Source organism: Candidatus Methanosphaera massiliense (genome assembly GCF_028890305.1).
Taxonomy (GTDB): domain Archaea; phylum Methanobacteriota; class Methanobacteria; order Methanobacteriales; family Methanobacteriaceae; genus Methanosphaera; species Methanosphaera massiliense.
Window position 1 is genome coordinate 1,030,172 of record NZ_JARBXM010000001.1, and the last position, 230,686, is coordinate 1,260,857.

Annotated in this window: 216 protein-coding genes, 1 tRNA gene and 1 pseudogene; 149 read left to right on the plus strand and 69 right to left on the minus strand. The window is 29.7% G+C overall.

The features are described from left to right. The first annotated feature begins 103 nt into the window (after window positions 1–103). The 4 genes from OTK55_RS04965 (at window position 104) to OTK55_RS04980 (ending at window position 3,079) form a co-directional block, all read left to right on the plus strand. Window positions 104–694, plus strand: a complete 591-nt coding sequence (locus OTK55_RS04965) for an Hsp20/alpha crystallin family protein (RefSeq protein WP_274870960.1) — start codon at window positions 104–106, stop codon at window positions 692–694. A 196-nt stretch (window positions 695–890) separates the two neighbouring features. After that, entirely contained in the window at window positions 891–1,853 is a 963-nt protein-coding gene (locus OTK55_RS04970) for a 3H domain-containing protein (protein ID WP_274871773.1), read from the plus strand. Between the two features lie 102 nt (window positions 1,854–1,955). Further along, complete coding sequence (locus OTK55_RS04975; RefSeq protein WP_274870961.1) at window positions 1,956–2,555, plus strand: ZPR1 zinc finger domain-containing protein; 600 nt, start codon at window positions 1,956–1,958, stop codon at window positions 2,553–2,555. A gap of 17 nt (window positions 2,556–2,572) precedes the next feature. Continuing rightward, on the plus strand, window positions 2,573–3,079 hold the full coding sequence (locus OTK55_RS04980; RefSeq protein WP_274870962.1) for a nitroreductase family protein: 507 nt from the start codon (window positions 2,573–2,575) through the stop codon (window positions 3,077–3,079). Between the two features lie 143 nt (window positions 3,080–3,222). On the opposite strand, the gene OTK55_RS04985 is transcribed toward OTK55_RS04980, so the two are convergent. Continuing rightward, complete coding sequence (locus OTK55_RS04985) at window positions 3,223–3,684, minus strand: hypothetical protein (RefSeq protein WP_274870963.1); 462 nt, start codon at window positions 3,682–3,684, stop codon at window positions 3,223–3,225. A gap of 262 nt (window positions 3,685–3,946) precedes the next feature. Further along, window positions 3,947–4,789, minus strand: a complete 843-nt coding sequence (nadC, locus tag OTK55_RS04990; protein ID WP_274870964.1) for a carboxylating nicotinate-nucleotide diphosphorylase — start codon at window positions 4,787–4,789, stop codon at window positions 3,947–3,949. Window positions 4,790–4,977: 188 nt separating this feature from the next. Here nadC and rnz point away from each other — a divergent pair, with 188 nt between their 5' ends. The 11 genes from rnz (at window position 4,978) to guaB (ending at window position 16,923) form a co-directional block, all read left to right on the plus strand. Further along, window positions 4,978–5,904: a ribonuclease Z gene (gene rnz / locus OTK55_RS04995; protein ID WP_274871774.1), complete on the plus strand. Its 927-nt coding sequence runs from the start codon at window positions 4,978–4,980 to the stop codon at window positions 5,902–5,904. A gap of 103 nt (window positions 5,905–6,007) precedes the next feature. Beyond that, the gene (locus OTK55_RS05000) at window positions 6,008–6,703 is read left to right on the plus strand and encodes an SHOCT domain-containing protein (RefSeq protein ID WP_274870965.1); all 696 of its coding nucleotides are present in this window, start codon (window positions 6,008–6,010) and stop codon (window positions 6,701–6,703) included. Window positions 6,704–7,054: 351 nt separating this feature from the next. Next, window positions 7,055–8,020 carry a replication factor C small subunit gene (locus tag OTK55_RS05005; RefSeq protein WP_274870967.1) on the plus strand — a complete coding sequence of 322 codons (966 nt, stop codon included), beginning with the start codon at window positions 7,055–7,057 and terminating at the stop codon, window positions 8,018–8,020. A gap of 2 nt (window positions 8,021–8,022) precedes the next feature. Then, complete coding sequence (locus OTK55_RS05010) at window positions 8,023–9,609, plus strand: replication factor C large subunit (protein WP_274870969.1); 1,587 nt, start codon at window positions 8,023–8,025, stop codon at window positions 9,607–9,609. Between the two features lie 108 nt (window positions 9,610–9,717). Then, the gene (speB, locus tag OTK55_RS05015) at window positions 9,718–10,605 is read left to right on the plus strand and encodes an agmatinase (protein WP_274870970.1); all 888 of its coding nucleotides are present in this window, start codon (window positions 9,718–9,720) and stop codon (window positions 10,603–10,605) included. An 85-nt stretch (window positions 10,606–10,690) separates the two neighbouring features. After that, window positions 10,691–11,656, plus strand: coding sequence for a porphobilinogen synthase (gene hemB, locus OTK55_RS05020; protein ID WP_274870971.1), 966 nt, complete (start codon window positions 10,691–10,693; stop codon window positions 11,654–11,656). Between the two features lie 218 nt (window positions 11,657–11,874). Further along, a complete protein-coding gene (locus tag OTK55_RS05025; RefSeq protein WP_274870972.1) occupies window positions 11,875–12,801 on the plus strand; it encodes a triphosphoribosyl-dephospho-CoA synthase in 927 nt (308 codons plus the stop codon). 25 nt (window positions 12,802–12,826) lie between these two features. Continuing rightward, on the plus strand, window positions 12,827–14,383 hold the full coding sequence (pheS, locus tag OTK55_RS05030; RefSeq protein ID WP_274870973.1) for a phenylalanine--tRNA ligase subunit alpha: 1,557 nt from the start codon (window positions 12,827–12,829) through the stop codon (window positions 14,381–14,383). A gap of 39 nt (window positions 14,384–14,422) precedes the next feature. Next, a complete protein-coding gene (locus OTK55_RS05035; protein WP_274870975.1) occupies window positions 14,423–14,572 on the plus strand; it encodes a hypothetical protein in 150 nt (49 codons plus the stop codon). 46 nt (window positions 14,573–14,618) lie between these two features. Beyond that, window positions 14,619–15,323: a (5-formylfuran-3-yl)methyl phosphate synthase gene (locus tag OTK55_RS05040; protein ID WP_274870976.1), complete on the plus strand. Its 705-nt coding sequence runs from the start codon at window positions 14,619–14,621 to the stop codon at window positions 15,321–15,323. Window positions 15,324–15,429: 106 nt separating this feature from the next. Continuing rightward, window positions 15,430–16,923 carry an IMP dehydrogenase gene (gene guaB, locus OTK55_RS05045; protein ID WP_274870977.1) on the plus strand — a complete coding sequence of 498 codons (1,494 nt, stop codon included), beginning with the start codon at window positions 15,430–15,432 and terminating at the stop codon, window positions 16,921–16,923. Between the two features lie 164 nt (window positions 16,924–17,087). Here the strand turns inward: guaB and OTK55_RS05050 are convergent, their stop codons facing one another. Genes OTK55_RS05050 through OTK55_RS05060 form a run of 3 tightly spaced genes read right to left on the minus strand, consistent with a single transcriptional unit; the run spans window position 17,088 to window position 19,093 of the window. After that, the gene (locus OTK55_RS05050) at window positions 17,088–17,327 is read right to left on the minus strand and encodes a pseudomurein-binding repeat-containing protein (protein ID WP_274870978.1); all 240 of its coding nucleotides are present in this window, start codon (window positions 17,325–17,327) and stop codon (window positions 17,088–17,090) included. Window positions 17,328–17,332: 5 nt separating this feature from the next. After that, the gene (locus tag OTK55_RS05055; RefSeq protein ID WP_274870980.1) at window positions 17,333–18,502 is read right to left on the minus strand and encodes an HD domain-containing protein; all 1,170 of its coding nucleotides are present in this window, start codon (window positions 18,500–18,502) and stop codon (window positions 17,333–17,335) included. Window positions 18,503–18,553: 51 nt separating this feature from the next. Then, window positions 18,554–19,093 (minus strand): nicotinamide-nucleotide adenylyltransferase, encoded by a 540-nt coding sequence (locus OTK55_RS05060; RefSeq protein ID WP_274870981.1) that lies wholly within the window; start codon window positions 19,091–19,093, stop codon window positions 18,554–18,556. A 421-nt stretch (window positions 19,094–19,514) separates the two neighbouring features. Here OTK55_RS05060 and OTK55_RS05065 point away from each other — a divergent pair, with 421 nt between their 5' ends. Beyond that, window positions 19,515–20,576: an adenosylcobinamide amidohydrolase gene (locus OTK55_RS05065; RefSeq protein WP_274870982.1), complete on the plus strand. Its 1,062-nt coding sequence runs from the start codon at window positions 19,515–19,517 to the stop codon at window positions 20,574–20,576. A 27-nt stretch (window positions 20,577–20,603) separates the two neighbouring features. On the opposite strand, the gene OTK55_RS05070 is transcribed toward OTK55_RS05065, so the two are convergent. Then, window positions 20,604–20,999, minus strand: coding sequence for a universal stress protein (locus tag OTK55_RS05070; RefSeq protein ID WP_274870983.1), 396 nt, complete (start codon window positions 20,997–20,999; stop codon window positions 20,604–20,606). A 15-nt stretch (window positions 21,000–21,014) separates the two neighbouring features. Beyond that, window positions 21,015–22,700, minus strand: coding sequence for an ATP-binding cassette domain-containing protein (locus tag OTK55_RS05075; protein ID WP_274870984.1), 1,686 nt, complete (start codon window positions 22,698–22,700; stop codon window positions 21,015–21,017). A 250-nt stretch (window positions 22,701–22,950) separates the two neighbouring features. Between OTK55_RS05075 and OTK55_RS05080 the strand changes: the two genes are divergently transcribed. The 6 genes from OTK55_RS05080 (at window position 22,951) to OTK55_RS05105 (ending at window position 49,424) form a co-directional block, all read left to right on the plus strand. After that, window positions 22,951–29,115 carry a beta strand repeat-containing protein gene (locus tag OTK55_RS05080; RefSeq protein WP_274870985.1) on the plus strand — a complete coding sequence of 2,055 codons (6,165 nt, stop codon included), beginning with the start codon at window positions 22,951–22,953 and terminating at the stop codon, window positions 29,113–29,115. Window positions 29,116–29,484: 369 nt separating this feature from the next. Next, a complete protein-coding gene (locus tag OTK55_RS05085) occupies window positions 29,485–35,013 on the plus strand; it encodes a beta strand repeat-containing protein (RefSeq protein WP_274870986.1) in 5,529 nt (1,842 codons plus the stop codon). 216 nt (window positions 35,014–35,229) lie between these two features. Continuing rightward, a complete protein-coding gene (locus tag OTK55_RS05090; protein ID WP_274870988.1) occupies window positions 35,230–35,934 on the plus strand; it encodes a CPBP family glutamic-type intramembrane protease in 705 nt (234 codons plus the stop codon). Window positions 35,935–36,215: 281 nt separating this feature from the next. Next, window positions 36,216–42,500, plus strand: coding sequence for a beta strand repeat-containing protein (locus tag OTK55_RS05095; protein ID WP_274870990.1), 6,285 nt, complete (start codon window positions 36,216–36,218; stop codon window positions 42,498–42,500). 385 nt (window positions 42,501–42,885) lie between these two features. Beyond that, window positions 42,886–48,204: a beta strand repeat-containing protein gene (locus tag OTK55_RS05100; RefSeq protein ID WP_274870992.1), complete on the plus strand. Its 5,319-nt coding sequence runs from the start codon at window positions 42,886–42,888 to the stop codon at window positions 48,202–48,204. Between the two features lie 206 nt (window positions 48,205–48,410). Then, entirely contained in the window at window positions 48,411–49,424 is a 1,014-nt protein-coding gene (locus OTK55_RS05105; protein WP_274870994.1) for an MtaA/CmuA family methyltransferase, read from the plus strand. A gap of 24 nt (window positions 49,425–49,448) precedes the next feature. On the opposite strand, the gene OTK55_RS05110 is transcribed toward OTK55_RS05105, so the two are convergent. Next, a complete protein-coding gene (locus OTK55_RS05110) occupies window positions 49,449–49,745 on the minus strand; it encodes a hypothetical protein (protein ID WP_274870995.1) in 297 nt (98 codons plus the stop codon). 19 nt (window positions 49,746–49,764) lie between these two features. Beyond that, entirely contained in the window at window positions 49,765–49,941 is a 177-nt protein-coding gene (locus tag OTK55_RS05115) for a DUF7557 family protein (RefSeq protein ID WP_274870996.1), read from the minus strand. Window positions 49,942–50,250: 309 nt separating this feature from the next. Here OTK55_RS05115 and OTK55_RS05120 point away from each other — a divergent pair, with 309 nt between their 5' ends. The 3 genes from OTK55_RS05120 to OTK55_RS05130 all read left to right on the plus strand — a co-directional run bounded on the left by OTK55_RS05120 (window position 50,251) and on the right by OTK55_RS05130 (window position 52,441). Beyond that, complete coding sequence (locus tag OTK55_RS05120; RefSeq protein ID WP_274870998.1) at window positions 50,251–50,517, plus strand: hypothetical protein; 267 nt, start codon at window positions 50,251–50,253, stop codon at window positions 50,515–50,517. 107 nt (window positions 50,518–50,624) lie between these two features. After that, the gene (locus tag OTK55_RS05125) at window positions 50,625–51,749 is read left to right on the plus strand and encodes an ABC transporter permease (protein ID WP_274870999.1); all 1,125 of its coding nucleotides are present in this window, start codon (window positions 50,625–50,627) and stop codon (window positions 51,747–51,749) included. A gap of 14 nt (window positions 51,750–51,763) precedes the next feature. After that, window positions 51,764–52,441 (plus strand): ABC transporter ATP-binding protein, encoded by a 678-nt coding sequence (locus OTK55_RS05130; protein WP_274871000.1) that lies wholly within the window; start codon window positions 51,764–51,766, stop codon window positions 52,439–52,441. A gap of 201 nt (window positions 52,442–52,642) precedes the next feature. Here the strand turns inward: OTK55_RS05130 and OTK55_RS05135 are convergent. Beyond that, window positions 52,643–53,020, minus strand: a pseudogene (locus OTK55_RS05135) (transcriptional regulator FilR1 domain-containing protein); the annotation flags it as partial. A gap of 21 nt (window positions 53,021–53,041) precedes the next feature. Further along, window positions 53,042–53,443 (minus strand): ArsR family transcriptional regulator, encoded by a 402-nt coding sequence (locus tag OTK55_RS05140; protein WP_274871002.1) that lies wholly within the window; start codon window positions 53,441–53,443, stop codon window positions 53,042–53,044. A 280-nt stretch (window positions 53,444–53,723) separates the two neighbouring features. Between OTK55_RS05140 and OTK55_RS05145 the strand changes: the two genes are divergently transcribed. Then, window positions 53,724–53,894 carry a hypothetical protein gene (locus tag OTK55_RS05145; RefSeq protein WP_274871003.1) on the plus strand — a complete coding sequence of 57 codons (171 nt, stop codon included), beginning with the start codon at window positions 53,724–53,726 and terminating at the stop codon, window positions 53,892–53,894. Then, on the plus strand, window positions 53,882–54,757 hold the full coding sequence (locus tag OTK55_RS05150) for a uroporphyrinogen decarboxylase family protein (protein ID WP_274871004.1): 876 nt from the start codon (window positions 53,882–53,884) through the stop codon (window positions 54,755–54,757). The genes OTK55_RS05145 and OTK55_RS05150 overlap by 13 nt, the downstream gene beginning before the upstream one ends. Window positions 54,758–54,856: 99 nt before the next feature. Here OTK55_RS05150 and OTK55_RS05155 read toward each other — a convergent pair whose 3' ends face one another. The 7 genes from OTK55_RS05155 to OTK55_RS05185 all read right to left on the minus strand — a co-directional run bounded on the left by OTK55_RS05155 (window position 54,857) and on the right by OTK55_RS05185 (window position 59,666). Continuing rightward, on the minus strand, window positions 54,857–55,591 hold the full coding sequence (locus tag OTK55_RS05155) for a hypothetical protein (RefSeq protein WP_274871006.1): 735 nt from the start codon (window positions 55,589–55,591) through the stop codon (window positions 54,857–54,859). Window positions 55,592–55,894: 303 nt separating this feature from the next. Further along, window positions 55,895–56,416, minus strand: coding sequence for a nitroreductase family protein (locus OTK55_RS05160; protein WP_274871007.1), 522 nt, complete (start codon window positions 56,414–56,416; stop codon window positions 55,895–55,897). A gap of 39 nt (window positions 56,417–56,455) precedes the next feature. Next, the gene (locus OTK55_RS05165) at window positions 56,456–56,905 is read right to left on the minus strand and encodes a hypothetical protein (RefSeq protein ID WP_274871008.1); all 450 of its coding nucleotides are present in this window, start codon (window positions 56,903–56,905) and stop codon (window positions 56,456–56,458) included. Between the two features lie 89 nt (window positions 56,906–56,994). After that, on the minus strand, window positions 56,995–57,927 hold the full coding sequence (locus OTK55_RS05170; RefSeq protein WP_274871009.1) for an ARPP-1 family domain-containing protein: 933 nt from the start codon (window positions 57,925–57,927) through the stop codon (window positions 56,995–56,997). Between the two features lie 21 nt (window positions 57,928–57,948). Beyond that, on the minus strand, window positions 57,949–58,326 hold the full coding sequence (locus OTK55_RS05175) for a hypothetical protein (protein WP_274871010.1): 378 nt from the start codon (window positions 58,324–58,326) through the stop codon (window positions 57,949–57,951). Between the two features lie 596 nt (window positions 58,327–58,922). Then, window positions 58,923–59,321 (minus strand): hypothetical protein, encoded by a 399-nt coding sequence (locus OTK55_RS05180; protein ID WP_274871011.1) that lies wholly within the window; start codon window positions 59,319–59,321, stop codon window positions 58,923–58,925. A gap of 15 nt (window positions 59,322–59,336) precedes the next feature. Beyond that, window positions 59,337–59,666: a DUF2085 domain-containing protein gene (locus tag OTK55_RS05185; protein WP_274871013.1), complete on the minus strand. Its 330-nt coding sequence runs from the start codon at window positions 59,664–59,666 to the stop codon at window positions 59,337–59,339. A 240-nt stretch (window positions 59,667–59,906) separates the two neighbouring features. Between OTK55_RS05185 and OTK55_RS05190 the strand changes: the two genes are divergently transcribed. Then, complete coding sequence (locus OTK55_RS05190; protein WP_274871014.1) at window positions 59,907–60,869, plus strand: DUF4268 domain-containing protein; 963 nt, start codon at window positions 59,907–59,909, stop codon at window positions 60,867–60,869. 132 nt (window positions 60,870–61,001) lie between these two features. On the opposite strand, the gene OTK55_RS05195 is transcribed toward OTK55_RS05190, so the two are convergent. From OTK55_RS05195 to OTK55_RS05205, 3 genes are read right to left on the minus strand one after another with little or no spacing between them, the layout of a single operon-like run. After that, complete coding sequence (locus OTK55_RS05195; protein ID WP_274871015.1) at window positions 61,002–61,850, minus strand: zinc-ribbon domain-containing protein; 849 nt, start codon at window positions 61,848–61,850, stop codon at window positions 61,002–61,004. Between the two features lie 13 nt (window positions 61,851–61,863). Next, on the minus strand, window positions 61,864–62,772 hold the full coding sequence (locus OTK55_RS05200; RefSeq protein WP_274871017.1) for a zinc ribbon domain-containing protein: 909 nt from the start codon (window positions 62,770–62,772) through the stop codon (window positions 61,864–61,866). Window positions 62,773–62,781: 9 nt separating this feature from the next. After that, window positions 62,782–63,336: a hypothetical protein gene (locus OTK55_RS05205; protein WP_274871018.1), complete on the minus strand. Its 555-nt coding sequence runs from the start codon at window positions 63,334–63,336 to the stop codon at window positions 62,782–62,784. Between the two features lie 489 nt (window positions 63,337–63,825). Here OTK55_RS05205 and OTK55_RS05210 point away from each other — a divergent pair, with 489 nt between their 5' ends. Then, complete coding sequence (locus tag OTK55_RS05210; protein ID WP_274871019.1) at window positions 63,826–64,473, plus strand: CFI-box-CTERM domain-containing protein; 648 nt, start codon at window positions 63,826–63,828, stop codon at window positions 64,471–64,473. 1,247 nt (window positions 64,474–65,720) lie between these two features. On the opposite strand, the gene OTK55_RS05215 is transcribed toward OTK55_RS05210, so the two are convergent. Both OTK55_RS05215 and OTK55_RS05220 read right to left on the minus strand, forming a co-directional pair. Continuing rightward, a complete protein-coding gene (locus OTK55_RS05215) occupies window positions 65,721–68,756 on the minus strand; it encodes a type I restriction endonuclease subunit R (protein ID WP_274871020.1) in 3,036 nt (1,011 codons plus the stop codon). Between the two features lie 229 nt (window positions 68,757–68,985). Continuing rightward, on the minus strand, window positions 68,986–69,699 hold the full coding sequence (locus OTK55_RS05220; RefSeq protein ID WP_326520452.1) for a restriction endonuclease subunit S: 714 nt from the start codon (window positions 69,697–69,699) through the stop codon (window positions 68,986–68,988). An 81-nt stretch (window positions 69,700–69,780) separates the two neighbouring features. Here OTK55_RS05220 and xerA point away from each other — a divergent pair, with 81 nt between their 5' ends. Next, complete coding sequence (xerA, locus tag OTK55_RS05225; protein WP_274871027.1) at window positions 69,781–70,740, plus strand: site-specific tyrosine recombinase/integron integrase; 960 nt, start codon at window positions 69,781–69,783, stop codon at window positions 70,738–70,740. Between the two features lie 107 nt (window positions 70,741–70,847). Then, the gene (locus OTK55_RS05230; protein WP_274871029.1) at window positions 70,848–72,002 is read left to right on the plus strand and encodes a restriction endonuclease subunit S; all 1,155 of its coding nucleotides are present in this window, start codon (window positions 70,848–70,850) and stop codon (window positions 72,000–72,002) included. Here the strand turns inward: OTK55_RS05230 and OTK55_RS05235 are convergent. From OTK55_RS05235 to OTK55_RS05255, 5 genes are all read right to left on the minus strand, one after another. Then, window positions 71,911–72,531, minus strand: coding sequence for a restriction endonuclease subunit S (locus tag OTK55_RS05235; RefSeq protein WP_274871030.1), 621 nt, complete (start codon window positions 72,529–72,531; stop codon window positions 71,911–71,913). The genes OTK55_RS05230 and OTK55_RS05235 overlap by 92 nt on opposite strands. Then, entirely contained in the window at window positions 72,521–74,026 is a 1,506-nt protein-coding gene (locus OTK55_RS05240) for a class I SAM-dependent DNA methyltransferase (RefSeq protein WP_274871032.1), read from the minus strand. Before OTK55_RS05240 ends, OTK55_RS05235 begins: the two co-directional genes overlap by 11 nt. Window positions 74,027–74,087: 61 nt before the next feature. Then, window positions 74,088–75,605, minus strand: a complete 1,518-nt coding sequence (locus OTK55_RS05245) for a type I restriction-modification system subunit M (protein ID WP_274871033.1) — start codon at window positions 75,603–75,605, stop codon at window positions 74,088–74,090. Window positions 75,606–75,622: 17 nt separating this feature from the next. After that, window positions 75,623–75,919, minus strand: coding sequence for a hypothetical protein (locus OTK55_RS05250; protein WP_274871034.1), 297 nt, complete (start codon window positions 75,917–75,919; stop codon window positions 75,623–75,625). 13 nt (window positions 75,920–75,932) lie between these two features. Continuing rightward, entirely contained in the window at window positions 75,933–76,202 is a 270-nt protein-coding gene (locus tag OTK55_RS05255; protein ID WP_274871036.1) for an STIV orfB116 family protein, read from the minus strand. A gap of 467 nt (window positions 76,203–76,669) precedes the next feature. Between OTK55_RS05255 and OTK55_RS05260 the strand changes: the two genes are divergently transcribed. From OTK55_RS05260 to OTK55_RS05270, 3 genes are all read left to right on the plus strand, one after another. Then, window positions 76,670–77,260, plus strand: coding sequence for a restriction endonuclease subunit S (locus OTK55_RS05260; RefSeq protein ID WP_274871037.1), 591 nt, complete (start codon window positions 76,670–76,672; stop codon window positions 77,258–77,260). Between the two features lie 175 nt (window positions 77,261–77,435). Continuing rightward, window positions 77,436–77,843 (plus strand): hypothetical protein, encoded by a 408-nt coding sequence (locus tag OTK55_RS05265; protein WP_274871038.1) that lies wholly within the window; start codon window positions 77,436–77,438, stop codon window positions 77,841–77,843. 286 nt (window positions 77,844–78,129) lie between these two features. Further along, entirely contained in the window at window positions 78,130–78,573 is a 444-nt protein-coding gene (locus tag OTK55_RS05270; protein ID WP_274871039.1) for a hypothetical protein, read from the plus strand. Between the two features lie 565 nt (window positions 78,574–79,138). Here OTK55_RS05270 and OTK55_RS05275 read toward each other — a convergent pair. Together OTK55_RS05275 and OTK55_RS05280 are read right to left on the minus strand one after the other, a co-directional pair. After that, window positions 79,139–79,783, minus strand: coding sequence for a hypothetical protein (locus OTK55_RS05275; RefSeq protein WP_274871040.1), 645 nt, complete (start codon window positions 79,781–79,783; stop codon window positions 79,139–79,141). Further along, window positions 79,780–80,673: a winged helix-turn-helix transcriptional regulator gene (locus OTK55_RS05280; RefSeq protein ID WP_274871042.1), complete on the minus strand. Its 894-nt coding sequence runs from the start codon at window positions 80,671–80,673 to the stop codon at window positions 79,780–79,782. The genes OTK55_RS05275 and OTK55_RS05280 overlap by 4 nt, the downstream gene beginning before the upstream one ends. Window positions 80,674–80,982: 309 nt before the next feature. On the opposite strand from OTK55_RS05280, the gene OTK55_RS05285 reads away from it, so the two are divergent. After that, window positions 80,983–81,273, plus strand: coding sequence for a hypothetical protein (locus OTK55_RS05285; RefSeq protein ID WP_274871043.1), 291 nt, complete (start codon window positions 80,983–80,985; stop codon window positions 81,271–81,273). Between the two features lie 86 nt (window positions 81,274–81,359). On the opposite strand, the gene OTK55_RS05290 is transcribed toward OTK55_RS05285, so the two are convergent. After that, on the minus strand, window positions 81,360–82,010 hold the full coding sequence (locus OTK55_RS05290) for a transposase (protein WP_274870718.1): 651 nt from the start codon (window positions 82,008–82,010) through the stop codon (window positions 81,360–81,362). 176 nt (window positions 82,011–82,186) lie between these two features. Next, the gene (locus OTK55_RS05295; protein WP_274870716.1) at window positions 82,187–82,675 is read right to left on the minus strand and encodes a helix-turn-helix domain-containing protein; all 489 of its coding nucleotides are present in this window, start codon (window positions 82,673–82,675) and stop codon (window positions 82,187–82,189) included. Between the two features lie 180 nt (window positions 82,676–82,855). Between OTK55_RS05295 and OTK55_RS05300 the strand changes: the two genes are divergently transcribed. From OTK55_RS05300 to OTK55_RS05310, 3 genes are all read left to right on the plus strand, one after another. After that, window positions 82,856–86,410 carry a beta strand repeat-containing protein gene (locus OTK55_RS05300; RefSeq protein WP_274871044.1) on the plus strand — a complete coding sequence of 1,185 codons (3,555 nt, stop codon included), beginning with the start codon at window positions 82,856–82,858 and terminating at the stop codon, window positions 86,408–86,410. Window positions 86,411–86,782: 372 nt separating this feature from the next. Then, the gene (locus OTK55_RS05305) at window positions 86,783–89,491 is read left to right on the plus strand and encodes a hypothetical protein (protein WP_274871046.1); all 2,709 of its coding nucleotides are present in this window, start codon (window positions 86,783–86,785) and stop codon (window positions 89,489–89,491) included. A 2,589-nt stretch (window positions 89,492–92,080) separates the two neighbouring features. After that, entirely contained in the window at window positions 92,081–92,293 is a 213-nt protein-coding gene (locus OTK55_RS05310) for a hypothetical protein (RefSeq protein ID WP_274871047.1), read from the plus strand. A 382-nt stretch (window positions 92,294–92,675) separates the two neighbouring features. Here OTK55_RS05310 and OTK55_RS05315 read toward each other — a convergent pair whose 3' ends face one another. Together OTK55_RS05315 and OTK55_RS05320 are read right to left on the minus strand one after the other, a co-directional pair. Beyond that, window positions 92,676–93,230 carry a flavodoxin family protein gene (locus OTK55_RS05315; protein ID WP_274871048.1) on the minus strand — a complete coding sequence of 185 codons (555 nt, stop codon included), beginning with the start codon at window positions 93,228–93,230 and terminating at the stop codon, window positions 92,676–92,678. Window positions 93,231–93,401: 171 nt separating this feature from the next. Then, window positions 93,402–93,866, minus strand: coding sequence for a MarR family winged helix-turn-helix transcriptional regulator (locus OTK55_RS05320; protein ID WP_274871049.1), 465 nt, complete (start codon window positions 93,864–93,866; stop codon window positions 93,402–93,404). Window positions 93,867–94,153: 287 nt separating this feature from the next. On the opposite strand from OTK55_RS05320, the gene OTK55_RS05325 reads away from it, so the two are divergent. The 3 genes from OTK55_RS05325 to OTK55_RS05335 are packed head-to-tail and all read left to right on the plus strand — an operon-like array spanning window position 94,154 to window position 96,381. Continuing rightward, window positions 94,154–95,014, plus strand: a complete 861-nt coding sequence (locus OTK55_RS05325; protein ID WP_274871050.1) for an amino acid ABC transporter substrate-binding protein — start codon at window positions 94,154–94,156, stop codon at window positions 95,012–95,014. Between the two features lie 3 nt (window positions 95,015–95,017). Continuing rightward, window positions 95,018–95,668 carry an amino acid ABC transporter permease gene (locus OTK55_RS05330; protein WP_274871052.1) on the plus strand — a complete coding sequence of 217 codons (651 nt, stop codon included), beginning with the start codon at window positions 95,018–95,020 and terminating at the stop codon, window positions 95,666–95,668. Window positions 95,669–95,697: 29 nt separating this feature from the next. Further along, complete coding sequence (locus tag OTK55_RS05335) at window positions 95,698–96,381, plus strand: amino acid ABC transporter ATP-binding protein (protein ID WP_274871054.1); 684 nt, start codon at window positions 95,698–95,700, stop codon at window positions 96,379–96,381. Between the two features lie 43 nt (window positions 96,382–96,424). On the opposite strand, the gene OTK55_RS05340 is transcribed toward OTK55_RS05335, so the two are convergent. Further along, a complete protein-coding gene (locus tag OTK55_RS05340) occupies window positions 96,425–97,534 on the minus strand; it encodes a glycosyltransferase (RefSeq protein ID WP_274871055.1) in 1,110 nt (369 codons plus the stop codon). Window positions 97,535–97,658: 124 nt separating this feature from the next. Here OTK55_RS05340 and OTK55_RS05345 point away from each other — a divergent pair, with 124 nt between their 5' ends. The 6 genes from OTK55_RS05345 (at window position 97,659) to OTK55_RS05370 (ending at window position 101,299) form a co-directional block, all read left to right on the plus strand. Next, window positions 97,659–98,822, plus strand: coding sequence for a MalY/PatB family protein (locus OTK55_RS05345; protein WP_274871056.1), 1,164 nt, complete (start codon window positions 97,659–97,661; stop codon window positions 98,820–98,822). A 23-nt stretch (window positions 98,823–98,845) separates the two neighbouring features. Then, a complete protein-coding gene (locus tag OTK55_RS05350) occupies window positions 98,846–99,334 on the plus strand; it encodes a flavin reductase family protein (RefSeq protein WP_274871057.1) in 489 nt (162 codons plus the stop codon). A 28-nt stretch (window positions 99,335–99,362) separates the two neighbouring features. Continuing rightward, window positions 99,363–99,500, plus strand: coding sequence for a hypothetical protein (locus tag OTK55_RS05355; RefSeq protein WP_274871058.1), 138 nt, complete (start codon window positions 99,363–99,365; stop codon window positions 99,498–99,500). A 59-nt stretch (window positions 99,501–99,559) separates the two neighbouring features. Next, window positions 99,560–99,811, plus strand: coding sequence for a hypothetical protein (locus OTK55_RS05360; RefSeq protein WP_274871059.1), 252 nt, complete (start codon window positions 99,560–99,562; stop codon window positions 99,809–99,811). Window positions 99,812–100,272: 461 nt separating this feature from the next. Further along, window positions 100,273–100,659, plus strand: coding sequence for a hypothetical protein (locus OTK55_RS05365; protein WP_274871060.1), 387 nt, complete (start codon window positions 100,273–100,275; stop codon window positions 100,657–100,659). 124 nt (window positions 100,660–100,783) lie between these two features. After that, the gene (locus OTK55_RS05370) at window positions 100,784–101,299 is read left to right on the plus strand and encodes a hypothetical protein (protein WP_274871061.1); all 516 of its coding nucleotides are present in this window, start codon (window positions 100,784–100,786) and stop codon (window positions 101,297–101,299) included. 526 nt (window positions 101,300–101,825) lie between these two features. On the opposite strand, the gene OTK55_RS05375 is transcribed toward OTK55_RS05370, so the two are convergent. From OTK55_RS05375 to OTK55_RS05390, 4 genes are all read right to left on the minus strand, one after another. Next, the gene (locus OTK55_RS05375; protein WP_274871062.1) at window positions 101,826–102,095 is read right to left on the minus strand and encodes a hypothetical protein; all 270 of its coding nucleotides are present in this window, start codon (window positions 102,093–102,095) and stop codon (window positions 101,826–101,828) included. Between the two features lie 10 nt (window positions 102,096–102,105). Then, window positions 102,106–102,393 (minus strand): hypothetical protein, encoded by a 288-nt coding sequence (locus OTK55_RS05380; RefSeq protein WP_274871063.1) that lies wholly within the window; start codon window positions 102,391–102,393, stop codon window positions 102,106–102,108. A 210-nt stretch (window positions 102,394–102,603) separates the two neighbouring features. Next, window positions 102,604–103,581: a transposase gene (locus OTK55_RS05385; RefSeq protein WP_274870513.1), complete on the minus strand. Its 978-nt coding sequence runs from the start codon at window positions 103,579–103,581 to the stop codon at window positions 102,604–102,606. Window positions 103,582–104,105: 524 nt separating this feature from the next. Continuing rightward, complete coding sequence (locus OTK55_RS05390) at window positions 104,106–104,363, minus strand: hypothetical protein (protein WP_274871064.1); 258 nt, start codon at window positions 104,361–104,363, stop codon at window positions 104,106–104,108. Window positions 104,364–104,462: 99 nt separating this feature from the next. Here OTK55_RS05390 and OTK55_RS05395 point away from each other — a divergent pair, with 99 nt between their 5' ends. Next, window positions 104,463–104,996, plus strand: a complete 534-nt coding sequence (locus OTK55_RS05395) for a hypothetical protein (RefSeq protein WP_274871065.1) — start codon at window positions 104,463–104,465, stop codon at window positions 104,994–104,996. Beyond that, entirely contained in the window at window positions 104,989–105,255 is a 267-nt protein-coding gene (locus tag OTK55_RS05400; protein ID WP_274871066.1) for a hypothetical protein, read from the plus strand. The genes OTK55_RS05395 and OTK55_RS05400 overlap by 8 nt, the downstream gene beginning before the upstream one ends. Window positions 105,256–105,362: 107 nt before the next feature. Here OTK55_RS05400 and OTK55_RS05405 read toward each other — a convergent pair whose 3' ends face one another. The 3 genes from OTK55_RS05405 to OTK55_RS05415 form a co-directional block, all read right to left on the minus strand. Beyond that, window positions 105,363–105,572 carry a histone family protein gene (locus tag OTK55_RS05405; RefSeq protein ID WP_274871067.1) on the minus strand — a complete coding sequence of 70 codons (210 nt, stop codon included), beginning with the start codon at window positions 105,570–105,572 and terminating at the stop codon, window positions 105,363–105,365. A gap of 120 nt (window positions 105,573–105,692) precedes the next feature. After that, a complete protein-coding gene (locus tag OTK55_RS05410) occupies window positions 105,693–106,928 on the minus strand; it encodes an LL-diaminopimelate aminotransferase (RefSeq protein ID WP_274871069.1) in 1,236 nt (411 codons plus the stop codon). 29 nt (window positions 106,929–106,957) lie between these two features. Continuing rightward, entirely contained in the window at window positions 106,958–108,646 is a 1,689-nt protein-coding gene (locus OTK55_RS05415) for a glutamate--tRNA ligase (protein ID WP_274871071.1), read from the minus strand. A gap of 404 nt (window positions 108,647–109,050) precedes the next feature. On the opposite strand from OTK55_RS05415, the gene OTK55_RS05420 reads away from it, so the two are divergent. The 3 genes from OTK55_RS05420 (at window position 109,051) to acs (ending at window position 115,247) form a co-directional block, all read left to right on the plus strand. Further along, a complete protein-coding gene (locus tag OTK55_RS05420) occupies window positions 109,051–110,187 on the plus strand; it encodes a CapA family protein (protein ID WP_274871072.1) in 1,137 nt (378 codons plus the stop codon). Between the two features lie 466 nt (window positions 110,188–110,653). After that, a complete protein-coding gene (locus OTK55_RS05425) occupies window positions 110,654–112,807 on the plus strand; it encodes a Tex family protein (protein ID WP_274871073.1) in 2,154 nt (717 codons plus the stop codon). A gap of 340 nt (window positions 112,808–113,147) precedes the next feature. Then, on the plus strand, window positions 113,148–115,247 hold the full coding sequence (gene acs / locus OTK55_RS05430) for an acetate--CoA ligase alpha subunit (protein ID WP_274871074.1): 2,100 nt from the start codon (window positions 113,148–113,150) through the stop codon (window positions 115,245–115,247). A 181-nt stretch (window positions 115,248–115,428) separates the two neighbouring features. Here acs and OTK55_RS05435 read toward each other — a convergent pair whose 3' ends face one another. After that, a complete protein-coding gene (locus tag OTK55_RS05435; RefSeq protein ID WP_274871076.1) occupies window positions 115,429–116,979 on the minus strand; it encodes a flippase in 1,551 nt (516 codons plus the stop codon). 410 nt (window positions 116,980–117,389) lie between these two features. Between OTK55_RS05435 and OTK55_RS05440 the strand changes: the two genes are divergently transcribed. Further along, window positions 117,390–117,710 (plus strand): hypothetical protein, encoded by a 321-nt coding sequence (locus OTK55_RS05440; RefSeq protein WP_274871077.1) that lies wholly within the window; start codon window positions 117,390–117,392, stop codon window positions 117,708–117,710. A gap of 175 nt (window positions 117,711–117,885) precedes the next feature. Next, window positions 117,886–119,037: a TIGR03576 family pyridoxal phosphate-dependent enzyme gene (locus tag OTK55_RS05445; RefSeq protein ID WP_274871079.1), complete on the plus strand. Its 1,152-nt coding sequence runs from the start codon at window positions 117,886–117,888 to the stop codon at window positions 119,035–119,037. Window positions 119,038–119,154: 117 nt separating this feature from the next. On the opposite strand, the gene OTK55_RS05450 is transcribed toward OTK55_RS05445, so the two are convergent. Further along, window positions 119,155–120,093 carry a biotin--[acetyl-CoA-carboxylase] ligase gene (locus tag OTK55_RS05450; RefSeq protein WP_274871775.1) on the minus strand — a complete coding sequence of 313 codons (939 nt, stop codon included), beginning with the start codon at window positions 120,091–120,093 and terminating at the stop codon, window positions 119,155–119,157. A 418-nt stretch (window positions 120,094–120,511) separates the two neighbouring features. Between OTK55_RS05450 and OTK55_RS05455 the strand changes: the two genes are divergently transcribed. The 33 genes from OTK55_RS05455 (at window position 120,512) to OTK55_RS05615 (ending at window position 139,646) form a co-directional block, all read left to right on the plus strand. Further along, window positions 120,512–122,017: an acetyl-CoA carboxylase biotin carboxylase subunit gene (locus OTK55_RS05455; RefSeq protein ID WP_274871081.1), complete on the plus strand. Its 1,506-nt coding sequence runs from the start codon at window positions 120,512–120,514 to the stop codon at window positions 122,015–122,017. 293 nt (window positions 122,018–122,310) lie between these two features. Then, window positions 122,311–123,129 carry a putative RNA uridine N3 methyltransferase gene (locus tag OTK55_RS05460; protein WP_274871082.1) on the plus strand — a complete coding sequence of 273 codons (819 nt, stop codon included), beginning with the start codon at window positions 122,311–122,313 and terminating at the stop codon, window positions 123,127–123,129. Between the two features lie 81 nt (window positions 123,130–123,210). Then, a complete protein-coding gene (gene rpl3p / locus OTK55_RS05465) occupies window positions 123,211–124,224 on the plus strand; it encodes a 50S ribosomal protein L3 (protein WP_274871084.1) in 1,014 nt (337 codons plus the stop codon). Between the two features lie 18 nt (window positions 124,225–124,242). Further along, on the plus strand, window positions 124,243–125,022 hold the full coding sequence (rpl4p, locus tag OTK55_RS05470) for a 50S ribosomal protein L4 (RefSeq protein ID WP_274871086.1): 780 nt from the start codon (window positions 124,243–124,245) through the stop codon (window positions 125,020–125,022). Window positions 125,023–125,027: 5 nt separating this feature from the next. Beyond that, on the plus strand, window positions 125,028–125,288 hold the full coding sequence (locus tag OTK55_RS05475; RefSeq protein ID WP_274871088.1) for a 50S ribosomal protein L23: 261 nt from the start codon (window positions 125,028–125,030) through the stop codon (window positions 125,286–125,288). Between the two features lie 23 nt (window positions 125,289–125,311). Next, complete coding sequence (locus OTK55_RS05480) at window positions 125,312–126,037, plus strand: 50S ribosomal protein L2 (RefSeq protein ID WP_274871090.1); 726 nt, start codon at window positions 125,312–125,314, stop codon at window positions 126,035–126,037. A 14-nt stretch (window positions 126,038–126,051) separates the two neighbouring features. Continuing rightward, window positions 126,052–126,462 (plus strand): 30S ribosomal protein S19, encoded by a 411-nt coding sequence (gene rpsS / locus OTK55_RS05485; RefSeq protein ID WP_274871091.1) that lies wholly within the window; start codon window positions 126,052–126,054, stop codon window positions 126,460–126,462. Window positions 126,463–126,480: 18 nt separating this feature from the next. Next, window positions 126,481–126,945 (plus strand): 50S ribosomal protein L22, encoded by a 465-nt coding sequence (locus OTK55_RS05490; RefSeq protein ID WP_274871092.1) that lies wholly within the window; start codon window positions 126,481–126,483, stop codon window positions 126,943–126,945. A gap of 6 nt (window positions 126,946–126,951) precedes the next feature. Next, window positions 126,952–127,710: a 30S ribosomal protein S3 gene (locus tag OTK55_RS05495; protein ID WP_274871093.1), complete on the plus strand. Its 759-nt coding sequence runs from the start codon at window positions 126,952–126,954 to the stop codon at window positions 127,708–127,710. Between the two features lie 12 nt (window positions 127,711–127,722). Further along, on the plus strand, window positions 127,723–127,929 hold the full coding sequence (gene rpmC, locus OTK55_RS05500) for a 50S ribosomal protein L29 (protein ID WP_274871095.1): 207 nt from the start codon (window positions 127,723–127,725) through the stop codon (window positions 127,927–127,929). A 7-nt stretch (window positions 127,930–127,936) separates the two neighbouring features. After that, window positions 127,937–128,242, plus strand: a complete 306-nt coding sequence (yciH, locus tag OTK55_RS05505) for a stress response translation initiation inhibitor YciH (RefSeq protein ID WP_274871096.1) — start codon at window positions 127,937–127,939, stop codon at window positions 128,240–128,242. Window positions 128,243–128,334: 92 nt separating this feature from the next. Continuing rightward, entirely contained in the window at window positions 128,335–128,616 is a 282-nt protein-coding gene (rnp1, locus tag OTK55_RS05510; RefSeq protein WP_274871098.1) for a ribonuclease P protein component 1, read from the plus strand. 4 nt (window positions 128,617–128,620) lie between these two features. Then, on the plus strand, window positions 128,621–128,941 hold the full coding sequence (locus tag OTK55_RS05515; protein WP_274871099.1) for a 30S ribosomal protein S17: 321 nt from the start codon (window positions 128,621–128,623) through the stop codon (window positions 128,939–128,941). A gap of 5 nt (window positions 128,942–128,946) precedes the next feature. Then, the gene (locus OTK55_RS05520; protein WP_274871101.1) at window positions 128,947–129,345 is read left to right on the plus strand and encodes a 50S ribosomal protein L14; all 399 of its coding nucleotides are present in this window, start codon (window positions 128,947–128,949) and stop codon (window positions 129,343–129,345) included. Between the two features lie 8 nt (window positions 129,346–129,353). Next, window positions 129,354–129,707 carry a 50S ribosomal protein L24 gene (gene rplX / locus OTK55_RS05525; protein ID WP_274871102.1) on the plus strand — a complete coding sequence of 118 codons (354 nt, stop codon included), beginning with the start codon at window positions 129,354–129,356 and terminating at the stop codon, window positions 129,705–129,707. Window positions 129,708–129,709: 2 nt separating this feature from the next. After that, entirely contained in the window at window positions 129,710–130,435 is a 726-nt protein-coding gene (locus tag OTK55_RS05530; protein WP_274871103.1) for a 30S ribosomal protein S4e, read from the plus strand. Window positions 130,436–130,437: 2 nt separating this feature from the next. Next, complete coding sequence (locus OTK55_RS05535; RefSeq protein ID WP_274871105.1) at window positions 130,438–130,944, plus strand: 50S ribosomal protein L5; 507 nt, start codon at window positions 130,438–130,440, stop codon at window positions 130,942–130,944. A 12-nt stretch (window positions 130,945–130,956) separates the two neighbouring features. Beyond that, window positions 130,957–131,100 carry a 30S ribosomal protein S14 gene (locus tag OTK55_RS05540; RefSeq protein WP_407652425.1) on the plus strand — a complete coding sequence of 48 codons (144 nt, stop codon included), beginning with the start codon at window positions 130,957–130,959 and terminating at the stop codon, window positions 131,098–131,100. A gap of 16 nt (window positions 131,101–131,116) precedes the next feature. Further along, window positions 131,117–131,509, plus strand: coding sequence for a 30S ribosomal protein S8 (locus OTK55_RS05545; RefSeq protein WP_274871107.1), 393 nt, complete (start codon window positions 131,117–131,119; stop codon window positions 131,507–131,509). Between the two features lie 14 nt (window positions 131,510–131,523). Further along, window positions 131,524–132,078, plus strand: coding sequence for a 50S ribosomal protein L6 (locus OTK55_RS05550; protein WP_274871110.1), 555 nt, complete (start codon window positions 131,524–131,526; stop codon window positions 132,076–132,078). Window positions 132,079–132,102: 24 nt separating this feature from the next. Continuing rightward, entirely contained in the window at window positions 132,103–132,432 is a 330-nt protein-coding gene (locus tag OTK55_RS05555) for a 50S ribosomal protein L32e (protein ID WP_274871113.1), read from the plus strand. A 76-nt stretch (window positions 132,433–132,508) separates the two neighbouring features. Continuing rightward, window positions 132,509–132,967 (plus strand): 50S ribosomal protein L19e, encoded by a 459-nt coding sequence (locus OTK55_RS05560; protein ID WP_274871115.1) that lies wholly within the window; start codon window positions 132,509–132,511, stop codon window positions 132,965–132,967. A 3-nt stretch (window positions 132,968–132,970) separates the two neighbouring features. After that, a complete protein-coding gene (locus OTK55_RS05565; RefSeq protein WP_274871116.1) occupies window positions 132,971–133,552 on the plus strand; it encodes a 50S ribosomal protein L18 in 582 nt (193 codons plus the stop codon). Then, window positions 133,549–134,232 (plus strand): 30S ribosomal protein S5, encoded by a 684-nt coding sequence (locus tag OTK55_RS05570; RefSeq protein ID WP_274871117.1) that lies wholly within the window; start codon window positions 133,549–133,551, stop codon window positions 134,230–134,232. The genes OTK55_RS05565 and OTK55_RS05570 overlap by 4 nt, the downstream gene beginning before the upstream one ends. A gap of 16 nt (window positions 134,233–134,248) precedes the next feature. Beyond that, window positions 134,249–134,707: a 50S ribosomal protein L30 gene (gene rpmD, locus OTK55_RS05575; RefSeq protein WP_274871118.1), complete on the plus strand. Its 459-nt coding sequence runs from the start codon at window positions 134,249–134,251 to the stop codon at window positions 134,705–134,707. Window positions 134,708–134,721: 14 nt separating this feature from the next. Continuing rightward, complete coding sequence (locus tag OTK55_RS05580) at window positions 134,722–135,159, plus strand: uL15m family ribosomal protein (RefSeq protein WP_274871119.1); 438 nt, start codon at window positions 134,722–134,724, stop codon at window positions 135,157–135,159. A 55-nt stretch (window positions 135,160–135,214) separates the two neighbouring features. Next, window positions 135,215–136,564: a preprotein translocase subunit SecY gene (gene secY, locus OTK55_RS05585; RefSeq protein ID WP_274871120.1), complete on the plus strand. Its 1,350-nt coding sequence runs from the start codon at window positions 135,215–135,217 to the stop codon at window positions 136,562–136,564. An 89-nt stretch (window positions 136,565–136,653) separates the two neighbouring features. Then, the gene (locus tag OTK55_RS05590; RefSeq protein WP_274871122.1) at window positions 136,654–137,211 is read left to right on the plus strand and encodes an adenylate kinase; all 558 of its coding nucleotides are present in this window, start codon (window positions 136,654–136,656) and stop codon (window positions 137,209–137,211) included. A 14-nt stretch (window positions 137,212–137,225) separates the two neighbouring features. Continuing rightward, on the plus strand, window positions 137,226–137,762 hold the full coding sequence (locus tag OTK55_RS05595) for an EMC3/TMCO1 family protein (RefSeq protein ID WP_274871123.1): 537 nt from the start codon (window positions 137,226–137,228) through the stop codon (window positions 137,760–137,762). A 127-nt stretch (window positions 137,763–137,889) separates the two neighbouring features. Continuing rightward, complete coding sequence (locus OTK55_RS05600; protein WP_274871124.1) at window positions 137,890–138,159, plus strand: 50S ribosomal protein L34e; 270 nt, start codon at window positions 137,890–137,892, stop codon at window positions 138,157–138,159. Beyond that, complete coding sequence (cmk, locus tag OTK55_RS05605; RefSeq protein WP_274871125.1) at window positions 138,156–138,680, plus strand: (d)CMP kinase; 525 nt, start codon at window positions 138,156–138,158, stop codon at window positions 138,678–138,680. Before OTK55_RS05600 ends, cmk begins: the two co-directional genes overlap by 4 nt. A gap of 9 nt (window positions 138,681–138,689) precedes the next feature. Further along, window positions 138,690–138,911, plus strand: a complete 222-nt coding sequence (locus OTK55_RS05610) for a 50S ribosomal protein L14e (RefSeq protein WP_069593195.1) — start codon at window positions 138,690–138,692, stop codon at window positions 138,909–138,911. 180 nt (window positions 138,912–139,091) lie between these two features. Then, window positions 139,092–139,646 (plus strand): flavodoxin family protein, encoded by a 555-nt coding sequence (locus OTK55_RS05615; protein WP_274871127.1) that lies wholly within the window; start codon window positions 139,092–139,094, stop codon window positions 139,644–139,646. Between the two features lie 38 nt (window positions 139,647–139,684). Here OTK55_RS05615 and OTK55_RS05620 read toward each other — a convergent pair whose 3' ends face one another. Then, on the minus strand, window positions 139,685–140,569 hold the full coding sequence (locus OTK55_RS05620; RefSeq protein WP_274871128.1) for a DUF4013 domain-containing protein: 885 nt from the start codon (window positions 140,567–140,569) through the stop codon (window positions 139,685–139,687). Between the two features lie 222 nt (window positions 140,570–140,791). Here OTK55_RS05620 and nudC (OTK55_RS05625) point away from each other — a divergent pair, with 222 nt between their 5' ends. The 3 genes from nudC (OTK55_RS05625) to OTK55_RS05635 all read left to right on the plus strand — a co-directional run bounded on the left by nudC (OTK55_RS05625) (window position 140,792) and on the right by OTK55_RS05635 (window position 144,620). Next, window positions 140,792–141,598: an NAD(+) diphosphatase gene (gene nudC, locus OTK55_RS05625; protein WP_274871130.1), complete on the plus strand. Its 807-nt coding sequence runs from the start codon at window positions 140,792–140,794 to the stop codon at window positions 141,596–141,598. A gap of 180 nt (window positions 141,599–141,778) precedes the next feature. Beyond that, complete coding sequence (locus OTK55_RS05630) at window positions 141,779–142,291, plus strand: GNAT family N-acetyltransferase (RefSeq protein ID WP_274871131.1); 513 nt, start codon at window positions 141,779–141,781, stop codon at window positions 142,289–142,291. Window positions 142,292–142,745: 454 nt separating this feature from the next. Next, window positions 142,746–144,620 carry a heavy metal translocating P-type ATPase gene (locus tag OTK55_RS05635; protein ID WP_274871132.1) on the plus strand — a complete coding sequence of 625 codons (1,875 nt, stop codon included), beginning with the start codon at window positions 142,746–142,748 and terminating at the stop codon, window positions 144,618–144,620. Between the two features lie 138 nt (window positions 144,621–144,758). Here the strand turns inward: OTK55_RS05635 and OTK55_RS05640 are convergent, their stop codons facing one another. Further along, the gene (locus OTK55_RS05640) at window positions 144,759–145,949 is read right to left on the minus strand and encodes a geranylgeranyl reductase family protein (RefSeq protein ID WP_274871134.1); all 1,191 of its coding nucleotides are present in this window, start codon (window positions 145,947–145,949) and stop codon (window positions 144,759–144,761) included. Window positions 145,950–146,312: 363 nt separating this feature from the next. Between OTK55_RS05640 and OTK55_RS05645 the strand changes: the two genes are divergently transcribed. From OTK55_RS05645 to rpsB, 17 genes are all read left to right on the plus strand, one after another. Then, window positions 146,313–146,513 (plus strand): histone family protein, encoded by a 201-nt coding sequence (locus tag OTK55_RS05645; protein WP_274871135.1) that lies wholly within the window; start codon window positions 146,313–146,315, stop codon window positions 146,511–146,513. A 159-nt stretch (window positions 146,514–146,672) separates the two neighbouring features. Then, complete coding sequence (locus OTK55_RS05650; RefSeq protein ID WP_274871136.1) at window positions 146,673–147,740, plus strand: LicD family protein; 1,068 nt, start codon at window positions 146,673–146,675, stop codon at window positions 147,738–147,740. 50 nt (window positions 147,741–147,790) lie between these two features. Beyond that, the gene (nudC, locus tag OTK55_RS05655; RefSeq protein ID WP_274871137.1) at window positions 147,791–148,594 is read left to right on the plus strand and encodes an NAD(+) diphosphatase; all 804 of its coding nucleotides are present in this window, start codon (window positions 147,791–147,793) and stop codon (window positions 148,592–148,594) included. Window positions 148,595–148,687: 93 nt separating this feature from the next. Further along, window positions 148,688–149,653: an RNA-guided pseudouridylation complex pseudouridine synthase subunit Cbf5 gene (locus OTK55_RS05660; RefSeq protein ID WP_274871138.1), complete on the plus strand. Its 966-nt coding sequence runs from the start codon at window positions 148,688–148,690 to the stop codon at window positions 149,651–149,653. A 352-nt stretch (window positions 149,654–150,005) separates the two neighbouring features. After that, window positions 150,006–150,089 (plus strand) — tRNA-Ser (locus OTK55_RS05665). Window positions 150,090–150,367: 278 nt separating this feature from the next. Further along, entirely contained in the window at window positions 150,368–150,832 is a 465-nt protein-coding gene (locus OTK55_RS05670; RefSeq protein WP_274871139.1) for a 30S ribosomal protein S13, read from the plus strand. Window positions 150,833–150,883: 51 nt separating this feature from the next. Continuing rightward, window positions 150,884–151,432 (plus strand): 30S ribosomal protein S4, encoded by a 549-nt coding sequence (locus OTK55_RS05675; protein WP_274871140.1) that lies wholly within the window; start codon window positions 150,884–150,886, stop codon window positions 151,430–151,432. Between the two features lie 44 nt (window positions 151,433–151,476). Then, window positions 151,477–151,869, plus strand: a complete 393-nt coding sequence (locus OTK55_RS05680; protein ID WP_011406457.1) for a 30S ribosomal protein S11 — start codon at window positions 151,477–151,479, stop codon at window positions 151,867–151,869. A 22-nt stretch (window positions 151,870–151,891) separates the two neighbouring features. Then, window positions 151,892–152,689 carry a DNA-directed RNA polymerase subunit D gene (locus OTK55_RS05685; RefSeq protein ID WP_274871141.1) on the plus strand — a complete coding sequence of 266 codons (798 nt, stop codon included), beginning with the start codon at window positions 151,892–151,894 and terminating at the stop codon, window positions 152,687–152,689. Window positions 152,690–152,694: 5 nt separating this feature from the next. Beyond that, window positions 152,695–153,054 carry a 50S ribosomal protein L18e gene (locus tag OTK55_RS05690; protein ID WP_274871142.1) on the plus strand — a complete coding sequence of 120 codons (360 nt, stop codon included), beginning with the start codon at window positions 152,695–152,697 and terminating at the stop codon, window positions 153,052–153,054. Between the two features lie 9 nt (window positions 153,055–153,063). Then, on the plus strand, window positions 153,064–153,492 hold the full coding sequence (locus OTK55_RS05695; RefSeq protein ID WP_274871144.1) for a 50S ribosomal protein L13: 429 nt from the start codon (window positions 153,064–153,066) through the stop codon (window positions 153,490–153,492). A 27-nt stretch (window positions 153,493–153,519) separates the two neighbouring features. Then, complete coding sequence (locus OTK55_RS05700; protein ID WP_274871145.1) at window positions 153,520–153,924, plus strand: 30S ribosomal protein S9; 405 nt, start codon at window positions 153,520–153,522, stop codon at window positions 153,922–153,924. 6 nt (window positions 153,925–153,930) lie between these two features. Beyond that, window positions 153,931–154,098: a DNA-directed RNA polymerase subunit N gene (locus OTK55_RS05705; RefSeq protein ID WP_274871146.1), complete on the plus strand. Its 168-nt coding sequence runs from the start codon at window positions 153,931–153,933 to the stop codon at window positions 154,096–154,098. A 162-nt stretch (window positions 154,099–154,260) separates the two neighbouring features. Continuing rightward, window positions 154,261–154,452, plus strand: a complete 192-nt coding sequence (locus tag OTK55_RS05710; protein ID WP_274871148.1) for a DNA-directed RNA polymerase subunit K — start codon at window positions 154,261–154,263, stop codon at window positions 154,450–154,452. Window positions 154,453–154,586: 134 nt separating this feature from the next. Beyond that, the gene (gene eno, locus OTK55_RS05715; RefSeq protein WP_274871149.1) at window positions 154,587–155,831 is read left to right on the plus strand and encodes a phosphopyruvate hydratase; all 1,245 of its coding nucleotides are present in this window, start codon (window positions 154,587–154,589) and stop codon (window positions 155,829–155,831) included. 13 nt (window positions 155,832–155,844) lie between these two features. After that, entirely contained in the window at window positions 155,845–156,024 is a 180-nt protein-coding gene (locus tag OTK55_RS05720; protein ID WP_274871150.1) for a 4Fe-4S dicluster domain-containing protein, read from the plus strand. Between the two features lie 158 nt (window positions 156,025–156,182). Continuing rightward, complete coding sequence (rpsB, locus tag OTK55_RS05725) at window positions 156,183–156,779, plus strand: 30S ribosomal protein S2 (RefSeq protein ID WP_274871151.1); 597 nt, start codon at window positions 156,183–156,185, stop codon at window positions 156,777–156,779. Between the two features lie 105 nt (window positions 156,780–156,884). On the opposite strand, the gene amrB is transcribed toward rpsB, so the two are convergent. After that, complete coding sequence (gene amrB / locus OTK55_RS05730; RefSeq protein WP_274871152.1) at window positions 156,885–157,727, minus strand: AmmeMemoRadiSam system protein B; 843 nt, start codon at window positions 157,725–157,727, stop codon at window positions 156,885–156,887. A 566-nt stretch (window positions 157,728–158,293) separates the two neighbouring features. Here amrB and mvk point away from each other — a divergent pair. From mvk to OTK55_RS05855, 25 genes are all read left to right on the plus strand, one after another. Beyond that, the gene (mvk, locus tag OTK55_RS05735) at window positions 158,294–159,259 is read left to right on the plus strand and encodes a mevalonate kinase (protein ID WP_274871153.1); all 966 of its coding nucleotides are present in this window, start codon (window positions 158,294–158,296) and stop codon (window positions 159,257–159,259) included. A gap of 42 nt (window positions 159,260–159,301) precedes the next feature. Next, window positions 159,302–160,090, plus strand: a complete 789-nt coding sequence (locus OTK55_RS05740) for an isopentenyl phosphate kinase (protein WP_274871154.1) — start codon at window positions 159,302–159,304, stop codon at window positions 160,088–160,090. A gap of 69 nt (window positions 160,091–160,159) precedes the next feature. Beyond that, a complete protein-coding gene (fni, locus tag OTK55_RS05745) occupies window positions 160,160–161,209 on the plus strand; it encodes a type 2 isopentenyl-diphosphate Delta-isomerase (protein ID WP_274871155.1) in 1,050 nt (349 codons plus the stop codon). A gap of 1 nt (window position 161,210) precedes the next feature. Next, a complete protein-coding gene (locus tag OTK55_RS05750; protein WP_274871156.1) occupies window positions 161,211–162,554 on the plus strand; it encodes an RNase J family beta-CASP ribonuclease in 1,344 nt (447 codons plus the stop codon). 6 nt (window positions 162,555–162,560) lie between these two features. Beyond that, window positions 162,561–163,544: a short chain isoprenyl diphosphate synthase IdsA gene (gene idsA, locus OTK55_RS05755; RefSeq protein ID WP_274871157.1), complete on the plus strand. Its 984-nt coding sequence runs from the start codon at window positions 162,561–162,563 to the stop codon at window positions 163,542–163,544. Between the two features lie 154 nt (window positions 163,545–163,698). Then, complete coding sequence (locus OTK55_RS05760) at window positions 163,699–164,214, plus strand: ferritin (RefSeq protein WP_274871158.1); 516 nt, start codon at window positions 163,699–163,701, stop codon at window positions 164,212–164,214. A 252-nt stretch (window positions 164,215–164,466) separates the two neighbouring features. Next, window positions 164,467–167,361 (plus strand): Ig-like domain repeat protein, encoded by a 2,895-nt coding sequence (locus tag OTK55_RS05765; RefSeq protein ID WP_274871159.1) that lies wholly within the window; start codon window positions 164,467–164,469, stop codon window positions 167,359–167,361. 307 nt (window positions 167,362–167,668) lie between these two features. Then, window positions 167,669–168,529, plus strand: coding sequence for a methanogenesis marker 8 protein (locus OTK55_RS05770; RefSeq protein ID WP_274871160.1), 861 nt, complete (start codon window positions 167,669–167,671; stop codon window positions 168,527–168,529). Window positions 168,530–168,668: 139 nt separating this feature from the next. Beyond that, window positions 168,669–169,427 carry a carboxymuconolactone decarboxylase family protein gene (locus tag OTK55_RS05775; protein WP_274871161.1) on the plus strand — a complete coding sequence of 253 codons (759 nt, stop codon included), beginning with the start codon at window positions 168,669–168,671 and terminating at the stop codon, window positions 169,425–169,427. 212 nt (window positions 169,428–169,639) lie between these two features. Then, complete coding sequence (locus OTK55_RS05780; RefSeq protein ID WP_274871163.1) at window positions 169,640–170,053, plus strand: cupin domain-containing protein; 414 nt, start codon at window positions 169,640–169,642, stop codon at window positions 170,051–170,053. Window positions 170,054–170,182: 129 nt separating this feature from the next. Beyond that, window positions 170,183–170,929: an alpha/beta hydrolase family protein gene (locus OTK55_RS05785; protein ID WP_274871165.1), complete on the plus strand. Its 747-nt coding sequence runs from the start codon at window positions 170,183–170,185 to the stop codon at window positions 170,927–170,929. Window positions 170,930–171,168: 239 nt separating this feature from the next. Further along, on the plus strand, window positions 171,169–171,993 hold the full coding sequence (locus tag OTK55_RS05790; protein WP_274871166.1) for a GNAT family N-acetyltransferase: 825 nt from the start codon (window positions 171,169–171,171) through the stop codon (window positions 171,991–171,993). Window positions 171,994–172,055: 62 nt separating this feature from the next. Continuing rightward, on the plus strand, window positions 172,056–172,814 hold the full coding sequence (locus OTK55_RS05795) for an EFR1 family ferrodoxin (RefSeq protein ID WP_274871167.1): 759 nt from the start codon (window positions 172,056–172,058) through the stop codon (window positions 172,812–172,814). 185 nt (window positions 172,815–172,999) lie between these two features. After that, window positions 173,000–173,797 carry a protein-ADP-ribose hydrolase gene (locus OTK55_RS05800; protein ID WP_274871168.1) on the plus strand — a complete coding sequence of 266 codons (798 nt, stop codon included), beginning with the start codon at window positions 173,000–173,002 and terminating at the stop codon, window positions 173,795–173,797. Then, window positions 173,781–174,689 carry an SIR2 family NAD-dependent protein deacylase gene (locus tag OTK55_RS05805; protein ID WP_274871170.1) on the plus strand — a complete coding sequence of 303 codons (909 nt, stop codon included), beginning with the start codon at window positions 173,781–173,783 and terminating at the stop codon, window positions 174,687–174,689. The genes OTK55_RS05800 and OTK55_RS05805 overlap by 17 nt, the downstream gene beginning before the upstream one ends. A gap of 258 nt (window positions 174,690–174,947) precedes the next feature. Beyond that, window positions 174,948–175,493, plus strand: coding sequence for a glutathione peroxidase (locus OTK55_RS05810; protein WP_274871171.1), 546 nt, complete (start codon window positions 174,948–174,950; stop codon window positions 175,491–175,493). Further along, the gene (locus OTK55_RS05815) at window positions 175,493–175,900 is read left to right on the plus strand and encodes an NADPH-dependent FMN reductase family protein (RefSeq protein ID WP_274871172.1); all 408 of its coding nucleotides are present in this window, start codon (window positions 175,493–175,495) and stop codon (window positions 175,898–175,900) included. Before OTK55_RS05810 ends, OTK55_RS05815 begins: the two co-directional genes overlap by 1 nt. Window positions 175,901–176,144: 244 nt before the next feature. Further along, a complete protein-coding gene (locus OTK55_RS05820) occupies window positions 176,145–176,993 on the plus strand; it encodes a class II glutamine amidotransferase (protein WP_274871173.1) in 849 nt (282 codons plus the stop codon). Between the two features lie 140 nt (window positions 176,994–177,133). Further along, complete coding sequence (locus OTK55_RS05825) at window positions 177,134–177,664, plus strand: flavodoxin family protein (RefSeq protein WP_274871174.1); 531 nt, start codon at window positions 177,134–177,136, stop codon at window positions 177,662–177,664. A gap of 369 nt (window positions 177,665–178,033) precedes the next feature. Continuing rightward, the gene (locus OTK55_RS05830) at window positions 178,034–178,894 is read left to right on the plus strand and encodes a DNA adenine methylase (protein WP_274871176.1); all 861 of its coding nucleotides are present in this window, start codon (window positions 178,034–178,036) and stop codon (window positions 178,892–178,894) included. A 112-nt stretch (window positions 178,895–179,006) separates the two neighbouring features. Continuing rightward, window positions 179,007–179,852 carry a type II restriction endonuclease gene (locus OTK55_RS05835; RefSeq protein WP_274871177.1) on the plus strand — a complete coding sequence of 282 codons (846 nt, stop codon included), beginning with the start codon at window positions 179,007–179,009 and terminating at the stop codon, window positions 179,850–179,852. 382 nt (window positions 179,853–180,234) lie between these two features. Continuing rightward, window positions 180,235–181,086, plus strand: a complete 852-nt coding sequence (locus OTK55_RS05840) for a potassium channel family protein (RefSeq protein ID WP_274871178.1) — start codon at window positions 180,235–180,237, stop codon at window positions 181,084–181,086. A 25-nt stretch (window positions 181,087–181,111) separates the two neighbouring features. Next, window positions 181,112–182,017, plus strand: a complete 906-nt coding sequence (locus tag OTK55_RS05845) for a potassium channel family protein (protein WP_274871180.1) — start codon at window positions 181,112–181,114, stop codon at window positions 182,015–182,017. After that, window positions 181,998–182,507 carry a hypothetical protein gene (locus tag OTK55_RS05850; RefSeq protein WP_274871183.1) on the plus strand — a complete coding sequence of 170 codons (510 nt, stop codon included), beginning with the start codon at window positions 181,998–182,000 and terminating at the stop codon, window positions 182,505–182,507. The genes OTK55_RS05845 and OTK55_RS05850 overlap by 20 nt, the downstream gene beginning before the upstream one ends. Window positions 182,508–182,521: 14 nt before the next feature. Continuing rightward, window positions 182,522–182,917: a TM1802 family CRISPR-associated protein gene (locus OTK55_RS05855; RefSeq protein WP_274871184.1), complete on the plus strand. Its 396-nt coding sequence runs from the start codon at window positions 182,522–182,524 to the stop codon at window positions 182,915–182,917. Between the two features lie 41 nt (window positions 182,918–182,958). On the opposite strand, the gene OTK55_RS05860 is transcribed toward OTK55_RS05855, so the two are convergent. From OTK55_RS05860 to OTK55_RS05885, 6 genes are all read right to left on the minus strand, one after another. Next, on the minus strand, window positions 182,959–184,461 hold the full coding sequence (locus tag OTK55_RS05860) for a TrkH family potassium uptake protein (protein WP_274871186.1): 1,503 nt from the start codon (window positions 184,459–184,461) through the stop codon (window positions 182,959–182,961). 127 nt (window positions 184,462–184,588) lie between these two features. Continuing rightward, window positions 184,589–184,999, minus strand: a complete 411-nt coding sequence (locus OTK55_RS05865) for a DUF5518 domain-containing protein (RefSeq protein ID WP_274871188.1) — start codon at window positions 184,997–184,999, stop codon at window positions 184,589–184,591. A 98-nt stretch (window positions 185,000–185,097) separates the two neighbouring features. Next, window positions 185,098–185,565 (minus strand): hypothetical protein, encoded by a 468-nt coding sequence (locus OTK55_RS05870; protein WP_274871189.1) that lies wholly within the window; start codon window positions 185,563–185,565, stop codon window positions 185,098–185,100. 273 nt (window positions 185,566–185,838) lie between these two features. After that, the gene (locus OTK55_RS05875) at window positions 185,839–186,165 is read right to left on the minus strand and encodes a hypothetical protein (RefSeq protein ID WP_274871191.1); all 327 of its coding nucleotides are present in this window, start codon (window positions 186,163–186,165) and stop codon (window positions 185,839–185,841) included. A gap of 264 nt (window positions 186,166–186,429) precedes the next feature. Then, window positions 186,430–188,550, minus strand: coding sequence for a heavy metal translocating P-type ATPase (locus tag OTK55_RS05880; protein WP_274871192.1), 2,121 nt, complete (start codon window positions 188,548–188,550; stop codon window positions 186,430–186,432). Window positions 188,551–188,616: 66 nt separating this feature from the next. Next, window positions 188,617–188,931 (minus strand): hypothetical protein, encoded by a 315-nt coding sequence (locus tag OTK55_RS05885; RefSeq protein WP_274871194.1) that lies wholly within the window; start codon window positions 188,929–188,931, stop codon window positions 188,617–188,619. 639 nt (window positions 188,932–189,570) lie between these two features. Between OTK55_RS05885 and OTK55_RS05890 the strand changes: the two genes are divergently transcribed. The 5 genes from OTK55_RS05890 (at window position 189,571) to OTK55_RS05910 (ending at window position 194,267) form a co-directional block, all read left to right on the plus strand. Then, complete coding sequence (locus OTK55_RS05890) at window positions 189,571–190,743, plus strand: iron-containing alcohol dehydrogenase (RefSeq protein ID WP_274871196.1); 1,173 nt, start codon at window positions 189,571–189,573, stop codon at window positions 190,741–190,743. Between the two features lie 95 nt (window positions 190,744–190,838). After that, complete coding sequence (locus OTK55_RS05895; RefSeq protein WP_274871198.1) at window positions 190,839–192,323, plus strand: aldehyde dehydrogenase family protein; 1,485 nt, start codon at window positions 190,839–190,841, stop codon at window positions 192,321–192,323. A gap of 128 nt (window positions 192,324–192,451) precedes the next feature. Beyond that, window positions 192,452–192,940 carry a helix-turn-helix domain-containing protein gene (locus OTK55_RS05900; RefSeq protein WP_274870716.1) on the plus strand — a complete coding sequence of 163 codons (489 nt, stop codon included), beginning with the start codon at window positions 192,452–192,454 and terminating at the stop codon, window positions 192,938–192,940. A 176-nt stretch (window positions 192,941–193,116) separates the two neighbouring features. Further along, the gene (locus OTK55_RS05905; RefSeq protein WP_274870718.1) at window positions 193,117–193,767 is read left to right on the plus strand and encodes a transposase; all 651 of its coding nucleotides are present in this window, start codon (window positions 193,117–193,119) and stop codon (window positions 193,765–193,767) included. Between the two features lie 110 nt (window positions 193,768–193,877). Beyond that, a complete protein-coding gene (locus tag OTK55_RS05910; RefSeq protein WP_274871200.1) occupies window positions 193,878–194,267 on the plus strand; it encodes a hypothetical protein in 390 nt (129 codons plus the stop codon). Between the two features lie 72 nt (window positions 194,268–194,339). Here the strand turns inward: OTK55_RS05910 and OTK55_RS05915 are convergent, their stop codons facing one another. Next, window positions 194,340–195,263 (minus strand): hypothetical protein, encoded by a 924-nt coding sequence (locus OTK55_RS05915; protein ID WP_274871201.1) that lies wholly within the window; start codon window positions 195,261–195,263, stop codon window positions 194,340–194,342. Between the two features lie 277 nt (window positions 195,264–195,540). Here OTK55_RS05915 and OTK55_RS05920 point away from each other — a divergent pair, with 277 nt between their 5' ends. Together OTK55_RS05920 and OTK55_RS05925 are read left to right on the plus strand one after the other, a co-directional pair. Further along, a complete protein-coding gene (locus OTK55_RS05920; protein ID WP_274871203.1) occupies window positions 195,541–198,774 on the plus strand; it encodes a hypothetical protein in 3,234 nt (1,077 codons plus the stop codon). 410 nt (window positions 198,775–199,184) lie between these two features. Further along, window positions 199,185–199,592 carry a pyridoxamine 5'-phosphate oxidase family protein gene (locus tag OTK55_RS05925; protein ID WP_274871204.1) on the plus strand — a complete coding sequence of 136 codons (408 nt, stop codon included), beginning with the start codon at window positions 199,185–199,187 and terminating at the stop codon, window positions 199,590–199,592. Between the two features lie 243 nt (window positions 199,593–199,835). On the opposite strand, the gene OTK55_RS05930 is transcribed toward OTK55_RS05925, so the two are convergent. The 3 genes from OTK55_RS05930 to OTK55_RS05940 all read right to left on the minus strand — a co-directional run bounded on the left by OTK55_RS05930 (window position 199,836) and on the right by OTK55_RS05940 (window position 204,668). Continuing rightward, on the minus strand, window positions 199,836–202,919 hold the full coding sequence (locus OTK55_RS05930) for an autotransporter outer membrane beta-barrel domain-containing protein (protein WP_274871206.1): 3,084 nt from the start codon (window positions 202,917–202,919) through the stop codon (window positions 199,836–199,838). A gap of 452 nt (window positions 202,920–203,371) precedes the next feature. Next, a complete protein-coding gene (locus OTK55_RS05935; protein ID WP_274871207.1) occupies window positions 203,372–204,076 on the minus strand; it encodes a (Fe-S)-binding protein in 705 nt (234 codons plus the stop codon). Between the two features lie 28 nt (window positions 204,077–204,104). Then, on the minus strand, window positions 204,105–204,668 hold the full coding sequence (locus tag OTK55_RS05940; protein ID WP_274871208.1) for a hypothetical protein: 564 nt from the start codon (window positions 204,666–204,668) through the stop codon (window positions 204,105–204,107). 526 nt (window positions 204,669–205,194) lie between these two features. Here OTK55_RS05940 and OTK55_RS05945 point away from each other — a divergent pair. Continuing rightward, entirely contained in the window at window positions 205,195–205,692 is a 498-nt protein-coding gene (locus tag OTK55_RS05945) for a hypothetical protein (protein ID WP_274871209.1), read from the plus strand. A gap of 95 nt (window positions 205,693–205,787) precedes the next feature. Here OTK55_RS05945 and OTK55_RS05950 read toward each other — a convergent pair whose 3' ends face one another. Further along, window positions 205,788–206,102, minus strand: coding sequence for a hypothetical protein (locus tag OTK55_RS05950; RefSeq protein ID WP_274871210.1), 315 nt, complete (start codon window positions 206,100–206,102; stop codon window positions 205,788–205,790). Window positions 206,103–206,621: 519 nt separating this feature from the next. Between OTK55_RS05950 and mtaB the strand changes: the two genes are divergently transcribed. Further along, window positions 206,622–208,007, plus strand: coding sequence for a methanol--corrinoid protein co-methyltransferase MtaB (gene mtaB, locus OTK55_RS05955; protein ID WP_274870701.1), 1,386 nt, complete (start codon window positions 206,622–206,624; stop codon window positions 208,005–208,007). Window positions 208,008–208,070: 63 nt separating this feature from the next. Continuing rightward, a complete protein-coding gene (gene mtaC, locus OTK55_RS05960) occupies window positions 208,071–208,901 on the plus strand; it encodes a methanol--corrinoid protein MtaC (RefSeq protein WP_274870702.1) in 831 nt (276 codons plus the stop codon). Window positions 208,902–209,209: 308 nt separating this feature from the next. On the opposite strand, the gene OTK55_RS05965 is transcribed toward mtaC, so the two are convergent. After that, the gene (locus OTK55_RS05965; protein ID WP_326520454.1) at window positions 209,210–209,521 is read right to left on the minus strand and encodes a hypothetical protein; all 312 of its coding nucleotides are present in this window, start codon (window positions 209,519–209,521) and stop codon (window positions 209,210–209,212) included. A gap of 128 nt (window positions 209,522–209,649) precedes the next feature. Further along, window positions 209,650–212,028 (minus strand): Ig-like domain-containing protein, encoded by a 2,379-nt coding sequence (locus OTK55_RS05970; RefSeq protein ID WP_274871212.1) that lies wholly within the window; start codon window positions 212,026–212,028, stop codon window positions 209,650–209,652. Between the two features lie 198 nt (window positions 212,029–212,226). Here OTK55_RS05970 and OTK55_RS05975 point away from each other — a divergent pair, with 198 nt between their 5' ends. Next, window positions 212,227–212,796, plus strand: coding sequence for a hypothetical protein (locus tag OTK55_RS05975; RefSeq protein WP_274871213.1), 570 nt, complete (start codon window positions 212,227–212,229; stop codon window positions 212,794–212,796). Window positions 212,797–212,882: 86 nt separating this feature from the next. Further along, window positions 212,883–213,410: a hypothetical protein gene (locus OTK55_RS05980; protein WP_274871214.1), complete on the plus strand. Its 528-nt coding sequence runs from the start codon at window positions 212,883–212,885 to the stop codon at window positions 213,408–213,410. Between the two features lie 219 nt (window positions 213,411–213,629). Here the strand turns inward: OTK55_RS05980 and OTK55_RS05985 are convergent, their stop codons facing one another. The 3 genes from OTK55_RS05985 to OTK55_RS05995 all read right to left on the minus strand — a co-directional run bounded on the left by OTK55_RS05985 (window position 213,630) and on the right by OTK55_RS05995 (window position 221,553). Beyond that, window positions 213,630–218,252, minus strand: coding sequence for a C1 family peptidase (locus OTK55_RS05985; RefSeq protein ID WP_274871216.1), 4,623 nt, complete (start codon window positions 218,250–218,252; stop codon window positions 213,630–213,632). A gap of 401 nt (window positions 218,253–218,653) precedes the next feature. After that, the gene (locus tag OTK55_RS05990) at window positions 218,654–219,796 is read right to left on the minus strand and encodes a uroporphyrinogen decarboxylase family protein (protein ID WP_274871217.1); all 1,143 of its coding nucleotides are present in this window, start codon (window positions 219,794–219,796) and stop codon (window positions 218,654–218,656) included. Window positions 219,797–220,197: 401 nt separating this feature from the next. Then, complete coding sequence (locus OTK55_RS05995; RefSeq protein ID WP_274871219.1) at window positions 220,198–221,553, minus strand: hypothetical protein; 1,356 nt, start codon at window positions 221,551–221,553, stop codon at window positions 220,198–220,200. A gap of 204 nt (window positions 221,554–221,757) precedes the next feature. On the opposite strand from OTK55_RS05995, the gene OTK55_RS06000 reads away from it, so the two are divergent. Beyond that, window positions 221,758–222,174, plus strand: a complete 417-nt coding sequence (locus OTK55_RS06000) for a pyridoxamine 5'-phosphate oxidase family protein (protein WP_274871220.1) — start codon at window positions 221,758–221,760, stop codon at window positions 222,172–222,174. A 92-nt stretch (window positions 222,175–222,266) separates the two neighbouring features. On the opposite strand, the gene OTK55_RS06005 is transcribed toward OTK55_RS06000, so the two are convergent. Both OTK55_RS06005 and OTK55_RS06010 read right to left on the minus strand, forming a co-directional pair. Next, a complete protein-coding gene (locus tag OTK55_RS06005; protein WP_274871221.1) occupies window positions 222,267–223,514 on the minus strand; it encodes an FMN-binding glutamate synthase family protein in 1,248 nt (415 codons plus the stop codon). An 18-nt stretch (window positions 223,515–223,532) separates the two neighbouring features. Beyond that, window positions 223,533–224,198: a GltB/FmdC/FwdC-like GXGXG domain-containing protein gene (locus tag OTK55_RS06010; protein WP_274871222.1), complete on the minus strand. Its 666-nt coding sequence runs from the start codon at window positions 224,196–224,198 to the stop codon at window positions 223,533–223,535. 973 nt (window positions 224,199–225,171) lie between these two features. On the opposite strand from OTK55_RS06010, the gene OTK55_RS06015 reads away from it, so the two are divergent. Further along, window positions 225,172–225,381, plus strand: a complete 210-nt coding sequence (locus OTK55_RS06015; RefSeq protein WP_274871223.1) for a histone family protein — start codon at window positions 225,172–225,174, stop codon at window positions 225,379–225,381. A 312-nt stretch (window positions 225,382–225,693) separates the two neighbouring features. Here the strand turns inward: OTK55_RS06015 and OTK55_RS06020 are convergent, their stop codons facing one another. Next, window positions 225,694–225,858 carry a hypothetical protein gene (locus tag OTK55_RS06020; protein ID WP_274871225.1) on the minus strand — a complete coding sequence of 55 codons (165 nt, stop codon included), beginning with the start codon at window positions 225,856–225,858 and terminating at the stop codon, window positions 225,694–225,696. 226 nt (window positions 225,859–226,084) lie between these two features. Here OTK55_RS06020 and OTK55_RS06025 point away from each other — a divergent pair, with 226 nt between their 5' ends. The 3 genes from OTK55_RS06025 to OTK55_RS06035 all read left to right on the plus strand — a co-directional run bounded on the left by OTK55_RS06025 (window position 226,085) and on the right by OTK55_RS06035 (window position 228,651). Beyond that, window positions 226,085–226,621 (plus strand): LOG family protein, encoded by a 537-nt coding sequence (locus tag OTK55_RS06025; protein ID WP_274871226.1) that lies wholly within the window; start codon window positions 226,085–226,087, stop codon window positions 226,619–226,621. Window positions 226,622–226,646: 25 nt separating this feature from the next. After that, the gene (locus tag OTK55_RS06030) at window positions 226,647–227,789 is read left to right on the plus strand and encodes a pseudomurein-binding repeat-containing protein (protein WP_274871228.1); all 1,143 of its coding nucleotides are present in this window, start codon (window positions 226,647–226,649) and stop codon (window positions 227,787–227,789) included. A gap of 124 nt (window positions 227,790–227,913) precedes the next feature. After that, the gene (locus OTK55_RS06035) at window positions 227,914–228,651 is read left to right on the plus strand and encodes a hypothetical protein (protein WP_274871230.1); all 738 of its coding nucleotides are present in this window, start codon (window positions 227,914–227,916) and stop codon (window positions 228,649–228,651) included. A gap of 70 nt (window positions 228,652–228,721) precedes the next feature. Here OTK55_RS06035 and OTK55_RS06040 read toward each other — a convergent pair whose 3' ends face one another. The 3 genes from OTK55_RS06040 to OTK55_RS06050 all read right to left on the minus strand — a co-directional run bounded on the left by OTK55_RS06040 (window position 228,722) and on the right by OTK55_RS06050 (window position 230,534). After that, window positions 228,722–228,964, minus strand: a complete 243-nt coding sequence (locus OTK55_RS06040; protein WP_274871231.1) for a hypothetical protein — start codon at window positions 228,962–228,964, stop codon at window positions 228,722–228,724. A 114-nt stretch (window positions 228,965–229,078) separates the two neighbouring features. Then, window positions 229,079–229,669: a flavodoxin family protein gene (locus OTK55_RS06045; protein ID WP_274871232.1), complete on the minus strand. Its 591-nt coding sequence runs from the start codon at window positions 229,667–229,669 to the stop codon at window positions 229,079–229,081. A 142-nt stretch (window positions 229,670–229,811) separates the two neighbouring features. Beyond that, a complete protein-coding gene (locus OTK55_RS06050) occupies window positions 229,812–230,534 on the minus strand; it encodes a hypothetical protein (protein ID WP_274871233.1) in 723 nt (240 codons plus the stop codon). Window positions 230,535–230,686: the final 152 nt, after the last annotated feature.

A 230,686-nucleotide genomic window follows, 5' to 3' on the forward strand; every position in this document is an offset into this window, starting at 1 on the left:
ATAAAATAATTTTTTTTTAGAAATATTTAAATAACTTTAGGTTAAAGATTTAAATAGATAATTAGTATAATTAATTATTGAAAACTCTCGAGGATTGATATTAATGGATACTATAAATATAGATTCAAAAGATGAAGAAGAAAAAAAAGTAGATGAAGAAGAAACAACAGAAGCAACCGAAGAAACAACAACTGAAACAGAAGAAGAAACTACTACCGAATCTGAAGAAGAAGAAAAAAGAAATTACAAAGTATACGGAAAAGAAACAGCAGAAGAAGCAAGAAACATGGCAGAAAAAATGTTCAATGACGTATACTCTACATTAAAATCTAAACAAGAGGATTGGAATAAAACTATTGATGATTACAGAGCAAACAAACCTCCTGTTGACTTATTTGAATATGATGATACATTAGTAATTAAAGCAGATTTACCAAGAGTTACTAAAGATGACATATCAGTAAAAATATCTGTAGAATCAGTGGAAATAGAAGTTGAATTCCCTGATGATATAGAAGATGAAGAAAATGTAAAGATTCTTAGAAAAGAAAGATGCATTGGTAAAACTAAAAACATTATACCTCTCCCAGTTGAAGTTAATATTGACGAAACTAAAGCAAGTTTCATTGATAACGAGTTAACAATTACACTTCCTAAAGTAAGAGGAAGAAAAGTAGACGTAGAAATAGTATAATTCTATTTTCTACAACATTTATTTTTTTTTTATTATTATTCTAATTCTTGTTTTATGATTATTTTTTTATAAAATTCATGTTATCTGCTTTGATAAATACACATCTTAGGCTATTTAAATCTCATTTTCACAATAAACTTTATACTAATAACATTCAGACTATTATATATTAATAAGAAAAGATTTATTGGTGAAGATTATGAAACCTTATGTTATTTTAATAGGTTCTGCTTCTGGTGTAGGTAAGTCAACTATAGCAGCAGAAATATCAAAGAAATTAAACATCAAATACTTGATTGAAACAGATTTTATACGTGAAATAGTTAGAGGAGTAATAGGGTCAGATTATGCACCAGCACTACATAAATCATCCTATGATGCATATACAACACTTAGAGATACTTTTAATTTTGAATCAGAAACTAAGTTAATAGAAGCAGGATTTGAGGAACATGCATCATTTGTAATTCCAGCAATAGAAAAAGTAATATCACGCTCTGTAAAAGACAAGGATTCCATAGTGATAGAGGGAGTACATCTAATACCGGGATTAATAAACACTAAACAATTCGAAGACCTTGCAAACATATACTTTTTCATACTAACAGCTGACGAACAACAACACAAGGAAAGATTCATACAAAGAGCAATGGCAATTAAACGAGGAGGAGCACAATTAGATTACTTCAAAGAAAATCGTATAATAAATGATGACTTAATACAAAAAGCTAACCTATTATCTATTCCAGTAATAAATAACAACAACAAAGATGACACTATAAAGAAAATGTTACAATACATAAATGAAGTATCACAACTAGTATACCTAAAACATTCAATTGATGATATAGACAAAGAACGAGAAATAATAACAAAGTATGGTGGAAGAATAACAGATATTTCCTATTATATACCAAACTTTAAGGAACCATTAACAAGAATTGTTACAAACTATGATGATAATGAAAATGCAGATAATTTTATAGATACAATAGAACATGAATCTCAGCAAAAAGAATCCTTGGAAACACTATACAAATTATCAAATAATATACATAGCCATCATATATATGCACCAGATAAAAATAGTTTAGATAATATAATAAGGGAATTAAAAGAACAAGGACTACTATATGATAAGAAAAATATAAAAAATTAAATATATATAATAAGATAATTATTAAAGAAAGATAACAATAGAAAAAATAAAAATAAAATAAAAAGAAATTTAAATGAATATAAAAATAGTAGGACAGTAGATATGATGAATGAAGAAAACAATATGAAAGAAGAAATAATGAAATCTGATTGTCCAGTATGTGGCGGAAAAAACACATTAGAAGTAAGAAACAAGACCGATAATATTCCATACTTTGGAGATATACTAGAAACATCAGTAGTCTGTTCCAAGTGCGGATATCAATCATCAGACAACATATCATTACAACAAAATGACCCTTCAAGATATACTCTATTAATAAATGACACAAAACTAAACACAAGAGTAGCAAAATCACAGACAGCAACAATAACAATCCCAGAATTAGGATTAAAAGTAGAACCCGGACCAAAATCACAGGGCTACGTATCCAATGTAGAAGGTATTCTCACAAGATTTGAAGAAGCTGTAATACGTGCATTAACACTTGAAGGAGAAGAACTATCCAAGGAAGTAGAGGATAATGCTATGAGAATACTTCAATTAATAACAAACATTAAAATCGGAGAACTAACAACAGAATTAATCCTAGAAGATCCATTTGGAAACAGTGTAATCGATGATGATGACGCAAATAAAGAATTATTATCACAGGAAGAAGCAGATAAACTAGAAACAGGATTTACAACAATAGACCAATAAATGGAGGAAAATGTGAAATGTCAGTATTTGAAACTATAAAAAATAGATACAGTGTAAGAAAATACAAAGACCAGCCAGTTGAAGATGAAAAATTAGAAAAAATACTAGAAGCAGCACGTTTAGCACCAACAGGAACAAACAGTCAAGCTTTTAAAGTGTACGTTATTGATGTTAAAAAACACATTGATAAAATAAAAGAAGTTTATACTAAAGATTGGATATTAGATGCTCCCTACATTTTAGCAGTTGTAAGTAAAGCTAATGATGCATGGATTAGACAATGGGATGCTAAGAATATTAATGAAATCGATGCTACTATTGTAATGGATCATATGATATTAACAGCTACCGAACTAGGATTAGGTACATGTTATATTGCAGCTTTCCATGAAAGAGCATTAATTGATTTACTAGATTTATCAGAGGAGTATCATCCTGTTCTTATCACACCACTAGGATATGCTGATTCTGAACCTGTGAAAAATAGTCGTAAGGATTTAAAAGACTTAGTTGAATATGTATAGAGATTAGTTTTTCTAATCTTTTCTATTCTTTTATAATTAGAATTATCTTTTTTGATATAAATCTTATTTTTTGAAAAATAGTTTTTTTTTCTTTTTTTGGGAGTTGAGTTTTTTATCATTTAAAAAAATAATTAAGAGAGAATTTAGAATAAATCGTCTTCGTCTTCCTCTTCATCAGCTTTATCATTAATTTTTAATGTTGCTTTAACATCCATACTCAATGCGTCACAATCTGCTTTTATTGCATCTAAGTGTTTTAATATTCTAATTTTTTCCTCGTTGATTCTTTCAATGTTTCTGTATGGGTATGTTGATTCTTTTAGCATTTCATATTCTACTGTTGAGTATGGGTAATCATTTAGTTGTTTACATACATTTACTAGTACGTCACCTAGGAATTTGTTCATCTCTACTTTTACTTGTTCTCTTATCATTTTGTCACTGTCTAAATGTTGTTTCATGAGACGTACTACTTCTGCTTTAGCAAATGGTAATTTTTCATCTTCTTCTAAGGTTTCCTCTGTTTCAACATCAGTTTCTTCTATTTCTGAATTTTCAACATCGGTTTCTTCTATTGTTTGGTTCTCTTCATCAAAATCTGCCATCATATTACCTCTTGAATCATGAGTTACATGTATGATAATTTCATGTTTTTACATATAACTTTTCAATATGATATATGTCCTTTTTAATTAATAAATATACTGATATTTTTTAAGATATCTTTAAGATATTTGATAGAAGTACTTATTCTATTAAAAATTATTAACGTATATATCGAGTAAATTAATAGTAATAATAATTGTATTCTGATTTAATACTATTAAATGAAAGGAAAAAAGTAGTAAACAGGGGAGGATAAATTATCTATAATATGTCTAAACCCATATCTAATGACTTAGCACTATTAGTAATAAAACCGCTTGATATAACATCAACATCTAACCCTGCATAATCCATAATATTATCCGGATTAATACCACCACTAACCTCTATGATAACATTGTCACGTAACATACGTTTTTTTAATGTTTCAAGTACTTCGTTGATTTCCGTTGGATTCATGTTATCAAGCATGATAATATCTGCTCCAAACATACTGGCTTTCACAGCATCATCAAGATTTTCCACTTCAATCTCTATCTTTTTAGTGAAACTAACATTAGCCTTTGCTAATTCAATTGCTTCAATAACACTACCTACCACCTGTATATGATTATCTTTAATAAGAACACAATCATCTAACTTAAACCTGTGTGCATCACCACCACCTAACTCAACAGCTTTTTTCTCAAGTTTCTGTAGTCCCGGTGTTGTTTTACGTGTACATGCAACACGAACATCAGGGTTTACTTCATGTACTTTTTTACAGGTATCATGTACAAGGGTGGCAATACCACTTAGATGCATAAGATAATTAAGAATAGTACGTTCTGCCATTAAAATATCACGTGCTCTACCTTCAAATTCAAGTATAATGTCACCTTTATGAATTTCATCACCATCAAGATAACTGTTTGATATATTTAAGTTAAACTGGTCAATAATGTAATGAGCTACATCCATTCCTGCAAGTATTCCATCAGCCTTACATGTTATTTCTGCCTGAGCCCATTTATCCTCACTAACTAAACTGTTAGTTGTTATATCTTCAAAACCGATGTCATCATAAACATTTTCCATGATTCTATTATCACTAAAAATAGCCATTAATTTCACTTTCCCTCTTGTTAGATAGTTAATAACAATATATATTAATAATACTAAAAACAATTTACTAAGGATTTATTATAAATATTTCACTGTTTTCTTAAATTAAATATCATAGAAATAACATAATAATTATTAGATAATATATATTTATTTTTACAACTAACATAAGGGAGGTTATTTAAATTATAGAATTAACCTTTTTAGGAACAGCTTCAGCAATACCAACAAGAAAAAGGAATCATACAGCAATAATAGTAAAGATTTCTAATAGAACAATCCTACTAGATTGCGGAGAAGCAACACAAAAACAAATAATGAAAGCTGAAGTAAGTCCTATGAAGATAGATGATATATACATCACTCACTTACACGGTGATCATATACTAGGATTACCAGGTATTATACAATCACTAGCATTCCGTGGAAGAACAAGACCATTAAACATCTATGGACCAAAGGGTATAACAGAACTACTTGACCATATAAGACATCTAGGCTACTGTACAATAGGATATGAAATAATTGTACATGAAATAACAGATGATGATGTTGTAATCTATCAACAAAATGATTTTAAAGTAATGGCTAAAAAGATGAAGCATACAGTACCTGATTATGCATACAAAATCGAAGAAATCAGACAACCTAAATTCTTGAGAAATAAAGCAATAGAATTAGGAGTTCCACCAGGACCCTTATTTGGAAAACTACAGGCAGGAAAACCTGTCACTGTAGATGATAAAGTAATTAATCCAGAAGAAGTACTAGGACCACCAAGAAAAGGTGTTAAATTCGTTTTCAGTGGAGATACTATTCCACAGGAATCAATGATAGACTTTGCAAAAGATGCAGATTTACTTATTCATGAAGCAACATTCACAAAGGATATAAAAGAAAAATCATTAGAAAACGGACATACGGTAGCAGAAGATGCTGCAAAAATAGCAAAACAGGCAAATGTAGAAAAATTAATTATAACACACTTATCTAACAGATACACAGATTCAAAACCATTAGTTGACGAAGCACGAAACATATTCGAAAATACAACATACGCAGAGGATTTCATGACAGTAATAATAGAAAACAAAAAACCAATCACAATCAAATAATAAAAACAACACTAAAAAACAATTTAAAGAAAAACAACTGAAATTTTTAATTAACATAAAAAACAGAAATAAAAATAACTAATAATAAAACAACGTGGTAACAATGGCTTTATTTAATAATATAGAAATCGATAAAAAAATCATCCCATTTATTCAGAAAGGAGAAGGAGTAGGCATAGTAAAAATTGATGGCATGGGTAAATGCTCAGTAAGACTAGAATCAAACCAGATAATCATAGAACAATATGAATCAAGTCAAAGACCAACAGCAATACCATTACCAGACATCAACCTATTAAGCTATGACCAAGGAAATTTTATAAACGAACCAAAAATGCATGTAGGAGTATCAGGCAGACACTTCGTATTTGCAGGTGTAGACAATAATGACGATGAACTACAACGTTTCTACAACACAATCCTAAACCTTAAGGAAAGAGAACAACAAAGAAATCAACCAAACCAAAAACCACATCACAGTGGAATGCCAAGACCAAATCCAAACGTAACAAATCCAAACAAAAACCCAAACATCAACAGACCACCAGTAAATAATCTAGAACCAAACAACCAACCACCAAGAGCACCACAACAAAACACACCAGAACCAAACATGCCAGTAAATGAAAATCCTGATTTCCCAGTAGATCAGCCAGAAACAGAATACATAGAAGAACCAGTACAAACACAGAAAATAGACCCAGTTGAAGAAATAAGAAGATACTATGAACTAAAAGAAGATGGAATAATCACAGAAGAGGAATTCGACAAAAAGAAAAAACAATTACTCGGTATATAAAAACAATATACTCTTCATCACCATTCTTTCTTTAACCTTATTTTTTTCTAATAACTAATTTTTATAAAAGTGGAATCTATGAAACCAAGAAATATAGTAAACATGTTAATGGGCACAACAATACTATTATCAATCATAATAGTACTAACAGCACTATATCTACGATAATTCCTAAAAAACATATTTTCCATAAACAGATAATTCAATTAATCTGACAAAAAAAATAATAAGAAATCTTAGAAAAAATAATAAAAAAATAATAATAAATATAGTAACTAACGAGATTATAACAGAATAACTTAATATAATAAAATATAATTTTTTAATCATAAATTTAGGCGGATTAATATAATGAACACTCCATGGGTAGAAAAATACAGACCACGAACATTAGATGAAGTAATAGGACAAGAACACATAGTTGAACGATTAAAAAGATATGTAGATGAAAACTCCCTACCAAACATAATGTTTACAGGAACAGCAGGAGTAGGAAAAACAACCTGCGCACTAGCACTAGCAAAAACATTACTAGGAGACTACTGGCAACAAAACTTCCTAGAACTAAATGCATCAGATGCAAGAGGAATAGACACAGTAAGAAATGAAATAAAAAGCTTCTGTAAACTAAAAGCAGTAGGAGCACCATTCAGGATAATATTCCTAGATGAAGTAGACAACATGACAAAAGATGCTCAACAAGCACTAAGAAGAGAAATGGAAATGTACACAAAAACATCATCTTTCATACTATCATGTAACTACTCATCAAAAATTATAGACCCAATACAATCAAGATGTGCGATATTCAGATTCACACCAATCAAAGCAGCACAGATAATAAGAAGACTAAAATACATAGCAGAACAAGAAGGAATAGAAGCAGAACAATCAGCACTAGAAAACATAGTATACTTTACTCAGGGAGATATGAGACGCTCAATAAACATACTCCAAGCATCCACAACAACAGACAACAAAGTAACAGAAGAAGCAGTATACGATGTAATAAGCAGAGCAAAACCAAAAGATGTACGAAAAATCATAAACAAAGCATTAGACAAAGACTTCATGGGAGCAAGAGACCTGTTAAGAGATGTAATGATAATGGAAGGAGTAAGTGGAGATGACCTCATCACACAATTCTACCAAGAAGTAACACAGATGACATACGAAGGAATTATACCAGAAGAAAGCTTTGTAAAAATAATGGAATACATGAGTGAATGTGACTACAGAATAAGAGAAGGATCTAATCCAAGATTACAATTAGAAGCTTTATTAAGTAAATTTTTAATAGTTAAACAGGATGCATAAAATTGAAATGGGTAGAAAAATATGCACCTAAAACATTAGGTGACGTACTTGGAAATGCCAAAGCAAAGGCAGAAATAGAAGTATGGGCTAATAAATGGCTACACGGCAATCCTCAGAAACCATTATTATTAATGGGTCCACCAGGAATCGGAAAAACCACAATAGCACATTTAATTGGAGAAGAATATTTTTCTGAAACAATAGAGGTAAACGCTAGTGACAAAAGATCCTATGACATACTTAAACGTTCAATAGGAGAAGCATCAAAAACAAGAAGTTTATTCCAGTCAGGATATAAACTACTGATTATGGATGAGGTTGATGGTATAAGCGGACGTGACGACTCCGGAGGAGTACGTGCAATTAATGATACAATAAAAAACACAAAACAGCCAATCATAATGATGGCAAATGACCCCTACAGTAAACGATTATCATCAATAAAAAGTAAATGTCAGGCAATCAAATTTACAAAAATTCATACAAACTCAATAAATGCACGACTCAAAAAGATATGTGCACATGAAGACATAACATATGACCCTGAAGCATTAAAAGAACTAAGTAAACAGAGCAGTGGGGACCTACGTTCAGCAATAACTAGCCTAGAAGCAGTAGTGGACAGTAATAGAAATATTACTAAAGAGAGCGTTGCTGTAATATCAGAGAAAGATGGAGAACAAAATATCTTCGACACAGTAAGAACAGTGCTTAAAAGTAAAAACCCTGACCATATCCGTGATGCAATGCGTGTAGATGCACAGCCACAATTTCTCATAGAATTACTAGCAGAAAATATTCCACGGGAATATGAAAGAGTTGATGAAATTGCAAAGGCATATGACATGATTTCACTAGCTGATGTAAATCTTGGAAGAGCATTCAGAACACAGAATTATACATACTGGAAATATGCTTTCCTATTTATGGGTAGAGGAGTAGCAGCTGCTAAAGAAAAGACCTATAAGAAATTCACCAGATATTCTAATTCAACAGTCTATAAGAAACTATCAAAGAGTCGAAAGAATAAAAATCTTAAAGAAGCAGTAACTCATAAGATGAGTGAAAAGCTACACACATCACCAAAAGAATTAGAGAAACAATTACCATTCTATGAAGAACTCTTTAAAGATAATGAAATAGCATATGATCTTAAAGAATACTTCCAACTTGAGGATGATGAAGTAAAATTATTCCGTTCAAGAAAGATACCTGCTTCAGTAGAGAAGAAAAGAATCAAGGAGCTACGAAAACAGCAAGAACTAGAAGAAAAAGAAATCCAGAAACAGAAGAAAGAACAGGCAAAAATGGACAAAACAAAACAGGAAACAAAGAAATCAGCCACTACTAAGAAACAAGAAACAAAAACAACTGATAAGACAACTAAAAAGGATACAGATAAAACAAGTAATAATGATACAAAGAAAAAACAAGTAAAGAAAACAACAAAGACAAGTAAGAAACCTGAAAAATCACAGAAAACCAGAGAAGATAAGAATACGGAAGAAAAACCACAGAAAAAATCTTTAAATAAGGATAAGAAAAAGAATAAGAAGAAATCCAAACAGACTACATTGTTTGATTTCTAATAATAATCTCCTATTCTTTTTTATAAGAGTCTAGAAATTAAACAATCTTTTTTTTAGTATAAAATTTTAATAATTTAATTATTTTACTTTAGAGGGAAGTGAGTAATAATGTTTTTTTATGCAGATAATATGATGAGATTTGCTTTTTCAGAACAATTAGATGATAATGATTATGAGCCGGGATATGCATTGATGGGAATTCCATTTGACAGTACCACTAGTTATAGGGCAGGCTCCCGTTATGGTCCTAAAGCAATAAGAGAAGCATCATATAATTTTGAGGCATATAATTTAAGATATGATACATCATTATCATGTTATAATTATGATATTGGTGATGTACAGGTTAATTATGGTAATTATGAGGAAACAGATTATATGATAAAGGATACAGTTTTATCTCTTATTGATATGGGTCTTTCTCCTATAGCAATGGGTGGAGAGCATACTATAACTGCTGGCGTACTTGGCGCTATTCATGATTATGATGAGGAATACTTTAATGATTTAACTGTTATTCATTTTGATGCTCATTTTGATATGAGAGATACTTATCTTGGTGAAATATATTCACATGCATCTGTACTTAGAAGAGTGCATGAGATGAATCCTAAGGAAATTATACAGTTAGGTATCAGATCTGCAGAGTATGATGAATACCAGTATGTGAAAAGTCAGGATAATATATCATATTATACTAGTCAGGATATTCAGGATGATAAAGAATCTGTACTAGGAGTGTTAGAGAAGGTTAAGGGTCCCGTATATCTCACAGTTGATATTGACGTGTTAGATCCTGCTTATGCTCCATCAGTAGGTACACCTGCTCCATGTGGTTTAACTCCACGTGACATGGAGGATTTTATTGAGGTGTTAGCTCCTAAGGAAACTATTGGTATGGATTTAGTTGAGGTATCATCTGATACTATTGGTGATTCTACTAGTGTGAATGCTGCTAAGATTATCTATGACTTCTTATGTCTCCAGGAATTTTAGTGCTTGGTTAATTGTTTAAAAGGTAATATAAAATAAACTATATATTATTTAATAAGAAATTGAAATTTATAAGAGGGATTTATTAATGTTTCCAGTAACAAGAATGAGACGTATGAGGACAGATGAAAGAATTAGAAGCATGTTTCGTGAAACAAGTGTAGATATTAGTGATTTTATCTATCCATTATACATTAAAGAATCAGCAGAAGACGGAAAACCAGAAGAAATAAGTACAATGCCAGGACAATACAGGTACTCAGTAGATGATGCTATAGACTTTGCAGGACTACTAGAAGATAGTGGACTAACCTCAGTAATTCTCTTCGGAATACCAGACCATAAAGATGAATATGGTTCAAGTGCATATGACCCTGACGGAATCATACAACAAACAATCAAAGGACTAAAAGAACAAACAGACCTAGTTGTACTAGGAGATGTTTGCATGTGTGAATACACCGACCACGGTCACTGCGGAATAATAAAAGACCAATATGTCCAAAATGATGAAACACTAAAATACCTATCCAAAATAGCAGTAAGCTATGCGGAAGCAGGTGTAGATGTAGTTGCACCAAGTGACATGATGGATGGAAGAGTACTAGCAATACGTGAAGGATTAGATAATAATGACTTCATAAATGTACCAATATTCTCCTACGCAGCAAAATACGCATCCAGTTATTATGCACCATTCAGAGATGCAGCTGATTCAACTCCAAGCTTTGGAGATCGTAAATCATATCAGATGGATCCAGCTAACTTTAATGAAGCTATAAGAGAAGTAGAACTTGACGTACAAGAAGGAACAGATGCAATCATAGTTAAACCAGCACTTCCATACTTAGATGTATTAAGAGAAGTTAAACAAACATTTAAAATGCCAACAATAGCATACCAGGTAAGTGGAGAATACTCCATGATAACAGCAGGTATTGAAAAAGGATACATTACAACTGATTTATTATATGAATCATTACTATCAATTAAACGTGCAGGCGCAGATATGATAATCAGTTACTTTGTACCACAATTATTAGACATAGAATAGTCTAATTCACTAACCTCACCTTCCTTATTTTATTATTTTATTATTAAATTTAACAGAAGTTTAATTATTAAGTTTCAACATAAATTAAAACTATAATAAAACTTATAATATTATATTTTAATAACTTATCCTTTTTAAATGATAAACATCTACCAAGGATAATTAATAAATTATTTTTCATTTAATCATATGATTATATAGGAGACACAATACCTATGATGTTAACTAGTCAAGATATAGCTAAACTAGGAGAAATAGCTACACTACTTGAAGTTAGTGCATATCCCAAGCCAGGTAATGTTCATAGAACACAGGACTTTGAAGATATGACCTATGAAGATTTCTTAATAAGTAGTGCATCCATACGTGAAAACTTGTATATAGCAGCATATAATGGATCAAAATACTATCCTAACATGCTAAATGCAATAAATATAGGTGAATGCATACTTGGCTGTATAAAAGAAACTAATAACCTAGTAAAAACCAACACTAATCTTGGAATAAGCATGTTATTAGTACCAATAGCAGCTACTTTTGGAGCATTATCAGAGGAAGATTCAATAAAAAATCTACCAAAAGCTATAGATACTATTCTAAAAAACACAGAATCTGATGATGCAATAGCATTAGTTAAGGCAATTGTATTAGCAAATGCAGGTGGAATGGACAATAAAACATCAGAATATGATGTAAATAATAAGAACACACTGGATGATATAAGAAAAAATCATATTAACATGCATAAACTACTAGAAATGTCTTCAAAATATGATAAAATATCCTATGAACTAATAAACGGACTACCAGTAATTCTAAGTCAAGGATATCCAGTATTTAAGAAGTATGATGAAAAGTACTCACGTAATGATGTGACACTGGAAATATACTTAACAATATTAGCTAACACTCCAGACACCTTAATAAATAGAAAATATGGTGAGAAAGTAGCAGAAGATGTATCCAAAAGAGCTAATATAATACTAAATGAAACAGAAATAGGTACAAAGGAACGATTATCAGAACTAAAAAGTTTCGACATATTTCTAAGAAATAATAAATACAATCCTGGAACAACCGCTGATTTCACGGCAGCATCACTCTTTGTAGGATTAGTAGATAAATACCTAGAAACAGGCATATAAAATAATGAATTGGGAGGAAAAATACTTGAAAATAGATAAAATAATAAATGAACTACACGAATATGAAAAGAAATTCCTAGATGGACTATCAAAGGATTCAGACATATCACCAGAGGATATGGCAGAACTCGAAGAAATGCCAATAAAAGCAGTAACTAGTGCAGCAGGAATGCTTGAAGCAAAAGACATAATCACAGTTCATAAAAAGATAAATGAGTATATAAGCCTATCTGATGAAGGAAAAGACTACGCACTTAATGGATTACCAGAACATAAAATACTCAAGGCATTACAGGAATTCTCAGAAGAAGGAATAGAGGAAGTACCACTAGCTGATGTCATAGAAAAAGCAGGTGTAACAAAACAACAAATGAACTTCTCAATAGGAACACTCATGCGCCATAACTGGGCAAGAATGAACAAAGGAAAACTCACAATAACAGAAGAAGGAAAAGAAGCAAATATAAAAGAATTACCACAAGTAAAATTCCTCAACTATCTAGCAAAAAACAGACAAGTAGCAGAAGAAAACTTACCAGATGAATTCAAGGATTTACGTAAAGAATTCCAGAAACGTAGAGAACTCTTTGACATAAAAACCACACAGGACTTCCAATTCGACCTAAATGAACTAGGAAAAGAAATACTAGATGAAGGATTCACAATACAAAACGAGGCAACACAACTAACACATGAACAACTAAAAAATGGAACATGGAAAGACCTACACTACAGAGGATATGATATAACAGCATCTGCACCAAAGAACTATCCTGGAAAAATACATCCACTACAACAAACAATCGAGGAAATACGAAGCATATTCATAGACATGGGATTTGACGAGGCAAAAGGAACAATACTCGAATCAGCATTCTGGAACTTCGACATGTTATTCCAGCCACAGGACCATGCAGCAAGAGAAATGCAGGACACATTCTATGTAAGTAATCCCCCAACAGCAAAACTACCAAGCAGAGAATTAGTAGAAAAAACAAGAGCAGAACATGAACACGGTGGAAACACTGGCTCAGAAGGATGGAACTATAAATGGAATGAAGATGTTGCAAAACAAATGGTTCTAAGAACACATACAACTGGATTATCAGTAAGATACCTATCAGAACATCAACCACCACTAAAAATGTTCTCAGTAGGAAGAGTATTCAGACGAGAAACAATCAACTACAAACACCTACCAGAATTCCATCAAGTAGAAGGAATAGTAGCTGGAGATGACATGAGCTTTAAAAACTTACTAGGAATCCTAAAAGAATTCTACAGAAAACTAGGATTTAAGGTAAGATTCAGACCAGCATACTTCCCATACACATACCTCTCAATAGAATCAGAGATTTATGTACCAGAAAAGAAGAGTTGGATGGAACTAGGCGGATCTGGAATGTTCAGACCAGAAGTACTAGAACCACTAGGTATAAAAACACAGGTAGCAGCATTTGGTCTAGGAATAGAAAGACTAGCAATGATGAGATATGGAATAGAAGATATCAGAATGCTATACCAGAGTGATATAGGCTGGCTAAGAAAATTACCTGTAACAAGAAACATTAAAGATTACTAATAATTATCATACAAAATAAACTTAAAGGTTAGATTAAAAATGGTATATAATTCATTAGAATTAACATTAGAAGCTATAACTAATACAATCACAATGTTAGAAAAAGAAAATAAGGCTGAAAATGAAGAAAAAATAGAAGAACTAAAAAAAGAGAGAAAAAAAATACTAGAAGAATTAAAAGTATTCTAGATTAATCTCTTTTTTTTAGTATACAATCAATATGGGGGTTGATTGAATGGAACTACTAGTAAGTGCTATAAATCTGGAAGAAGCAAAAGAAGCAGTAAAAGGTGGAGCAGATATTCTAGATGTTAAAAATCCTAAAGAAGGATCTTTAGGAGCAAATTTCCCATGGGTTATCAGGGAAATAAGTGACTATGCTGAAAACATGATTATAAGTACAACAATAGGTGATGTACCATACAAACCTGGAACAGTATCCTTAGCAGCACTAGGAAGTGCAGTATCTGGGTCAAACTATGTTAAAGTAGGATTATATGGACCTAAAAATTATGATGAAGCAGCAGATGTGATGAATGCTGTAACAAAGACAATTCATGACTATGATGACTCAATAACAGTAGTTGCCTGTGGATATGCTGATGCATACAAGGTTGGCTCAGTAGAATCAGAACAAATACCAGAAGTTGCACATGATACTGGATGTGACATAGCAATGCTTGACACATACATTAAAGATGGTCATAGATTAACAGACCACTTAAACAAGGACCAGCTAAAAAACTTTGTAGATAAATCTCATGATTATAATCTAAAAGTAGCACTAGCAGGCTCAGTTAATGAGGGTGATGTACAATTACTAGAGGACATTAACTGTGATATAATGGGTGTGCGTGGCTGTGTTTGCACAGGTGGAGACAGAAACAAGGGTACCATTAATCATGAATTAGTAAGAAAATTAAAAGATACATTTAATTAATATTTTAGATATAGATATTACTAATAGATATTTTGAAAATTATGTTGTTTTCTTAATTATCAAAATGTAAATTATAATTGTGGATTGATATAAAAAGGGGCATAATATGAGTAAATATACAGATAAATTAACAAAGGCAGAAGACACATATACATTTGATGATTTTCTTATAAAACCAGGATTATCAAGTATAGAGCCAAAAGATGTTACATTAAACACAAAAGTGTCAACAAATTATGATTTAAACTTACCAGTAGTTAGTTCTGCAATGGATACTGTTACAGAATCCAGTATGGCAATATCTCTAGCAAGAGAAGGTGGATTAGGAGTAATTCACAGAAATTTAACAATAGAACAAGAAGTTAAAGAAGTTAAAAAAGTTAAATATGCTAATGAATTAACTGTAAGAGAAGTAATAACAATATCTCCAGATGAAACAGTTGAAGATGCACAGGAAATCATGGATATAGAAGAAATCAGTGGATTACCTGTAGTAGATGATAATGACATAGTGGTAGGTATTATCAGCCGTAGAGATATTAAACCATTAAGGGGAAAAAGACTAAACAGAAAAGTTAGTGAAGCAATGACCCATAATGTAGTAACAATATCAGAGGATACTGATACTGAGACAGCACTAGACCTAGCATATGAAAATAAGGTTGAAAGATTACCAGTAGTTTCTGACAATAATGAAATTGTTGGTATAGTAACAATGAAGGACATTCTTGAACGTAAAAAATACAGCAATGCTGTACGTGACAAAAATGGCCGATACCTTGTAGCAGCAGCATGTGGACCTTTTGACATGGAAAGAGCTATGGCATTAAGTGATGCTGGAGCAGATATTATTGCTATTGACAGTGCACATGGACATAAAACTGATATCATAGAATCAGTACGTGAAATGAATAAAAACGTAGAATCTGATGTATTACTAGGTAACATTGCAACAGCAAAAGCTGCAGAGGACATACTTAAAGCAGAAATTAATGGTATAAAAGTAGGTATAGGTCCTGGATCCATCTGTACAACTAGAATTGTAGCAGGTGTAGGAGTACCACAACTTAGTGCAGTATCCAGTGTTGCTGATGTAGCAGAGGATTACGGTGTACCAGTAATAGCTGATGGTGGACTAAGATACTCCGGTGATATTGCTAAGGCACTAGCAGTAGGAGCTAATGCTGTTATGATTGGTAGTTTACTAGCTGGTACTACAGAGTCCCCTGGTGAGATGACTATTAGAAATGGTAGAAAATTCAAACAATACCGTGGAATGGGTTCTCTTGGTGCTATGACTGGTGGAGTAGGTGCTGGAAAAGACAGATACTTCCAGAACTCTGGTAGTAACATGAACTCTACTAAACTAGTACCTGAAGGTATTGAGGGTGTTGTTCCTTATAAGGGAGAAGCTAGCCAAATTGTATACCAGTTAATGGGTGGTCTTAAATCATCCATGGGTTATGTTGGTGCTAAATCAATAGATGAAATGCATGAAAAAGCAGAATTAGTACATATAACTCCTAATGGTATGTCTGAAAGCCATCCTCACGATATAACTATTACTAATGAAAGTCCTAACTATCATCCAAGACAATAGAGTTAGACTTTAATTTAAGCCCCTTTTTTTTAATTATAATAGTATATAAAAAAGAATACTTTTAATGATTATACTATTTTTCTTCTCCAAAAAAATATTTTATTTTTTTTTTTTAAATGTTAAAAAAAGTTATTATTAAATAAAAAATAGTGTAAGATTTTTTTTTAGTGATTATGTTTTTTCTCATAGATTACTACTTTTTCTGGATTTCTACCATTTTCTAGTATGAATTTGTTCGCGTATTCAATGGCTTCCATGTATTCATTCTTGTATATTTTTTCATCACCGTATGTGATATATGTAGGTAGTTTTCCATGTCTTTGGTTGTACTGGATTACCTTGTCTACTATGCTGCGGTATTCATTCTTGGTTAGTTTTGCTTTTATTCGTTTTTTTATTTTCATGGAAATCACACTGGTAGAGTTAAGTAGTCTTCTATTTTAATATTTTTATCTATTGCTTTTTGTTTATTTTCCTTGGACATGTATAAGGATAGGTCTGCATAGTTGTACTGAGCTTTCTTTAATGAATCTATGATTGTTGATACCTCTGATAATGGTCTTAGGCCATGATATGTTTTTACTTGTATACTCATCTTTTTGAATGATAATTCCTCAGGCATGTCTATTATTACTTCCTCTGGACTTAAGTCTAGCTTGTATGCTATTGCTTCTTCTGCTTCTCGTAGATATTTCTTGTCCATTTCCACTATTTTTCCGGGATCTTCATATTGTTGTAGGTGTATATTGTCTGCCCGCTTGTATAGGTGTCTTGTGTCTATGTTTCGCATGGTTTCTTCAGGTAATCCTTTCGTGTTTCTTGTTATGTTGATTAGGTCTCCATCATCGATGTATCTTAGTTGTTCTTCTGTTACTACTTTGTCTTCCAGTAGTCTTTTTAGTGATACTCTGAACATACTGTTTACTATTCTTGTTGTATGATGCTGATATACTGTAGGATACATGAAGTAACGGGCTAGTAGTGTTGATTCTGCTGCTTGTACGCCCTTATCTGATAGTACTAGGTCATCTCCCTCATATGTTAAACTGTATATCAGCCGTTCTGTATCTATAATACCATATGCCACACCAGTGTAGTAGGAATCTCTCATCAGGTAGTCCATCCGGTCTACGTCAAGGTCTCCTGAGATTATTTTACCATACTTTGTGTCGCCATCAATTATGCTTGTTATGAGCTTGGTGTCGAATTTATCATTTATTATATCGGTTATTGTGGAATCACTGATTATTTCCTTGGTTACTGTTTCATGATCATGTTTTAGTGCTCTTTCAGATACGTGTGAAAATGGGGCATGTCCTATGTCGTGTAGTAATCCGCAGACTCTAAGTAGTTCTATTATTTCATTGTCTAGTTCTAGTTGTGTTCCTATCTTGTTTGCTAGGAAAAGGGTGCCTATTGAATGTTCGAATCGGGTGTGATTTGCTCCAGGATATACTAGGTTTGTGAATCCTAGTTGTTTTATGCGTCTTAGTCTCTGCATTTCGACGGTGTCTAGTATTTTTAATTCAAAATCTGTTAGGTGTAAGTCGCCATGAATGCTGTCTCTTATAAATCCCATTCTCAACATCTCTTGTTTTATTATTGTTGATTTTGTATTATATTTTATTGTTTATTGTACTAGTTCACTAACTTCCTTTTTATGTAGTTTTCGGATGCGTTCTACTCCTTTTATTTCCTTTATTACATTTACCACGGATTTTGGTAGTAGTGCTTCCCAGTCTTCATTGTTTAACATTCTTCTTCTTACTTCTGTTCCTGAGTATATTGTACGATTGAATAGTGGTGGCTGCACTACTTTCATGTTGTCTTCCTCGAATAATTGTTGTACTAGGCTGTTTCCTGAGTATACTCTGCAGAAGGGTGGTGTTAGCATTTTAACATGTCCTACCCATAGTGAATTGCAGGATATGTCTTCTAGTGGTATAATGTAATATCGTGAGGAGTCTATTTTATGTTCTCGTAGTGCTTTCGTCAGCATTAATATTCTTTCTCCTCCTGTGAAGGGGTTGGAGTCTGTATGGCTTTTTTCTGCACTACCTATACCTATTATTAGTTCATCTACTTCTTTTAGTGTTTCTTGTATTACACTAATATGTCCATTATGAACTGGTTGCATTCTTCCGATTAATAAACCTCTGTTTTCGTCCATATCTAAATCACATTTATATTTTTTTCTTATTTTTATTATCTGTTATCTATTTATATTTTTTATTAATATTTATAGTTTTAATAAGCTATGCTTATTTATTGTCACGTTTAATTAAAAATACTAAATTATGTAACATTTGTATCATTTTTTTCTGTTTGATTCCTATTTGTTAGCAAGAAAATTAGCTCTCATTATTTCTTTTCATAATTCTATTATTCCTTAGAATAAAATTTAAATATCATGATTAACAAATTATTATATTAGTATTATGTTACTAATACATAATTAGTCCTTTAGGGTAGTGGCAATCCTACGAGACTCTGGATCTTGTGACAGCGGTTCGACTCCGCTAAGGACTATTATATTAAACTATTTTTTTATTTTTTTTATTAATTATTAACCATATTACTAGGAGTACTATATGAGTAATTATTATTCTAAAACAATATATTCTAATAAAAATTTTAACATCATAAAACGTGATGGTGCAATAATCATTGAATCAAAAGTAGATAATAACCTGATAATATCATCATGGCTAAATGCAGGATATCAAGAAAACATGACACACATAGTAAATCAGTCAATAGAAGGAAATGATTATAACGACATAGAACACAAAGGATACATTGAATTCCAGAAGAACTATATGAAACATTTAGGCTTAAACCCAGAAACATCAACTGGCCTAATAACTTCAGCATGTATGGACAACTATGCTATATCAACCAAGACATATAAAGAATTACAAGTAACAACAATCGTAACTGCAGGAGCAGATAAAAATGGAGTAAAAGCAGGAGATTCAGCATCATTCTATGAATATAATAATAAATACTACCTAGACATAGGTACCATAAATATAATAACAATAGTAAATTGTAACCTAGAACCAGGAGCACTAGTAACAGGAATAATAACAGCAACCGAGGCAAAAACCAGTATATTGGAGGATTTAAAACTAGAAAGCCAATACTCCACAAACATAGCAACAGGCACAGGTACTGATGGAATATGTATCATATCAAACAAATCTAGCGATAATCATATAGAAAATGCAGGTAAACACTCCAAATTAGGAGAACTAATAGCAAAATCAGTTCAAGAAGCAACCAGAAAAGCATTATATTTACAAACAGCAATGAGTACCGAATACCAGAAAACAATACTAAGCAGATTATCAAGATTTAATATATACTTCGACACACTTTTTGATAAAACTGAGAATATAAGTAGAACTGAATATGCAACACTCTTCTATGAATTTAATAATAACTCAGAGAAAATAGCACTAATAAGCTGTTTAATAAACCTAATAGATGAAGTACAGGTAGGCCTACTAGAACTTAATGATATAAAAGTACCAGCTACACAATTATTTAACACATTATTTAACAAAGAAAGTGATTATACATTTAACTCCATAGATGACATATTTGATTGTTTAATTTCATCAATAAATAATTATATAATAAAAAAATAGTAGAAAAAGTATGGGGGTTGATTTGTGTTATTTTACAAGTAATATTGGTAAATCCACATTTTTAAGAGTAGCCTGTGCAAAACTACCAAGGATTGATGATTTAAGGCCAGTATTTCCATGGGTACCAATAACAATCATATCTGCCTCACTTTTTAGTGTAACAGTCATAATATCATAATTAGGACTTCCAAATATGATCATACTGCTTGTTTTAACATCCTCAGCTACTGCCATGTCAATAATTTCCTGTACATATTCATGGGCTCTTTTTTCCTGTTCATCATAAGGTATAGTTGCCTTCTGATCCATAATATTAGTTACTATTATCTCAGCATCTAATCCTTTTGCTAGTTCTATTGCCTTTTTTGCAGCTTTTTTTGATAAGTCTGATCCATCTGTTGGTACTAGTATTTTTTCTATCATATCGATAACTCCTCTTTATTCTATATTTTCTGTTTCCATAAATTTATCTGTAACTGTTTCAGGGTTGCCCTCTGTTATTAGTTTACCATTATTAATAAGTATGCTGCGTGTTGATACTTCTTTTACAAAGTCCATTGTATGGCTTACTATGATTATTGTTGTTTCTAATCTTTCATTGATTTTCTTAAGTGAATTTGCCACGGTTCTTAATGTTACAGGGTCAAGATCTCCGAATGGTTCGTCCAGTATTAATATATCAGGGTTTGATGCTAGTACTGTTGCAATTGCTACTCTTACTTTTTGTCCTCCAGATAATTCTATGAATTGTCTTGTTAGTAGTGGTAGTGGTAGGTCTAATGCTTCAAACACTGGTTTACTGTATTCTATTACTTTTTCTATGTCTATACTTGGGAATAATAAGTCTAATATCTCTGAACTTAAATTTATTTTCTGTAGTTTTTCTATTGCCTCTGTTCTTGAAATATCGGTTAGCTGGTATAGTATATCTAGTGTTTCCTTGCTTAATCCTAGTTCATCTGCTTTTTTATTTGCCTGATCGTATACTTCATCCATTTTTGGTGATAACTTGGATGCTATTTGTTCTAGTATAGGAGTATGTGGGGTTAGTGCAAATTCCTGATGCATAAATCCCATGTTCTTCCTGATTTGCATACGGTTTTCTCCGTAGTCATTCATACTGGTCCATGTATCACCTGTTAGTATTTCTATTCGTCCGCTATCCGGTTCCTCAAATCCTGCTATCATTCTTAGTATTTCTGTTTTTCCTGAACCTGTTGGCCCGATTATTGATAGTATTTCTCCCTTATTCACGTTGAAACTTACATTCTGGATTGTTAGTACGTGTCCTCCGCGGTAAAGGTAGAAATCTCTTGTTAGATTTTCTACTTTTATTATAGGTTGGGTTCTGTCCATTTCTGCTATAGGATATACAGGTTCTTCGTCTGATAGGAATTCCTGGATTATTGTTTTTGTATCATTTATCTCCTGTACTTTTCCATTGAAGATTAACATAGTTCTTTTAGTTAAGTATCTCTGTATTTCTGGCTGGTGTGATACTATAATAATTGTTGTTCCATATTTTTCATTGATTCTTTTTATAGTATCCAGTACTTCTTTCTTCTTATGTGGGCTGCTCATTGTTGCTGGTTCGTCTAATAGTAGTATTTCTGGTTTCTTTGCTAGTTGTCTTGCTAGTACTAGTCTCTGTTTTTCTCCTCCACTTAATACTGGTGCAAAATGGTTTGCTTTTTCCTTTAATCCTACAGTGTCTAGTATATCCAGTGCTTCGTCCATGTATTCATCTTTCACTGTTTCTATGTTTGCTGTTGTCTCGTCTCCTGTTTTTATTCCTACCAGTTTGTGTATTACATTTTCTGCGGCTGTTGCTGACCATAATCCGAATGATCTTTGCAGGTGGATTGCTGTTTTTTCTTTGAGGTCATTCTTGTATTCTGAGTAATTATCTGGGGTGATTTCTAGATCGTCTATTATTATTTTTCCTTCATTGAATGGTTCCACTCCTCTTAATATTCTCATGAGTGTTGATTTTCCTGAGCCACTTACTCCCATTATTCCATATATTTCATGGTCTTCTACTTCGAAGGATACATCATCGAGGGCTTTTATCATATTGTTATCTTTTAGTTTGTAAATTTTTGTTAAATGTTCTACTTTTATCATGAAATTACACCGTGTTACATGGTTTGATGTTTATTTTCTCTTTATATAGTATATATGGAGTTTATTTTAATTAAGATTATATTTTTTCAAGGTTTATTTATTTCTATTTTATTATTTGTTTAATTATTAAAATATTTTTTATATAATATCAAATTTTATATATTATTTTTCATAAAATAGTATTATATTGGAGGATATGTTGTATAACCACTAACATATCTTCTAATAGATATACTTTTGGAGAATAATTATGAATATGAATATAAAACGTATATTCTTATTAACAACACTAGTATTCTTACTAGTGGGTCTTGGTGCACTAAGTGCAGCAGATTCACCAGGTAATGTTACTACCACAACATCCCATGCTAGTGTTACTACCACAACAGCTTCACATGCAGATGAGGTGGTAACAACGGATACTAGTGTTAATAAGAAGACTAGTTTAAAGACAAGTGTCTCAAAAGAAAGTAATGATAAACAACTTACTTCCGAGAAGAAAACTAGTACTAAGAAAAATACTTCAACAAAACAATTAAAGACAGATAATGAAGTGAATCTTTACGTATCAGATTCTGATGGATCTGATGAAAATGCAGGTTCACAGGACGCTCCCTATAAAACAGTAGGAAAAGCTATTAGTGCAACCACTAATGACTCCGTGTATAATATACATGTTGCTGCTGGAACATATAAAGGCGTAGGTAACACTAATCTTACAGTACCGGGAAATAACACTATTAACTTCATAGGTAGTGGTGTAAACAAAACTGTATTTGATGGTGAAGTAAATTATGATATTCAACAGAATGGTTTCTACTGGGGATCATCTGATAATTGGAAAAATTATATTAATGCAACAGGTAACTGGTTTATGAACATAACACCAGGTAATGGTAAAATAACAATTACTAACATGACAATGGAAAATGCATGGGTAAAAGGTGGCAGCAGTTTTGCAGCATATAAACAAGCACCAATAGATAACTATGCAACACTAGATGTGATTAATGTATACTTCTATAATAACCATTGTGGTGTTGGAGCAGCAATAAGAAACAGACAAAATGCTACATTAACAGTAAATAACAGTATCTTTGACTCTAACCGTAAATCTGACAGTACAGGTAACATGGGTATAATATATAATAATGGTACAGCATACCTTAACAACCTATTATTCACTGATAATTATGCACGTTGGGGAACAGTAACAAATGACCATATATTATATATAGCTAACTCAACATTAATGAATGGAAAAGGATACGATGGTGCTAGCGGATTCAAGAACGGTCCTGGTATATATGTTAACACAGGTACAGCTGACTACTATCGTCAATACAAAGTAACAGATATATACACAAGTATAGAAAACTGTACATTTATCAACAACAATCAATGTGATATAAACATTGGATCTGGAGATGTCTCAATAATAGGAAATAAATTCATCAACTCCACAGGAATATATGAATTAAACCCTAGATATGTAAGTGAAACATCACACAATATAACAAATAACACATTCAGTAACATGCAACCATCAACACTAACAGTTACAATGTTATCAGCATCAAAACCAGTATACTCATTCTACAGTGCATCCAGTGTATTTAATACAACAATAAATGGAAATAAAATAGATGTATCTAACATATCAACAGGTTATGGATTATACCTAACAGCAAATTCTTATGTGTATAACAATACACTAAACAATTACATATACCTTAACGGTAACAATAACATAATAGCAAACAATACAGTAAAAACACTACGTGACTACACAGTAACAACAAGTAGCAGTGCAAAAAATAATACAATAGTAAATAACACACTATCCTCTGGAATGTTAAGTGGAGACTTATCAGTAAGCTCAAATAATAATAACATAGTAGAAAATAACACACCAAAAGCATCAATAATCATAGTAACAAATAATAACTACTCACAATACTTTGATGCAGATGGTAAAATTATACCTGGAACAATACAATCTGGAAGTAAAATATTATTCTCAGGAAATATAACAAACAAGAAATTTGTATTCAATAATATTAATGTTTACCTAGCAAATAATGATACAGCAGTACTATATAATTCATCAATAATCTCAGAAAATGATTCCAGAATAGCTATTGATGGATTAAAAATCAATAATACTGATTCAAGTATAGGTTATGTAATCCTATTAAATTCTACAAATAATAAAGTAATAAACTCTGAAATTAATGTTAACACAAATGGTAAAATACATGCAATTATATTAGCTGATGATGAAAATACTATTCAATCAACAAAAGTAAATGTTGTAGGACCATCAGTAGATGTAGACTGGTCTAAATATCCTGTTGGTATAACAAATACTGTAGGTATACTAGTACAATCATCTGATAACTATATAAACATAACTAATGTAACAGTTAAAGCAAATAATAATAGAACAGCTTATGGTACAGTAGATGGTATTGATATACAATCACCAACAGCTGGATTACTAGTATCTGGAAATACATTATATAATACTAGAATTAATGTTGATGGAGATATGTATGCATATGCATTAAACATTGCACGTGCAGAGGAGACAAGTACTTCACTTTCATACTTCACTGCTAACAGTAATAATTATGCTTATGCTTTACAAATATCTGGACCATCATATAATAATAACATGGCTGGATATGCAACAGCAACGTCAACAAACGTTTCATATGGTGCATATTTAACTGGTCAATGGTCAGGAACAGTAACAAATAACTCCCTAGAAAAATTCTATATACAAAATATTACAGCACCAACAAGTATAGGTGTAGAATTAGAAGGAGTAAAAAACACAACAATAGGCAATGCGACATATAGGTTATATGGTGATAAAAACACAGGATTCATAATCATAAATACTAATAATACAAGAATCTATGCAATAACATCAACATCAACATCCGGCAACAAAAATAATACAATGATGACAATAACTCGCTCAGGAAATGTAACAGTAACAGGTAACACATTCAACCAAAAAGTAGGAAATGGAATAATAGTATCACAGTCAAATAATGTAAACATAACTAAAAACTACCTAAACATTGGAAACATAACTGGAGGAAATGCAGCAGTAACAAATGAAACATCAGACAATGTTACAGTTGAATCAAACACTCCTACAATAATATTACTAACAGATGAAACATACACTACATATTTTGATGAAAATGCAACACTAAGAGACAATATTAACTTTGATATATTAACATTAAACGGAGATTTACATAATAAGGATTTAACATTTAATAAAGCTGTAACATTCCTAAACAGTGGAACCTACACTATATACAATGGAACAATAATATTCCTATTAAATGGTGGAGACAGAAACCTTAACTATATAAACATTAACAACGTAAATAAAACAGCTATAAGAACAATACAAGACCCTACAAACTCATCATATCAAACAAGCATATACATAAAATATTCAAACATCACAGTTACCGGAGATAACCTCTCAGCAATATCCTCAAACAGTAGCGAAGGAACTTCATATGCTTACATATCACTAAACTATGATAATATTACTATGACTGGATCAAACAGTACAATAGTAAACTTCACAGGTCAACCAAATTCTAACCCAAGATGGTCACCTAGTGGTGCAATAGAATTAAACTATGATAATATAACATTAAAAGGAAACACAGCAAAAGTACTTGATGTAACAACAGCTAATGTATATTTCAAATATAATAATGTAAAATTCGATGGAGATAACATAACTGTTATAAATGCTAACAATGGATTATTAAGCTACTATGACGGATTCCAATACAATAACATAACAGGTACTGGTGATGATATATCTGTCATAATATACACTAATGATTCAACAACCAATAATAAAAATTGGTATTATAATAATATCAGATTAAACAGTAACAACCCTGTATTAGCATTTAATGTAACTAACGCAACTAGAATATATTTAAATGATAATACCATACTAATAAATGCTACAAACGATGAAACACCAGTTATATCAGTAGCAAATGGATCAAGAAACGAAGTAACAGACAACTACATACAAGCACTAGATGTTGCAGGTGACGATGCAGTAGAACAGACAGGAATCACAATAAGCAACAACCAGCCAGTAGAAGGAAACTACACAGTAATTATAAACACAAACATCCCAGAAAACACAACAATCAACAAATACATAACAATACAAGCAAACGCAACTGATGTATTTGGAAATCCAATAAATGGTACAATCGCAATATATGCAGATGGAGAACTAATAATATCACAGCCATTCACAAGCAACGTAACTGCATACTATGTACCAGAAGAAGCAGGACGTAAAGTAATCACAATAACATACACAGATCCTAATGGAGTATATGCTACAACCAATGTAACTAATAATCTACAAGCACTACTAAACAATGCAATAATCACAATAGACCCAGTAAACACAACAATAAACAAAACAACACAAATAACCGTAACAGTAACAGGTGAAGATGGAAGAGCAGTAACCAATGGTACAGTAGAATTAATAACAGAAGATGAAACATATCTAGGAACAGCAAATGTAACAAATGGTGTAGCAACAATAACAGTAACACCAACAGAAATAATAAACACAACAATATACGCTCACTACCTAGGAAATGAGTTATACAATGAAACTACAGCAAACACAACATACACAGTAAATAATATAAAACCAGCAGTCACAGTACAAAACATGACTTGTACCTCAAATACTACAACAGTAAACGTTAAAGTAGTAGATGTAAATGGTAACAATATAGCAGATGGTACTGTAACAATCCTAGTTAATGGTAAAACATACCAAGCAAACGTAACAAACGGTATAGCAAGTATCACAATACCATCAGGTGCATTAAAAGTAGGAAACAACATACTATCCATAAACTATAATAATAATACTTTCGGATATGAACCAGCAAGTACAACATACTACACTAACGGCACAAAATATGGACCAGTATACTATGTAGCAGTTAATGGTTCAAGTAGTAATAATGGAAGAACACCAGAAACACCATGGAACTACACATACGCATTTAATACAATAAGAAACAGTACATATAATAATTCATTAATATACATATTAGATGGAGTTTACAGTGTAAATAGTACAGTATTATTTAATAATGGTCTAACACTTAAAGTAATAGGCTATAATAATACAGTATTAAATGGAAATAATAAGAAAATCAATGCATTCAATATACAAAATGGAGTATTATCAATAGAAAAATTAACATTCAAAAACTTTGCTAATACACCAATCCTAAACAGAGCAAATAACACAACCATAATTGGAAATAAATTCATGAACAATAAAGGAATCAATGGTGGAGCAATAAGCAACTGGAATGCAAATAATGCTTTAATAACAGGCAATATATTCCAAAACAACACGGGAATGTACGGTGGAGCAGTATACAACAGAGCAAATAACACAATAATAACTAACAACACATTCACTAAAAACAATGCATCAATATCCTCAGGAGCAATATACAACATAGGAAGAAACACCAAGATAACAAACAACATATTCACAAATAACCATGCAAACACACTTGGTGGAGCAATAAACAACTGGGAAACTCAAAATACAATAATTACAGACAACAAATTCAATGGTAATCAGGCAAACTATGGTGGAGCAATCTACTATCGTGGAACAGGATTAAAACTAAACAACAATAACATGACAAGTAACACTGCCCGTGTTAGTGGTGGAGCAGTATTTGTAATAGGAACATCTAACAATATAACAAATAACAACTTCACAGCTAACAAAGCAAGAAGTGGAGCAGCAATAAACAACCTTGGAACAAACACATACATACGTGGTAACACAATAAAATATAACACTGCAAACACAACCGGTGCAGCAGTAAACAACTGGAATGCTAGAAATGCAACTATAATAAATAACACAATACACCACAACCAAGCACAATACGGAGCAATATACATAAGAGGAGCAAACAACACAGTAAGATCCAACAATATATACAGTAACAAAGCAAGTATTAGTGGAGGAGCAATCTTCAACATAGGAGTAAACAGTACAATCTATGGTAACACATTAAGAAGCAACAATGCTAACAATTATGGTGGAGCAATCAATAACTGGAATGCTAGAAATACAAGAATAACAGGTAACAACTTAACATACAATAATGCAACCTATGGCGGAGCAATTAATACTCGTGCAACAGACACCATAATCATGGAAAACATTATAACAAGAAACAGTGCAGTCAAAGGAGGAGCAATTCTTGACACAGGATATACTTCAACACTAATGAACCATAACAATATAAAAAATAATCCAACACAGAATGGATTAGAGGTAGCACACTAAAAAATGTGTGATTATTGAAAACATATGATGATGAATTCTAGGCAAATAGACTGGAATTCCTTCTATTCCTTCTTTTTTTAGACCTTTTTTTATTCAGATATAATAATTAACATGTAAACCTTTTCTGAGCATGATTTAATTATAAAAGAATAACATATTTTCTACTTAATTTCTATAAACTGATTTCTTTTCTTATTTTCGTCTAGTTCTATCTAATAATTATGTTTATCCTTATTAATTATTCAATTATTTTTTAATTAAAATAAATTTATATCATATTTATAATATAAATATAAATTGTTCAAGTAAAACATATTTATTATATGACTTATTTGAATATAAATAAATTCAAGGAGTTAAAACAAGAATATGTCAAAGAAAACGACTTTATTGTTTGTGATAACTCTTATGGTTTTAATTATAGGAATATCAGCAGTAAGTGCAACTAGTATAGCTGATAACAGTACTAGTACAGCAACTGTTGACAGTCCTCATTCAACAACTCATGCAGTATCAAGTGATATTGTAGAAGTTGATCATAAAACCACAGAAGTATCACAGGCAAAAAAAGAGATTAAGACAGATAATGTCACAAAGGAAAAGACAACAAAAACCACAAAGAAAGCATCTAAGAATTTAAAGAAAGATACACAAACACACATTGTAACAAATAAGACATACACAAACTACTTTACAAACGGTTCATTAAATGATAATGTAACAAGTGGAGACACCCTTGACTTACAGGGAAAATTTATCTCATCACAATCATTTAATTATACAATGACTATTAACAAGCCAGTAAACATAATTTCAACAACACATGATTCTAATATTTCATTAAATTCTACAAGTACGGATTTCTTCGGAGCAAGCTATGGAAACGCTTTCACAATACTACGTAATGGTTCAGGAAGTAACATTACTGGAATATACTTCTACAACACACAATTATACATAAACAACACAGAAAATGTAACCTTAAATAACATAACTGTTATCAATGAAGACCAGGTAGTTGGTGGTGGTATAGGAGTTACATCTATCAGAGGAAATTCTTCATACATCACAGTAAAAAACAGTTATTTCAGAACAAAAGATAATGGTGGACACAGTACACTAGTGGGTGCTTATGTAAATCATTGTATCTTTGATAACAACACCATTGTTGGAGTAGGTAATATAGGTAACTTAGTGTATTTAACCACATATAATGTGGATGTACCTGACTATAATCATAGTAATGAATATAACGTTATTTCAAATAACAGAATTTATGGACCAAACACTGCTCTAGCAATATGTTATGGTATAGGTATTGCTGGTTCTCATAATATAATAGAGAATAATACAATTGAATACAATAAAGGACAAGGTATTATAAACCAGTGGGGTAGTGGAACAAGTACCGAAGGTAATGTAGGAATTCCATCAATAAATAACACCTACAGAAACAACGTACTATTAAATGGTAGTAGTTTTACAGTAACTACAGACAGTTTAGTAGTAAATAACACTGTAAGCGGTACAGCTAAGATAGTATCAGAATGTGAAGCATACAACAATAAATTTAATCTAACAACCCTACAGGGTACAGTAAAACTACATGATAATAATATGACAAAACTCACAGTACTATCAAGTAACAGTGGAGTAATTGATGACTATAACATTACAAACAATAATGTATATGGAGATGTAGTATTCACAGCAGCATCATCCTCATTATCAACAGAAAATATCACAGTAACAGGTAACAATATAAAAGGTAATATCACAGTAACAGGTACTAGTGGAACAGTAAGCAATATCTACATCAACAAAAACATAATCAACGGTTCCATTGTACTAGGACCAAAATCAAATCAGAAAGTAAATAATGCAACAATAATAAACAACACAGTAAATTCACCAAATACCTATGCAGTAACACTATCAAAAAGAGCAACTAATGTAGCAGTAACAGATAATATATTATATGCTAAGGAATTAGCAGGTGACGAAGCAGTAAGTAATAACGGTGAATCCAACATTGTATTAAATAATAAGCCAACAACATTAACAATAACCGATGATACATACAATAACTACTTTGACAGTGAAGGAGTATTTAATTACACAGACCCTGTATCTAAAGTAGTACTAAGTGGAAAATTTGTAAATAATCATATATTCACATTCTCAGGACAGGAAATATTACTAACAGGTACAGATGACACAATATTATACAATGCAACAATAACCAGTAAAGACAACTCAAAATTAACAATAAAAGATTTAACAATAAATAACACAGATACAGATAGTAGAAATGCTATAATACTTAATTCCAAAGGAAACACAATAGATAACGTGAAAATAGTAAAAAATACAACAACAGGTAAAGCACAACTAGTAATAATTAACGGTGATAATAATAAAGTAGTTAACAGTAACATTACAGTTATTGGTCCATCAGATAGTGTAGATTACTTCAGTGATCCATCAATAGCACCAACAGTAAACATAATAGTATCATCCAATAACAACATAATTGATAATAACTACTTATACATTTATGCATCAACAGCTTCCGGTTATGGTACAATAGAAGCTATAACAGTACAGGCACCATCAGGAGTAAAACTTACAAACAACACCATAACAAATAACATTATAACAGGTAGCGGAACTGATTACCTATATGGAATAAACATGGGCGGATACGTATATAACAATACACTTGATGGAAACAATATAAACATAACCTCAAACACATATGCTAATGGTATCCAATTCTTCCAAAGCCCAGCATGCAATAACACAATTACAAACAATATAATTGATGTAACAGCAGGATACTCTGAAGGACAGGTAACCTATGGTATAATATTCAGTAGTTGGAATGATGGAAACTTTGAAAATAACCGTATACATAATAACACAATCTATGTAAAAGGTAATGAAACATATGGTATAGAAATATTCGCATATCCATACGGATCATCATCAGTAGTCAAAAACACAACAATATCAAATAACACTATTATTAGTAACGGAACCTATGCATCTGGTATAGCATTAATGAGTAATGACTATAACATCACAGGTAACACAATAATAGTAACAGGAACCACAAATGCTACCCGTGGAGCATCACCTGATTGGATAAAACCAACAACATCAGGTATGATACTACAACAAGTAAAAGATGTAACTATCACAGATAACAAGATAAATGTAACAACAGGACCAGGTTTCAGAATATTAGACAGCTCTAGCAACATAAACATCACAAATAACACAGTATACACAACACAGGGACTAGGTGATAAATCAGTACTCATAGTAAGTGGAACTAACGTAAAAGTAGAAGATAACCTACCAATAGAAACACACAACACAACAATAACAATAGATGGAAACCTAGAATTATACAAACAAAACACAATCACAATAACCGTAACACCAGATAATAACGATAAAATAGACTCCATAGTCACAGTAACAATAGGTGACACCACACAGAACGTCACAATAACCAATGGAACAGGTACAATAATCTACACTCCAACAAGCAATGATGATGTAACAATAACAGCAACATTCCCAGGAACCAAGAAATACCTAAATTCCACAGCAACAAAAACACTAACAGTACAAGACACAAGAAAAAATACAAACATAGCAATTGACGGAAACCTAGAATTATACAAACAAAACACAATCACAATAACCGTAACAACTGAGGATAATACTAACATTGATGGAGTAACCACAATAACTATAGGTGACACCACACAGAACGTTACAATAACAAATGGAACAGGTACAGTAACCTACAATCCAACAAGTATGGATGATGTAACAATAACAGCAACATATCCTGAGACAACAACCTATAAAACATCAACAACAACAAAAACACTAACAGTACAAGATACAAGATCAACCCCAAGCATATCAGTAGACCAAGCAAATTACACAACATTACTAAACACTCCAATAGAAATAAGTGGAGAAATTAAAGAAGATAACACACCAATCACAGCAACAGTTAACATACTAGTGGACGGAACACCTGTAACAACAGTAAATGCTGTTAATGGTAGATATACTTACACTTACACACCAGCAACAGTAGGAGACCATATAATAACCGTAACATATGATGGTAATCAAACACTAAAACCATCAGAAAAAACAACAACAGTAACAGCAACACCATACAAAACAACAAGTACCACAGTACAAAACATGACCATAACATCAAGTGCTACTACAGTCAATGTAATAGTATCAGATGAAAATGGTGACACTGTAACAAGTGGTGCAGTAATTATCATGGTAAATGGTAACACATACACAGCAAACATTGAAAATGGCATAGCTAGTGCAACTATACCAGCTACATCATTAAGAAATAGTAACAATATCTTATCCATTAATTATAATGGCAGTATAGGATATGACCCATCCACTACAACATACTACACTAACGGTACAAAATATGGACCAGTATACTATGTAGCAGTTAATGGTTCAAGCAGTAATAATGGAAGAACACCAGAAACACCATGGAACTACACATACGCATTTGACACAATAAGAAACACAGCTTATAACAACTCACTAATATACATATTAAACGGAAATTATAGAATAAACAATACTGTTTCATTCAACAATGGCTTAACACTTAAAGTAGTAGGTAACAATACTGTACTTAATGGATATAATAAGAAAATAAACGGTTTCATCATACAAAATGGGTTAATATCTATAGAAGATATAACCTTCACCAGATTTACAAACACACCTATTGTAAACAGAGCACCAAACACAGTAATAATTGGTAACACATTCCTAAACAACAAAGGAACAAATGGTGGAGCAATAAGTAACTATAATGCAAACAATGCACTAATAAATAATAACGTATTCCAAAACAACACAGCTTCCTATGGTGGAGCAGTATACAACAGAGGAAACAACACAATCTTAAATAACAACATATTCACAAGAAATAATGCAACACTATCCTCAGGAGCAATATACAACCTAGGAAGAAATGCAAGAGTAACAAACAACCAATTCACAAATAACACAGCTAAAACTCTAGGTGGAGCAATAAACAACTGGGATACAACTAGTATAACAATAACAGGCAACAAATTCACTGGTAACCAGGCAAACTATGGTGGAGCAATCTACTATCGTGGAACAGGATTAAAACTAGATAAAAACAACATGACAAGTAACACAGCACGTGTAAGTGGTGGAGCACTATTTGTAATAGGTACATCTAACAACATAACCAATAACAACTTCACAAGTAACAAAGCAAAAAATGGAGCAGCAATAAACAACCTTGGAACAAACATAATTATCAAATCAAACTTACTACAATACAACACAGCAACATCCCTCGGTGGAGCAATCAGCAACTGGAATGCAAGAAACATTGCAATAACAGGTAACAGAATACATGACAACCAAGCACAATACGGAGCAATATACCTAAGAGGAAGCAATATCACAATACAATCCAACACAATATACAACAACAAAGTAACAAGCAGTGGAGGAGCAATCTATAACATTGGAACTAACAACACTATAACAAGAAACACAATAAGAAACAACAATGCAAAAAGCTACGGTGGAGCAATAAACAACTACAACGCAGTAAATACCAAAATAACAAATAACAACCTAACAAGTAACAATGCAAGTTATGGTGGAGCAATATACACCCGTGCAACAAAAACTACAATCACAGGTAACACTATAACAAGTAACACTGCAACTAGTGGTGGAGCAATCTTTGATATGAAACACAATACTTCAACAATTAAAAACAATACTATCAGAAATAATCCAACACAGAATGGTAATGAAACAGTATATAAATCATAAACTGATAAAAGATGTAGAGGTTCTGTGAAGTATTAACTTTACTTTACCTACATCTATGTAATACTTTTTTTTTGTAAAACACTTTTTTCTAATTTTATTATAATTGAACATTTTTTAATATTATCTAATTTTTTTATTCTTATTCTAATTATTCTCCATGATTTGTAAATATGTATATATACTGTTTTAGATAAAAATATGTTAAAAGGTGAATATATGTTTGATAAATTAAAGAGTATGGGATGGGAGCGTGAGAATACTGACTTTCCATTTTACAGGGACAATCCTAATTTATCTAAAAATAAATGGTATGCTCTTATAGTGGTTTCAGTGTTTTTAGCCATTGGCTCGTTTTCATGGGGATATGATGTTGATATTACTTTAGGTATGTTTGTTTCATTAATTCTAGTTGCTATTTATGCATTTAAAGGACATTTTGGTGAGATTGTTAAAGTACTCGAGCTTAATGATTTTTGGTTTATTATCTTATGCATTATCGGTGAATTTATATTAACCCTGTTACTTGCAAGTATTCTTCCAGGAGCTGATGTTACTGCTCAGGATGATGTTGCTGTCACTTTAACAGTTATGAATATAATTGAAACTGCTATTCAGCTAGTTTGGGAGGAGTTATATAAGTTTATTCTTTTCATCACAGCATTATATGTGTCTTATAGATTTACCGGTAAGCGTGGATTCTGTGTGGTTATTGCTACCCTATTTGCTTTAACATTCTTTGGTGCACTACATTTATCTGTTTACAGTGATTTATTTTATTCTGTGGTTACTATAGGTTATGGTTCAATAGTCACAGCTTATGCTTATTTAAGAACTAAGAATTTATTAGTATCATATCTTGTGCATTTATGTTATGATCTTTTACTTATGGTGTTACTTTATTTAGCTACATTACTAGTTTAATGGTATTACCCATACCACTTTTTTTTTGGAAATAGAATTGTTTTATATTAAACTTACTATTTTTTGTTTTATCTTTTTTAGGACTTTATATGGTCTTTAGAGAAATATGGTTCTTCTTTTTTTAGTTAATGTTAATAGTTATAATTAAAATTTAATTTATTATTAATAAAATTTATATTATAGTTTTTAATTATATATTAATATTCAAGTAAAACGTATTATTTTTTTGTAGTATGAATTATTTGGATGTAACAATTAAAAATTAGGAGTTTAATTAAACAATGTCTAAAAAATCGACATTAATGTTTGTGATAGCTCTCATGGTTTTAATTATTGGAGTATCAGCGGTAAGTGCTGCTGACGTATCAACTAATGATACAAATGTAGCAACTGTTGAAGATACTCATATAACTTCACATGCAACAACACAAGCTGTTGTAAAAGAAGATAATAATATAAAAACCAGTGATAATAAAGTCACAAACACTAAGAAGAGTGTAAAATCAGTAAAAACAAATACTGACAATATTAAAACAGTAAAATCAAGTACTGACAATATTAAAACAGTAAAAACAAATACTGATAATAATAAAACAGTAAAAACAACTAAAAATATAAAGACAGCAACAACTCACGTGGTAAACCAGGACAATTGGAATACCGTATTTGTAGCAAATGGTACAAATAGCTCAACAAATAGTCATAACTATGATTTAAGTGATGATGTTGTAGCTGGTGATACAATTGACTTCCAGGGTCATTTATTTGTAAATGGATCACTAAGATTCACAAAACCAGTAAATGTAATATCATCAACAAAAGATGCTAACATATCATTGAATACAACTGCAGGTAGTCTATTCGGTGAAAATCCGGGTAATAGTTTCTGGGTTGGACCTGGAGCTGCAAATTCAACATTCAGTGGTATCTACTTATACAACACTCAATTCTGGGTAACCCAAACAACTAATATAACATTTACCAACATGTCCATGGTTGTAAGCAACCAGAGAGTAGGTAGTGGAGTAGGTCAAACTGCAGTTAGAGCATCAACATTCATCACACTACGTGATTGTTATATTTACACTGAAAACAATGGTGGAAGCAGTTCATTTGTAATCACAAGATCAGAATACTGTACTATTGACCATTGTACCATCAGAGGAGTAGGAAACGTAGGTAACTTATTATATCTTAACATATATAACCCTCCACAGGGTACAACACTAAATAACAGTTATAATAATATTACAAATAATGATGTAAGGGGACCATTAGGTTCTGCTATTTCATGGAGTATTGTTTTATCTGGTCAACATAACCTTGTAAGTGGTAACACTGCTAACGGTGCTATAACCACTGCTTGGGGTGGAACCACAGCAAATAACACTATTGTAAACAATACAGTAAGAAATATAAATGGAATGGTAGATGGATATGTTGCAAATAACACTGCTGGTTCCATTACCACAGGATTACGTAGCGTTATTGAAAACAACAATGTAGCTAACTTAACAGCATCATCTTCTTCAATAGTAAGAAATAATAACATAACTGAAAAATTAACAGTAAGCAATGCAGCTGTAAATGTTACAAACAACACAGTTAATAATATTATTGTAAATAATGCTAGAGCTGCTGGTACTAACATCACAGCAAACAATGTAACTGGTACAGTTAGATTAAACAATGCAAAAAATGTAAATGTATCAGATAACCTTATTGTAAACGAAGAAGACTACACATTAACAGTAACAGGAACAAATAACACAATAGCAAACAACCACTTAATAGCAGGAACTCATGCTGGTATGGACACAGTAACAATAGCAAACGGTAACACTGTAGAAAATAACACACCAGAAGCAGGTAGCATATATAATATTACAGATGAAACATATAATAACTTCTTTGATGAAAAAGGAGTATTCAATGCTACAAGCTTAATAAACAATTATTCAACAATCAACTTATTAGGAACATTTAATAATAAAAACTTCACATTCAAAAATGTTGTTTTAACAATTATAGGTGTAAATGCAACATTAAATAATGCTACAATCGCATCTATGGATGAAAGTAAATTATCAATTAATAACATAACAATAAACAATGCTAGAAATAATAATAAAGCAGTAATACTTGAAACAGATAATAATAAAGTACGTAACGTAAATATTAAACATGTTACAAAATCAACAGCACAGGAAATATATGTAACAGGAGTAAATAACAAAATAGAAAATAACAGTATCACTGTTTATGCTCCATCAAAAGGTATGAACTGGGCAGAAAATCCTGTAGTATCTAATGTAGCAGGAATAATAATATTATCTGATAAAAACACTGTACAAAATAATATTGTAAATATAATAGCAACAACCACAACTGGTGTTGGTACCGTTGAAGGTATTACAGTACAAGGTTCTAGTTCAAGCACTGCAAACAATAACGTTGTAAAAAATAATAAAGTAACAGTAAAAGCAACAGATTATGCTTATGGTATAAATGTTGGAGAAAACGCTAACAGTAACACTATTCAATCTAATAACATTAACATGACCTCTGATAATTACGCAGCAGGTATACAGATTGGATACGGAACAGCAGCAAATAACACACTCCAATCAAACACAATAAACATCAATGCAAAATCATACGCATACGGATTATTAATAAGTGTATACGGTAAAACAGATGTATCAGGAACAACAATGTCCTCAAACACTGTAACAGCAACTGCTGATAACGTATATCTAATAGAAACCTACAGCAGTACTGCAACATCCCCATTATCAGGTATTGTAATAAATAATAACAATTTAAATGGTAATGGAAATCATACAATAGGTATTGCATTTGTAGGAAAAGACAGTACAATAACCGCAAACACAATTAATGTAAACGGTGTAAGTAACTCTACAGTAACCGGTACATATGATATGATTGCACCAACAACCGCTGGAATACTAGTACAAGACAGTGATAATGTAACAATTAATCATGGAAATACTAACATAATAAATGGTCCTGCAATAAAATTAATAAACACCAATAATTCAAACATTGGCCGTCAAACAGGAACACTAAAAACTAATAACACAGCAGTTGAATTAATCAAAGCTAATAATAATGTTGTAAGAGGAGTAGATGCTAGCACTACATCAATGTATGCAGTAACAGTTACAAACTCAGCTAACACATCAGTAAACAATAACACATTATACTCTAATAATAACCTATTAGGTGGAGATAATGCAGTAAACACTGTAAATGGTGATAATATTACTGTAGGTGACAACAGCCCAATATTATTAGTAATAACAAACAAGACATACTCATCAATATTTGATGAAAATGGCGTATATAATTATGTTGCACCAAATGATAAAAAAGTAGGCGTATTAGTATTAGGATCAGACCTACAAGGAGTAGATTTAATATTTAACAATACCTTCATTAACTTGATTAATGCTGGAAATTACACAATATACAACGGTACACTAGAATACACTGGTGGTCAAGCTGGAAGTGTAACAGTAACAGGTATTAATATAAATAATGTAGATAAAAAAGCAGTAATAGTTGATATAAACAATGAAACTGGAACCAGTAATACAAGAATCAATCTACTTAACATGAATATTAATGTAACAGGGGATAATGTTACAGCAATTGAATCTATAAGTAAAACAAATTATTATGTAACCTTTGAAATGTTCGACAGCAACATAACAGTAACAGGTAAAAATGCAACAGCAGTATACTTTGTTGGAGTACCATCATCAAACCCAAGATGGTCACCTGACGGCATAGTAGAACTAGAAAGAAATAATATAAATATTAAAGCAGATGACACAGCAAAAGCATTAGTAACAATCACCAGTAATGGAGATTTCAAGAATAATAAGGTAAATATAGACGGAAACAACGTAATAGCTATAGAATCCAACAATGGAATATTCGGATGGAGTTCATTACAATACAACAATATAACAGCAAATGGTGACAACATAACAGTAGTATCATACACTAATGATACAACAACCGATACTAAATACATTAATTATAACAATATCACAGCAACCAGTGACAACCCCGTAGTAGCATTCAACATAACTAACGCTACAAGAGTAGATATTGAGGATAATGTAATCCTAATAAATGCTGAAAACGAGGAAACACCAGTTATCTCAGTAGCAAAAGGAACAAACAACCAAGTAACAAACAACTACATACAAGCACAAGACATAGCAGGTGACGACGCAGTAGAACAAACAGGAATCACAATAAGTAATAACCAACCAGTAGATGGAAACTACAAAGTAATAATTAATAAAAACATCCCAGAAAACACAACAATCAACAAATACATAACAATACAAGCAAACGCAACAGATGCATATGGAAACCCAATAACTGGTACAATCACAATAACAGTTGACGGAGAAACCATAATATCACAGCCATTCGTAAGCAGTATAACAGCTTACTATGTATCAGAAGAAGCAGGACGTAAAGTAATCACAGTAACATACACAGATCCTAACGGAGTATATGCTACAACAAGTACAACAAGCAATCTCAATGTATTACTAAACAATGCAGTAATAACAATCGACCCAATAAACACAACAATAAACAAAACAACACCAATAACTGTAACAGTAACAGGTGAAGATGGAAGAGCAGTAACCAATGGTACAGTAGAATTCACAGCATATGACACAACTGTACTGGGAGTAGCAAATATATCAAACGGTATAGCTACAATAACCATAACACCAACAGAAATAGAAAACACAACAATATATGCTCACTACCTCGGAAATGAATTATACTATGAAACTACAGCAAGTACAACATACTTTGTAAATAATATAAAACCAACCATCACAGTAGAAAACATGACCATCACATCAAACGCTACAACAGTAAATGTTAAAGTAGTAGGTGAAGATGGAACCAATGTAGCAGATGGTACTGTAACAATCACAGTAAATGGTGACACATATCAAGGTAATGTAACAAATGGCAGTGCCAGTGTCACAATACAAGCTAGCTCATTAAAAACTGGAAACAACATATTATCCATAAACTATGATAATCTTGTTGGATATGAACCAGCAACCACAACATACTACGTTAACGGTACAAGATACGGATCAGTATACTATGTAGCAGTTAATGGTTCAAGTAGTAATAATGGAAGAACACCAGAAACACCATGGAACTACACATACGCATTCAACACAATAAGAAACAGCACATACAATAACTCATTAATATACATACTAAACGGCACATACAACATAAACGACACAGTAGTACTTAATAATGGCCTAACCCTTAAAATAATAGGAAATAACAGTCCAGTATTAAATGGAAACAACAAGATAATCAACGCATTCAACATACAAAATGGATTAGTATCCCTAGAAAGCATGACATTCAGAAACTTTGCTAACACACCAATCCTAAACAGAGCAAACAACACAAACATCACAGGAAACACCTTCCTAAACAACAAAGGAATCAATGGTGGAGCAATAAGCAACTATAATGCAAACAATGCAACAATATTAAGAAACACATTCACAAACAACACCGGAATGTACGGCGGAGCAATATACAACAGAGGAAACAACACAATCATAAATAAAAACACATTCACTAAAAACAATGCATCAATATCATCAGGTGCAATATACAATCTAGGAAGAAACACATGGATAACAAATAACATATTCACTAATAACCATGCAAACACCCTTGGTGGAGCAATAAACAACTGGGAAACCACAAAAACAACAATAACAGGTAACAAATTCACTGGTAACCAGGCAAACTATGGTGGAGCAATCTACTATCGTGGAACAGGATTAAAACTAAACAACAATAACATGACAAGTAACACAGCATGTATAAGTGGTGGATCAGTCTTTATAATGGGAAACAACAACAGAATACTCAACAACAACTTCACATCTAACAAAGCAAGAAGTGGAGCAGCAATAAACAACCTAGGAACAAACACAAACATCACAGGCAACATAATAAAATACAACACTGCAAACACAACCGGTGCAGCAGTAAACAACTGGAATGCAAGAAATACAACAATAGCAAATAACACAATACACCACAACCAAGCACAATACGGAGCAATATACATAAGAGGAGCAAACAACACAGTACAATCCAACAATATATACAGTAACAAAGCAACTATTAGTGGAGGAGCAATCTTCAACATCGGAGAAAACACAGCAATAAAAGATAACACCATAAAAAGCAACAATGCTCAAAATTATGGTGGAGCAATCAACAACTGGAATGGAGTTAATACTAGAATAACAGGTAACAACATAACATACAACAATGCAACCTATGGTGGAGCAATAAACACTCGTTCAATAAACACTACAATCACAGAAAACAGTATAACAAGAAACAGTGCAGTTCGTGGAGGAGCAATCCTTGATACAAGATACACTACAACAACTATGAGCAACAACACAATAAAAAATAATCCAACAGAGAATGGAGAAGAAGTAACACACTAAAAAAAGAGAGATATTGAAGGATAAATTGAGTCAGATGATATAATTAAAAAGAAATTATTATCATCAATACTCCCTTTAAATACTTCTTTTTCTATATAACCATATTTATTCAAGTTTTTATTGTATAAAACCTTTATTTCATATTTTTTATACTATTTTTTTTTAATTTAATCTATTTTTTTTATCAAATCATAATATCTTTTTTTTAACAGCTCTTTAAAAGTAATAGTCATATTTATAAATTATTCAAATATTTTTTAGTTTAATTAAACTTATATTATATTTTTTATAAATATATTAATATTCAAGTAAAACGTATTATTTTATTCAAAAATGATGATATGATTTATTTGAATATTTAAAAAGTTAAGGAGTTAAATACATCATGTCAAAAAAGTCGACATTTATCTTTGTGATAACTCTCATTGTTTTAATTATTGGAGTATCCGCGGTTAGTGCTGCTGATGTATCAAGCAATGATACAAGTGTATCTACTGTTGATATTCCACAAAGTACAACTCATACAGTATCAAGTGATGTTGTAAAAGTTGATCATAAAACCACAGAGGTATCACAGGCAACAAAAGAAATTAAGACAGTTAATGTCACAAAGGAAAAGACAACAAAAACTGCAAAGAAAACATCTAAGAATTTAAAGAAAGATACACAAACACATGTTGTAACAAATCAGACATACACACAGTTCTTTACAAGTGGTAAATTAAATGACAATGTAACAAGGGGAGATGTACTTGATTTACAAGGAAACTTTATCTCATCACAATCATTTAATTACACAATGACTATAAACAAGCCCGTAAACATTATTTCAACAACACATGACTCTAATATTTCATTAAACTCTACAAGTACAGATTTCTTTGGAGAAAGCTATGGAAACGCATTTACAATAACACGTAATGGTTCAGGAAGTAACATTACTGGAATATACTTCTACAACACGCAATTATACATAAACAACACAGAAAACGTAACCTTAAATAATATAACAGTTATCAATGAAGGCCAGGTAGTTGGTGGTGGAATAGGAGTTACATCTATCAGAGGAAACTCTTCATACATCACAGTTAAAAACAGCTATTTTAAAACAAAAAATAATGGTGGACATAGTACACTAGTGGGTGCTTATGTAAATCATTGTATATTTGATAACAATACAATTATTGGAGAAGGTACATGTGGTAATTTAATGTATTTAACAACATACAATGTAGATATACCGAACTATAATCATAGTAATGAATATAATACTATTTCAAACAATAGAATTTATGGGCCAAGTAATGCATTGGCAATATGTTATGGTATATGTATTGCAGGATGTAATAATCTAATTGAAAATAATACTGTTGAATACAATAAAGGACAAGGTATAATAAATCAGTGGGGTAGTGGAACAACTACTGAAGGAAATATAGGAGTTCTATCAATAGATAATATATACAGAAATAATGTATTGCTTAATGGAAGTTCTTTCACATCAACAACAAAAAGTTTAGTAGTAAATAATACTGTAACAGGTACTGCAAGAATAGTTTCACTATGTGATGCATATAATAACAATTTCAATGCAACAAGAATACAAGGTACAGTAAAATTACATGATAATAACATGACAAAACTCACAGTACAATCAAGTAACAGTGGAGTAATAGATAATTATAATATAACAAACAATAACATCTCTGGAAACGTAGAATTTACTGCAGCAGCATCATCATTATCAACAAAAAATATTACACTAACCGGTAACACAATAAATGGTAATATTACAGTGACAGGTAACAATGGAAAAATAAGTGATATCAACATTAACTCAAACATTATTAAGGGAGCTATTGTATTAGGACCAAAATCAAATCAGAAAGTAAATAATGTTACAATAACAAATAATCTTATAAACTCAACATATAACACAGCAGTAATATTATCATCAAAATCATCAAATATAACAGTATCTAATAATACATTATATGCAAAAACAACAGCAGCTAACAATGCAGTAGATAATAAAGGAACTGGTAATGTAATTTCAGATAATTTACCATTAAACTACATTACAATAACTGATGACACATATAATAATTATTTTGATGATGACGGAATATTTAATTACACAGTACCATTCTATATTGATAAAATAGTGTTAGAAGGTGCATTTATTAATAATAACATATTTACATTTGTAGAAAATAATCTAACCTTAACAGGAAAAGATGAAAATACAATACTATATAATGCTACAATAACAATAGATGGCGATGCAAACTTCACAATAAATAATCTTAAAATAATCAGCACAGACATAGAAAACCATAATTCTATAATTCTTAATACTGAACATAACACAGTTGATAATGTAACAATAATACAGAATGCAACCTCTGGAAAAGCACAAGTAATACTAATTAATGCAGATAATAACCAAGTAATAAACAGCAATATCACAGTTACAGGTCCATCAGATAGTGTAGACTACTTTAGTGACCCAGCAATAGCACCAACAGTAAATATTATAGTTTCATCTAATAATAATACAATTGCTAATAACTACTTATACACTTATGCATCAACAGCTTCTGGTTATGGTACAATCGAATCAGTAACAGTACAGGCACCTACTGGTGTAACCCTAGAAAACAATAAAATAATCAACAACACAGTACGTGGTAATGGAACAGATTATATTTATGGATTGAATTTAGGAGGCAATGTAAATAATAACATACTTGATGGAAACAATATAAACATAACCTCAAAGACATATGCTAATGGTATACAGTTCTTCCAAAGTCCGGCATACAATAACACAATTACAAACAATATAATTGATGTAACAGCAGGATACTCTGAAGGACAAGTAACCTATGGTTTAATATTCAGTAGTTGGAATGATGGAAACTTTGAAAATAACCTTATACATAATAATACAATATATGTAAAAGGTAATGAAACATATGGTATAGAAATATTCTCATATCCATACGGATCATCATCAATAGTTAAAAATACGACAATATCAAATAACACTATTATTAGTAATGGTACCTATGCAGAGGGTATAGCATTAATGAGTAATGACTATAATATCACAGGTAACACAATATTAGTAACAGGAACTACTAATGCTACTCGTCTAGCATCAGCTGATTGGATAAAACCAACAACAGCAGGTATAATACTACAACAAGTAAAAGGTGCAAATGTCACATATAACAGGGTAAATGTAACAACAGGACCAGGTTTTAAAATATTAGACAGGTCTAGTAACATAAACATTACAAATAACACAGTATACACAACACAGGGACTAGGTGATGAATCAGTACTCATAGTAAGTGGAAGTAACGTAAATGTTACAGATAACTTACCAATAATACCACGTAACACAACAATAACAATAGATGGAACATTACTATTATATAAAAACAATACAATCAACATTACATTAATAGCAGATAATGGTGCTAAAGTAAACAGTACAATACTAGTAACAATAAATAACGACACAAGAAATGTAACACTAACCAATGGAGCATACACATTCACATACAAGCCAACAACAATAAATGACGTTACAATCACAGTATTATTTAATGGTACAATTAGATTTGTAAACTCTACAGCTTCTAAAACAATAAAAGTAATTGATGATAGAACAACACCAATAATAACAATTGACGGTAATTTAGCATTAAATAAACCAGGTGAAGTGACAATAACATTAAAAGATGTTAATAACACTAATCTAGAATTACCAGTATACATAACATTTAATGGTAATACCTTTAAAATCACAATAAGTAATGGAACATACACATTTACAACTACTCCAAGCAGTATTGATGATTTACTAATCACTACTAGAACAGATGAAACTGAACAATACTTAAGCTCAAATCTAACTAAAGCTCTTAGTATAACAGAAACTCGAATAAACACAACTATAAACATAGATGGAACACTATCCTTATATAAGAATAATACAATAACAGTAACATTAAAAGATGCTAATGATAACCTAATTAATTCAGGTAATGTACTAGTTACAATAGGGGACATCACCAGACTTATAACAATCAATGATGGAATAGGAACATTCACATACAATCCTAATAATATGGATGATGTTATAATCACAGCTAACTTTAATGCAACAAATACATACTTAAACTCAACAAATACAGCAATTTTAACAGTAACAGATGACAGACACAATACAACAATTACTTCAAACAACAATAACTATGTGATACTAGTAAACAATGCTCTAATAATAAAAGGAGTATACAAAGTAGACAACATAAAATCAGGAGTAGATGGTCTAATAGTAACAATTGATGGAGTAAATACTAGCATTGTAAACACTAATAATGGTAAATATAGTTATACCTACATTCCAAAAACAACCGGTACACATACCATAATAATCAGTTACAATGGAAATGAAACCTGTAAACCATCAAATACCACAATAACAATTAAAACAATGGGAAAATCAACAATAAACACTAACATACCAGAAACAATAACAGTTAATAAAATCATAAACTTAATAGCTAACGTTACAGACGAACAAGGAAATCCAATAACAGGTACAATCACAATGAAAGTAAACAATAAGATTATCAACTCATTAACAGACTCATCAACAATAAAAACAACATACCTATTCGATACAATTGGAGATAAAGTAATTACAATTACATACACAGATCCAAACGGAATATATGAAGATAATACAATAACATTAGTACGTAACATTAATACTATACCTGTAACAATGAACATGACACCAGTAACAGGAATAATAAAAGAAGAAACACCAATCACGGTAACAGTAGTTGATATGGATAACAACACAGTAAATAATGGAACAGTTAAATTTGTTACAAATGATGGTACAATACTAGGATATGCACAGGTAGATAAAGGACTATCAACAATAACAACAATACCAACTAACATTACGAACACAAAAATAGAAGCACAATACATGGGAACAGACATATACAGAACAGCAGTAACAGAAACAACACTCAACGTAAATAAAGTAAAAACAGCAATTACTGTTGATCCAATAAATGTAAAAGTGGGAGAAACAACAAACTTCACAGCAAGAATCACAGCAATCACTGGTAAAATAGTAAATAATGGAAATGTTATCTTTAAATTAAATGGTGTAACAATCAAAAACAGTGATGGAACAATAAAATACATAAAAGTAGTAAATGGTACAGCAACACTAACAGAATACACAATCCCAGATGCATGGGCAAAACGCACAATAAAAATAAGTGCAGTATACCATGGAAACAATCAATATGACCAGTCAAGAAGTACTAATTACACACTAAATATCACAAAACGTGAGGCAAAACTAACAGTATTACCAATAACAGCAAGTAAAGGTTCAACAGTCACACTAACCACAAAAATAACTGATAAAACAAATGCTAGTATGAAAATAAACAGTGGAAAAGTAGTATTCAAACTTAATGGTGTAACACTAAAAGACAATAATGGAAACGCAATAATAACAACAGTAAAAAATGGAACTGCAATACTTAAATACACAATACCATCCAGCATGGCATCTAAAAACTATAAACTAACAGCAGTATTCATGGATGACAATTATAATAGAGTAGAATCAAACAATACACTCACAATTAAAAAATAGAAGATATTTCTATTGAATTAATCATTTGATAAAAAGCGGAGGTTATATCCTCCTCTTTTATTTTTTTTATATAATATCTATTTTTATAATACTTACGTATTAACCACCAAAAAACTTTTTTTTTATATTTATAAGTTAAATAGAATATTTAACATACTAATAATGATAAATAAATTATTAATGAAATAATGGTTAAGGATTAAATAATGATTAATTATAAAGAAAACTTCAAGAATAGCTTAACAAGTAGTACAAAGATAACACCAGTAGCACCTATAACAACAATAGTATTAATGGAATACATGGAAAAAACAGGTGCAAAATTCCCAGAAGCACATACTGATGCAGATAATATGATGGAACTAGCAGCAGCACCATATAATTATAGTGGTATTGAGGGAATAAACATACCATTTGACATGACCATAGAATCAGAGGCAATAGGATGCAAGGTAGATTTAAGAAGTGATGACCAAAGACCAGAAGTAATAGAAACACCATTTAACAATCCAGATGATATTAGTATACCAGATGACTTTCTATATAATGGTAGAATGCCAGTATTATTTGATGCAATAGAAAAAATACAAGAAAAATATCAGGAAGTGCCGTTAATTGTGGGTGTTGTAGGTCCATTCACACTGCTAGGACAACTACTGGGCATAGAAGAATTATTAAAACTTGTTGTAACAGATTACTTTGAAATTGAGGAGGCTATAAGTATCGTGACAGATGCATTACTTGATTTTACAAGTAAGATTGACTCATATAGTGTTGATGCTATATGTGTATGTGAGCCAAGCTCATCATCAGACCTGCTTAATCCGGATATTTTTAAAAGACTTGTCACGCCAGAATTAGAATTATTATCCGACAATATTCAGTCAGGTTCAATACTTCATATCTGTGGTGATACAACACCTATTATACCAGATATGCTAAGAGTGGGTTATGATGCTATTAGTATTGAGAATGCTGTAAATCTTGATTATGTGATGAATAAGCGTGCTGAATTAAATAGTAATACAAAGATTTGTGGTAATATCTCAACTAACAAAGCATTACTATTAGGCTCAATGGATGATGTTATAAATGAATCAGTAAATGCTCTTGAAAAAGGAGTAGATATACTTTGTAGTAGTTGTTCTGTTCCACCTCATTCACCAGAGGAGAATGTGCATGCAATGATAACAGCAAGGGATGAATATATATCAAAATAAAGAGATATGAGTTTAATTTTTTTTTCATCGATTATTTTCAAATCCACCATAGCTTGGATGGAATCCATTCTCTTCCGTCATTGCTAACTCATATTGTTCCTGGTTGTCATAGTAATCTTCTGCCATCTCTAGGATAAGATTAAGTGTATCCCTATCCTCAACACCTAATGTTCTAAACATTGCATAGATGTCACCATTCATTAGGTGGATGTTAGCATTCACAAGATTTATTATTACATCTTCTATTGAGTCAAATTGATACATTTCCTTTATTTGTTTTAGGGTATCTAGCAGTTCATCTGATAAATCAATAGAGGTCATTATTATTCACATCCATTAATTAATAGTAAATTTCATCATCAAATTCTTCTTCTACTTCCTGGTTTAGTTTACCATTATTAACATCGTCATAGTATTGGTCGAGTAATTTTCCTATTACATCATCCATTGATTCATTAGTTTCCTGTAATTCTCGTAGCATATTGTAAATATCATCAGAGATTTCTATTGTTTTCATATATTATCACCCTGTTCTTCTACTTTTTGAAATATTTTATTTATCCTATTGGTACACCTTCTAGGGATTAATTATTATCTTCTATTATTTATTGTGTTTATCTTCTTATATATTTTTTCTAATAAATTATTAAATATTATGACAATAATAGATAATCATAAATTATAGATTATCAAAAATAATAATTATTTGATGTTTTCACTAGCAATCGTAAATAAATAATAGGATATACAGGGGGTTTGGTTAATTATTCAGCCTAAGAAAATAATACTACTAGAAATAGTAGTTATACTATTAATAGCATGCCTAGTGTATTTCTATTTTATTGCATCAGTACCTGATGGGAATAATTCAAATAATAATAGCAATAATGACCTACATTATCATATAACTAATGATTCAAGCTATTATCAGTATTCACCTAAATATGGTGCTTATGTTCATGAATGGATAAGTTCGGATGGTGTTAATCATATTCAATCACATGATGGTAGTATCAGGGAGTCTTATAATCCATTCACTGGTGAATATGAGGCATATAGTCCAAAATATGGCTATGAACATAAATACATCTAATAAATGCGTATGTCCTAGTTAGTACTTAATTATATATGGAATATAAGAGTATATTAATAATAAAAAGATAGGCTATAATAGTAAAATTATTAGTGAGATGATTTTTATTGAATTACCTTGAATTAATGATAAGAAATCCATTTAGAAACAAGACAAGAAGTTTCCTAGCAATAGTAGGAATAGCAATAGGGATAGCAACAATAGTAGCACTAGGTGTTATAACAGCATCCCTAGAAGAATCAACACAAACAACATTACAAGAGGGAACAGCTGAAATAACAGCAATGCCATTAGGCTCATCAATGATGGGAGGAGCAAGTGGCTCACTAAATGAGTCATATGTAGATGAATTAAAAAATATTAGTGGAGTAAAACAGACAGCAGGACTACTTCAAGTATCAATAACAGACCCCACAGGCACAGGACCTGGAGCCATAACAGTATATGGAATGAACTCCAAGGACTTGGAACTAGAAGGAATAAACTCCATAAATGGTTCAACATACAATGATAACAAGAGAGAAGTAATAGTAGGAAAAAGCGTAGTAGATTCTGAAAATTATACAATAGGAGATAATATAACAATACTAGGAGAACAATATAAGATAGTAGGAACCTATGAGACTGGATCAATGTTTACAGATGGAGCAATATACACAGGACTAGAAACACTGCAAAACGATTCAAACTCACAGAATGAAGTATCAACAATAGCAGTGAAAGTAGATGATAATACAACAGTAGAAACAGTAAACAATAATATAGAAAACCAGTATAATGACACATTATCCACGATAACCTCTGATGAAATGGAGAAGACAACAGAAAATATGATGTCAGTAGTAAATGCTGCTACAACAGCAATAGAAGCATTAGCAATAATCATTGGAGGGGTAGGTGTAATAAATACTATGATGATGACAGTATTTGAGAGAACACGTGAAATAGGAGTACTAAAATCTGTAGGATGGACTAGTATGAAAGTACTGACAATGATTATGGGTGAATCAATAGTACTAACAATCATATCTGGAATAATTGGAACAATACTAGGACTACTAGCAGTAATAATTCTATTTAATATCACTGGTGGAGATATGACACTAACATACAACATTGGCATATTCATCAGAGCATTTGCAGTTGCACTAATAGTAGGAATACTGGGAGGATTATATCCAGCAATTAAAGCATCCAGACTAGCACCAACAGAAGCACTAAGATATGAATAACAAGAGGGTAATGTATGTCAGAAAATATAATAGAAATAAGAAACCTCAAGAAATACTATGATAATGGTCAGACCAAGGCATTAAATGGCCTAAATCTAACAATAAAAAAAGGAGAATTCGTGTCAATAATAGGATCATCTGGTAGTGGAAAATCAACACTACTAAACATGATAGGAACACTAGATAAGCCAGATGATGGAACAATCATAGTAGATGGAGTAGACGTGGTAAACACTAAACAAAACCTGAGCAAATTCAGGTGTGATGAAATAGGATTCATATTTCAACTACATAACCTAATACCAAACCTATCAGTACTAGAAAATGTGGAAATACCACTACTATCAAAGTCTAATAGGATTTCAAAGAAAGATGAGGAAAAGGCAATACGATTACTAGAAGATGTGGGACTAAAAGATAAATTACATCAAAATCCTACTAAGATGTCTGGTGGACAAAGACAGAGAGTAGCAATAGCAAGAGCCCTAGTAAACAATCCACGGATAATCCTGGCAGATGAACCAACAGGAGCACTAGACACAAAGACAAGCCAAAAAATAATGAAACTACTAAAAGAATTACACACGGAACATAATGTAACATTAATAGTAGTAACACATGATCCTACTGTAGCAAGTCAAGCTGATAGAATAGTGACTGTACAGGATGGACAAATAATAAATACTACATAAAATATATTAACTAAATTGTCTAATCATTCAGTATATGATGTAATAAATAGTTAAGTATATAAAGAGTTAATAAGAAAATAAAAATAAATATAATCTACTTAGTTAAATTACGAAAATAAACTGAATACTTATTCAAGTATTCTAATAATTACTTTTTTTGGGTGACTAGACTATCTTTATATAAAAAAATTAGAGTAAATTTTAGAAGTTTAACTTGTTTTCATCGATTAATTGATTCATTTTATCCACTTTCTTCTGGTCTTGTACTAATAGCATTTCTGAGTCATCACAGTTTCCATCATTATAGAATAGAAATAGTGATATGAAGTTTTCGGTGCATGTGAGGAATTTGTTTAGTTTTACGTGGCTGTTGGAGTACCATATGCTTATCTGGTTTTTGTCTTCTAGTTCTTTGAATAATGGTCCTAGGTCTGATTTCTGTATTTTTTTCATGATTAGCTTGGATGTTATTAAATCAAGATGTCCCTTATTGTTTTGTAGTGATTCGAGTATTGCATGTATATGGAATTGTGATAGTATTGGTAGTATTACTTTGATATTTTTTGATTCTAGGAGTAATTCCTTGTATTGGTGTGATGCCTAGTTGTAGTCTAAGTGGGTGGATTGAATTATTTCAGCTTCTTCCCATACATCCATATTTAGTGTTAAGTCTAGTGGTAGATTTGGCTCTATATGATTATCTATAAAGTCTATGTTATTGTTTATACTATTCCAGTTCTCAAAGAATTTATATAATTGTTTTGATATTATGTATCCATAGGATGTTAGGGAGTAGTAGTCATTGAATTTTTCTATTATTTCTTTTTCTTCTAAGTCTTTTAGGTAATGTAGGAGATTACTTTCTGATTTGTTTAAATCTGTTTTTAATTCTTTTATTGTCTTATTTGTGTCATATAACGACATTAAAATTTCGATTCTGAAGGTACTGTTTAAAAAGTATTTCAGTGATTCGAAGGAGTTTATATTGTCGCTGTTTAGCATTCCTAAAAACATTTTATATTTTTATCCTTATTAATAAAGATAATTCTTCTAATAATCTAATTCTAATAATCCAAAACTTATCATTTATATAGATTAAAACTTTGAAAATAACACTTATTTTTTATAAAAACGAGTTATATTCTAATATAAACCTATAAAAACTATATATAAATCTTTTTTTAAATAATAAAATAGAATTTGGGGGATAATCGGATATTATAAGGTAATTATCTGGTTATCTGTTTAGATTCACTAGAATTATCTTATTGTGGTGATTAAGATGAATATGGATATTAATTTAAAAGACAATTTAATAAACGCTTTAACAAATAAAGATACTGATATAACACCTGTAGGTTCATTTCCTGCAACATGCATGACAGAATTAATGGTTAAAGATGGAACTCCTGGCCAAAGGGACACAGAGATGCAGAACAAATGGCAAAAATAGCATCAAGTGCATACAGGTATGTAGGACTAGAAAGTATGATGCTACCATTTGACCTATGTTTTGAAGCAGAAGCAATGGGATGTGAAGTAGCACTAACAGACCATGATAACTCATCAAGCACAACACATGCACCATTCAAGGGTGTAAGTGATGTGGAAATGCCAGACGACTACATACACAATGCAAGATTCCCAGCTCTAATTGAAGCAACAAAAATACTACACGAAGAATATGATGATAAAGACGTGCCAATAGTAGGAGCAATGAGTGGACCAATAACAGTACTTGGACAATGCTTAGGAATAGAAGGAATACTTAAAAAAATAGCTACAGACTATTTTGACGTAGAAGATGCATTAGATGCTATAACAGATGGATTAATAGAACAAATACATCTATATAATGATTTAGACATGGATGCAATAGTACTATACGAGCCAAACGGAACACCTGAACTAATAGCCCCGGAAATCTACTATCAATTACTAACACCATTCCACGAAACATTAACTGAAGAATCAGATATACCAATAGTATTACACATATGTGGAGACACAAATGCTCAATTAGAAAATATGATGACATGTGGATATGATGGAATAAGTATAGCAGATGATGTGGATGTAAATTATGCAAAACAAGTAAGAGAAAAAATAGGAGCAGACACTGCAATCTGTGGAAACATATCAACAACAGACACACTATTTATGAAATCACCAGCTGTTGTAAAAGAAGAAGTAACCGAAGCATTAGAAAAAGGAGTAGATGTACTACTACCTAGCTGTATGATTGCACCACTTTCACCAGAAAAAAACATAAAAGCAATGGTGGAAGCAAGAAATGAATTCTTTGACATCCAATAAAAACATGAATATTAATGCTCTACACTTTCTATTTTTTTATAAGTGATAGAGCATTCAAAATGTTTAGAGAAATTGTTTTCTAATTCTTTTATCTTTTTTTTAGACATAGATTGCTTTTCCATCTGCTGTTTCATATCTATGTCCATAATCTGTAAATCCAGTATCCTTTGCTTTAACAGTTTTTCCATTAGAACCTGGAATAGGTACATCCTCGTACTCACTATCATCACTACTTGAGCTACTACCTATATCACTACTTGTTTTCGCGTTTTTTCTTGTATTAGTGGATGCTGTAGAGGTACTTTGACTGTTATCTGTATTATTAATTATTGTTGTATTGTTTGTCATGTTTTCTAGAGTTAAGTTTCCACCTACGGGGTTTATTCCAGTTTTATTAATACTTTTAGCTACATGTGTCACTTGGTCTATGTCGGTTCCTGTTATGAGGATTATGCATTCATTCTGTATATCTGCCTCATAATAGGAGTATGTTCCACTTTTATTTGACACTGATACATTATCATATGTTACATTTTGGCCTAGATTACTACCATACTGTGTTCCGATATCCCATCCTGCCTGTGCTGTTTCATTTAATTCATTCATATCACGATATGCCCATGTTTTTATTGATAGATTATTGTCCTTGTCATCATACGTATTATAGTTAGTTGATGTGTTATTTACTACTGCATTACTATTTGGTACTTCGAGTGTTATTCCACTCATTGTTATTGTTTTATATTGTGGTTGAAGTGTGTAATATGCTCCTACAGCTATAGCACATACTACTATGATTACTGCACATATTACCACAATACTCTTCGTTCTCATATACTGTTTTCCTCCATAATTTTTATTAATTTAGATGTTTAACTGTATATCTTGTTTAATTTATAAAATTAATGGGATTAAAATGAGGAAAAATAATTGGAAAATAACAATACCAAAACGATGTCTAAGAATATAATGAATACTTAAAAAAATTATATTGAATATTTGGTTATATGGTGGAAAAAATATCTAATTACTTTTCAGGCTATATAAATTTAAGTTAAATTACTCACTCTAAAAAAAGAAATTATGGTGAGTGGTGGTTATAATAACTACTTCTGGTTATTCTTATACGTATATAACTTAGTTTACGTAATGTATTTTATCTTTATCAATATCATCAAGAGTATGAGGCTCTGGCTGGTCCTTAGTAACACCGAGGGATAGTACTCCAACGATACGATAATTATCACCCATACCAAGTACTTCACATGCTGTGTCTTCAGCATCCTTACCGAGTAGTGAACTACGTAGGTGGAATTGACACCAACAACTACCAATACAAAGACTAGCAGCCATAAGGTCCATATATGTTAATGCAATAGATGAATCTTCAATCCATGTATCAGCCTTTTTTGTATCTGCAAAAACAGCTATGGCTACATTTGCATCTTTAAGCATATCTGATCCAGATTTTTTAGCTTTTGATAATTTTTTTAAGGTATCTTTATCTTTAACTACTATAAATTCACATGGTTTTCTATTACGACTGGTAGGTGCAAGTAAACCTGCTGTTAGTATCTTATTAAGATCTTCATCACTAATTTTATCATCAGTGTATTTTCTTATGCTTCGTCTTTTTAGCATAACATCAAGTAATGTCATAATATCAAAACTCCCTATTTATTTAATCTTTTTATTCTTTTAGAATATACGTATTGGTGGCTTAAATGATTCAACAACCTCACCATTATCAGTATATGTTAGTAATCTGTAATAATTAGTCCGTTTACTATTATTATATGTGTAGTAGTGGCCATACTCCATATATACTTCATCATTACTAGTATTATATGGATGTACACGTAATGTATGAGTTATAATACGACAGCCAATCTGTGGAGTATCACCAGTAAACTGGTAACTCATACATCCCTCCTCGTCTGTTAACTCTTCATATCTGTCAAAGTATCCAATTACCGGAATACTTTTAACTTCATCATGTAATGGGAAATTACAATCATATAACTCATAAAGATACTGTAACGTGTACACTTTGAATGCCTTATCATAATTCAAGTTAATAATATCAAGGTAGTTCTGCTTTTCTTTCCTGTACTCTTCTAACTTTTTCAATGTCTCATCAGTTACCATTTGACAGATTACTCCTACATGGAATTCATTCTATTTTATGAATATATCTATAACTATTAATATAAAAAAAGTGTGGTGGTGATGATTATTTATGATTCTACTCGTCTGAAAAATGATGCATTAATTGGATTATCATCAAGTAGGGTTGCCTGGCCAACAATATCACCTTCATCAACACGAATATCACGGCCCATGCTCACACACTCAAATTCATCAATACTAGAAGAGGTGATTTCACTGATAAATTTATCTATAACAGTAGATACATCATAATACTTCTCATGATCGTCCTGGCGTATAATAGCTTCGGGAACATAGCTTTCCACTATTCTTCTATGATTATCACGATACCATGACTGGTTAAACAGTAATTCAATGCCAAGTACAACACCATTAACCAGGATAACACAGCCAATCATACCATCTCTGTATGGGAAATGGTCCACATATTTATTTAATTTTTTCTTGTTAATGGTATACATATCTCTAAGAGCACTAGTCTCTGATTCAACGTTCATTTCCTTGTTAACATCATCAATAGTATCCCATACACGTGATTGATCAGAACATCTCCTACCACTATTTTTCAATGACTTACCAACATCCTCAGCCTTAGCACGTCTAACACGAGACTCTGCAAAATATCCTGAATGTCCGAAGTGCTTAGATGTATAATTCCATCTGCCAGCTTCAGTACAGGAAACCATGATATTCATACTACTTTTAGCCTCAATAATATAAGTAGAGTTAGAAATCCTGTTCTGTTTAGCACCAATAATTTCTTCACCATCAAAAATAATAAGGGGAGTAACAGCATTATTAGACACACACAACATGTTAACATTCTCGGGCTCAGTCTCATTAATCTCAACAAGACCTAGATCCAGGCCTTTTTCAAGGGGAAGAATATCAACACCACTAAAAGACTTAGAACTCTTAATACCAACGAGTGAAAGATTCATATAACTCTGCACTTCACAATACTCAAAACTATTGAAGATATCCGCTAAACTATTACTCAACAAAAACACCTCTAACATTACTTATAAATAATTGATATCACACTCAGGATTACTACGTAAAACCTCAATTTCATCATGGGTAAGTAATTTACAAATCACAACACTACCCAAGATGAACCTGACAATACCAAAGTCCTCATCTAATATTTTATCATACAAACGACCACTACTCATAGTACCTAAAGCCACAGTTCTAACACTATTAGCAACATAACCAGAAGGACCAGCATAACGAAGATCAACACGAATAGCCTCACTATCAAACTTATTACCAAAATCCTTCACAAGCTTAACAATACTACCAACTCGGAATGGCTTAATACCATGAAAAATATCAAGAGCCGTAACCGTGAAATAAATATCATCCTCAGAGACACTAGATTTATCATTAATTATCATATCAACTTCCACATTTTAATCAATTAAATAATAATATAACTTGATAACATATAAATATTACTACTATAAATAACTAAAAATCAATAATAAATTTGTATAAATTCAAATAATTCTAAAAAAGAAAATTAAGACGATTAAAAAGAGAAATTTAAATACAAAAGAAACATTAAATAAATTATATAATTAATCTTTTTATAAGACAATAAATAGTCCTCAGAAGTTGATGTCTTCTAGTTTTACAATAACACTTAATTTATTATTTATATGTTATATAACAATTTAATAATTATCTATCAGAATCTAAAAGAAAAATAATAAATAAACAAAATAGTAATAAATACAAATTTATATTAAATAACTACAAAATAAATTAAGAAATAAATAAATAAAATCTATTATAAAAGCAACATATGTATACAATATATAATTCTGATTCGTTTAACCTAAGTTTATCGAAGTAAAAAAATAAGACAATGAAATTAATATAATTCTTACATAATTCATTTAATAAAAAAAAATAGGATATTAAATATTTCATTAATAACTGTTAATTATGTTATTATTAAAGAAAATATTTAATATATTTAAGTTAATAGTTAATCAGCGATACTTACTACACCATATTCAGCAGTAGTATTTTCTTCTTTTTTCACTTCTCCATCTCTAATAATTTGAACTTTTAGGTCACGACTATTACCACCTTGTTTCTGTATAGTAGCACTTACAGTACTATAATCACTAGAGTTTGTAATGTTTATTGTTTCATTTCCATCACCACTATAAGAACTACTTGAACTGCCATTTAGTATAGAACCAGACCAACTACCATCATAGATAATTTTTACCTGTGTTCCAGTAGCCTTGTTAGTATTCTGGTCTGGAGTACCGACACCTGCTATCATACCTATAATGATACAGCCGATACAGCATACAACTAGGACAACTGCAATCTTCTTACCAGTACCCCATTCACTCCAATCTAATTTAAATCTCATCTTAATCATTACTCCTTACATTATATAGATAAAGTATTTGATTGCTTTGATGAAGATACAAAAACCTAATCCGCCACATAAACCTGTTATAAAGCGTAATGTATTATTACTTAGCCTATCTGTTAACAACTGGGTAGTTCCATCTATAACCATAGGTACTATTAGTAATGTTGCAAGAGTCAATAGAAGCATATTATAATCAACAAAGAAATAGAATGCATACATGATATATAAGCATAATCCAATATAAAAGCCTGTACATCTACTACATACAGGGAATTGGTGTCCTCTTATGAAAAAACTTCTCTCAGGTATCCTGTGACAAATCAAATCCATTATTTTCATCTTAATATATAATATATAAAAAAGTAGTATTTAATCTTTTCTTTTTCAATATAACATGATTAATACTAATTATAATTCTATCATATAGATACTAATAAATTAAATTAAAATCAATTGGATTATTTTCAATTTTTAATCTAAGCTGTGTGATAATATAAAAATATTTCTCTATTATCGAAAATAGAAAAAATAAATTACATAACATTTTATTAACAAATAAACTAATAAGGAAGGATATAAATGTATACAACAGAAGAACTAGGAACACTTGAAGAAGTACTATTAAGAGAAATATGGCCCCATGAAGCATCAAACTTTACAAATTGGCTAGCACAGGAAGAAAACATTGAATTATTAAGCAATGAATTAAATATGGATATAGAAGTAATAGATACAGAAGTTCCAGCAGGTAAATACAGACTAGATATCCTTGCAAGAAGCAGTGATGATGAAACAATAGTCATAGAAAATCAGTTAGAACACACTAATCATGACCACTTGGGAAAAATAATAACATATGCATCAGGACTAGATGCAACAACAATCATATGGATAGTTGAAGATGTAGAAGAAGAACATAGACAAGCAGTAAACTGGCTAAATGAACACTTGGATGATACAATAAATATATTCTTATGTAAACTAAGACTATTCAGAATAGGAGACTCACCAGCAGCACCTAAATTCCAGGTAATATGTGAACCAAACAACTGGTCAAAGGCAGTGAAAAAAGTAAACAATAACAATGATTCAGAAATGGATATGATAAAACTAGAATACTGGACAAAAATAGCAAAATATATTAGAGAACACCCTGAAATACACTTAAAAGAAAGAAAACCATTAAAACGCAATTACTATAATATAAAATTATCTAATGTAAAAAAATCATTAGCTCATCTTAGTTTAAAAATAAACACTCAGAAGAAACACCTCTTAACTCAAATATGGATTGAAAATAATAATGAATTATTTGAATACTTATTTACCAATAAAGAGACGATAGAAGAAGAGTTAGGTTTTGAATTATTTTGGAGGAATAAAGAAAACAATAAATCATCAACAATAGGTATTAGACGTAATATAGATTCAATAAAGAAAGATAACTGGGATGAATATATTAAATGGCACATAGATATGGGCGAAAAATTCAATAATGTATTTGCTCCTATAATTAAAGAATTTGAAAAGGAACACTGCTAATTGCAAGATACTTAATTGGGTAGAAACATGTTTATTAAGTAATAAGAAATGTTTACAAATAAATTAGATGATACCCTAATAAGAATAATATATTTTTAAAAAAAAAGAGAAAAGTAATGGAATACTATCAATTTACATCATTTTTTTGATTTTGGTGACAATATTTGTGACAGGTTTTTTTAGAAACATGTTTGATAAAAATGCTACAACTACACCTAAGATTATCAGAGTAATTAGATGGGTTCCGACGTAGTATTCATATAACTCTGCAGCAAATGAACCATATACAACTCCAAAGAGTGGACTTTCTAGAATACCTAAGAATAATCCGACAATGAATCCTGATATTGTTGCATTAATTTCATTATCAATAGGTGCTGCACAGAATCCTACAGATATTATAATAGCTATTATATATGCATACCATGATAGTTCCAGCCATACTCCTATTATAGATAATACTATTGACATTATTAAAGCTATAACAGCGGGTATTATTATGCTTACTAAATTAATTTTTTTTCCAATACTTGGATTTGATTCTTCTCTAGTTTTTATATTATCGTTTATATTGGTTGAGTATTCTCGAGAATATCCTGTATCCTTTTGATTATTTACTTTTGTTCCACATGTTGGACAAAAGAGTGTGTTTTCTGGGATTTGTGTTCCACATTTTTCACATTTTAGTTCTTCTTCCTCTTCATATTCTTCGTCGAGTCTATTGCCACATAATGGACAAATTATATTGTCTGAATATATTCTGGCACCACAGTTTTTACAGGTCCGGGTAAGGGTTTGTTCTGATGAATTCTGTTCTTCTTCAGTTTTAATCTCTTGACTTTCATTAGATTCAGCCTTTTGGTTTTCATCAGATTGGACTTCTTGATCTTCATCTGCTTTGATAGGGGTGGGTTTTCCGCAATTTGGACAACTTTCCATACCCTCTGGAATAGTTATTCCACAATTATCACATTTAACCATAATGTTTCACCTCCTATTCGAATAGTATTTTTTCTTTTATTTTATCAAATTCTTCTTGAGTAATAGAACCCATTTCTAGTAATTCCTGGTATTCCTTTATTTGCTGTGCTTTACTAGGTTCTGTGTTCTGGTTCTGGACAATGACTTGCTGTGGTCTGTCTCTTAATGATTCATATAATGCCACCAGGTCTTGACCGAATTCATAGCTTGGTAGTCTGATTTCATATGATGTGTTATCTACTAGTTTGATCATTAATCTGTCAAACATGTCTGCACTATCATTGTTTGCTATCATATCCTTGAATCTTGTTGCTTTAAGTGATTGGATTTTATTTTGAATGTTTCTCTTAATATCGTGGGGGGATGTGAACATTCTTTTAGTGATATCTTCATATCTACTTTCATCACCGAGTCTTTTAGTTACCCTCATGGATACTATCTTGTCAAAGTAGAAGTTATTAATACCAGCATTTACTTTTTCCCAGTCACGGTTGTCTATTTCCATGAAAACAAATTTATTATCCTTAATTAGGAAGAAACCATCATATCTGTTAGTATAATCAGGTCTGAGGTATATATTAAATGTTTTATGTTTAGCACGTATATCTTCTAATGCATTGAAACGTTTCATACTGGTAAGGAAGTAGTCTTCATCCTTGATTCCGAATTCCTCTGCAAGTTTATCATATCGTGCAAGAACTTCATTACGTTTAGCATTCCATTCTCTTTGTTTAGCAGAAATGGATGCACCATTTTCTAGTTTATAGCCACATTCACGACAGAAGTTTGTGTTTTTATCATTTTTTGCCCCGCATTTTGGACAAATGTCCGATGGGGTCTCCGTTTTATCTACTTTTTCTCCACAATTGAAACAGAAATTTGATCCAGTGACTTCTGCTCCACAGTTAGGACACTTTACCATAGTGAATCACTAGTTACCTTCAAAATCTTTCAATGTCTTTTTAATTCTGTTTTCCCAGGATTTTTCTTCCATATCTTTAACAGTAGAATCCAGGTTACTTGAAACATTAGAAATAGAACTATTCAATGCATTAATCTTATTATCCATAATATCTAATTCTAATTTCATGAATCCTTTTTCAATGTCCTTATATATTTGAGAATTATCCTCATTAATCATTTCAACATCTGACTGCTCATTAAGCATATCCATTAATCTTAAAAATACATGCTCCTGATGTTGTTTCTCATACTCCTTTATATCTGCACCACTATAGATCTTGTCTAATAACATCTTTATAACATTAATAAAATCCTGTCTATCAGAGTGGTCGTTAACATTATTTGGAAGAATATCTGTTTTAAGTAAAAATACAGAATCAACTTCTTCATTATTTTTTAAAACTAAGGAGTATCCCTTCTGTTGAATATAAACTAGAGCAATAGATTTATTATCATATATATCAAGTTCTACTTTACTAAATTCTTTTGGGATTGATAAATAATCCAAATTACGTACTAGCATTTTTATCATCTCTTTAACATAAACTTATAAAATTACTGCTGTTATGATTAAAATAATGATTTTAATTTAATCTTTTTAAAATCAAAAACATTTTACTAAGAATCATACATTTGTAGCTTCTATTTTTATTTTTATTACACACAAGATATAAACATTACCCTAAACATGCTAATATCCACCATATAATTACAGAATAGTCAAAAATAAAATCCTCAAACAAAAAACAAGAAAGATAACCTTAACATAAGTTCTTTACCAGCACATCCAAAAATAACGGATTAAAATTTAGAAAATCATTAAGAAAAATAAAATTCCTTTCACAAATTAATAAAGATATTTACAAGATCAATTATAACCAGCAGGATATATCCCTCCTAGAAAAAGAAATCGATGTACAATACCTACAAGAATTCAAGAATGAATGGTATATTAATTAAAAAATATAAATACTTAATTAGATTAATTAAAAAATTTTAAGGAGTATGCATTATGGCAGATGAGGAAAAACGGTTGGTTTCATATACTGAAATTAACTATGTTGATTTATATGAAACAAGAGCAGTAAGACATGGTACTGGAGTGAGTTATGGTAAAAAAGGTGCAAGAGTTTATGGAGGAAGAAGTAACTCCACTCAGGAATGGACTAATTTAGGACGAGGTACTTTAACTTTATCAGGAAATAAAGTATTTTTTGTAGGTGGGGGACAATCAAGAACAATACAGATTAATAAAATAAATCAAATACTCACAGATCCTAATAATTCAGTAATAGAAATTAGTGTAAGTAATCGTCAAAAAAGTATGAGATTTGCTTTTCCTGGAAGAACACCTAAAGATGCAGAGAACGTTGCAAATGCAATTTTATCAGGACAAACCTCTGTAGTTATTACAGAACTTACAAAAGCACCAAGTGGTTGTTATATTGCAACGTTTGTTTATGGGGATTATAATGCAAAACAAGTTTTATTTCTAAGAGATTACAGAGATAACGTATTATTACATAACACATTAGGTAAAATATTTGTAGATTTTTATTATAAAATAAGTCCCTTTTTAGTAAAACACTTTGGAAACAATATATTTAGAACCACTTCAAAAATTATATTAGATAAAATAATTAAAAGATTACAAAAATAAATGATTTCAGTTACTTATGCAGATAAGTTCTTTCAATACATTTCCTTTTTTTAAAAGTATACCTATAGTATATAATTAATATAATCTATTTATTCAAGATTAACATATTATAAATTAATTATAATCAATTCATGTTTTAACATTATTTTTTATCCTATCAATAATTAGTGAAGGTAAGTTATTTAGAAAAAATATAATTAAAAATTAACATTAAATTTATCTATTTAACTAATATAATCAAGAATATAATAAGTTAAAAAATAAATAAGAATAATAAATATTATCTCTATTCTGTGTTATTAGGATATATCCTATTTATTTTTTTGATTATCAGATTTTATAGCAACAAATCTTTCTTCTAAATAAGAAATAATTTTTTTACTTTTATTTGAATTTTTGTTACAATTGTTTTCTTTATTACTTTTTTTATTTGACTTTGACTTTTCATAAGACATATAAATAACCTCTTATAATAAATATGATAAATAATATTAAGAATAGGATACCTATAAGTAATATTTTCATACCTTTTCTTGAATAGTCTATTTTCTGATCCATAATTGTTTTATTTTCATTTATTACTTCATCATAGTTTTTAATAATTGTTATAATAACATTATCTATTATTTCATCATTATCTATTACTTTACATAGTCCTTTTAAATCAGGATATGATGAAAATTTGTTATAACTTAAAGATTTTAAGAATAATATAATCGCTATAAAATAAAATAATAATGAAAGTAAATACAATAATATAATAATTTGAATTGATAATTGACTCAGGGAGTTATTAAGATTAATTAAATTCGGAAGGAGTGTACCTTGTATGGAAATCATTACACCTAAGAATGCTACAAAAGTTTTATTTTTATTATCTATTAATTCATTTCTTCGTTCTTCTTCAAGATATCTTTCTAATGATAATTTTAATAAAATTTTGTCACGTTCTAATTCATTTTCATCACAGATAATAGTTCCTCCTTTATATGTATTTTCAGTTTTTATTAATTAGTTTTTTTTTAGAATTAATTTAATTGATAATAAACCCTCACTTACTTTTTTTTTATGAATAAAAATATTTATATTGTGACAATTATATTTTAATTACTATAGGGATCATACGTTAATTTATTTAAAGTTTAATCTTTTAATATATCTTTATATAATTTGCATTTAAGCCTATTTATTATATAAAATAATTTTTTTTGGTTTTCTACAAAGTTAAAAAAGTAAAGAGGAGTGTTTTACAAGTTATCTGCCATTAGTTCGCATTGTTGTATTACTGTTTTCATTGCTTCGTCTAATCCTTTTGGTGGGTAGTCATATTGTTTAAGTAGTCTTTTTACTTGTACTTTCATTTTTGCTCTTGCACTTTTCTTTTTTCTCCAGTCTATTGTTTTTGTTTCGTTTAGTTTTCGTGTTAGTTCGTGTGTCATTTTTATTAGTTCTTCGTTGTTGTAGAAGTCTTTTATTCCTTCGGGTTTTGTTATTGCATCGTAGAATGCTTGTTCTTCTGTTGTTAGCCCTAGTTTTTCTCCCTCGTTTTGTGCTTGTTTTATGTCTTTACCCATTTTTATTAGTTCAGTTATTACGTCTTCATTTGTTATGTGACCGTTGATGTAGTTGTTTATTGTGTCGTTGAGTAGTTGTGAGAACTGTTCTGATTTTACCACGTTTGTTTTTCTGTATATTCTTATTTGATCGTTCAGTATTTTTTCCAGCATTTTTCTTGCCAGGTTTACTTCGGGCATTGTTGCTATTTTTTCTAAGTATTTTGGGTCGAATAGTGATATTTCTTCTTGGCCCCCTTCGAAGAGGTTTATTATTCCATTACTTTTAATGGAGTGTTTTAGTAATTGGTTTATTTGGTTGTTTATTTCTTTTAGTGATATTTGTCCTTTTTTGGTTATTTGTGATAGTAGGCTTCGTACTGCTACAAAGTAAGCGGCATCCATTCTTTCATCTTCTGTTGCTTTACTTCTGCATAGGCTTAGGGCTTGTTTTAGTTTTAATGATTCTTTGAGGTATATGTCTTCTGCATCTTCTGAATTTTTGGATTCTATGAAATTCACTCCTCCTTTTATTGCATCTGCTCTTTTTAGGTTACTTTCTCCATAAAAATCTGAGAAATTATAGCCATAAAATAGGTCTTTACATATTTCTAATTGTTTCTGGAATTCAGGGTATGCCGTGTTTTCTATGCTTGTATCACCATAGTTTTTCTTATCATTTGCAGTGTAATCTTTCATTGCTTCTTTCAGTGCATTGGATAATCCTATGTAATCTACTATTAATCCTCCTTCTTTGTCTTTGTATACTCTGTTTACTCTTGCTATTGCCTGCATTAGTGTATGTCCTTTCATTGGCTTATATACATACATTGTTGCTAGGGAGGGCACGTCAAATCCAGTTAGCCACATATCCACTACTATTGCTATTTTAAATGGATCATTGTCATCTTTGAATTTTCTTGCTAATTCTGTTTTATGTTTCTTTGTTCCAATGATTTCATGCCATTCTTCTGGGTCCTTGTTAGATGAAGTCATTATTACATTTACTTTTTTCTGCCAATTGGGTCGTATTTCTAGTATTCTTCGGTATATTTTAATTGCTATGTCTCGTGAGTATGCTACTATCATAGCTTTACCTGTTAATAGATATTCGCGGTTTTCCTCATAATGTTTCAGGATATCATCAACAAGTGTGTTAATTGTTTCTTTTGAGCCCAGAATTACTTCCATTCTACTTAATTCTTTTTTACTTTTCTCGATATCTGAATTCTGGGCATTCATAGCCAGTTCATCATACTTATCATCAATTTCATGTAGAATATCATTATCTAATTTAAGATTTACAACTCTATCCTCATAGTATATAGGTACGGTTGCCTTATCTTCAACAGACTGAGTCATATCATAGATATCAATGTAATTTCCAAAAATTTCACGAGTACTTTTGTCTTTACTAGAAATAGGAGTACCAGTAAAGCCAATATAAGTAGCATTAGGTAAAGCATCACGTAGGCGTCTTGCATCACCTACAATAATCTTACCAGTACGTGTATCAACTTTTGTTTCAAGGCCATACTGGCTACGGTGAGCCTCATCAGTTATAACAATAACATCGTCTCTGTCAGTTAAGGACTCCTCAGAATCATCAAACTTCTGAATAGTAGTAAAAAAGATACCATTAGCTTGTCTATTATTTAACAATTCCTTCAAGTCATCCTTACTCTCAGCCTGCACAGGCTTTTGTCTTAAAAACTCGGAACAATGAGAAAACTGTGCAAATAACTGGTTATCTAAATCATTACGATCAGTAACAACAACAAAAGTAGGATTACTCATCAACTGTTCTAACAAGTGAACATAAAAAACCATGGATAAAGACTTACCACTACCCTGTGTATGCCAGAAAACACCTGCCTTATGATTACTCTTAATAGCTTCAAGAGTACTCATAACAGCTTTACGAACAGCAAAATACTGATGATAAGCCCCTAAAATCTTACTATAAGACTGACCGTCCTTAGAAAATAATAAAAAATTTCTTAAAATATCAATAAATCTATTCTTTTCAAAGATACCTTCAAAAAATGTATTATAATCAGCAAACTCTGTAGACTCATAACTTCCATCAGTACTCTTCCACTCCATGAATCTATCCTCGCTAGAAGTTAAAGTACCTGCCTTATTAATTTCCATGTTACTCATAACACAAAAAGCATTATAATAAAATAAACGAGGAATCTTATTCATCTGATTTTTAAGTTGAGTATAAGCATCACTAACATCAACTTCTTCCCTAGAAGGAGATTTAAGCTCCATAACAACAAGAGGTAAACCATTAACAAATACAACAACATCAGGACGCCTAGTCTCATCCTCAGAAACATTAGTAACAGTCCACTGATTAACAACCCTAAAATCATTACGGTCAACATCCTCAAAATCAATCAACTTAACAATAACATGACGTTCCTCACCATCACTAACATATGAAACATTAATACCATTCTGAAGATAAGAAGTAAACAAATTATTTTTAAACTCAAGATTACCTAAACCAAAATCCTGCAACCGACGAATAGCCTCACAAATAGCTTCACTAGGAACATCCCTATTAATACTTCTCAAACAATCCTCTAAAACAGGAATATACAAAGGATTCTCATAATCCCTATCAATATCATATCCACACTCAACATGATAACCTAACACATCTTGAAATAATTCCAAAATAGCCTTTTCATACTTCTCTTCACTAAAGTCAGAATTCATAACACATAGCCTCGTAAAAATATAATTAATTAACTATCTATAAGTAATAACTGATAAACTTTATTAAACAAACGAATAAAACAAATATAAAAAACAACAACAAACAATAATAAAAATAAAACAATAATATAACAATAATAGAAAAAGAATTAAAAAATACTCATAAAAATAGAACAATATATAATAAACTGAATAAAATATGAACATTAATAAAGAATAAATAAAAATTTTATAGTTCTACTTGTGATATATCTATTTCTCCTGACATTAATTTTGGTAATAAAGTATCTCGTAATTTTTCTAAGGACTTTATTTCTTTAAGATTATTATATATAACATCATATATTTTTGTGAAAATAGGATAATTTAATAAGTTATCTGGTGGTACAATTATAGGGAGATTTCCAATAATTTTCTTGTTTAAATTTTGTTGTACTGAACCATTAGCTATTTGTTCTATTTGTTTTTGTTTATTTAATAAAAATAAATAAAGATATACTGATTTGATATAGGACTCACATATCATTGCACAACATGCTTGATTAGTAGTAGCCTCAGTTTTCAATAATCCTACTCTTGCTGCAGTGCCTTTACCATATAATGCTATAATTACTGTATTTATAGGTAACAGTTTGGCTGAACTATTTATTAAACCTTCTTCTGTAATGAATTCTTCACTATCTAAAATCAAATTATTATTAATTTCACCAGTCTTTAACCAAGGAATTTTTCCATTATTCCAATATCTAGATTCTTTTCTTTTAGGTGTTCCACCATTCATAATAGATTTTACAAATTCATTGATAGTCATTATTTTCCAATTTTCTGGAATTTTTCCTATTTTTGAATCTATAAATTTCACATTGTTTAAAAGTTTAAAATCTATATATAGATAATTATATATAAGTTTTGCAAGTTGTTCTAAATTTTTATTTAATTTCACAGTATAGGGATATGATTATTAATTTTTTATTATATATTCTTTTTTATGAAATCTAAAATTATTTCACAGGTATATAAACAGATGAAACATCATCTGAATAATCAACAAGAAAGAATATTGTTGAAGACTTTGAAAACGTGTTTAGCTGGTTATAATATTATAGAATATCCTAAAATTGATACTTGTAATGTTAAAGAGGATAATGTACATTTTCTTAAATTATTTTTATCATCTAAAGAAGTTGAAGGATGTTCACCTAAAACAATAAATTACTATAAAAATACTATAGAAAGATTATTAGTTAATATAAGAAAAAATGTGATAGACATAACAACAGATGATATACGTGAGTATTTATTTAAATATAAACTTGAACAAAAAATATCAAAGACTACTATAGATAATCTTAGAAGAATCTTTTCTAGTTTTTTTTCATGGCTAGAAGAAGAGGATTATATTATTAAAAATCCGGTAAGAAGAATACATAAAGTAAAGAGAGGACGAGTTGTAAAGGAAACATTCACTGACGAAGAACTAGAAATGTTAAGAGATTCATGTAATACTAAAAGAGATCTTTCAATGCTAGAATTATTAATATCGACAGGAATAAGAGTTGGTGAATTAGTAAACTTAAATAAAAAAGATGTTAATTTCTATGAAAGAGAATGTAAAGTATTTGGTAAAGGAGAAAGTGAAAGAATAGTATATTTTGATGCAAGAACAAAAATACACTTAAAACAATACTTAACAGAAAGAACAGATAATAACCCTGCACTATTTGTAACACTAAAAAAACCATATGAAAGGTTAGGAATCACGGGAGTAGAAACACGAATTAAAAAATTAGGGGACAAAGCAGGAATACGAAAAGTACATCCCCACAAATTCAGAAGAACACTAGCAACAAGAGCAATAGATAAGGGAATGCCCATAGAACATGTACAAAAATTATTAGGACACATACAAATAGACACAACAATGCAATACGCAATGGTCAATCAGATAAATGTGAAAAACGCACATAAACGATACATAGCTTAAATTAATTTATTAATAATATTCATATTATACATAGTCTTATATAACAATGTTAATAGCAATTTAATAAATAATAAAAATTATATCCTATTATCTTAAAAAAAATAATTATGGAAACGAGATTCTATAATTTAAAGAATTTATTAGAAATTAAATATGGTAAAAGTCAAAAAAATATTGAAGAACCGTGCGGTAAATATCCTATTTTAGGTACTGGAGGTGTTATAGGCCATACAAATCAATTTTTATATGATAAACCATCAGTATTAATAGGACGTAAAGGAACTATCGATAAAATACAATATATAGAACAACCATTTTGGACGATAGATACTTTATTTTACACAATTATCAATGAAAAACTTATAATTCCTAAATTTTTGTATTATCGTCTTTTATTAGTTGATTTAACGTTATATAATGAAGGAACATCTATTCCCAGTCTAACAACCAAAACATTATATAAACTTGAAATAGATATTCCTACAGTTAATATTCAAAAAAAGATTTTGAAAATATTGAATAATCTAGATAAAAAAATAGAAATTAATAAAAAAATAAATAAAAATTTAGACAAAATATTAGATTTATTCTTTAAAAAATATTATTTAGATAATTTTGTAAATAAAGTACCTGATAACTGGAATATAACTAAAATTAAAGATTTACCTTTAATTATTACAGACTATGTTGCTAATGGTAGTTTTGCTTCTTTAAAAAATAATGTTACAATATTAGACCATGAAGATTATTCTTATTTTATCAGAAATACTGATTTAAAAAATAAAAGATTTAAAAAATATGTAAATAAACATTCTTATGATTATCTTAATAAATCTTCGTTATATGGAAATGAATTGTTAATTTCAAATGTGGGAGATGTTGGTTCTGTATATTTATGTCCTTTTTTAGATAAACCTATGACTTTAGGAAATAATATGATATTAGTTAAAAGCAAAAAAGAAGCAGTAGCTAATTTAAATTATTATCTTTTCTTATTATTTAGATCCAAATATGGGCAATTTTTATTAAATAGTATTACAACAGGATCAGTTCAATTAAAATTCAATAAAACCGAATTTAGGTCACTGAAAGTTATTATTCCTGATGATGATAATATAATAAAGTTTAATAAACAAATTAAACCTTTGTTTGAATATAAAAGGGTAATTTCTAAAGAAATAGAGTCATTAAGTAAATTACGAGATACATTATTACCAAAATTAATGTCTGGAGAATTAGATGTTTCAGGAGTTGATATATAAAATTTTTATTTATTTTTTTGTTAACTTCAATTTTATTATCTATATTTGAAAAGATTGCACTTATTTTTTTTTGTATTGTTAAAGGAGGTATTTTTATTTCTAATGATTTTAAAGAATCAATTTGAACTCTTTGTCTACCTGACGTTCCAGTCATAGATTTTATAGCTTGATTTCTAAAAATATTACTTATTGCTAAATAATAGATATAAGAAATGTCACTAATATTGTCTTTATTTCGAAGAATAATAAATTCAGTTGATCCAAAACCAATTTCATTTTCTTCTAAAAAATTTATTTGTGATGTCTTACCATTCTCTAAACAAGGTGTTATTCTTGCAAAAAGAACATCATTATTTCTAAATTTACTTCCGCCATTATATTTATCTATCGTGTAAGAATTAACATATTTTTGATGAGGTAGGACATTTTCCATCGCTACTTTTTTTGAAATAGTACCTTTTTTTAATGTTTCTTTAGGATTAAAATCAATGAATTCATCACATCTAACCCATTTCCATTCAGAATTCATATCCTATCTCCTTCAGTGATTTTTTGATTTCTTTTTCTAGTTTATGTGATTCTTCAAATAGTTCTCCTAGTTCTGTTGTTAATGTTTTCATTTTTACTTCGAATGGTATTCCATCGTCTTCTTCTGGTTTGAATCCCACGTATCTGCCAGGTGTTAGAATGTAATCTTGTTCTTTGATATCATCGAGTGTTGCTATTTTACTGTATCCTTTTTCTTCTTCTAGTGTTCCTTCTTGATATTGGTGGTATGTTTGTGCTAGTTGTTGTATGTCTTCTTGTGTTAGTTCTCTGAGTTTTCGTGAGACCATTGTTCCTAGTTCTCTTGCATCAATGAATAGTGTTTTTCCTTTTTGTTTTTTGTTTCTATCTATAAACCATAGACTTACTGGTATTCCTGTTGTGTAGAATAATTGTCCGGGTAGTGCTATGATACAGTCTACTAAATCATCTTCAATTATTGCTTGTCTGATTTTTCCTTCTCCACTTGTTGTTGATGATAATGCTCCATTTGCTAGTACTAGACCTAATTTTCCTGTTGGTGCTAAATGGTATATCATGTGTTGTATCCATGCGAAGTTTGCGTTTCCCTTTGGAGGTATTCCATATTTCCATCGTTGATCTTCTTTTAATTGTTCTTGTCCCCATTTTTTGAGGTTAAATGGTGGATTTGCCATTATATAATCTGCTTTTAGTGTTGGATGTAAATCATTTAGGAATGTATCTGCATTGTGTTTTCCTAGATCTGCTTCTATTGTTCTTATTGCTAAATTCATTTTAGCCATTTTCCATGTTGTTGGATTTGATTCTTGTCCATATACTGATATGTTATCTATATTTCCACTATGGTTTTCAATGAATTTTTGTGATTGAACAAACATTCCACCACTTCCACAGCATGGATCGTAGATTCTGCCTTTGTATGGTTCTAGTATTTCAACTATTGTTTTTACTATACAGGAGGGTGTGTAAAATTCTCCTGCCTTTTTACCTTCACTTTCTGCAAATTTTCCAAGACAGTATTCATAGGTTCTTCCAAGAATATCTTTTTTATCTCCTTTCTCAGCCATTTTAATATTAGTGAAAATATCTATTACTGCTCCTAGTTTTTGTTTATCTAAATCATTTGATGAAAATGTTTTTGGTAGTACGTCCTTTAGTGTACTGTTTTCTTTTTCTATTGATCTCATTGCATTATCTATCGTTATTCCATTATCTTCTTTATGTGCATGTTCTGATATAACATTCCATCTTGCTTCTGGAGGTACGTAGAATATATTTTTTTCTTCATAAAAGTCTTTATCTTCTTCAAAGCCTTCTCCTTCATCTATTAATTCCTGATGTCTTTCTTCAAATTTATCTGATATGTATTTTAGGAAAATTAATCCTAATACTACATGTTTATATTCTGAAGCATCCATACTACCTCTTAATTCTTCTGCAGCTTGCCATATTTCTTGTTCGAAACCTATCTCGCTATTATTATCTTTTTTTACCATAAGTTGCACCTATTATTATATTACTTATTCTCTTTTGTTATTTTTTGTTATATTTCTTATTTTAATGTAATAATCCTTCTATTTTAAGTTTTTTACTCTGTTTTTCTATTTTTTCATCTAATTCATCTAATTTTTTATTAGCTTCGATTAGTTTTTCAGATATTTCTTTAAGATCTATTAAATCTCCTTCTTCGAAGGTATCTACGTATCGTGGTATGTTTAGGTTGTAGTCATTTTCTTTTATTTCTTCTTGTGTTGCTTTGTGTGAGTATTTATCGATTTCTTTTCTATTTTGGTATGTGTTTACTATTTTATCTATGTCTTGTTCTCTTAGTTTGTTTTGTCTTCTGACTTTCATGTATTCCTGTGATGCGTCTATGAATAATATGCTGTCATCTTCTTTTCTATCTTTTTTTAATACCATGATTATTGTTGGTATTCCAGTTCCATAGAATAGGTTGGAGGGTAGTCCTATTATTGCGTCTATGTAGTTTTTCTCTTCTATTAAGTGTTTTCTTATTTTTTCTTCTGCTGCTCCTCTGAAGAGTACTCCGTGTGGTAGTACTACCGCCATTGTTCCATTATCTTTTAGGTGGTATATCATGTGTAGTACAAATGCGTAGTCTGCTTTGCTTTTTGGAGGTAGTTTTCCATATTCTGCAAATCGAGGATCTTCCTGAAATTTCTTGGAGCTACTCCATTTTGCACTGAATGGAGGATTTGCTACTATTGCATTGAATTGTTGGTTTTTGAATGCTTTGTCTTCTAGACTGTCTCCCAGTTTAATGTCAAAATCTTCAGATTTTATATTGTGCATAATCATATTCATTAGTGACATGTTATATGTTGTGCTGTTTAATTCTTCTCCATAGAATTTTAACTCATCAGTATATTTATTTAATTCTAACAATGATGAACCAGATCCACATGTTGGGTCATATACTGTACTGATTTCTGTTTCAGTATGTGTTACTATTTTTGCAAGTATTTCTGACACTGAATGTGGTGTGTAGAATTCACCTGCTTTTTTGCCTGCTATTTGTGAATATTTGCTAATAATGTATTCGAAGATGTCACCAGCATTATTTGATGTTAATTGAATAGTAGACATTCTTAGGATTATTTCTGAAATAGTTTTATTTTTTTCTTCTAATGTTTTTCCTAATCTTGAAGAGTTAAAGTTTAAATCTTCCAGAATATTGGTTATTGATTTATTTTGGTTGTTTTTATTTAATGAATTTTTTAAATTAAATATTGTGAGTTCTAAAGTCTCTATTGTTAGCTCATCTTTTTTTGCTTTGTTAACTAATTCGTTAAATAAATAATCGGGATTAATGAAATATCCGTTCACATGTTCTGATTCAATTTTGATGTCCTGATAATCTTCAGATTCATTGTATGCTTTTTTGAGATTTATGGGTTCATTGTTAAATTTTTCTCTTAGAAATTTTTCTTCTTTTTTTGATAGATATTTATAAACTATTAAACATAATACATAATTTTTTATATCATAGGGGCGAGAATATCTAATTAATCTATCTATTGTTTCTTTTTGTTTTATATATTCTTTATTTACCATCTTTTCACCATTTTTTTTTAGTATATTATTTTTATTCTTTCATATCTGAGAGTGTTTTCTTTATGATATGATGTGTGGCTTCTACCAAATTCTGATGTTATTGCATATATTTCGTCTCCTTTTTCTAATGTTATTTCTTGGGTTTGACTAAATATACTGAGGTGTTCGGATATGTATTTTGATTTTATGGAATATGTTTTATCTTCTTCTAATATTATTTTAAAGAAGTCTTTTTCTTTTATTTCTTCTGTTTCTAGTTCATGTTCTGTATTTGTTAACATATTTAGTGAAAAATTATCTGTAATATATATCATCTGATTCACGACCTTAGTTTATTATTATTCTTTGATATTCGTATTGATTTATGGAGTTACCGTAACCCTGTACTACGTATAATATGTCATTTTTTTCTAGTTGTATATTTATTCTGTTTTTTTCTATTCCTAATATATTTGCTATTTGTTGATGACCTATAGCAGATACTAATTCTAATTTTTCTTCTTGTATTTCTCTGTAGGATGATGGTTCTATTTTTATTCTTTGTTTTGTATTTGATTTTAGCATTTTTGGACTGAATGCATTTGATATATATTTCATATTTTTCAACTCCTGTATGTTGTAATACATACGTTTCTTTTCTACACTATAATTTATACTTAGTAGTATATAAAGGTTTTGTATGTTTAACTACATACATTTAATTTCATATTAAATAATTTATATTTAGTAGTATATAAAGGTTTTGTATGTAAAATTACATACTTAACTAATTTTACTCATGTAATTTAAAATAAATTGATTAAAGATGTTATTTCAACATTTAAAAACTTAAAACAAATAAAATAAAATTTATTACTATCCATTAGTCCTGTAAATTAAATAACATACATGATTAAATAAATTAATCAGTATATGTAAATTAGGTAACATACATTAAAAAAAATATAATTTATTTATAAAATTTTATATGTAAATATTGTATTATAAAATACATACATTTATATTGGATGAAAATAATAATATGTAATAGAAGAAAAAAGCTATTGTAATAAAGGTGAATAAATTTGAATAAAAAAGTTAAATTAGGCGATATAGCCCAGATAAAAAGTGGATTTCATATAGACAGAAAAAATAGACAATTGGAAGGTATAGACAACAAAGCTGTAAAGACAAAAATACTAGCCCCAACTCAAAATGATAGTGTCATATGTGAAGTAACAACTAAAGATATTTTTGAACCAGAATCAATAAACAAAGAATTCTTTACTAAAAAAGACGACATTGTTTTCAATATAATAAAAGAAGGAGAAGCAAAAATTATCCGAGAAGAGGACACAGGAATATTAGTACCACTTAACTTTTTAATCATCAGAATAATGGATATAACTAAATATGATCCTACATTCCTAGCATTCCTATTAAATTACAAAAAAACAAAAAATCAAATTTCTAGGTTAAGTGAAAGCTCATCCATGTTACCTAGAGTAACAAGAAAAGATTTAAGTAATCTCAAGTTAAATATTCCTGATTACAATACACAGAAAGAATATGGACTTTTAATGAAAATGATTGAAGAAAAGATAAAAATAAAAGAAAAAACTATTCAATACAATAAAGATTCCATCACAGGATTACTTGATAAAATAGAAGGATAATTAATACAGATTTAAAATACAATATTTAATATTATTAAATAGGTTATAATTTAATAGAATCTATTTATTCAACGATTAACATATTATAAATTAATTATTACTAAATTCACATTTTTAAATAGGATTTTTGTATAATAATGATTAAAGGGATGTGTTTAGTATAGAAAGAAAGTCAATGATTATAATAGGTGTTACAGCGATTATAATAGTATTAATAATAAGTGTATCTGTTGCTGTCATTACTCATAATTCAACAGTGAATAATACTACTAATAATACAACGGTTAATACTACTACTAACAATACTACTGTGAATGCTACTAATAATACTACAAGTAATAATACAAATAGTACTACAAGTAAAAGTAGTAGTAGTAGTAGTAGTAAGAAGTCTAAAACTTCTAAGAGTAGTGATGATGGTTATCATTATTCTGATGAGTATGGTACATATATTAAGGAGTGGGATGATGGTCATGGTAATTCTTACATGAGATCTAAGAATGGGGAATTCTATGAACATTATAATGAGAAAACAGGTTTTTATGAAACTAATTATCCTGGAGAAGGTTATGTTCATAATTAGTTCTTTCTCAATTTTTTCTTTTTTTATTATTTTATCATTTCACACATGTTTCATGTATATGTATTAATTGATTTTCAGTATTTTTGAGTATTTTCAAAGATATGGATAATATAATCTATTTTCAATATTTTTTTTTCATTGTAAATAATAATATAGAATTTTTCGCCGATGGCTTTTTTTCATATAATCTATTTATTCAAGAATTAACATATTATTAATTAGTTATAATCAAATTCACATTTTTAAATTTGATTTTGTATAAAATATTATTATAAATAAATGGGAGGTGTTTGGTATAAGAAGAAATTCATTAATCATGATTAGTGTTATTGTTGTTGTAATATTAGTGATTGTTGGCATAACTGCTGTTACTATTACTCATAATTCAACAGCGAATAATACTACTAATAATACAACGGTTAATACTACTGTTAATAATACTACCGTGAATGCTACTAATAATACTACATCTAACAGTACTAATACAAGCAGTACTAAGAGTAGTAGTGCTAAGAGTAGTAGTAATTCTAAAGCTTCTAAAGGCAGTGGTGACAGTGGGTATTATTATTCTCCACAATATGACGGGTATATTAAAGACTGGTATGACTCTGATGGTAATTACCATGTAAGAGGAAGAGACAATGGTTTAAGAGAAGATTATAATACGCATACTGGTGAATATGTGAGTTATTCTAATGACTATGGTTATGAATATGATTATAGGCCATGATAATAGATACTACATATTTTTTATTTTTTTATACCTTTTTTTTATTTTCTTATTATATTACTATTTTTCACATGTTTCATGTATATGTATCGGTTGATTTCAGTGTTTTTGAATGTTATATTTTTGGTTTATGTTTATTTTTTCATTAGTGTTATTAGTCTTGTTGTACATATATTTTATTAGTAGTTTTTGTATTACTTTTATGGTTTTGGCGGTTTTTATGAATTTTTGTGAAATTGGTCTGTTATCGGCTGATAGGTACTTTTCACGGTCTATAGCTCAACGTCCTCTTTTTTCTAACATTAAAGTTTTACTTCGTAATATATGTCTATAACGAAGTAAAAATTTGGCACGATAAAAAAAAAATTATAAAAAAAATAATTAAAATAAATACGCCCCCTTTTTTACATTATATCATGAAAAATCCAACATCACGAAAATACTAAAAATACACCACGAACCCTATATCAAGAATGTAAAAATATAATAAAAAACATGATTTAAAAAAAGATACTCCAAAAAAGTAAAAATAAAAAATAAATATTTTAAATTATTTTATTATTATCTAGTAAAAGAAAGTTAGAAATAAAACTATATAAAAGACTATTTGTATTATAATAGCACTTTCAACAAAATGTCCTTTGTCTGTTCTAACATCCCATGGTAATATTTTATTCATATAATCAGGGAATAAGAAAACATGCATGGTTATTAATAATAATATTAAACCATAAATGATAGATGTTTTATGGAATATAAAATACATTACTAAAATAAATGTACCAAACAGAGATATCCAAAATGTCCAAGTCATACTATACATTGGATAAGTTCCTAGAAGTCTTTTTTCACTTGCATACTTATCTCCCTCATAATAGAAAAACTTTATACGAAGAAATATTATAATATCACAATATGTAAATAGACCACATAAAACTAAGCCTATATGGAAAAAGAAATAATTTTCTAGAAGGTATGATATTAAATAAGAAGTAAAGCCAAAAATCCAATAACCCATTAATAACACAGAGATTATAGTTATAGAATCTATAAAGTCTCGTGATCCATTTTCTTTAATATAATATAGTTTACGTCCTGTTTTATTATAAAAATAATCACTTACTAGGAATTTACGAGTTAAAAGAAAAATGGGTAATGGGAGAATCATACTAGCAATTAATAGCCAGCCAGGAGCTATATATATAGTCATGTCCATCCTCCTATTGGTTTAGTTCCATTTAAATAGGGTAATATATTATCATGAAGTGGTTTTGATACTATCTTGTCTCTTGCTTCTTGATATAATGTATTTTGAGCTTCATCAAAGCCCTTAAGAGTAACTTCTGCAGTTTTTCCTATTCTTCCAGCATGTTCGAATATTTCTTTATTTTTTGTTGCTACTCTGAACACTCCTAATGATGTTTTACTTAATAATGGGGAAGGTATAAAACTTAAACCAATACTTACTACAGAATCAAAAGCTTTATTAATATTGGTCATATCTGTAGTCCAGCCATTAGCATCTGCACATAATAATGCTCCAACACCCAAGACTATCCCACTAACTACACATCCAGCACCTCCAGTAGCAATTCCTGCAATGAATACTGGTGCACTTAAATCGATTAATATTCCTCCTATCATGTCTTCCACATCAGCCCATCCACTATCTAATGGTATATTGAAGAAGTTTCTTGTTTTATCCTTGAAGTTTAGGCATAATCCATCTTCAAAACAATATTTCACGGGTAATTTTTGTATGTTTTGATTTGTATTATTTTCTGTGTCTTCTGTTATGTTTTCTGTTATTGCTCCTGTATAGTTAAATCCATTTACACATAGTATAGATGTTATTATTCCTGTTTTTAAGTCTAATATTATTGAAACATTTTCTGTTCTTGTAATGAGTTCCGCTTCTTCTAGTTCTCTTAATCTTTTTGTTAGAATCTTGTTTGTTATATCCTTATTTTTCTTGAATTCTTTAAATCTTGTTTTACCAAAGAACATGTCTCTTATTAGTAAAATGGTCCATTTCTTTGTTATTAAATTCAGTGATAATTCTACTGGGCAATTGTTTATTGCTGATTCAATTTTTGTCATCTATATATTACTTCCCATTTTATTTATTGCATTTCTATTATTAGATTATATTTGATTTTATTTATTTAAGTATTGGTTTCTATTTAGATACCATTTTTGGTTTCTGTTTGGATATCAAAACATTTATATTAAATAAAATTATATATTATTAATTTTTAATACTTAATATAACTATACATGTTATATAGTATCTGTTTAGATACTTTAACTTTATATACTATCCTGTTTAATCTATTAATAACAAGAATTAACATTTTTAGAAAAAGACAATGATTCTTATTTAGAATATAAATATTAAGGTGAATAAAAATGGCAGTAAAAGCATATTTACAAGTCATAATGACAATTAATAATGAAAACAGAGAGGCAGCAGCAAAAGTATATAATGATTACCGTCAACCATTCCTAGATGATATTGAAGGTGCATTAACTAAAGAATTATTAATAAGAGATGAAGATGTTCAGGTAGTTCATGGCTTTGATAGCATGGAACATGCTAAAGCATATCTTGATTCAGAATTATTTACTAAGAAAGTTGCTCCAGGTCTTAAGCCTACATGGGCTGCTGATCCAGATATAAGATTTTATGAAGTAGCATAAGTAATATAATTAGAATTATTTTTCCACTTAAGGAAAAAATATTATAAAACATATGTTTAATATACTTTTTTTGTTTTTATAGTATTTTACCAAATGTTTATACCTAAATATTCATTAACCCAATTTGTGTAAAATGATGTTAAATCAACTATTTTATAGAATTCACGTTCAAATATTTCTATTAATTTGTTTAAATTTTCATACATTGATTTATATATTTTAGATTTAATTTTACGCCATACATCTTCAATTGGATTTAAATCAGGGCAATATGGTTTTAAAAAGATTAAATTTATGTTCAATATTTCACAGGCTTTTTCAACAATTTTAGCATGATGTATTCTTGCGTTATCTAAAATAATATTTATTCTTTTTTCTTTTGAGTTTATTTCCATTATTTTTGGATTTGATAGGTTATTCAGTAATCTTAATCTTTTTTCATACCCTATTTTTCTTGAATTGTTGTTGTCTTCTTTCCTGCAAATCTTTTGAATTTTTTCTATGGAAATTTGTTTGGAATTGTCATTATATAGTTCATCATTGATTTTATTTATCAAATCCATTTCATTTAGTGATTTAGAGGATAGATATTTTTTTATTTTTTCATCAGATAAGTTTTCATTGTTTATTGCATCTTTGATTAATTGTTTACCTAATCTATTAGTCATGTTTTCAATACGGTAATGGCATAAGGTAATTACAAAGTGAAATGCATTGTTTTTTGTATTTACCTCCATATATGAGTTGCAATTGATTCCTTGAAATCCAGTTACATTTATTCCAAATTTTACTGGATGTTTTGTTTGTATATTTTTTTCTCCAGGAGCATATAATATTCTTGTAACATTTGGAACATTTTGACAAGATGTTTCATCTAAAAAAGCAAAATATTCTGTTTGTATGTCTGTTGTCTTTAGTTTTTTTTAAGATCTTCTTCAGGATTCTTAGGACGTGTGTTGTATTTAATGAATGGTTTTCCATAGTTTAAATTTAATTTTTGTCTTGTAATAACCCATACTTGCTTCTCACTATATGTTATACCATATTTTTCTTTAATTAAGTTTCGTACATCTTTTAAATTATATTTCTCTTCATTTCCAGTTATGATTTCATTCAATTCTTTTAATTGTTGATCAGTTAAATATGATTTTCTTCCACAATTGGAATAATTTGAAAATAAACCATCAACGCCATTTTCATTATATTGTTTGACCCAACGTTCGCCTGTTTTTCTTGAAATATTAATGTTTTTTGAGGCTTTAGCAATACTTTCACCATTTGCAACCATGTTAATTAACAAAAGACGCCTATAAACAGTGTAATATTCCTTGTACTCTTTCAGCATGTCTGAAATTTCTGAAAGTTCTAAATGTTTTTCAATTTTATTATTAAATTTTTCCATGAATATACATTTATAATCCATTAGGTATAAACTTTTAGTAAAAAACTATAAATTAGAAAAAATATAATCTAATACAACTAATATTTAATTAATTTATTTTAATATATTAGTTATAAATTATAGGAGTGGAAGACTATTAAAAATCAATATAGAGTATTATTCTTTGTAATGGTTATCTTCATGGTTTTAATAGGAGTATCAGCTTTATCTGCTGCTGATAATTCAACTGTAAATAGTAATGAAGTAACAGCAGCTACTAATGATGTTATAGCTACATCTGATGTTGATACAAGTATAACTAGTAATGATGAAGTTATTTTAGAATCTAGTTCAAAGACTATTTCAACTGTGAATGATAATTCAAAAATTAGTACTAATAAGATTAGAAGTAATTCCAAATCTCTAAAAAATGATGCTAATACTACTAGAAATACATATTATGTATCATTAAATGGTTCCTCAACAAATGATGGATTAACACCAAGTACAGCTTATGATTTTAAATCAGTATTTGGATCATTTCCTAACGGTGAAACAAAATTCAATAATTCAATCATAATTGTTCAAGAAGGAGTTTATAATATAAATGGGTCAGTAGCACCTCAAGGATTAATATACACATCCGGTGATAATTGTGGTAATTTTGTATTAAATGTTAAAGGAAATGGAACTGTAGTATTTAATGGACAAACTGGTTCAACTATATGGTACAATATAGCATCATCTAGCAGTGGATCAAGTATAACATTAAATAACATTAAATTTACTAATGGAACAGCATTCTTAAATTCTGGTTGGTTTACAAAAAATTATAAGTATGGTGGAGCATTATATAATAGAAGAGGAGATTTGACTGTCATTAATTGTACATTTGAAAATAACTCTGCAAATGGTACAGCATACAGTTTAGGTGGTGCAATAACAAATTATCAAGGAAAATTAGCAATTATTGATTCTATATTCCAAAATAACTTTGTGAACGGTACCGTAACTTATGGTGGAGCAGTAGCAAACATGGAAGGAACATGTACAATTGAAAATTCAACATTTAAAAATAACAGTGCAAAAGCTACAACCAAAGTTAATGATGCTCAGAGTATTAGTCCAATAGAAGCAGCTTATGCTGGAGCTGTAGGTACTTACTCTTATGGAACAACATATGTAACTGGTAGTACTTTTATAAACAACACCGCTGGTAGTGGTGGAGCTGTAGGTAATGTAAACTCTATAACTATAGTATCCAACAGTACATTTATTGAAAATAATGCTGAAAATGGTGGAGCTATAGGAAGTTATACTAGTAGTTATGTTTTAGATAATCAGTATACCATTATTGATAATAACACTATTATTAACAATACTGGTGTAAATGGTGGAGGTATTTCTGTATTAAGTGGAAATTCCACAGTAAACAGTAATGTTATAGTTAATAACACTGCGGTAAGTGGTGGAGCTATTGCAGTAGAAACAGGTAATGTAACTATTACTAAAAACATTATTGTAAATAACACCGCTGTAAATGGTGGAGGTATTGGAAGCTATGAAGGTAATACTGTAGTTACTGAAAATACTATAGCAAATAACAAAGCAACATCATTAGCTGGAGCAATAGGTACAAGTAATGGAATAATAACAATAAATAATAACACTATAGCAAACAACACAGCAGCACAAGGTGGAGCAGTATACAATAATCAAACAACAGGTATGTTAAATAACATATTCTTTAATAACACAGTAACATCTGAGAATGGCTATGTAATATTTAATGAACCTAGAAAAAGTATTACTATAGTTGACAACAAATTCTACAACAACACAGATTTCAAACGTGACATGTTATTCAATGATTTAACATCAGAAAGAACAACAGGAAACATTTACATAAGTAACTTCTTAGAAACTAACACAGACACAAAACTTGAAAATGTAACAATACCATCTGATTATACTACAACAATAACTATTGATATCAGAGATGTATACAATGACACAGTTAGAAATGGTAACATAACTGTATACATTAATGGTAAAAAATATAATACATACGAAGTAAAAGATGGTGAAAGTGCATTAATCACAATTCCAAAAAGTGATTTAGGCGCTTTAAATAAATTAGTATTTGAATACACATCACCAGACCTTAGTTATCAACCATTAAATCTTACAGCAACAATTATTTCAATTAGAAATACAAAAGTTACTGTAACAGCTAAGGATACTAACTATGGTAATAAAACAAGCATAGTTACAAAATTAGTAGATGAAGATGGTAATCCTGTAGCAAATGCTAACGTAGTATTATATATCAATGGCAAAGCTATGGAGGTAACAACTGATAATGAAGGTTCATACACTTATGAACTAGTAACTGATAATCTTGATGTAAACACTGTAGTAGCTATATATAATGGTGATGCATATTATAGGTCATCTTATAATGTGGATACATTCAAGGTATATAGATTAAACACAACTACAAGTGTAACTATACCAAGAATAACAGTAGGTGACGATGCTACAATAAAAGGTAATTTAGTAGACCAATTTAGTACACCAATAGCAAATGCTGACATGGTATTAATTATTAACGGTACACACTACGCTGTTAAAACTGATGAAAATGGTTCATTCACATACAATATACAGGGTATAACAAATAATACTGTTATAACAGCAGTATACTCTGGTAATAAAACATATGCTGAATCATTAACTTCAGAAGTAGCACAATTAGTAAAAAGAGCTACAATAGTTACAATAGACCCAATAAAAGGTATTATTGGAGAAAAAATAACATTAACTGCTCATGTAATTGATGAAAAAGGTAACAGTGTAAGTGGAGGAAATCTTGTATTCAAACTTAATGGTAAAACTTTAAGAATTGATGGTTCTTTCAATAGTACTGCAAGTCCATTAAAATTCAAAGTAGTAAATGGAACAGTTGAATACACTATGATAGCAGATCTTTATTTAAGAAATGCTAAAAACATTACAGCAACATATAGTGGATCAAGTGCCTGTGAAAGTAATACATCCAACGTAGCAGAAGCTCAAATAGCAAAACGTAGTGCAACAATAAAAGTAACTACAATCAACAATACACTTGCAGATAAAGACATAGTGTTCACAGCAAATATTACAGATGTAACACCACATGCTGAAAATATTACAGCTGTTGACAATGGTGGATATGTCATATTTAAAATTAATGGTAAAACATTAAAAGATGAAAACGATTCACCAATAAAAGTTGCTGTAGAAAACAATATTGCATCTTATGTATATCATGTACCTGTAGGTACAGCCTCTGTTGATGCTAATGGTAACCTAAGAAGCTATACTGTAACAGCTGTATATGCAAATGATATATTCTATCCAGATACTAGAAATATAACAGCATTCTCCGTTGAAAAATCACCAATCAACATACAATTTGGAGAAGTAGTTATTAATAATGCTACTAAAACATTATCTATAAAAGGTAATATCACAGATTACAATAATAACTTACTTGTTGGAACTAACAAAGTTTGCGTAAAAGTAAATGGTGTAACAATTAAAGATGAAAACAATAAAACTATATACTACACAGTAAATAATGGTAATATTGATTTATCTAACATAAACGTATCCAACTTCAAAAAATACAATAATGTTATGATTGTTACCGGAGACAGACAAGCATATTTAGAAGGTAGAAATTCAACATCTAATATAACAATAGAAGATTAAATTCTTCAATTTAATCTCTTTTTCTTTTTTTTTAGAAAATATCTATTTTTGCACAGAATTGAATAAGATATAAATATAATAAAAATATATTTTTTTGAGTTTTATTTATTTTATTTATTGTTTCACTTTTATTTTATTCCATTAAATTTTCTTCTTTGTACTCTTTTTGAGTTAATTTTTTTTTGAATAATGTTAAGAACTATGTTTTAAACTTTATTTTATTAGTTTTTAATATTTTTAATAATAGATTACTTTTTTTGGGAATTTTTTTTAAATCAAAAAGTTTTTTTAAACGTCATATATACCTATATATATGTTTATTTTTTTTGTAAACATTTATTTATTATTTAATTGATAGGAGGCGAAAATATAATGAAAAATTTAAGATCTTGTATGTTATTTTTAGTTTTATGCACAGTATTACTAATGTTAACCTCGGTTAATGCGGATAATGTTAATAATACGGGTATACATACTGAAGATAATATTATTCAGACAGATAATGCTTCAATGGTTCATGTAACTAGTAATATTTCTAAAAATAATGTTACAAGAGATCATACCGTAACTGTTAATAAGAATAAACATCTTAATAAAAATTTAAAGCAAGAATCACATGAGGGTTATGTTTATGTTAATAGTAATGGTATTGGTGATGGTAGTGATAGTACAACACCTGCTAATATAACATATGCATTAACCAAGGTGACAAATGGAGGAACAATATACTTAGTAACAGACGAGGATAATGATACATATTATTTTAACACTAGAATAAACATAAACTCAAATACTCTAAGAAATTTTAATATAACAGCACAACAAGGAAAAACAATAACATTCATAGGAAATAGTACTATATGGATATACCAGGGACATACCATTAATATCACAGGAATAACATTTACTGATGGAAAAGGTGGTAATGGTGGAGTAATAATGAATGGTGGTAATTTAACAATTAATAATTCAACATTCATTAATAACACAGCTGATAATGGTGGAGCAATATACAATGATAGAGGAAATCTAACTATTACAAATAGTATTTTCATTAATAACACAGCAACTAATGGAACAATTTATAGTAATGTAGGTAATATTATTCTAAATAATAATACATTCACTAATAACATAGTAAGAACTGGTGGAGTAATATCAGGTAATAAATGTAATACTACTATAATAAATAATTTATTTATGAATAATTCTGCAGAGTATGGTGGAGCTATATGCTTAACACATAATTACAATAGTGCATACACATATTACTCAATAAACAAAGTAATTAACAACACATTCACCAGTAACAAGGCAACATACGGAGGAGCAATATACAGTTTTGGTACAGATGACACAATAAACAATAACATATTCATAAACAATACAGCAGATAATCATGGTGGAGCAATACTAAATAGTATAAGTAATCAAACGATAAAAAACAATACTTTCACAAATAACAATGCAGAACAAGGTGGAGCAATATATTCAATACAAGGAAATCAAAATATTACAGGTAACACATTCACTAATAATATTGCAATAGATAATAGTAATTCTTTATACAGTTATTACACTAATCAAGCATTAATAAATAATACATTACCAAGTAACACTGTAATTATCAAAGGAAATATAATTGAAGAAAACAAGGATAGAATAGTATATAATCAGAGAGATGTAGTACCGACAAATACTTCTGAAAAGAATTATACAGTAGAAAATAACCCAAATCTATATACAGCCATAGTATTCCCATTAAGAGATGGACAACCAGTACCATTTAATGATAACAGTACCTCTTTTTGTACAGAACTACATGATAAAATACCTGTTTTTCATGCCATATATGAAAGACAAATTATTACTAATCAAACAGTCATTAATACTAGGATGAATAAAAATGTTATAGAATATGTAAAAGCATTCCTTGTATTATTCTGGAATGACAGTTCAGTCTTTGAAGATGCATCAAATCATAATGTTAACCGAGTAGTAATAGATTTTTTAACAGCTTATAATATTTATGATCCTGTTACTTTAGCATATACACCAAATGGACTTAAAAAACCTTTACAGTATTTTTTAACTAGTATTGAAGAAGCATTAGAACAAAATAATGGAACAATATCTAACAGGGGTTTACTCCGTGATAATGTAACAACATATCAATTATATTACTATAAAGCATTAGATGCTTATAATGGTGGAATACATTATCAGAATATGATTGGAATTAATTTAAATAAAACTCCATTGGAAATGTCATGGGCATGGAAACTAGTAAATCAGACAACAACAGAAAACATAACAGAAAATTACACAGTAAATACAACAGTACAAGAACCATATAATGCAACTGAAGAGTATCAGGAAAACATAACAGTACAAGAACCATACAACGTCACTGAAACATACAATGTAAACATTACAAGACAGGTTCCTTATACTATTACTGAGAATTATACGAGAAATATAACTAAGAACACCTCACATAGTACAGGAAGAGCTAGTGTAATAAGACCATACATACCTATTAAAACAGTGGGTATTGGAAGAAACACTATAATAAATAATAATGTAAAACAAAACATTAAAACACAACCAGTAAAGGTAACAACACATCAAACAGGAACAAGAACAGTTATTGCTTATAGAAATGTTACAGTACAAGAACCAAGAACCAGAATAATAACAAAATACAAAAACACAATAAAAACCGTGACAAAAACAAGAATAGTGACAAAATATAGGCCAGTAACACACGAAGAACAAAGAAGCAGAATAATAACAAAAATAAACTATAATTACAAACTATACATCTACTTATTATACCTGGAAGGTAAAATAAGTTACAAAGACCTAGTAGCAATAGTAGGAGCAGAAAACATCCAATTCAACGAACAAGGACAAATAGAACTAACATTTAATAACATAGAAGACATACCAGCAGACATAACAGTAAAAAGCTCTGACAATAGTGATATTCCAACAACAAGTGATAACATAGACACATCAAACCCAGACGGACTAGAAGAACCAGTAATGGACGCAGGAATAATAACCACAGAAATATAAAAAAATATATTCCATTTTTTTATATTTTTTTTATAGTTTTTATAGAAATCCAATAAAGTGTTATATTTTACTGAACTAGTCTAATAAATATTATATTAAAACTTTGCTTCTAACCTTTTTCATTGTAATTCAATTGTTATTTGTCAATTAATTCCTGAACAAAACTAATTTTTTTTAACAAATAAAATTAATAATTTCTGTATTAACTAATATTTTTTTAACAATATAAATTCTTTTAAAATTTCTAATTAGTGTATTCATATTTAAATTCACTTATTTTCTTATTTTTTTCTATATTTTCTATGCTGAAACTAATTTCAAACAATATATAGTTCGTATAAACTTATTATTTTTATTAACTTCTTAAAAATTATTAAAATAAATTTTAATATACTTATTAAATATATATTTTCTAAAGAGCCAATTTTTAATAAAAATCTAATATATCCAATAAAAGAAAGAATAAAAGGAAAAAAATAGATGAATAGAAATTTAAATATGTATTTTATTTTAACAATATTATTCATACTAATAATAAGTATCACTTCAATCAATACAGCAAATAACACAATAACAGAAGATACACAAACATTAAATTATAGCAAATAATTATCAAACAATATAAGACAACATAACTCATCATACAGAAAATAATACAAAACAAATGCCAAAAAATAAATAAACTTAAAGCAATTAAATCGAATAATAATAAAACAATAAAAACATCAACAATAGAAAAGAATGTAAACCATTTCACAGAATTATCTACAACATTAAATAAAATAAACAGTAATACAAATGAATCTAAGTATATTATACGATTAAATGAAGGAAAATATTCTTTAAAATAATAATTTAATTTTACAAGGTTCATATAAAAAATATAGTTATAGAAGGAAACGATCAAATAATAACGAATAATGCATTAAACATAAGAGGAAGTAAGAATAGTACTGTGATATTTACTGTTCACCTTTTTGATTACCCCTTATATTTATCGATATATGTATAATTACGTAAACCTCACTTTAGATAACACTATTTTAGGTATTAATGCATGCTTAATAAAGGTGAAAAGTCTACTGTTTATATTAATGGTACAGATAGAATTTATCAAATATTACAATATGCTCGGTAATTATACCTTCAAAAATAAAACTCTAACAAAACTCACGGCTAATTTTGGTAACTTAATATTGATAAATTTTACACTCAACGACCTGTCAAATCAGGGTAATTTGACTTTGAAAAATTTTACAGTCAATAAAAGAATAAATAATCATAATAATTTAACTATTGATGATAATACTATCTTTACAGAAAATACATTTATAAATAATGATTGTAACGGCTTGATTAATATTAATACTTCAGATAGAATAACTGTTTATATGATTTCTTTAAATGGTAATTATACTTTTAAAAATATTACATTTAATCATGAGATAATTAATAATAGAACTTTAACATTAATATAGTAATCTTTAATACAAATGAGGATAATTTACATATTGCTTGTTCATTTGAGAATATTAACAAAACACTTTCTAATTATGAAGTCTATGTATAACTAATAAAGTTAATTCTTCATTGTTTTTAAATAATACAACATTTAATATGGGTATAATCAAAAACATGAATAATTGTACTTTCATAAATAATACTATTTCATGTTGTATTGGATTAAATGAATATTATTATTCTGGTAATATAAATGCAAATTCATTCCAAGTTAAATGTAAATAATTGTCTTTTTGAAAACAATTCATATGGTGCATTAACAGAAGTAAATATTACATTAATAAACACTACTTTCATAAATAATATTAAATATTACCAATGAACTAGTTATAATGGTGATGAGGGGCTATGTGGAGGAGTTATAGAAATCTATTTCCGTGGTAATTAACTGTAGATAATAGTATTTTTATAAACAATTATGTTAAAGCTAATTCTTCATATGGAAATGACGGTTCTCAATGAGGAGCTATATTCATTGATAAGAATTCTGAGAGTTATATTAAAAATTCATTATTTCATAATAATAATTATGCTATTAACGCAATCAGTTATTATGAAATAGCAACAGGAGGAGCAATTGTCGAAGATAGAAATACTATAATAAAAGGCTGTACTTTCATGAATAATAGCGTAAATGGTTCAAAATATGCTATTCAAATATGTATAAGAATCATTTAGGTAATGGTTTTGGAGGAGTTCTTTTTGTACTGTATCCTTTCAGTATTCTTTGAACATTAATAAAACTATAACAATATTCAATAACACTTTCATAAATAATTATGCAAATAATGAAGCAGGAACAATATACCTAAACCATACTAGAGTTATCAAAATCAAATAGGTTCTTATAATATTACTGTAATTAATAATACATTTATTAATAATACTTTACCTAAAGAAACAATCTTAATTGATTCAAATAACACTACTATATAACAAATAACAATTATATAAATACGAGTATAGGATATAAACTTATTGATCCTGAAACACAAATAAACTTCCAATGAACTTCACAAACTTAAATAATATAATTATTAATATAAACATTATATTTAAATGGATAGAATGCAACCTTTACTAATATACCCCATTTACACTAGAATCAGAAAACATAACCATAAAAATATGAGAATAAACAACACAATCACAGGAAACAACATAACAAGTAACACAGAAACAAGTGGATCAGCAATTGATACTAAACACAACACAACAACAATAAAGAACAACAACATTAAAAATAATACAGCACATTCTATAAAATCTATTTTTTCATAACTTCTAATTTTAATTATATATATAAATTTTCACAATGTTTTTAAAAATATATTATCACTCATAAATTAAATATTCCATCTATTAAATAATAATGTTTTTTTTTATTTGATAAACTTTTTTGGTAATGTGTGAATACTTCTAATCATTTATGGATTGTGAGTTATTATATATTAAATTAGGGAATTATTTTTGAAATAATGCTTTATTTTGTTAATTTTATGTTAAGTTATGAATAATTAAAAATATTGTTTTTATCTAAAAATTATTATTGAAATTTCTTCTTGGAAAGTAGTGCGGAGGATAATGTTCAAAGTATGTTAATATGAAAAAAGATAAAAAGGATGGAGGTTAAATTAAACTTAGAGAGATATAAACGGTTTGTTTATATTAAGTTTTCTCCTAATGTTTTTGCTTCTGTTAGTTGATCTTCTTTACCTTCAATTGCTTTTAGGTCGTTGTTATCAGGTAGGTCAATAACATCTCCTTTTTGGAAACCAAGCATTCCAAATGCTTCAAGTACAGCGTTTAATGCTGGAATACATGCTTCTTTTGGAGCTACTCCGTTAGTACCGATTATTGATACTTTTTTGTTTGAGAATAATTTTTGGTGTTTTTCAGACATGAAATATGAGTATAATCTGTCTAATACTAATTTTCCTTGTCCTGTAATGTTTCCAAAGTATATTGGAGAACCAAAGATTATTGCATCTGCTTCTTCGATTGCTGAGTATATTTTTGTCATGTCGTCGTCGATTGCACATTTTCCTTCATGTGCTTTGCAGTAATTGTCTCCTTGACATCCTGTTATGTTCATTTTGCATGTGTCGAATATTTCTGTTTCTGCTCCTTTTGCTGCTGCTGCATCAAGTGCTGTTTGTATTGCTATTTTGTTGTTACTTCCGTCACGTGGACTTGTGTTTATTCCTATTACTTTCATTTTAAATCACCTATACAATCTACTTGAATATTCAAGTAGTTCTAATTATTACTTATAACATAATGACTATATAAATGTAACTGTAAAAAAATACTAAAACAAGTAATTTAAACACGATAAAATGAAATACTCTTAATAAAATAATGATAAAATAATAAAAAAAGTATAATACTAAGAATTTTGAAGATATTCCGCTGATTTAAGACATAAATCAAATAATAATTGTTTAAATATTTTTAAAGTTTCTTCTGAAAGATCTTCCGTAATATCTTCTTCCCAATTGCTACTTATGTCTAATAGATTACCTGTAATCTCAGAACCATATTCAGTTAAAAAGACAAGATTTCTATTCTTTTTATTTGGATCAACCTTTCTTTCTACAATATTCTTTTTCTCAAGACGTTTCAGAAGTTTAGCAACATTAGATTCTGTTATATATGAAGATTTAACAATTGAACGTTGAGTACATCCAGGATGTGTATATAATTGTATAAGAACAGGTAATTCTGCAGGAGTAACATCAACATCTCTTAATTTTTCATGATAAAACTTCTCTTGACTCTTAAGAATAATAGTCATACAAATATTTATTGGAATTGAATCGGGATTCTCGAAATCATAATCAATTGAAGTCATTTTAATCACTAATTTATATATAGAATTATATCTTTTAATTAATATAAATAAGTTATCAAGAAATTATTATTCTAATAATATAACACGCATCTTGATAGAATAAATAAGCCTATTTTTCACATTTTATACTTAGTTTGTTTAATTATTTATCATATTATTCTATTTTTATTAATTAATTTAAAATATCTTAGATTACAAACATTTATTTATACACTTAATTTTTTTTATTCTTTAATGAAATATATTAGGGGTATTTGAATAAACAATTGGAAACATGGAGATTTTTTATGGATAAGAAATTCATGGCAATCCTGGCACTTGTTATACTAGTTGTAATAATACTATGTGTAGCATTTTCAGGAGTGTTTACTGATAATGATTATACAACATCTGTTTCTAATGATGAGAATGTATTAGTTCTTGGATTTGATCCAAATTTTCCTCCTTATGGTTACAAAGATGATAATGGAGAATACATAGGATTTGACTTAGATCTTGCCCAAGAAGTATGTAACAGGAATAACTGGACACTCGTCAAACAACCTATTGATTGGAACAGTAAAGACAGTGAATTAAATTCAGGTACTATTGATTGTATATGGAATGGTTTCACAATCAACGGTAGAGAAGACGATTACACATGGTCAAAACCATACGTTGATAATAAACAGGTAATTGTAGTTAAAAAAACATCAAATATCAGTAGCTTAGCAGACCTAAAAAATAAAAATGTAGAAACACAAGAAGATTCATCAGCATTATATGCGTTAGAAGATAATGAAACATTAACAAGTACTTTTAAAGATCTAGTACAAGTTACAGATTACAACACAGCATTCATGGACTTAGACTGTGGTGCAGCAGATGCTATAGCAATGGATATGGGAGTTGCAAAATACCAAATTCATAATAAAAAGAATTCAGGGGATTATAAAATATTAGATGAACAAATATCCTCCGAGCAATATGGAATTGGATTTAAAAAAGGTAACACACAACTAAGAGATAAAGTACAGAAAACTCTAGATGAAATGGCAGCTGATGGTACCATAGATAAAATTGCAAGTAAATATGAGGACTATGGTGTTCCTGAATCTGTTAGTTTAGGTAAAAATAATACAACAAATAACACAACAATAGGTGAATAAAACATGTTATTAAGCATAATACTAAGTGAGCTAGCATGGGGAATGCTCACTTCTATTGAAATATTTCTACTCACACTATTATTCTCACTACCATTAGGATTAGTAATAGCATGGGGTAGAATGAGTAAATTCGCTCCACTACAATGGCTTATGAGAATATACATCTCAATTATGAGGGGAACACCATTAATGCTACAGTTAATAGTAGTATTCTTTGGACCATACTATTTATTTGGATTACAGGTATCAAGTGATTTCAGGATAGTATCAGTTATCATAGCATTCGTATTAAACTATGCTGCATACTTTGCAGAGATATATCGTGGTGGAATAGAATCAATTCCAAAAGGACAATACGAGGCAGCACAAATACTAGGATACAGTAAATATGAAACATTCTTCATAATCATACTACCACAAGTATTCAAGGCAGTATTACCAGCAATAACAAATGAAGTAATAACACTAGTAAAAGATACATCATTATCATTTGTAATAGCAGTACCAGAAATGTTCACAGTAGCAAAGGAAATAGCAGCATCAGAAGCATCAATAATGTCCCTATTTGCAGCCGGTGTATTCTACTACGTATTCAACATAATAGTTGCAGCAGTAATGGAATATATAGAGAAAAAATTAGATTATTACGATTAGACAAAAGACAGAATATATGAGGAAGTATCATGAAACTATTAGAAATAAAGAATCTTAGAAAGAGTTTTGATGATAATGAAGTATTGAAAGATATTTCTCTTAGTGTTGATAAAGGGGAAGTACTAGCAATTATAGGACCATCAGGTTCTGGTAAATCAACACTTCTAAGATGTCTAACAGACCTTGAACAGGAAGATAGTGGGGAAATAATATTTGAAGGTAGATTTGGATTAGTATTCCAGGATTTCAATCTATTCCCACATCATACTGTTATGAAAAACATTACAAATGCACCAATCCGTGTTCAGAAAAGAAATAAAGACGAAGTATATAAAGAAGCTCGTGAATTACTAAAGAAGATGGGCTTAGAGGACAAGGAAGAAGCATATCCCTGTGAATTATCTGGTGGTCAACAACAGAGAGTATCAATTGCAAGAGCACTTGCAATGAATCCGGATATACTCTTTTTTGATGAGCCAACATCAGCATTAGACCCAGAACTCACCGGTGAAATATTAAATGTAATCAGAAACCTAGCAGCAGATAATATGACAATGGTTATTGTAACCCATGAAATGAGCTTTGCAAAAAAAGTAGCTGATAAGGTTATATTCATGGATGATGGATACATCGTGGAAGAGGGAACACCAGAAGAGGTATTCTCCACAGAAAACGAGAGATTGAAATCATTCCTCGGTAAATTCTATGATTAAATTATCATAGAATTAATACCAATTCACCTCCACTTATTTTAGATTATTTTAGTATTGATTTTAGTTTATTCTTAACTTTAAACAGGGTACTCTTCGATTCTTCTAGTTTTTTAAATTCATATTCAACATCACAATTATTATAGTGTTCCTGTTTATTAAAATAATCCTCAAAGAATTTTGAATTCATAACTGCTAAGTAATTAGCTGCAAATTGATGAGGCAGTAACTTGAATTCTTTTTCAGTTAGATTCATTGACTGGAATTCCTGTTTAACTCTGCTATGAAATTCATCACCAATTCGTGTTTCATTCTTGTTTATGGTTGATAAATGATATGTGAGATGGTCTATTTTCATCTGTGTGAATTCATTTTTCAGTATTTGGTCAAGACCATGATCTTCCAAGTAGTGTTGTTCATGTTCTATTATCTTAAAAAAATCAAATATCTTCCTATTTGTATGTGATTTTTCGGTTATGGAGTATGGATTATCTAACCTGTAACTATATAATACTTCATCTACAAAGGATATTCTATTAGCTGTGAGTACTGATTCTACGTGTAGTGGTACATCATTAAATGATAATTTTTCTGGAAAGTAGAAGTTATTATCAAGCAGGAATTGTCTTCTGTATATCCTTGACCATATATTGACGAACCTATTGAATACTAGTGATGGTATTGTATTCCATGTGAAGGTATAGTTATCATAATTTGTATTGTCAGGTATTTCTGTTTTTAGGTTGAATTTACCAGGATATGTTATTCTAGACTTATCTGTTGTAAAGTATTTTACTCTGAAAAAGGTCATATCTGCATGATTATGGGAAGCATTCCCATAAGATAATTCACAGTAATTCTTATCTAATATGTCATCAGCATCAACAAAGGCTACGTATTCACCCCTAGTTATATCAAGTCCTTTTTTTCTTGATATTCCAGCACCACAGTTTTTCTCATTTAATACTATCACACGATTATCCTTACCTGCATATTCCTGTAATAACTTCAATGAGTTATCAGTGGATCCATCATTAACACATATTACCTCTATATCAGGCAATGTCTGATTCAGTACACTATCCAGGCATTCTCCTAGAAATTTCTCAGCATTATATACTGGTATAATTACTGATACTTTGATTTTATCATCCATCATAATTTCTATATTTATTGCTTTTGTAATATTACTGTTAACATAATAAATGAATTGGAATAATGTAATTAATAACAAATAATATATAGATTTAACAGACAAGAACAGGAGAATATAAACTAAAATGAATTATGATTTTGATACTATACTAGACCGTAAAAATACAAGCTCAGTAAAATGGGACTACTTTGACACAGAGTTACCAATGTGGGTAGCAGATATGGACTTTAAAGCAGCCCCTGAGATAACAAAAGCAATAATAGATATGACAGAAATGGGAGTATATGGATATACCATGATACAGGATAAATGGTATGAAGTATACATTGACTGGTGGAAACAGTATGACACTAAACTAGAAAAGGATTGGCTAAAATATACAACTGGAGTAATACCAGCAATATCAACAGTTATCAGAAAACTAACAAGTAAAGGTGATAAAGTACTGATACAAACACCTGTATATCACGTGTTCTTCTATATAATAGATGATAATGAAAGAGAAGTAATAGAAAATAAGCTAATATACAAGGATAAACAGTATTCAATAGACTTTGATGACTTAGAAGAAAAAATAGCAAGGGATGATGTGAAGTTAATGTTACTATGTAATCCCCATAATCCTATAGGAAAAATATGGTCAAAAGAGGAACTAGAAAGAATAGGACAATTATGTAGGAAACATGATGTTGTAGTAGTAGCTGATGAAATACATGGAGATTTAACTGACCCTGGAAGAAAATATAATCCATTTATAAATATATCCGAGGAATGTCGTGATAATACTATTATGATAATAGCTCCCACAAAGACTTTTAACATAGCCGGATTAAAAACAGCAGCAGTATGTATACCAAATATTAATCTAAGAGAAAAGATATTCAAGGTTATTGATGTGGACTGTATAAATGACCCTAATATCTTTGCAATAAAGGGTACTATAGCAGCATATACTAAAGGGGATGAATGGCTTAATCAATTAAGGCAATACCTCTATGATAACAAGCAATTACTGAAAGATTACTTAAAAAATAATATACCTGAGATTGAATTAGTACCATCAGATGCAACTTATCTATTATGGATAGATTGCAGTAGATTAGGTATACATGGGGAGGATTTCTGTGATTTTCTGAACAAGAAAACTGGCCTACTATTATCACCGGGAGTACAGTTTGGAAAAGTTGGAGAACAATTTGTAAGGATAAATATTGCTTGTCCACGAAAGATTTTACTTGATGGACTAGATAGATTAAAAAGAGGAGTAGAACTATACAAGAATAGATAAAACTATAATGAGATGTGATTATAATGAAGATTGAGGTAGATACTAGTAATTATATTCAACCAGAACCATGTGTAATAGTATCATGTAGAGATAAGAAGGGTAAAGATAATGCATTACCTATAGGCTTTGCTGCTAATGTAAGTTTTGAGCCAAGAATAATCATGATAGCAATAATTGACATAAGATACTCTCATAGTATTATAACTGAAAGTGGAGAGTTTGTTGTTAATATTGCAAGAGAAGATTATAGGGATACTATGAATTACTTTGGAGGTACATCTGGTAGAGATATTGATAAACTAGAGAATATTCCAACTGTTGATGGTGACGTAGTTGATGCTCCATTACTTGTTGATTGTCCTGTGAACTTTGAATGTACTGTTATTGAATCTGTAACGCCAGGTACTCATACAGTATTCTTTGGGCGTGTTGATAAGGTTCATTGTGATGAGGAGTATGTTGATGAGGATGGACTTATCATGTGGGATAAGATTGATGTTTTACAAAATTAATTAAATAATATAGGAGTGTTTTTTTTTTATGAATATAACAGTTATTGTTTATAGGTTTGATGCTGCTTTTGAGGATGTTGGTCCATGTGAAGGCTGTGATACTTGTATAACTAATAGTAAATGTGTTAAAAGAGATAGTATGGATAAGTTAACCTCATCTACTTAGGGCTGATCTTATAGTTTTTGTTACTCCCTTGTATTACTTTGGGGTTGATGCACAGTTAATTGGTTATTGACCGTTTTCATGCTAATAATCATAGGATTATGAATAATGAGAATAAATCTATTTTAATGGCTACTAGTGCTGATGCTAATGACTGGACAATGACTACATTGGAGGTTTATTATAATACTCTTGTGAAGTATCTTGGTTTTGAGGATGTTGGTAGAATTATAGTTACTGGCTGTTATGTTAGAATGGATATTGAGAATTCTGATTATCCAAAGCTGGCTTACTTGTTGGGTAAGAGTTTATGATATTCGATACATTTATATAGAAGGAATACATAATATTATTATATGAATATATATTGATATATTCATATAAGGTATGTATTGAATATAACAAAATTACAATAAAATAATTAAAAATATCTTTGAAAGCATAATGGAGGCCTTAAAATGTCGAGTCATTCGGGCAAGTGTCCCAAGTTAGGACAAAAGACAAAATGGAAGATATATTAATTACTGAAAGATAAAAATAAAAATACGGAATATTACCTCTAAAACATAAATTATCCAAAAAAAGAGCTTTCAGTAATTCTACTTCCATATTATACAAAACAAGAAAAAATACTATTTTTAAAGCATTAAACTACACTAATTTTATAAAATAAATCAAATTAAGTATAATTAATCATCTATTTAAATATTTTCGAAAACTATATATATAATTTTATTATAATATTACACAATCATAAATTTAAGTAGGTTTAAATATGATTGATTGGGATATAGATTCAATAAAAAAAGTAGAAAGTCACTATAACAATATATTTAATCCAAAACTAGATCTAATATATTTTACAAAGACTTTTGAATCAATGTATAAATTTATAACAAATGAAGGTGAAGTATTACCAGATTTACTAAACGATCTAACATACTACACAAAAGATGGAATAAACGCAAAATACAAATTAATAATGCCGACAATAGATGATGATAAAACAAAATCAGAACTAGCAAGGCACAGACTAAAACAAAAAATCTTCCGTAAAGAAGCACTTGAAAAAAGCGTAGACAGCTACTTCAACTATCTACTAGAAGATATTGAGGAATTCACAGATAAATATCCACAATATCAAAATATACTAAGACAATAAAAAAAGTAAATACATAACCTCCATAACTTATTCTTTTTTTTACTAAAACTACCCATTTTTACTAATACAATGATACAAATAATATAATATAATATAATATAACAAATAATTGTAGGATGTAACAATGGTCAATCAAACCAACACATATGCGAATTCAGTAAATGAATTACTAAACAAATTCAATAAAATAATAGATAGAATCATAGAAGGAATAAAAGAAGGAAATTTAGATGAACAAAAATTTAACAAGCTACATGTAGCAATAAAAGAATTCATCAAATTCTCAAAAGACATAACATTTCCCATAATATTTTCATTTGTAAACAGTAATGACTATATACGAGATAAATTATCCAATGACTTCTCAGAAATAAAATTCATGGTACTAAAACTATTAGATAAACTACTAGAATCAATGGACAATATAAAAGACAATACCCATGGAACATATAACCTTACAATACTACTAGAATACCTAGAATTCATAAGTGTAATAATGAACAACTTCGCATACATAATCTATGATACAATAAAATACTCACAAGGACAAGTAACAGAGGAAGACTACCAAAAACACTACGATGAATTCAAAATTAATCTTAAAGAAAATAAAAAGAATTTTGATGAAAAATTCAGATAAAACATATTAAACGCCTTCTTTTCTTTTTTTTGAATAATTTTATTAATAAATGGATTAACTAACAACAACTCAATAAATAGTACAAAAATAGTGAGTTAAGTCTGCTTCTTATTTTTTTTTTAGATTCAGATAGTAACTGAAAATTCTATTATTTTATCATAGTTATATAGTGTAAGCCTAGACTTTGTTAAATCTGTATTATTAATTTCCATGTTTTTTATTGAAAAATTAGTTAATTCTATTCTATAGTATGATATGAATAGTTATAATTAGATAATAACTGAATAATTGAGAGAATAATAACAATTTATCTAATTAAATGCAGTATTTTATTATTCATTTATTTAATTTAAAAATAGTAGTTTATAATTAAAAAGTTTAAAAAGAAAGTCATGTAGATCATGGAGTTGATATTGTAATACTTCTTATGATAGTATAAAACTGTCGTAAAGAAAATAAATATACAAATTTTATACAACTAGGTCAACATAACTATTTTAAAATATTATTTTATTTTTTATTGTATCTATATTCCAAGTGCTTCTAACATGGATTGAATACCTAATATAAATATTACAAGACCACCTATAAATTCAATAGCTCTTGAATATTTAATAGCAATCTTTGTTCCATATGTTCCTAGTAATAACCATATTATTACAACTATTAAACTTAAGCCACCTAATATAAATGGATTTACGTGTGCTACTGTTCCTTGACATGCAAGAACTAAGTTTTCTATGTTACCAAATATTAGTAATCCCCAAAACTCTTTATAATCATCGATAAAAGACATTATATCACCCTTATTCTAATTCTGGATCTTTGTTATATCTAATTGCTTCAATCATTGATTGAAGACCTAATATGAATATTGCAAGTCCACCAATGAAATCAATTATATTTGCATAATCAATGAATATTGAAGTTCCTATAGTACCTATAACTAACCAAATTATTACACATATGATACTTACAATTCCTAGTTTTAATGGATTTGCGCCTTTTACTACTCCTTGTGAAGCTAAAATTAAGTTTTCTATGTTACCAAAGATAATTAACCATATAAATGGTAAATAAGCATCTAAAAACATGTTTTCACCTATTTTTATATTTTGTTTTATAATCACGTATTAATTATTTTTTATAAATAAAGTTAAGAGTTATTATAATTAATTCAAATAAAAAAAATTAATTATTGTTTAAATTACCGTAATTTAAACTTTAATAGCTTATCATGTTTTTTATGATAAGTCTACATATAGTATATAGTAATTAATTCTATTTATGGCTTTGTAGAAATCCTATTTTTGCAAAATTTGAATAGATCTATAAATATTATAAAACACATTTTTTAATTTTGTTTCTTTTATTTGTAATTTCGTAGATCTACTATTGTTTATTCCATTAAATCTTCTTTTTTGAATACTATTCACACATTCTACTTGATTTCTGAAGTTATATACTGGTTTTAAGAAGATAGTTCTACATTTACTCCTATATTTTCCTGATTTTTGTCTAGTTTTCACAGGTATTTGTGGTAATGCTGTTGTTTCTTCTACTATTGTTTTTTTAATTATTTCTGAGTCATATGCTCTATCTGCTAATATATACCGTGGTTTGTACTTCTTTATTGCTCTAATTGCACTTATTGCAAATACTGTATCGAATTTTGGTCCTTTTAAAGCATTGTAATGTCTTATTAACATATATTTTGAATCGATTGTGATATGGTTTTTTATGTATTGTCGTCTTGTTTTATTTGTTCTATTGTTGTAATAGATGTCTGAATAGGAATTAGTGTATCCTGTTCCATCTAAACTGAAATAACACTCTTTCACAGGGAAATATTGTAATAATAGTCTGTTAATATTGTTTATTTGTTTTGTTTCTATTCTTTTGAAGAATTTCTGAATTGTTGTGTGATGTGGTATCGTTTTTAGTCTTAAAGCTTTCTGTAATTTAGTTGATACGTTTAGATTATCAATTGTTGTTCTGTAATCGTATTTATTGTATATTTTATAAGCTATTATTGCAAATAATTGTGGTTGTGTGTATTTTTTCTTTGAATAGTGTGATGAATATTTGTTAAAAGTTAATTTAGCATAATTATATGCTGTTAATACGAAATCTAACATCATATTGTGTGTTAAATTTATTTTTTCATTTTTGGATATTTCTGATAAATAATTATTATTTTGTCTTTGAATTCCAAAATCGAAAAGTTTAAGTTGTTTAGAATTCAAATACTTATTTGTAGAATAGATATTTTCGTTTAGCATATTTATATCTATTCTACTCTTTAAATAAATACTTATTCTTATTGTATTACTTTTAAACTTATTATTATTCTTTGATTTTATAATTTAGATTAATTTCAAGTGTAATTTTTTTATTTAATTATCTATTTTCTATTATAATTTAATTTTAAAAGATCTGATAATGTTTTCATAAAGATTTTTATTATAAAATTATATGTTTTCTACAAAGCCCTATTTATATTATAGTTTTCACGATATCCTGCTTGATTATGTATATTTATTATTAAAAGCTTATTTCTTTATCATAATTAATCATTATATACTATGTTATGTTATATTATTCAAAAAAAGTTAATTTATACCTAGAAACATATTTGTATGTAAATATATTAGATTAATATTCTCTATAAAATAATTAAATTAATTGGTGGAGTATGAGAACTTCTAATAACAATGTACAATGAGGAATATATTTAAAATGTTGGAATTCATATCTTTTCATAAATTAAAAAAAACATTATTATCTTTAATTAAAAAATAGACTATTAATCCTTAAATTCTATAATTTCTTTGATTTCCTGTAATTTTGAGGGTACTAGTCTTATGTCTACGCCGTGATATGTTTTGTAGATGTTTATATATTTTTGTTTACGTAGTGATTTAATGCCTTTCTTTATTTCCTTGCATGAGTATTGATTTAGATTTTTACATATATTAATAATAGGTGTATGATGTTTACCTATACATCCATGTTTAAATAGTGTGGATAGTATGTCTTTTTCTAAATCAGGATTGCTTTTCATATAATATAAATATAGTGTATAACATATATAACTATATGTATAATATTTGTACATAAATATTGATTATATGTTTAAAAAATAAACATAGGTGAATTGTGTATGTATGATAAAATATTTGGAAAATATCCACAGGTAAAAGTAATAAATTACATACTTATCAATCCTAAAAGAGAATACACAAAAAAAGAAATAGCATATGGAGCAAAAATATCACGGGTAACTCTGGATTCATTTATAGATAATTTGGAAGACCTTAAAATACTTATAAAAGATAAAACAACATATAAAGTAAATCTCGAATCAAGATTAGTTAAAACATTGATAAATACACAAATAACATTAGCTGAAATAATGATGAATGATTACTTAGAACAGACTAAAGAACAGAAAGGAAGAGAATTAACTGATGAAGAATTAGATAACTTCATGGATAGTATAGATTATGAAGTAGATATTGATGATGAACTAGAACGGATTGAAGAAAATAAGAATATAATAATAGAACCACCAATTCCTGGACAAGTTACTAATATTAATAAAGCAGTATTCACACCAGAAACAGAGAATAAAGTATCAATAAACAGCTATTTTAATAATAATGATAAGACTAGGAGAATGATTAATTATGGATAATTTAAATAATGATTTAAATAATGGACAAATGCCAAAAATAGTATTCAAAGATAGTGAAACAAAATCAGTAAATGGAGCTGTATGTGTAGGCTCAAAAGATCAAATAAGATTAGCATTTATTGAGGAAAAACTTTCAAGTGATGATTTTGGTAATGTTGAAATGATACAGGAATGTAACACACAAGTAGTTATGACACCAGAAGTAGCTAGAAATATTATACAGGTACTTCAAGATAATCTTGCATCAAATAATTATTAAATTATTTTCTTCTCCTATCTTTTAATCTTTTTTTTGAATTATTATGTGAAAATTAGTATTTAAGTAAAAAATATTCATGTAAAAGAAGGTTATTGTAAAGAAGAGAATTAGTAGAAGTGTTTTAAAGCTAATTCTACGTCTTCTGCTTGTATTGTTTTACGATCTGCATGTTTTGCTAAATCAATAACAGCACTTGCTAGTTTTTCTGTGTATGCTTCTACAGCTTCAACGATTTTTTCTTCTGCGTCTTTACTTATTCTTTCTGCACCTGCGTTTTTAACAATTCTAGTTACTGGTGCTTTTGGTATTTCTGTCATTTTTTAACATCTCCTTTAAAATTAATTTGTTGATAGTTTTATTTAAGTATTTCTTAAATCTACTTAATTAACGTAGACAAATGTGGTATTTCCACTATTTTCTAATAAAAAATAAAATTATTAGAATTCTAATTTAGAAATTCTGTTCATAGCTTCAATAGTATTTTCATAAGTATTAAATGCTGTTAATCTAATGTAACCTTCACCACTAGGACCAAATCCAGCACCTGGAGTACTTACAACATGAGCCTCTTTTAATAAAATATCAAAGAAACTCCAGGAATCAATATCATTAGGAGTTTTAAACCAGATATATGGAGAATCTACACCACCATAAACATCTAAACCTATTTTTTCAAGACTTTCACGAATAACCCCAGCATTTTTAGAATAATAATCCAGATTTTCCTGAATCTCTTTTTTACCTTCACTAGTATAAATTGCCTGAGCTGCACGTTGAACTGGATAGGATACTCCATTGAATTTAGTAGATTGTCTTCTATTCCATAATGGATTTAATTGTACGTCATTACCTTTAGAATCTTTAAGATATACTTCCTCTGGAACAACACAGTAAGCACAACGTGTACCAGTAAATCCTGCTACTTTTGAATAACTTCTGAATTCTACTGCAACATCTCTTGCTCCTTCTACCTCATAGATACTGTGTGGTACATTAGGAGTTTTGATAAATGATTCATAAGCTGCATCAAATAATATTAATGCATCATGTTCATGTGCATAATCCACCCATTCTTTTAGTTGACTTTTAGTAAGAGTTGTACCAGTAGGATTATTAGGATAACATAAGTATATTATATCAACTTCTTCCTCTGGAAGGCTAGGAACAAAGTTATTTTCAGCAGTTGCTGGAAGATATGTGATATTTTCATAGAATCCATCATCACCCATTTTACCACTACGTCCTGCCATAACATTACTATCCACGTATACAGGATAAACAGGGTCTGTCACTGCTATTTTATTATCTTTAGAGAATAATTCCTGGAAGTTACCAGTATCACATTTTGCTCCATCACTTATGAATACTTCAGAGTTTTTAAGTTCAACGCCTAATGGTTTGTAATCATGTTCAATAATTTCATTTATCAGAAAATCATATCCCTGTTCTGGTCCGTATCCTCTGAATGTCTCAGGTTGTCCTAGTTCATCCACAGCTTCTTTAAATGCTTTTACTACTGATTTAGCTAATGGTCTTGTTACATCACCAATACCCATTTTTATTAAATCAACATCTGGATTTTCTTTCTGGTATTCATCTACTCTTCTTGCTATTTCTACAAATAAGTAATTATTTTGTATTAAACTATAATATTCATTTACATTTGCTGTCATATTTATCACCATTAAAAATTTTTATTATTTTAGTTATGTGTATAATAGAATGTTATTTCATCATCTTCTACTTCATCTACACGTGCAAATCCGAATCTTTCTAATTGTACTATATCATCAACTTTAACATCAGAACTGTCTTTTTCGATAAATCCATCTACAATGGTATTATCCGGCATTACTACTTTTGCTTTAATTGAATCTTCTACAGGTACCCATTGGATGATACTTGCATGTTTACTTTGTGCTTCTTCTAGTGATTCACTATCATATGTTACATCACTACTAGTAACATCAATGTTGATTAAATCCATTAATCTTAATGGTTTTTTATCTAATGCTTTTTCATAATCATCTTTTGGTATGTAAGCTGATCCATTGAAGTTAAGATTTCTTAATCCTTTCTCTGGCTTGTTATAATGTAATTCTCTTGTTACACTCATTGATTGTTTATCTTCTGGTAAATCCTTGACATCTACTTTTACTGGGTTTGGTATGAAGAAGTACCTGTTAGTGTTTTCTTCTATGATTTTACGGTTTAATCCATAGATTTTCTTCCAACTTATTGTTGCATCAGCCTGTTTTGTTCCTATTTCTTCGATTAATTCGTATAATGCTTCTTTTTTAATTCCACGTCTTGCTATTGCTCTTATTGTTCCAAGTCTAGGATCATCCCATCCAGTGTATTTACCATTAGCTATTCCTTCACGTGCCTTGGATGTGCTTAGTAGTACATCATCCATTTTTAATCTTCCATAATGGATGAATTCTGGTATTTTCCATCCGAAGTGTTTGTAAAGGTAGGATTGTTTTTCACTGTTTGCTAGGTGGTCTTTTCCTCTTAGTACGTGTGTCATTCCCATCAGATGGTCATCTACTGTTACTGAGAAGTTCATCATTGGATATATTCTGTACTTGTTTCCTAGTCTTGGGTGTTCTTGATCTACTATTCTCATTGCAACCCAGTCACGGATAGCTGGATTTTTGTGTTTTATATCAGTTTTTACGCGTAGTACAGCTTCTCCTTCTTCCATGTCCTCGAATTTATCCCATAATTCCATGTTTTCTTCTATTGTATGACTTCTACATGGGCATGGTTGACAGTTGTCTTTGAGCTTCTTGAATTCACCAGCATCACAGGTACACATATATGCTGCTCCTATTTCTATTGCTTTTCTTGCATATTCATAGTAGATTTCTAGTCTATCACTCTGTATGTATACTTCATCTGGTTTGATTCCTAGCCATTCTACATCTTCTGGTATTGCTGTGTATGCATCAGGCTCTACTCTTTTTGGGTCAGTGTCTTCAATTCTTAGTATGAGTTTTCCGTCATATTTCTTCTGGTATAGCATGTTTAATAATGCTGCACGTGCATGTCCTATGTGTAATGGTCCTGATGGGTTTGGTGCAAAACGAAGTGTTACTTTTCCTTTTTCTGCATTTTCTAGTTCTGGTAGTCCTTTAGGTTTTTCCTGTGTTCTTTTATGTTCTTCTAATCCACCATATTTTTCTAGTTCTGATTGTTGTTCCTCTGGACTTAGACCATTTACTTTAGCACTCAGTTTTCCTGCTAATTGTGAAACTGTTTTTGGGTCTTTTCTCATCTCAGGATGTTTTGACATAACCATTCCTATGACAGATCCTGTCTGGCATTTATTTCCATGTTCTACTGCGTTTGTTAGTGCATATTTATATATTGTTTCCTCAATATCCAAGCTACTGCATCCTCCAAAAAATTATAATTATGTTAAAATTAATGAATATTTAAGTAATTTAATTCTATTTTTAAAAAAAAATATTTAACAACTTATTTTTTAGTATATTTATATATTTGTATAACACGTTATAAAAAAATTTAGAATATATTATTATCTCTCTTATATTATGCAATGTTAATAGTTGATTATCATTAACTGTGATACCCTCTTGTTTTGTCATATATTTATTATTAGATTTTCCATTATTAGATTTCTCTGAATACTATAAGGAGTTGTAATAGTAATAATTTCCATTAATTGCATGAAAAGATTATTAGATGCTTTTAATAAATACTATTAATAGAATTTATTAGAGAATAAGCAGATTATATTTTAGAATATGATGATAATCTAAAAAGGAGTTGATAAAAATTACGAAATCGTCTTTATCAAATAACTTAAAAAAGAAAATAGGTATATTGATAGTTCTTATTGTTATCCTATTAGCTCTCTTAGTAGTATTTCATCCATTTTCAGGTGCTGATGCTATGGGAGGTATATGTGAATCAGTAGAGAAGGGTAATCTATCCGTTACGGTTACAGGGGATGTTATGTTTGGCCGTAAAATGCCAGGTGTATTATCTACTAGTGAAAGTCCTTACAGGTATGTTAGTAATGTAACAGGACCCTCTGATATCCTACTAGTAAATACTGAGAATCCTTTTACAACCTCTGGGGATGCAGTAAAACCTGATGTACCATTAAAGGCTGATCCAAAGTATATTAATCTAGTTAATGGAACTAATCATACTGTTATTGCAGCTAATGCTAATAACCATGAGTTTGATTATGGTGTTAATGGTATGAGGGATTCTATTAAGAACTTTGATAGTGCAGGTATTAAGCATATAGGTGCCGGTGAAAACAAACAAGAGGCAACAAGTCCCGCTACAATTGAAGAAAATGGTCATAAGGTAACTATATTTAACTATATGGATAGTAGTAATTTCCAGGAGTATAGTAGTGAGGTAATGCCAGTAGCTGGAGATTCAAATCCGGGTTATTCTGCATGGGATGATAATGAATCACCTAAACAGATTAGTGAAGCTAGAAATAATGGTTCTGACTTTATAATTGTATACATGCATTATGGTAATGAATATAGTAGAACACCTAATGATTCACAGAAAAACATTTCACATAAGGCAATTGATGCTGGTGCAGATACAGTTCTTGGTGCCCATACTCATGTAACTCAGGGTATTGAAATGTATAATGGTAAACCTATATTCTATAATCTTGGTAATTTCATGTTTGATCAGAGTAACACTGCTACACATAGAGCTTACTTTGTAAACTTTAATTTGACTGGTGATAATGTCACAGCAACAGTTTACACAGTAGACCTTGTTAATTACTTACCACATTTCATGTCTGCATCAGATGGCCGAGCTCTTCTTGAAGAGTTAAATCCACAGTGCTCTGATTTATCAATTACGGACAGTGGAACTGGAAAGTTATCATTCAAATTGGGAAATAATACTACTAGTAACCAGTAGTACATGTTTCTCTATTACATCTTCCCCATTCTCTTTTTTTAATAACTTGGAAAATAGGTTAATACGACTACTTCATACATATTTTCCAGATTCTTTTCATAACTTTATAAAACTATTATAATAATATTCACATTTCCCCTATAATATAATAATAAAAATTAGCTCTACTACTGTTCTGGTATTACTCAAATCCCATTATTCTTTTAGCAATTCATGTGATGTGAAATTAATCATGGATATAAATACATTATAAGTGATAACCTATACCACAAGAATAGAAGAAATGTGGCAACTATTAGATTTTTATTCTATTTCGAAAATAGTATTAAACAATTGATTATATAAGTTAATATAGCAAATTTACTTTTTTCAATAATAATCTTATTTTTTGTAAATAAATTATTTTCAGATAAAATTTTAAATATTTTGAGATATTTGTTCTTTAAAGAGGATTGTAGGTGATATTATGATAGATATAGAAAGAACAATCGCAAGGGAATTAAATATAAAGCCATGGCAGGCAAATGCAGCAATATCCCTAATCAATGAGGATAATACTATTCCATTCATTGCCAGATATAGGAAAGAAGCAACAGGTGGGTTGGATGATGAATTACTAAGACAATTAAATGAACGACTAGAATACCTACAAAAGTTAGAAGAACGTAAACGACACATTCTAAATAACATAGAAAAACAGGGAAAACTAACCAGTGACCTTGAAAAAGAGATAGAGAATACTACCACACTAGTAGAGTTAGAGGATTTATATAGACCATACAAACAAAAAAAGACAACACGTGCAGGAAAAGCTAGAGAAAAAGGATTAGAGCCATTAGCACTAACAATATTAGACCAGAAGATGGACCATCCAATAGATGAAGAAGCTGAAAAATACCTGACTGATGATGTGCCGACAATTGAGGATGCAAAAAAGGGAGCAAATGATATAATTGCTGATATAATATCTGACAAGGCTAGTTTCAGGAGATTTATCCGAGATATAACAATTAAGAAAGGAAAAATTGTTGTTGAACCAAAAGACAAAGAGAAATCATCAGAGTATGAGATGTACTATAATTATTCAGAGAATATATCTGATATTGTACAGCATAGGATACTAGCAATAAATAGGGGTGAAAAAGAAAAGATACTCCGAGTAAAAATAGAAGCTCCTATAAAAAATATTGAATTTTTCCTAGAGGATGAAGTATTAATTAACTATTCAAGTGTACCGGAAGAATTAGATTATAATAAATATACTGAAACATTCATTAAAAAGGCTATTAAGGATTCCTACAAACGATTGATTGCACCTGCTATTGAAAGGGAAATAAGAACAATTCTAACCGATGTAGCAGAGGATAAATCAATCAAGGTATTCAAGAAAAATCTGGAACAGTTATTAATGCAGCCACCAATAAGAGGTCATACAGTACTTGGATGGGACCCTGCATTCAGAACTGGATGTAAGCTAGCAGTGATAGATAAATATGGTAAAGTACTGGATACAGCAGTAGTATATCCAACAGAACCACAAAATAAGGTTGAGGAAACAAGAATTATTGTAAGAGATTTAATAAATAAGTATGATATTGATTTAATAGCATTAGGTAATGGAACAGCTTCAAGGGAATCTGAACAAATAATATCCGACATCATAAAGGGAACCGATGTTAAATATGCTATTGTAAATGAGGCTGGTGCATCAGTATATTCTGCTAGTGACCTGGCAAGAAAGGAGTTTCCGGATTATGATGTAACAGAACGTGGAGCAATATCTATAGCACGTAGATTAGAAGATCCATTAGCAGAACTAGTTAAAATTGATCCAAAATCAATTGGTGTAGGACAATATCAGCATGACATGGACCCTAAAAAGCTGGATGAATCACTTGATGGTGTAATAGAAAAAAGTGTGAACAATGTAGGAGTTGACTTAAACACAGCATCTGCCACACTAATGGAACATGTTGCAGGAATATCTAGTAAAATTGCTAATAATATAGTAGCATACAGGGAGGAGCATGGTTCCTTTGTTGATAGAAATCAGTTACTGAAAGTACCTGGTATTGGTGCTAAGACATTTGAGCAATGTGCAGGTTTCATGAGAATATACGAGCCTAAAAATGTGTTAGACAGTACATGTGTACATCCAGAATCATATGATACAGCATTATCATTATTATCTCTTTACGGATATAATCTGGAGGATGTTAAAAATGGTGGAGTAACAATTAATGTTGATGATATGAAGAAGATATCCGAGGAGTTAGGTGTTGGTGAATGGACACTAGCGGACATTATTGATGAATTAAAAAAACCTGGACGTGATCCTAGAGAAGAACTTGATACCCCACAGTTACGTACTGATGTTCTTGATATTGAGGATTTAGAGGAAGGTATGATACTAGAGGGTGTTGTACGTAATGTTGTAGACTTCGGAGCTTTTGTTGATATTGGTGTTCATCAGGATGGCCTTGTACATATTTCTGAATTAGTTGAGAACCAGTATGTCAGACATCCTATGGATATTGTCAATGTAGGTGATATTGTTGAAGTTAGAGTATTGAGTGTTGATTTAGAAAGAAATAGGATTAGTTTATCAATGATTATCTAATCTTCTATAACTTTTTTCAATATCTCTTTTTTCCATGTTATTGGGAAATTATAAGCAAGTTTATATAATTAGTACAAATAAAATATTAATATCTAGAACATGAATTAATTTATAATGATAATTCATGAATAATAATGTTTTTTGGAAGTAATATATATTTTCACACATGACATCATGAAGAAAAAAGTATTAACAATAAAAAACATATCACAATTAATTCATGTTTAATGAATTTTTTTGAGAAAGTAGCTAGTAGTTTGAATATACTTTTTGAAATTTAACTACTTCTATTTTTATTTTTTTAGTTTAAAAAAAATATTAAATAAGTGGAGTAAGTAATATGAAAGATCTTACTGGATTATTCAATCCAAAGTCTGTGGCCGTAGTAGGCGCATCAAGTCAAGAAGAGAAAGTAGGGTATATAATAACAGATAACCTCAAAAAATGTGGTTTTAAAGGAGATATATATCCAATTAACACGAAAGCAGATGGAGAGTTACTAGGATTACCAGCTTACAAATCAGTCTTGGATATTCCAGGAGACGTTGATTTAGCTGTAATGTCTATACCTGCAAAATTTATGAATTCTGCATTAGAAGAATGTGGACAAAAAGGAATTAAAAATGTTATTGTAATTACTGCAGGATTTAAAGAAGTAGGCGGAGAAGGAGTAAAACTTGAACAAGAAATGGCAGAAATTGCTAATAAGTATGATATGAATGTTCAAGGTCCTAACTGTTTAGGAAGTATAGACACTCACACACCTATGAACGCTTCATTTGCTCAAATGATGCCTAAACCAGGTAACATTGCATTTGTATCCCAGAGTGGAGCAATGACTGTAGCAATCCTTGATTGGAGTATATCCGAGGGAATTGGTTTCAGTAAAGTAGTAAGTTTAGGAAACAAAGTGGATATATCTGAAATAGATGTGATTGAGCAGTTAGCTGATGATGAAAACACTGATGTAATATTATGTTACCTTGAAGGTATCAGTGATGGGGAAAGATTCCTAGAAGTAATGAAAAGAGTAACAAAAATAAAACCTGTAGTAATTCTAAAATCTGGTTCAAGCTCAGCAGGAGCAAGAGCAGTATCCTCACACACAGGTGCACTAGCAGGAAATGATTCAACCTTCGATGCAGCATTTGAAAACTGTGGAGTAATGAGGGCACGTTCAATGCAAGACTTATTCGATTATGGATCAGCATTCTCAAACTCAGACCTACCAAAAGGTAAAAGAATAGCAGTAATCACAAATGCTGGTGGTGGGGGAGTACTCACCGCAGATAAAATTGAAGATATAGGCTTAGAATTAGCTGATTTATCTGATGAAACAATTGAGAAATTACAGGAAGTAATACCATCAGAGGGAAGTGTACAGAACCCAATAGATGTGTTAGGAGATGCAGCTCCTCAAAGATATGAAGATACATTAGACATAGTATTAGCTGAAGATGACATTGACAGTGTAATAATCATGGCATGTCCAACAGCATCATATAAACCACATGAAGTAGGAGAAGCAATAGTACAGGCTAAGAAAAAATCTGATAAACCAATAATGGTTGTAAACATGGGTGGACCATCATTTGTAGAAGAGAACAAAGTACTAAGAGACAATCATATATCTACATTTGTATTCCCAGAAACAGCAGTAAAAGCACTTGGTGCATTAGAAAGATATGAAACAATAAGATCCGAAGATCAAGAATCATGCATAGATAAAATCACCGATGTAGACAAAGACAAAGCAGCAAGAATAATAGCAGATGCAAAAGCAAAAGGAAGAGATGCATTACTAGGAAGTGAAGCATACCAAGTAGCAGATGCATATGGAATATCCGCAGCACCAATAGTACTAGCAACAACAAAAGAAGAAGCTGGAGAAGCTGCAGAACAAATGGGATTCCCAGTAGTACTAAAAATTGCATCCGATAAAATATTACACAAAACAGATATTGGTGGAGTAGTAGTAAACGTTACAACAAAAGAAGAAGCAGAACAGACATTTGAAAAAATAATGGCTAATGCTAAGAAAGCTCACCCTGACGTTGTACCTGATGGTGTAGAAGTACAGAAAATGATGCCGAACGGTCATGAAGTATTAATAGGAATGTTACGTGATGATCAATTTGGTCCAATCATAGGATTTGGTATGGGTGGAGTATACGTAAACCTAATCAATGATGTATGCTTCAAACTTGGTTCCGGTATCAGTGATGAAGTAATTGATGACCAAATAAACAGTACTAAAATAAGTAAATTACTCAAAGGATATCGTGGTGAAAAACCTAGTGATATAGATTCAGTTAAAGATACATTAAAACGTGTAACTAAATTAACATTAGACTTCCCAGAAATAAAAGAGTTAGATATTAACCCTGTATTTGTATATGAAGAAGGATCTAGTGCATTAGATATAAAAATTAAATTATAAACACCACTCCTAACCTTTTTTTATTTTAATAATTATTGTTCCTGATTTTTAACAACTATAATTAATTTTATATTAAAAAAAGATAGTATTATTTCTAGTATTAAACTAATTTTATAAAAAAAAGTAACTTTTTTAAAAAAAAAGATTAAAGGGGTAGATTTTCTGGTTTTATTAAAGTCATTTATCCTGAGTGTCTGTAGATAAATCTTACAAATACGTCAAGATACTTTTTCAATGGTCCTGTTCTGTTTACGATATGTTCTATAAATACAATATCTTCCTGTTTAATAGCTTTAAGTAATAGTACTACACCTATGTATACTATAGAACCTATAATACCACCAATAATCATTCCAAGAATGGTTTTTGGTATTAGGTACATCACTACAATCATAGCAGCTGTAGATATTACAACTTTTGATATGTCCATAAGCGGTGGACGTACCCCTGATATTTTAGCTAATTCTATTGATGTAAGTAACATTAATGATAATGTTCCCAGTGTTGTTGCAAATGCTGCACCAGCTATACCATATCTTGGTGTGAGTATGAAGCTGAATACAATGTTAATAATTGAACCAATTACTAATGCATACATTGGAAATTGCGGTTTTCCAAGTCCCTGACACATACTACTTGCAATAAGATATACTGAGAAGAAGAACATTCCTGTTACAAGTATCCATAATGCTTCTGCACCCTGTGCATAGGCATTTCCGAATAATAATGACATTATAGGAGCTGCATAGACCATGATAAATGCTGATATTGGTAGTGTTGTTAGTGTTGTGTATCTGTATGACTGGTGTATGTACATCCTAAGTAATTCTTTATCATTTAAACTATCTGCTTCACTTAATGCCGGTAGTACTGATGTAGATACTGAATTTGCTATTATTAAAGGTATTCTTGCTGTTGCACTAGCATTAGTGTATAATCCTGCAAATGCTGCTGGTAGAAATACTCCTATAAAGAAGGTACCTGTATCATAGATGAATATCTCTGCTATTCCTGATATCACTACTGGTATTGAGAATTTAAATATTGTTGTTAGTATTTCAAATTCTTCCTTTCTTGAAAGTGTTCTGTATTCATCATTAAGGTACGGGTCAATTATATCTTTCTTATATAAGTAGTATGATCCTAGCAGTGCCATTAAGAATCCTAGTGCTGTACCAAGTACTGCTCCTGATGCGTACCATCCTAGTAAAACTAATGATATTGCAAATACTAATGTGAATATCTGTTCTATAAGTTTTGAGTAGAAGATATGTGTCATCTTATAGAAGCCCTGGAATACTCCTCTTAATGCTCCAACTATTACACTGAATGGTACGATTACTGACACTAATCTTAGTGGTAGTAATGCTTCTGGTTTATGCCACATGCCTATTGCTACCGGCTCTGATATTATGTACATTATCACTGCTGCTAATATGGCCATGAATATCATTAATTTCATGGATGTCTTGATGATTTGATGTACCATGTCCTTGTCGTCTACAGCTTTGTACTGTGATACATATTTTGCAATTGCAGGTGGTACTCCTCCACTAGCTGCTGTTATCAGTGCATTCTGAAATGGCAGGGTTAATCCTACTATACCATATCCAGTGGTTGTTAATAGTCTACTTAAAATAAATCGATATATAAATCCGCCTAGTCTTAGGATTATTGAACCTAATAATATGATTATACTACCCGATGCTAGTTTAGATTTTTTATCGGTCAAATATCTACCTCCTATGGTAATGTCCTTAGAAGAATAATGCTATTTTCCAAAAAATCTCTTTTTATATTTTATTTTTATTAATTTCTTCTAGAATAGACTGTATTAAAATATATATTCTATATTATATGAATATATTTATTGAAATGGAGGTTAAACAATAATACTTCTAGTGATACTATAATTGTATGGTACAGTAGTTGTGAATTTTTTAAGGAAGTTTACATTTCAGGTAAGAAATGTTTCATGGTATAATAATTTTTGTAAATCATTATTAAGATAATATTAAATTAGACTATAATTAAAGGATTAGTTATACTATATGTTTAACACGTGAATTGTATCATTAATATAAAATATAAGTAACATAAATGATATACTATATATTTAAATAGGAACAAGGAGGGGTACTATTGACAGATAATGTAGACAGACTAGGAACAAGAATGGTTGAACTAAACAATGCTCTACAAGACAAGAGAACAAATCCGGATTTTGCATTTGAAGATATTAATTCTGTTGACATGTTAGTGAAAATAATTGTTAACCTAGAATCTAATGAAAAGGGAATAGAGGATGGAATATACATATATATCAATGAAGAAGGAGACATTGTAAACGCTGAATATTTTGTAAAAGAACATGGGGAAATTACCATCTTTAGTTTTGATGATGCGCAATTAGATCTTATACGTGAATTATTCGGAGATGTCTTCGCAGTAAATGTAGAATAGTAAGGTTTTTATCCTTTATGCTTTTATCACCACCCCTTAATTAATTCTATTTTTTTTGGAAATTATCATCTAATTTTATCATGTACTTATATTATTTTATACAAATATTAAACCAAGAGTATTAACTCCCACATATATGAGATAATTATTATAATTTAATATAGAGATGAAATAAATGGAAATAACATTAAATGAAGTAAAAAGAAGAGAAAAAGGACTAAAAATAATCAATCAAAAAATAAAAGATGATGGTGTAGATAGTTTAATTGATTTAACAGGATTAGCTGGCGGATTTGACTTAACACCAGAGGACATATCCTTACTTGAAACATATGCTGGTCCGGCAGTATTTGATGAAAGAATACAGGAACTAGGAAGAGAACACTTAGGCGGAGAAAAAATATTACCATTAAACCGTACAACTAGTGGAATAGTAGGTATGATAATAGCACTAGTAAAACCAGGAACAAAAATAGTACATTACCTGGCAAAAAAACCGGGACATCCATCAATACCAAGAACAGCAAAACTAGTTGGGGCAGATTATGTTGAATACACTAATCTAGATGACTTTAAAATTGATGATAACACATCCCTTGTAGTAATAACTGGTACAACAATGGATTTAGAGGTAATAAGTGTAGATGACTTTAAAACAGTTATAGACCAGGCAAAAGCAAAGAATATTCCAGTATTCGTGGATGATGCATCTGGTGCTAGAATTAGAAGAGCAGTATATGACCAGCCAAGAGCTATAGATTTAGGTGCAGACCTCTCAGTTACCAGTACTGATAAATTAATGGAAGGTCCTCGTGGCGGATTAATGGCTGGAAGCACTGAGTTAATTGATCAAATAAAATTAGTTGTCAACCAGTATGGATTAGAAGGACAGGCACCACTAGTAGCTGGTATGATTAAAGGATTAGAGAAATATTCACCAGACAGAATTAAAGAAGCATTCAAACAAAAAGATGAATTATACCAGAAATTACAGGATAAAGGACTAAATCCACAGACAACACCAACCGGGTTCATGTTTAAGGAAGATGAAATTAAGAATGAGGTAGATAAGAGAACTTCCACTGGTGATGTTAGTGCTGATGTTGTAGCTACAGTATATTCAATGTTATTAATTGATAATTATAATATTATAACAATACCAGCTGTGGGAATGCCTGGTGCATCCAAGACTGTTCGTATAGACTGGTCTGCTAAGGATTCCGAGAAATTAAGCATGGATGAACTTGTTGATGCTATTGTTGATACTTTTGATAAGGTTGCAAGTGTATTTAGCAGTGACAGTGTAGAACAGGTATTATATGAATAATATTTTTTTCATGGAAAACATTTAGTATAATGGTTTCCACTCTCTTTTTTTTAATTCTTTTTTTAAGTAAAATTTTTTAAGAAATAGTAAAAGGGGGAGAATTTTATAATTCTTTTTCTAGTTATCCAATATTTTTACTTCGCCGGATGTTATTTTTTCTAATGATCCATCTTCCAGTTCTACAATTAATGCACCATTATTATCAATTCCCACTGCATCAGCAAATATAGCTTTTCCATGTTTATATACTTTCACATGGTGTCCGGCTGTTGATGATAATCTTCTCCATTCAGCGACTATATGTTTGAAGTTACCGTTCTTGAATTCTTCATACAAATCTTCAAAGATTTTGAAGAATACTCTTAATATATCAGCTCTATTATATTCAACATGATATTCTTCTTTAACAGAGGTTGCTTTATCCCGTAGGCTCTTTGGAATATCAGATTCATTAATATTTACATCTATACCAACACCAACAAGAACTGCTTTTAGTTTATCATAATCAGCAACAGCCTCTGTTAGTATACCACAAATTTTCTTCTTACCAATTAATATGTCATTTGGCCATTTGATTCCCACATTTAGATTAAATTCATCATGTAATGTTTCTGCAATTGCTACACCTGTTACAATGGTAAGTTTTGATGCCTCTTCTAGTGAAACATCAGGCTTAAGTATCATTGTCATATATACTCCACCCTCAGGTGACACCCAGCCATCATGTTTACGTGTTCTTCCAGCTGTCTGCTTTGTTGCTATAACAATTGTTCCATCTTTAACATCCTGTTCCACAAATTTCTTTGCTGTATTATTAGTAGATTCCACTTCTTCATAGAAATGAATTGTATGACCAATGTATTTTGTTTTCAGTCCTCTTGATACTTCAAATGGTTCTACAATGTCAGGTATACCCTTTAATTTGTAACCCTTATCCTTGTCATATGCTATCTTATAACCTTTATCTTTCAGGCTCTGTAAATTTTGTCTTAATTTATCATGGGTAATATCTATTTTTTTTAATAATTCAGTTTCTGTTATATATTCATCTTCCATATTTTTCAAAATATTTTTTCTTATCATCTTAAAACCCAAATAATATCAATAAATATAAACAATATTACAATGTAATATCAAGTGATTTTATTATATATTATTATACTATTTATATTATATTAATTCTCTTTTTATATTAAAAATGAAATCAGTCAAGAAATCCTGTTAAAAGGGATATAAAGTATTATAAACATGATTTATTGATAAATAAATAATTAGGCCTCTTATAAGTCATATCTTAAAAGTGATGTAACAATAACATAACATACTATTATGACAGTACTAAACCGAATCATTAAATTTTAGAAAATTGTATATTAGTTAATAAATATAATATAATAAAGATACTAGGGTAATGAAAGAAAATCATTAAAACCATAATAAACGAATACAAACTAATAAAGGGGTAATTAACAAAATGTTTGATAAAATATTAATTGCAAACCGTGGTGAAATAGCAATACGTGTCATGAGAGCATGTAAAGAGCTAGACATACAATCAGTTGCTATACATTCAGACGTCGATTCACAGGCATTATTCACAAAATATGCAGATGAATCAGTATCACTAAACACAGACATTCTAACACAATCATACCTAGATATAGATAAAATAATAGACATAGCTCTAGACACAGGCGCAGATGCAATTCACCCAGGATACGGTTTTCTCTCTGAAAATCCGGAACTAGGAAGAAAATGTAAAGAAAACAATATAACCCTAATAGGACCAAATGAAAATGCAATCAGAACAATGGGGGATAAAATCACATCAAAACAGTTAATGGTAAAAAAAGGTGTGCCAACAGTTCCTGGAGATAAAGAAGAAATTACAGATATCGAAGAAGCAAAGAAAAGAGCAAGAGAAATTGGATACCCAGTAATTATTAAATCATCCGCAGGAGGTGGAGGAATAGGTATGAGAGTAGTCTACGAGGATGATGAATTAACTCGTGCAATAGAATCTACTCAAAACCTGGCAAAAGCAACCTTTGGTGACGGTACAGTATACCTTGAAAAATACATAGAAAAACCAAGACACATAGAATTCCAGGTACTAGGAGATAATCACGGAAACACAATACACGTCTGTGACCGTGAATGCTCAATACAGAGAAGACACCAGAAACTGATAGAGGAAGCACCTTCACCAATCATGACTGAGGAACTCAGAGAAAGAATGGGAGAATCTGCAATAAGAGCAGCTAAAAGTGTAGATTATAATAGTGCAGGAACAGTTGAATTCATGTATTCCAATGGTGAATACTACTTCCTGGAAATGAACACAAGAATACAGGTAGAACACCCGATAACAGAGGCAATCACAGGAGTAGACCTTGTAAAACAACAGATAAAGGTAGCTGCTGGAGAAAAATTAGACTATTCTCAGGATGATATTCAGGTAAATGGTCATGCTATTGAATGTCGTATTAATGCAGAAAACCCATTAAAGGATTTTAAACCAAACCCTGGTAAAATTGTTGGATACAGATCACCTGGAGGAATAGGTGTAAGGATGGATAGTGGTGTATACACCGGTTATACAATTCCATCAATATATGATTCAATGATTGCAAAACTAATTGTACATGGAAATGACCGTAATGAAGCAATAGCACGTATGACAAGAGCATTAAACGAGTTTATTGTTGTCGGAGTAAATACAACAATACCCTTCCATAAGGCATTAATGAAGAATGAGAACTTCAGACAGGCTAACCTTGATACTAATTTCATCATGGATAATAAACAGGATTTAATCACAGAAATTGAACGTGTTATGAAGGAAGATGAGAAAAGAGTTTTACAATTAAAATCCACATTCCTTCCATCAAAGAAAGTTGCTGCAATATCTACTAGTGTAAATACTTACATGAATAGAATAATTGAAGACCAGAAGAAAAAGTCTAGAGATATGAGATAATTTTCATGTACTCCTTTCTTTTTGATATTTTTTTCAATTAAAGTATAATATTTAAGTATTGTATGAAAAAATACTACAAATAATACTCATTACTTAAATACTTTATTGAAATTATCATGATTTCATATTAATCTTTGAAAAATAATTCATAACCCATAAGCTATACTAATACTCTTTTTCTACCCTATATAATAGGTAAGTTTATATATAGTTAAAAAGTAATATATAAAATAGTATTCCAACTATAGAATACTTCCTAAAACTTTTATATGTTTTCAGACAAAAATTTCTTTATGGAAAAATTGTCAATATTCGTGCCAAATAGTTATTTGGCCGAATCAAAAGATTCAAAAATTAGAACATATAAAGTTGGATTAATTGGAAGATATGCTGCTCTATTTAGGGCTAATAACATAGTTATTTATAATGATAATTCAGACGGAGGTAGTAGGGATGATGCTCTCTATATGAAAACTATCCTAGAATACATGGATACACCTCAATACTTGCGTAAACAAGTATTTCCGATTACACCGGAGCTGAAAAACGTAGGAATACTCCCACCACTTAGGACACCACATCATCCAGCAACTGATGACGCCCAAGTTGGTGACTTCAGACAAGGATTAACAAAAAAACGTGTCAGAAAAGGCACAATGGTCGATATTGGTGTAGGCCGCCTTGCCTTATGTAAGGAGAAACTAAGTGTAAATAAAGTACTAAGTTTTCGTATTGAAAAATTTGGTAAGGAAATTTTAATAGAACCTGATGAACCTACCAATGTTTATTGGGGATATAATACAATTACTAGTGACAGTAACCTCTATGACAGCATAACCATGATGAAAGATAAACCGGATCTGGTTATTGGTACATCAAAATATGCTCCTAACATTACTTCTATTCTCGATGAGGTTCAGACAAGTATAACACAAGCAAATCATGTTGCAATTCTTTTCGGAGGACCATACTCTGGAATCAACACCATGATTAATGAACGTAAATTAGATTATGTGATTAACACTGTTCCTAAACAGGGTACTGAAACCGTTAGGACAGAGGAAGCTTTAATTAGTACATTAGCAATATTAAACATCTTACTGAACAAGTAGTATTTTATTTAAAACAAAAAAAAATTCATATAAATAACGAAAATTAATACAAATTATAAAATTAACTAAGGAGAAAATAACATGACTAGACATCACCAACCAAGAAAAGGATCGGTTGCATTCAGTCCACGTAAAAGAGTGGCTAGAGAAACACCTCGTGTAAGTACCTGGCCAAAATCTGACGAGACTGGACTGCTCGGATTCGCAGGATACAAGGTGGGCATGACCCACGTGACGGCTCTGGACTCTAGAAAAGATTCTCCAACAGAAAACATGGAACTTTCAGTTCCAGTTACAATATTAGAGGCACCACCTTTAGTAGTGTTGGGAATTAGAGCTTACACAAAAACAACATACGGATTAAAAACACTAACAGATGTACTTGCAAATGATAATTTAGACGATGAATTATCAAGAAAAATATCAATTCCAAAATTCGAAGATGTTGAATCAAAATTAGATGATTTAAGAAACAGAATTGATGAAATTGATGAAGTAAGAGTTCTAGTTCACACAAAACCAAAATTAACAAGTGTGCCTAAGAAAAAACCAGAAGTACTTGAATTCGGATTAGGTGGAAAATCTGTAGAAGACAAACTAGAATATGCAATAAGCATACTAGGAAAAGAAATGAATGCAAAAGATGTATTCCAAGAAGGAGAATACACTGATGCAATAGCAACCACCAAAGGTAAAGGAGTTCAAGGACCTGTAAAAAGATTCGGTGTAAGAATCCAATATGGTAAAGCAGCACGTAGTGGTATAGAAAGACACGTAGGTTCTATTGGACCATGGACACCAAATAGAACAATGTGGACCGTTGCAATGCAAGGTCAAATGGGTTACCATAAAAGAACAGAATATAACAAAAAACTCCTAAAAATAGGAGATGAATCTGAGGTTGACTTAATAAACCCAGATGGTGGATTTGTAAAATATGGTTTCGTAAAAAACAACTACATACTAGTTAAAGGTTCATTACCAGGACCATCAAAAAGATTAGTTGTTTTAAGAAAAGGAGTAAGAAACGGTAAGAAAGAAGTAATTGCTCCAGAAATATCTTACATAAGCACAACTTCAAAACAGGGAGTCTAAATATAGAGAGTGATTGATATGGCAAAAGTTAACGTTTATTCATTAAAAGGCGACGTCACCGAAGAAATTGAGCTCCCATCAATATTTGAGGAAGAATACAGACCAGATGTAATTAAAAGAGCTGTAATCTCAACTCAAACTGCTAGAATTCAACCATGGGGAACAGACCCAATGGCTGGTAAAAGAACAACAGCAGAATCATTTGGTTCCGGTAGAGGAGCAGCAATGGTACCTCGTGTAAAAGGATCATCAAAAGCAGCATTTGTACCTCAAGCAATTGGAGGAAGAAAAGCACATCCACCACGAGTAAACACAATTTATCATGAAAAAATCAACAAAAAAGAAAGAATATTAGCAATCAGATCTGCAATAGCAGCAACAGCTAATAAAGAATTAGTAGAACAAAGAGGACATCAAATCTCAAACTTAGAACAAGTCCCATTTGTTGTAGATGATGAATTAGAAACCATAAAAACAACAAAAGAAACCAGAGAAATCTTCAAAGACTTAGGAATCATGGACGATATCGTAAGAGCTAAAAAAGGAAGAAAAATCAAATCTGGTAAAGGAAAACTACGAGGAAGAAAATACAGAACCCCAAAAGGACCTCTAGTAGTTGTTGGTAACGATCGTGGAATCAGCTTAGGAGCAAGAAACCATGCAGGTGTAGATGTAGTAGAAGTAAACAACGTCAATGCAGAATTACTTGCACCAGGAACACACGCAGGAAGATTAACAATATACACAAAATCTGCTATAGAAAAATTAGGAGATTTATTCCAACAAAATAGGAGTTAGTTATTATGGATCCATATTCAGTAATAATAAAACCACAATTATCAGAAAAAACAATGAATCAAATTTATGATGAAAACAAAATCACATTTGTGGTTCATAGATCTGCTAATAAAAGAGTAATCAAAGATGCTTTCCAAGACTTATACGAAACAAAAGTATTATCTGTAAATACTCATATTACTCCTAGAGGAGAAAAAATTGCATCAATTGAATTAGAAGAACCAGAAGCTGCAGAAGATATTGCAGTAAGATTAGGTGTATTCTAAGCATAACAATAGGAGGATTGATTATGGGAAAAAGATTGATTATTCAAAGAAGAGGTCGAGGAACTCCAACATACCGTAGTTCATCACACAGATTCAGAGGAAAAGTATCATACCGTTCATACGACAAACTCGAAAGAGAAGGAAGTTTAAAAGGTATAGTTACGGACATTATCCATGACCCTGGAAGATCAGCACCAGTTGCAATAGTAAAATTCGAAACAGGTGAAGAAAAATTAGTTCTAGCACCAGAAAGTATTGCAATTGATGACGAAATAGAATGTGGAATATCTGCACCTATCGAACCAGGAAACACATTACCATTAAGTGAAATTCCAGAAGGAACTCCAGTTTTCAACATAGAAAACAACCCAGGAGATGGGGGAAAATTCGTCAGATCATCTGGAACTTACGCAGCATTAATTACTCATGATGTAGGAAAATCCATGGTAGAATTACCATCCGGAGAACTCAAAGCATTCAACCCAAGAAGCAGAGCTACAATAGGAGTAGTTGCTGGTGGAGGAAGAAAAGATAAACCATTCCTCAAAGCAGGTAACAGATATCATGCATTAAAAGCAAAGGGTAAGAAAATGATGACTGTTAGAGGTGTTGCAATGAACGCAGTAGACCACCCACACGGTGGAGGTAACAGACAACATCCAGGAAGACCTACTACTATCTCAAGAAATGCACCTGCAGGTAGAAAAGTTGGTTCAATAGCATCTAAACGTACAGGTAGAAGACGATAGAAGGAGGCACTTAATTGGCTCGAAAGATATTTAAATATAGAGGATACACTCTTGAAGAGCTTCAGGACATGTCATTAGATGAAGTAATAGAATTATTACCATCAAGACAAAGAAGATCTCTAAAGAGAGGATTTTTACCAAGACAAGAAAAAGTTCTTGAAAAAATGGAAAAAGTTAAAGACATTAAAAATGATAGTGGAAAACCAATAGTTATTAAAACACATTGTCGTGATATGATTGTACTTCCAAACATGGTAGGATACACATTTGGTATCTACAATGGACAAGAATTTGTAGAAGTAGAAATAAAACCAGAAATGATTGGATGCTACTTCGGAGAATTCGCACAAACAAGAGGAAGAGTACAACACGGAGACCCAGGTATGGGTGCAACAAGATCATCAATGTTTGTACCACTTAAATAGATAAGGAGAAGGTTATTTATGGCAAAGAAAAATACTTACTCATACCAAGCTAAACCAGATGAAAAAATAGCAAAAGCATCAGGTCATAGTTTAAAAATTTCTCCTAAACATTCAGTGGAAATATGCAGAACTATTCGTAACATGTATTTAGAAGATGCAAAAGCATTTTTAGAAGACGTAATAGCTAAAAAAACAGTAGTACCATTCAAAAGACACAACAAAAAAGTAGGTCACAGAGGAGACTTACAAGGATGGCCATCAGGAAGATACCCTGTAAAAGCTGCAAAAGCAATACTAAAAGTATTAGAAAATGCAGAAGCTAACGCAGAAAATGCAGACTTAGATGTAGAAAATCTCAAACTAGTACATGCATCTGCTAACAGAGGGGTAATTATAAGAGGTTGGACTCCAAGAGCATTTGGAAGAGCAAGCCCTTCAAACACACCTACCACACATATACAAATCGTATTAGGGGAGGCTTAAATACCAATGATTGAAAAAGATTTCGTTAAAGAAGGATTAAATAGAACACGAATAGACGAATACCTAGAGAAAAAACTCGAAAGAGCAGGATACGGTGGAATGGATATTCACGTAACACCAGTAGGAACAATGGTAGTAGTCTACGCTGAAAAACCTGGTATGGTTATCGGTAGAGGTGGAAAAACAGTAAGAGCAATTACAAAAACTCTTAAAAATAATTTTGACCTAGAAAATCCACAAGTTGAAGTTAAAGAAGTAGATGTACCTGAATTAAACCCAAGAATCATGGCACACAAAATAGTATCCATGTTACAAAGAGGAATGCAATTCAGAAGAGTAGCATACTCAATAATCAGAAGAATAATGTCTGCTGGAGCACAGGGAGTAGAAGTTACAATTTCCGGAAAAATAAGAGGTTCCAGATCAGCATGTGCAAAATTCAATGATGGATACATCAAAAAATGTGGAGAACCTTCAATAAAACACGTAAAAGAAGGATTTGCTACTGTACAATTAAAACCTGGTGTACTTGGAATATATGTTAGAATCATGCCACCTGAAGTAGTTTTACCAGACAATATAGAAATCAGTGAACCAGAAATCGAAGAAGTTACAGAAACAGAAGCTGCACCAGCACCTGAAGTTGAAGAAACAGAAATCGAAGAAGAAATCACTGGTGAAGATATATTAGAAGAACTTTCAGAAGAATCTGAAGTAGAAGAAATTACTGAAGAAGCAGAAGATACTGAAACATTAGAAGAATAAGGGGAAATAGTAATGGTTATTTTAAGAAGCAGAGAATTAAGAGAACTCAGTGCATCAGATCTTGAAGCAAAACTCAATGAACTTCATGCAGAATATGATACATTAGTAAGTAAAGGATCTGTAGCTGGAGTAGATAATCCTGGAAAAATAAGAGAAACTAGAAGAACTATTGCCCGTGTTCTTACTATAATGAATGAAAACAAACAACAGGGAGAATAAAATAGAGATGAAAATCTGTGAAATATGCGGTCTTCCAGAAGATTTATGTGTCTGCGAAGAAATAGCACGTGAAGTACAAAAAGTTAAAGTATACACTGTTCGTCGTCGATTTGGTAAACTCATGACTATAGTTGAAGGAATAGATGAACATGATATTGATATAAGAGAATTAACAAAAACACTCAAATCAAAATGTGCTTGCGGAGGTACTGCTAAAAAAGGTCAAATTGAACTTCAAGGAGACCACAAGAAAAAAGTAAAAGAAGTACTTGCAGAAATGGGATTTTCTTCAGATACTATAGAAATCAAATAGATAAACTCTATTTAGTGAAGATTAAAAATGAAATCAATAATTCTAACAATTATTGAACAGGGAAAAAATATAAAAGATGTGAAGTTTTTAAAATGATAACTCCACAGAACATATTTCGACATGAATTTATTGGTCTAACTGTTGAAATCACAGACAGTAACCATAAAGAATTCATAGGAATAAAAGGGAAAATTATCGATGAAACTCGTAATATAATCACAATTGATACGAGTACAGGCGAAAAAAAAATACCTAAAAAAGAGGTAACATTTTTATTCACATTACCTCAAGGTGAAAAAGTTTCTATTAAAGGAGAAATTATTGTAGCCCGCCCTGAAGACCGGATAAAGAAAAAATATAAGAAAATTAGGTGAAAATATGGTAGGCATTAATGTAAAGCAACCTGAAAAAGAATGTCACGATCCTAACTGTCCATTTCACGGTGAACTCTCTGTAAGAGGTCAAGTTATAGAAGGAACAGTTACTAGTGATAAGGCAGATCGTACAATTACCGTAGAAAGAAGTTTCTATGAGTATATTGACAAATATGAAAGATACGAAAAAAGAAATTCTAAAATAAAAGCACATAAACCAGATTGTCTTGACGTTAAAGTTGGAGATTCTGTAAAAATTGCTGAATGCAGACAACTTAGTAAAACTAAACATTTTGTGCTAGTAGAAGTTAAAGAAGGAGAATAAATAAAATGAAAGCAATTACATCAAAAGTCTCCAAATCTCTTCCTATCGGTGCTAATCTAAAATGTATAGACAATACCGGAGCACGTGAAGTAGAAATTATTTCAGTAAAAGGATTTAAAGGAGTAAGAAGAAGACTTGCTGCAGCTGGAGTAGGTGACATGGTAGTAGTTTCAGTTAAAAAAGGAACAGCTGACATGAGAAGAGAAGTTACAACAGCAGTAGTAGTACGTCAAAAGAAAGAATACAGACGTGCAGATGGTCTAAGAGTTAAATTTGAAGACAATGCAGCTGTAATCATTACCGAAGATGGCGTATTAAAAGGTTCAGAAATCAGAGGTCCTATTGCTAAGGAAGCAGCAGATCTTTGGCCAGCAATTGGTAGTGCTGCAAGTATAATAGTATAGGTGGAATTATGTCAAAACAACCAAGAAAACAACGTAAAGCATTATATACAGCACCACTACACAAACGTCACAATTCAATGAGTGTACATCTTTCCGATGAACTCAGAGAAGAATTCAACAGAAGATCCTTCCCTGTAAGAAAAGGAGACGATGTTGAAATAGTACGTGGTGACTTTAAAGGAACTGAAGGAAAAGTTGAAGGTGTAGATCTTAAAAATTACCGTGTTCTTGTTGACGGTGCATCCAGTCAGAAACAAGATGGATCAAAATTATACCAACCAATTCACCCATCAAACTTAGTTCTAATAGATGTATACTTAGATGATGAAAGAAGAAATGAAGCATTAAATAGGAAGGTATAATCATGGCAAATATGGGATCAAGAAAACACTTAAAAAGATTCAAAGCACCAAAAACATGGCCTATCCACACTAAAGAAGAAGTATGGACTACAAAAACAAGTGCAGGACCACACGCTATAACTGAATCAATACCTCTTGTAATGGTTTTAAGAGAAATTTTAGGATTAGCAGAAAATACACGTGAAGCTAAAATTATCTTAAACAATGGTGACGTATTAGTTGATGGTGTACCAAGAAAAGACCACAGATTCCCTGTAGGTTTCATGGATGTTATATCAATACCAAAAATCAACAAATACTACAGAATCTTACAAGATAACAAAGGAGCATTAGTACTACACGAAATTGAAGAAAAAGATTCAACTTTCAAATTAGTAACTATTAAAAACAAAACCACAGTTAAAGGTGGAAAAACTCAGTTAAACTTAGAAGATGGTAGAAACGTTATCACTGAAGAAGATTACAAAACTGGTGATGTTTTATTATTAAACATACCTGACCAAACAGTATCTGATTCAATTAAATTTGAAGAAGGAGCAATTGGTTTAATCACTGGTGGTAAACACATTGGTGAAACAGGTAAAATTGATAGTATTAATATAACCAAATCTTCTAAATCAAATACAGTACTAATGGAAACAGAAGAAGGTTCATTCTTAACCTTAACAAAATATGTTTTCGTAATAGGTCAAGATAAACCAGTCATATCATTATTAGGAGATGACTAAACATGAATGTAATGGAAAAACCTTACATTGCAAAAGCTACTGTAAATATTGGTGTAGGTGAAGGTGGAGAAAAATTAACAAGAGCAGAAAAATTAATCGAATCTCTTGTTGATCAAAAACCTGTAAGAACATACTCAAAAGTTACAAACCCTGAATTTGGAATTAGGAAAAAACAACCTATTGCATGTAAAGTAACTTTAAGAGGAGAAAAAGCTGATAAAATCATATCTATGGTATTAGCAGGATTAGAAAACAAAATCAAAGCTTCTCAATTTGACCAAGAAGGTAACGTATCCTTCGGTATCAGAGAACACATTGATATTCCTGGAGTAAGATATGACCCAGATATAGGAATTTTTGGTATGGATGTTTCTGTAACATTCCAAAAACCAGGTCACAGAATCAAAGAAAGAAGATTAAGACCTAAAAAATTACCACAAGCACAAAGAGTTACAAAAGAAGAATCTATGGAATTAATGAAAGAAAAATTCCAAGTTACAATAGAATAGAAGGTGAATATTGTGGCAAAAAAATACGGGAAAGCAGCAAGAAAATGTAGTCGATGTGGAGATCATTCTGCTATTGTAAGAAGATACGGTTTAAATCTTTGCCGTCAATGCTTTAGAGAAATAGCTCCAAAAATCGGATTTAAAAAATATAATTAAAAGGAGTGTTTAAAGAATGTCTCTTATGGATCCTCTTGCAGATGCATTAACAAACATTAGAAACAATGAGTTACAAGGTAATGACAAATGTGTCATTTCACCTGCATCAAAACTTATTGGTCATGTATTAAGCACAATGCAGAAGGAAGATTATATAGGAAATTTTGAATTAGTTGATGATGGAAAAGCTGGAAAATTCAATGTTGAATTAGTTGGTAACATAAACAAATGTGGAGTTATCAAACCACGTCACGCTGTAAAAAATACAGAATTTGAAGATTATGAAAAAAGATACTTACCAGCAAAAAACTTTGGTATATTAATTGTAACAACACCTCAAGGTGTAATGACTCACCATGAAGCTAAAGAAGCTGGACTTGGTGGAAGATTATTAGTATACGTATATTAAAATTAGGTGAAAAAATGGTTAAATTAGCAAATATAACAGAGACAATCCCTATTCCTGAAGATGTTACTGTTAACGTAGAAAATTCTGAAGTAACAGTTAAAGGAAATGGTGGAGAAATTAAGAGAAACTTCAACCATAATAACATTACCATATCTAATGATGATGAAAATGTTACAATAAGTGTAGCATTTCCAAATAAAAAAGATAAAGCTATGGTTGGAACTATAAAATCACATGTATCAAACATGATTTATGGTGTAAAACATGGTTTTACTTACAAAATGAAAATAGTATACGCACACTTTCCAATGACTGTGAAAGTAAAAGGAAATATTGTATCAATAGACAACTTCCTTGGAGAAAGAAGTCCACGTACAGCTAAAATCATTGGTGATGTAAAAGTGTCAGTAAAAGGTGACGATGTAACAATCACTGGTATTAACAAAGAACATGTTGGTCAAACAATGGCAAACATTGAACAAGCAACCAAGATTAAAGGTAGGGACCCTCGTATATTCCAAGATGGAATTTACTTAGTGGACAAAACTCAGGAAGAATTAGAAGAATAAAAATTTTATTAAGAGGAAGTTATCATGACAAAAAAACCATCCTTCAAAAGACAAGAACATTGGAGATACAAAAAACTTGGTGATAGTTACCGTAGACCTAGAGGTAAACTAAGTAAAAGACGACGATACCAAGCAAGAAAACCTGCAATGGCAAGAGTTGGATTCCGTAGTCCTAAAGCAACCAGAGGATTACATCCATCAGGTTTCAAAGACATATTAGTAGAAAATGTCGAACAAATCAAAGCTTTAAATCCAGAAACTGATGCAGCAAGAATTAGTGCAACAGTTGGAAAAAGAAAAAGACAGTTAATTGAAGCAGAAGCTAAAGAAATAGGGGTAAAACTATTAAATTAAGATTGCCTGATGTAATGATTCGTTTTTGAATACATTATACAATAATCTTAATAATGATATAACTAGGAGGATTTTTATGAATCTTACCACACAGAAAAAATTAGCTGCAAAAATCCTAAAAGTAGGAGTAAACAGGGTATGGATTGATCCAGAACACATGGAAGAAGTATCCAGAGCAATAACAAGAAATAGTGTAAAAGCTTTGATTAATGATGGCGTTATCAAAGCAAAACCTGTTAAAGGAATAAGCAGTTACAGAAGCAAAAAGAACGCTCAACAAAAAGGTAAAGGAAAAAGAAAAGGTCAAGGTAGTAGAAAAGGGGCAAAAAGAGCAAGAACTCCTAAAAAACAAGCATGGATGAGTACAATCCGTTCTTTAAGAGTTGTTCTTAAAGATATGCGTGCTAACGATGAAATTGATAGAACTACCTACCGTAAATTATATAACATGGCAAAAGGTGGATCATTCAGAAGTAAATCATACATGAAAACTTATGCTAAAGACCACGGAATGCTTAAAGAAACGGGGGAATAGAAAGTGGCACGAGGAGCAACATATAAAGTACAATTCAAAAGAAGACGTGAAGGAAAAACTAATTACAACAAAAGATATAAATTAGTTGATCTAGACAAAACAAGAATGGTTGTTAGAATTACTTCAAATCATACCATAACTCAATTAGTTAAAATTGGAGAAAACGGTGATGAAACATTAGTTTCAGCTACTTCCAAACAATTAAAAGATTATGGATGGTTAGGAAACGGTAAAAACACATCTGCTGCTTACCTTACTGGTTATTTATTCGGTAAAAAAGCATTAAATGAAGATTACACCGAAACAATCTTAGACATAGGACTTCAACATTCCATCGCAGGTACAAAAATCTACGCTGTATTAAAAGGAGCATTAGATGCAGGTTTAGAAATACCTCATAACGATTCTGTATTACCTGATGAATCAAGAATCAGAGGAGAACACATAGCACAATATGCTGAAAGTATGGATGAAGATGAGAAAAACACTAAATTCTCAAACTATATAAGATGTGGATTATCTCCTGAAGAATTACCAGATCATTTCGAAAGCGTTAAAAATAAAATAGATGAGGCAACACAATGAGCAAAAGATCAAATAGATCAAACAACAAGAACAATTCTAACAAGTTCAACATAGAAAACTGGGAACCTAAAACTGAACTTGGAAGAAAAGTTAAAGAAGGCGAAATAACTGATATTGACCAAATATTAGATAAAGGTCTTCCAATTATGGAATTAGAAATTGTTGACGCACTATTACCAGATCTTGAAGAAGAAGTTATGGATGTTAACCTTGTTCAAAGAATGCATAAATCTGGTAGAAAAGTTAACTTTAGAGTAATTGTAGCAGTAGGAAATAGAAACGGATATGTAGGACTAGGACAAGGTAAATCCCAAGAAGTAGGACCTGCAATCAGAAAAGCTGTAGACCAAGCAAAATACAATCTCATAAAAGTTCGAAGAGGCTGTGGAGATTGGGGTTGTGGTTGTGGAAGACAACACACAGTACCTTACAAAGTAGAAGGTAAAATGAGCAGTGTAAAAGTAACACTCATCCCGGCACCAGCTGGAGTAAACCTTGCTATTGGTAACGTAGGCAAAACCATTCTCTCATTAGCAGGTATTGATGATGTATGGTCAATGACTAGTGGACAAACACAAACTACATTAAATTTTGCAGGTGCAGTATTTGATGCACTTAAAGCATTATCTAGTGTAAAATCAAGTGAAAAAGACCTTAAAGCTCTTGGAGTTATAGATTAAACATAGAGGTGTAATTATGTATGCAGTTATAAGAATTCGAGGAAGAACTGGAATTAAAAGAAACCTTGCAGATACACTTGACATGCTTAATCTCACAAGAATTAGTCATGCTGTAGTAATTCCAGAAACACCAAGTTACAAAGGAATGTTACAAAAAGCTAAAGATTACATAACCTGGGGAGAAATCTCAGAAGATACCTTCAAAGAATTAGTATCTGAAAGAGGAAGATTACCAGGAAATAAAAGAGTAACTGATGAATACGTTAAAGAAAACACAGACTATGATTCAGTTGACGCATTAGCAGTAGCAATATACAACCAAGAAACAACTCTAAAAGAAGTTGGATTAAAACCAATATTCCGTTTAAACCCACCTAGAAAAGGATATGAAAGCACTAAAAAACCATATCATGAAGGAGGATCTCTTGGTTACAGATCTGAAAAAATTAATGAATTACTTGAAAAAATGATTTAAATAAGGTGTCATGAATGATTAGAAAAACTAAAAAAATCAGAAAACAAAGAGGTTCAAGATCTGTTGGTGGAGGTTGTACTAAAAAACGAAGAGGTGCAGGACACCGCGGAGGACGTGGACAAGCTGGAGGAAATAAACACCACTGGACTTGGATGGTAATCAACGATCCAAAACACTTTGGTAAATATGGATTCAAACGTCCACAAAAAACCATACAACAGTTTAAGCCAATCAATCTCTCTGTTATCGATGATAAAATTGATAAATTTTTAGATGAAGAAATAGCTGTTAAAGAAGATGGACAAATTGTATTAGATGTAACTGACTTAGGTTACAACAAAGTATTAGGAAAAGGAAAATTATCCACTGCAATGACTATCAAAGCACCTAAATTCTCACAAAGTGCCATTGCTAAAATCGAAGATGCTGGCGGTATTGCTGAAATTATATAAATTTAATTTCAGAGGGCGTAATTTTATAAATAGAATTATGTCAGGAGAATAAAATATGTCATCACTAGATAGTATTAAACCATTTTATTCTCTTTTACCACAAGTTGTTAACCCTGATAAACAACTAGGATTTAGAGAGAAAATTAAATGGACAGGAATAATCTTAATATTATACTTCATATTAACAGAAGTATCTTTATATGGTCTTAGTCCAACAGCTATAGACCAATTTGCTCAGTTAAGATCAGTAATGGCAGGAAGTTTTGGTTCAATATTAACCTTAGGTATTGGTCCAATCGTAACTGCTTCAATCGTAATGCAATTATTAGTCGGTGGTAAGCTGATTGATCTAGACTTGTCAAAGCCAGAAGATAAGTCTGCATTCCAAGGAACACAGAAACTATTAGCTATAATATTTACACTATTTGAAGGAGCGGTACTTGTAATAACAGGTTCATTACCTCCAATTAGTGGTGATTACACATTAGTACTTATATTACAAATGGTTCTTGGTGGTATATTAATAATCTATATGGATGAAGTTGTAAGTAAATGGGGATTCGGTAGTGGTATTGGTTTATTCATTGCTGCAGGTGTAGCTCAGCAGATACTTGTAGGAGCATTTAACTTTTTACCATCAGCAGGATCATCAGAACCTGCAGGTAAAATACCAGCATTCATATATTCATTAACAAGTGGACAACCAAACTTTGGTTTACTACTTCCAGTAATAGCAACTATAATTGTATTCTTAGTTGTTGTATATGCTGAATGTATGAGAGTTGAAATACCATTATCATATGGTGGAGTAAAAGGAGCTCGTTCCAAATACCCATTAAAATTTGTATATGCTAGTAACATGCCTGTTATATTAGTAAGTGCATTATTCTTAAATGTACAATTATTTGCAGGTATCTTCCAAAGTGCTGGATTCCCAATACTTGGTGAAGTATCACAGGGTCAAGCAATAAGTGGTATAGCTTATTACTTAACAACACCTACTAGTATATCAGTATTATTTACAGATCCATTAAAAGTAATAATTTATGCAATAGTATTCATAGGACTTGCAGTTGTATTTGCATTACTATGGGTTGAAATCAGTGGTATAGGCTCAAAACAAGTTTCAAAACAACTCTCAAATATGGGAGTTCAAGTACCTGGTTTCAGAAGTAGTAAAGTACAATTCAAAAGAATCATGGATAAATACATTCCAACAATCACAGTATTAGGTGGTGCATTTGTAGGATTACTTGCATTTGCAGCTGATTTAACCGGTGCACTCGGTGGAGGTACTGGTGTACTATTGACTGTTGGTGTTGTATACAGATTATATGAAGAAATGGCTAAAGAACAATTAATGGATATGCATCCAATGATGAGAAGATTCTTAGGTGAAGAATAATAAAATATTAAATTGATAATATCTATCTATTCAATTTATTATTTTTTAAAATAAAGTAGAAAATAAAGTAAATAAATAAAGTGATTATTATGAATATAGTAGTACTTGCAGGAATCCCTGGTACTGGTAGTACAACAGTATTAAACAAAGTATTAGAAGAAGTTGATTATGTAAATATTAACTATGGAAATGTAATGTTTGATATTGCCCATGAAAGAGGATTAGTAGATTCACGTGATGAAATGCGTAAATTAAATCCTGAAATACAAAAAGATGTACAAAAAAAAGCAGCTGAAAGAATTCATGAAATGGCACAAGATGACGATGTAATCATTGATACTCACTGTACTATTAAAACTCCTAAAGGATTTTTACCAGGATTACCAAAATGGGTTTTAGAAGAGTTACAACCAACTCAATTTATATTAATTGAAGCTAAACCTAGTGAAATTATATACAGAAGAATGAATGATGATACTCGTGAACGTGATGCAGAACATGCTGATGCAATAGACTTACATCAAAGAATGTCAAGAGCAACAGCAATGAGTTATGCAGTATTAACTGGTTGTACCGTAGCAACAGTACAAAATAATGATGATGGTTTAGATAAAGCAGTATCTGAAATAGTTGATATCTTATCCTAGAATGAGGATTAGTTATGAGTTATTTAGATTTTCTATTAGATCCATTGATAAGCATGGATCCAACACCATCTAATCCAGTATTCACAATATTTTTTATAGCTGCACTAATAGCATTATTTATTGTGGTTTTACAAAAATGGTTGATTGATTACGATAAGATGCATGAGCTTCAAGCTGAAATGAAGGAATTACAAAACGATATGAGAGCAGCTCAACAATCAGGTGATCCAAAAGCTTTAGCAAAAGTTCAGAAAAGACAAAAAGAACTTTTACCTAAAAACAATGAACTAATGAAAATGCAAATGAAACCAACAATCATTACCATGATACCTATTATGATTATTTATTATGGTATGATTGGAAACCATGCGATTAGTCATGTAATAATCAATATTACATCATCACAATATTTCCTATTATTAATACCAATATGGAATATATTTTGGACTCAATCAAATCCATTGACAATAAACTTCTTTGGATGGTATATTTTATGTTCATTTGCAATGAGCTTTTTATTCCGTAGAATATTCGGATTAAATTCAATGTAATTTCAATCGATAATAATTTAAATTATCATATATAAAGTAAATATATAACTTAAATATTTTATTAAGTTCAAAGGGAAATTTAATATAAACTTAATAAAAACCAATAAAATGAAAAGGAGGATACACAATGTCTGCACCTAGATTTAGAACAAAAACATTCAAAAGATCTTTGAAAACAGTTCCAGGTGGAAGAAAAGTAGAACACTATAAGAAGAAAAAACCTTCTAAACATGTATGTGCAAAATGTGGAAAAGTATTAGATGCTGTACCACGAGGAAGACCATACGAAATTAGAAAACTATCTAAAAACCAGAGAAGGCCAAACAGACCTTATGGTGGAAAATATTGTACAAACTGTACTAAAAAATTAATCAAAGAAGAGGCAAGATCATTATGATTATTACTATTGGTGGGCTCGCAGGTACTGGTACAACAACCGCTACCAAAAAGCTATCACAATATTTAGATATCCCCTATATATCAGCGGGTGATGTATTTAGACAGATGGCTATAGAAAACAATATGGATTTATTGGAATTCAGTGAGCTTGCTGAGGGTAATGATGATATTGATAAAGCATTAGATAAACGACAAGCTGAAATAGCTAATGAAGCTGAAAATTTAATTGTTGAAGGTAGAATTTCCGCATTCTTTGTTAATGCTGATTACAGAATCTGGCTTATGGCTCCAGATAACATAAGAGCAGAACGCATCAGTTACAGAGAAGGCAAAAGTTTAGATACTGTAAACTATGAAATCAAGGAAAGAACAGCAAGTGAAAGAAAAAGATATCAGGAAATTCATGATATAGATATTGATGATTTAAGTATCTATGACTTAGTTATCAATACTGGTACCTTCGATACTGAAACTACAGTTAACATTATATTAAATTGTATAGAAGAAAAAAATAAATAGGTGAAAAATATGCCAGCAATAGAAAAAGGAAGAGTATGTGTTAAAATCGCAGGAAGAGAAACTGGGAAAAAATGTGTAATAGTTGATGTTATTGATGAAAACTTTGTTGAAATCGTAGGAAACGAAGTTAAAAACAAAAGATGTAATATTAAACACTTAGAACCAGTGGATGAAACTGTTGAAGTATCTGATGATATAGAAGCAGTTAAAGAAGCTTTAGCAAATTTATAAGTTAAAGTTTTTTTTTATCACTTACTTATTTTTTAACCTCCCAAATTAACTTTTTTTTTATTTTTCTTAACTTTGAATTTTTATCTTATTTTATCTAGAATTATTATTTATTTTAATTATACTTATTATCTAAATAAAAAAAGAATTATATTATATAATAAATTAATATAGGTGATTATTATGAAGATAGTAGGTATAAATACAAGTCCTAGAAAGGGAAGTAATTCTAGAATAGCACTTGTTAAAGCATTAGAAACAGCAAAGTCTAAGGGTGCTGATACTGTTATTTATGATTTGAATGATATGAATATTAGAACTTGTCAAGCTGATAATTATTGTGTTGATAATAATGGTAAATGTATTCTTGATGATGATTTACAGGATGTATATAAGAGTATTGATGAAGCATATGGTGTTATATTAGCTACTCCTATTTATATGGGTAATATATCTTCTCTTGCTAAGATATTTATTGATAGATTACATTGTTTACTTAGAGTTGATAATCTTCGTGATAAAAAATTTTCCATAATAGCAAGTCAAGCTGCTATTGAGCCACCACTGTATGAATATATAAAAAATAATCTGGATATAACATCTGATATATTTCAGGGTATAGGCTTTGAGTTAGAAGATGTTGTATTACTTATTGGTAATGAGAATGAGGAAGCTATTCTTAATAAAAAAGATCAATTAGATAAAGCTGTTATGGTTGGTAATAAAATAACTCGATAGAATAAATTTTATACTAAAAAAAGAGAAGGAATTGGAGATTAGAAATCAATTTGATTTAATTGTTCTATTTGATTAAATTGATTATTTTGGTCTTCATCATTTCTATATATTAATCCTATACTCCTAGCAAAGAATATTAATAATAATGATTGTATTACTAGTGCTTCTATTAAAGAACCAACTACCGGGATCATTAGAATTATTCCTCCAATTATACCGATTCCAATACTTGTTAATATTAGAAGTATAATAAATGAGAGATATCTTCCCCATCCAATGCTATTAATTTTTTCTATTACAGCTTTCAGATTTAATGCTGCTGATATACTGTCTGTTTCTGCTAGACGAGCATTACCAATTACTTCGAATATACTAAATATTATAAGTAATATTATTCCTATGAGTATAGTTATCATTAAACTTGACATGAATGATGATACTATATTAGATGGAATTACTGTTGAATTTCCAGATATTACACTTATAAATGCATCAACGTTACTAGTTCCATTAGCTACTAATGTTGAATAATTTGCATCATATGCGTTGATTAAATTATATGTATTACTGTATAATCCTAATGGATATGCTATTATTAGTGTTATAATCAGTGGTATGATAGTATATACTATTGTTACAAAAATAGTTTTTACTCCATCCACCAGATTTTTTGTAAAGTTCAGTTTTGGTAATTCATTTATTCCATGAATAGTATTTCTTTTAATGTCTAATGAGTATCCATATATCATTATGAATATTATCATGGATATTATTCCGAATATAAAACCTATTCCACCATTAATATAATCTAGAGACATTGATAATAATGTTGCAATTAAGTATAGAGCTCCTAAGATTAGCCACGATTTATAGTCATCTATTGGAAAATGAATAGCATCACTTATTATTTCTCTTACTTTCATTTCATTTCACCTCTTCAAAAATACATTTTTAAATATTTAGTTATATATTGGTATTAGATTTAATGGGATATATAGTTTTCTAGAATCTCCTTCATTTTTTCAGTTATTTTATCCATTAATTTAGTAATGAGTGTCATAGTTTGTATACCTGCATTTTTTCATTATATTATCGGGATTATTTTATAGAATATTTTAAGAATGATTATTAATAGAAGTATAGTTATGATAGAGAAATCACTTTATAATAATTATACTATTGATTTTAGTTTAGAATATAGGACCGTGGAAGAAGCATACTATTTTATCTTTAATTCAAAACGACATGTTTATTTAACAGAAGATAAAAGTATTCCATTAGTTACTCTGGATACTTTAGAAAATTTTGATAAGAATTTTATTTTATACATAGGCACCTTCAAAAATAAGGCATGTTTTGTAGTTAATATAGATACCGACGATGAATTAACACCATTACCACAATTATATGATATTGATCAAGAAGCATATCAGATGGCAACAAGAGCAATATTAGTAAATGACTGGTATAAAATGCATCAATACTGTGGAAATTGTGGTACAAAAACAGTACTAGATAAGAAAGACATGATGATGTTATGTCCTAAATGTGGACAAATGCATTATTCAAGAATAGCACCAGCAATCATAGTAGCTATAAACAATAATGGAAAACTATTAATGGCAAAACATAGTTATCATAAATTTCATAATTATTCCTTAATTGCTGGATTTGTAGAAGCTGGAGAAACTATTGAAGAAGCTGTTCATAGAGAAGTATCCGAGGAAATAGGTATCAAAATAAAAAATCTGAAATATATGAGAAGTCAATCATGGCCATTTCCAAACTCATTAATGTTAGGATTCACTGCTGATTATGATTCAGGTGAAATAAATGTTGATGGAAATGAGATACTAAAGGCTAAATGGTTTGATAAAGATGAAATTGACAAGCCAACATCTGATATAAGTATTTCTTCATGGTTAATTAATAACTTCATTGAAACACATTAATCTATTTTTTTCTACTTTTTTTATTAGTAAACTAAGATTTCTTTTTTTTAATTAATTATTACAAAATAGCTATTTTTTATCCAAAATGTAATACAAAATAAACTATTTATATTACTTGTTACATAATAACTTGTAATAACAAAATATAACTTAGTATTATACTTGGGAGTTCAAATAAAAATGAAAACAGACATCATAGAATTAAATGAAGATTTAATGAAAGAATTTGATGTAGAAGAATTTATTTTTGATATGATAAAAAAATGTTATCATATGGAGTATGTACCACAATACCACTATGATATAATAAATCTGGAAGACTACTACGTAACTCCAGAAAAAAACACATTATTTGTAGCAATAGATACAGATAAACGAAAAATAATAGCAACCGCGGCAGTAAGAGAATATGATAAAGACTATCATATTAAAGGTAAACATTATACACCTCAAACGACAGCAAGTATATACAGAGTATTTGTACATCCAGATTACAGAAGATCTAAACTAGCAACAAAAATGGTTAAGAAAATTGAAGAATTCTGTATACGTGAAGGATATCATGAAATATATTTACACACCCAGAAAGATAGTATAGGAGCTTTACCATTTTGGCTAAATAATAATTATGAAATAACAGAAGTAACAAATGATTCCTTTGGAACAATACACATGGAAAAATGTTTAATTTAATCTTCTTCCAATCCTTTTTTTAGATTTTTCACTTCTTGTATAAATTTGTATTATTCGTAGACTTTTTTTTATAAGTTAGTTTTCTTTTATGAGATTTTGAATTTATTTTTTATACTTTTTTTATTAGATGTATTTTTCTTTTTTCTGTAAGTACTTTTATATTATTATGATTTTTCTATTAATTTTTATTAATTTTTATTTTTTTTAAATTATACTTATTATGTATTCAGTATTTTTGTTATTTTTTATTTTTTTTAAGGTTTGTTTAATTTTTAGTTAAGTTACTTAGATTTTATTATATAGTTGTTTTTTCATATTATTAAATACCTATAGGGGTATAGGTATATTTCTCATATCAACCAACAATCAAAAAATCATTAAAATAAATTAAAAAGATCTTGAGAAATTATGCTTACTACAACATTACAATAATTAAACTTTATAGGTGAAAAAAATGAATGAAAAAATAAAAGAATATAAATATGATATAACAAGAATAACAATCTCAGCAATAGCATTGATACTCAGCTTCATAAATATAAAAATATACAGCATTGATCTATCTTGGATAGCCATATTACTATGTGCAATACCAATAATATACAATTCAATATTAGCTCTAATATATGAACATGACATCAAAGCAGACATATTAATATCAATTGCAATAATAGCATCAATCTTCACAGGTGAAATATTTGCAGCTGGGGAAATAGCAGTGATAATGGAAATAGGTGGATTACTAGAAGAAATAACAGTATCCACAACACAATTACGAATAGAAAAACTAATAGAATTACAGCCAACTACCGCAACAATAATTAATAAAAATAATGAAGAAAAAATAAACGCATTAAATTTAAAAGAAAACAACATAATAAAAATACGTCCAGGAGAAATAGTACCAGCAGATGGTATAATAATAAAAGGTATAAGTACAATAGACCAATCAATAATTACAGGAGAATCAATACCAGTTGACAAAACAATCAATGATGAAGTATACGCAGGAATAATCAACAACCAGGGAACACTAATTGTAAAAGTAACCAAAGATGGAAAAGAAAACTCACTTCAAAAATTAATTAAAATGATTGAAGACATAAACACAGACGACAGTAAAATAGTAAGACAAGCAGATAAATGGGCAAATTATATAGTAGTAATGTCATTAACCATAGCAATATTAACATACATATTCACAGGAAGAATAACAAACGCTGTAACAGTACTTGTAGTATTCTGTCCATGTGCATTAATACTTGCAACACCAACAGCAATAGTAGCAGCAATAGGTAATCTTTCAAAATATGGAATATTACTGAAAAATGCTGAAAAACTAGAATCAATTCATACAATAGAACATATAATATTCGATAAAACAGGAACCATAACAACAGGAATACCTAAAGTAACAGAAGAAGTAACATTATTAAATGATACAGAAGAATTTTTAAAAATTACAGCATCACTAGAATCATACTCAGAGCATCCTTTAGCAAAAACAATAGTAAATCATTATCATGAAAAATATCCAGACAAAGAATTATATGAAGTAGATGATTTCAACATGGAAATATCTATGGGAATTAGTGGAAATATTAACAATAAGCCTTGCATAGTAGGAAATGAAAAATTATTCAAAAAACATAATATTAAAATTCCAATCATAAAAGATATTGATAAAAATCAGATATTAAGTTCAACCATTACATATACATACTATGATAATCAATTCTTAGGAATACTATTAATTCAAGACACACCACGTGAAAATGTAAAATATACAATGAATAACTTAAAATCTAATGGATATGATCCAATTTTATTAACTGGAGATAATGAAAATGTTGCTAAATATATTGCTAGTCCAGTTGGTATTAATACAGTAGAATCCAATTGTATTCCTGAAACAAAACTAAATTATGTAGAAAAAATACAGGACAATGGTGAACAAGTTTTAATGGTGGGTGATGGTGTAAATGATGTACTTGCAATGAGTAAATCAGACGTTGGAATTGCAATGGGTGATGTTGGCAGTGATATAACCATTAGTTCTGCGGGTGCTGTATTCATTAATGATGAAATAAAATTTTTACCCTACTTATTACACATTTCTAAGAAAACATTAAAAACAATAAACAGAGGAATATCATTTGCAATGACATTAAATATTATTGCTGTAATATTTGGAATTATAGGAATATTAACTCCAATTACAGGAGCATTAGTACATAATGTTGGTTCTGTGATTGTAATTATATTTGCTGCTTTAATATTTAAAGAAAAACCTGATAAATTTTTATCAAATAATTTAGAAAGAATATAGGAAGTTATGTTAATAGGAGTGGTTTAACCTTTCCTTTTTTTTAGATTAATCATCATTCTAAAACTTTAATAAATAAAATAAGTTAGGTGAGGAGTTATACTTTTTTTTAATTATTAGTGATATCTAATTTTTAGTTAATTACAAGAACATTTTAAATAATTTTGTAAATTTAAGTGAAAGTCTTGGTGGTAGTTTAAGAAATACTTTTATAACATCTTTAGTGCCAACATTAGTTAAATCAAGTTTATTAGCTGCTTCTACTAATTTATTAAAATCTTTATCTTTTAGTTCAAGTACTAAATCTCTAGCTACAGGTAGTTTAGGTACTACATTAAATGTTGACTCATTAAATTTATCAGGATATTCTTTTAGTTTATTTGCAGAGTAATCTCCTTCCTTTATTGCACTTGCTGCTACTTGACCGGCAGCCATACCACCCATCATACCAAGTATAATACCTCCACCTTCTATAGGGTCAACTTGGCCAGCTGCATCTCCACATAACATTATATTATCATCATATATTTTATCTAAGAGACCAGATATAGGGTCACCACCTACATTGAATTCTACAGGCTGTGCGTTCTGGGTATGTGGACATGTTTTTACAAATTTATCAAGGCATTCTTTTGCTGTTTTTTCTGAAAGATCACCAGCAATACCTAATCCTACATTTGCTACACCATTACCTTTAGGGAATATCCATGCATATCCTCCACTTGCATATTCTTCACCTAGATAGAATTCTATTAATTCATCACGTACACAATCAACATTACACATCTCATACGGTACACAGGACATCATATATTTTGGTGGTGTAGTTGTGTCAAGTCCGGCCATTTTACCAATAATAGATTCTGGACCATCAGCTGCAATTAATATTTTAGTACTAATTTCATATGTTTCATCCATAGACTCACATGTTGCTATAAATCCATTATCTGAACGTCTTATATTAGAAATTAATGTTTTTATTTTTATCTCTGCTCCTGCACGTGCTGCGTCCATTGCCATGTGTTTATCAAATACTTTTCTTTCAAGAACATATCCATGTTCAGGTAGAGCCGTTTCATCTACAGTGAGACTATCACCGTTAGGGGCATATATAACGCCACCATAGATAGTTTGTGCAATCCATCGTTCATCTGGTTCTATACCTAACCATTGAAGTCCTCTGTCATATATTCCCTCTGCACAACGTTTAGGACTACCAATTTCAGATTTTCTATCAACTACTATAACTTTTGCTCCTCCTTTAGCAGCATGTTTTGCTGCTGTAGATCCTACAGGTCCTGCACCTACAACTAATACGTCTGTCTCTATCATGTTAATCACTCAATAATATAATATAATTTAAATTCATATTTTAAATTTTAGTATAAAAGATTTAGTAAATTAATATTGAATATTTTATAATTCATAGATTATATAGACAATTAGATAAAATACAATTATATTAAATAGAAAATTAGTATAAAAATTTAATTATATTCCCTAGTATCATGTTTTATTATTATTCTATATGATGTTTTTAATTTTCATTAGTTTGATTTAATTCTATCCTTTTTTTATCTAAGAATATCAATCAATATTAAAATATTTGGGAAAATAATAGCTTATTAGACTAAATATTTATATATATTAAAGATAATATAAAAAAATAATAAACTTAAAGGAGAATGATAAAAAATGACAGAATTACCAATAGCACCAGTAGGAAGACTATTAAAAAATGCAGGAGCAGCAAGAATTAGTGATGATGCTAAAGTTGAATTAGCAGAAGTATTAGAAAATATCGGTACAGAAATCGCTGAAGATGCTGTAAAACTTGCACAACACGCAGGAAGAAAAACAGTAAAAGCTGAAGATATTAAATTAGCAATGCGTTAAATAAACTATCTCTTTTTTTCTTTTTTTTATAACATCAACACTTTCAATTCATAATTAATAGACTACTTTTATAAATTCCGCAATAAACATGAATTGAATACTTTATTAAGTTATTTTTAACATAAAGTAATATAACAGTTAAATTTAGGGGTCTTATCATTGTTTAACAAAATTAAACAACTAATTCTACAGAAAAGTGATTCATATAATTTTTACAAGAATCAATACACAATTCTAAATAATGAATTAGAAAATAAAATAGACGAACTTGAAACTAGTAATAAAAAGTTACAGGAAGATGTAAAAAAATTAACAAATAAAAATATTGAACTATCAGATCAATTAAAAGAAAATACAAAAAAGAATTCACAGATACTAGATTCATATAATAATAGTTTTAATACAATATTTTTAGATTATAATCTAGAACCAAAGGGAGCATTGAAAAATACACATCTATTATGTATTGAACTATTAAATTTAATTGTAAACATATGCGAGAAATATAATCTATCATACTGGTTGGATTATGGTAATTTATTAGGAGCAGTTCGTCATGATGGCTTTATTCCATGGGATGATGATATGGATGTTGGTATGATGAGAAAAGATTTTAATAAACTGCTAGAAGTATTACCCAATGAAATAAAGATAAATAATCTAGAGAATTATCTTGATATACAAATAGATGAAAAATTATCAGAGAATAGTATTTTTACTTTTCTTCAGATTCGTTGTTTGAAAGGAAAGAAATTTTATGGTGGAATAGATATTTTTGCATATGATTTTTTAGTATCACCATTTGATGGTATTGATGAGAAATTTAACAGTGAAAGAAAAAGTTTTTTATTAAAACTGTTAAAAGGAACACCACGTAGTATTGCAATAGATGAATACTATGATTCATTCAACCTTAGTTATGATAAACAGGATTATATGATACCCGGTATTGATGGAGTACGAAGTAAGTGGAACACATATGATTTTGTTGTAATGGATACTAATATGATTTTTCCACTGAAAACAATAACATTTTGTGGAGTTGAGTATAATTGTCCACGTAATCCTGATTATTATCTAAAATGTATATATGGTGAATATTATGATATACCTAAGATTATTGACAGACATAAAAGAATTAGAGGTATACGTAGAATAAGTGATGTTGACGGAGCATATAAACCATATTTTGACAAGTTAAGAGAAGTGAATAATAATAATTATTAATTTTACTTTTTTTTTAAATTATAAATTTTTTATCTTACATAATATAGTATATGTATAATAAATCGATTTATGAAAATTATACTCTTGACTTTAAAGAGAATTATGATACTGATGATGAAGCATACTACTTAATTGTTAATAAAGAACGTCAAGTATTCTTAACAGAAGATAAGGAAATACCACTAGTTACTAAATCATATCTGAATAAATTCAAAGTAAATTTCAAATTCTATATAGGCATCTATAAAAATAGACCATGTCACGTGGTTAATGTAGATAGTCATGGTAATTTTTATCAATTACATGAGATATACTGTATTAATCCGGAAACATATCAGATAGCTGGAAGAGCAGTACTAGTAAATGACTGGTATATAAATCATCAATACTGCGGAAGATGTGGGACAAAAACACAACTTCAACAAAAACATATGAATCTCAAATGTCCAAACTGTGGAAAATCACATCATGCAACAATAGAACCAGCAGTAATAATAGGAATACATAAAGATGATAAATTACTAATGGCAAGACATAGCTATGATACCAAGGTAGAATATGCACTGATAGCAGGATTTGTAGAACCTGGAGAATCAATAGAGGATGCGGTACATAGAGAAATAAAAGAAGAAGTAGGAATAAAAGTTAAAAATCTAGAATATCTGGGTAGTCAATCATGGCCATTTCCAAATTCATTAATGTGTGCATATAAGGCAGAATATGATTCTGGAAAAATTAAAGTAGACCATGATGAAATACTAAAAGCAAGATGGTTTACAAAAGATGAAATAGAATATCCAGAATCAGATATCAGCATATATACATTAATAATAGATGATTTTCTATCCCAATAAAAAAAGGGTGGGATAGACTTTACCTAAAATAGTACATTAACTAGAAAAATAAAATATAACATAATAAGAGTAAAATTAAGAGTTTGATATGCCATGACAGAATATGAATATAAATGTGACGCAGAAACTGATTATGATTATGGATGTTCACCAGATCAGAGAAGTATAGAAGAACACATTAACAAAGGTATAATAAATATAGATAAACCCTCAGGTCCAACTTCACATGAAATAGATATATGGGTCAAAGATATAATGCATGTAACAAAAACAGGTCATGGAGGAACATTAGACCCTAAGGTAACAGGAGTACTACCAGTAGCATTGAATACTGCAACAAAAGCATTACAATTACTACTACTATCACCAAAAGAATATGTATGTTTAATGAGATTACATAAACCAGTAGATGAAGACAGAATAATAGAAATACTTGATGAATTCACAGGAAAAATATACCAAATACCACCAATAAAATCAGCAGTAAAACGTGAACTAAGAGTACGGAAAATATATGAAATTAAACTACTAGAAATACGAGACAACCAAGATGTACTATTTAGAATAAAATGTGAAGCAGGAACATACATACGTAAGTACTGTCATGATATAGGTGAAGCATTAGGATGTGGAGCACATATGGCAGAACTACGAAGAACCATGGCAGGATCATTCAAGGAAGATGAAACATTAACAACATTACAGGATGTAACAGATGCATACATATTCTACAAAGAAGATTCAAATGAAGATATATTGAGACAATTAATACAGCCAATGGAATATACCACAAAATATGTTAAAAAAATATATGTTAAAGATTCAGCAGTAGATGCAATATGTCATGGGGCAAACCTTGCAAGTAGTGGTATTGTAAAAATAGATAAACAAATACATAAAAATAACATAATAGCAGTAATGACTCTAAAAGATGAATTACTAGCAATAGGAAAATGTCTATATTCTATTGATGACATAATCAATAGTGATACAAAAATAGTAGTAGATATTCAAAAAGTATTTATACTACCAAATACATATCCTATGATGTGGAAGTAATAACGTAGGAAAAAAATAATAAAAAATATTATTTTTAATATGATTATTCTTCAATTAACAAATTAACAATTTTTTTATTAACTGTAGAACCTTTAATATGCGTATTAGGGGCGAGGTCAATATTATAAAATATTATCATCAAAAATGGTGTAATATTAACAATTTACATAGATTAACTTTGGCTATGTAAAAATGTGCAAAAATATAAGAGAATGTACTCTCTAAAATTTGAAATATTAATCTTTATCTATAGTTATGAAAAAATAGCTATTGAAGAAGATTTATATTAAGAATGAAGATATTATTATTGTAAGACATAATGTCTTATTCTGATTAATTATAAGGTAGAGATGCCGAGATAGTCTAGCTTGGTAAGGCGCAAGACTGGAAATCTTGTGGAGTGATCTCCTCCTGGGTTCAAATCCCAGTCTCGGCGCTTATAATTATTTAGAACAAAAAATGATATCATGAATTTCATTAAAAAAAATGACTTTTTTTAACATTATTTATTATTTTTTAATCAATTAACATAAACAGGGTATTCCCGTTTTGACTAGATTATTTCTGAAAAAGATTACAAAAATAAATAAATATCCATGATATTCCATCTAATATAATTATAACATAAACAAAGCTTATTTTTTCTTATAAAGAAATTACTTCTAACACATTAGAGTAATCTAGTCTTTTTTATTAAAACAAAGGAGAATTAACATGGCTGAAGAAGAATTTAGACATATGGTTCGTGTAACTCGTAAAGACGTTGACGGAAATAAACCAACAGTTTCAGCTTTAACCGAAATTAAAGGTATTGGAAAAGCATTTGCTGTTGCTATATGTAAAGTTGCAGATTTAGACCAAGAAAAACAAATAGGTTATCTTGATGAAGCATCTGTAAAAAAAATCGAAGACGTTCTTGAGAATCCTCAAGAATTCGGAATTCCTGAATGGTTCTTAAACAGAAGAAACGATTATGAAACTGGTGAAACAAAACACTTAATCGAATCTGACTTAAAAATGACCCAACGTGACGATCTTAACAGAATGAAAATGATTAGAAGTTACAAAGGTAAAAGACATGAAGTTGGTCTTCCAGTACGTGGTCAAAGAACAAAATCAACATTCAGACACGGATCTTCTGTTGGTGTAAGCAGAACAAGACCAGGTTCAGTGGAATAAGTAGGATAAAAAATTTTTTTGAAATAAATACAATTTGAAGGAGATTTGATTATGGGACATCCAAAAAAACCACGAAAACAGTACGACACTCCATCACATCCATGGAATGCAGAACGTATTAAAGAAGAAAACAGATTAGCTAATAAATACGGATTAAAAAATAAAAAAGAAATCTGGAAAGCTGAATCTAGAGTAAAAAGATACCGAAGAGATGCTCGTATTATCTTAGGTATGGATATTGACGAGAGACAAGAAAAAGAAAAAGAATTATTAGATCATCTAGTAAGAGCAGGTTTCATATCACCTAATGCTAAACTTGAAGAAGTATTAGATCTTAACATTGAAGATGTATTAAGAAGAAGATTACAAAGTTTAGTATACAAAAAAGGTTTAAGTCACACTGCTAAAGAAGCAAGACTCTTTGTTGTACATGGTCATATTACACTTAATGGTAAAAAAATCAATGCACCAGGACACTTAGTAGAAAAAGCTGACGAAGATAATATAGATTTCTATCCAGGTTCATCAGTTGCAAAACAGTTTGAAAGTGAAAATAACACTGAAGAAGTAGCAGCAGAAGAAGAACCAAGTGATGACTAATAAAATTGAATATTTAATAATAAATTTGAATTATAGGTGATAAAATGGCAGAAAAAGATAAATGGGGTGTAGCTCACGTTTACTCATCATTTAATAATACTATCATAACTGTTACTGATATAACTGGTGCTGAAACCATAACTCAATGGTCTGGTGGAAAAGTAGTAAGATCAGACAGACAGGAATCATCACCATTTGCAGCTATGGAAGCAGCTAACAGAGTTGCTGATGATATTAAAGAGAAAGGTATTGCTGGACTTCATATTAAAGTACGAGCTTCTGGAGGTAACGGTCCTAGAACACCTGGACCTGGTGCTCAAGCTACTATTAGGGCTTTAGCAAGAGCTGGTATTAAAATTGGTAAGATAGAAGATGTAACTCCTATACCTCACGATGGTACTGGTAGACCTGGTGGTAAAAGAGGTAGAAGAGTATAATCATGTTTGAAAGGGTCATATTATGAATATAGAAATTAGAGAACAGAATGATGAAAGAGCTGTATTTATAGTCGATGGTGTAGATGACACATTTATAAATACAATCAGAAGGATATGTCTTGTAGAAATTCCTACATTTGCAATAGAGGATGTTAATATTTATAAAAATGATGCTAAGATGTTTGATGAAGTATTGGCTCACAGATTAGGTTTAATTCCTATTGTAACTGATCTTGATTCTTATGTTATGCCATCTGAATGTGATTGTGATTCTCATTGTTCTAATTGTAGTGTTTCATTTCTTTTAAAAGAGAAAGGTCCTAAAATAGTATATTCAAAAGATCTTAAATCTGACGACCCAGCTATAAAACCAGTTTATGATACAATTCCAATTGTTAGACTTCGTGAAGATGAAGAAATTGAATTAGAAGCTATCGCAGAACTTGGATTAGGATCCGAGCATGCTAAATGGCAAGCTACTACTACTTGTGGATATAAGTATTATCCTAAAATTGAGATTGACAATGATAAACTCACTGATTTAGAGGAATATGTCAAGGAATGTCCTAGAAATGTTTTACAAATTGAGGATGATAAATTAGTAGTTAATGATATTGAAAATTGTTCCACTTGTAGGACTTGTCAGAGAATATCTGAAAGGGATGATAATGCTATTATTGTAGATTTCGAGGAAGGTAAGTATATTTTTAAACTCGAGACTGACGGATCTTTAACACCTAGAGAAGTTCTTACAATAGCTTGCGATATTTTAACGGAAAAAGCAGATAATATCATAAATTTTGTGAATGAGGAGGAATAGTAAAAATGAAATTAACAAAAACTAACCCAAATACTGTAAATTTAATAGAATCCCTCACTAAACAATCATCTGCAGAAGATGCTCCTATATGGAAAGCTGTTGCTAACGACTTAAAAAGGGCTAATAGAAAGAACAAAGAAGTTAATGTTTACCATATAGATAAGTTTTCTAATGATGATGAGACTATCCTTGTACCGGGTAAGGTTTTAGGTGAAGGTAGTATATCAACTAAAGTTACTGTAGCTGCATTTAAATTTTCTCAAGAGGCAGAACGTAAGATTACAGCTGCAGGTGGAAAATGCCTAAAGATTGATGAGCTAATGGCTGAGAATCCTAAAGGTTCTAATGTTAAAATCATAAAGTAGGTGAATAGAATGGCAACAATTATTGACGGAGAAGGACTTGTACTTGGTAGACTTGCTAGTACAGTCAGTAAAAGACTTTTAAATGGAGAAGAAATAACTGTCATCAATGCTGAGAAAATTATTATCTCTGGTAATAAGGATTTTATCTACGCTAAATACAAACAACGAGTAGACAGAGCAAGTATCTCAAATCCTAGAGATTTAGGTCCTAAATACCCACGTAGACCAGATGATATTTTCAGAAGAACTGTTAGAGGAATGATTCCTTACAGGAAACCTCATGGAAGAACTGCTTACAAAAACTTAAAAGTTAACGTAGGTGTTCCTAAAGAGTTAGAAGGACAGGAAGTTGTAGAAGTTAAACAAGCACAGCCTAAAAACATTACTAAAAGTATGGAATTAGGTACAGTTTCAAAATTATTAGGTGCTAAATTTTAAATTAATTTATTCAGAAGGTAGTTAATTATGAGTAAAACAGTACATACTAGTGGTAAAAGGAAAACCGCTATTGCTAGAGGTACCGTTAAAGAGGGTACCGGTAGAGTTAAGGTTAACCGTAAACCAGTTGAGTTATATGAACCTGAGTTAGCTAGACTTAAATTATTTGAGCCTTTAGAATTAGCTGGCGATGACCTTGTAAATTCTGTTGACATTAATATCAGAGTTGTTGGCGGTGGAATTATGGGTCAAGCTGAGGCTGCTCGTATGGTTATTGCTAAAGGTTTAGTTGAGTATACTGGTGATATGAATCTTAAGGATAGATATGTTCAATATGATAGAACAATGTTAGTTGGAGATCCACGTCGTTCTGAGTCTAAAAAATTTGGTGGACCAGGTGCTAGAGCAAGAAAACAAAAAAGTTACAGGTAAATTTTTATGTTACTCGTAAGATGTTTTACATGTGGGAAGGTTATTTCAGCAAGTTTTGATGAGTTTAAGGAGAGAACTGAGAATGGTGAGGATCCAGGCGAGGTTCTTGATGATTTAGGTATTACAAAATATTGTTGTAGAAGGATGTTCATTTCACACGTTGATGTGTGGTAAGTGAATGTCGAACTAAAATATAGGGAGTATTATATAGGAAGTTTATTACTTCTTTTTTAAGGTCTCCTCTCCATTCATTCCTATTATTAAGGTTTGTCTTGGAGTATTACTTTAGTTATGTTGTTGAATAAGAATTATACTGTTAAGGAGCATTTAAAATTTATGGAATCTAGAGGTAATACAAGATTTGAACGTGCTAGACTTATTGGGTCTCGTGCTTTACAAATTTCTATGGGTGCTAAGCCATTAGTTGATTTTACACCTGATATGGATCCAATTAAGATAGCAATTAATGAATATGAGGAAGGTGTACTTCCATTAGATGCAGTTGTTAAGGATGAATATAAGGATTAAATTTTCTTATTATTTTATTTTTAATTCCGAGTATAGAACAATTTAACTTTCTTATTTATACACTTATAAGGAAAATAAAACATAGCCCTTTAATTAAACAACTATTTCTACATTGATAAAAGAGGTGTTTTTTTATGGATAGTGTAATAGAAGACGTAAGATTAAGAAAAATTATAGATAGTAGAGGAAATCCAACTGTTGAGGCTGATGTTTTAACATGGAATGGATTTGGTAGAGCTGCAGCACCTAGTGGAGCTAGTACTGGAGTTAATGAGGTTACTTCATTTCCTGATGGTGGAGTGGACCAAGTTGTGAATGATATTGAGGATTTAATTTCTTCTGAAATTATTGGTATGGAAGCTGAAGATATTAGGGAAATTGATAATGTACTTAAAGAGATTGATGGTACTGATAACTTTTCTAATATAGGTGGTAATACTGCTGTGGCTGTTTCTATGGCTACTGCTAAGGCTGCTGCTTCTAGTTATAATCTTCCATTGTATAAGTTTTTAGGTGGTATTATGCCTACATCTATTCCTTATCCATTAGGGAATATGATTAATGGTGGTGCTCATGCTGGTAAGAATGCACCTGATATTCAGGAGTTTTTAGTTATTCCTGTTGGTGCTTCTAATATTACTGAGGCAATTACTACTAATATTAATGTTCACAGAAGGATTAAGGCTAAGATTCAGGATAAGGATTCTACTTTTACTGGTGGTAAAGGTGATGAAGGTGGATGGGCTCCTAACCTTACTAATGAGGAAGCTCTTGAAATTCAAACATCTGCTTGTGAGGAAATCAGTGATGAGACTGGTGTTCTTGTAAGACCTGGTTTAGATGTTGCATCTAGTGAGTTCTGGAATGAGGATGAACAGAAATACATCTATGAACGTGAGGGTACTTCCAGAACTGTTGAGGAACAAATCGATTATATTGCTGATTTAATTAGTACATATAAGTTCTTCTATGTTGAGGATCCTATACAAGAGAATGATTTCTCTGCATTTGCTGAGATTACTAAGAAATCTGGTGATGACTGTCTAATATGTGGTGACGATCTTTTTGTTACTAATGCTAAGATATTAGCTAAGGGTATTGAGGCTGGTGCTGGTAATTCATTAATTATTAAACCTAACCAGATTGGTACTTTAACTGATACATATAATACTATTAAGTTAGCTAAGGCTAATCAGTATGTTCCAATTGTATCTCACAGATCTGGTGAAACTACTGATGAGACTATTGCTCATTTAGCTGTTGCATTTAATGCACCTATTATTAAGACTGGTGCTGCTGGTGGAGAAAGAATTGCTAAACTTAATGAGTTAGTTAGAATAGAAGAGGAATTATTAAATCCTAAGATGGCTGATTTATAAGTCGGAGTTTATGATGAATATAATTGTTGATTACATGCAGTGTATTGGCTTTGGTTGTCTTGAATGCCTGGATATTTGTCCTATGAATGTGTTTGACTTTACTGATGTTTTAGTTGTCAGTAGGCCGGATGATTGTTGTAGGTGTGATGCCTGCCTGGATGTATGTCCACGAAGTGCTATTAGCTTTGAATAGTATGTATGATTATATCATCTTTAGGGTTATACTATGATGTGGAATTTTTTGGTTATGTTTTATTAAATTTTCACACATTTTTGAGTATATAAAGATAAAGTTTATTAATTTAATATTAAGAGAATTATAGATGAATTTAATGATTAAGAGGTAAAAACATGTCAGAATTATTAATACCATTAGATAAGTACCTAGCTGCAGGTTTACATATAGGTACTCAACAGAAAACAAAAGATATGGAAAAATATATTTACAGAGTAAGAGCAGACGGTCTTCATGTATTAGATGTTAAAAGTAGTAATGATAAAATAATTGTTGCTGCAAAATTATTATCTAAATATGATCCTGATGATGTTCTTGTTGTATCTACAAGACAGTATGGTCAGGCTCCTGTAAAGAAATTTGGTGAAGTTACTGGTACAAAAACTATTCCTGGTAGATTTATACCTGGTACATTAACAAACCCACAGTACTCCAAATTTATTGAACCTAAAATATTAGTTGTTACAGATCCAAGATCAGACTCTCAAGCTGTATTTGAAGCAAAACAAAATGGAATTCCTGTAGTAGCTTTATGTGATACAGAAAATTTATTATCTAATGTTGACCTTGTAATTCCAGTTAACAATAAAGGTAGAAAAGCTATTGCATTAGTTTACTGGTTATTAGCTAGACAAATTTTAAGAGAAAGAGGAGTTTTATCTTCTGACGAAGAATTTGATTTAGAACCTACTGATTTCGAGTTAAAAATATAAGATTATAATTAAATATAATCTTTTCTTGGGAAACTTTATGATTTCTAGAAGTATATTCTAGTATTCATAATTTTTATTACTTTTTTTGAAAACTATTATTTATTCTTATTTTGTGATTATTGCTGAAGTGTATCCTACTACTGAATCATAATCTCCGAAGGCATCTCCACTATTGGAGTAGTCTAGTATTCTAGCATTTTTTGCATTGGCTAGTTTGGAGTATGTTATTGCTGTTATTGTTGGACCATATCCACACATTGTTATCTGATAGTTTGTTACATTGTTGTATAATTCTTGTTCATCCATGTTTTCTATTGACTTCATTACTTTTTCATCTTTTGTTCTTGCATTTTCGCTGTTTTCGTAGTGTGTTAGGTCTGTGCTTGCGATTATTATAATATCACGTCCTAGTTTTTCTGCGGATTCATATATTGTTCTTGCTAGTTGCTGGGATAGTTCCAGTGTCTGATTACTAATTACTATTGGTACTATCATTGCATTCTTGTCTTCTTGTTCTGTTATGTATTGTATGAATGGCAGTTCTACTTCTGTTCCATGTTCTTTAAGATGTGCTCTGTCATCATATTTTATGTTTGGATTACGTTGCTGTAATTCATTGTTTAATTCTGTGTCTACTGTGATATCTCCTAGTGGAGTATTCCATTTACTGGCAGTTGTTAATGCTATGCTACTATTTCCATATCCTGTATGATTTGGTCCTATTATTATGAATGTTTCTGGTATTCTGTTTTTCCTTATCTGGTTATATGTGTAGCATGCAGTTTTACCCGAGTATACATATCCTGCGTGTGGTGCTACTCCTGCTGTTATTTGTCCTGTTATGGGGTCCTCTGTATTAATATTATCCAGTGTTTTTTCTATGTTTTCTTTTAGTATGCTCTTTTTTGATGGATAAAATATTCCTGATACACATGGTTCTCTTATCATTTTAATCACCTTCAATTTATTTGTTTTATTAATCTAATTATTTTTTTTATTTTCTTTTTTTATATCTTTTTTCTCTGATGATTTTCATAGTAATGTTTATAATGAAGTTTAGCTATATATAATAATTAATAGATTCTCTGTGAGATGAAAGTAAACTAGTCTGTTTGACCATAAGTTTTTTTTACTTGGTTAGATTTGTTTTATTTTCTGGTATAATAGGCTTTTATACTTGAGAATCAATTTTTAGGGGATTTATCTAACTTTTTAGGTAAATATATGTATTTGTAATAAAAGGATTAGTAGATTAAAAATAGAATCTAGTCGTAGTATGTATACTAGATTTAGTATGGATAGATAACACTTTAAATCATTATTACATGTTGACAGGTTGTAGTATTACTAGTTAGTAGTCTAATTAGTATATACTTGTCATATGGTTATTATAAAATTATTTAATGTTATTTTTTTACTATAACTATTTTAGTATTACTCATTTTTTATCTAATAACTCTTTTTTTTATAACTGCATTAACCTTAGTAATAAATTAGTAGGAGATTTAGACTTAATGAAAATCAGATCTTTTGCACCGGGAAAGGTTATACTCTTTGGTGAGCATTCTGTTGTTCATGGTAGGCCTGCTATTGCTGTAGCAATCAGTGAGGGTGTGCAGGTAGAGTTAGTGCCACGTGATGATAACAGTATCAAAGTCTGTGTTCCTAGTATTGATTATGAAATGAATACAGAATTGAATGAGGGAAAACTAGACTATGATGCAGCACATGGTAAAATGATTACTGACTATATCTACGAGGTTATCAGCTTGTTTGAATTTGATAAGGGATTTGACTTAAATGTTGATATCAGAATGTATCTTGGTGTTGGTCTTGGTTCATCAGCAGCTGTAACAGTATCTACTCTTAAGGCTGTGTCAATCTATGCTGGAAAAGAGTATAGTAAGGAAGACATTGCAGATATAGCACGTGATGTTGAAGTTACAGTACAGGGATCTGCTAGTCCTCTTGATACTTCTATGAGTACTTATGGTGGTATGATTTACATTGATGAGAATTCCGAACGTAACCGTGTGGAATGTAATTGTCAGTTACCATTAGTTGTAGTAAATAGTGGTATTAGTGCTAATACTGGTGTATTAGTTGAAAATGTCAGAAAAAGATATGAGAAGTATCCATTAATTGTAGGAGATATATTTTCTTCAATGGAGGCAGTTGCCAACACGGCTAGAAATGCATTTATAGAGGGTGACCTTGATGTTATCGGTGATTTAATGAATATAAATCAGGGCTTACTTGATTCATTAGGAGTTAATACTGATATCTTATCACAGATGGTTTATGATGCCAGACTATATGGTGCACAGGGTTCCAAACTCACAGGTAGTGGGGGAGGTGGCTGTATTATAGCTGTCTGCCCAGATAATATTGATGAAGTATATGATAAATTAAGCCAGAAGTATGCTACATTTAAGTGTGAAATATCTGATGAAGGTGTTCACGCAGAAATTATTGAATAAATAAACACTTTAATAAAAATATTAATCGGATAAGTAGTAATTATGATTATAATAAAGATTGGTGGTAGTGCATTAACAGTAAAAGATGCTGATAAGCCTACCCTAGATGAAGATAACCTTGAAAGAATTGCAGGAGAACTATCAGCATACAATGATGATATGATAATAGTTCATGGTGCAGGCTCATATGGCCATATATATGCAAAGAAGTATGGAATAGGAGATGTAATTTCTAACGTTAACGACCATTTATATAAACTGGAGGGAGTATGCAGAACACAGGCATCAGTACAACTACTAAACTACATGGTCTGTGAAAAATTACAGGAAAAAGGAATTCCAGCAATAGGAATGAAGCCGTCAGCATACATGACTACAAACAATAAAAGAATAGACATGTGTGACACAGGGCTGATAAGAAAATACTTGGATAATGGCTTTGTACCTGTACTATACGGCGATGCAGTACTGGATAATAATGATTACATGAAGTATGCAATAATATCCGGAGATCAGATAATAACATATCTGGCCGAGGATTTAAATGCAGATAGAGTAATACTCTCCTCAGATGTTGATGGAATATACACTGATAATCCAAAAACTAATCCTGATGCAGAACTATTAGAGGTAGTAACAAGAGACACTGATTTAAAAACAACAGAGAATGAAAATCAGGCAGATGTCACTGGTGGAATGTATGGAAAAATAAGGGAACTGCTAGACTTGGCAGATCATGGTATAGAATCCCTGATAATAAATGCTGATAAGCCAGGAAACATACGTCTGGCAGTGTCAGGACAGAAAGTTAAAGGAACACTTATCAAGTAAAATAATGAATCTAATCATATAAATACTCATTAGAATTATTGAATAAAGAAAACGGAGGTCAGAAACAATATGATATCAGACAGGAAACTAGAACACCTAGAAATCTGTAAGAATTATGATGTAGAACATCATGAAACAACAGGATTTGAAGATATTAGCCTAATACATAGGTCTCTACCAGAAGTAGACTATGATAAAATAGATACTACTGTAAAGTTTCTAGATAAAAAAATGGACTCGCCATTAATTATATCTGCAATAACTGGTGGTCACCCTGAAAGTACTAAGATTAATGAGAAACTAGCATTAGCAGTGGAAAATACTAATATTGCAATGGGTGTTGGAAGTCAGCGTGCAGGTATAACAAATCCTGAACTAAAAGATACTTTCACAGTTGTAAGAGATAATGCACCAAATGCAGTGATAATAGGAAATATTGGTGCACCACAAGTAGAATATGCACCCGATGCAATAGCAATGCTGGATACTGATGCACTAGCAATACATCTTAACCCTCTACAGGAAATCATACAGCCCGAGGGAGACAGAAACGCAGTAGGCTACATTGAAAACATAAAGAAAATCTGTGAAACAACAGACATACCTATAATAGCCAAGGAAACAGGTGCAGGTATAAGTATTGATGATGCTAAAATACTAGAAAAGATAGGTATTGACATAATAGATGTAGAAGGTGTAGGCGGAACAAGCTGGGCAGCAGTTGAAACATACCGTGCAGATAATTCAAGCCTAGGAAATCTCTTCTGGGATTGGGGTATATCCACAGCAGTAAGTACAGTAGGTGTACTTGAATCAACAAATCTACCAGTAATATCATCTGGTGGAATACGTAATGGACTAGAAGCAGCAAAAGCCATAGCACTAGGAGCATCATGTGTAGGTATGGCATTGCCATTCTTGAAACATGCATATCTAGGACATACATTCATAGAAGAAAAAATAGAACAGTTCACAAGAGAACTAAAAACAGCAATGTTCCTTGTAGGAGCACAGAATATAGAGGAACTACAAGAGAAAAAGCTTGTGATAACTGGAAAAACCAGAGAAATATTAAATGAAATGAACATAGACACAAAAAAATATGCAAGGAGGATATAATTTGACAATAGAAGTTATCGCAGTCGGAGGATATGAGGAAATAGGAAAAAACATGACTGCAGTAAAAGTAAATGATGACGTAGTAATATTCGATATGGGAATACACTTAGACAGATTACACATACATGAAGATACGGATATAGCCAGAATGCATAGTCTGGATCTAATTGAAAGAGGAGTAATACCTGACGATACTCTAATGAGAGAAGTAGATGGTAAAGTAAGAGCAATAGTATGTACCCACGGTCACCTCGACCACATAGGAGCAATAGCAAAACTAGCACACAGATACGAAGCACCAATCATTGCAACACCATATACACTAGCATTAATAGAGAAAACAATCAAAAGTGAACGTAAATTCAAAGTAAACAATCCTCTAAAAACATTAAATCCTGGAGAAAAACTACAAATATCACCAAACATAACACTGGAATTTGTAAGAACAACACACAGTATACCACAGACAATAACAGCAGCATTACACACACCAGAAGGTGTAGTAATATATGCTAACGACTTTAAATTTGACAACCATCAAATGGTATCACCACCACCTGACTACAGAAGATTCAGAGAACTAGGAAAGAAGGGTGTAAAAGCAGTAATCCTAGATACAACCAATGTTAAAGAAAAACAGGAAGGAAAAACACACTCCGAGAAAATTGCAAGAGATTTATTAAAAGATGTTCTAAAAGGACCACTAGAAGAAAGAAAAGGACTTATAGTAACAACATTCTCCAGTCACATTGAAAGAATCCAGGCAATAACCAAGATTGCAGAAAGAAGCAGAAGAAAAATAATGATTTTAGGTCGTTCAATGGAGAGATACTGTTCACTAGCAGAATCAATGGGAATACTAAACTTACCACGTAATGTAAGCTTATACGGTAATTTCAAATCTATTAATAAAGCATTAGCAAGAGCAAATGATAACCGTTCTAAGTACATGCTAATAGTTACTGGTCACCAGGGAGAACCAGATGCACTACTACCAAGAATAGCTAATAACAAAACCAACTTTGAAATTAGGCCAGGGGATAATGTTATATTTTCAGCTTCAACTATACCTAATCCAATAAACCTTGCTAACCGTGACTTACTAAACAGAAGACTTAAAGAAAGAGGAGCAAGAATATATAATAATATACATGTTTCTGGACACGCAGGACCAGAAGATTTAAGAGACTTTATTAGAATGTTAAAACCACAACACTTAATTCCTGCACACGGAGACCTAAGCCACTTAGCAGCATTTGTAGAGTTAGCTGAGGAAGAAGGATATAAGTTAGGAAATGATGTACACATACTAAGAAATGGACAAGCTCAAGTATTTAACAGGTGATTAAAAATGGAAGTTACAGATATATTAAAAGCATATTCTGAAGAAGTAGATAAGGAAATAGAACAAGCACTAAGTACATTAGAACCAGAGGATTTAAAAGATTCCTCTGCACATCTAATAAAAGCAGGTGGAAAAAAATTTAGACCAGCACTAGCAGTACTAAGCTGTCAGGCAGTAGGCGGATCAACAGAAAAAGCATACAAAACAGCTGCAGCACTGGAACTAGTACATACCTTCAGCCTAATACATGATGATATCATGGATAATGATGATACAAGAAGAGGCATGAAAGCAGTGCATAAAGTATGGGGAGAACCACTAGCAATACTAGCAGGAGACACACTATTTGCAAAAGCATATGAAACAATCATCAAAACAGCTGATGAAAACATAGCATATGAAAGAGTAATAGATGCTCTAAGAGTACTAGTAGACTCATGTATAAAAATATGTGAAGGACAGGCACTGGACATGGCATTCGAGGACACCTACGAGGTAACAAAAGATGCATACATGAACATGATATACAAAAAAACAGGTGCTCTTATAACAGCAGCAACAACAGCAGGTGCAATTATTGGTGGAGCAACATCTGCACAGATTGAAGCACTAAGAAGCTATGGTAAAAATGTAGGATTAGCATTCCAAATACAGGATGACTACATAGACCTTACAGGTGATGAATCTATTGGTAAACCAGTAGGAAGTGACCTGGTAGAAGGTAAAAAAACATTAATGGTAGTATATGCACTGGAAAAAGCAAGTAAAGAAGATCATGATAGACTCATAGAATTACTAGAGGCACATGAAGAAGAAATTATCCCTGAAGCAATGGATATACTAAACAAGTATGGTGCAATAAATTATGCAAGAAGTGTAGCATATGATTGTGTAATAGAGGCAAAACAATCCCTTGCTATCATACCCGATTCAGATGCAAAAGATGCATTATTCAAACTAGCAGACTTTGTATTTAGTAGAAAAGCATAGAATAACCATCAACATAATCATCACCCCTCTTTTTTATAACCTTTTTTAGAATATTATTTTAATTATCTGTCTATCCATTTTTCATAATTATTTATCAAAAAATATTTAAGAAAAAAAATTATAATATCACATAACTAAGTTAGGAGAATAAATTATGTTAGATGAAAAAATGGAACAAGCATTAAATGATCAACTAAACGCAGAAATGGCATCAGGATATTTATACCTTTCTATGGCAACATATCTTGAAGATAAAGAATTACCTGGATTTGCAAACTCACTAAGAGTTCATGCGGAAGAAGAATTAGAACATGCAATGAAATTCTATGATTACATTCTAAGAAAAGATGGAAGTGTAGTATTACAGGCAATTGACACTCCAAAAAGAGAATGGGATACCATAGTAGACATATACAAGGAAATCTTAGAACACGAAGAATTAGTGACTTCTCTCATACATGAACTAGTGGATTTAAGTATTGAATTAAAAGACCATGCAACAAATCAATTCCTACAATGGTTTGTAGAGGAACAAGTTGAAGAAGAAGAACTTGCACATGATGATTTAAGAAAAGTTAAAATGTCTGTTGATTCACCACAACTATTATACTTATTAGATGAAGAATATGGACAAGTGACTAATAACTCTGAAAATGCTAGTGAAGAATAATCATATATAGTAACTGATTATTCAATAATCACTCACTTCAACTCACCCCCTAAACCCTTTTTTTCATATAACCTTCTTAATTTTATAATAAAGCATTCTATACAAGCTCTCTTTTCATGATAAAATTTAACAAGTATTTTTGATATTATTTAAAAATCACTAGATAATATTATAAATATCTTTTAATAAACCTAATACTTGATTAATTAATTCTTAATATCCATATGACAATAATATGGATATACATAGTTAATGGAGGAATATTTTATTTATAATAAGAAAACAATCTTATTAGCTTCATTATTTATAGTATTTATAATAGCATCTATGGGCGTATTATCAGCTGCAGATACTAACAATACACATACAAATACACATATAGATAAAAAATTAGTAAATACAACAGATAACACAAATACTGAAGTTAACAAGATACAATCTAAAAATAAAATAAACATACAAAAAGATAAGATAAAAAATATTAAATCTGAGAATACAATCACAGCTAACACAAGTTCCACAACAACAAAAAAAGATGCAAACATAACACTAGATAACTACACTGCAAAAACTAACAGTAACATAACAATATCTCCAAACATATCCTCTGATGTTACAGGAAATGTTGTTTACAAATTAAATGGTAAAACAATCAGCCCAAAAATCAGTATAACCAATGGTACAGCAGTATATAATTATAAAATACCAATGTACACTGCAAATAAATACAATCTGACAATGGTATACAGCGGTAATGATGTATATCAACCAGCAACTGTCACATCAGAACTAACATTAACAAAGCTTAATACAAATGTAAAAGTAACAACAACCACAGCAAAACAATCAAAAACAACACAAATTCATGCAATAGTTACAGATGAAAACGGGTTACCAGTAAACAATACAAAAGTAGTATTTAAGGTAAATGGTAAAACATTAGGACAGAACACTACAATAAACGGTTTAGTAGACTACTACTATAACTTTAACAATCAATACACAAACACATCCTATAAATTAGAAGTAACATCCGGTGAAAACAATTACTACAATACATCAAAATCAACAACTAATTTAAAAATAGTACAAAACACTAAGACAACAATAAAACCTATTAAATCAGAGACAGGTAAAGTAGTTACATTTAACAGCACTGTAAAAGATATGAATGGTAGAAATGTAAATACTGGAATTGTTCAGTTTAAGTTAAATGGTAAAACTATGGGAAATGCTACTGTCAGAAATGGTGTAGCAGTACTATCTAACAGAATAGATTTATTAAATGCAGGTGTATATAAAATAACAGCCACCTATCTTAACAATAACAACTACCAGACTAGTACTGGTACAAATAACATTACATTAAGTAAGATAGCTACAAAGACAAGTGCATCTAAATTTAATATTACCATAGATCAGTCAGGTAATATTACAATCACTACATTAGACCATTATAATAAACCAGTTACTAAAGGTACAGTATATGTAGAAATTGATAAGAAGAATTGGGGTAACCATACTTTAAGAAATGGTACCTATAAATTTACTTGCAAGTTACCGTACCGGTACTCTAATACTAACACGTCAATAAAAGTATTATACTATGAGAATGGTGTATATAAATCATCAACTTATAATGGAAGATTAACAATTAATCCACTAAAAGTTGTATATGTAGGACCAAAAGGTAGTGATAGTAACAGCGGACGAATAGGATATCCATTCAAAACAATAAAATATGCAGTAGCACACGTAGCAAACAATGGAGTAGTATACGTATTGCCAGGCGTATACAAAGAAACAGGAATATTAGTAAAAAACTCAATGAACATAACAGGACTAACAAAAAATCCTAATAATGTAGTAATATCTGGAAATAACACTAAATGGCATTTAATGAACATAACCTCAGCTAACAATACAGTAATTATAAGTAACATGGCATTTAAAAATGCTACAGTAACAAAAACCGGTGATGGAGTAATAACATCTAAAGGAGTATTATCAGTAAATAATTGTATATTTGATAATGATAAAAGTAATGCAATAAGAGCTGCATCTGCTATATACTCCGAGGGATACCTATACATAATAAATTCAACAATATCAAACAACAAAGTATACAAAACAGCATCATCAGCAATAATCAACATAAACAATGAAGTAATACTAAACAAGGTAAACTTCAATAATAACCAGGCATATGGTAACAATCCGGGAAGTCCAGCATTATACTTATTTAATACGAACAGTACAATATACGGATCTAAATTCATAAATAACAAAGCAAACGGTGCAAATGCAACTGGTGGAGCAGTAAAATTAGCATATGGAAATGCAACATTCAACAAAGTAACATTCACAAACAACATAGCAACAGGAACAGGCCTTGTAGTAGGAGGAGCAATAGCAAACCTAAATGCAAGATTAATCATACTAAACTCATCAATAACAAACAATACAGCACAAAACACTAAAAACATAGCATACGGTGGAGCATTATTCAACCAAAACTCAATACTGCTCATAATAAATACAACATTTTCACTAAATAAGATAACCGGACAAAGTGGTTCAGGCGGAGCAGTATATGGATATGATACATTTTCATCTATTGTAAACTCAAGATTCACATACAACAAAATAACAGCAAAGACAAAAGATGCACTAGGTGGAGCAATAAGCATATACACAGGAACAATAAACGCACAAAACAATACATTCAACAGAAACACAATAACTGGTAACATAACTTATGGAGCAGGAATATACTTCATAGGAAGCACATTCAACATGTCCAAAAACACATTCACAAACAACAATGCACAAGCAAAATCAGCATCAGCAGGAGGAGCAATATTCACCTATGGAAATACAACAATAACAAAATCCAACTTCCAGTCAAACAAAGCAACAGGAAGAGCAAATGGTGGAGGAGCAATAGCAAACATTGGAAACCTAACAGTACATACAACAAACATAATAAACAATGTAGCATCAGCAGCAGGTAGTGCAATGTCAAATGGTGGAACAATAAAATCAATAACTGGAAACTACTGGGGATCAAGAAGTCCATCATGGAAAAAACTATTATACAGAATCAGTAAACCATCCAGCTACTCAAAAACAAAAATAAATAATTAAAATGAATATATTTATTTAACTTAACCTCCTCCTATTCATTTTTTGAATTAATTTAATAATTCGATCTTAATCATAAATCATCCTATTTTTTTTAAATATATTGAAAAATAATTTCTCACATTTTCTCGTAATTAATAATTCTTTAGAATAAAATCTATTTCTATCCATCTTGATAATCCTTTCAGAATAATAAGCGGTATTGTAATTTATTAATTCTAACGGGTAATTGAGAACTTTTCTCTTCATATTTAGAATAATGTTATAAATAGTGTTTAATATAATTAATAAATAAAAATTTAGTTTATAGGTGATTAGATTGGTTAAAGATAGACATGTCATTGAAGCATTAGGTAAAACAAGGATTGTTATAGAAGATGGGGAGGTTATAGATGTAGGAGATATTCAGGTAGATTACTGTCCAATGTTTAAGGATATGCATGGTGTAGATAAGCTTAATAAGGAATTTATTAAAAAGAATATAGAGTTTAGAATAGATGATTTTGGTATGTGTACTCCTGATAGAGTAATTAAGATGAATGATGCTGTTACTGTTGGTATTTCCGAGATTCTCAGAACTAATGTTGAGAATGGTGATATTGATTGTGTTGTAGGAGCATGTGATGGAGTAGGAACATTACTGATGGAAGACCCTGCTATTATCCAGGGTGTTGGTGGCCGTGTTTCAGGTCTTATTAGTACTACTCCTATTGATAGTTTAATTAAAAGACTTGAAGATGAAGGATGTATTGTATTAAATCCTGAAACTGCCGAGTTAGATCCACTTGCTGGTTTAAAGCTTGCCATTGAAAAGGGTTATAAGAATATTGCTATTACAGTTATTCCGGGTATGATTGTTAAAGAATTGCGTGATTATCCAGTTCCTGATGACGTTAATGTGTATATTTTTGTTGCTCATACAACTCTTTGTTCTGATGAGCTTGCAGAGGTTTTATTTGATAATGCTGATATCATAACTGCCTGTGCTTCTAAAGCATTGTTTGATTATGCTGATGAACATAAACCATATTATTATGGTAAAAAGATTCCAATTTTCTGCGGTACTAGTGACGGACGCAGATTTTTAGATGCTCGTCTTGAATATCTAGGTAAGCCTTTAACTACTAATGAGCCAATGGACAGGAGTAATAATCCACGTCCTCTTATATAATTCCTCTTTTTCGTATTCCTTTTTTTATTTTATTGATTTATTTAAATTTGTAAATAACTATAAATATATTAATTAACAAAATCAGTAATATATATGATAATAGTAAAAAAATTTTATATATATGAACCGATGTGATAAAATGGAAATAACTCAAACAGCAAAAGAAAACAAAGAAAAAATACTGCCAAACCAGAAAACATCACTAGAAGAAACAGATCCTGAACTACTAGAAATCATGGACAATTTCATATTCGATGAAACACAGCAACACAACACACTAACATACAGAACAACAACACTAATAACCCTAGCAGCACTAATAACAAACCAATCACAGCAACTATACATGAAAATACTAGAAGGAGCAATAGACAATGGAATAAAACCAATAGAGATAAAAGAAGTACTATACCAGACAATACCATACGCAGGATTATCAAAAGTATACGACTTCATAGACCTAACAAACCAGGTACTAGATGAAAAAGGAGTAGATGTACCATTACCTGGACAATCAACAACAAACAGAAACAACAGAAAAGAAAAAGGATACCAAATACAAACACAATACTTCGGAAAAGAAAATATAGATGCAATGAAAGAAAATGCACCAAAAAACCAAGAACACTTATATGACTTCCTAGAAAGTTACTGTTTCGGTGATTTCTATACAAGAACAGGACTAGACGACAAGGATAGAGAAATTATAACATTCTCAATAATAGCATCACTAAGAGGATGTGAAAACCAGCTAAGAGGACATACTGGTGGAAATCTTTCTGTAGGAAATACAAAAGAAGACTTGATTAGTGCAGTTACAGTACTGTTACCATACAATGGATTCCCAAGAACATTAAATGCACTAGCAATTATAAATGAGATATGTGATGCACAATAAATAAATATAATATAAATTAGGATGTAAAAAATTAGAATAAAACAGCTACTTCATATAGCTTACATGATTGAGAAAATAGAATTACACATACTACTTTAATAATCTAAACGATGCTTATAATTATAATTAAAGTTTTTAATAAAACAGTTTAAAAAAATATAGGTTATTCTAAAATAAATTAAAATTATTATAATTAAATTAATTAATAGGAGATGGAAGAAATGAGTAATGATGAAATATTATTTGGAAAAGGTGAAGTAAACCCATACGGGGAGTTCTTCAGTGGAAAAAGTTATCTAAAAATGTTAACAACAGAAGGAGTGCCAATAGGAAACGTAACATTTGAACCAGGATGCAGAAACAACTGGCACATCCACCACGCAGACAAAGGTGGAGGACAAATACTACTAGCAACACATGGTGAAGGATGGTATCAAGCAGAAGGTGAAGAAGCACAAAAACTAACACCGGGATCAGTAGTAGTAATACCAGCAGGTGTAAAACACTGGCATGGAGCCACAAAGGATAGTGAATTTACCCACCTAGCAGTAGAAGTACCTGGTGAGAACTGTTCCAATGAATGGTTAGAACCGGTAAGTGATGAAGACTACGATAAACTAGAATAAAATAATATTATAATCATCACCCACTCTTTTTTTTTAAAAATATACAATTTTTTCATTATACTTCACTTAATTTATTACACTTAAACTAAATAATATAATAATATAAAACTATTTCAAGAGTAGGTAAGGATGATAAAAGAAGCAACTTGTTATATTAATGATGAATCTATTTATATGAAAATTTATCAACCAGACAAAATAGAAGGTAAATATCCAACAGTAATATTATCACATGGATTATCCCTAAATCATACATTTATGATACCTTATGCAGAGAAATTATTAAAAAAGAACATTGTCAGTGTAGTATTTGATTTTAGAGGTGGTGGATATGACTCTAAAAGTGATGGAAATATAAGTGACATGACCTTAAATAGTGAAATGGATGATTTAAACCAGGTACTTGATTTTGTAAGGACATTAGATTATGTGGATAAAGATAACATATATCTAGCAGGTCATAGTCAGGGTGGATTAATAAGTAGTCTCATTGCACCGACAAGAAGTAATGATATAAGAGGTTTATTCCTATTTGCACCAGCATATGTCATACCATTTGATGTAAAGGAATATCCGGATAATATGCGAGAAAAGAATGTTATGAGATTAATGCCAGAATATCTTGGTACTACCTATGTGGAATCTGTAAATAATATTGATGTGTATAATACTATTAGTAGATATGATGGTGATGTTTATATCTTTCAAGGAAAAAAGGATACACGTGTTCCAGTTAGATATGTAATTAAGGCAAGTGATGTTCTTAGTAATTCCCATTTAATACTATTTGATGAGGAGGAACATAGATTCACAGATGAAACTAAGGATGTAGTTGTTGACAAGATTAGTGAAGTTATAGCAGACAATAGATTATAAGAATACTCTCTTATTATAATCATATTTCCTATTAGATTTACCTGTAAATGGAAGCTATCTCTTTTTTACTATTTTTTATCATATTTTTAGAGAATTATTTTATATTACATGTATATTTCAAAGACTAATTTACCCTATTTAATATTTGTGTATGAAAATCTTATTATTATAGATAAAACATAATATAATAATAGAATAAAAGAAAATAATAATAAATTTATTAGGGAGACAGTAATACAATGGTAAATCCAAACAAAAAAGTAAAAAGACCCGATGGATTAGGTAAAATCTACAGATACAAGACAGATGAAGATAATAAAATATTAACATTACCTATAAAACAATTACTAAAAGATAACTATATTTACATATACAGAGCAGTAAACAATGAAAACTTCTACATTAATCCAGAGGATTCATGCTTCTTTTTTAAGGAGATATTATATGACAATGAAGTAGTAGGCTTTGCAGCATACAGGGGAAGTGACATAAATAATCAATCACTTGTAATGCAATACATATATATCTTACCAGAATACAGGGGAAACGGATTACTGATAGAAGAAATAGATGAAGCATCAACATTATTTGAATCTAGCATTCTCATAGAATATCCAAATAAATACATTGTAAATTCATTATTAAAACATAAAATGGCAAGAGTATTAAATGACAGATATGTAGTATCAAGAATTCCATTTATTGTACCGATGATGTCTCTAGAAGATGCAACTAGTGGTATTGTAAGGGAAGATTATGACATGACCGATAAAAAAGGATACAGTAAATTATCATTGATTTATGATTTAGATTTATGTGCAGTAGTAGGACTAGCATCAACTGATGCTGAAAACATGTTTGATGAAGATAAAGTTACAGAAGAAGATGACTTAAACAACTATAACACAATGAGCCTACCATTAAAAATAGATAATGATAAATTTGACTGCATAAACAAAAGAAGTAACGACCCTCTAATAAATAATGGAACATACTTTGATGAAGTTCGTAAAATAATAGATGATAAAAACGATGTTATACAGAACTGGTTAACCATTTTATAACCACATTAACCTTAACCACCATTCTTTTTCATATAATAAACAAATACTTTTCAGGTGAGCCAATGATAATATATTTTACAAGCACAGGTAACTGTGAATATGTATCAAAAAGAATAGCAGAACGTACGCATGACTACACAGTATCAATGATAGAAAGTAATAAAAATAAGCAATTTGAATTTCACTTAGAAAAACAAGAACCATTAGGTATAGTAATACCAACATATTTCTGGGGACTACCAACATTTGTAGAAGACTATATGTCACAAATAAAAATAACATCTGAAAACAATAATCCATACATATACATAATAACAACCTATGGAACAACACCTGGCTACTCAGCAGGATATCTAGAAGAATATATTACAGATATAAACCTAGAAGTATCATTTAAAGCTAGTGTAAAAATGCCTGATGACTGGACAGTACGCTTTGATTTATCAGATCCTGAAAAAATCAGCAAACAAATACTAGAAGCGGACAAACAAATCAATAACATTATTCCACGAATAGTAAATAAGGAATCAGGAAACTATGTAAAACGTGAAATACCACGATTTATATCAAATATGGCAAGAGGTCCCTATGATAAAGGCAGAAAAACAAGTCACTTGCATGTTGAAAATAACTGCACTGGATGTGGTATATGTGCTAATAACTGTCCAATAGATGCAATTGAATTAATAGATAATAGGCCACATTGGAAAACAGAGTATTGTGTGATGTGTTTACGTTGTTTACATCATTGTCCTACCTTTTCTATTCAATATGATAATAAAACACAAAATCATGGACAATATATACATCCAAAGATATAATGATCTTCCGTTCATAATATATCCCCTCCCATTTTCACTACTTTTTATACTATTTCTTTTTATATGTAACTAAAAAGTAACTCTTTACTTTAATAACTACTAACATATAACGTTAATAATAAATAAGAATATACGAAGTTTGCAATGATAACATAATTAAAATATTAAAAGGAGGGAGCTAGTAAATGGATACAATAGATTATCTAATAGATTACCTTTTAAAGGAAAATCCTAAAATAAGAGTTACTCATAATCCTGAAAATGATGAGGAAAAATTCAGATTATATCGTAGTTTATGTAATATAAGACAACCTAATCCTATAAATGAAAAATACTTAGAAAAAGAAGATGAATTACTGAGTAAAATAACAGAAAATAAGAATCTAACAGATTACAGGAATATACAATTATTAGAGGACAGGATACCAGAAAACAATGTTAATAATGATGATATTATAGCTATATGGAAGGGTGATATCACATCAATAAAAGTTGGAGCAATAGTTAATGCTGCTAATTCACAGGGACTGGGATGTTTTTCTCCATGTCATAATTGTATAGATAATCAGATACATACATATGCAGGCGTATCATTGAGATTAGAATGTAATAAAATAATGAAAGATAGGGATTATAATTTACCTACTGGTGAAGCATTTATTACTAAGGCATATAATCTACCAGCAGATTATGTGATTCATACTGTAGGACCAATACTAAGAGATAAAGTATATGATGAACAAATACAGCAGTTATCTGATTGTTATACAAATTCATTACGTTTAGCTCAGGAAAATAATATTAGAAGTATATCTATTCCTTGTATCTCTACAGGAGTATTTAGATTTCCTGCAGATTTAGCATCACAGGTTGCATTGAAAGCTGTGGATGACTACTTAGATACTAATAATGATGCATTTGATAAGGTAATATTTAATTTATATAATGATAAGGATGTGAATGTATATGAAAGAACTATTTGAGCGTATTAATCAATTACAGAACTTATTAGGAGAATCTGATTATGTGATAATCGGTGGTGGTGCTGGTTTATCAACAGCAGCTGGCATAGATTATGGTGGTGAAAGATTTACAAGTAACTTTAAGGAATTTATTGAAAAATATAATTTCACAGACATGTATACTGCTGGTTTTTATCCATTCAAATCACAGGAGGAGAAATGGGCTTACTGGGCTAAGCATGTATATATGAATAATGTAGGTATGGGTTCTACTGAGTTGTATAAGAAGTTATATGATCTTGTAAAAGATAAAAATTATTTTGTTATAACTACAAATGTTGATGATCAATTTGTTAAGTCAGGCTTTGATGATGAAAAGGTTTTTGCAACACAGGGAAGTTACAGACTCATACAATGTAAGAATGCTTGTCATGATAAATTATACGATGATACAGAAATTGTTAAAGAAATGATGGCTATTACTGATTCAGAATTAAAGATTCCCTCTGATTTAGTTCCAAAGTGTCCAGTCTGTGGTAAAGATATGGAATTAAACTTGCGTATAGATAATAACTTTGTAGAGGATGAAACATGGCAAAAACATAATAATGATTATCGTGATTTTGTGAATAATGCAAAGAAGGGTAAAACACTATTATTAGAGTTTGGTGTAGGATTTAATACGCCTGCAATAATAAGATTTCCATTTGAATCAATTGCAGCACAGTATGATGACTGGAATCTTGTCAGATTTAATAAGGATAATCTGGAATTAGTTGTTGTTCAGAATAATCAAGCTAGTTTACTACCAGTTTCAAAGTTGGATGATATTAAGTTATCTAATAATTTTCAGGATAGATATATTCCATTTTCAGAAGATATTGAATTAGTTATAGATGAATTATTATCTTAATTACTTATTTTTTTTAATAGAACTTTGATTAGTTTTATATTTTATTAGAAGGTGTATTATATTAATTATATCTTGAAAAAAAGTAAGTATTATTAATTACTTGAAATATAATATTATGAAGATAACAGTAATAATTAATATGATGATTACATGGTTATGTTAAATATTATAGTATAAACATTAACATAATATTATAAACATAACATTTGTTTAGATTATTTTTTGTAAAATACAATTTAATCAAGAGGTATGATTAATATGTCTGTATATGATTACGAAGTAAAAGATGATAAAGGAGAATTAGTATCCTTAAAGAAATATGAAGGTAAGGTTTTATTAATTGTTAATTCTGCAACAGAATGCGGATTTACTCCTCAGTATAACGAACTAACAAGCATATATAATGAATTTAAGGATGATGGATTTGTAATTCTTGATTTCCCATGTAATCAATTTGGAGGTCAAGCACCTGGTACGACTGCTGAAATTAAGGAAACATGCAGACTTAAATTTTTAGTAGAATATCCTATATTTGATAAAATAGAAGTAAATGGAGATAATGAGATTCCATTATACACTTATCTTAAACAGGAAAAGGGTTTTGAAGGCTTTGATGAAGAACATGAATTAACACCTATTATTAAGGATATTGTTAGTAAGATAGACCCTGATTATGAAAATAATAGTGATATTAAATGGAATTTCACTAAGTTTTTAATAGACAGGGAAGGTAATGTTGTTAAAAGATTTGAGCCTACTAAGGATTTAAAAGTTGTAAAAAGTGAGATAAAAGAGTTATTATAATGAATGTTGCAATTAGATATTATTCAAAATCGGGGCATACTGAAACATTAGCTAATGCTATCTCAGAGGAGATGGACGTTCCAGCTAAACCTATATCTGAGGGTCTCGATGAGGATGTGGATGTTTTATTTTTAGGTAGTAGTATTTATGGTAATTCTATTGATCCGGCAGTTGTTGAATTTTTCAATAACCTTGATGTAAATATTGGCTGTATTGTGAGTTTCAGTACTGCGGGTATTATGGAATCTACTTATGATCAGATTAAAGAATTAACCGACTTATTTGACATTAAGTTATCCCTTGATGAATTTCATTGTCCTGGTGAATTTGCTGGTATTAATGCGGGCAGACCTAACAAGGATGATGTTGAGGATGTTAAGGCTTTTGTCAAAGGTTTGTTTGATTAAATCTATTTTTTATTTTATTTTTTTTGTAGTGTTATGTTTATATAGGAGGTTTAATAAATTATTAATTAACAATGTTATATTTTATTTTGTATAATAAATAATAAAAAAATTATAATAAACAATAAAAAAATATGAAAAATAAACCAATAAAAAAGAAAAAATAAAGAAAAACAAACAAAATATAAAAAGATGAAAAGATAAAATATTAATATATAATAACGTCTAAAAAGAAGGAGGTGACAAAATGTGTGAATTATTCGGTGTCAGTAGTAATAAGAAAACACAAATAAATGAGTATCTAGAAGCTTTTTATAAACACTCAAACCAACATCCGGATGGATGGGGATTAGCATTAATGCGAAACAAAGAATCAAAAATAGAAAAAGAACCAATAAAAGCATCCGACTCAAAAAAATTAAGAAGAATACTAGACAATCCAATAATAACAAAAAACGCATTCGCACATATAAGACTAGCAACAACAGGACAGATGGAACCAAAAAACTGTCACCCTTTCAAAAAAATAGACAATAACAATCGAACATGGACATTAATGCATAACGGAACAATATTCAACAATACGAAAATAGAACAATACAAAACCATACAAGAAGGAGACACAGACTCAGAAAGAGTACTACTATACCTAGTAGATGAAATAAACAAAACAGAAAACAAAATAAAAAGACAACTAACAAGCAAAGAACGATTCGAATTATTAGACAAACTAGTTACAGACCTAGCAAAAGACAATAAACTAAATTTGATGTTATATGATGGATCATTAATGTATTTCCATACAAACAGTGAAGGTGGACTACATTACCTAAAAAAAGAGAATACTATCTACGTTACAACAAACAAACTAAACAATGAAAACTGGGAAGTATTTCCATTAAACACATTAATAGCAGTTAAAGATGGAAAAATAGTACACCAAGGAAAAACACATAACAATGAATACAGAATCACATTAGAAAACTTCAAATTCATCATGAACAACCTAACACCTACAATGAAAGAAAATCTAATAAAAAACTTTGGAGAAATAACACCCGAAAGATTCTTGGAATCTCAACAACCCGAAGTATAAGAATATGATTTCTTATCTCTCTTTCCCTCCCTATATTTATTCTTTTTCTATAAAATCCTTGTTAACTATTTACAGTATTAGATACATATATAATAATTAGTTTTTTTATTTTAATATGTAATAATAAGGAGTATATAAAAATGAAAGTATTAGGAATTGTAGGAAGTCCTAGAAAGGATGGTAATAGTGATGTTTTAGTAAAAGAATTCTTAGATGCAGTTGATGCAGATACAGAATATATTTTCCTAAATCATAAAAAATTATTCGGATGTAATGCATGTATGGCATGTGAAGAAGGAGACTGTGTAATAGATGATGATGGAAACGATATTATTAAATCATTATTAGATGCAGATGTACTAGTATTCTCATCACCTATATACTATGGACAAATAACAGCACAAGCAAAAACATTCATAGACAGATTCTATCAAATATCTAGAAATGAAAACAAATCATTAGAAGGTAAAAAAGTAGTTACCATATTCACACAAGCACAACCAGAAAATGTATTTGGAGAATACATAGATTCATTCAAAAAAATGCCATTTGGATATATGGGAATGGAAGTTATAGGTAATGTAACAGCTATGGGAACTCAGGGAAAAGGAGATAAAGACGAACTACAAAAATATATTGATGAAGTAAAAGAAATTGCTTCAAAAATATAAAATTCAATATCTTCTTTCTTTTTCAACCCTTCTTATTTTTTTATATGTTTGTAAAAACCCCATAAATTTTTACAATCTACTTATGAAAAACCTTTGTAAACTTAAGAAATAAATAATATTTTTATAATAGTTGTTTTTTAGAAATTATTATTACTCAGAAATTATATAATTTAAACATGTTAATTTTATAAATAAGCTTATTTGGACTATAGACTTGTTATGATTGATAAATCTTAATAAAAAAGAAATAAGTTGTATAGTAATATAGCTTTTTTTTTAACTAGAAATATATTATGAATATAAAAAGATTTCAATTTAAATTAAAAAAATATGCAGTTGAATATGAAGTAATATGGGGGAGTTGATAGAATGACTTTAAAGACGAGCCCCTTTGTTAAATGGGCTGGTGGCAAAAAACAGTTACTTAGTAAACTAAAAGAAAGAATGCCTAACTCCTACCTTAATTATTATGAACCTTTCATTGGTGGTGGAGCTTTATTATTTGATGTACAACCAGAACATGCTGTTATTAATGATACAAATAGTCAATTATTAAATTGTTATAGACAACTTAAAAATAACTATAATAATGTTATTAATGAAGTAAAACTGCTTGACTCAGTATCTTGTGATAAAGAGAGATATTATATTATAAGAGATAAGTATAACAAGAAAATATTAGATAACCAATTAGATGCTGAATGTGCAGCACTTATGATTTGGATTAATAAACATTGTTTTAATGGATTATACAGAGTTAATAAGAAAGGATTGTTTAATGTACCTTATAATAATAAAGTAAATGGTCCATCAATAAATGAAGATAATTTGAGAGATATAGGACTTTATTTAAATAATTATAATGTGGATATACGAGAAGGTGATTTTGAGGATGCATGTGTTGATGTTAAAAAGGATGATTTTGTATATTTTGACTCACCATATGTACCTGTAACAGAAACAGCAAATTTCACAGATTATACTAAAGATGGATTCACTTATGAAGACCATGTACGTTTATCTAAGTTATATAAAAAATTAGATAAAAAAGGTGCAAAAATAATGTTAAGTAACAATGATGTACCATTAGTATATGAATTATATGGTGAATTTAACATAGATAGATTCAACGTAAGACGTGCAATTAATAGAAATGCTAATAAACGTAAGGGCAAAGAAGTAATTATCACAAATTATAGTGGGAATAGTTTAGACACATGGTTTAATTAAAAGAATTAACATAAATTTCTATAAAAATACAAAAAGAATAATTAGAGGTTAAATAAATATTATGTAGAAATATGTTCAACTGTTAAAAATATTAACATAAGAGGAATAATATATGAGGGACTTTGATAAATGGTTTAATGAAATGAGATATAGCATAAATCAATACAACTATTATGTGAATTTTGAAAAAGTCTATGAAAATATAGAAAAATTAAAAATAGAACTTAACATCATGAATTCATTGATAGGTTCTAATAATATTAAACAAGATATGACAGATTTATTTGAAAAATATCCTGAAATATTAAAATGTATACCTATCTTACTAGCAGTTCGTAAAAAAGAAATATATGTTAGAGATGAAGAGGGTGAATTTAATTTTAATTTTGAATCTAGGAATTACTCTATAGAACAATACATTTATTTCATGGAAAAAACAGGATTAGTAGACTTGATAGAAAACCATATTGTCAATAACCTCATAGACTACTGTTTAGGCGTGGAAACAGGATTAGACAGTAATGGACGTAAGAACAGGGGAGGACACCAAATGGAAAATTTGGTAGAATCATACATAAAAAAAACGGGCTTAGAATACTATAAAGAGATGTATCTCAGAGATATTGAATCAAAGTGGAATATGGACTTATCTCAAATATCTGCAGGAGGAACATCGTCAAAAAGATGGGATTTTGTAGTGAAAACAGAAAATAATATCTACGTTATAGAAACAAATTTTTATACAAGTGGTGGTTCTAAACTAAATGAAACAGCACGAAGTTATAAAATGATATCAAGGGAATCAAAAGATATACCAAACTTTGAATTTGTATGGGTAACCGATGGAGCAGGATGGAAAGGTGCAAGAGGGAACTTAGAAGAAACGTTCAATGAAATGGAACATTTATATAATATTACAGATCTGGAAAAAGGAATATTTACTGAGGTGTTTAAATAAAATATAACACAGTAGTTAGTTCTTAAAATAATTTATAAAAATCCAATTAAATCTTTTTATAATATGAATATTTTATTTATTCTTCTATTTTTATCTAGGTTTTAGAACATTTTTTCTAATATTTAAACAAAACATACGAACCTTTTTTAATTAAATAAAGAAAAGATTTTATAATTTACTGATTAATCTACTTCTAAAAAATAGGATTTCTACATAGCCTAAAAAAAACTAATCTGAAAATTTCAAATTGAAGAAAAAAATCAAAATATATTTTATAATATTTTCATATTAATCCATGGTCAAAAAATGGATGGGGATTGCCGTAAAATTTATTTTTTACTTTTAAGATATCTTATTATTAGTAGTAACTAAGGTAACATAAATGACTGATAATAATCATTTCTCTAATATAAGACGTTACAAGAAATTAATTCAAGTAAAAAATGCTTCGTTATTTTCATTGATTGTTCTTGATTTAATTTTTATAGTCATGCATTTTACAATGAATTTAAATCAACAAGCAGTTAGATTTATGACATTGTTTGATTATTTCACATGTCTTTGTCTATTGTTAGATATGATATTTGATTATTATAGGTCTGATGAAGATTTAAAAACTTTTATAAAAAATAATTATCTAGAAATTATTGCTATGCTACCGATTAATGTCAGTTTTATAAGATTTTTTGCAGTGTTTAGATTATTAAGAATATTACATATTTATCGGAAGGTACGACATGTATCAAATAATATGGATGATGATTTAACTGGCCGAGATTTTATTAAAGAAAATATATTAATAATCACAAGTATATTTACTGTAGTATACATGATTGGCTTATCAATTTCCTTTAGATACTTTGATTCAAGTATTAATAATGTATTTGATGCTCTCTGGTTTAATATAGTAACTATTTCCACTGTGGGTTATGGTGATGTTGTACCACTACATTTAGCTGGTAAGTTAACAACAGTTTTAACAGTAATTGTTGGTTCATTTTTTGTTTCAATATTTACTGCTTATTTATCAGCTTTGTATAATGATAAACCTGAATCTGAGCGTAGAGAACTACTTAAGAAAGATATGAAAGAATTAAATTTACATGATAATGATCTTCAAACTGATGTGGATAAACTGGATAAGAATATTAGTAGATTAGAAAAGAATGTTAATGATTTAGAGGATAGTATGGATAATATTATTACTATTCTTAAAAAACAACAGAAAAAATAATTATTGTATATGGTAGGCTATACTAATGAAATTAAAATCATATGAGTTTAAGGTATCAGAGGATACACGTTTATTATTAAGTGAACTTAAGGATATTTTCTTAGTATTACTTACATTAATAGATTTTTTATTTATATTTATAATAACATTCTTTAATGTTTCAGTTAATGTATTATATTTCATGTCGATTTTTGACTTGATGGTGTGTTTTTTATTATTTTTAAACTTAGTATCTATCTACATGAATTCAACAAAATCATTATGGGAATTTGTAAAGACTCATATTATTGATATTATATCGATAATTCCTTTTAATTTCATATTCCTAAGATATTTTGCTGTTTTCAGGGTAATTAAATTGCTTAGATTATTACAGGTAGTTCAGTTAACTAAAGTAGTTACTCTTAGAAATATTCATCTGGGAGCATTAAAGTATTTTATACAGAATAGATTATTAAAGGTATTGGCTGTTATAATTGTATTTTATGTTATCTTATCATCAGTTATATTATCTCAGATTGACCCAGCATTTACGTCAATATTTGATTCCTTTTGGTATAATATTGTTACATTAACTGGTGTTGGATATGGGGATATTACTCCAATTTCATATCCTGGAAAGATAATGGGTATTTTCACAATTATTATGGGAGTATTATTCATTAGTATTTTCACTGCAGCAATGTCTGCACTCTATATGGAGAAGCCGGAGGAAGAAACTAGACGTACAATGAAGGTGTATATTAAGCAGTTAAAGGGAAGAAATAGGATTCTTCAGAATCAAGTGGATAAATTAGATCAAGATATTTCCGATTTACATGTTAAATTAGATGTTATAACTCAGTTACTTGAGGAACATCTGGAAAAAGAGGAAATAGAGGATGCATTGAATAAGGCAGAGGTGGAATCAGATGAAACCAGAAGAAGTTAGAAGAATGGAAGAAGAAGATGAAGATGAGGAGTTTGTAGGATTAAATATTGAACAAAATCTATTAGAAGTTGTACAAAAACTTTTTAAAACGGAACCAGAAGTTGAAGTATTCTATGATGGCTTTCTTGAAAGAGTACATAATGATAAAAAGTTACGAAAACATCAGGATGATAGAAGACGTATGAATGAAGCATTTCTAGATGAATTATTGAAATATCATGATTTAGATACTATTAATAATGCATTGAATAATGTTGAAGTTGATACTGATGGTGATGTTGTTGATGATGAAATTAAATATGTTGATAAACTTTTAAGAAAAACTTTTAAGGATAAGATGGAGTTCAGAATGTTTATGACTTATATTAGTCAGTTTATGATGGAGTCAAATGATACACCAGTTGAAGCTGCAGCTAAATCAATGAAACGTTTAGGTAAAGCAGATAATGAAATTCTAAAGGTAACTAGTGTAATAGATAAAATATTTTAAGAGGGTGACATGTGATGAATGATAATTTAGTAATAGAACATAGATATGTCTTAGATGAAATATTAGTAAGTGATGATAAAAAGGCATCATTCTTGTTAGGTTTTTTAACACGAAAATTAACACATATTGAATATAAGGAATTAAAGGCTACACCATTTCTTAACAAAATATATAACATACAGTTAAGTCATGATAGAATTAAAGCATTATATCCTGTAATGATTAATGAAATACGTAAATATGATGCAATATTTAAAGAATTAGAAGAAGAAGCATCAATTTCCTTACTTAAATCTGATAAAAATTGGAATATTTCTGATGATGAAACAAGCTTCTATTTTACATTAGGTTATACTCTTGGAAGTGCACCTAATTATCATAGAGAAGTTAAAGATAAAGAAATAACATAAAAAATTTTTTAAAAAAAAGATTTGTATGGCTTAGGAGGATTTTATTCTCCAAATTCATCTATTTTTCCTTGAACCATACTAACTCCATATACTATTAGTAATAATAGTGGCCATACACCAATCCTGCCAACCCAGAAGTCAATAATCATAATTATTTTTATTGGAAGTGGCATTGTTATTGAGAAATAATCTGGTCCAACGCCTGTGTTTCCAAGTGATGATGCAGCTAATGAATAAGCTATTTCTAGGTTATTACAGAACAATAATATAATCATTGAACTTATAAGGAATATTAGGATATATGCTATGATATATATGAGTATTGTTCTGATATTATCATTTGACACATCCCTATACTTATTATCATGGTATATTTTTTTAACAATAATAGTATTTTTTGGTAGTAGCATTGTCTGTACTTCCCACCAAATAGATTTAATCATTACTACAATGTTATAAATTTTTAATCCACCACTAGTTGAACATACTGATCCACCTATAAACATTAATATTATTAATATATGATAACAAAAGGATGGCCAGGGAGTTATATCTGTTGTAGTAAAACCTGTTGAAGACATTACTGATACTACTTGGAATAATGAGTGTGAGAATATTTTTACTATATCCTGATGGTAGTATCCTCCAAAGTAGAGTGATAATGCAATAAGTACTGTTCCAAATATGATAATTATTGCCATTGCTTTTACTTCTTCATCTTTGAAGAGTTGTTTTGTATTACCTTTAAATAATCTGTAAAGTAGTACAAAGTTTGTACTTCCAAGTATCATTATTATAATAGTAACAAGTTGCATTAAAGGTTGACTAAAATGTTCAACATGATTTGCATCAACTGAAAATCCACCTGTTGCTATTCCACAAAAACAATAGCATATTGCATCAAATAAATCTAATCCTATTAATAGATAGAGTACAATTCCAATTGCTGTTAATAATAAATATAATTTAATAAATATCATTATAGTATGCTTTATATTAGGAGTCATTTGCTCTGTTTTACCTTCAGCGAAGTATAAACGTTTTAAACTAACGGATGATGGTACTACTACCAGTAATAAAACAATTATTCCTAATCCACCAAACCATTGAGTTAATGCTTCCCATAAGCATATAGAAAAAGAGGTTTCTTCAGCAGGAATTAAAGAAAATCCTGTTGTTGTTATACCAGACATTCCTTGAAATATTGAGTCAATAAATCCTAAATCACCTGATACAAAATATGGTAATCCTGCAAGTAATGCAGTAATTCCCCAAATACTCAATACAAAAATTAATGATCCCTTTAAGGACAATTGAGTTAATTGTCTACTCCTGAAACTAGTAAATAAGATAATACCTATAGCAATTGATATTGCTGATGAAATAATAAATGCATTTAAGTATGTCGGTGCATCATGATATGCTAAAGCAGTTATGATAGGAGCTAACATGAATAAGCCTATTAATATGCATACATATCCACTATAGTGACCAATTGTTTTTAATTCGTCTTGTTTTAGTTTATTTACTATAAATGAGTTCATAATTGATTACCTTATTTATTTACATATCTATTTTGTTAATGGTGATATTTAAAAATTTATATGAAAATGTTTAAGTTGATTTTAAAAAAGTTAAATAAAAGAGGGTTAAAACGTTCTTATTATAATTCTATTTTCTTTCAAAGGTTATTACAGATACTAAGTCTCTGAATGTTGAACCTATACTTCCACCAAGAGAACCTATTACTATTCCGCCAATAATAGTGAATAATAATATGATTCCAATAGATAAACTTATTGATAAGTCAGCAGTACCAAGAACACTACTAAACCGTGGAACATAGTATATTGTTAGAATTATACTGAAAATAAAACATAATAAGAAGCTTGACGTTGCACCTCTTAAAGCTCTATGTTTAGGATTTTTTTTATTGGATGGATTATATAAAAATGATGCAAATAATGCTGAACAGATAATTGCTAGTAATGTACCTGTTATAGGATAGCTTAGTATTCTTCCCATGAATAATATAACACTTCCTAAAAATAATCCTATAATAATTGATGTTTCATAGTCCATATTAAAATTCATATTAATCTAATATTTTCTTTATTATTATAAGTATTAAATATTTTCTAAAAAAAAAGGGAGAGGATAAGAGGATTTAGAATAGATTTTCATGTATTTCGTAGGTAGTCTCCTTTTAGTAATTCCATATTCAATCCATGTCCTTTAAGGATATATGTTTCATGGGGTGTTATAAGTATTAATAATTCATTCATGGAATCTTCAATGAAATAAACGTTATCTGATAAAACCTTTGAAATTATCGTGTTTTTGTCAATCAACTGTTCTATATCTTCTGTATTATCGACGTCATTGCCTATAACTATTAAATCGGCTACTGGCACATAGTTTAGTTTACTGTAGTTTTCATCATATAATTTATCTTTGTTATTCAAAATGTTATAATCAATCATTCTGAATAGTTCATTGCTATTTTTTGTTATTATTATTTTATCTTTTAATATTTGTTTGTTAATTTTTGTAGTTTTTGTTATATTTCTGTCTATATAAATATATTCGATTGAATGCCATTCAGGGTAGTTACTCAATATATTTATAATATCATTTCGTGAGCTCATTATGTCCTCCTAAAAAATTAAATATAATAAGTCTATTTTTATTATAATAGACTTACAATAATTATTTTATAATTAATAGTATTTAAATAATTCTATTTTAGAAATAACTAATTTAAAATTAATTTTAAGATATTTAAATCTATTAAAATAAATATTTCATATATTGATTATTGAAAAAAATTAGGAAAATATTATATAAAAAAAGATAATTTTGTAAAAAAAATAATAATAATTGAAACTAAAAAAAAAATAAAAGAAAAAAAATTTATTTAATTAATTTGATGAAGAGGATTCACTTCCACCTTCACTTCCACTAGAATGACTACTGGATTCCTGACTAGAAGAACTTGAACTTTCACTAGCTTGTTGTTGATAACTTGATGATTCTTGAGGTTGATTATTGTCACTTGGATTTGTAGCTTGATCTACATGTTGGCTATTGTCATGTGATTGATTCATAGAACTATTACTAGTTGTATTATTTGTGTCATTTGTAGTATTATTATGTGAGAAATCAAAATTAGTAAAACCATTACTAATAATAAGTAATGCAACTAATATAATTCCTACAATAATAATTATAACATTATTCTTTCTCATGATACATATTTTTATCAAACACAGTATATAATAATATCAAATTAATTAATATCTAAAAATAACAAACTAATACAATTATATGTACATGACATAATCTAATAAAGAAAGAATAGATTATATATTTAATTATATTAAAAATAGCTATAAAAATTTAGTATTAATATTGATATATTTGTTTATTTAATTAGTTTAATTAGAATATTTTAAATTAAATATTTTACTTTAAAATATTTTTTTTTTAAAAAAGAAAAGTGTGGAAGGAATTTATTCTTCCACTGTTGCTTCGAATGTTTCTACATGTTTATAGTTTTTAGATCTTGCACTGTCTAGACTTATAAGCATGGTTGAACCGTTATGGAATACGGATGTTAATGATGGTGTGATTACTCCTGTTAATCCTAGGCCCATGAAGAATGTGTTTAGTACAAGTATTAATCCATAGTTTCTGTGGATTAATTCTAGCATTCTTTGGCTTATTAATCTCATAGTTACGAGATCGTTTAGGTTTGGTCTGAGTAATGTGATATCTGCAACTTCTCTTGCTAGGTCAGATGAATCTTTCATTGCTACAGATACATCTGCTGCGGATAGTGCTGGTGAATCATTTATACCGTCACCAACCATGATTACTTGTTTTCCTTCTGCTTTAATTTCCTCTACTATTCTTGCTTTGTCTTCTGGTAGTACTTGTGATCTGTATTCATTTACTCCTAGTAGTTCTGCTGTTGTTGCTGCAGCGTTTTCACTGTCACCAGTAAGCATTATGATATCAGCTATGCCTAAGTTTCTTAGTTCGCTGAGCACTTGTTGAGCTTCTTTTCTAGGTGGGTCGTATATGCAGATTATTCCTTCTAATTTACTGTCAATAGCAAAGTAGATTATTGAATATTTATCTGCATTTTCATCTATGATTTTTTCTTGTTCTTTTGTTATTTCTACACCTTCATCTTCAAGAACGAAGTGTCTGCTACCTAGCACTGTACGTTTGTTAAATAGTTTTGTAGCAATACCGTGGGCTACAATGTATTCTACTTCGGAGTGTAATTCTTCTCCGTGTGTTAATCCTTGTTCAATTGCTTCTTCCACTATTGCTGTTGCAACACTATGTGGGAAGTGTTCTTCAAGGCATGCAGCTTGTCTTAGTAATTCGTCGTCAGATAAACTACCTAATGATACTACTTTTGCTACTTTTGGTTTGGATTCTGTTAGTGTTCCTGTTTTATCAAAGATTATTGTGTCTGCATTAGCAAATGCTTCTAAGTATCTTCCACCTTTTACCACAATTTCTCTTTCTGATGCTTCTCTCATAGCTGAGATAATTGTTATTGGTGTTGCAAGTTTTATTGCGCATGAATAATCTACTGTTAGTGCTGATATTGCTTTTATTGTACTTCCTGTTAAGATGTATGTTAGTATTGTTACAGCGAAGTTCCATGGTACTATTGAATCTGCTAAATCTTCTGCTTTACTTTCAATTCCTGCTTTTGCTTTATCTGAACTTTCAATTAAATCAATAATTTGATTTATTCTTGTTGATTCATTTATTGCATCGACTTCTATGGTTATTGAACCGTTTTCAACAATGGTTCCTGCGAATACTGCTGTTCCTTCATTTTTATGGACTGCTAGTGATTCTCCAGTCATGGTTGCTTCGTTTATTTCAGCATCTCCTGATAGAATTATACCATCAGCAGGGATTATTGTTCCTGTTCTTACTATTACTTTGTCGCCTTTTTTGAGCTGTGAGAATGGTATTTGTATTTCTTCTCCAGTTTCTGTTTTTATCCATACTTTGTTGATGTTTAGCATTAGACTGTTTTCTAGTGAGTGTTTTGTTTTTTCTATTGTGTATTCTTCTAGTATTTCTGATAATCCTAGTAAGAATGCTATTGAGCTTGCTGGTCCAAACATTCCCTGAGATATTGTCACAAATAGGGATGTTGCATCAAGTAGGTCTACGTCTAGTCTTAGGTGTATTAAACTGTCAGCACCTTTTAATATAAATGGTATTGATTCATATAATACTTTTGCTATGTTTAGTGGTGCAGGTAGGAAGAATTTGAAGAAGTATCTGGTTACTATTTTTTTTATTATCTTGTTTATGTATCTGCTATCTGTTTCGTTAGCTAGTTGTAATGTTGTTGGGTCAGCTTCGAATAAGTCTGATTTTTTTATATCAGCTATATATTTAAATACTCGTTTTTTGCTTCCAGTGTATTCAACATATATACTACCATTTGTTGATGAAACTTTAACAGATTCAATGCCCTTTTTTTCTGTTAATAATTGGGCTATTCCATATCCTTCTTCTGTTGTAAATGCAGCTCTTCCAGCGCGAACACGTAATCTGTTTTTATCATTATCATAAACTATTTTAAATTTCATTTTAGTCCCTTATTTAAGTTATTTTATTAAAAAAAATGTAGGGTGGAGTTGATAATGTTTTTGTGTTTATTCTTCAGATTCGTCTTCTTCATCTATGTCTTCAGGACCATATATTTCTATTTTTTGTTTTTCTTGTGCTTCTGCGTGGATATCTTCTGCATCTTCTTTGATGTTTTCGATTCCTTCTTCTACAGAGTCTTTTAAATTTAGGAATCCTGCGGTTGCTGATACAGCTGCGTTGTGTGCTGCGTCTGTTTGTGCTATTTTTCTAATTGCATATGCTGCAACCATTCCGCCGATGAAGTATTTTACTTTTGTTTGTCCAAAAAATTTTCTTGCTTTTGTTCCAAATCCATCGTCATTATTATTATTGTTTGCCATATTATCACCTTTTGAATTATATTTTAATTAATTTTCTATTTTCAAAGAATAGTTTTTTTTATTCTTTATTTGATTATTATATTTTTATCTTATTTAAAGTTATTATTTATTTTTGTTGATTAATGTTTATTTTTACTTTATTTTGAGTATAACCTAATATTATCTATTATTTTTTTTTAGTGTGCCTAAATTTTAATCAAAAATTGTATATTCGTCTTATTTTGTGTTTTATTTGTTTATTTTCTGTTTTTTAGAAGGTTGAATTTTTTATCATTTTATTTATCATGATAAATAATGATAATTTTTAATTTAATTAATATATTCTTTTTTTAATTTAAACGTTTAATTTTTCTTTTTCGGACTGTATAACTATAAATAAATTATTTTTGATTATTAAGTCAATAATCTTTTTTCTTATCTAAAATAACTGTCATATTGCTAATTAAATTATCATGATAAATCATTACAAATAAACCATTACTTTAAATACTACCACCCTCATAATTAAGAGTAACAATCATAAGTAGTTATGATTGGCATTAATATTTTTAGGAAAATGGTTCTACAAAATACAGGGATGGAAGGATTTTTCTAAAAAGATTAAAATATTTAAAATAACATATAATGGAGAAATCACAAATGCAAAGATTTACTTTACCACGAGACGTATATTTTGGAGAAAACGCATTAGACTACCTTAAAGAATTAGAAGGAGAAAAAGCAGTAATAGTAATAGGTGGAGGATCACTAAAAAGATCAGGAGTATTAGACATAGTACTCAACAACCTAAAAGAAGCTAACATAGAAACAAAATTAATTGAAGGAATATCACCAGACCCATCCGTAGAAAGTGCAATGGAAGGAGCAAAAATAATGGAAGAATTTGGTCCTGACTGGATTATTGCAATGGGTGGAGGATCACCTATCGACGCTGCAAAAGCAATGTGGATTTTCTATGAACATCCAGATGCAACCTTCGAACAGATATCTTCAAATGAAAACTTCCCAAAAATGAGAAACAAAGCTAAATTCCTAGCAATCTCTTCAACAAGTGGAACAGCTACAGAAGTAACTGCATTCTCTGTAATAACTGATTATGATACAGGTATAAAATACCCAATTGCAAACTTTGAAATTACACCCGACGTAGCAATTGTAGACCCACTACTTCCTAAAACAATGCCACAAAAACTAACAGCTTACACAGGAATGGATGCATTAACACACGCAATAGAAGCATATGTAGGATTAGTACATCAACCATTCACGGACGCACTAGCATTACATGCAATAAAACACATATTCGAAGATCTTATAGACTCATATAATGAAGATATGGATGCAAGAGAAAGAATGCACTACTATCAATGTGAAGCAGGTATGGCATTCTCAAATGCATTACTAGGTATTGTACACTCTTTAGCACACAAAACAGGAGCAGCATTCAGTACAGGACACATACCTCACGGATGTGCAAACGCAATCTACTTACCATACGTAATTAAATTTAACTCAAAAGCAGATGCAAGTAGATATGGAGATATTGGTAGATTCATAGGAATGCAGGGTACAGACGAAGAAATTGTAAGACAATTATGTGTAAAAATTGATTACTACAATGAACAAATGGGAATTCCAAAAACACTTAAAGAATTTGGTGTAAACGAAGAAGAATTCCTCGAGAAAAAAGCAGAAATTGCTAAACATGCACAAGAAGACGCATGTACTCCAACCAACCCAAGAAAAACAAATCCAGAATTACTCGAAAAATTATTAGAATACATCTACTATGGAAAACAAGTAGACTTCTAAGAGGAGTAAATATCACTTAACCTCCTTTATATTTTTAATAAAAAATATTGATTATCCCACAAAAAACATGTAAATAATAATTGGAGAAGATTAAAATGGAAAATCCAGCAGATTCAGAATACAAATTATATATAGATGGAAAATGGTGTGATGCATCAGACAAACAAACCTTCGAAACAACATGCCCAGGAAATGGAGAAGTATTATCAACATGTGCAGAGGCAACAAAAGAAGATGTAGATAAAGCAGTAAAAGCTGCATGGAATGCATTCCCTGAATGGAAACAAGTAGAACCAATAGAAAGACAAGAAATTCTACTAAAAATAGCAGACATCATAGATGAAAATGCAGAAAAACTAGCATTAATAGAATCACTAGATAATGGTAAAGCATTACGTGAAACAACTTCAATTGATATACCATTCTCATCAGATCATTTCAGATACTTTGCAGCAGCAGTAAGAACAGAGGAAGGAAGTGCAACAAAACTTGATAATAACACATTAAGCTTAATATTAAGAGAACCTATAGGAGTAGTTGGTCAAATTGTACCATGGAACTTCCCATTCTTAATGGCTGCATGGAAACTAGCACCAGTACTAGCAGCAGGATGCTGTACAGTATTCAAACCATCAAGTTCAACACCATTAAGTGTACTTGAATTTGCAAAACTAATTGATGGAGTATTACCAGACGGTGTATTTAACATAGTAACAGGTAAAGGTTCCAAGTCAGGACAATACCTTCTTGACCATCCAGATTTAAGAAAACTCGCATTCACAGGATCTACAGAAGTAGGTTCCAATGTAGCAGACGCTGCAGCAAAAAAACTTATTCCAGCAACACTAGAATTAGGTGGTAAATCAGCTAACATTTATTTTGAGGATTGTAAATGGGACATGGCAATGGATGGATTACAATTAGGTATATTATTTAACCAAGGACAAGTATGCTGTGCAGGTTCTAGAGTATTCGTACAAGAATCAATCTATGATAAATTTGTAAAAGAAGCAGTAGATGCATTTAAGAAAATAGATGTTGGAATGCCATGGGATCCTAATGCACAAATGGGTGCACAAATTAACGAAAGACAAGTAGAAAAAATACTTTCATGTATAGAAAAAGGTAAAGAAGAAGGGGCAACAGTAGCTGTTGGTGGTAAAAGAATGACTGATGGAGACTTTGCTAATGGTTGTTATGTAGAACCAACATTACTAACAGATGTAACAAATGATATGTCTGTTGCTCAAGATGAAATATTTGGTCCAGTTGCAGTAGTAATGCCATTTGAAACTGAGGAAGAAGTAGTAGATCTTGCAAATGACAGTTACTATGGATTAGGGGGAGCAGTTTGGACTAGAGATATTAACAGAGCTATAAGAGTAGCAAGTAACATTGAAACAGGTAGAATGTGGATAAATACATACAACTCCATACCAGCAGGAGCACCATTTGGTGGATACAAAGCTTCAGGTATTGGCCGTGAAACCCATAAAATGATTTTAAATCATTATACACAAGCTAAAAACATAATGATCAATCTTTCAGAAGAACCAAGTGGATTCTATCCAAAAAAATAAGTTGAACTATTAGTTGGAATATCACTAAAACATCACGAATTCGTTTCATAATTTATTATTCTTCACTTATTTTTTTTTTATAGTTTTTTACTAAAAGTTTATACCTAATGGATTATAAATGTATATTCATGGAAAAATTTAATAATAAAATTGAAAAACATTTAGAACTTTCAGAAATTTCAGACATGCTGAAAGAGTACAAGGAATATTACACTGTTTATAGGCGTCTTTTGTTAATTAACATGGTTGCAAATGGTGAAAGTATTGCTAAAGCCTCAAAAAACATTAATATTTCAAGAAAAACAGGCGAACGTTGGGTCAAACAATATAATGAAAATGGCGTTGATGGTTTATTTTCAAATTATTCCAATTGTGGAAGAAAATCATATTTAACTGATCAACAATTAAAAGAATTGAATGAAATCATAACTGGAAATGAAGAGAAATATAATTTAAAAGATGTACGAAACTTAATTAAAGAAAAATATGGTATAACATATAGTGAGAAGCAAGTATGGGTTATTACAAGACAAAAATTAAATTTAAACTATGGAAAACCATTCATTAAATACAACACACGTCCTAAGAATCCTGAAGAAGATCTTAAAAAAAACTAAAGACAACAGACATACAAACAGAATATTTTGCTTTTTTAGATGAAACATCTTGTCAAAATGTTCCAAATGTTACAAGAATATTATATGCTCCTGGAGAAAAAAATATACAAACAAAACATCCAGTAAAATTTGGAATAAATGTAACTGGATTTCAAGGAATCAATTGCAACTCATATATGGAGGTAAATACAAAAAACAATGCATTTCACTTTGTAATTACCTTATGCCATTACCGTATTGAAAACATGACTAATAGATTAGGTAAACAATTAATCAAAGATGCAATAAACAATGAAAACTTATCTGATGAAAAAATAAAAAAATATCTATCCTCTAAATCACTAAATGAAATGGATTTGATAAATAAAATCAATGATGAACTATATAATGACAATTCCAAACAAATTTCCATAGAAAAAATTCAAAAGATTTGCAGGAAAGAAGACAACAACAATTCAAGAAAAATAGGGTATGAAAAAAGATTAAGATTACTGAATAACCTATCAAATCCAAAAATAATGGAAATAAACTCAAAAGAAAAAAGAATAAATATTATTTTAGATAACGCAAGAATACATCATGCTAAAATTGTTGAAAAAGCCTGTGAAATATTGAACATAAATTTAATCTTTTTAAAACCATATTGCCCTGATTTAAATCCAATTGAAGATGTATGGCGTAAAATTAAATCTAAAATATATAAATCAATGTATGAAAATTTAAACAAATTAATAGAAATATTTGAACGTGAATTCTATAAAATAGTTGATTTAACATCATTTTACACAAATTGGGTTAATGAATATTTAGGTATAAACATTTGGTAAAATACTATAAATTTTTTTTATTAACTATTTTTATTTAAAATAAAAACTCTTTTTATTTATAAAATTATTAATCTATAATTATAACATATATTATTATAGAAGGGTATAAAATGACTAAATGGAATTATGAAAAATTAGATAAAATGACCAAAGAAGGAAGTAAATTCTCAAAACTAACTTTAAATTACAGAGTAATAGCAGATAACTTTCAGGAAATAATGATAAAAACAAGACAAAATGGTGATGTGCTACCATTAGAGTTTGAAGATGTATTTATTGCATATGAAAATAAGAATCCTATTGATGACATGGTTCTACCAGAAATCTCCAAGGAATTGGAAGAAAAAATATCCGAAAAAGAAAACAATCAAAAAATAATGCATATAAAACATTTCTCTAGAAATATATCCCATCAACAATGGTTTGATTTTATTGACCAGGAAGTGCTTGACTTTGTAGAGAAATATCCAGAATTTAGTGATATAATACTCGATAATTAATACTTTTTTTAAGAATTAATGGAGGGGAAAAGGGGGATTATGCTTAATGTATAATCCAAAAACTATTTTTTTTTAAACATTATAGTAAATATAACTATTATTTAAGTCATCTAGTATAGGTAACATATCCCTTTTATTTTTACAAAATAATTCAAATGTCTTATATATTATAGTGTAGATAGCATTTAGTTTTGTTTGTTCATTAACCTTCATTATATTATAGGGTAAATTGTTATTCTGAATATTTAATGGATTAGCAGGATTTGACCTTGTAATAAAATGTTCCATTATAAATATGACATCTTCTGATATTACATTTCCAAAGTTTAGCGCAGTTTGAATTTTCTCTTCTTCTAGATTAGAATGATCATTTAATAATTGTATTAGTGATGTATATCCATTAAATTGTTCTGGTGTGAAATATTCTTGAACCCTATGGGATACATATTCATTAGCTATTTGTAAATACTCATTTTGTAGTGTAAGATACCATGCAAATGATTCAATGTATAAGTTTTTTTCAACATTTAATAAGTGCATTATTGACTGTTTGATTATCTCATTAAATAGGTGATGTCCAAATTCATGGATTATTGCACCACTTATCATATTTTGTGGTGTATTTCTATTGATAAATATCCTGTTAAAAGAGTAATAGCTAAGATATTCGGGGTGTTTGTTTTCTTGGTCATACTGTACTCTTGCATATGGCTTAGTTATTTTCATAAGTACTGGGATTGAGGGTGGTTCTGGTATTGCTGGTAGGTTTTCAGAGCCTATTTCAATTATTGAATTCAGTATTGAATCATAGGCTGTGTCTGTTAATGGTATTTGTTTTAATATTTCTAGTGATTGGTTACTGAATAATTTATAGTACTTTTTAAAGTCTTTTTTATAGTAATCATAGTTTTTCATATTTTCATTGCAGTTTATACATTGTAAGTAATTAATGGGATTTTCTTGGCCACAATTATCACATATAATTTTTTCATTCATTTAGATTACCTTTTTTTTCTATTTTTATTTTTTTTACTCAAATATTATTATATTTATATATATTAATATATATTCTATATTTCTCTACAAATCAAATATATCATACAAATCTATTCTGATAAAATAATAAGTTAACTATTCTTTACAATAAAAATAAACTAATTAAAATTATTTTTTTTTAATAAAATGTATAAATAAATAATGATAGATTATAAATTAGATAATTTTTAATTAAAAAAAATTATTTTAAACCTAATCAACAGGAATTGATGATTAAATGACTAAAATAAACGTAAGAAGTGTTATTTTAGTAAGTATGGTAGTTATACTATTATGTTGTATAACAGCAGTATCTGCAACAGATAATAATACAAATACTGCAGTAGAACAACAACATAATAATACAGCTTCAACAATTCATACAAGTCAAGTATCTACCAATGATAATCAAAAGGTAGAACAAAAACAATTAAACACAGTAACTAAATCTAAATCAAAGCAACTTAAAACATCAACAGCATCATCATATTCATCAATAACAACAGAATTCACCAATGCTCAGAAAACTAGAAGTTCTTCATATACTATCAATTTAAAAAATAACACGTATAATATAACAAAACCAATCACCTTGAAGACACCTAATAATTGTCATAAGATTACAATTAATGGTAATGGTGCAATTATTGATGGTCAAAATAAATATAATTTCTTAGATATTTCAGGTAGATATACAATTAACATGAATAATTTAACAATAAGAAACTGTTATTCATCAAGTAAAGGAGCCGTAATAACTAAGAATAACAAATATAATGTAACATTAAATTTAAACAATGTTACTATGTATAATAATAAGGTAAAAGGATTATATGGTGAAGGTGGAAGCTTATATCTAAAAAGTGCTACATTAAATGTAAAGAATTCAAATTTCTATAATAATTATGCATACGCTGGTGGAGTATTCTACTTGTATAATACAAGAGCAGATATAATAAATTCCAACTTCTATAATAATAGTGCTAAATATTATGGAGGAGCAATATATTCTACTGCTTACCTAAATATTCTTACATCAAGATTTTACTTGAATAATGCAGGATATAGAGGTGGAGCAATACATACTACTACTGATTTACTTGATTCATCTGGAACAACCCTGTTATCTAATTTAGCATTCTATGATAATACAGCAATAAATGGTGGGGTAATATCTACAAGTTCTAAAAAAGATTTAACAATCAATAATTGTAGAATATATAGAAATAACGCAACCTATGGAGCAGTAGTATCTAAAACATCAAGATCAACTACAACAATTAAAAACAGTAACATATGGAATAACACAGCAAAACAAGGTGGAGTTGTATACTCAATAGCATTATACAAAACATTACTAAACTCAAGTCAAATAAAAAATAACACAGCAGATGATGGTTCAATAATATATAATCCAAATGGAACAATTATCATCAACAAATGTAATTTGAGAGATAACATTGCTAGAAATGGATTAATATACTCAACTAATGGTAACACTAATATAACATACTCTAATATTACAATGAAAAATAAACAATACACAACCCATGTAGTATATAAAAATGGTCAAGGATATGTACTAAGCAAAGGAAATAATTGGGGAACAAAAGAACCTGATTATGGCTTATTATTCAAAAGAGTTAGTTCCACAAACAAGACAACAACTACAAAAACAACCTCAGCTAAGATAGATGAAGGATGCTGTTCCAACGTAATACAAGTAAGTAATAATGAATCAGTAATTACATTCAGAAGAGATTCAAGTAGTAGTGTGGACTTCTACATAACAAATGATACAATAACAAGACAACAGAAAACAGATGGTACATACTTTTTCCATTGTTATGTAACATCAAATGGTTGGATGGTAGGTAATGGTGGTACAGATTCAGCAGGTGTAACAGAGAAAACAGAAGCTATCACACTAGAAATGATAAATCAAAACAACATAAGTAAAACATATCTGGACATGCTATTAAATATTAAAAAAGACCTGGCTAAAGGACATGTGCTAATTAAAGCACCTAACGGTACTTTTGGAATGGTAATAAATTATAATGGTAAAACAAAAGAATTACAGGGAGTACTAAAACCTGGAGAATACATAGTATCACCTAATAGTCCAGATTATTATCATAGAGGATACTATAAGAAGGATACAAAGATATCCAGTCCATTAAATGCATCAAGATACCTTGCTGCTACAGATAAATATGGTATATATAGACAAGCAGATATCTCATACTACTATAAGACAAATTTATATAATACTACAATACAAGTATACGCATCTAATGATGACGGACATCTTGTAGGAAGAAAGACTTCATATTTAATGGGAAATATCTACGCATATAATCAGTTCATTTCAAAAAATCAAATACCAAAGGTAATGAATGCTAAATACATTGAAACAATCAATTATACAAAAATGTATAGATCAACTATAAAAACAGATAACATCACATCATATTCAAAACAATTAACCCTAAAAGCACATATTAAAGATCAATATGGTAATAATGTAAATAATGGAAAAATAGTATTTAAGATTAATGGAAGAACACTACAATCAAACAATAAGACAATTTATGTGCCAGTGAAAAATGGATTAGCAATATTAAATTATAAATTACCATCAAACTATTCAAAAAATACATACACACTAAGTGCTACATTTAGTGGAACTAATAATATTACAGGAAGTAAAAGTACCAACAGTAACATCAAAATACTAGCACCTACTCTAAACATAACACAAGTAAATGCATCAAAAAGTTCATATGCTAACATAACAGTAAAACTAACCAATAACAAAACTGTATTAAATATTAACGATGGTTTCATAATACTAAAAATCAATGGTAAAACAATATTTGATAATAAGGGTAAAACAGTAAAAGTCTATGTTAAAAATGGAGTAGCATCCTACAAGTATAAAATACCAGAAAGTTATACAGTGAGAAACTATAACATAACAGCAGTATACTCTAATACAATATACAGAGTTGAAGGAAATAGTATACTAAAAATAACAAAGACACCAACAATCGCATCACTACAAGCAATAAAAGCAGAGTTATATGATATAAATGTAAAAGGAGTTATACTTAACAATAATACTAAATCACGTATCAACGGAACAGTTAAAGCCATATTTAAAATTAATGGTAATACATTACGAGATGAATCAGGAAAGAACATAGTATACAATATTACTAATGGTAATGTTAATTTAAATATTACACTTCCACAAAATCTTAAATCACATAATTATACATTAACAATGGTGACACAGGATAATTCAAATTACTTTGGAACAAGGACTAATACTAACTTAGAATTGAATCTTATTATTCATTCAATTAACGGTACCTGGAGTTCCATGGGTGATAATATTGCTGACAGTCCTAATCATAATTCACAGAGTGATGATGAAACACTTCATCAAAGAGTAGACTGTGATTAATATTTCACCTATCTTCTTTTTTTCTTTATTTATATGAATTTTATTAAAATTAATAGATGATATGATATAATCAACAATTTCTTATATAATCATTTAGAAAGATTCATTTTTGATAAAATAGACTAATTTTTTAAAGATAATTTAAATTCAATCTATTTCCTATTTTTTTTCAATAATATTTTAAATATAACTTTGTTAATATTCTTCATATGTGCTAATATAATTTTCTAAGTATTAAATATAATTATCAAAATTGATTTTTAGTCTAGCCTAACTTATAGTAAATTATTAAGAAATAGAAGAATGAATAATAACTTTTCATAATTTCTATTTTAGTTATAAATATATATAATAAGGAAATTATAGGATTAAACGTGGTAAAACAATAAATCTAAAAAAAGGTGATAATAATGACAGACAGAGAAAAAGTATTTGAATTTATGAATGAAGCACAAGTATTATTTTTAGCAACAACAGACGGTGATCAACCAAAATGTAGGCCATTAGGTTTTCGTATGTTAGTAGATGATCAAATATATTTCCTAACAGGAACATTTAAAAATGTTTTCAAACAACTAGAAGCAAATCCTAAAGTAGAATTCGTAGGAAGAGTAAACGGAGACTTCTTAAGATATACTGGAAAAGTAGCATTTGATGATGACAAAACATTATATGACAAAGCATTTGAAACAATGCCTATGTTAGAGAAAATATACAATGATAAAACAGGATATGTTCCACAAATATTCCATCTAGAAAATGCTGTAGCTGAATTTAGAACAATGGAAAATACAACAAAAGAAAAAATAGAATTTTAAATACAAAATTATTAATTTTTTCAATACTTACTTTTTTTTTAATTCATTATAATTACATTAATAGCCTATATCTATATTGTATTGATTTGAATATAATAATCTTAATTAAAATAGGATAATATCTAATTATACGAAATAGTTGATAGAAATAGAAAATAAAATAATTCTATAAAAAAAGCTAATCTTAAAAAAGTATAGTTTCTCTTTTTTAAAAAAAATAAAATGGAAGAAAGTGTTATTTGATTATATTTCTGTAGTAATTATTCCAGCATCCATAACTGGATTTTCTAATCCATCAGGATTTGATGCATCAATATCATCACTAGTTGTTGGAATAGCAGTATTATTTAATCCAGTTACAGATATATTATCAGGTATATCCTCTATGTTTTCAAAGTCTAGTACTATACTTCCATTTTCATTAAACTGAATGTTTTCTGATCCAATTATTGCTACTAAATCATTATAACTTATTTTACCTTCTAAGTATAATAAGTATATGTATAATTTGTAATGGTAGCTTATTTGGGTTATTGTCTGACTTCTTTGTTCCTCGTGTGTTACTGGCCTATATTTTGTTACTATTCTTGTTCTCGTTACAGTTTTTGTCACATTTCTGTACTTGGTTACTGTTATATTTTTTATCTCCTGTGTTGTAACATTTCTATATTCTGTTACTGTTCTTGTTCTAGTCTCCTGTGTTGTAACATTTCTGTACTTGGTTACTGTTCTTGTCCTTGTCTCTTGTATTGTAACATTTCTAGATTTATTGTTATTCTTGTTATACAGATTATTTGTTTTTGTATTTTTTTCGATTCCCTTATTTATGTTTTTAGTTCGTGTGTTTTCACGTGTTGTAATGTATGGTTTTTGTTTTGTCACATTTACTGTATACTGTTCTGTTACATTGTATGGTTCTTGTGTTGTAACGTTTACATTATAAGTTTCAGTTCTATTGTATGGTTCCTGTATTGAAACGTTCACTGTATATGTTTCTGTTACATTGTATGGTTCTTCTACTGTTATGTTTTCTTGATATTCTTCTGTCTCATTATATGGTTCTTTTACTGTTACATTTACAGTATAGTTTACGGTGTATGTTTTATTTGTTGTTTCGTTTACTAGTTTCCAGGCCCATGACATGTTTAAAGGAGTTTTGTTTATACTTATTCCAATCATGTTTTGATAGTGTGTTCCACTGTTATATTCATCTAATGCTTTGTAGTAGTATATTTGATATGTTGTTTTATTATCTCTAAGTAATCCGCTATTTGGTATTTTACTATTTTTTAATGCGTCTTCGATTTTAGTTATATAGTATTGTTGTGGATGTTTAAATCCAGGTAGTGTTTCGGATAGTTTTGTTGTGTTATGGAAATCATTTTTTATAAGGAAGTTTATTCCTTCTTGATATATGGTTAAGTCAGTTGGATCATCAAAGCTTTCTGTATCATTCCAGAATAATACTAGGAATCCTTTTATATACTCAATTACATTTTCGTTTGTTACTTGATTATATCTTATTTGGTTGGTTAATAGTTCTCTTTCGAATATTGTATGATATATTGGTGGTAGAGCGTCTGGCTCTATACAGAAACCAGTATTATCATCGCTATAGTATTGCTGTGCTCCGTAGTTTAATGCAAATATTGTTTTATATGTATTAGTGTTATTTTCCATGGTGTATATTTTTTCAGTAGTGTTTGCTGGCACCACATCTTTTGTGTTGTATATTGTTCTATTAGAATTTCCTTCAACATCTGTTTTGTTTATTATTGTGTTATTTGGTATTGTGTTATTTATTAATGTTATAAAGCTATATTCAATGTATATTGAGGAACTGTTATCTGTTGCAGTGTTATTGTTGAATTGATTGTTTTCAATGCTTTGATTTCCTGATACAGAGTATATTGCTCCCCCATACTTTGCATTATTATTTGTGAAGTTATTGTTTGATACGGTTTGACTGCTTATACTGTTTAGTATTGCTCCACCATCGTTTGTTGCTGTGTTGTTTTTGAAGTTGTTATTGTTTATATTATCTTTTGTATTGAAGCTGTATATTGCTCCTCCATAACCTGCATTGTTATCTATGAATGTATTGTTGGATATGTTGTTTGTATCATTATTTGATTCTAAATTAAGAGTATTATGGAAGTTCATTACTCCTCCGTACTTTGCACTGTTATTTGTGAAGGTATTATTTGTTAAAGTAGTGCTTCCATGATTAGCAGATAATACTCCTCCATTAGTTGCATTATTATCTGTGAAATTGTTGTTATTTAATAATGTATGTACATTAAAGGAATATATTACTCCTCCCTCTTTATTAGCACGATTTTTAATGAATGTACTATTATCTATCGTTGCATTTGCATATAACTGTATAGCACCACCAGTTTCTGTAACAGAATTATTTATGAAAGTACTGTTAATAATACTCATATTATTATATGTGGCACTTATAGCTCCTCCATAGCTTGCATTGTTATCTGTGAATGTACTGTTTATAATGGTCCTAGTTTCATCATTTGAATTTATAGCTCCACCAGTAAAAATTGCATTATTACCTGTGAATGTACTGTTTATAATATGTAACTCTCCATTACCAGAATATATTGCTCCACCTAAACTTGCAGTGTTATCTGTGAATGTACTGTTGATAATACTTAACACTCCATTAGCTGAGTGTATTGCTCCACCATAGGTGACAGCACTATTATTAGTGAATGTTGAATTATTAATTGTTAAATTACCATTATTATTTATTGCACTAGTTGTTCCATTTTTGAATGTTATTCCATTAATATTAATAGTATATCCATTACTAATAGATAGGATATTACTATTATTACCCATGAATATTATTGTTTTACCAGATTCTGCTGTTATATTGAAGTTTTTAACATTTGCTGTTACTGTGTTTGAGTTGATGTTTAAGGTATTTTTATAATAATAAGTGTCATTATCGTCGTCTGTTACTAGATATACTGTACCTCCATTACTTACCTTGGTTAATGCATTTGTTATATTGGTTGGTTTTGTACTATCACTACCATCACCTGTTCCCTTACTGTTAACATAAACATAGCCTTCATTTGATTCTTGTTTTAGTTTCTTTGTTGTTTGTGTTTTCTTTGTTATTGATTGTGAATTGTTACTTTTCAAAGTAGTATTAGTTTCTATATGAGAACTATTACTTTCATGTATAGTATTACTTTTCAATGGTGCTGTGTTATTAACATCATTAGCGTTAACTGAAGTTAATAATATTAATACAGTGAAGATTAATATCATTATAGATACGTGTTTTCTTGTTATATTCATCTATTTTCACCTCCTTCTATGTAGTATATCTAATGATATTTCTGAAAAGATATCATGGTTATTATTAATTTTATTTTATAAATATTTTTCTTAATCGCTTAAATTCGTTTAATCATTATTTTTGAAAAAAGAGACGTTCAACTACTTTTTATTTGATAATATAATGTTTATATGTATATCTTTTTGATAATTAAGAATTTTTTTTATAAAATAGCCTATAAGTTGTTATCTAACTGATTCTCATGCTTTGTAGAAAATCTATAATTTATAATAATATTATTCAAAAGAATTATGAGATCTTTAAAATATGGGAGAATGGGCAGTCAAAATTATTTTTTAAGTAATACTTCTTGATGAACTAGTTAAATTCACTAAATTATTTTTTATTATATAAGTACCTTATAAAATTTAATAATCAAAAAAAAAATAGAAAGAATTGAAATCAAATAATATCATAACTCTTCTTTTAATAATTCAAAGAAATCCACACATTTATCAGGATTTACTCTATGTAAAGTATGATAACAAGAAGGACAATAAGTTATTACTTTACTTCCACTAAGAGTTTTTAATGCCATTTTTTTAGTTAATTCTTTACTACCGGCTTTCATACCTGCACCAAAACCACAGCAAGAATTAGCACGATCTTTAGGCACATTCTTAACAATATTTCTAACTTGTTCTTTTCGTTCAAGTGCATGACATGGATCATGAATAATATAACCCTCACAATTAATTTCTTCATTGTTAAATAAATCCATAGCAAATATTACATCAATATTAAAATCAGGATATTTTGTATAGTATTTTGTGAATGATTCATAGCATCCTGGACATATTGTTATGATTTTTTTCACACCATGCCTATTAAATTTGTCTATGTTGTTCTTTACTACTTTATCAGCTATTTCATAGTTTTTTAATTCAAATAGCATTACACCACAACAACTTTCATCGGACAATACATCGTACTTGACTTCTTTTTTATCAAGACATTCTGTAACAAAATCTATTAATTCACTTTCTCTAAATCTACAAGTACAGCCTCTATGAAGTATAGTTTCATGGGTTTTACCATCATCAACTAGTTGCATGTCTTCTCCATAAGTGTTACCTTTGTATATTATGTTATTTTTTATTTTATCTGAATAGTTCATAAATTATTAAGTCCTTCTAATATTTTTTCTAGATAATTATCTTATATTTTTTTCTTCTATTATCTCTTCTTCTTGAATCATAGGCTATTAAATCATATACAACCGGATCGTTTATCAATATTTTCCATACTTTATATGTTTCATTGATGAACTCCTTATTTAATTCCAGATTATCTCTTATTATTGGACACTCATAAGGTATTTCATTTTCATCAAGAATTAGGTGAAGAGTACCCTTACTATTTATATGAGGTATTAGAGGAAATGTTCTGCATTGAATAGGTCTAATACTACGATTACAATGGGGTGGGTTTGTGCATTCAACAAGGTATACATCATCATCCCAACTATGAGGGTAATCTATGTCTTTTGAACTAATACAGTATAGATTGAAGCCATCACTATCTTCATACATTAATTCTTCTCCAGGTAGAAGATATAATCCTACTTTTTCCTCTTTGTTATTATCATCATAGACGCAGCATATTTCTCCACATAGTTTTCCACAATCATAGTCAAGTGGTGATACTTTATCTAGCATATCATATATTTTCTGTATATTTTTTTTCATCTGACTTGCAGTTATTTCCATGTATTAATACTCCTGGTATTTATTTTAATTATGAATTAATCTAATCTAGTAGTTGTTTTTTCATTATTATATTATTGGTTTTTTTTAATTAGTATAATTAATGAGATTTATTATATTAGACTTAGAATAGATAAAATTAGTTGTATGTTTTCCGCGGATTTTGAAAAAAAATATAATTTTTATATAAAATATGTTAATTAGAATTACTTGATAATTATTGTTTGTTCACACCTATATTTTATATAAAAATGCATTAGTCTAATAAGACAGTTATATATTATATTCAATCTATATAAATAGTTAGTACTAATTATTAACAGTTTTAGAGGTTATTTACACGATATTAGATTGTAATGAATGAATATTTTAGTATATCATTGTTTTTAGATTAATAATAGATGTTTTAATAGTAATTAAGTTTACTTGTATAGTATTTTCTCGTGATTTTATGTTAAGATTATTGATTTAATAGGAGGTATAACTATAAATCAGAATAATTTAATCTATATATAGGAGGGAATCACTATTGAAACATTGTAAAAATTGTGGAGCAGAATCACCGGATGATGCGCCATCATGTATTGTTTGTGGTTATAAGTTCACAAATGATGAAGTAAATATGTCTTATAATAGTACTAATTCGGGAGTATCTGATAATACTTATCAAGATTATAATCAACCGTGTCATTATTCACAGTTTACATATAATCATTCCTATTATAATCCTAGTAAAAATAAGGCATTAGCTGTTATATTATCATGTGTAATTATTGGGTTAGGCAATGCTTATTTACATCTATTTAAACGTTTTGCTGTAGAGATAATAATTACATTAATACTATCTACTATTTTTCAGTATATCATTAATACAGTAGGATTAAGTACTTTAATATTCTATGTTTTTGGTATAGTTTATACTGTATGGGTTATCTATACTATTTATGATACTTATCTATGTGCTAATGCAATACAAAATGATGAAGATTTACCCTTATTTGTTAATTTATGGGATATTAGGTATTGAAAAAAATTAGTATTTAGAAAAGTATGTACTTTTCTTTTAGACAGATTACCTATTTATTACTTTTTTTAATATTAATAAATATGATATTGGTTTCTTTAGAATTCACTTAATTTTTCTTGATTTGTTTTTTGTGATGTGCTTTTTGTTTTAGAGGATATGATTTGCCAGTTATTATCGAAATCTACTTGTATTTTATTATCTTCTAGGTATACTTCTACTGCGCAACATCCAGCATATATTCTATAATACGTAGGGTTATCAATGTCTTGATATATTTCTGTTTCATATCCTGTTATTTTATCTAGTTTTAGGGATAGTTCGTCCACTAGTTTTTCAACAACTTCGGGAGTAGGATTTTTATCAAAGTATTTTTGAAAGAAATCTAAATTATCCATATTTATTAATATCATCTTTTCACCTTTGGTATTATATTTAAGAATGACATTTATATAAATGTAGTTAATTTTAGTTTAAACTAATTATGTATATTTTTTTAATTTTTTATCCAATATTAATGTTTTAAAAAATATCATGTCTAAATGGTATATTTTCTAAATTATTATAATAAACTTCAGAATAATTTAATGCAATATTTTCTAATAATAATTCAAATAATTTTAACAAAATCAGAAAAACGAATATAAAAAGTAATAAAAAAAGGATTATTAAGTACATAAAAAGAAATTTAAATAAAAATATAAGATAAATTAAAAAAATAACGATAAATAGCAAGATAATATTAATTTTAAATGTTATAATTATAATTAAAAAAATATATCTAAAAATTGATATCTACAAAAATAAAAAATACTTTAACATAAATAAAGCATTTTATAGGTACAATAGGGGTATATATTATATACCTAAAAGGGCTATAGTAATAACTATGTGGGTATAAATTTAACAACGATTTTAAGTGGTGAAATTATATGTCAAGAAAATATTTTACAAAAATGGAAAACGAATCAGCAGATGAAATGGTATTCGGACAAACTAAACACCCAGTTAAAATGGGATTAGACCAAGTTATGGGTGGAGGAGAAGTAGTTCCTAACATTAAAGTAGCACCAGCTGAAGGATCAGAAACAAGTATTGATGGATTAGTAGCAACATGTAAAAATATTGCATTTGCAGCTTGTGACCGTGCAGCAGCTATCGGATTACCAGCAATTCAGATAGAACAGGAACACGTACAACAACAATCCATTAGTAAAGAAGCATCAGCAAAAACAACAGCTGTACAATGGGAACAATTAGAACAACTACACGACAAATACGGTACAAAAGTATCATTAATGTCAACAGTTGCAGATATGAGAGAAGAAGAAAACGGATTAAGAGGATCTGACTTAGACGTAGCAATGGATGAATCATTCGAAGCATGTGCAGAAAACGGAGCATCCATGTTATGTGTAGAAACCATAGGTGGTAAAGTAGTATCAGACTACGGTATATCAAGAGGAGATGCAAGAGCTATACTATACGGTATAGGAGTACTTGGTTCCATAGATATGGAATACATGTGGACAAAAATAGTAGACATAGCAAAAAGAAACAACATCACCCCTGGTGGAGATACAGACTGTGCACAAGCAAACACTGCAATGTTCCTTGCAGGTGGATTAACCAGTAAAAACGTATCACACACAATTGCAGCAGTAGCAAGAGCAATTGCAGGAGCAAGAAGTTTAGTAGCAGTTGAATGTGGTGCAACAGGACCTACAAAAGACTGTGGATATGAAAACCCAATCGTAAAATCAATCGCATCTGTACCAATTTGTGCAGAAGGTAAAAACGCAACCTGTGCTCACTCAGACTTAATGGGTAACTTAACAGCAGCAGTATGTGATGTATGGAGTAACGAATCTGTATATAACAGAGAAGAAATGGGTGGACCAACTCCTGGTGTATGGTTACAATCCTTAGGTTACGAATGTGCATTAATGAACACCGCAACCCAAATAGGAACAGCAAAAGAACTAAGAGACACATACGTATTAGCAGATAAATACCGAGACCCTCAAGGTGTAATTCTTGCTTACGATAACGCATACAAAATCGGTGAAGCAATTACAGCAGAAGGAGAAAACATTTATCTCAGAGCACGTGCAGCAGCAATCAAAGCAATGGAATTAATTAATGAAGCAGTAGATCAAAAACGTATCTTATTAACAAGATTCGAAAGAGATACACTTGACTCTACAATGAAAACATACGAACAATTACCAGATGACACTGATAAATTCGTAAAAACATGTATCAAAAGATACGGAAGAAAAGTAAAAGAACACGACCCATCACAATACGAATTATAAGTGTTGGTTTAGTGTAATAAAAGGATATTATTAGGAATTAATTATAACAGGATGTGTGTACAAATGGCAAGCCCTTTAGAAAAATATTATGATAAATTTGACGATTACGAAAAAATCGCAATCAGATACAACGTAAAAATAGAAGGTCCAGCTCTCAAACCTGAAGACGACCCAGAAGTAGTTGAAATATTACCAAAAGATGGAATAAAAAGAACATTAGCTTTAGATGTATTATACGGTGACAAAGATAAATGTGACGCAGACACAGAAAAAGCTCTAGAATCTGGTGAAGAACCAATAGATCTTATTAACAATTCTTTAATGAAAGGTATGGACAGTGTAAGTGCATTATATACTAAAGGTGAATACTTCTTACCTGATTTAATGCTTGCTGGTGACGCAATGATGTCTGGAGTAGACATTTGTGAGAAAAAACTAGGACACAAAGCAGATACCAAAGCAACAGTATGTTGTTGTGCAGTAGAAGGAGACCCTCACGACATTGGTAAAAACCTAATTGTTATGTTCTTAAACGCAAATGGTTACAACGCAGTAGACCTTGGTCGTGACGTACCTAATGCAGATGTTGTAAAAGCAGCAGAAGAAAACAAACCTGTACTAATAACAGCAACAGCTTTAATGACAACAACCATGACAGCATTTGGTAAAATTGTAGCATTAATGCAAGAAGCAGGAATTGACACACCTATCGGATGTGGTGGAGGAGCAGTACGTCGTGACTTCGTAGAAGAAAGTCCACAAACATTCTATGGTGTAGAAGCATACCACGTACCAAAAATTGCAGATGCAATTGTAGATGATGGTAAAACATGGGAAGACATCAGAAAAGAATATGATGACATCGTAGGAGAATACGTAGCAGCATACGCCTAGATTCATTAAGTTAAAGTAAGATCCCATATATCTTACTTTTTTACTTCTTTGTTTAGAAGAGATTTATAAATAATTATCTTATACCAATTATTAGATGAGTTTTGTTATACGTGTTCTCATCATATAATTATTTTAAATATTTCAAGGGATACTAAAATCTTAAAGATTTTAGTTTTTTTTTTACTTTTTTTATTTATTATTTCTTATTTTTAGAAAATAGCATTTTTTTATTAACTGATTTTATTACTATTTAATATGTAGGAAAAATAGTACGAAAAGTTGGAGTTTAGAGTATCTGTTCTATTATATTATAATCTGTATTCTATAGTATGGCTAATACATTTAAAACTATTGCCAAAATTATCATCGTATGTCTCATCTTTTAGTAAATTAAAGTATTTTAGTGTTGATGAGGATAACTTGGAAAATGATTGATATATGATCAGATTACTATTTTTATTTTCTATAATAACATCGTACACATCACCCTTAGGAAAGTAGGAGATAACATAATTAAGTTTTTCTGAAACTAATGTTGTTTCCTCAAAGATCACAGAGTCAGATTTGTATAATGAAATTATATCTGATTCTACTTCTCTTGTTTTTTCAATTGTTTTCAAAAGTATCATAGCCTCTTATATCTTATTGATTTATTTAATTATAATATGTTCTTTCATATTTATAACTATAAGAAAATAACTGTAAGTTATAATAAAAAAAAGTGAGGGAGGAGTAGAATATACTCTTATTACTTAGTAATAGTGAGAATGGTTTTAGTTTCAATTCTATTATACATTTTATCGCTATATACAGCTATTAAAGTATAATTCTTAGGAGCTAAACCTTTTAAGCTATATTTAAGTGATGCTATTCCACGTGTAACATTACAATATAATGTATTTCCCTGTGAATCTTTCAATGTTTTACCATTTATTTTAAAGATAACTACTCCTCTATTAAGGGTATTATTATTTTCTGTAATTCTAGCAGATAATATATGATTTGTATTGATTTTTGCTAAGTTTTTTGAGGTTATAGTAATATTTGCATTCCTGTTGAGAACTGTTAGAGTATTATTTACGCGTGATTGCTGGTGTGTCTTGTCTCCTGTATATACTGCTGTAATTGTATAATTCTTAGCACTCCAAGTATATGGAATATTGAATTTATAGCTAACAGTACCATTATGTACAGCTGTATAAACAGGTTTTCCCTCAGAATTCATTATTGTTTTACCATTTATCTTAAATATTACATTACCACAATCTACTTTAATACCATTTATATCATGGATACTTGCATTTAAGTATCTTGTTTCATTTTTCATGCCCGTTGCAGGGTTAATTTTTATAATAGTATTACTATTATTTGTTGGAACAATAGTTAATGTTGAATTATTACTTCTTGAGTAATTATATTCCCATGTTCCAGAATAGACAGCTGTTATAGTATAATTCTTTGCACTCCAGTTACATGGTATAGTATAGTTATAAGTGGCTTTACCATTAACTATGGCTATATAAATTGGTGTTCCATTATCATATCGTAATGTTTTACCATTTATCTTAAATACTAATTTACCACTATTAACAGTAGTTGAGTTCACAGCTTTAACTGTAGCATTAAGTAGAATTGTATTATTAGTTTTACCTATTGTATCATATACTGTTAGTGTAATGTTCTTCTTGATGATTGGCTTGTTATTTTGTATAATATTATTACCCTTGTTCAGAACGGATTTATCTGCCTTATTTACTCCGTAGAGGTAATTATTTTTTATCATGTTATTATCTGAATCTGTGAGTATTACAGCATAATTTGTATTAGTGTTTATAGTGTTATTTGTAATATTATTGTTATTTGATGATGTTAGATGTATTCCAGTCATATTTGTATGATTAGATGTCAGGTTAATATTATTATCCTGAATGGTATTGTTATCTCCTTTAATATTGAATCCATAAGGATATGTTGAGTTTATTGTTCCATTATTGTATGCTATTGTGGAATATTCGAGGTTTCCAATATCTATTAGAGTAGAGGTGTAACCTGTAATATGCATATTATTATAGGTTATAATGTTATTCATGGTTTTACCAGCCATGTTATCCTTAGATACTGCTATTCCATCTGAAAAATTATTGGATGTACTTGTTATATTATTACCTGTTATTATTAGGTAGTTTACGGCACTGAATGCCTGTATACTATCTGCAAAATTGTTTCCTGTCGTATTTATTATATTGTTTCGTATAGTGTTGTTGTTAATATTTTGTCCTAGGTTAATACCATATGCATAATCAGTTGTAGTGGTAGTTATAATGTTATCTTCTATTATATTGTTTTCTGCTCTGTTACCACTTATTGATCCTTGTATCGTTATTGATTCTATTGATCCATAACTTATCTTTGATATTGTTCTGTATGTTGTTATTGTATTGTTCTTGATGAGGTTATTATTAGATACTATGGCTACTGCTAATGTCCTTGCTAAATCTGGATCAGAATACCAATCTATTTCATCTGAAGGTCCGCCTACTGTTATGATATTGTTTTTTATTGTAGTATTATTACCAACAATGTATACTGCTTTAACGTCTTTAGTGGTATTTGTGATTATTCTACTGTTTTGTAGGGTACAGTTTGAGCTATAGAATATAATAGCGCTATTTCGTGTATCTGTATTATTTATTGTAATATTACTTACTGTGATAGGCTTTCCTATTGCTTCAATGGTACTTTCTATGAGTGTTGCATTGTTACCTTCTATATTCAGTGATAAATCTTCAATGTAGAAGTTTTTATTAGTTATAGTACCTGTTATTGTAAGAGTATCATTATCTTTTACAGCGTCATTATATATGACTCCGTCTTCATCAAAGTAATTGTCATAGGTTGTATTGTTTATTATATGATTCTGTGAAGTTTTCTTTATTTGTTTATTATTTACTGTTTTCTGATAGTTTTGTATTGTATGGTTAGTATGTGTAGTATTAGCTGTTATTACTTGTTTATCATGTGTTGTGGTATTATTAGTGTCTGATGCACTTACTATTGATGTGCTTATGACTAGTACTGTCAGTGTTAGTAGTAGTATTATTGTTTTTTTATATCTTATTTTATTCAAGTCTCAACCTCCTTTATCTTTTATTCTTTAAAATAATTAAATTTTAAATGATTAATTATATGTTATCCTAAATATAAATATGTGAATAAACATTCTAATTTACTAGTTAATGATAAATAGAAGGTTTACTATTCCAATATAAATAATAGAAATATAAAAACATATATTAATCATAAAGAACATGGTGAAATAGTACTAATGACATCTAAAGATAAACAAGTAGAAATATTGGATATACATGATATAAGAATAAAGAATAATAGAGTATTCTCGAAAAAAACTAATCATTATCTTCAAAATTTATTATTTTATCTGAGAATTGTATTTAGATATAATAGGGAAGGGTTAGATGATTTAATAGATTTCTATAATTATATAAATGATATACTTAGTAATCAAATTGATATATCTATGGATGAGTTAAAGATTTTAATATATACTACAACGGATATTATAGTGAATATTGATGAGTATGATATACATGGAGAAACAATAATTACTGAGGCCATAGCAAATCTTCAGCAATCGTTATACACTGAATTAGAAATGTTTAAGTTAGCTGAGAAATCAAAAAATGATGATGAAGAGTGGGAATCTTATTTAATTTCTAGTCTGAAAGATACACAGCCAGAATTCAGAGTATTAACAGAATTATTAGATAAATCAGATATTACTGAAATCAAGGATGATATAATTAATTTACTAGAAAATAATTATCCACTAGAATATGCTACATATAATGCTAGAAAAAATTACTTAGAATATTAAAGAAATATGAATATCCTATATTAAAAGTATATGAAAACTAAAACAATAATAAAAGATAAAATATAATAAAAAAGGAGCGGAATACTATGAATAACAAACATCCACATTTTAATTCAATAAATAATATAGATGATATAGGTAGCTTAATAGATTTAATTGAAAAATCAAAAAACAGTTATGTTAAAGATAACTTAAGTATACATTTACATGACAGACAATTAACATTACTAAGAGATATAAAAAAACATAACAAACCACATCATAAAAAAATAAGAATATCCAAATATAAAAAACTCATGGAAAACCCGGAAACACAACCAGAACACTATGAATTACATAAAAAATTATTCCTAAAACAGTACCAAAAATTAGGATCAAAGGGATTAATAACTTTAGACACCCAGCCAGAGAATGGTTTACCATACGATATGGAATTTACACAGAAAGGATTAGATATACTAGATGAAATTTCAAAACTAGAAAAAGAATGGGAAGAAAAAGTACTAGAAAATGTAGAGGATAAAGAAGAGTTATTAAAATTACTTAAAATAGTAGCAGTAAACTCTTTGGACATATCCTATGAGATACAGAAGAAATTAAGAGGAGTATATTAGAATAATCATTATTAGTGGACTGTAATAACCTCCCCCTATTTTTTTTATATTTATATTTTTTTAATCATTAAATTTCATGTAAAAATTTATCATAAAACATGCCTAAAATCGAGTATTATTCTTTTACACTTTTGAAAAGGATATAGTAGATAAAATAATAATTAAATAATAAAAAAAGTATTTAGAGGATGAAAAGTACTATCATACTCTGTTTTCTTACTAATTAGTAACTGTTTGCGATCCCGTAGTTGTAGGATTGTTAGTTATCGTGTTACTACTCATTGTTGTTGTATTACTTTTTGAATCGTAGATTGCACCTCCATAATTTGCAGAGTCATATGATATAACATTTCCAGTAATTCTCGTGTTTATTGCACGATTGTAGATTCCTCCACCATAACTAGCACGGTTATATGTGATATTATTATATGTTATTGTCGTGTTTACTGAGTTCCAATTGTTTATTGCTCCGCCAAAGTTACTTGCATTGTTACTTCTTATTGTATTTCTTGTTATTATATTATTAGTTCCTATGTTGAATATTGCAGCACCACTGTAACTAGCCTTGTTATTTGATATAGTGTTTGATTGTACAGTTATGTTTGATCCTCTAAGATATACTGCACCATATTGTGCTCGGTTACTGCTAATTGTATTATTATTTATAGTTGTCTTTATAGCATTCCAATTACTAATTGCTCCACCAAGGGATGTTGCATTGTTATATGTGATGATGTTTCCTATGATTATAGTGTTTGTTCCGAGATTATTTATTCCTGCACCGTTCTTTGCTAGGTTAGTTGTGAAATTATTGTTTGTTACATTGTTTGATGTTCCTATTACAAATACTGCTCCACCACTTACTAGTCCTGTGTTTCCTGTTAAGCTGTTATTATCTAATTTCAGTGTTGATCCTCGATAATAAACTGCTCCACCATAATTTGCTTTGTTACCACTGAATTTGTTACCTATTATTGTTATATTACTGGTATCCCAGTTACTTATTGCTCCACCTAGTGTTTTAGCCGTGTTATTTGTATATTGATTTCCGGATATTAGTATATTTATTCCCAGGTTATATACTGCTCCTGAGGAGAGAGTTGAATTATTTTTTGTGAATGTATTATTTCTTATGATTGTGTTATTTCCACGGTTGTAAATTGCTCCACCATATGAGGCCGTGTTATTTTGAAATATATTGTTTATTATTAATGTATTTCTTGTATTCCATAGATTGATTGCTCCTCCATTAGTTCCTTTATTGTTTATGAATGTATTTCCACTTATTGTAGTGTTATCTGCCCTGTTTATGATAGGACTACTAGTAAATTTCTGGAATGTTAGATTTATTATTGATATTTGGCCATTTTGAATGTTAAAACAATATATTGCCTTATTATTTCCATTAAGAATGGTATTGCTGTAACCTATGATTTTAAGGTTTAAACCATTGCTGAGGGTAGCAGTAGAAGTTATATTGTAATTTCCTGCTGTGATATATACTATAGAGTTGTTGTATGCACCACTTTTCATCTGGTCAAATGCATATGTGTATGTCCATGGTGTTTGGTTTGTTCTTCCATTATTACTACTTGAACCGTTAGCTGCTATGTAGTATACATATCCATATTCACTACCATTAACATAATACGTTAAATCTGATGAATTATAAGGAAGGGTACTACTATTATAACTTATTAATAATAAATTATTTCCTTTATTAAACTCGGTAACGGGTATTCTGATACTAGTCATACTATCTCTTACGTCAGAGGAGTATGAGTTACTATTAATTTTAATTGTAACTATACCATCAGCAACATTGTCATCAAATTCATCTAATAACTTAACTGTAATCACATTATAATTAACTGTAAAATTCACGTATTCTACAGTCATATGCACAGGTTTTGATACTGTGAAATTTAGAGTAGTGTTTGATGAATAATAGTATGTGTTAGTGTAAGTAAATGTTACATTGTTTTTTCCTACGTTAAGATTCTTGTTAGATATTGTTAAATTGGTTACTCCATTACGTACTGATACATTAGAGTATGTCTGATTGTTTACTTTTACTGTTATTGTTCCACTTGATATATTCAGGTTATCTTCATCTTTAACTGTTATAAGGAATGTCGTGTTTTGTCCATTATCGTCAACTGTTGCTGTTGTTATTGTATCTTTATATACTGTGTTAGTTACTGTTACATTAGATGAGCTGTAATTGTAGTGATTATCAGAGTATGTGAGTGTTATATTGTTAATTCCGGCATAGAATTCTTTGTTAGGTATAGTTATGTTTGCATGTCCATCTTCTATTGTCACAATAGCATATGTGTCATTGTTTATCTTGATTGTCATAATTCCCTCAGTTACACATGTATTATTTTCATCCACGACTGTTATGTTGATTGATGTATCTGTTTTATTATTATATGCGTTTGCTGTTGTATTTGTTGGTATATTTAACTTATAATCTGAGATTAAAGGACTTGTATATAATTTAAGAGAAACTACAGCATCACTATAGCTAGTGTTTCCTATTAATGATTTTTCTGTTGGTATTGCAAGTCGTGAGTATGCATCAATAGTAGTAGGTATGTATATTACTGTATCATTTGAAGTTAAACGTAATTCTATTTTAATGGTATCATTTGTATTAACAGGTATTTGTTTATTGAGTTTTATAGTTTCATAACATGTATGGCTGAATTTACCGCTTTGTGTTTCCTGTAATTCATTATTTACATATATATTTGCTATGTAGTTATAATCAGAACTAAATACATATGTACCAAAGGAGGATATTAAATCATTACCACTAGAAGTGAATTCATTTGAGTAAGTATAAGTATTGGTATCTTCTATTTCATACCAGTAACTAAGACCACTTAAATCATATTGATAGATTCTATTATAGTTTGTTGTGTCATTTAATATGAATGTTATACCACCGACACCATAAAAATCATCACATGAGTTTAATATGGAACTATCATAATAGGAAACATAATAATATCCTTCATCTCCAGAAGAGGTTCCCCAACTATTTTTAACAATAAATGCTCCATCACATGGAGGTATATTATCGAAGTTATATCTACTATAATTATCATCCCATCCTACTATAGTAACAGCATGATTAATGTATGTAGTGGTTGAATAACCATGACGAATACTGCCTGAGTATATGCCTGTGTAGACTGCACCGTATTTCATAATAGCAGTTTTTACTTCATCGTTATCAGTAGAATTTGTTCTTGTAGGAACTCCATAAACATTGGTCACATGTAATATGCTTTTTAGTAATGGTGATACGTATGAATTAGTATCATATTCATCATCACTTTCTAGTACAGGTCCTATCCAGTTTACAAGATAACCTATAGACATATCATCCAATCCGCCGTCTCCAGGTAGAAGTTTCCAGCCTTCCTCTGAAAACATTGCCATGATATTTTTCAGATTATTTTCTGAAAGATCCAATGTTATATTCATTGCTTTTAAGATACATGATTCTAATGTAGCTAACATGGCAAATGCATAACAATTACCATCATTTCCCTGATCTTTTACAGATGTGACATAGCCATAGTCTCTTAAATCATATGATGAAGGTATTGTTTTAATATTACTAAAAGTAACGTTTGTAATATTTATATCAGCAATATTTTCTTCATTTATTAAATAAGTGATAGGTTCACTACCATACCAGTTATTATTGGATAACATTGAACTAGTATTATATATGGAATACATATTATCACCGTATTTAGCGCTGTTGTCAGTGAAATTATTACTGTTTAATATAATATTATTTTGATTAGCATATATTACTCCACCATAACTTGCCGCAGTGTTATTAATAAAGACAGATGATTCAATTTCTAATCTAAGATCATCAGAGTATATTGCTCCACCACGTCTACCTTTATTACCTGTGAAATTGGATGATAATATTGTTAGACCGGAGTAAGTATCAAAAATCGCTCCTCCATCATATATAGCAGTGTTATTTATGAATCTTGTATTACTAATAACTAAATAAGCGGCTAGTTCATCAGTTTCGGTATTTATATCTTGATCAGATGTACCGTTAATAGTTAATATAGCTCCACCTAACCTTGCAGAATTATTAATAAATTCTGAATTAAGTAAAGTCATATTACTATTAAACAAGTATATTGCTCCACCAGAGGTAGAAGTTAAATTAATAAACTTTGAATTATCAATATAAACAGTTGATAACTCAGAGTATATTGAACCTTTAGAAGTACTGTTATGGTTTATAAATACTATATTGTTAAGATTTAAATGACTATGCTTATGTATATCAATACTAGTGGTTGTGTAATTAGTCACTGTTACATTACATAATGTAAGATTACCATATAAGCTAAATAATGAATTACCTTTATTTGCACCATTAATAATTGTCTTATTAGCGTTTTGACCAGTGATAGTTATATTTTTAGTAATAACAATATCTGAGATGTTATAGATTCCACTGGATAAATAAATGGTACTATTAGTAGTTACATCGTCTAGTTCTGATTGAGTAAGTGTATTCCATGGATTAGTGTTACTACCATTACCACTATCTGCATTTGAATTATTCACATAATATCGGGCAGATGTACTGTTTTTATTTGATGTATAAACATCTGTGTTATTGATGAATTTATTTGATGAATTAGTTGATATACTATTTATTTCATAGTTATTCTCAATAGTATAATTTTCACTTTGGGTTGCATGTGTTGAATTATTTGTTGCTGAAACAGCTGAAATACTTGTAATTATTGTAATAACTATTAATATAAATAATATTTTATTCTTCATTAAGCGCCCCCTATTTATTTATATTATTATTTATACTCTTTCTAGACTTAAGTAATTAGTAGTAATAAGATTCGACAGGAATAATAGAAAAAATAATTATATTAAAGATTTTCTGATGAGATAATGATAAAATGTTTATCTGTTAAACTTTATAGCAGATTATAAAAACATGTAATTTTATACAATTAAATTCATTGAAATATATCTAATTTATATGAAACTATTTTTAAGTAAAGTTATCTTAATCATGTAGAAGAAGTTGAAGGTTATATAAAAAAAATTAGGAGTTTATAAAAAATATTAAAAAAAATTTATGGAAGGTTATTCCATAAAAAAATATGGAAATGTATTTCGAGTGGGAGTTTATGGGGGAGTGTTTTTAAATGTTTACTTTTATTTTATTATATTTTTAATACTTTATTTCTTAGTTCTGGTAACTCATGACAGTTTGCCACTGGTAATGGTTCCTCTACATATACTGGTTTCCAGGATAATGCTTTTTCGTTTTCTTCACGTTTTACTTCCATACCTTTTTCATAGTATTCGTCTCTTGCTTTTACCATAGCCTCCATTGCTTTTAGTGGTGAGCCTGGTGGTACACAACATGAAGAACCTAATATGTCAATTCCTCTGTCAAGTGCTTTAAATGTTTCTAGTCTAATACTTTCTAAATCACCTTTGAATAGGGAATCTGTTGCAACATTTCCAACTAATTGGGTGTTACTATCTAAATCATATTTTATTTGATTTGCTTCTTTTACATTTACACTGTCTTCAAAGGAGAATCCATTATATCCTACATCAAGTGTGTTTTTTAGGATTGGTGTTGTATCTCCACATACGTGTAATACTATGTTGAAGTCTGCTGCTTTAGATATTCTTTTTAACGGATATCTTACAATTTCATTAAACATTTCTGGTGGAAGGAGATCTGCTGCAATGGATGGTTCGTACATACAATCTCCTTGTAAATCAAGATCATTATATGCTTTTACGACTTCGATTACTGCATCAGCACATATGTTTACTCCTTCTTTTACTGCTTCTGGTTCTGTTGCAAGACATTTCATAAGATATTCAATACCAACTATTTGACCAAGTAATGTGAATGGTCCAATTTGACCAGATATTAGCGGAACATCAGGGTATTTTTCTCTTGCTATTTGACATGCTTTAGCTACTACAGGTATTCTTCCACTACTTAGGAAATCATCATTTAGTTCTACGCTTGATAAATCATCAAAGAACGGTGATGCTGTGATTTCTGGTATGTGTTCATTAGCATCTCTTAAATCTACTTCACAACCCATTGCTTCTGCTTCTATTGCAAGGTCAAATGGTAGGTTAATACTTTCTACGCCTGCATATTTATGTGCACTTTCTCCGAGTGTTACCATTTTTTCTGCATCAGTGTGTGATGCTGGGAATCCTGCTCCTGTTCTTTCCATTCCTTCAATTAATGCTACAGATACTATACTTGCAGCTGGAACTTTTTCTACTTCTTTTCCTGCAAATGCATTTTCTAAGTTTTCAATTAAATCCATTTTGATCTCTCCTTTATCCATTTTTAAGAGTTGAATCTAACTAGATAAAAACTTATTTTTATTCATTTGTTTGAGGTTAAATTTTTTATTTTTGTTATTGATTGGGATTTCAATATTTTCTTCCAGATAATTCAATTCTGATTGTTTTTATCCTGTCAAATTCATACTTATAATTATGAATAACGTACTATATAAAGGATTTGTACTAAAATAAGATAAAATTGAACGTTAATGATTAAATAAAGAACTATTGATAATTTTCTAGACTAATAATAAATTAATATTCATCTAATAATTTTTTGTTGTGATGATAAAATAATCATCTCATGATAATTTTTAAGAAGTCATGATAATATATTTTTAAACAATATAAAAAAAATAATAAAAAAAATTAGTAAAATTTATTGGAAAGTAGGATATAATCTAATTCGTTCAATTTGTTCTACTGGAATATTTTGTATTTCAATGTTCAAAGTATCGAAACCAAGATATAATTTTGTGTTAATGAATGTGCTTTCAGTTCCTATTATTTTACTGTTTTTATCATAACAGGTTGCTGCAATTTTTATTTTTTCATACTTATCTGGATTTTTGATATAAATTTCACCTACAATTGATAATTTATCAGGTGAATTTGATATAATAGAAGTGTTTGTTATATTCATACCTATTTTGTGTTCAATATCATGCATTTGTTCAATGAATATTGAGTTAACAGTAGAATAAACATTATTTTGTCTTCTTTTTGGTTTATTATTAATTAATTTTTGTTTATTAGATGAATGCTTTTTATGTGTCTGTTTATTTTTAACTGTTTCATTAATTTTTTCTTTAGGTTTGTTTGAAACTGTTTTCTGTTTAGGTTTATTTGTTGCTATTTTCTGTTTAGGTTTAATATCAAACTGTTTATCAACAATTTCAGGTAAGATAATAATTATACTAGTATCAAAGAAGTCTGGTTTAAATTCAATATCAAAAGGACTTAAATCATACAACTTGTTAATCTCAACAATAGTATTTTCCTTTTCAGTCTTATTACCTTCCTTGTTAAAACATATGACTGAAATCTGTAAAACTTTACCATTATCTAGCTTTTTATTAATAGAAACTTTACCACTGATAGTAACTATTTTATCATCATCAATATCTAATTCTATATTATTAAATCTTAGACCTAAGCTATTTTCAAGTTTCTTGTTTCTTTTAATTTTTCCTCTGAATTCATCTTTAAGAAGATTTAATTCTTCTCTAGATAAACTAGCATACTTTTCTTCACCTATTAGAAAATTATCATCAAAAGAATCTTCATCAATTAAATCATCCGATAATTCATCTTCTTCCTGAACTATTTGTTCTTCTTTGATTTGATTATCATGATCCTGTACAGGTATTTCCTTCTGTTCTTGTTCTATTTCATATGGAGATTCTTCCGGTTTATAGAAGAAATCTTCCTCCTCATCTGTAATATCAGAATTACTTTCTGGACGTAATAATTCTTTTGCAAAGTCATCTAAGTCATCAATATCTTTTACTAAATCATTTCTTTGATGTTTTAATTTCTCTTGTCTTCTACGTTCATCATCTATTAATTCTTGTGCTATTCGATCTGCATACCTATGGCTATCATCATCATTATCACGTTCTCTGTCATATTGGTTATCATCATGTTCTACTGCAATGTACAATAATTCACCGCAGTATATACATCGATCTTCAAAATCATCATTTAGTTGACCACAGTATGGACATCTTTGCATAGTTTATCTTCCCTATAATTATTTGTTAATTATTTATATGTATATATTAATAAATATTTAAAATCATTATTATTAAAATACGAAAATAATTCATATAAATCATATTATTTATAGAATGAAGTAAATCTGTACTAATTAAAAAGGGGTATATATAAGTAAATAACACATGTTTAAATAGATAAGAATAAAAAAAAGGTGAGCAATTTGACAAGCAGAGAAAAAGTTTATGATTTCATGGAAAAAGCAGGTGTATTATATTTATCAACAGAGGATGGTGAAAAACCTAAAATAAGACCAATAGGATTCAGAATGTTAGTTGATGGACAAATATATTTTCTAACAGGAACATTCAAAAATCTATATGACCAAATGCTAAGAAATAGTAACGTGGAATTTCTAGCACGTAATGGACAAGAATTTATGAGATATTACGGAAAAGTAGTATTTGATGAGGATGAAGATAAACGTCTTTTAAATAAAGCATTTGAAAAAATGCCAATGCTAAAGAAAATGTATGGTGAAAATTCAGATCTTACACCAGTAATATTCCACATATCTAAAGCAACAGCTGAGATTAGAGATATGAATGGAATTATAGAAACATATAACTTCCTAGATTAAATTAATATTAAAAAAAATAGTCCTAATAATAAAATTTACTTCTTTTTATCTTTTTTTGTGTAGTTAGAAAATAAATAATAAGAGAATAAAAATTATTCTCCTACTAATTTTAGTCCTGTCATTGCTTTAACATCATTACTTAATACTCTAAGATCAGTTCTATTAAGTTTTGATAAATCATCATGACCAGCAAGCTGTGCTAACATTTTTGCTTCTTCAGTAATAGCATTAATATAATTAGCAACATGTTCAGCTGCTTCATCAACATCTAATGTTCTTAGTTTAGGATTTTGTGTTGCAATACCTACAGGACAAGTTCCTTTGGAACAATTTCTACATCCAATACATCCCATTGCAATCATAGAAGCGGTTGCTATATATACAGCATCTGCACCCATTGCTAATGCTTTAGCTACATCTGCACCATTTCTGATTCCACCTGTAATAATAAGGTCTACATCATCCTTAGCACCAATTTCCTCTAATGTTTTTACAGCTAAAGCTAGTGCAGGGATAGTTGGTACACCAGTTTCCTCGGATACAATTTCAGGGGAAGCACCTGTTCCTCCTTCCATTCCATCAAGTGCAATTATATCTGCTCCTACTTCATATGCAATTTTAACATCTTCATCTACTCTTCCAGGACCTAATTTAACAATAATAGGAACTTCCCAGTCTGTAACTTCTCTTATTAATTCGATGTGTTCTGCTAATTCTTCTTTGCTTTGTGAGTCAAGGAATCTGCATGGACTTAATGCATCAGTTCCTTCCGGTATTTCTCTGATTTTAGCTACTTCTGGACTTACTTTTTCTGCCATTAAGTGTCCGCCCATACCAGGTTTTGCACCTTGTCCTATTTTTACTTCTACTGCATCTCCAGCATTTAAATATTTAGCTGATACTCCAAATCTACCAGAGGAGTACTGTACTACTAATTTATCTGATAATTCTCTTTCTTCTGGAAGCATTCCACCTTCACCAGTGTTTGCTACTGAACCTACCATAGCTGAACCTTTTGCTAATCCTAATTTTGCTTCTTTGGATAATGCACCGAAAGACATACCACCTATTAGTACAGGGGTATCTGCTTCTAATGGTTTTTTAGCAAATCTTGTACCTAGTTTTACTTTTGTGTTACATGGTTCTCGGTATTTGTCTACTGGTGCTATTGAAGCTTGTGCTGGTAATATTACTATATCATCAAATTTTGGCACGTCTTTTGACCTTCCAAATCCTCTTATTTTATAGTTTCCAGTTTGAGCTTTAGTGTGTATGTCCTCTATGGTTTGTTTACTATAAATTGCTCCTGCATCTAATGCTGCCATTTTTTTATCTGCCATTTATATTACCTCTTAATTTTATTTACCATAGAATGGTCTTAATTGATCTTTCACAATTTTTGTGAAATTCTCAGCTTTTTGGTCTATATCATATTGTTTGAAGAGACTGTTGAGCTTGTCTTTATCCTCTTCTGTTAGTTCTGTTTCTTTAGCGTTGTATCCAAGTTGGTATGATCCTGCTATGTAGATTGCTCCACCAATCATCCAGTCTCCTAAGTCTTTACTTGAGTTTCCTGTGATGATTATGTCACCATCTAGCATGTATAGTCCTGCTGTTTTACCAATATTTCCATCAATTAATATTACACCATTTTTGTGTAATTGACCTACACCGTCTCCAGCATTTCCTCTAACTACTATGTTTCCGTTACATTTACCAAATCCTACGCCGTCTCCAGCTCCACCGTTGAGAATAATTTCTCCTTCGGTCATGTTGTCTCCAAGGTATTTGTTAACTGATCCATTAATAGTTATTTCTGCTCCATCATTTAGAGCACCAATAAAATCTCCAAAATCACCGTTTAATTCTATGTTTGCTTCAGATTGTATACCTACTGCTATAGAATTTAAAGATTCTACATCTTTTATGGTTATTTCTTTTTCATTGCTTGTTATAGCATCTTTTATAGAAGTATTTACATCACGTGTTGTTAAATCTACACCTGAGATTTCTACTTTTGCCATATTTTTCTCCTCATAATTTTCTTTTTAATAACATATAGTCCCAAAGTGTTGTTATTAAATAATACCTCATAAATTTCATTTAAAAATGTTAATTTGTTTAATAATATTTTATATTATTGTAAATTGTATAATTATATAACTTATTTTTTTAAATAATTTATGTGGTTATATAATGTTTTTGTCTATTTTAATATATATTATTTTTTTAATATAAGGGGTGTTAAGATGTTATATTTAAGAAATTATAAGTATTATAATATCTTTTTCATGTTTAAGAATAATTATAGTGTTAGTATTATTTTTTAAAAGGATATAGGAAATTTGAATGTAATTTAATTATCAATAAAGTTTAAATAATTCCGATTGTTTATAATAACTTTTAATTTTTAATATTAAGAGTTTGTAAATAGTATCTTTCAGTTTAATGCATAGTAAAATAAATAAAAAAAGTTAATTTTAATCGCTTAAATTTTATTTTTAAGAGATATAAATTTAATTAAGTAAAATTAATTCAATAATTTTATATATTTAGTTATCCTTAAATTATTACAGAGTTAAAAAATTATAATAGGTTTTGATTATTAATTTTTATTATCTATATGAAAATTTAATATTATAGTTTTCCGAAGGAATATAGTCATGTTTTTTAGTTCACCTCGGAAAAACCTATTATTTTAACTCTTAAATATAATAATCAGCTTTATACTATATCATCTATTTTTTTCATAAAATTAAATTTATTATACATAATTCTTTGATAAAACAACTAATAATTATGGAAAAGATTATTAAATGAAGATAAATTTCAGTAGTCGTATAATTATTAAAGACTATCTTAAAAGATTTAACTTTATTATTAGTTTATAAACTGTTATAATTTAATTCAATTGGATTACATGTCTTAATTTTTATTATAAAAACAGTTATATAATTTAAAGAGGATAATACAATATAGATAATTAGAGGTGATAACATGACAGAATTACCAAAAGCAACTATGGGAAAATTACTGAAAAAAGCTGGTGCTACACGTGTAAGTGATGATGCTAAAATTGAATTAGCAAAGGTACTAGAAGAAATCGGTGAAGAAGTTGGTAAAGAGGCAGTTCCTTATGCTAAACACGCTGGAAGAAAAACAGTTAAAGCAGAGGATATTAAATTAGTAATAAATAATAATCTATAGCTGCAACTGTTTTTTATTTAATCATATAGATATATTTTTTTATATTCTGATTCTTTTTTAAATTTTTTTTATTAAAAACTTTTCAGGATTAACAATAATTAATCAAGATTTATTACTTAAATTAATAAAATAATCATTAATTAAGTAAGTAGTCTACTATTTTTTAGATAATTGTCAATAATTCTAGTAAAAATAATGTAATTAAATGTAATTTAGTAAAAAAAGAGTATACGAATAATCAAATTGGATTATTTAATTAAAATATCCCATTTCTTATTCATAGTAGTTAAATTTAAATTTTATTTTATAGTCTTAAGGAGCTAATTTAACATCTGGACGAATATGTAACACAACGTCGCCGTTTCTAGTTACACTCCATTCAATTAAACTAGTTTCATCCATTTCAAATTTATTAATTATCTCTTTTGGTATTTCTGTTTTACCATTATGCATTTTTGTTATTTCAATATCAGCCATTATTTCACCGATTTAAATTCTCTTTATCAAAATATTTAAAAGTAACCATTAAGGGTATATGATTAATATTATTATTAAACAGAATAATGATTATTACTTCTTTTAATACTTATTAACTTTATATAATTTTTAATTTAAATTATTAATTAAGGGATATTAAATTATAAATTTTTTTAACAAGGGCTATTAAAATAAAATCATGATATTATTATAAGAGGAAATTTATATGAGAATATGTTTATACGGTGCTGGTAGTGCTAAGTTAAACAAGAAATATTTAGATGTTGGATACCAGTTAGGAGAAAGATTAGCTCAAGAAAATCATACCCTAGTATTTGGCGCAGGAAATAATGGAATGATGGGCGCTGTAGCAAGAGGTATGCATGATAATAATGGTAAAATAATTGGAATAGCTCCTGATTGGATGGATAAGTTTGAGGAGTTATATGATTATTGTGATAAATTAATATCTACTTCCACTATGGATGAAAGAAAAAGGCTATTTCTCACAAATTCAGACTTGTTTATAATAGCACCTGGTGGAATAGGTACATTAGATGAATTTTTTCAGATAATAACATTAAAAAAACTGGAAAAACATGAAAAACCAATCATAATGTTTAATATTGATGGATATTATGATGTATTACTGGATATGATGAGTCACATGAAAAAAGAAAAGACTATATCTGAGAATGATACAAAATTATATGAAGTTGCAACATCAATAGATGAAATATTAAATTATATTAATACAGATTAATTATTAAAAATATAGGAGTTGAAATATGAAGAAGTATCAAGTAGTATTATTAATTAGTATTATCTTTATATCATTCACTGCTCAAGGAGTGAGTGCTACATCAGTTTTTCTTACATCAGATCATGTAGGTTCACAGGATAATGATATTACAATGATGAATTCTATAAAGAATTATGTTGAAGACCTTAGTAATGGCAGTATACAAGTTACTGTTGATAGTCAAGCACCAAGTCCCGGTGAAGGAACACGGGCTATTGAAAGTGACAGCGATGTAAGTGTAACTATGGCAGCATCATGTTCAGGAAACTTTATAGTACTTGCACAGGCAGCACAGAATACTGATAAGCAAATTATCTTTGTAAATACTGGTGATGTAAACTTAGATAATGTTAGTTTTGTAAGACGTGCATGGGATGATAATTATTCTAGTACAACATTTGCAGGTATTAATTCACCAGGAAAATTCCTGAATGATGCAGGTATTAGCTATATTCAACCGTTACAGGAATATCCTGATGCCGGTAGTGAGGGATCATATACCTCATCTAATGATGATGTTAACAGATATATTGCTCAACAAATTGTAAATGACATAGAAAATAATGCTAGTAGTAGTAAAACATATGATAGTAATTTAATAGTTAATCATACATTACGTCCTTCTGTAATGGCTGAGGCAAGTCAAAGCTTACTTGACGATAATGATACGAGTATGAATGGTACATACAATTCCTATACTGCACCACAAGTATTATACATGACAAGTTCTTATCTTAATGGTAATGGTTTAGAGCAGCCAAAAGACTATGAACAGCCAAGTTCTCCAATGAATCACTCATCCTTTACCCAAAAATCATATTCAATTTACGAATACATGGAAATGGCTTCAATTGTAAAGAATTACATGGATGAAAATGGTAGAGCTCCTGATTCCATTGACTATAAAGGTGCTCATATAGGATATTATGACTTAGTATATAACTTTGCTAAATTAACAGCAAATCATACTGATGGAAGACATATGGATTTCAGTCATGATACAGAGTTTACTAAATTAAATAATGATCCATTAGCAGAATATGGACAATACATAATAATAATTGGTGCTATAATAATAGTTCTTGGAACTATTAGAAGACTATTTAGAAGAAGACGAAGAAGATATTAGATTTTTCGCTTCTATTTTTTTTAAAAATTCTATTTTTTTATTTATTATTGTAATGAAATAGATTATATAATATTTTAGATAAATACTCAAATAATCCATAAACTAATTCTAATAGAGGACAATTATGAGTAATAATAATATTGATTTATATAAGAAAGATAAGGCAATTAAACGTTATAATTTTATTAAAGAACTTGATTATACTGATAGTGAATATAAGAAGAATTTAAGAAAACATATGGCTAATCATCGTCAGAATGCTAGAGGCTTATTAAATCCACGTTTAACAGCAAAGCAGGAATTGTTGATGTATGAAATGTATGGATTTGAGAGCATGAAAAATTATGCATTAGATGTACTTAAGCAAAATATTGAATATTGCACAGTTTTAGAAGCTGACAGTCATGACAAACAAATTTCGTTAACAGAAAAATTTCTTAGAGAAAGTAATAATAAGGAATATCTTTTAACATTAAAGCCTTTCAGCACTAAAAATGGTAATTCATGGTATACTCCTGTGGATAGATTAGTTAATTGGATTGATTGTTATATGATTCAAAGAGAGGTTTTTTTTAAGTATGCTAATAAAGATGAAATCTTACTATATCTACCAAGTTATTTTCAGGATAATATCTTATCAATGATTACGTATACTGAAAATGAGGAGATGGATTTTGATAAGGATATAGATGAGATTGCTAAAGTGTATGATACATTAGTAAATGGTGTTATAGATGTACTTGAAAGTCTTCCAGAGGATAAAATGATTGATAACTTGTTTACAATGGATTATAAACAAATCAAAAAGAATAAGAAAATTATACGAGAATTAGGTAAGGATTATCTTAAATTAATGGAATAATAACTTTCATTAATTATTATTTTTTTTTTAAAAAATGAGTATGGTGAAAGAAGGGTAATTGGTTATGTAATTACTCTTCTATATTTACTGATACAAGATCGTTTTCATCTGATGCTCTTTGGAAAGCATCTATTAGTAGTGGATCTATTTTATCAGGGTTTGTTATATTTACTATTGTTTTCGTGTAGAATCCTACTAGGTAGAAGTAAATATCTTCGTAGTCACCGGTGAACTCTGGTAGGTCAAATGTTTCTTTTAGATAATTATTTTGATCTTCTTCTATTTTTTTTCCATCTATGTCGAATTTGTTCATTTTTTATTCTTCCAATTATTTTAATAACAATAGTTATATTATTTATAGTATTAAAACTTTATACTTTTTTTATCTAAAGATAAACTTTTACTATATTTTTTCTACAAAAAATAATTAAAGACTATCATCAACAGTATTATTAATTAAATCTAATTTATGAGGAATAATCTCATAATCTTCTAATTCATATCCAATATCTTCATAGCCTTCAAGTTCATCCTCAGTAAATTGTTTTCCTAGCAATCCCCCAACATCAATAATCTTATTAACTTTAAAGTTAGCAGTCACTATACCTCTATGAGTATTTTCTATGACAAAATCGTTTATAGTATCTGAAAAATGTGTTAGCACAATAGCTGTTTTCTTCTCTTTCATTTCTAACTCAGGGTCACTACCTGCAGAGCCCATTCTATCAAGAAATATCTTTGATTGTCCTGCTAAATCACCGAAATATATTGGTGCTGAGAATATGAAATAATCAGATGCTCTAATCTTATCAAGAAGTTCATTTAAATCATCATTTAATACACATCCACCACCTTGCTTGCACTTTCCACAGCCGGTACAACAGTGAATGTTATAATCATCAAGGAATAAAACCTCATTAGATCCTCCAGCATCTTCAATTCCAATGGTTAATCTATCCACAATTTTCTTAGAATTTCCATTACGTCTACATGAAGTTATTAAAGTTACTGCTTTCATTAAATCACCTTCTATTTAAAAGATTAAATTATGAAATTAATAAACTTTATTAAAATAAATTAGTCTTTAAAATTAAAAATTAGTTTACATAGCGCGGGTTTTTATAAAAAAAAGTTTATAAAGGATTAAAAATTAATCCTCCTTATTGGTTATGCCAACCATCTACAATTAAATGGTAATCAGGGGAATTATGGTTAATTTTAATAGTATAGTTATTCATATCAATAATATCTCGATTATTATTTACTATTAGATATGCATAGCCCTGACTAATATCTAGGTTATACTCAGCATAATTTTTATAACCATTACTTTCAAGTACTTTAATGTAAGTTTGTAATCTATCCTTATACTTAAATGATTTTTTATGTATCTTACCCTCTTCAATATATTCTACAGTGATTTTATTACCTACTTCATCACTAAACTTATTTCTTGCACGTTCTTTTCTGTATTTTCTTTTATCATTAATGAAGTTATGATAACTATCTTTTAAATTGTTGTAATTATTATTAATACTGTTGACGGTATTCTGAACTTTTATACTGAGATTATTGAAGAATCTTGTAAATCTACTTGTACTTCCAGGATAATTATTTTCAGGTTTTACAAAGTAATCAATCAAACTCCATAGTTTAGATAGTATAAATGATGGTTTTTTGATTGTTTTATTATCCATTTTATACATTGAGATAAAGTCAAGGAGGATTACTACTAGTAAGGGTATTGTTAGAAATCCCCATGTAAATAGATTTATTATCATTGATATAATTGACCATTGAAATAGGAATGATAATAGATAAATCCATTTAATCATGTTATTAATATTAAAATTATTATTCATATTATTATAATTTGCTTTCATTATCTTAACCTTTAATATATAGTAGTTTCATCTTTTATATACTTATTGTTATTTTATTAATTAAAGAAAAATTGAATTGAAATCATGGTTAAAATTTAATAATAAGGTATTACATAATAGTATTATACCTTTATATAATCTATATAAATTTT

Excerpts from the sequence above, each read along its gene's own strand:
- speB (WP_274870970.1), top strand. The coding sequence starts at position 9,718 with ATGTTTTTTTATGCAGATAATATGATGAGATTTGCTTTTTCAGAACAA.
- rplX (WP_274871102.1), top strand. The coding sequence starts at position 129,354 with ATGTCAAAACAACCAAGAAAACAACGTAAAGCATTATATACAGCACCA.
- OTK55_RS05810 (WP_274871171.1), top strand. The coding sequence starts at position 174,948 with ATGTCTGTATATGATTACGAAGTAAAAGATGATAAAGGAGAATTAGTA.
- guaB (WP_274870977.1), top strand. The coding sequence starts at position 15,430 with ATGAGTAAATATACAGATAAATTAACAAAGGCAGAAGACACATATACA.
- OTK55_RS05070 (WP_274870983.1), bottom strand. The coding sequence starts at position 20,999 with ATGATAGAAAAAATACTAGTACCAACAGATGGATCAGACTTATCAAAA.
- OTK55_RS05695 (WP_274871144.1), top strand. The coding sequence starts at position 153,064 with ATGGCAACAATTATTGACGGAGAAGGACTTGTACTTGGTAGACTTGCT.
- OTK55_RS05860 (WP_274871186.1), bottom strand. The coding sequence starts at position 184,461 with ATGAACTCATTTATAGTAAATAAACTAAAACAAGACGAATTAAAAACA.
- cmk (WP_274871125.1), top strand. The coding sequence starts at position 138,156 with ATGATTATTACTATTGGTGGGCTCGCAGGTACTGGTACAACAACCGCT.
- OTK55_RS05660 (WP_274871138.1), top strand. The coding sequence starts at position 148,688 with ATGACAGAATATGAATATAAATGTGACGCAGAAACTGATTATGATTAT.
- OTK55_RS05275 (WP_274871040.1), bottom strand. The coding sequence starts at position 79,783 with ATGACTATATATATAGCTCCTGGCTGGCTATTAATTGCTAGTATGATT.
- OTK55_RS05100 (WP_274870992.1), top strand. The coding sequence starts at position 42,886 with ATGTCAAAAAAGTCGACATTTATCTTTGTGATAACTCTCATTGTTTTA.
- OTK55_RS05365 (WP_274871060.1), top strand. The coding sequence starts at position 100,273 with ATGATTGATTGGGATATAGATTCAATAAAAAAAGTAGAAAGTCACTAT.
- rpl4p (WP_274871086.1), top strand. The coding sequence starts at position 124,243 with ATGGCAAAAGTTAACGTTTATTCATTAAAAGGCGACGTCACCGAAGAA.
- OTK55_RS05245 (WP_274871033.1), bottom strand. The coding sequence starts at position 75,605 with ATGGTAAATAAAGAATATATAAAACAAAAAGAAACAATAGATAGATTA.
- OTK55_RS05385 (WP_274870513.1), bottom strand. The coding sequence starts at position 103,581 with ATGCTAAACGAAAATATCTATTCTACAAATAAGTATTTGAATTCTAAA.
- OTK55_RS05210 (WP_274871019.1), top strand. The coding sequence starts at position 63,826 with ATGGCAGATGAGGAAAAACGGTTGGTTTCATATACTGAAATTAACTAT.
- OTK55_RS05265 (WP_274871038.1), top strand. The coding sequence starts at position 77,436 with ATGATTATAATAGGTGTTACAGCGATTATAATAGTATTAATAATAAGT.
- OTK55_RS05635 (WP_274871132.1), top strand. The coding sequence starts at position 142,746 with ATGAATGAAAAAATAAAAGAATATAAATATGATATAACAAGAATAACA.
- OTK55_RS05455 (WP_274871081.1), top strand. The coding sequence starts at position 120,512 with ATGTTTGATAAAATATTAATTGCAAACCGTGGTGAAATAGCAATACGT.
- OTK55_RS05475 (WP_274871088.1), top strand. The coding sequence starts at position 125,028 with ATGGATCCATATTCAGTAATAATAAAACCACAATTATCAGAAAAAACA.
- OTK55_RS05340 (WP_274871055.1), bottom strand. The coding sequence starts at position 97,534 with ATGGATGATAAAATCAAAGTATCAGTAATTATACCAGTATATAATGCT.
- OTK55_RS05545 (WP_274871107.1), top strand. The coding sequence starts at position 131,117 with ATGTCTCTTATGGATCCTCTTGCAGATGCATTAACAAACATTAGAAAC.
- OTK55_RS06005 (WP_274871221.1), bottom strand. The coding sequence starts at position 223,514 with ATGGCAGATAAAAAAATGGCAGCATTAGATGCAGGAGCAATTTATAGT.
- OTK55_RS04975 (WP_274870961.1), top strand. The coding sequence starts at position 1,956 with ATGATGAATGAAGAAAACAATATGAAAGAAGAAATAATGAAATCTGAT.
- OTK55_RS05995 (WP_274871219.1), bottom strand. The coding sequence starts at position 221,553 with ATGCAAAGATGTCCATACTGTGGTCAACTAAATGATGATTTTGAAGAT.
- OTK55_RS06025 (WP_274871226.1), top strand. The coding sequence starts at position 226,085 with ATGAGAATATGTTTATACGGTGCTGGTAGTGCTAAGTTAAACAAGAAA.
- OTK55_RS05990 (WP_274871217.1), bottom strand. The coding sequence starts at position 219,796 with ATGGATTTAATTGAAAACTTAGAAAATGCATTTGCAGGAAAAGAAGTA.
- OTK55_RS05555 (WP_274871113.1), top strand. The coding sequence starts at position 132,103 with ATGACAAAAAAACCATCCTTCAAAAGACAAGAACATTGGAGATACAAA.
- OTK55_RS05710 (WP_274871148.1), top strand. The coding sequence starts at position 154,261 with ATGGAATCTAGAGGTAATACAAGATTTGAACGTGCTAGACTTATTGGG.
- OTK55_RS05980 (WP_274871214.1), top strand. The coding sequence starts at position 212,883 with ATGAATAACAAACATCCACATTTTAATTCAATAAATAATATAGATGAT.
- OTK55_RS05760 (WP_274871158.1), top strand. The coding sequence starts at position 163,699 with ATGTTAGATGAAAAAATGGAACAAGCATTAAATGATCAACTAAACGCA.
- OTK55_RS05280 (WP_274871042.1), bottom strand. The coding sequence starts at position 80,673 with ATGACAAAAATTGAATCAGCAATAAACAATTGCCCAGTAGAATTATCA.
- OTK55_RS05390 (WP_274871064.1), bottom strand. The coding sequence starts at position 104,363 with ATGAAAAGCAATCCTGATTTAGAAAAAGACATACTATCCACACTATTT.
- OTK55_RS05150 (WP_274871004.1), top strand. The coding sequence starts at position 53,882 with ATGGCAAAAATAGCATCAAGTGCATACAGGTATGTAGGACTAGAAAGT.
- OTK55_RS05850 (WP_274871183.1), top strand. The coding sequence starts at position 181,998 with ATGAAACCAGAAGAAGTTAGAAGAATGGAAGAAGAAGATGAAGATGAG.
- OTK55_RS05805 (WP_274871170.1), top strand. The coding sequence starts at position 173,781 with ATGAAAGAACTATTTGAGCGTATTAATCAATTACAGAACTTATTAGGA.
- nadC (WP_274870964.1), bottom strand. The coding sequence starts at position 4,789 with ATGGCTATTTTTAGTGATAATAGAATCATGGAAAATGTTTATGATGAC.
- OTK55_RS05800 (WP_274871168.1), top strand. The coding sequence starts at position 173,000 with ATGGATACAATAGATTATCTAATAGATTACCTTTTAAAGGAAAATCCT.
- OTK55_RS05610 (WP_069593195.1), top strand. The coding sequence starts at position 138,690 with ATGCCAGCAATAGAAAAAGGAAGAGTATGTGTTAAAATCGCAGGAAGA.
- OTK55_RS05615 (WP_274871127.1), top strand. The coding sequence starts at position 139,092 with ATGAAGATAGTAGGTATAAATACAAGTCCTAGAAAGGGAAGTAATTCT.
- OTK55_RS05785 (WP_274871165.1), top strand. The coding sequence starts at position 170,183 with ATGATAAAAGAAGCAACTTGTTATATTAATGATGAATCTATTTATATG.
- OTK55_RS05445 (WP_274871079.1), top strand. The coding sequence starts at position 117,886 with ATGGAAATAACATTAAATGAAGTAAAAAGAAGAGAAAAAGGACTAAAA.
- OTK55_RS05535 (WP_274871105.1), top strand. The coding sequence starts at position 130,438 with ATGAATGTAATGGAAAAACCTTACATTGCAAAAGCTACTGTAAATATT.
- OTK55_RS05255 (WP_274871036.1), bottom strand. The coding sequence starts at position 76,202 with ATGAAATATATATCAAATGCATTCAGTCCAAAAATGCTAAAATCAAAT.
- OTK55_RS05000 (WP_274870965.1), top strand. The coding sequence starts at position 6,008 with ATGGCTTTATTTAATAATATAGAAATCGATAAAAAAATCATCCCATTT.
- OTK55_RS06035 (WP_274871230.1), top strand. The coding sequence starts at position 227,914 with ATGAGTAATAATAATATTGATTTATATAAGAAAGATAAGGCAATTAAA.
- OTK55_RS05095 (WP_274870990.1), top strand. The coding sequence starts at position 36,216 with ATGTCTAAAAAATCGACATTAATGTTTGTGATAGCTCTCATGGTTTTA.
- OTK55_RS05205 (WP_274871018.1), bottom strand. The coding sequence starts at position 63,336 with ATGCTAGTACGTAATTTGGATTATTTATCAATCCCAAAAGAATTTAGT.
- OTK55_RS05940 (WP_274871208.1), bottom strand. The coding sequence starts at position 204,668 with ATGGAAATAACTGCAAGTCAGATGAAAAAAAATATACAGAAAATATAT.
- OTK55_RS06020 (WP_274871225.1), bottom strand. The coding sequence starts at position 225,858 with ATGGCTGATATTGAAATAACAAAAATGCATAATGGTAAAACAGAAATA.
- OTK55_RS05325 (WP_274871050.1), top strand. The coding sequence starts at position 94,154 with ATGGATAAGAAATTCATGGCAATCCTGGCACTTGTTATACTAGTTGTA.
- OTK55_RS05380 (WP_274871063.1), bottom strand. The coding sequence starts at position 102,393 with ATGTTTTTAGATGCTTATTTACCATTTATATGGTTAATTATCTTTGGT.
- OTK55_RS05005 (WP_274870967.1), top strand. The coding sequence starts at position 7,055 with ATGAACACTCCATGGGTAGAAAAATACAGACCACGAACATTAGATGAA.
- mtaB (WP_274870701.1), top strand. The coding sequence starts at position 206,622 with ATGTCAAGAAAATATTTTACAAAAATGGAAAACGAATCAGCAGATGAA.
- OTK55_RS05180 (WP_274871011.1), bottom strand. The coding sequence starts at position 59,321 with ATGAGATTTAAATTAGATTGGAGTGAATGGGGTACTGGTAAGAAGATT.
- OTK55_RS06050 (WP_274871233.1), bottom strand. The coding sequence starts at position 230,534 with ATGAAAGCAAATTATAATAATATGAATAATAATTTTAATATTAATAAC.
- OTK55_RS05880 (WP_274871192.1), bottom strand. The coding sequence starts at position 188,550 with ATGAAATTTAAAATAGTTTATGATAATGATAAAAACAGATTACGTGTT.
- rpl3p (WP_274871084.1), top strand. The coding sequence starts at position 123,211 with ATGACTAGACATCACCAACCAAGAAAAGGATCGGTTGCATTCAGTCCA.
- yciH (WP_274871096.1), top strand. The coding sequence starts at position 127,937 with ATGAAAATCTGTGAAATATGCGGTCTTCCAGAAGATTTATGTGTCTGC.
- OTK55_RS05795 (WP_274871167.1), top strand. The coding sequence starts at position 172,056 with ATGATAATATATTTTACAAGCACAGGTAACTGTGAATATGTATCAAAA.
- OTK55_RS05835 (WP_274871177.1), top strand. The coding sequence starts at position 179,007 with ATGAGGGACTTTGATAAATGGTTTAATGAAATGAGATATAGCATAAAT.
- OTK55_RS06010 (WP_274871222.1), bottom strand. The coding sequence starts at position 224,198 with ATGGCAAAAGTAGAAATCTCAGGTGTAGATTTAACAACACGTGATGTA.
- OTK55_RS05165 (WP_274871008.1), bottom strand. The coding sequence starts at position 56,905 with ATGGTAACTGATGAGACATTGAAAAAGTTAGAAGAGTACAGGAAAGAA.
- OTK55_RS05285 (WP_274871043.1), top strand. The coding sequence starts at position 80,983 with ATGGCAGTAAAAGCATATTTACAAGTCATAATGACAATTAATAATGAA.
- OTK55_RS05950 (WP_274871210.1), bottom strand. The coding sequence starts at position 206,102 with ATGATATTAATAAATATGGATAATTTAGATTTCTTTCAAAAATACTTT.
- OTK55_RS05925 (WP_274871204.1), top strand. The coding sequence starts at position 199,185 with ATGACAGACAGAGAAAAAGTATTTGAATTTATGAATGAAGCACAAGTA.
- OTK55_RS05190 (WP_274871014.1), top strand. The coding sequence starts at position 59,907 with ATGTATACAACAGAAGAACTAGGAACACTTGAAGAAGTACTATTAAGA.
- OTK55_RS05620 (WP_274871128.1), bottom strand. The coding sequence starts at position 140,569 with ATGAAAGTAAGAGAAATAATAAGTGATGCTATTCATTTTCCAATAGAT.
- OTK55_RS05675 (WP_274871140.1), top strand. The coding sequence starts at position 150,884 with ATGGGACATCCAAAAAAACCACGAAAACAGTACGACACTCCATCACAT.
- xerA (WP_274871027.1), top strand. The coding sequence starts at position 69,781 with ATGAAACATCATCTGAATAATCAACAAGAAAGAATATTGTTGAAGACT.
- OTK55_RS05200 (WP_274871017.1), bottom strand. The coding sequence starts at position 62,772 with ATGGTAAAGTGTCCTAACTGTGGAGCAGAAGTCACTGGATCAAATTTC.
- nudC (WP_274871130.1), top strand. The coding sequence starts at position 140,792 with ATGATAGAGAAATCACTTTATAATAATTATACTATTGATTTTAGTTTA.
- amrB (WP_274871152.1), bottom strand. The coding sequence starts at position 157,727 with ATGATAAGAGAACCATGTGTATCAGGAATATTTTATCCATCAAAAAAG.
- OTK55_RS05775 (WP_274871161.1), top strand. The coding sequence starts at position 168,669 with ATGGAAATAACTCAAACAGCAAAAGAAAACAAAGAAAAAATACTGCCA.
- OTK55_RS05410 (WP_274871069.1), bottom strand. The coding sequence starts at position 106,928 with ATGACAGCAAATGTAAATGAATATTATAGTTTAATACAAAATAATTAC.
- OTK55_RS05985 (WP_274871216.1), bottom strand. The coding sequence starts at position 218,252 with ATGAAGAATAAAATATTATTTATATTAATAGTTATTACAATAATTACA.
- OTK55_RS05495 (WP_274871093.1), top strand. The coding sequence starts at position 126,952 with ATGATTGAAAAAGATTTCGTTAAAGAAGGATTAAATAGAACACGAATA.
- OTK55_RS05160 (WP_274871007.1), bottom strand. The coding sequence starts at position 56,416 with ATGACATTACTTGATGTTATGCTAAAAAGACGAAGCATAAGAAAATAC.
- OTK55_RS05600 (WP_274871124.1), top strand. The coding sequence starts at position 137,890 with ATGTCTGCACCTAGATTTAGAACAAAAACATTCAAAAGATCTTTGAAA.
- OTK55_RS05705 (WP_274871146.1), top strand. The coding sequence starts at position 153,931 with ATGTTACTCGTAAGATGTTTTACATGTGGGAAGGTTATTTCAGCAAGT.
- rnp1 (WP_274871098.1), top strand. The coding sequence starts at position 128,335 with ATGATAACTCCACAGAACATATTTCGACATGAATTTATTGGTCTAACT.
- OTK55_RS05175 (WP_274871010.1), bottom strand. The coding sequence starts at position 58,326 with ATGATAATTAATGATAAATCTAGTGTCTCTGAGGATGATATTTATTTC.
- OTK55_RS05025 (WP_274870972.1), top strand. The coding sequence starts at position 11,875 with ATGTTAACTAGTCAAGATATAGCTAAACTAGGAGAAATAGCTACACTA.
- fni (WP_274871155.1), top strand. The coding sequence starts at position 160,160 with ATGATATCAGACAGGAAACTAGAACACCTAGAAATCTGTAAGAATTAT.
- hemB (WP_274870971.1), top strand. The coding sequence starts at position 10,691 with ATGTTTCCAGTAACAAGAATGAGACGTATGAGGACAGATGAAAGAATT.
- OTK55_RS05330 (WP_274871052.1), top strand. The coding sequence starts at position 95,018 with ATGTTATTAAGCATAATACTAAGTGAGCTAGCATGGGGAATGCTCACT.
- rpmD (WP_274871118.1), top strand. The coding sequence starts at position 134,249 with ATGTATGCAGTTATAAGAATTCGAGGAAGAACTGGAATTAAAAGAAAC.
- OTK55_RS05550 (WP_274871110.1), top strand. The coding sequence starts at position 131,524 with ATGGTTAAATTAGCAAATATAACAGAGACAATCCCTATTCCTGAAGAT.
- OTK55_RS05480 (WP_274871090.1), top strand. The coding sequence starts at position 125,312 with ATGGGAAAAAGATTGATTATTCAAAGAAGAGGTCGAGGAACTCCAACA.
- OTK55_RS05975 (WP_274871213.1), top strand. The coding sequence starts at position 212,227 with ATGACATCTAAAGATAAACAAGTAGAAATATTGGATATACATGATATA.
- OTK55_RS05490 (WP_274871092.1), top strand. The coding sequence starts at position 126,481 with ATGGCAAAGAAAAATACTTACTCATACCAAGCTAAACCAGATGAAAAA.
- OTK55_RS05905 (WP_274870718.1), top strand. The coding sequence starts at position 193,117 with ATGGAGGTAAATACAAAAAACAATGCATTTCACTTTGTAATTACCTTA.
- OTK55_RS05145 (WP_274871003.1), top strand. The coding sequence starts at position 53,724 with ATGAATATGGATATTAATTTAAAAGACAATTTAATAAACGCTTTAACA.
- OTK55_RS06040 (WP_274871231.1), bottom strand. The coding sequence starts at position 228,964 with ATGAACAAATTCGACATAGATGGAAAAAAAATAGAAGAAGATCAAAAT.
- OTK55_RS05035 (WP_274870975.1), top strand. The coding sequence starts at position 14,423 with ATGGTATATAATTCATTAGAATTAACATTAGAAGCTATAACTAATACA.
- OTK55_RS05895 (WP_274871198.1), top strand. The coding sequence starts at position 190,839 with ATGGAAAATCCAGCAGATTCAGAATACAAATTATATATAGATGGAAAA.
- OTK55_RS05290 (WP_274870718.1), bottom strand. The coding sequence starts at position 82,010 with ATGGAGGTAAATACAAAAAACAATGCATTTCACTTTGTAATTACCTTA.
- eno (WP_274871149.1), top strand. The coding sequence starts at position 154,587 with ATGGATAGTGTAATAGAAGACGTAAGATTAAGAAAAATTATAGATAGT.
- OTK55_RS05790 (WP_274871166.1), top strand. The coding sequence starts at position 171,169 with ATGGTAAATCCAAACAAAAAAGTAAAAAGACCCGATGGATTAGGTAAA.
- OTK55_RS05085 (WP_274870986.1), top strand. The coding sequence starts at position 29,485 with ATGTCAAAGAAAACGACTTTATTGTTTGTGATAACTCTTATGGTTTTA.
- OTK55_RS05690 (WP_274871142.1), top strand. The coding sequence starts at position 152,695 with ATGAAATTAACAAAAACTAACCCAAATACTGTAAATTTAATAGAATCC.
- rpsB (WP_274871151.1), top strand. The coding sequence starts at position 156,183 with ATGTCAGAATTATTAATACCATTAGATAAGTACCTAGCTGCAGGTTTA.
- OTK55_RS05335 (WP_274871054.1), top strand. The coding sequence starts at position 95,698 with ATGAAACTATTAGAAATAAAGAATCTTAGAAAGAGTTTTGATGATAAT.
- OTK55_RS05155 (WP_274871006.1), bottom strand. The coding sequence starts at position 55,591 with ATGAGAACGAAGAGTATTGTGGTAATATGTGCAGTAATCATAGTAGTA.
- OTK55_RS05300 (WP_274871044.1), top strand. The coding sequence starts at position 82,856 with ATGGTTTTAATAGGAGTATCAGCTTTATCTGCTGCTGATAATTCAACT.
- OTK55_RS05740 (WP_274871154.1), top strand. The coding sequence starts at position 159,302 with ATGATTATAATAAAGATTGGTGGTAGTGCATTAACAGTAAAAGATGCT.
- OTK55_RS05685 (WP_274871141.1), top strand. The coding sequence starts at position 151,892 with ATGAATATAGAAATTAGAGAACAGAATGATGAAAGAGCTGTATTTATA.
- OTK55_RS05065 (WP_274870982.1), top strand. The coding sequence starts at position 19,515 with ATGAGTAATTATTATTCTAAAACAATATATTCTAATAAAAATTTTAAC.
- OTK55_RS05825 (WP_274871174.1), top strand. The coding sequence starts at position 177,134 with ATGAAAGTATTAGGAATTGTAGGAAGTCCTAGAAAGGATGGTAATAGT.
- OTK55_RS05310 (WP_274871047.1), top strand. The coding sequence starts at position 92,081 with ATGCAACCTTTACTAATATACCCCATTTACACTAGAATCAGAAAACAT.
- OTK55_RS05060 (WP_274870981.1), bottom strand. The coding sequence starts at position 19,093 with ATGGACGAAAACAGAGGTTTATTAATCGGAAGAATGCAACCAGTTCAT.
- idsA (WP_274871157.1), top strand. The coding sequence starts at position 162,561 with ATGGAAGTTACAGATATATTAAAAGCATATTCTGAAGAAGTAGATAAG.
- secY (WP_274871120.1), top strand. The coding sequence starts at position 135,215 with ATGTCATCACTAGATAGTATTAAACCATTTTATTCTCTTTTACCACAA.
- OTK55_RS05520 (WP_274871101.1), top strand. The coding sequence starts at position 128,947 with ATGAAAGCAATTACATCAAAAGTCTCCAAATCTCTTCCTATCGGTGCT.
- OTK55_RS05130 (WP_274871000.1), top strand. The coding sequence starts at position 51,764 with ATGTCAGAAAATATAATAGAAATAAGAAACCTCAAGAAATACTATGAT.
- OTK55_RS05680 (WP_011406457.1), top strand. The coding sequence starts at position 151,477 with ATGGCAGAAAAAGATAAATGGGGTGTAGCTCACGTTTACTCATCATTT.
- OTK55_RS05515 (WP_274871099.1), top strand. The coding sequence starts at position 128,621 with ATGGTAGGCATTAATGTAAAGCAACCTGAAAAAGAATGTCACGATCCT.
- OTK55_RS05580 (WP_274871119.1), top strand. The coding sequence starts at position 134,722 with ATGATTAGAAAAACTAAAAAAATCAGAAAACAAAGAGGTTCAAGATCT.
- OTK55_RS05840 (WP_274871178.1), top strand. The coding sequence starts at position 180,235 with ATGACTGATAATAATCATTTCTCTAATATAAGACGTTACAAGAAATTA.
- OTK55_RS05040 (WP_274870976.1), top strand. The coding sequence starts at position 14,619 with ATGGAACTACTAGTAAGTGCTATAAATCTGGAAGAAGCAAAAGAAGCA.
- OTK55_RS05215 (WP_274871020.1), bottom strand. The coding sequence starts at position 68,756 with ATGAATTCTGACTTTAGTGAAGAGAAGTATGAAAAGGCTATTTTGGAA.
- OTK55_RS04965 (WP_274870960.1), top strand. The coding sequence starts at position 104 with ATGGATACTATAAATATAGATTCAAAAGATGAAGAAGAAAAAAAAGTA.
- OTK55_RS05830 (WP_274871176.1), top strand. The coding sequence starts at position 178,034 with ATGACTTTAAAGACGAGCCCCTTTGTTAAATGGGCTGGTGGCAAAAAA.
- OTK55_RS05855 (WP_274871184.1), top strand. The coding sequence starts at position 182,522 with ATGAATGATAATTTAGTAATAGAACATAGATATGTCTTAGATGAAATA.
- OTK55_RS05595 (WP_274871123.1), top strand. The coding sequence starts at position 137,226 with ATGAGTTATTTAGATTTTCTATTAGATCCATTGATAAGCATGGATCCA.
- OTK55_RS05305 (WP_274871046.1), top strand. The coding sequence starts at position 86,783 with ATGAAAAATTTAAGATCTTGTATGTTATTTTTAGTTTTATGCACAGTA.
- rpmC (WP_274871095.1), top strand. The coding sequence starts at position 127,723 with ATGGTTATTTTAAGAAGCAGAGAATTAAGAGAACTCAGTGCATCAGAT.
- OTK55_RS05195 (WP_274871015.1), bottom strand. The coding sequence starts at position 61,850 with ATGGTTAAATGTGATAATTGTGGAATAACTATTCCAGAGGGTATGGAA.
- OTK55_RS06030 (WP_274871228.1), top strand. The coding sequence starts at position 226,647 with ATGAAGAAGTATCAAGTAGTATTATTAATTAGTATTATCTTTATATCA.
- OTK55_RS05865 (WP_274871188.1), bottom strand. The coding sequence starts at position 184,999 with ATGGACTATGAAACATCAATTATTATAGGATTATTTTTAGGAAGTGTT.
- OTK55_RS04985 (WP_274870963.1), bottom strand. The coding sequence starts at position 3,684 with ATGGCAGATTTTGATGAAGAGAACCAAACAATAGAAGAAACCGATGTT.
- OTK55_RS05870 (WP_274871189.1), bottom strand. The coding sequence starts at position 185,565 with ATGAGCTCACGAAATGATATTATAAATATATTGAGTAACTACCCTGAA.
- OTK55_RS05900 (WP_274870716.1), top strand. The coding sequence starts at position 192,452 with ATGGAAAAATTTAATAATAAAATTGAAAAACATTTAGAACTTTCAGAA.
- OTK55_RS05820 (WP_274871173.1), top strand. The coding sequence starts at position 176,145 with ATGTGTGAATTATTCGGTGTCAGTAGTAATAAGAAAACACAAATAAAT.
- OTK55_RS05935 (WP_274871207.1), bottom strand. The coding sequence starts at position 204,076 with ATGAACTATTCAGATAAAATAAAAAATAACATAATATACAAAGGTAAC.
- OTK55_RS05845 (WP_274871180.1), top strand. The coding sequence starts at position 181,112 with ATGAAATTAAAATCATATGAGTTTAAGGTATCAGAGGATACACGTTTA.
- OTK55_RS05075 (WP_274870984.1), bottom strand. The coding sequence starts at position 22,700 with ATGATAAAAGTAGAACATTTAACAAAAATTTACAAACTAAAAGATAAC.
- OTK55_RS05920 (WP_274871203.1), top strand. The coding sequence starts at position 195,541 with ATGACTAAAATAAACGTAAGAAGTGTTATTTTAGTAAGTATGGTAGTT.
- OTK55_RS05320 (WP_274871049.1), bottom strand. The coding sequence starts at position 93,866 with ATGACTTCAATTGATTATGATTTCGAGAATCCCGATTCAATTCCAATA.
- OTK55_RS05250 (WP_274871034.1), bottom strand. The coding sequence starts at position 75,919 with ATGATATATATTACAGATAATTTTTCACTAAATATGTTAACAAATACA.
- OTK55_RS05370 (WP_274871061.1), top strand. The coding sequence starts at position 100,784 with ATGGTCAATCAAACCAACACATATGCGAATTCAGTAAATGAATTACTA.
- OTK55_RS05400 (WP_274871066.1), top strand. The coding sequence starts at position 104,989 with ATGGATAATTTAAATAATGATTTAAATAATGGACAAATGCCAAAAATA.
- OTK55_RS05105 (WP_274870994.1), top strand. The coding sequence starts at position 48,411 with ATGATTAATTATAAAGAAAACTTCAAGAATAGCTTAACAAGTAGTACA.
- OTK55_RS05765 (WP_274871159.1), top strand. The coding sequence starts at position 164,467 with ATGGAGGAATATTTTATTTATAATAAGAAAACAATCTTATTAGCTTCA.
- OTK55_RS05450 (WP_274871775.1), bottom strand. The coding sequence starts at position 120,093 with ATGGAAGATGAATATATAACAGAAACTGAATTATTAAAAAAAATAGAT.
- acs (WP_274871074.1), top strand. The coding sequence starts at position 113,148 with ATGAAAGATCTTACTGGATTATTCAATCCAAAGTCTGTGGCCGTAGTA.
- OTK55_RS05425 (WP_274871073.1), top strand. The coding sequence starts at position 110,654 with ATGATAGATATAGAAAGAACAATCGCAAGGGAATTAAATATAAAGCCA.
- OTK55_RS05875 (WP_274871191.1), bottom strand. The coding sequence starts at position 186,165 with ATGAGAAAGAATAATGTTATAATTATTATTGTAGGAATTATATTAGTT.
- OTK55_RS05185 (WP_274871013.1), bottom strand. The coding sequence starts at position 59,666 with ATGAAAATAATGGATTTGATTTGTCACAGGATACCTGAGAGAAGTTTT.
- OTK55_RS05670 (WP_274871139.1), top strand. The coding sequence starts at position 150,368 with ATGGCTGAAGAAGAATTTAGACATATGGTTCGTGTAACTCGTAAAGAC.
- OTK55_RS05720 (WP_274871150.1), top strand. The coding sequence starts at position 155,845 with ATGAATATAATTGTTGATTACATGCAGTGTATTGGCTTTGGTTGTCTT.
- OTK55_RS05235 (WP_274871030.1), bottom strand. The coding sequence starts at position 72,531 with ATGAATTCTGAATGGAAATGGGTTAGATGTGATGAATTCATTGATTTT.
- OTK55_RS05915 (WP_274871201.1), bottom strand. The coding sequence starts at position 195,263 with ATGAATGAAAAAATTATATGTGATAATTGTGGCCAAGAAAATCCCATT.
- OTK55_RS05110 (WP_274870995.1), bottom strand. The coding sequence starts at position 49,745 with ATGACCTCTATTGATTTATCAGATGAACTGCTAGATACCCTAAAACAA.
- OTK55_RS05640 (WP_274871134.1), bottom strand. The coding sequence starts at position 145,949 with ATGATAGAGACAGACGTATTAGTTGTAGGTGCAGGACCTGTAGGATCT.
- OTK55_RS05345 (WP_274871056.1), top strand. The coding sequence starts at position 97,659 with ATGAATTATGATTTTGATACTATACTAGACCGTAAAAATACAAGCTCA.
- OTK55_RS05090 (WP_274870988.1), top strand. The coding sequence starts at position 35,230 with ATGTTTGATAAATTAAAGAGTATGGGATGGGAGCGTGAGAATACTGAC.
- OTK55_RS05240 (WP_274871032.1), bottom strand. The coding sequence starts at position 74,026 with ATGGTAAAAAAAGATAATAATAGCGAGATAGGTTTCGAACAAGAAATA.
- OTK55_RS05405 (WP_274871067.1), bottom strand. The coding sequence starts at position 105,572 with ATGACAGAAATACCAAAAGCACCAGTAACTAGAATTGTTAAAAACGCA.
- OTK55_RS05890 (WP_274871196.1), top strand. The coding sequence starts at position 189,571 with ATGCAAAGATTTACTTTACCACGAGACGTATATTTTGGAGAAAACGCA.
- mvk (WP_274871153.1), top strand. The coding sequence starts at position 158,294 with ATGAAAATCAGATCTTTTGCACCGGGAAAGGTTATACTCTTTGGTGAG.
- OTK55_RS05140 (WP_274871002.1), bottom strand. The coding sequence starts at position 53,443 with ATGCTAAACAGCGACAATATAAACTCCTTCGAATCACTGAAATACTTT.
- OTK55_RS06045 (WP_274871232.1), bottom strand. The coding sequence starts at position 229,669 with ATGAAAGCAGTAACTTTAATAACTTCATGTAGACGTAATGGAAATTCT.
- OTK55_RS05115 (WP_274870996.1), bottom strand. The coding sequence starts at position 49,941 with ATGAAAACAATAGAAATCTCTGATGATATTTACAATATGCTACGAGAA.
- OTK55_RS05815 (WP_274871172.1), top strand. The coding sequence starts at position 175,493 with ATGAATGTTGCAATTAGATATTATTCAAAATCGGGGCATACTGAAACA.
- OTK55_RS05055 (WP_274870980.1), bottom strand. The coding sequence starts at position 18,502 with ATGGGATTTATAAGAGACAGCATTCATGGCGACTTACACCTAACAGAT.
- OTK55_RS05910 (WP_274871200.1), top strand. The coding sequence starts at position 193,878 with ATGACTAAATGGAATTATGAAAAATTAGATAAAATGACCAAAGAAGGA.
- OTK55_RS05645 (WP_274871135.1), top strand. The coding sequence starts at position 146,313 with ATGACAGAATTACCAATAGCACCAGTAGGAAGACTATTAAAAAATGCA.
- OTK55_RS05885 (WP_274871194.1), bottom strand. The coding sequence starts at position 188,931 with ATGGCAAACAATAATAATAATGACGATGGATTTGGAACAAAAGCAAGA.
- OTK55_RS05295 (WP_274870716.1), bottom strand. The coding sequence starts at position 82,675 with ATGGAAAAATTTAATAATAAAATTGAAAAACATTTAGAACTTTCAGAA.
- OTK55_RS05930 (WP_274871206.1), bottom strand. The coding sequence starts at position 202,919 with ATGAATATAACAAGAAAACACGTATCTATAATGATATTAATCTTCACT.
- OTK55_RS05230 (WP_274871029.1), top strand. The coding sequence starts at position 70,848 with ATGGAAACGAGATTCTATAATTTAAAGAATTTATTAGAAATTAAATAT.
- OTK55_RS05080 (WP_274870985.1), top strand. The coding sequence starts at position 22,951 with ATGAATATGAATATAAAACGTATATTCTTATTAACAACACTAGTATTC.
- OTK55_RS05560 (WP_274871115.1), top strand. The coding sequence starts at position 132,509 with ATGAATCTTACCACACAGAAAAAATTAGCTGCAAAAATCCTAAAAGTA.
- OTK55_RS05375 (WP_274871062.1), bottom strand. The coding sequence starts at position 102,095 with ATGTCTTTTATCGATGATTATAAAGAGTTTTGGGGATTACTAATATTT.
- OTK55_RS05315 (WP_274871048.1), bottom strand. The coding sequence starts at position 93,230 with ATGAAAGTAATAGGAATAAACACAAGTCCACGTGACGGAAGTAACAAC.
- OTK55_RS05355 (WP_274871058.1), top strand. The coding sequence starts at position 99,363 with ATGAATATAACAGTTATTGTTTATAGGTTTGATGCTGCTTTTGAGGAT.
- nudC (WP_274871137.1), top strand. The coding sequence starts at position 147,791 with ATGTATAATAAATCGATTTATGAAAATTATACTCTTGACTTTAAAGAG.
- OTK55_RS06015 (WP_274871223.1), top strand. The coding sequence starts at position 225,172 with ATGACAGAATTACCAAAAGCAACTATGGGAAAATTACTGAAAAAAGCT.
- OTK55_RS05395 (WP_274871065.1), top strand. The coding sequence starts at position 104,463 with ATGTATGATAAAATATTTGGAAAATATCCACAGGTAAAAGTAATAAAT.
- mtaC (WP_274870702.1), top strand. The coding sequence starts at position 208,071 with ATGGCAAGCCCTTTAGAAAAATATTATGATAAATTTGACGATTACGAA.
- OTK55_RS04980 (WP_274870962.1), top strand. The coding sequence starts at position 2,573 with ATGTCAGTATTTGAAACTATAAAAAATAGATACAGTGTAAGAAAATAC.
- OTK55_RS05700 (WP_274871145.1), top strand. The coding sequence starts at position 153,520 with ATGAGTAAAACAGTACATACTAGTGGTAAAAGGAAAACCGCTATTGCT.
- OTK55_RS05780 (WP_274871163.1), top strand. The coding sequence starts at position 169,640 with ATGGAAGAAATGAGTAATGATGAAATATTATTTGGAAAAGGTGAAGTA.
- OTK55_RS05630 (WP_274871131.1), top strand. The coding sequence starts at position 141,779 with ATGAAAACAGACATCATAGAATTAAATGAAGATTTAATGAAAGAATTT.
- OTK55_RS05460 (WP_274871082.1), top strand. The coding sequence starts at position 122,311 with ATGGAAAAATTGTCAATATTCGTGCCAAATAGTTATTTGGCCGAATCA.
- OTK55_RS05050 (WP_274870978.1), bottom strand. The coding sequence starts at position 17,327 with ATGAAAATAAAAAAACGAATAAAAGCAAAACTAACCAAGAATGAATAC.
- OTK55_RS05570 (WP_274871117.1), top strand. The coding sequence starts at position 133,549 with ATGAGCAAAAGATCAAATAGATCAAACAACAAGAACAATTCTAACAAG.
- OTK55_RS05350 (WP_274871057.1), top strand. The coding sequence starts at position 98,846 with ATGAAGATTGAGGTAGATACTAGTAATTATATTCAACCAGAACCATGT.
- OTK55_RS05530 (WP_274871103.1), top strand. The coding sequence starts at position 129,710 with ATGGCAAATATGGGATCAAGAAAACACTTAAAAAGATTCAAAGCACCA.
- OTK55_RS05590 (WP_274871122.1), top strand. The coding sequence starts at position 136,654 with ATGAATATAGTAGTACTTGCAGGAATCCCTGGTACTGGTAGTACAACA.